Genomic DNA, 225389 nt, shown 5'->3' with positions numbered 1-225389 from the left:
TCTCGCCTGACATGATCCGCCTGCACTCACTGCGGACCGGGGACACGGTTGAAGGCGAGATCAAGGCACCAGATGAGAACGAACGTTATTTTGCGCTGACCAAGGTCACCAAGATCAACTTCGAAGATCCTGAGAAGGCCAAGCACAAAATCCTGTTCGACAACCTGACGCCGCTGTATCCGGATGAGCGTCTGAAGATGGAAATCGAAGATCCCACCATCAAGGACAAATCGGCGCGTGTCATCGACCTGGTTTCGCCAATTGGTAAAGGCCAGCGTTCGCTGATCGTAGCACCGCCGCGCACCGGTAAGACGGTGATCCTGCAGAACATTGCGCATTCGATCGAACAGAACCACCCGGAATGCTACCTGATCGTCCTGCTGATCGACGAACGCCCGGAAGAGGTGACCGATATGCAACGCTCGGTGAAGGGTGAGGTTGTGTCCTCGACCTTCGACGAACCGGCGACGCGCCACGTGGCTGTTTCGGAAATGGTGATCGAAAAAGCAAAGCGTCTGGTCGAACATAAACGAGATGTTGTTATTCTTCTCGACTCGATCACAAGACTTGGTAGGGCATTTAACACAGTAGTGCCATCCTCAGGTAAAGTTCTGACCGGTGGTGTGGATGCAAATGCTCTGCAACGTCCCAAGCGATTCTTTGGTGCCGCGCGGAACATTGAAGAGGGTGGTTCGCTGACCATCATCGCAACCGCCCTGATCGATACCGGCAGCCGGATGGACGAGGTTATCTTTGAAGAATTCAAAGGTACAGGCAACTCCGAGATCGTTCTGGATCGCAAGATCGCAGACAAGCGCGTGTTCCCGGCGATCGACATCCTCAAGTCGGGTACTCGGAAAGAAGACCTGCTGGTCGACAAGGGTGATCTGGCGAAGACCTTCGTTCTGCGCCGAATCCTCAACCCGATGGGCACCACCGACGCGATCGAATTCCTGTTGTCGAAGTTGAAGCAGACCAAGACAAATGGCGAGTTCTTCGACTCGATGAATACCTGACACAGGTCTTAACCGACGCGAGGCCTTCGAATGGATACGATATTCGCCTTGGCCAGCGCGCAAGGCAAAGCAGGGGTGGCGGTTATCCGCCTCTCTGGTCCACGGGCGCACGAGGCCGCGGCAGAACTGACCCGCGGTACATTGCCTTCCCGCGGCATGCACCTCCGATCCCTGTATGCGCAGGACGGTGGGCGGTTGGATGATGGCCTTGTCCTGACCTTCGAAGGACCGGCCAGCTTTACCGGCGAAGATGTGGCTGAGCTGCAGATCCACGGCAGTACGGCTTCAGTGAACGCCGTTTTGCGCTGTCTGTCTGACATGGAAGATCTGCGGCTGGCTGAACCCGGAGAGTTTACGCGCAGAGCGTTGGAAAACGGCAAGATGGATTTGACGCAAGTCGAAGGTCTGGCCGATCTGATTGACGCGGAGACCGAAGCTCAGCGTAAACAGGCGCAAACGATTTTGGCCGGTGAATTGGGTGTTCTGGCCGAGCGCTGGCGTCGTGACCTTATCCGCGCCGCATCCTTGTTGGAGGCGGTGATCGATTTTGCCGATGAAGACGTTCCGACAGATGTTACGCCTGAGGTGCGGTCGCTTGTATCGGGTGTCATGGATGACTTACGCCGGGAAGCGGAAGGCGTAAAAATAGCCGAACGAATCCGAACAGGATTTGAGGTGGCCATCATTGGTTTGCCGAATGCAGGTAAATCCACTTTGCTGAATGCCTTGGCCGGGCGGGAAGCTGCAATAACCTCGGAATTTGCCGGAACAACCCGTGATGTGATCGAGGTTCGCATGGACCTTGCCGGGTTGCCGGTCACAATGCTGGACACGGCCGGGTTGCGCGAAACGGAGGATCACGTAGAAAACTTAGGGATCGAACTGGCGCGAAAACGCGCCGACGCTGCTGATTTGCGAGTGTTTTTGGCTGATTCTCCGCAGGATCTGGGTGTTCCGATGAGTGAAGGAGATATCCAGGTTTTTCCGAAATCCGACCTGCGTTCACATTCAAAAGGCGGAATATCAGGGAAAACCGGGGAAGGGATAGATCAGCTAATCTCCCAGATATCGTGTGTCTTGGCGCAGCGATCTACCAGCCATGGTATCGCCACGCGCGAACGGCACCGTGTATCGCTGAACAAAGCTCTGCAATCCTTGTCCGACGCAACAAGCGTTCTTGAATCAGGCCCGGATCTGTATGATATCGCAGCCGAGGAACTACGCTCAGCCATACGCGCCCTTGAATCACTGGTCGGCAGAATAGATGTAGAAAGCCTGTTGGATGAAATATTCTCCAGCTTCTGCCTTGGTAAGTAGGGAGTGTTTCACGTGAAACATTCAATGTTTGATGTCGTCGTAATTGGTGCCGGTCACGCCGGAACCGAAGCCGCACATGCCGCAGCCCGGTTGGGTGCCACCACCGCATTGGTCACCTTGTCTGAAACGGATATCGGGGTAATGTCCTGCAATCCGGCAATCGGCGGGCTGGGCAAGGGGCATCTGGTTCGGGAAATTGATGCCCTGGGCGGCGTCATGGGTCAGGTCGCCGATCAGGCTGGTATTCAATTTCGCCTGCTTAATCGCCGCAAGGGTCCGGCCGTGCAGGGCCCCCGAACACAGGCTGACCGCGCGTTGTATCGGTCCACCATGCAAGCGACGACGAAAAGACAGGAAAACCTGTCCGTGATTACCGGGGAAGTCGTCGACTTCCTGATGGATGGATCACGAGTTGCCGGAGTTCAACTGGCTGATTCATCAGAGATTCACGCGAAAACTGTTATTCTGACCTCAGGCACTTTCCTTCGGGGCGTGATACATATCGGAGATGTGTCAAAGCCCGGAGGTCGGATGGGGGACCGGCCATCGGTGAAACTGGCGGAGCGCCTGGACGGATTTGATCTTCCGATGTCACGTCTCAAAACCGGGACACCACCGCGATTGGACGGCAGAACCATCGATTGGTCGGGACTGGATGAGCAAAAGGGCGATGAGGATCCAACATTCTTTTCGTTCCTGACAAAAACAGCGGTCGCGCCACAAATTTCATGTGGGATCACCCATACCAACGAACGTACCCACGAGATAATTCAAAACAACCTGTCCCGATCGGCAATGTATGGCGGTCACATAGACGGTGTTGGGCCCAGATATTGCCCTTCGATCGAAGACAAAATCGTTAGGTTTGCGGACAAGGATTCCCATCAGATTTTCCTTGAACCAGAAGGTGTGAACGAACACACAATCTACCCGAATGGAATTTCGACATCTCTGCCTCAGGATGTTCAACTGGCCTATGTGCGGTCCATAAAGGGACTCGAGGCCGCTGAAATACTGCAACCTGGATACGCGATCGAATATGACTACGTGGATCCACGTGTTCTGACGAGCTCACTGTCTTTGCCTGATGTACCGGGTCTATATCTTGCGGGTCAGATCAACGGTACCACAGGATATGAGGAAGCGGCGGCACAAGGTATGGTCGCAGGTCTGAATGCGGCCTTGGAAGCGCAAGGGCGGGATCCGGTTCACTTTACAAGGGCCGACAGCTATATCGGTGTCATGATCGACGATCTGACAACGCGTGGTGTGGCAGAACCCTATCGAATGTTTACATCTCGGGCAGAATTCAGACTGTCCCTTCGTGCTGACAATGCAGATCAACGGTTGACGCCAATCGGAATAAAACTGGGCTGTATTGATGAACATCGAAAAAACCAGTTTGAAGAAAAGGTTAAAAAGCTGGATCAGGCTAAATCTCGCCTGAAAGAACAAAGCTTCACGCCAAAGGAAGTGCGGGCAGCAGGAATCAATGTCAACCAGGACGGAAACCGCAGGGATGGAATGGCAATCCTTGCCTTCCCAGATGTCAGTTTTCAGGATTTGATCCCGCTACTTCCGGATCTTGAACAGGTCGAAGATGAAATTCGGTTGCAGGTCGAGCGAGACGCGCTTTATGCGAATTATATCGCGCGCCAGCAAAGGGATGTCGAAGCTATGAAGCGGGATGAATCCTATGAAATCCCACGAGATTTCGATTATTTCGGGATGGATGGGCTTTCTTCCGAGATGAAGCAAAAACTCTCGTCAGCAAGGCCCGAAAATATTGCACAGGCCAGCCGGGTCGAAGGCGTTACTCCTGCCGCTCTGGCACTGGTTCTTGCAAAACTAAGGCGCGGCCTGAAAGCCCGGAAAGCATGAACTCAGAGTTTGCCTTGTTTGACGGGCTGAATGTTTCACGTGAAACATTTGCTCGGTTTGAGACCTACGTAGATTTGGTGAATCGCTGGAACCCTAAGATCAACCTTGTTTCGAAAAACAGTCTTTCGGAGATCTGGACACGCCACATCCTGGATTCCGTGCAGGTATTCCGTTGTGTCGAGAGCTTTGGGCATTGGGTGGATCTGGGCAGCGGAGGGGGCTTCCCGGGCATGGTTTGCGCACTTATGGCCATTGATGAAGCACCTGATACCAGATTTACTTTCCTGGAAAGCGATCAGCGAAAATCGGCTTTCTTGCGAAATGTAGCCCGGGAGTGCGGGGCAAATTGCACTGTAGTTTCCAAGCGGATTGAGTTGGCGGAACCTGCCGGGGCAGATGTACTATCCGCCAGGGCATTGGCCGATCTGAGCAAACTATTGTCGTTCTGCGACAGGCATTTAGCGGATTCCGGCGTAGCGCTGTTCCCAAAAGGCGCCAACTGGAAAAAAGAACTGGAAGAAGCGCGTGAGGAATGGAATTTTGATGTTGAGCCAATTAGAAGTTTAACCGAACCCCAAGCCGTTATCCTTAAGGTCAAAGGAGTATCACGTGGTTGATCTGTCTCGCCCGGAAGGGCCTCGGATAATTGCGGTTGCCAATCAGAAGGGTGGGGTAGGGAAAACCACAACAGCGATCAACTTAGCGGCAGGCCTCGCCGAAGCGGGGTGTAAAGTTCTGGTTGTGGACCTTGATCCGCAGGGGAACGCGTCAACCGGTCTGGGCGTCGAGGACCGCGACTGGACGACCTATGACCTGATTCTTGACGATGCTCCGCTGGAGGCGGTGATTCAGGAAACGGAGATTGACGGGCTGTTTGTTGTCCCAGCCACTGTCGATCTGAGTTCAGCCGACATTGAGCTTATTTCCAATGAAAAACGCAGCTATCTGCTTCACGATGCGCTACGTCAGACCGCAATTGACAAATTTGAGTTGGATTATGTGCTGATCGATTGCCCGCCGTCCCTGAATTTGCTGACGGTCAACGCCATGGTTGCGGCCCATTCGGTGCTGGTTCCGCTGCAAAGCGAGTTCTTCGCACTTGAGGGGCTGTCTCAGTTGATGCTGACTATTCGAGAGGTTCGCCAGACCGCAAATCCGGACCTGAGAATCGAAGGTGTTGTGTTGACCATGTATGACAACCGCAACAACTTGTCCCGCCAGGTCGAAAAAGACGCGCGTGACAATCTGGGTGAGATGGTATTTAAAACCAAGATACCCAGAAATGTTCGGGTCAGCGAAGCGCCGTCTTATGCGTTGCCGGTCTTGCAGTACGACTCGGGGTCTCTGGGGGCGATGGCCTACCGTCATCTGGCCCGGGAAGTCATGCAAAAAAATAACAGAGCCGCAGCCTAGGTAGCAGTGAGGAGGCCGACGTGAACGTCAAAAAAACAAAGTCCCGGGGATTGGGGCGGGGATTGTCGGCCCTTATGGCTGATGTCGCAACTGAAACAGATGGGCGCGGCTTTTCTGAATCCCGACGCCCTGATCTCAAGGTTCCGATCGAAAAACTGCGTGCGAACCCGAACCAGCCACGCCGGACTTTCTCAACCGATCAATTGGATGAACTTGCGGCGTCGGTAAAAGAAAAGGGCATCATCCAGCCGCTGATCGTGCGCCAGATCAATGGTAGCGAGTATGAGATCGTTGCGGGGGAGCGACGCTGGCGGGCCGCACAGATGGCGCAGCTGCACGACATCCCGGTCATTGTTCGGGACTTTGACGATACCGAGGTTCTGGAAGTTGCCATCATTGAAAACATCCAGCGCGCTGATCTGAACGCGGTGGAAGAGGCCGCCGGCTATAAACAGTTGATGGATCGCTTTGGTCACACGCAGGAAAAGCTTGCAGAAGCCTTGGGCAAAAGCCGCAGCCACATTGCCAACCTTCTACGCCTTCTGTCTCTGCCATCTGATGTACAAACCCTTGTTATTGAAGGGAAATTGTCAGCAGGACATGCGAGGGCGCTTATCACGGCCGAAAACCCGTCTGAATTGGCGAAAATTGTCGTCCGAGATGGGTTGTCTGTACGGGCAACCGAAGCTTTGGTCAAAAAGAAGCAGAACGGTCCGGCAACAACGACACCCAGAGCCAGAAATCTGGATGCGGGTAAGGATGCGGATACCAGAGCGCTGGAAAAGGATCTTTCGGCAATCCTTGCGATGAAGGTGTCCATCAATCACAAGGCCGGAACGGAATCGGGCCAGGTTGTCTTGACCTATGAAAACCTGGATCAGTTGGACGATTTGTGCGCCAAGCTCAGCCGTTAGGCCGGGTCCAGATAAAACCCATTACGCCGCCCAGAACGAGGGCCTGAATGATCAGGACGTGGGCTGGCAGGGAAAGCAGAACAGACAATCCAAACACGGCGGCAACTGACAAGGTTGCCGCCTTTTTTGCGGCCGGGCGGATCGCACCGGAACTTTGCCAATCCAGAATCATCGGGCCAAAGGTCCTGTGGGTGATCAGCCAATTGTGCAACCGGGATGAGGAGCGCGCGAAGAAAAACGCCGCAAGCAGCAAGAACGGCACCGTTGGAAGCAACGGCAGGACAATCCCCACAACCGCCAGTGCCACGCATAGCAACCCCAGTCCGGCCCAAAGAAACTGCATGCGCTACTCCAACAATTCGCGGATCACGGCGTTCAGCACCGCGCGACCGTCTTTGGTTGCAAAAAGTCGGTTTTGATCACGTCTGATCATCCCGTAGGACTCGAGCTCATCCAATTTGTCCGGATTCAACGGGGCTTTGGAAAGGGTTGCGAACCGGTCCATGTCCAGCCCCTCGGCAATGCGCATCCCCATCAAAAGGTATTCATTTGCCTGATCTTTTGATGACAGGGCGGTTCGGGACTTTTCGCCATTGCCGCTCAAAGCAGCCGTCAGCCACGTGGTCGGAGACAAATAGGTTTCTGTCGCCATCTTTTGCCCAGATAGCGTCAGGCGCCCATGTGCACCGGGGCCAATGCCGACGTAATCTCCGTACCGCCAGTATATAAGGTTGTGTCGGGATTCCGCGTCTGTGCGGGCATGATTTGAAATCTCGTATGCCGGCAGACCATGAGCTTCGCAAATCTCCTGCGTGGCCAGATACATGTCTGCCGCACTGTCATCGTCCGGAAGCCCGCGCAGTTTGCCGACCGCATAGCGGTCACCGAAAGCCGTGCCTTCTTCAATTGTCAGCTGATAAAGCGACAGGTGGTCCACCGCCAAGCCCAGTGCTTCGGTCAACTCTGTTTTCCACGCCTCCAGCGTTTGGTGCTGGCGGGCATAGATCAGGTCGAAGCTGACACGGTCAAAACAATGACGGGCAATGTCGAAGGCCGCTTGCGCTTCGGCCGCTGTGTGAATGCGTCCCAAACGGCGCAGATCATCATCGTTCAGGGCCTGAATGCCCATCGAAATGCGATTGACCCCGGCGTCACGATAGGCGGCAAAGCGTCCGGCCTCGACCGAACCGGGATTGGCTTCCAGTGTAATTTCAAGGCTGTTAGATGGGCGCCACAGGCTGCGGGCCTGCTCGATCACACCAGCAACGGTTTCCGGCGCCATCAAAGATGGTGTTCCGCCGCCAAAGAAGATCGTGTTCAGAACCCGGCCTGGCGTTTCGGCGGCCGAGCGGGTCAGCTCAGCAAGAAACGCTTCAAGCCATTGTTTTTGATCGATATTTCTGGAAACATGGCTGTTGAAGTCACAATAGGGGCATTTGGCCTCGCAAAAAGGCCAATGCACATACAGGCCAAAGCCCCCGTTGCGCCAATCATCCGCCAAAGCAGCCTTTCACGAACATCTCCACCGCGCGCCCACGATGGCTGATCTTGTTCTTTTCCCAGCGATCCATCTCGGCAAAGGTAATGTCGTATCCGTCAGGGACAAACATCGGGTCATAGCCAAAACCACCTTCACCCCGAATGGGCCAGACAAGGTGGCCCGGCGCGATGCCTTCGAATACCTCATCATGCCCATCGGGCCAGGCCAGAACCAGCGTGCTGCGGAATTGCGCGGTGCGGGGGTGGGGCGCGTTTTTTTCCTCCAGCTCGTTATGCGCGCGGGTCATCGCCATAAGGAAGTCGCGTCCGTTGCCGGTTTCGGCCCAATCGGCGGTGTAGACGCCTGGCGCGCCGTCCAGCGCGTCTATGGTAATTCCGGAATCGTCCGACAGAGCAGGCAGGCCGGTGGCCTTGGCAGCGGCATGAGCCTTGATCCGGGCGTTGCCGACGAACGTGTCCTCGGTTTCTTCCGGTTCGGGAAGATCCATTTCACCGGCGCCCACAACGGACACTCCAAAGGGTTCGAGAAGATGCGCCATCTCCTCAAGCTTGCCTTTGTTATGCGTGGCCACCAGCAGCCTGTCGCCGTCGAACTTGCGGGTCATGCGGCGGCGGCCTTTTGTGCTGCAGCCAATTCCGCCACGCCCTTTTCCGCCAAATCCATAAGCTGGTCCATCTGAGTGCGGCTAAAGACAGACCCTTCAGCGCTCATCTGTACCTCGATCAGCTTGCCCGATCCGGTCATGATGAAGTTGCCATCGACGCCGGCTTCGCTGTCCTCGGGGTAGTCCAGATCCAATACCGGCTGGCCTGCATAAATACCGCAAGAAACTGCTGCAACAGGGTCCACCAAGGGGTCCGAGATCACATCGCCAGTTTTCATCAGTTTGTTGACTGCCAAACGTAAGGCAACCCATCCGCCGGTGATCGAAGCGCAACGGGTACCGCCATCGGCCTGGATCACATCACAGTCCACGGTGATCTGACGCTCGCCCAGAGCAACCCGATCCACACCGGCGCGCAGGGCGCGGCCGATCAGGCGCTGAATTTCCACGGTGCGCCCGCCTTGCTTGCCCGATGCCGCCTCGCGCCGCATTCTTGTATTGGTAGCACGGGGCAGCATACCGTATTCGGCTGTGACCCAACCCAGTCCGGAACCTTTGATAAAGGGCGGCACACGATCCTCGATCGTGGCGGTACACAACACATGGGTATCGCCCATCTTGATCAGACAGGAACCTTCGGCATGTTTGGTAAAGCCCGTTTCAATTGAAACCGGGCGCATTTCGTTTAGATCACGTCCAGAGGGTCGCATTGAAAATCCTTTGTTTGCTGGCTTGGGGATAACGCCCCCTTGGCTTACGATGCAACCCCGATTGACCTTTCAATTGCCTGCGATTTAATGACGACCCAGCAGGGGACCGCCGATGAGCGAAGCAAGTAAAATTCTGAACGAGATGAATGACCGGTCGCGCGAGGTTTTCCGGCTGATCGTTGAGAGTTATCTGGACAGCGGTGAGCCAGTAGGAAGCCGAACCCTGACTCGCACCCTGTCGGAAAAAGTCAGCGCCGCGACCGTGCGCAACGTGATGCAGGATCTGGAGTTTTTGGGCTTGCTCGACAGCCCGCATATCAGTGCGGGTCGGGTGCCGACGCAAATGGGCCTGCGGATGTTTGTCGATGGTCTGCTTGAGGTTGGCGATCTGAGAGCGGATGACCGGCAAAAGCTGGATGAGACATTAGGCTCTAACGCGGGTGATGTAGGGGGAATGCTGGACCGGGTCGGTTCGGCCTTGTCACACGTGACACATGGCGCATCACTGGTTCTGACCCCAAAACACGAATCCGAGATCAAGCATATCGAGTTTGTATCGCTGGCTCATGACCGGGCCCTGGTGGTTCTGGTTTTTGCGGACGGACATGTTGAGAACCGGCTGTTCACACCACCGCCCGGCCAGACACCCAGTTCGATGCGGGAGGCTGCAAATTTCCTGAATGCGCTGATCGAGGGCCGGACGCTGAGCGAAGTGCGGCGCCAGATGCAGACCCAGATCGATGCGCGGAAGCAGGAAATCGATGTGCTGGCGCGCGGGATGGTCGAAAGCGGCATGGCCGCCTGGGACGGCGATGCGGGCGACTCGGCCCGTTTGATCGTGCGGGGGCGGGCGAATCTGTTGGGGGAGACCGGCGCGACCGAGGAACTGGACCGCATTCGAACGCTGTTTGATGACCTGGAACGCAAGCGGGACATCGCGGAATTTCTGGAACTGACCGAAGAAGGCGAGGGTGTGCGCATTTTTATCGGCTCAGAGAACAAACTTTTCTCACTTTCGGGTTCCTCTTTGGTGGTGTCTCCATATATGAACGCTGATCGTAAGATAATTGGTGCGGTCGGGGTCATCGGGCCCACGCGTCTGAATTATGGACGGATCGTGCCGATCGTGGATTATACGGCGCAACTGGTCGGCAAGCTGATATCCGACCGGAGCTAGAGGGTAAGAGATGGCAGAGCCCAAGAACGAAGAATTTCTGGATGATATCGCAACCGCCGAGGCGGAAGAACTTGCTGAGGAGCTGATGGATATCAGCGAAGAGGCGCTGGAGATCGATGCGCTGCGCGCTGAGCGAGACGATTTCAAGGACAAGTTCATGCGCGCCCTGGCGGATGCGGAAAACGCGCGCAAGCGGGGCGACAAGGCGCGCCGCGATGCGGAACAGTATGGCGGATCGAAACTGGCCCGAGACATGCTGCCGGTCTACGACAACATGAAGCGCGCGCTCGAGACTGTGACGGATGAACAGAAAGAGGTTGCCGCCGGTCTGATCGAAGGCGTTGAACTGACCATGCGGGCCTTGAAGGACGTGTTCCAGAAGCACGGAATCGAAGTGATCACGCCCGAGGTTGGCGACCGGTTCGATCCGAATGTGCATGAAGCGATGTTCGAAGCCCCGGTGCCGGGGACTCGTGCGGGTGATATCATTCAGGTTTCGGCCGAGGGGTTCATGCTGCATGACCGCCTGCTGCGTCCGGCGCAGGTCGGGGTATCGTCGATGCCTGCGAACTGATTGGCTTCTTTGAAGCCAAGCCTTCGGCGAGAGTATTTTTGAAAAGATGAAGGGGCGGTCAGGATCTGGCCGCCTCTTTCAGTTTGTAGATCAGGTCGAGTGCGTCCCGCGGGGTCAGTTCGTCCGGCAGAACTTGATCTAGCAGGTCGGTGACGGGCGAGGCTTTTGGTGCCGGCGGCGGTGGAGGTGGCGCAGCCGAAAACAAAGGCAGGTCGTCGATCAGGGCCTTTTGTTTGCCACCTTCGCGTTCGGTTTTTTCCAGCTGGTCCAGAACAATGCGGGCTCGTTCGACCACAGATGCCGGCAATCCGGCGAGCTGCGCGACCTGAACTCCGTAGGATCTGTCGGCTGCACCCTTGTGAACTTCGTGAAGGAAGATGACTTCACCCTCCCATTCCTTGACGGCGACAGTCGCGTTTTCGACGCCTTCCAGTTGTCCGGCAAGAGCGGTCAGTTCGTGGTAGTGCGTGGCAAACAAGGCGCGGCACTGGTTGGCGGCGTGCAGATGTTCCAGCGTGGCCCATGCGATGGACAGACCGTCATAGGTGGCGGTGCCGCGGCCAATCTCGTCGAGGATGACCAGCGCGCGGTCGTCGGCCTGATTGAGAATGGCGGCGGTTTCGACCATTTCCACCATAAAAGTTGAGCGGCCCCTTGCTAGATCGTCCGAGGCTCCGACGCGGCTGAACAACTGGCTGACGATGCCGATGTGGGCCTGTTCCGCCGGAACATAGCTGCCCATCTGCGCCAGCAGGGCGATCAGAGCGTTCTGGCGCAGGAAGGTTGATTTACCAGCCATGTTCGGGCCGGTCAGCAGCCAGATCGCAGCACCCTTGTCGGCCGTTAAATCGCAGTCATTGGCGATGAAGGCATCGCCCGATTGCTGACGCAGGGCGTGTTCGACTACCGGATGTCTGCCGCCCCGGACGTCGAAGGCGCGCGAATTGTCGACCTGTGGGCGACACCAGTTTTCTCCACGTGCCAGATCGGCGAGGGCGTTTGTTAAATCCAGTTCGGCCAAACCGCGCGCGGCCTGGTTGAGACGGGCGGCGAGGGTCAGAATCTCGCCAGAAAGCCTTTGATAGAGTCGCTTTTCGATTTCAAGCGCCAGATTACCAGCATTCAGGATACGGGTTTCGATCTCGGAGAGTTCCACAGTCGTGAATCGGACCTGATTGGCGGTGGTCTGGCGGTGGATATAGGTTTCCGAGAACGGCGGGTTCAGCATTTTCTCGGCATGGGTGGCCGTGGTTTCGATGAAATAGCCCAGCACGTTGTTGTGCTTGATCTTCAGTGACGTGATGCCGGTATGTTCAGCGTATTTCTGTTGAAAGCCTGCGATGACGGAACGGCCTTCGTCGCGCAGCGTACGGGCCTCGTCCAGCTCTGTGTCATACCCCGGGGCGATGAAACCACCGTCGCGGGCCAGCAGCGGGGGTTCTGCGACAAGGGCTTCATCAAGCAGGTTCAACAGGTCGTCGAAACCAACCAGATTTTGCAACGACGTTGCCAGAAGGACAGGCAGGTCCCGGTCCGCACAAAGCTCGGCAATTGCCGCTGCCTGTGTCAGGCCGTTGCGAATGGCCGCGAGATCGCGCGGACCGCCGCGATCCAGTGACAGGCGAGACAGGGCCCGATCCAGATCAGGGGTTTTCCTCAGCGCCTCGCGCAGGTCCGAAGCGATCAGGCTGTCTTCGGTCGCAAAACTCACCGCATCCAACCGCCCGTGGATGACATTCAGATTGCGGGAGGGGCTGGAGAGGCGCTGCTCCAAAAGACGCGCGCCGCCCGGTGTGACGGTTCGGTCGACCACAGACAGCAGTGAACCGGCGCGGCCTCCAGACAGGGATCGGGTGAGTTCCAGATTGCGCCGAGTTGCGCTGTCGATCTGAACAACGCGGTCTTCGGATTCCTTGAGCGGGGTTTGCAGCAGCGGCAGTTTGCCCTTTTGTGTGATTTCCAGATAGGCGATCAGCGCGCCCATTGCTGAAATCTCAGCGCGTCCAAAACTGCCAAATGCGTCTAGGGCGCTTACGTGAAACAATCCGCAGATGCGCTTTTCCGCCGCGGTGCTGTCAAAGCTGGCGCGCCCGATCGGGGTGAGCGAGACACCCAGATCCATGACGGGTTCATTCAGCTTGTCTTGCACCCCATCGGCCACGATCAATTCGGACGGTGCCAGACGGGCAAGCTCGGGACTTAGCCGGACAGAGGTCAAAGGCATCACGTGAAACGCCCCGGTCGAGATATCGGCCCAGGCCAAGGCGGCTTCATCCCGGACCTCGGCATAAGCGGCCAGAAAGTTGTGGCGGCGAGCCTCCAACAACGCGTCTTCGGTCAGCGTGCCGGGTGTCACAAGACGCACAACATCGCGCTTTACGACCGATTTAGAGCCTCTTTTCTTCGCTTCCGCCGGGCTTTCCATCTGCTCGCAGACGGCGACTCGGAAACCTTTTCGGATCAGTGTCAGCAGATACCCTTCGGCGGAATGCACGGGCACGCCGCACATGGGGATGTCGGCTCCGTTGTGCTTGCCACGCTTGGTCAGCGCGATATCCAGCGCCTCGGCGGCGTTGACGGCGTCTTCAAAGAACATCTCGTAAAAATCGCCCATGCGATAAAACAGCAGGGCGTTGGCATAGGCCTCTTTGATTTCGAGATATTGCGCCATCATCGGCGTGACTGTGGACAAGGCTGATCCCTTCTGGCGTATTCCGGACGCGACCTTACAAATCCCGCATCTTCTGTAAAAGCCGAAAACTCATTCCCGTTGAGGCGCGCGTTCTCCTGCGCTATGAGGCAATCGTCCCGCAGATGTAAAGAAACGACCCATCACATGCCCAAAGCGAAGATCACCAACGAAGAGGCGCTGGCCTTTCACCTGGAACCAACCCCCGGAAAATGGGAGGTGCAGGCCACCGTTCCCATGACCACGCAGCGGGACCTGTCGCTGGCCTACAGCCCCGGTGTGGCCGTTCCCTGTGAAGCCATCGCTGAATCGCCCGAAACGGCCTATGACTACACCAACAAGGGCAACCTGGTGGCCGTGATTTCGAACGGGACCGCTGTGCTGGGTCTGGGAAATCTGGGCGCGCTGGGCTCGAAACCGGTGATGGAAGGCAAATCGGTCCTGTTCAAACGGTTCGCCGATGTGAACTCGATCGACATCGAACTGGATACCGAGGACCCGGATGAGTTCTGCCGCGCCGTGCGTCTGATGGGGCCGACTTTTGGCGGCATCAATCTTGAGGATATCAAAGCGCCCGAATGCTTCATCATCGAACAGCGTCTGAAGGAAGAAATGGACATTCCGGTCTTCCACGACGACCAGCACGGCACTGCGGTGATCTGTGCGGCGGGTCTGCTGAACGCGCTGCATATCTCGGGCAAGAAGATCGAGGACGTAAAGATCGTCCTGAACGGCGCGGGTGCTGCAGGGATCGCCTGTATCGAACTGCTCAAGGCGATGGGCGCGCGGCATGACAACTGTATTGTCTGCGACACCAAGGGTGTGATCTATCAGGGCCGGACCGAGGGTATGAACCAGTGGAAGTCGGCCCACGCGATTTCGACCGAGCTGCGTACGCTGGACGAGGCCATGAAGGGTGCCGACGTCTTCCTGGGCGTGTCGGTCAAGGGTGCGGTCACGCAGGACATGGTGGCCAGCATGGCCGACAATCCGGTGATCTTTGCGATGGCGAACCCCGACCCCGAGATCACTCCGGAAGAAGCGCACGAGGTTCGGGTAGATGCCATCGTTGCAACCGGTCGCAGCGACTATCCGAACCAGGTGAACAACGTTCTGGGTTTTCCCTACCTGTTCCGCGGGGCGCTGGACATCCATGCCCGTGCCATCAATGACGAGATGAAGATCGCTTGTGCCCATGCTTTGGCCAATCTGGCACGCGAGGACGTGCCGGATGAGGTTGCGATGGCCTATGGCAAATCTCTGACATTCGGACGGGATTACATCATTCCGACACCGTTTGACCCGCGCCTGATCCATCGTATCCCGCCTGCCGTGGCCAAGGCTGGGATGGATACCGGTGCGGCCCGCCGTCCGATCATCGACATGGACGCCTATGAGCTGAGCCTGAAGTCCCGCATGGACCCGACGGCCAGCATCCTGCGCGGTCTGAACGCCCGCGCCCGCGCCGCGCAAAGCCGGATGATCTTTGCCGAGGGTGACGATCCCCGTGTGTTGCGCGCAGCCGTGATGTATCAGCGTTCGGGCTTCGGCAAGGCCCTGGTCGTTGGCCGACCCGATGACGTCAAGAAAAAGCTTGAGGACGCCGGCCTCGGGGACGCAGTGCGTGAGTTGGAGGTCGTGAATGCAGCAAACACCACGCATCTCGAGACTTACAAATCTTTCCTGTACAATCGGCTTCAGCGTAAAGGCTTTGATTCCAAGGATATTCACCGCCTTGCCGCGCGGGACAGGCATGTGTTTTCATCCCTGATGCTGGCCCACGGCCACGCAGACGGGCTTGTGACCGGTGCGACGCGCAAATCCGCGCATGTTCTGGATCGTATCAATCACGTGTTCGATGCCGACGCCACCCATGGAGCGGCCGGGGTTACGGCGCTGCTGCATAAGGGGCGCATCGTTCTGATCGGCGACACGCTTGTCCATGAATGGCCGGACGAGAACGACCTGGCCACAATCGCCGAACGCTCGGCCGCCGTGGCGCGCCATATGGGGATCGAGCCGCGGGTCGCCTTTGTCAGCTTCTCGACCTTCGGGTATCCGGTCTCGGAACGTGCGGAAAAGATGCACCGCGCGCCAGCGGTTCTGGACCAGCGCGGCGTCAACTTCGAATACGAAGGCGAGATGACCGTGGATGTTGCGCTGAACGTGGATCAGCAGGCGGCCTATCCGTTTTCGCGCCTGACCGGCCCGGCCAATATCCTGATCGTGCCTGCGCGTCACTCAGCGTCGATTTCAACCAAGCTGATGCAGGAAATGGGCGGCGCGACGGTGATTGGCCCGATCCTGTCCGGGGTCGACAAGCCGATCCAGATCTGCTCGACCGTATCGACGGCGAATGACATTCTGAATATGGCCATCCTGGCCTCTTGCGATATCGGGTAAGTCATGACGATCTGGAACCTCGGTTCAATCAACGCGGATATGGTTTACGCACTGCCGCACCTGCCTGCGCCGGGGGAAACTCTGGCCGCAAATGGGCTGGAGCGTTTTTTGGGCGGCAAAGGGGCGAACATGTCCGTCGCCGCTGCGCGGGCCGGGTCGCATGTCTGCCATATCGGGGCGGTTGGTCCAGATGGGCGCTGGGCAAAGGACCGGCTGACAGAATACGGCGTGGACACCCGCCACATTGCCGAAGTTGACACACCTACAGGCCATGCGATCATCGCGGTGGATGCGCAGGGCGAGAACCTGATCGTCCTGTACCCTGGCGCCAATCATGCATTGCAGGCGGATCAGTTGGGCCAAGCACTGTCCGCGACCGATACCGGCGATCTGCTGGTGATGCAGAACGAAACCAACGCGCAGGTCGAAGCGGCCCGGCTGGGGCACGAACTGGGTCTGACCGTCTGTTACGCCGCAGCCCCGTTTCAGGCCGATGCGGTCAAGGCGGTTTTACCTTACCTCGATTTCCTGATCCTGAACGAGGTGGAGGCCGAGCAGCTACAGCAGGAAACCGGTCTGAACGCCAATGATCTGCCCGTCCGGCATGTCATCGTAACCCTCGGATCAAAAGGCGCGCGCTACTATCAACGGGGTGCCGAACCACAGGACTTTCCAGCCCATGCGGTCAAGGCTGTTGATACAACGGGCGCGGGGGATACATTCACCGGCTACGTACTGGCTGGAATGGACCGGGGGCTGCCGATGGAGCAGGCCATCGCACAGGCGACCCGCGCCGGCGCACTGATGGTCATGCGGCACGGTACGGCTGACGTTATTCCCGATCTGAAGGAAGTGCGGGCAGCTCGGTTCGACTAGGACCCGGCGAAGGGTGCATCTCTGCCCCACAGTTGTTTGACCCGCGCATCGCGTCCGCATGCTTTGCGGTAGGCCTTGTAAGCGCTGCTCTGACGTTTGGGGCCAAAGCGGGTTAAGACCAGTTTGTCGCCTTTGTAATAATCCTGATGGTATTTTTCGGCCGGGTAGAACGTGGATGCGTTCAGAATGGGCGTGACCACCGTTTGCCCCAATGCGGATTGCGCGCTGGACTTGGCTTTTTCCGCCAACGCCTTTTCCCCTGTGTTAGAGACGAAAATGGCCGTCCGATAGCTGTCGCCCCGGTCGCAGAACTGCCCACCGGCATCGGTTGGGTCGACCGAGCGGAAAAACATGTTCAGCAGCGTTTCACGTGACACACGCGACGGATCGAATGTGATCTGAACGGCTTCGTAGTGCCCTGTTCCTCCACGTGTCACCTGTTTGTAGGTCGGATTGTCCACCGTGCCGCCCGTATAACCCGAAACGGCGCCGGTCACGCCGGGGACGGATTCAAAATCGGATTCAACACACCAGAAACAGCCACCCGCAACCGTCAGTGTCTCGGTCCCGGCGGCAGGCGCGGGCAGTGCGCGCAGCAGCGCGGCCAGAACGATCAGAATGAAAAGCAGGGTCGGTTTGAAACAAACGGCATTTGCAGTCCGGGTCATGGCAGGTCTCCTTCCAGAGACAGGCTGCCCCGTGTTCCCCGATCATGCAATCCGCTGACATCGTTTGTCACATGCTGGTGAAACGAAGTTATCGCGCGCTAACCCAGCAACTGCCCCAGCTTCATCGCCACGCCCATGTTGCCCGAGATTTTCAGCTTGCCCATCGCGATGCCTGTCATCGGGTTCAGCTTGCCGGTCAACAGCTTTGTCAGGTTGTCCCTGGAAATCCGAATGGTGCAGTCAGTGTCCTGATCCGTCGTCGACGCCATGTTGTCCGCCAGAACGATGACGCCATCCGCGCCGCAATCGAATTTGAGCGATCCGTCAAAGCTTTTGCCGTTCAGACCTTTCTGAATTCCGTCGGCGATCTCTTGCAGCATGTGTTGTCCTTTCCCCAATTGACCTTTGCGTAAGGACAAACGGGGGCCGCGGGCAAGGGTGACGCAACAGGAACCAGAGCACGCAACAAAAAAACCCCGGCACCGGATTGCGGGCCGGGGTTTCAGAATTCGGTCGAGCAGGGCTTATTTTGAAAGCCGCTTGTCCCGCGCCGCCAGTAGTTTCAGGCGCAGGGCGTTCAGCTGGATGAATCCGGCTGCGTCCTTCTGATCATAGGCACCGGCGTCTTCCTCGAAGGTCACATGCGCCTCGGAATACAGCGAATGATCCGACCAGCGGCCCACGGTCGAGGCCAGGCCTTTGTACAGTTTCACACGCACGGTGCCGGTGACGTGGTCCTGAGACCTGTCAATTGCGGCCTGCAGCATTTCCCGCTCGGGCGAGTACCAAAAGCCGTTGTAGATCAGCTCGGCATATTGCGGCATCAGCTGGTCTTTCAGATGCATCGCGCCGCGGTCCATTGTAATGGACTCGATCCCGCGATGCGCCTCCAGCAGGATGGTGCCGCCTGGCGTTTCATAGATGCCGCGCGATTTCATGCCCACGAACCGGCCTTCGACCAGGTCCAGACGGCCGATACCGTGCTTGCCGCCATATTCGTTCAGCTTGGTCAGGATGGTCGCGGGGCTCATTGCCTCACCATTGATGCTGACCGCATCGCCTTTTTCAAAGCCGATTTCGATGTATTCCGGCTCGTTCGGCGCATCCTCGGGGTGGACGGTGCGCTGGTAGACATAGTCGGGCGCCATATCGGCGGGATCTTCCAGAACCTTGCCCTCGGACGAGGTGTGCAGCAGGTTGGCGTCGACAGAGAAGGGTGCCTCGCCACGCTTGTCTTTGGCAATCGGGATCTGGTTCGCCTCGGCGAATTCCAGCAGCTTGGTGCGGCTGGTCAGGTCCCACTCGCGCCACGGGGCGATGACCTTGATGTCGGGGTTCAGCGCGTAGGCCGCCAGTTCAAAGCGCACCTGATCGTTGCCCTTGCCGGTTGCGCCGTGGGCGACAGCATCGGCGCCGGTCGCTTCGGCAATTTCAACCAGACGTTTCGAGATCAGCGGACGCGCAATCGAGGTGCCCAGCAGGTACAGACCTTCGTACTGCGCATTGGCACGGAACATGGGGAAGACGAAATCGCGGACAAATTCCTCGCGGATGTCCTCGATATAGATGTTTTCGGGCTTGATCCCCAGCAGCTCAGCCTTTTTGCGGGCGGGTTCCAGTTCCTCACCCTGACCCAGGTCGGCGGTAAAGGTCACGACCTCACAGCCATACTCGGTCTGCAGCCATTTCAGAATGATCGAGGTATCAAGGCCACCGGAATAGGCCAGAACAACTTTCTTGGGCGCGGACATCTGACTTCCCCTTATGCGTAGAACGCTTGGCCCCTAGCGGGTTTTGGACCCGGGGGCAAGCTGTGTGGATTGACGCAGGGCGGGAATTGGGGTGAAACAGTTGGAAAGAGAACAAGGATTGGTTGAGAGGGCGGTTTTCAGATGCTGGGTTGGGAGATTTTTGCGCATTCGGTGCGGATGGTATTCGGGAATTTCAGACAGGTTTTGCAGATCGCACTGGGACCGGCCGTGATCGCAACCGCCGTGATCGTCGGGCTGTTTCTGCTGCTGGGAATTCCACTCGAGTCGTTTGATGACACCGCCAATGCGTCGCCAGAAAACCTTGGTTCGATTACGGTCTTTACCTTTTTGGTTGTCGTCGTGGTGTTCATCGTGATGTTCTGGATCGCCGTGTCCTGGCACAGGTTCATATTGTTGGAGGAATACCCCAGCGGGCTGTTGCCCACATTCCGCTTCGACAGAATTCTCGCTTATCTGGGCCGCTTTGTTTTGTTGGGCCTGTTGATGGCAATCGGGCTCATACCGGTCGGACTAATTCTGTCTGTCCTGGGTGAAAGCGCCGGACTGATCGCGGTTGTCATAAGCTTCGGTGCCGCGCTAGTTCTGGTTGTTTGCTTCTACCGCTTGTCCATCATCCTGCCGGCTGCCGCGATCGGCAACCCGATTACACTGGGCGATGCATGGAACCGAACATCGGGTGTGGCTGGGGCGATTGTTGTTCTGCTAGTGGTCAGTTTTGTGTTTCAGATCCTGGTGCAGTTTGCGCTTGCGGCGCTTGCCATTATCCCGGTTCTGGGCGTTTTGCTGACCGTGTTTTTCGGATCTCTCATTCTGCCGATGATCAATGTCAGCATCCTGACCACGATGTATGGGATCTTTGTCGAAAAACGCGAACTCACCTGAGCCGCGTACACATATGTATTCCTTGCCCTTCTCGCACTGATGCGGCACTGAAACGGTCATGACTGATTTCATGACCCGCGCCCGTGCCGCCGAACAGGCGATGCGCACCGTGTTTCCGCCAACGCCGTTGCAGCGGAACGCCCATCTGTCCGACCGGTTTGGGGCTGATATCTGGCTCAAGCGTGAAGACCTCAGCCCTGTGCGGTCTTACAAGATCCGGGGCGCGTTCAACGCCATGCGCAAGCAACCGGGTCAGGATCTGTTTGTGTGCGCCAGTGCGGGCAATCACGCGCAGGGCGTGGCCTATATGTGCAAGCACATGGGTGTGAACGGTGTGATTTTCATGCCCGTGACCACCCCGCAGCAAAAAATTCAGAAAACCCGCATCTTTGGCGGCGACAATATCGAGATTCATCTGACCGGGGACTATTTCGACGACACGCTGAAGGCGGCGCAAAAATGGTGTGCGGAAAAAGGCGGGCATTTCCTGTCGCCGTTCGACGATGAGGATGTGATCGAAGGGCAGGCCTCCCTTGCGGTCGAGATCGAGGAACAGCTGGGCGGTGTGCCTGATCACCTGCTGTTGCCGGTGGGCGGTGGCGGGATGTCGGCGGGTGTGGCGACCTGGTTCGGGGATCGCACCCATTGCCTGTTCGTGGAACCGGCAGGCGGGGCCTGCCTGCGCGCGGCGCTGGCGGCGGGTCATCCGGTGGCGCTGGATCGCGTCGACACATTTGTCGATGGCGCCGCCGTCGGCCGGATTGGCGAAAAGCCCTTTGAACTGCTGCGCAATTGCCACCTGTCGGATGTCCTGGTGATGTCCGAAGATCGTATCTGCGCCACCATGATAGAGATGCTGAATGTCGAAGGCATCGTTCTGGAGCCCGCCGGCGCGCTGGCGGTCGAGGCGGTGACGGATGTTCAAAGCTTTGTGCGCAGCAAGACGGTGGTTTGCGTCACCTCGGGCGGCAACTTCGATTTCGAGCGTCTGCCCGAAGTGAAGGAGCGGGCGCAGCGCTATTCCGGCGTCAAAAAGTATTTCATCCTACGCCTGCCCCAGCGCCCCGGTGCGTTGAAAGAGTTTCTGGGCATTCTCGGCCCCGAGGATGACATCGCGCGCTTCGAATATATGAAGAAATCGGCGCGCAATTTCGGCTCGGTCCTGATCGGGATCGAAACCCGCAAGCCGGAAAACTTCATGCGGCTGTTTGCGCATCTGGACGAGGCCGGGTTCACCTATACCGACATAACTGAAGACGAAACACTGGCCCAGTTTGTGATCTGAGCGCAAAAAACAGCCTCTAACTAAGGCTCTCCGCCCGGTTTGCTAAAAATACTGCCCGGGATTCATCGTAGGCGGTCAGGATTGCGTTCAGATCCACATTGTCGCCTTCACCGGCTGCTGCCCGCCGTTCGCCATCCTGGCAAAGTTTGGAAAACTGATCGAATCCCAGGCTCAGCGCGCTGCCCTTCAGGAAATGCAGGTTTTGTTCCAGTTCTGCCCGCGTGGTATCATTGTGCAAACGCGCAAGAGCTTCCTGAACCTCGTCGAGAAAGATCTGCACCACCTCGTCAAACTCGTCGGCGCCAACCTCATCCCGCAATTGTCTGACCCTGTGCCAGTGGATCATGGTGCCCTTCCCGCCTCGTTCTGTTGGCCATGGAATTAACATCTGTGCGGTAAAGGTCCGGTTAAGCCGGTCGAAGAAACCTCGGATTGCACCTTCATCGGATGTTAAATCACCGCGCGCTAGGGTTGTGACATTCGAAAACGCGTGCGGTGCAGAGGGTGATGGTGTCAGGACCCGGACAGGCGGAAGCCAGCGCAGAGCTGGAGTTTGGTGCGATCCGCAGGGTGCTGGTCGTGGATGACAGCCGCCTGCAACGGCGCATTCTGGTCGCATCCCTCAGAAAATGGGGGTTCGAGGTGATCGAGGCGGACGGCGGTGAAGCCGCCATTGCCTTATGTGCCGAAAGCCTTCCGGATCTGGTTGTCAGCGATTGGGTCATGCCGGGGATGAGCGGGCTGGAATTCTGCCGCGCCTTCCGGGCGCTGGGCGGCGATCACTACAGCTATTTCATCCTTCTAACTTCCAAAAGCGAAAAGCAGGAGGTCGCGCGCGGGCTGGATGCCGGTGCAGACGATTTTCTGATCAAACCGCTCGAGGCGGATGAGTTGCGCGCCCGTATCTCGGCCGGTGCACGCATTCTGGATATGCAACGCGAACTGTCGGAAAAGAACCGTCTGATCGAAAACGCGCTGAACGAGTTGAAGCAGGCCCACGACGCCATCGACAAGGACCTGATGCAGGCCCGAAAGATCCAGCAGTCACTGGTGCCCGAGTTCAGCCGGGAATTCGGCAAATCCCGGGTCAGTCTGTTGCTCAAACCATGTGGCCACATTGGCGGTGACCTTGTTGGCATGTTTTCCCCCGGCATCAATCGCCTTGGGTTTTACAGCATTGATGTGTCCGGGCACGGCATCACTTCGGCGATGATGACGGCGCGTCTTGGCGGGTATCTGTCAAGCACACACTTCGATCAGAACGTGGCGATGGAGCGTCGGTTCGACAAGTTCTATGCCTTGCTTCCACCGGAACAGGTCGCTGCAACGCTCAACTCACGCCTGATGGCGGATGCCGGTGTCGAAGAATATTTCACGATGGTCTACGCCATTGTCGATTTGCGCAACGGTCATGTGAAAATGGTGCAAGCAGGGCATCCGCACCCGCTTCTGCTGCGCCAGGATGGCAGCGCTGAGTTTCTGGGTGAGGGCGGTCTGCCGATCGGCTTGCTGCCGGATGTTCACTTCCAACAGACCGAACTCTACCTCAAGCCCGGCGACAGGTTGATGCTGTATTCCGATGGGTTCACGGAATGCCGCCTGGCCGATGGCGGTTTGCTGGACGAATCCGGATTGCAGCAAATGGCGCTGGGCTGCGCGTCGGACCGGGCAGGAAGCGAGTTTCTGGACGACATGTTCTGGCAGCTCACCCAGACCGCTTCGCCCGGTGAAGGCATGGACGACGATGTCTCGGCAGTATTTTTTGAGTTTAATGTTTGTTAGAGCCTGTTCAAATGAAGTCTGGCAAAGTGCCGATCGCCGCCGTTGCCCAACATCTCAACCGCGTCCGCGCCATGCATCCACAATGCTTCGTGAAAGGGTTCGCTGGGCGGGCCCATGCGGCGCACAGGCCTTGCGCGATAGATCAGGCAAACCTTTTCGGCCCACAGATCGTATTCCGGCATGAACGTGAACCGTCGAAACGCGCCGATGCGCCGGGGCGCGGCGATTTGCCAACCTGTCTCCTCGTAAACCTCGCGGTGCAGCGCAGTGATCGGGGATTCGCCGGGATCGATACCGCCACCGGGTAACTGAAGGTCTGGCCCAGGTTCGGTCTGGCAGGTCAGCAACAGGTGCCGGCCTCGCGGCAGCAGACCGTAAACGCCCACCCTGCGTATGTACTTGCGCCCCGGTTCCGGGGTTTCACCGAACCGTCTGATCATGTATGGCCCCTTACAACCCAATCTGTTCGACCTATATGGTGGCGGTATGCCAACCCGTGGCGTGTAAGGAAACCCCATGTCTCTTGGAACGAAAATCGCGTGGGACGACACCGTCCTGCCCTTTCAACTCGATGTATCGGATATGCGCGGCCGCGTGGCCCGTCTGGATGGCGTTCTGGACGGCATCCTGAAACAGCACGACTATCCCGAAAAGGTCGAGGCATTGGTGGCCGAGATGGCCCTGCTGACCGCGCTGATCGGACAGACCGTCGCGTTGCGCTGGAAGCTTTCGCTGCAGGTACAGTCCAAGGGTGCGGTGCGGATGATCGCAACGGATTATTACGCGCCTCAAAAAGAGGGTGAGCTTGCCCGCATCCGCGCTTATGCAAGCTTTGACCGCGATCGGCTGACCGATGCCGCGCCGTTTGATCAGGTGGGCGAAGGCTATTTCGCGATTCTGATCGACCAGGGTAAAGGCACACAGCCCTATCAGGGCATCACACCGCTGGCCGGCGGCTCGATTAGCGCCTGCGCCGAAGCATATTTTGCGCAATCCGAACAATTGCCAACCCGGTTTTCACTGAGCTTTGGCAAATCGACTGAACCCGGCGTCGGCGAACACTGGCGCGCGGGCGGTGTCATGTTGCAGCATATGCCCAAGGCCTCGCCCTTTGTGGCGAGCAGTCAGGGCGAGGGCGAAATCCTGACGGCAACGGATTTGGTCGACGGCGAAGAAGGCGAAAACTGGGGCCGGGTCAATATCCTGCTGGATACGGTCGAAGATCTGGAGCTCATCGGGCCCTCGGTGGCACCCACGGACCTGCTGATCCGTCTGTTTCACGAGGAACAGCCCCGCGTTTATGACGCGCAAGCTGTGCAGTTCGGCTGTACCTGTTCCGAGGACCGTGTACGGCAGAGCCTGTCGATCTATTCCGCCAAGGACATCGAAAAGATGACCACTCCCGAAGGTCAGGTGACGGCTGACTGCCAGTTCTGTGGCGCACATTACGTGCTTGACCCCGAAACCGTGGGTTTCGATGCCAAAGAGTCCGGCGGTGCATGACCTGACTGAACAGCTCAGGGCGGCCCTGCGCCGACCGGGCGGTGGGTCCAGCGATTTTGACCTGAACCCCGATGCGGTTCTTCCGCCCGGGCGGAAACTGCGTCCTGCGGGTGTGCTGGTGCCGATTTCGCTGGTCGGGGAGCAGCCGCGCCTGATCCTGACCAAACGGTCGTCGGCCCTGAAACACCATCCCGGGCAGATCGCCTTTCCGGGTGGCAAGCAGGACGGTGACGATGCCGACGTCACCGCCACGGCCTTGCGCGAAGCCCGCGAAGAGATCGCGCTGCCACCTGAACTGCCCGAAATCCTGGGACACCTGCCCGCGCATGAGACCGTGACATCGTTCCAGGTGACACCGGTCGTCGCCATATTGCGGCGGCCTTTCACCCCGATCCCCGAGCCCGGTGAGGTGGAGGAAGTTTTCTCGGTTCCGCTTGCACATGTCCTCAACCCTGCGAATTATATCGTGGAATCGCGTCGTTGGAGGGGCCAAAGACGGCACTATTTCACAGTTCCGTTCGGTCCCTATTACATCTGGGGCGCAACGGCCCGCATGTTGCGGGGATTGGCAGCACGGTTGAATGAATGAAGCGGATTCTTGAACCCTGGGTTACGGAACCGGCAACGCAGAAGGTCTGTGCGGCCCTGACAGAAGCCGGGGCGCAGGCGCTGTTTGTCGGTGGTTGCGTGCGCAACGCTTTGTTGGGCGAACCGGTGTCGGATATCGACATCGCCACAGATGCGCCGCCGGAACGGGTCATGCAGCTTGCCCGGAAAGCGGGGCTCAAGGCTATCCCTACCGGGATTGATCACGGAACCATAACGGTTGTTTGTCACGGCATCGCGCATGAAATCACCACGTTCCGCCGGGACGTGCAAACGGACGGTCGCCGGGCCGTGGTGGCATTTTCGGATAAGGTGGAAGAAGACGCCGCCCGCCGTGATTTCACCATGAATGCTATCTATGCCGCGCCGGACGGGACGGTTCGTGACCCGTTGAACGGCCTGCCGGATCTGAAGGCGCGCCGGGTCCGTTTTATCGGAACCGCCGAACACCGCATTCGCGAGGATTACCTGCGATCCCTGCGCTTTTTCCGGTTTCACGCCTGGTATGGCGATCCGCAGGCCGGGTTCGATCAGGATGCGCTGGCGGCGATTGCGGCTAACCCGGACGGGCTGCGTCAACTGTCGCGCGAACGGGTCGGGGCCGAGTTGCTGAAGCTGCTGGCAGCCCCTGATCCAGCACCGTCGGTGGCGGGAATGCGAAGTACCGGCGTTCTGATGCAAGTGCTGCCCGGGGCGGATGACCGATCTCTGGCACCGCTGATTGCACTGGAACAGCAGGCTGGCGCCTCCCCTGACGCAGTGCGCAGGCTGGCGGCCATTGCAGCACCCGAAGACGCCGCGACCCTGCGCCTTAGCCGGGCGCAACTGCAGCGGCTGACCCGAATGCGGGAAGAGGCCTCGGGGACCGCAAGCGTGGCCGAGTTGGGTTATCGCTATGGCGAAGAGGGTGGATTGCATGAAACCCTGCTGCGCTGTGCGTTGCTGGAACAACCCTGGTCGGATGACCTGAAACAGCAGTTGAAAGCTGGCGCGGCGGCCCGTTTTCCAATCGGTGCAACGGACCTGATCCCCGATTTTTCCGGGCCCGCACTGGGCCAGAAACTTGCCGAACTGGAGCGCCGTTGGATCGAGTCGGGCTTCCGGCTAAGCCGCAAAGAGCTGCTTGCCGATTAGCGCGAGGTCTCAAAAAGGGATGACAAGTCAAATCGTTTGTGGTTACTTGCCCCTGTCACATGGATGGAGGAATGCGAATGTATTACGGGATCTGGTTCGGCTAAAGCCGGAACACTTTGACCCGTAAGGGTGGTGTTCTGGCGCCATCTTTCTTCGCACGCCCCTAGTTTATGCTCAATCGGAGCACTCTCCATGTTTCGCTATTTCGAAAACCTTGTTGACCCTTTTGTCGCCTATACCGAGACCGACACACCGCCGACGCGGCTGTGGCCGTTCATGCTGGACTATTCGAGCCCGTTCTACAGAATCTTCGTCTGGACGGCGCTGATTTCCGTCATCGTGGCCGGGGTCGAGATCGGTCTGATCTACTATATGGGGCGCGTCGTGGACCTGCTCAGCGGATCGCCCACCGAGGTTTGGCAGGCGCATGGAACGGAACTGATCCTGATGGCGGTCTTTGTCCTGTTCTTGCGGCCTTTGTTGCATGTGGTGGACGTGCTGTTGCTGAACAACGCGATCCTGCCGAATTTTGGCACCCTGATCCGGTGGCGCGCGCATAAACACGTGCTGCGCCAGTCTGTTGGCTGGTTTGAAAACGACTTTGCCGGACGTATCGCAAACCGGATCATGCAAACCCCTCCGGCTGCTGGCGAGGTGATTTTTCAGGTCTTCGACGCGATTTCCTTTTCGCTGGCCTATCTGATCGGTGCGGCAATCCTGCTTTATGCGGCAGACGCGCGTCTTCTGATCCCGCTGCTGATCTGGTTCGCGCTCTATGCAGCTCTGGTCCGGTGGACCGTGCGGCGAGTGCAACCGGCGTCAAAGGCGGCGTCTGATGCGCGCTCGAACGTGACCGGGCGGGTGGTGGACAGCTACACCAACATCCATTCGGTGAAGATGTTCGCGCACGATACGCAGGAGCTCGACTACGCCCGCGAAGCGATCGAGGAAACGCGGCGGACCTTTCAGATCGAGATGCGGATCTTCACCGTGATGGATGCCGTTCTGGTCACGCTGAACGGTCTGCTGATCGTCGGCGTTGTGGGCTGGGCCATTTCCCTGTGGATGCAGGGCAGCGCAACGGTCGGTGTGGTTGCCGCCGCCACCGCCCTGACCCTGCGGCTGAATGCCATGACCGGCTGGATCATGTGGGCGCTGACCAGTTTTTTCCGCCAGCTCGGTATCGTTGCCGAAGGGATGGAAACCATAGCGCAGCCGATTGACCTGCTGGACGCACCGAAGGCCGACGATTTGCAGCTGACCAAAGGCCAGATCGAAATCCGCGACCTGTCGCATCACTATGGCCGTGAAACCGGTGGTCTGGATCACGTCGATCTGACAATCCGTCCGGGTGAAAAAATCGGCCTGATCGGGCGATCGGGGGCCGGGAAATCGACCCTGGTCAAGCTGCTTTTGCGGTTTTACGACGTCGAGAGCGGTGCAATCCTGATCGACAATCAGAACATCGCCAACATCACGCAGGACAGTCTGCGCAGCCACATCGGCATGGTCCAGCAGGACAGTGCGCTGTTGCATCGATCGGTGCGGGACAACATCCTCTATGGTCGACCCGATGCCACGGAAGATCAGATGATCGCCGCCGCCAAACAGGCCGAGGCGCATGACTTCATCCTTGACCTGCAAGACCCGCAAGGGCGCACAGGTTACGATGCCCATGTGGGTGAACGCGGCGTGAAACTAAGCGGCGGTCAGCGGCAGCGGGTCACGCTGGCGCGGGTGATCCTGAAGGACGCCCCGATCTTGTTGTTGGACGAGGCGACTTCTGCTCTAGATTCCGAGGTCGAAGCCTCAATTCAGGAAACTCTATACGGCATGATGCAAGGTAAAACCGTAATCGCCATCGCCCACAGGCTCAGCACCATCGCGCAGATGGATCGCATTTTGGTGATGGATGGGGGCCGGATCGTGGAACAGGGCAGGCACTCTGAACTCCTGTCGCAAGGCGGGCTTTACTCGCAGTTCTGGGCGCGGCAGTCTGGCGGCTTCCTGAACCCTGAGGCTGCTGAATGAGGCTTGCAAACCTCATCGATCCTTTCAAAGGTGCTGAAACGCCCCCACCGCAGAAGTTGGGGGCGTTCATTCGCTGGTGCCTGGCGGGGTCCTGGCCGATCCTGTTTGTGGCGGCGCTCCTGTCCATGCTGGGCGGAGCAGCAGAAGTGGCCACCGCGTGGATACTGGGAAAGGTGATCGACATTGCCACCACCAGCGGGCCGGAGAACCTGTTCAATGAACGGAACCTGTGGGCCTTCGGTGGTGCCGCGATCTTTTTGATGCTGTTGCGGCCGATCATCGCGGCCTTGTCGTCCTTCTCGAACAATTACGTTGTGATGCCCAACATTACGCCGCTGGTTCTGGCCCGGTTGAATCGTTGGACGCTGGGCCAGTCGACGACCTATTTCGATGACGATTTTGCCGGCCGGATCGCCCAGAAACAGATGCAGACGTCGAATGCAATGGCGTCGGTGGTGTCGGATGTCATCAGTGCAATCGTATTTGCGCTGGCTTCGCTTGCAGGGTCTTTGCTTTTGTTAGGGTCGATTCACCCGCTGGTCATGCTGCCTTTTGCCGGATGGCTTGCGGTGTATCTGCTGTTGATCCGATGGTACTTACCGCGCATCCGGCTGCGTTCGGCCGCGCGGGCAGGAGCCCGGGCCATGGTGTCGGGGCAGGTGGTGGATACCATCACGAACATCAAGACGGTCAAACTGTTCGCCCATTCCGACAACGAAGATCAGGCCGCGCGTGACGCCATGATGACCCTGCGCGAAAAGTCGCTGGATTTCGGTTGGCTCTCGGCCAGTTTCCGATCCATCCTGATGGCGTTGGCAGGCGTGTTGCCTGTGCTTTTGCTGGGAGCCACACTTTGGTTGTGGCAGGCAGGCATTGCCACGGCGGGCGACATCGTCGCGGCAGGCGCGGTGTCGATCCGGATCGCGCAGATGACAGGCTGGGTCAGTTTCACGCTGATGGGCCTTTATGCCAATGTCGGCGAGATCGAGAATGGCATGAAGACACTGACCAGGCGGGACCGGATCGAAGACCGCAGCGGCGCAACGCATCTGAGCGTCACCGAAGGTCGCATCTCTTTTGAAAATGTCAGTTTCGCCTATGGTCGGGATATCGGTGGGGTTGCTGATCTGAACCTGGCCGTCGCGCCCGGCGAAAAGCTGGGTGTGGTTGGTGCCTCGGGGGCCGGAAAATCGACTTTGGTTTCCCTGCTGCTACGGCTTTATGATCGGGAAGAGGGCGCGATCCTGATTGATGGACAGGACGTTTCTAAGGTGACGCAGGACAGCCTGCGCAGCCAGATCGGGATGGTCACGCAGGAAACGGCGATGTTCAACCGCTCGGCCCGTGAAAATATTCTGTATGGCCGACCCGACGCCACGGAACCCGAACTGATCGCCGCCGCGCGGAAGGCCGAAGCGCATGAATTCATCCTCGGGCTTGAGGATGCGCAGGGTCGAACCGGTTATGAAGCGCATTTGGGGGAGCGGGGCGTCAAGCTTAGCGGTGGTCAGCGCCAGCGAATCGCACTGGCCCGCGCCATTCTGAAGGATGCGCCGATACTGGTTCTGGACGAGGCAACCTCGGCGCTGGATTCCGAGGTTGAGGCATCGATCCAGGCCGCCTTGCATCGCGTCATGCAGGGCAAAACCGTTCTGGCCATCGCCCATCGCCTGTCGACCCTGATCGAGATGGACCGGATTATCGTGCTGGATCATGGACGCATCGTGGAAAGCGGCACCCACGAGGCGCTGCTGGAACAGGGTGGGCTTTATGCCCGGTTCTGGCACCGGCAGTCGGGTGGCTTCATTCAGGCCGAAGCGGCGGAATAAGGCGCAAAGCGTTCGGTCAGGGGTTTTGTTGCGTGCGCAGCCCCGGTATCAGGCCACGCATGACGCAGCAATTCATCATCACCCGTCTTGGCCATCAAGGCGACGGCATCGCCGAAGGCCCGGTCTATGCGCCGCGTACCCTGCCGGGAGAAGCGGTCAGCGGGACGTTGCAGGGCCAGATTCTCGGCGATATCCGCGTGGACGCCCCATCGGAAAACAGGGTCAAGGCGCCGTGCCGCCACTACAAAGCTTGTGGCGGATGCCAGTTGCAACATGCGGCCGACAGTTTTGTCGCGGACTGGAAGGTCGAAGTGGTGCGCAACGCACTGGCAGCACAGGACCTGAGCGCGCCCATGCGTCCGATCCATACGTCGCCGGAACGGTCGCGCCGTCGGGCAACAATCGCGGTGCGTCGAACGAAAAAGGGAACGTTGGCCGGGTTTCACGGGCGCGCTTCGGACACGATCACCGAGATCCCCGATTGCCAGTTGCTCGACCCGGCGCTGGTCGCTGCCATCCCCGTTGCCGAGGCGTTGGCCGTTCTGGGCGGCAGCCGAAAAGGCGTGCTGGCCGTGACGCTGACATTGTCCGAGGCCGGCCTGGATGTATCCGTTCAGGGCGGCAAGCCGCTGGACGGACCGCTGGAACTGGCACTGGCGCAGGCGACTGAGGCAAACGGGCTGGCAAGGCTGGCCTGGGATGGCGAGGTGATCGCCATGCGCACGCCTCCGTTCCAGAGGTTTGGCGAGGCCGAAGTCACCCCGCCGCCCGGCGCATTCCTGCAGGCCACGAAGGACGGAGAACAGGCTCTGATACAGGCAGTTTTGCAGGCCACGCAGGGCGCGAAGCGCGTCGCTGATCTGTTTGCGGGTTGCGGTACGTTCTCGTTACCGCTTGCGGAACAGGCCGAGGTTCACGCTGTCGAAGGCGAAGCGGCGATGACCAAGGCGCTGGACCAGGGCTGGCGCAAGTCCAAAGGTCTGAAACGGATCACGACCGAGGCCCGCGATCTGTTTCGCCGACCCTTGATGCCGGATGAGCTCAAGTCCTTTGACGCCATTGTGCTGGACCCGCCTCGTGCGGGCGCTCAGGCGCAGGTGGCCGAACTGGCGCAGGCGCTGCGTCCGGTCGTGGCCTATGCGTCCTGCAACCCCGTGACCTTTGCGCGGGATGCAAAAATTCTGGTTGATGCCGGATATGCCCTTGAATGGGTACAGGTCGTTGACCAATTTCGGTGGTCGTCACACACCGAACTTGCCGCGCGGTTCACTTTAGGCCCAGCACAATGATCAGACCGGAGATATTCACAATGGGGATCACCCAGCGCCTTTCGACTGTTATCGAAGCCCCGGCATTTGGGCGTTTCATCACCGGTGTCATCATCTTTAACGCCATCTTGCTGGGCATGGAAACTTCGCCGAGTCTGATGGAACGCGCAGGCCCCCTGATCGTGATGCTGGACAGCCTGTGCCTGACAGTCTTTGTGGCCGAGATTGCCATGAAGCTTGTGGCAACCGGTCGGCGGTTCTTTCAAAGCGGCTGGAATATTTTCGATTTTCTGATTGTGGGTATCGCCCTCATTCCGGGAGGTGCGGGCCTGTCAGTGCTGCGGGCGCTGCGTATCCTGCGGGTTCTGCGTGTCATTTCGGTGGCCCCGCGCCTGCGCCGCGTTGTCGAAGGGTTCATCTCGGCGCTTCCCGGCATGGCCAGTGTGTTTCTGCTGATGGCGATCCTGTTCTATATCGGCGCCGTCATCGCGACCAAGCTGTTCTCGCAGTCTTTCCCGGACTGGTTCGGTGATCTGGGCTTGTCCGCCTATACGCTGTTTCAGATCATGACGCTGGAGAGCTGGTCGATGGGCATTGTCCGCCCGGTAATGGAGGTTTATCCCTACGCGTGGATTTTCTTTGTGCCCTTCATCATGGTCACGACCTTTGCCGTGGTGAACCTGCTGGTCGGTCTGATCGTCAACTCGATGCAGGATGCCCACCATGCCGAGGATGAGGTCAAAACCGATGCCTACCGCGATGAGGTTCTGGAGCGTCTGGAAACCATCGAGCGCCACCTGACCAGGCAGTTGAACAGCAAAAAGTGATTTCAAATTTTGCGTTTTCTGGCATAATCATCGCAAAAAAGCAGAAGCAGGCAGTGAACATATGGATCGTCGAGTATTTGGATTAGGGGCGATGGCGACGCTGGCCCTTTCGGCATGTGCATCCGCCAACCCGAAATTTCTGACATATCGCGGACCCGAGGTGACGTCGCTTGTCGTCAACAAGGGCGCGCGCAAGCTGTATCTGTTGCACAACGAACGGATACTGAAAGAATACGATGTCGCGCTGGGCTTTGCGCCTCAAGGCACCAAGACCAAACGCGGTGATGGCCGCACGCCTGAAGGGTCGTACCTGATTGACCGCCGTAACCCGCGCAGCCGCTATCACCTGTCGATCGGGATTTCCTACCCGAATTCGGAAGACATTGCGCAGGCCAAGGCCGCAGGCGTCGATCCGGGCGGTGACATCTTCATTCATGGTGAGCCCAGCCTCAGGTCAGAAATCCGCCGCTCCCGTAAGACGCCCGACTGGACGGCAGGCTGTATCGCCGTAAAAAACAAAGAAATCGAAGAGATTTACGCGATGGTGAACAAAGGCACGCTGATCACCCTGCGCCCCTGATCCTAGACCGGTTTCCAGTCTCCAAACCCGAATTGCTGATAGTCGCGCTGGTAGGTTTCAACCGCCAGCGGCTCCAGTTCTGTGTCATAAATCTGATCCAGCGCGTAGGGAGTGTCCGGCGCACATGTTGCCGGTTGGGGGGGTGACGGATGGCCCGTTTTACGCGCCAGTTCCGGCAGGGCGGCGGCCAGTTCATCTTCCCGCAGAATCAGATCTGGCAGCGCAAAGGCCGACATCCCCTCCAGCGCCTGCGCCTGACTGCACCAAACGCCGTCCACCCGAATTGACGTTTGCCCGGACAGATTGTGGTGCAGGAACTTCAGAAAGGCCGCAAACGCCTGATAGTGCTGTTCCAAGGGGTAATTACCGTCACGGATCTGGCCGGGAATGGGCAGTTTGAAACGGTTGCGCAGGGTATTTCGGATGGAAGCATAGGCGCCTGGATCGGTACTCAGAATCTTTGAACAGAACGCGGTATGGGCCCGCGCCAGCGGGTGGCGCACGACACTGAATTTCCGGTGTCCGGGATTGGCCTCCAGCCATCGCCGGATTTGCCGGCGATTGCGGTTCGTGACCGGCGCGCTGCCATCAAGATCGGCCATCCATGCCGTCACCGCGTCATCGTTTCCGCCGCGCAAGGGAAGATACATCAAAGGTGTCCGGGCGGCAGTGACGTATTGGCCTACTGCTGGCCCGCGGCGCGGCTCGAAACCCGGATTGCGATGCAGGTTGAACGTGTCCATTCCGGACAACGCCTGTTCCAATTCCTCCGGGTTTGTGACTTTGGAAAGGGCGGGGCCGGGATTCTGGGGTTTGAGCGTGTCGTCCAGCGCCGTCAGCCGCGCCTGTACCCCCAACCACGATGCCAGCCCGTTCAGAATATCCAGTCGGTTAAGGTCGTCATAGGCCAGGAAAAATGCGGTCTGCCCGGTTTTCTGCAGCCGGTTCAGCAGCAACAGTTGAAATTCCTGCTGCTGATCCAGGTAGTCCGAGAACTCTTCAGCCTGAAACGTGACCAGAGCATCGCGGCGGCGCTTTATGTTTTTCAGTTGCCATTGCATGGTCTCCCGCGCAATTTTCAGTGAGATGTAGCTGTCCAGCGGATTCCGCGTCAGAACAATCTTGGCACAGCGCGGGTCGTTCAGCGCAGGCTCCAGCACGCGGGGATCGTGCCCCTGAAAATAGCGAAACCCGTTCAGTGCGCCGGGGGCTGCTTTGATGGCGTCCAGTAACAGGTCGGGATTTTGGTCGCGTTCGGTCAGCGAAACACCCAGCAATTCCTCGGACTTCAATCGGCCGATGAAATGCGGATTGAACGCTTCTCCGTGGCAGGTCACGCCCTCCAGTGCGTTCAGATTGGCTTCCAGCAGGTTGGATCCCGTGCGCATGGCGCCAAGAACGATGAAGTAATCCCAGGGACCGGACATGGCGACTTATTGAACCAAATAGGGTTTTCGGAACGGTTTGGTCTGGCTGCCAAACACGTCGTCTACCGGGAAATCGCCCATCAGATACGGGTGCATTCCCTGGTTCTTCAGGTTTTGCAGGAATTGACCGAAGCCGGACAGATCAACCATCTTCGGCGCCTCAATCAGGTGGCTCGGTTGCTGGGTCCCGATCTCGTCTATCACCTCGTGCAGCGCCTCGATCGGAGATTCGACAAACTCTGCCAGACACCAGGTGCGCACCCGCGCCTTGGTCCAGACCGAGGTCAGAACCTCAAGCTGTTTGCTTTCGATCTGTTGCAGGCGCGCGGCCTCGTTGCGGATGTCGGCGAAGTTCCGGTTCGACCGGAACAGCGGAATTGCCCAGGCACCGGTGATCACTGAAATCTGTGCGTTCTTGTCGCGCGCCAGAAACCAGTTGATATCCTGCGTGTCCGCCGGGCCGAACTGGAAACACTGTCTTTCGCCGCGAGTATTCCAGATCAGGTTCGACAGGAAAGCCTTCGAGTTGTAGTCGCGCAATGTGGCGCAATCGCTGAGTGCGCCGTTCGTAATTGTCTGGTCACCCGCAAACTCTGCCCGTTCAGGGCTGAACACATGACCATGTACGCGTGTGTTTGTTGTGTTTTCCAGCCAGGTTTCGAAATCTTCAAAAAGGTCGGAAAAGCCCTGAAATACCGAATATGGAAACGACGTCAGGCCGTTTTCGCTGCCATGTCGGGGAAACCGGCTTTGCATGTACAGCCCGTCGCGCCCGCGCATGCGCCGCTCGACCGCTTTGGAAAACACCCGGTCGATCTTGCCCGGATTTGGCTCGGCCGGTTTCATCGCCCCAGCCTGATCGGTCAAAAACGACTGATACAGCCGGTCGGCCTTCCACCAGATCTTGCGGGCCACAAAACAGTCCGAACGGCGCAGCAATTGCAGGTGGTCATCATAGAATATGTGCGGCCGACCCTGATAGTCGAACTTGGACAAGGTCAGCGAGCGGCTTTCGATATGCGTTGAATAGAGCCTTGCCAGCGTCTGGAAATAGCTTTCATCGGGTATCCAGACGCGGCGGAAATAGCGGTCATACACGGGGCGTTTGGGGTCTTGCAGGATGGCCGACAGGGTCTGCCGGGTCAGGCACCACCACTGGCTGCCCATATGCGGGACCAGCCCGTCCGGGATACGCCGCCGCAAGCCCAGAGCGCGTTGAAATTTGACGTAAGTATCAAACAATTTGCGGCGCTTGCGCCAGGAAAACGGGAACCGCAGGGTGAACCGTTCATGATCCAGACCGCCGATGGTCCAGCTGACATCGGCGGTGGTCGCGCTTTCGATGAAATCGACGCGCGGGCGGTCCGACAGATAGTCGATCAGTTCCTGCACGGGCCGCAGGGGCAGACAGGCCCCGGACGACAAAAATACGTGGCGCACATCCGGGAACTGTTCAAGCATCAGCGTCGCCGCGCATTGCGAGGCTGCGACGATGCCCCAGCCGCCCCATTCGCAGGCATGCCGGTCCGAGAATACAATCAGGGGATTGTCGGCGCAGGCCTCGGAAAACTCGGCAAATGCCTGGTCGGAAACCTTGCGATCCACGTGGATCACTACCGGGCAGCCGGACGTTGTCCAGTGGCGCGCGACCTGCTCGGCACGGTCCAGTGCTGTATGCACCAGCATGACGACGCCCAGACCGCTCATGCCCAGTTTCCTTTCGACATAAGGCCCAGAATCTCAAGCTGTCTCCAGTTGATGTATTTCTCGGACCAGTCGCACCAGAAAACCGGTTTGCCTTCCAGCCGCTGGGCATAGGCCCGGTACTCGTCCGAGCCGCGATAATGCTGGCCGCGGTGCAGTTCTTCGCGCGCCTTGTCGCCCAGAGTGTTGATCAGCTTGGCATGAAGCAACGCGCCGCTGGCCTTTTCACCGCCCCATTCGTCGTAGACTTGGTTCAGCCCGCGCGGCAGCAGGGAATGGGTCGAGCTGACATAGACATAGCGCTTGTCCCATTTGACCAGCGGTATTTTGTTCAGCGCCGGAGCTTTTGAGGGATTGTCCTGAAAGAACACCCGCGCGCGGGGACCGCCCTGAATCCACAGATTTCCATAATCGGGGTTCCGGGTAATCATGTAGTTGCCCGAGTCGAACCAGTTCGCGATTTCGAACGGATTCTGCCCTTCTTGATATGGCGCCTCTTCGACCGGACCCTGCGGATACATGTCGATCAGCATGGTGCCAAAGCTGCGTACGGCGCAGCCATCCAGCCAGTCCGTCAACGCGCGGATCGGGCGGGTGTCACAAAACGGGTAAATGAAGAACTCATCCGGGTCGACCGTCAGGACCCAGTGATCGGGCGCGTATTTGCGCAGCAGATAGTTGGACCAGTCCAGACCAAAGGATGCGCGCTTATAGCTGGCCTCGGCCTGCCAGACGGACACATCCGGCTGCGCCTCAAGAAAGGCGCAGGTTCCGTCATCGCTGTCGTTATCGACAAACAGGAAGTGATTGATGCCCAGGTTGCGATAATAGTCCAGAAAGAACGGCAGCCTGATCTTTTCGTTGCGTACAACGCTCATCAGCAAGACATCGCCACGCTGTATTTGCGCGGTGTTGTTCGAAACCGCGCGCAGCTCGCTTCGTTTGCGCACACAGCGCACCAGACGGCGCTTGCGCCGAAGCCTCATTCTATATGAATCCAACAGGCTCACGCGACTGCCCAACCCTTATTATTACGCGAGCAGGCCCGGGGCCTGTTCAAGCCTGAGTGGATCCGAGCCATTGCCGTTTTATGCCACCTATGCATCTTGCGAGGCAACGGGTTTAAAAGTTGTTAGCCGGGGGCGTTGCAATTCTGTCGGGAAGGCGGCAATTCAGTTCCAGCCCCCGTCATTCATCAGCCCCAGCGCGCGCAATTGCTGCCATCCGGCGTAGTGCTCTGATCGCTCTGTCCACATGACAGGCTGCGCAATTATGCCATCGTAATATGGCCCGAATTGGTCCGGATCATGAAAATGCTGACGCCTGGTCTTCTCGGTTTCGGACCTGTCGACGACATCCGGCAGGAATTTGGTGTGCAGCAGGATACCCGAGGCCGCAGTCCCCCCCGGGCCGTCATAGGTGGTGTTCAACCGGCGCGGCAGCGCGGAATGGCACGAGTTTACAAAGGCATAATGCCGGGACCAGCGTACCAGAGGGATCTTGTTCAGCGTGGGCGACCGACGCGGGGCATTTGAGAAAAACATCCTCTCGCGGGCTCCGCCCTGCACCCAAAGATTACCCAGCGGGCTTTGACGCTGCACCCGGTAGGGACCGCTGTCGAACCCGTCCAGTACCCGGGTCGGGTCGGTCTCGGGGTCATAGCCTTGATCCCCCAGCGGCCCTTGCGGATACAGATCCAGCATCAGCGCACCAAAGGCATCCTGCCCGTGCGACTCCAGCCATGCGGTCAGATCATGTAGCGATCTGGTCTCGTGATGGGCGTAAATCAGCAACTCGTCCGCATCAGCCATCAGGGTCCAGTGCCCGTGCCCGTATCTCATCTGCAGCCAGGTCAGCCAGTCCAGGCCAAACCGCGCGGCACGGTAGCTGGCCGTCGTGTTCCAGACCGAAACATCTGGTTGTTCCAACAGATATTCGGTCGATCCGTCGTCGCTGCCGTTATCCACGATCAGAAAATGATCCACGCCGTGGGTTCGGTAGTGTTCAAAAAACCACGGCAGCCGCATCATCTCGTTGCGCAGTGTGATAAAGGCCAGAATATCTCCCTTACCGATTTTCTCCGTCCGGTCCTCAAGACAGGACAGCTGGCGGCGGCTTCGGAATGAGCGCCACAAGAGCCCGCGGCGTTTCAGACGCAACCGGTACATCTGCGCCCAGCCAATGGATGGCAGATCCTGTACCGGGTGCGCGGTCACATGACCCTCATTTCTCGTAGTGTCCGGTCTGGTGCCAGCGCCACGCGTCCCTGACAATTGTCTCTAACGTTGATCTTTTCGGCCGCCAGCCCAGTTCCTGTTCCGCCCGGTCCGAGCCCGAAACCAGCCGCGTACAATCCCCGGCGCGACGGGGTCCGATCGTATAGGGCACTGTTCGGTTGGTGACCGCGCCGGATTGCTCGATCACTTCCATCACCGAAAACCCGGACCCGGTGCCCAAGTTGAACACCCGGTTGCCTTTGCCGTTTTCCAGCCATTTCAGTCCCAGAACATGGGCATCGACCAGATCGCAGACATGAACGTAATCGCGGATACAGGTGCCGTCCGGCGTATCGTAATCGGTTCCGAACACGGTCAGACCATCCCGGTTGCCGTCGATGGCATCCAGCATCAGCGGCACCAGATGGGTTTCGGGCCGGTGAAACTCGCCAACTTCTGCTTCAGGATCAGCTCCTGCAACGTTGAAATAGCGGAAAATGACGTGATTCAGCCCGTGCGCGGCCCCGAAATCATGCAGAATATCCTCAATCGCGCGTTTCGAGGAGCTGTAGGCATTCACCGGATTCTGTGGCGCGTTTTCGTCCAGCACCACGTTGTCCTGATCGCCGTAAGTGGCACAGGTCGACGAAAAGACGAAATCCAGACATCCGGCTTCGACGGCTGCTTCGATCAGGTTCAGCGAACCGGTGACATTGTTCGCCCAGTATCGGCCGGGTTGCGCCATCGCTTCGCCCACCTGGCTGAGAGCAGCGAAGTGCATCACCGCAACGGGACGGTATTTGGCAAACACCTGATCCAGCCTGTTTCGGTCCAGCAGATCACCATGTTCGAACGGCCCGAATTTCACCGCGTCCTGCCAGCCGGTAACCAGATTGTCATATGTCACAGGCGTATAGCCTGCGGCAGCAAGGGCCTTGCAGGCATGCGACCCGATATATCCGGCACCGCCGGTGACAAGAACAACTGTCATGGATGATCCAATTTCCGAACGTCAAAAAACACTAGGCCATGAAAGGAGACGGTGAAATGGGTAAAAACGTTCAATCCAACCCCATCGCGGCCATCATTTCTTCGATCTTGGGCACGTCCTGCGGGTTGTTCAGTTCCCAGAACTGGCGGCCCTTGGCCTCAACCTCGACGCACAAAACCTTGCGGCCGTTCTCCATGAACCGAAGCTGCTCCAGTCCTTCCAGTTTCTCCAGCGGCCCCACCGGCCAGTCGGGATAAGCGGCCAGCGCATCCGGTCGATAGGCATAAACACCCACGTGATGGAACACCGGGGTTGGCTCGTCACCCGCATAAGTGGCCGTGGTAAAGGGGACCACCTCTTTCGAGAAGTACATTGCGCTGTGATCCGCACCGAACACGGCGGTTGTGCCGCCGACCCGTCCGTTCCTGCGATCATTCAGCAGGCTGTTCAGCGCATCACCGTCACAGCGCAGGACCGGCGTGGCCACACCTGCGTCAGGGGCCGTGCGCAACCCCGCGATCAGATCTTCGACGAACCAATGCGGTGTCAGCGGTGCGTCTCCCTGCAGATTGACGACGATCTCGTAGCCCGAACCCAGATTGGCATGGGTTTCGGCGCAGCGTTCCGTGCCGTTACCACAGGTCTCGGAGGTCATGACCACTTCCGCCCCAAACCCTTCGCACACGTCACGAATGCGGTCATCGTCTGTGGCCACTACAACGCGGTCCACGCCGGATACCGAACACGCAGCGCGCCAGGATCTTTCGATCAGGGTCATGGACACGCCATTTGCACCGGTCAGCGGCACCAGCGGTTTGCCCGGATAGCGGGTCGACGCGTAACGGGCGGGGATTGCGATCAGTACAGACATCAGGCTTCCTTCAGTTCCACACCCGGAGCGTAGGCAATGAAGAACGGATTTGCATAGTCTTCCTTGCCATAGGTCAGCGGTGAATGATCGTCGAAGCGAACGACCTTGCCCCCGGCGCCGGCCAGAACCGCGTGTCCGGCGGCGGTGTCCCACTCCATCGTGCGGCCAACCCGTGGATAGATGTCGGCCTCGCCAGTGGCCACAAGGCAGAACTTGAGCGACGAGCCGGCGCTTTTGCTGTCCTTCACCTGATATTTGTTGATGTAATCCTCGGTCGCCTGGTCCCGATGCGATTTCGAGGCCACGACCAAAAGGGCGGAATTGTCCGGTTCAGACACTGAAATTGGCGTAACGTCCCCGATAATGTCCATCTCAAGCGCACCTGTTTCTTCGACCGACCGGCCATCGGCCTGCGTGTAGAACATGCGGCCCCGGGCAGGTGCATAAACAACGCCGCGCGTGGGAACGCCGTTTTCGACCAGCGCGATATTGACGGTGAAATCGCCGCGCCGATTGATGAATTCCTTAGTGCCGTCCAGCGGATCGACGATCAGGAACGTATCACCCTTCTGCGTGTGCGAGGCCGCCTGTTCCTCGGTCACCAGAAGGGTATCGGGAAAGGCTTCGCGCAGACCGGCCGAGATCAGGGCATCTGCTGCCTCGTCCGCTTCGGTCACGGGGCTGCTATCGGATTTGACCTTCACGTCGAAATCATCCGCCTCATATATCTGCATGATCTTGTTCCCTGCTTGCAGGGCAAGGCGTCTGATGACGGGAATTAACGCGTCGTAGGTCACAAAAATGCTCCGTTCCTGGGATTTGTTGATCCAATGTCCTGTTGGACTTATGATGTGACGGTTACGGAACGGCAAGAATTTCGTGCCAGTTTTTGGGCAAAGAAGCAGGAAAGACGCGTCGGGTGTTTTATTACAAGCGCAACCAAACGCTTTTGGGCGGTGCCTTCACCACGGCGGAACTGGTGTTTCACGCCGTCGTGCGGCAGATACGCTCGCAACATTCGAATGCTGTTATCGCGATTTTCATCAACATCATGCAGATCGTCATTCTGGCCACTGTCTTCTACCTGATCCTGTCATTTATGGGGGGACGGATTGCCAAAATCCGCGGCAACTTCGTGCTTTACATGCTGTCGGGCGTTTTCATGTTCATCATGCATGTAAAGTCGGTATCCGCGATTGCCGGTATTGCGCCGGGGAACAATCCGATGATGCTGCATTCGCCGATGAATCCGATGATCATGCTGCTGGCGGCGGCCTTCGGCGCGCTTTACACGCAGCTCGTTTCGATTCTGGTGATCCTGTTCGTGTATCATGTCGCGGTTGAACCTTTGGATATTCTGGACCCAGGCGGCGCCTTCGGAATGCTGATCCTGTCGTGGTTTGTGGGATGCACGGTGGGTTTGAACCTGATGGCCCTGAAGCCGTGGTTTCCAAGAACGGCGGAGATGTTGAAAAACATCTATCGGCGTCTGAACATGGTGTTCTCGGGCAAGATGTTCGTCGCCAATGCGCTGGGCGGCTATATCCTGATGATGTTCGCCTGGAACCCGCTGTTTCACATCATCGACCAGGCCCGGGGCTTCATTTTCCGCAACTATTTTCCACGGAACACAAACTGGGAATATGCCTTATGGGTCGGCATAGCGCTGTTGATGATCGGGCTGTTGGGTGAGTTCTTTACACGCAAACACGTGTCTCAAAGCTGGGACGCACGCCGCTAACGGGCCACCCGCAGCGTCAGGTTGATCCGCCCGCCTTTTGGCAAGAGTTTGGAAGATCCGAAGCGGATGCGATCGATCCCGTGATAAGTCAGCCGTGCCGGCCCGCCCATGATGACAACGTCGCCCGAGTTCAGCCAGATCGACTCGGTCTTGCCGCCTCGGGTGGTGTTGCCGATCCGAAAAAGCGCATCATCCCCCAGCGAAACCGAAAGAACCGGCCAGGAAAAATCGGCCTCGTCCTTGTCCTGATGCAGACCCATCCGGGCGCCTTCCCCGTAATAATTGATCAGACAGCAATCGGGGTCGCGTTCGCGGCTGGCAAGGTCGTGCCACAGGTTCAGGATCGGTTCGGGAATGTCAGGCCAGGCCTTCCCTTGCGGGTGCAGTGTTTGATACCGGTAGCCATCCCGGTCCGTGACCCAGCCAACGGCCCCGGCCGAGGTCATGCGCACCGACATCGCCTTGCCTTGCGGCGTCACTGGCAGCACCAGTGGCGCTGCTTTCAGAATCGGGCGCAGCGTTTCGATCAGTTGCGTCTGGGCCGATGCATCCAGCCAGCCCTTTCTGATGTCAAATCCGCGCAAAATCAGCCGGGCCATCCCAGAATCCTCAATCCTTGCCAAAACCTTGCCGAAAAAGGCCACAAAATCCCGAAAACCTGCGTTTTACACCGCTTGCAGGCCTTTCGTCGCGCCCTTATATACGCCGGGACGCGCAATGGTGTAGGGCCATTACGCAATGCAGATCGGGGCAGGGATGCCATAACGGGTCCCGGCCTCGGGACATCGCCTTGAAGAGAAAGGGATTGAAAATATGGGTAAAGTAATCGGGATTGACCTTGGTACCACAAACTCGTGCGTGGCCATCATGGACGGCTCGCAGCCGAAAGTCATCGAAAACGCCGAAGGGGCGCGGACCACGCCCTCGATCGTCGCCTTCACCGAAGATGAGCGACTGGTCGGTCAGCCTGCAAAACGTCAGGCGGTCACCAACCCCGACAACACGATCTTTGGCGTCAAGCGTCTGATCGGTCGTCGTGTGGATGATGCCGAAGTCGAAAAAGACAAGAAAATGGTGCCGTACGCCATCGTTGATGGCGGCAATGGCGACGCGTGGGTCCAAGCCCGCGGCGAAAAGTACTCCCCAAGCCAGATCTCGGCCTTCACTCTGGGTAAGATGAAGGAAACCGCCGAGAGCTATCTGGGTGAGGAAGTCACGCAGGCGGTTATCACCGTTCCGGCATACTTCAACGACGCACAGCGTCAGGCCACCAAAGACGCCGGTAAAATCGCCGGTCTGGAAGTGCTGCGGATCATCAACGAACCGACAGCTGCCGCGCTGGCCTATGGTCTGGACAAGAAAGACACTCAAACCATCGCAGTCTATGACCTTGGCGGCGGTACTTTCGACGTGACCATCCTGGAAATCGACGACGGCCTGTTCGAGGTCAAATCGACCAACGGTGACACCTTCCTGGGTGGTGAAGACTTTGACATGCGCATCGTCAACTACCTGGCGGACGAGTTCAAAAAGGAACACGGCGTCGACCTGTCTGCCGACAAGATGGCGCTGCAGCGTCTGAAAGAAGCTGCTGAAAAAGCCAAGATCGAGCTGTCCTCGACCTCGCAGACCGAAATCAACCAGCCGTTCATCTCGATGGGTTCGAACGGCCAGCCGCTGCACATGGTCATGAAACTGACCCGCGCCAAGCTGGAATCGCTGGTTGGCGACCTGATTAAGAAGTCGATGAAGCCCTGCGCCGCCGCTCTGAAAGACGCCGGTCTGTCGGCTGCTGACGTGGACGAGGTTGTTCTGGTCGGTGGTATGACCCGGATGCCGAAAGTGATCGAAGAGGTCACCAAATTCTTCGGTAAAGAGCCGCACAAAGGTGTGAACCCGGACGAAGTTGTTGCCATGGGTGCCGCCATTCAGGCCGGTGTTCTGCAGGGCGACGTCAAAGACGTGGTTCTGCTGGACGTGACCCCGCTGTCGCTGGGCATCGAAACCCTGGGTGGCGTGTTCACCCGTCTGATCGACCGCAACACCACGATCCCGACCAAGAAGTCCCAGGTTTTCTCGACCGCCGAAGACAACCAGAACGCCGTAACCATCCGCGTGTTCCAGGGTGAGCGTGAGATGGCTTCGGACAACAAGATCCTGGGTCAGTTCAACCTCGAAGACATCCCGCCCGCACCGCGCGGCATGCCGCAGATCGAGGTGACCTTCGACATCGACGCCAACGGCATTGTCTCGGTTTCGGCCAAGGACAAAGGCACAGGCAAAGAGCAGAAGATCACCATCCAGGCCTCGGGCGGTCTGTCCGACGAGGACATCGAAAAGATGGTCAAGGACGCGGAAGAGAACGCGGAAGCCGACAAGGAACGCCGCGAGCTGGTCGACGCCAAGAACCAGGCGGAAAGCCTCATTCACTCGACCGAGAAGTCGATGGAAGAGCATTCCGACAAGGTCGACCCGACCACCATCGAAGCCATCGAGCTGGCGATTGCCGCGCTGAAAGACGAGCTGGAAACCGAAAATGCCGACAAGATCAAGTCGGGCATCCAGAACGTCACCGAAGCGGCCATGAAACTGGGCGAGGCCATCTACAAGGCGCAGTCCGAAGAGGCCGAGGATGAACCGGCAGCTGCGGACGCCGCTCCGGGTGATGACGATATTGTCGACGCCGAGTTCGAAGATCTGGACGACGACAAGCGTAACTAACGGGTAACCGGGCCAATTCGGGCCGGTCCGGATACCGGGCCGGCCCGTTTACGTTGAGGCAGAAGGAAACACTGATGTCAAAACGCGACTATTACGATGTACTCGGCGTGTCCAAGGGTGCATCGGCGGACGAGATCAAGAAAGGTTTTCGCAGGAAAGCCAAAGAGTTGCATCCCGACCGCAACAAGGACAACCCGGAAGCCGAGGCGCAGTTCAAGGAAGCGAACGAAGCCTATGACGTTCTGAAAGACGCAGAACGCAAGGCTGCCTATGACCGTTTTGGCCATGCCGCGTTTGAAAACGGCATGGGCGGCGGGGGCCGGCCCGGCGGCGGCTTTGGTCAGGGCGATTTCTCCAGCGCGTTCTCGGATGTGTTCGACGACCTGTTCGGCGATTTCATGGGTGGCCAGCGCGGTGGCGGTGGCCGTCGTGCCGCACGCGGTTCCGACCTGCGTTACAACCTGCGCGTCTCGCTGGAAGAGGCGTTTGCGGGCTTGCAAAAAACCATCAACGTGCCCGCTGCCGTGGCCTGTTCGGCCTGTGATGGATCGGGCGCTGAAAGCGGCGTTGAACCGACCACCTGTCCGACCTGTTCGGGTATGGGTAAGGTCCGCGCGCAACAGGGCTTTTTCACCGTTGAACGCACCTGTCCGACCTGCTCGGGATTGGGTCAGATCATCAAGAATCCCTGCAAATCCTGCGGCGGCGCGGGTCGGGTGGAAAAAGAACGGGCGCTGTCCGTCAATATTCCAGCCGGTGTCGAAACCGGAACCCGCATCCGTCTGGCGGGTGAGGGTGAGGCCGGAATGCGTGGTGGCCCCCCGGGAGATTTGTATATCTTTGTCGAAGTGTCCGATCACAAGCTGTTTGAGCGCGACAGCATAAACCTCTATTGCCGCGTGCCGGTCAGCATGGCCAAGGCCGCTCTGGGTGGTTCGATCGAAGTGCCCACCATCGATGGCGGTCGTGGCCGGGTGCAGATCCCGGCAGGCAGCCAGTCGGGCCGCCAGATGCGTTTGCGTGGCAAAGGAATGCCCGCCCTGCGTGGCGGTGGCGTGGGTGACATGTTCATCGAACTGGCTGTGGAAACACCGGTCAACCTGACCAGTCGCCAGAAAGAACTGCTGCGTGAGTTTGACGATCTGGGAGAGGACAACCACCCGGAATCAAAAAGCTTTTTCTCGTCGGTCAAGTCCTTCTGGGATGGGATGAAAAGCTAAGGGAACCGCTTTCCCGACCAAAGCCGCCCGGTTTCGGGCGGCTTATTTGTTGCAGGGGGCGCTGCCCCCGCCGCCCTGTGGGCGCCTCCCTCGGGATATTTGGGCCAGATGAACAAGGGATCTTTCCTTCATCTGGCCAAAAATATCCCGGAGCGCGAGGCAGAGCCTCGCAAATACCATTGGCCTTACCCAAGGGATCAGGGTGGCCATAAAACAGATCAAATTCAGTCTTGTGTTTTTCCGATGTGCCTGTGATTGTCCGGTCAACCGTTGGGGTGCCCTGATCGAAGGGCTGAGAGGCGTGAATTCGCTAACCCATCGAACCTGATCCGGGCAATACCGGCGTAGGGAACGGTCTCATATTGTCAGACGTTTTCCATGCGCGCGTTGCCCAATTTTGATGGAGCAACGATATGACGCCTATTGCGCTCACAATTGCAGGCTCGGACAGTGGCGGTGGTGCCGGAATTCAGGCTGACATCAAGGCAATGTCTGCCTTGGGGGTTTATGGTGCCAGCGTGATCACCGCCGTGACCGCGCAAAACACACGGGCCGTTACCGCCGTTCACGGGATCCCGCTGAATACTGTCACCGCACAGATCGATGCCGTTCTGTCTGATCTGAGCGTGGGCGCCGTCAAGATTGGCATGCTGGCGACGCCGGAGATCATCCGATGTGTTGCAGACAGCCTTGCAGCGTTTCGTGGTTCCATCGTTCTGGATCCTGTGATGATTGCCAAATCCGGCGATGCCTTGCTGACAGAAGACGCGGTTGAGACATTGCGGGCGGTGCTCGTGCCCATAGCCACGCTATTGACGCCGAACTTGCCCGAGGCCGGACGCCTTCTGGATTGCCCGGCTGCGGAGACGCCGGATCAGATGGTAGAACAGGGGCTTGCCTTGTGTGACATGGGCGCAGGTTCCGTTCTGATGAAGGGCGGGCATGGATCCGGCGACATTTGCCGTGATCTCTTGATCGACGCTTCGGGCTTGGTGGCAGAGTTCACGGCACCGCGCCGAAATACCAAAAACACGCATGGCACCGGTTGTACATTGTCCGCGTCAATTGCTGCCGGGCTGGCGCTGGGAAAAACGCTGATGACGGCCGTTGCAGATGCGCACAGCTATCTGCAAGGCGCGATAGCCCGGTCCGATGATCTGGACATTGGTCGCGGGCATGGGCCGGTTCATCATTTTCATCAGCTTTGGCCCGCATGACCGTCTGGTCGGTCATAGGTGCCGGAGTAGCCGGTCTGACTGTTGCCACCGAGCTGGTATCGCGCGGCGCTGACGTGCAGATATTCGACTCGGCAGGCCCGCCAGGCCCACATGGCTGTTCCTGGTGGGCGGGTGGCATGCTTGCCCCCTGGTGTGAATATGAAAATGCCGAGGAACCGGTTCTGCGGCTTGGACAAACAGCGATTGACTGGTGGGCCGCCAGAACGCGGGTGCATCGGTGCGGAACGCTGGTTGTTGCGCATTCGCGCGACCTGCCGGATCTGCGCCGCTTTGCACGCCGAACGGATGGGCATTCAGAAGTCGGAAGTGCGAATATCGCCCATTTAGAGCCTGATCTAGACAGTTTCAGTAACGGTCTCTTCTTCCGGGCAGAGGCCCATCTTGATCCCCGGCAAGCGTTGCGGGACCTCTGCAGCCACCTCAGGGACCGAGGTGTGCCCTTTCACCGTACACTGGCCCCTTCCCGGTTGGAGAATGCGATCGATTGCCGGGGGTTGCACGCGCGCGAGATCTTGCATGATCTGCGTGGCGTCAAAGGCGAGATGCTGGTGATCCGCTGCCCAGATGTCACTCTCTCTCGCCCTGTGCGACTGCTGCATCCGCGCATGCCGCTTTATGTCGTCCCGCGGGGTGACGGGGTCTACATGCTGGGCGCAACGATGATCGAATCCGAGGACAGCGGCCGGATTACTGCCCGCTCGATGTTGGAGCTTCTCAGTGCGGCTTATGCGCTGAACCCGGCTTTTGGTGAGGCTGAGATCCTGGAAATCGGTGTCGATCTTCGCCCCGCTTTTCCCGACAACCTGCCTCGCATCCGCCGGTTGGGTCGAACGATCTATGCCAATGGCCTGTATCGCCATGGCTACTTGCTTGCGCCCGCGTTGGCACAGGGCGTCGCCGATCTGGCGCTGGAAAACAAACATTCGGAGATGGTCGATGAAGATCGTGCTTAATGGCGAGGCGCGCGAAAGCCGCGCAGAAACCCTGTCAGATTTGCTGGCGGAATGTGGATTCTCGGGCTGCGTAGCTACAGCTGTGAATGAACAGTTCGTCCCTTCAAGCCTTCGACTGGCACTAAAACTCGAAGATGGTGACCGGGTCGAAGTTGTCGCCCCGATGCAGGGGGGCTGACGTGAAGACCTTTTACGGCACAGAACTGCCCAATCCGCTGATGCTGGGCACGGCGCAGTATCCCAGTCCGGCCATTCTGGAACAAGCGTTTCGCCTCAGCGGGGCGGGTGTTGCCACGGTATCCCTGCGCCGTGAAGGCGCGGGTGGGGCTGGGCAGAGCTTTTGGCGGATGATCCGCGACCTGGGTGTCATTGTCCTGCCCAACACCGCCGGATGCCACACGGTGAAAGAGGCTGTGACAACCGCCCAGATGGCGCGCGAGGCTTTTCAGACCAATTGGATCAAGCTGGAACTGATCGGTCATACCGACAGCCTGCAACCGGATGTGTTTCAACTGGTCGAAGCCGCCCGCATCCTGACGGAAGATGGATTTCAGGTCTTTCCCTACACAACGGACGATCTGATCGTCGGCGAACGCCTGTTGCAGGCGGGTTGCGAGGTTCTGATGCCGTGGGGCGCGCCCATCGGGTCCGGGCGCGGTCTGAACAACGAATATGCGCTGCGGGCGCTGCGGGCTGCGTTTCCCGATGTGCCGCTTGTCATTGATGCCGGCATCGGCAGACCAAGCCACGCCGCGCATGCGATGGAGCTGGGCTATGATGCTGTTCTTCTGAACACGGCGGTGGCCCGTGCCGGTGATCCGGTGGGGATGGCGCGTGCAATGGCATTGGCGATTCAGGCCGGCCAATTGGCCCATAAGGCCGACCCGATCGAGGCACGCGACATGGCCGAACCTTCAACGCCAGTGATCGGAAAGGCATTTCTGTCATGACGTTGGACCGGTTCTATCCGATCTTCGATCATTCAGACTGGCTGCACAGGATGCTGCCTCTGGGCGTCAAACTGGTGCAGTTGCGGATCAAGGACCAATCGGGTGATGCGGTGCGCGCCCAGATTATGATCTCGCTCGAACTGTGCCGCAGCCACGGCGTCCGACTGGTCGTGAACGACCATTGGCAGCAGGCAATAGAGGCGGGCTGCGACTGGGTCCACCTGGGGCAGGAGGATCTGGATGATGCCGATCTGCATGCCATCCGCCGGGCAGGCCTGAAACTTGGTGTTTCAACCCATGACGATGATGAGCTTGAGCGGGTTCTGTCGATGGACCCCGACTATGTGGCGCTCGGACCTGTCTATCCGACCATCCTGAAAAAGATGAAGTGGCGGCAGCAAGGTCTGCCCCGCGTGACCGAATGGAAGACGCGGGTGGGGCGTATCCCATTGGTCGGCATTGGCGGAATGTCGGTCGAGCGCGCGCCTGGCGTGTTCGAGGCCGGGGCCGATATTGTCGCGGCAGTGACCGACATCACGCTGAACCCTGACCCCGAAGCGCGGTTGCGCGAATGGATCGACATCACGCGATGAACCGTTACGGACGTCAGATGATCCTGCCCGAAGTGGGACCCGAAGGGCAGGCGGGCCTGTCCGCTGCACGAGTACTTGTCGTCGGGGCAGGAGGGTTGGCCGCGCCGGTTCTGCCGCTGTTGGCCGGGGCAGGGGTGGGTCACATCATGGTTGTTGATGGCGATGTCGTTGATCTGTCGAACCTGCACCGGCAAACGCTTTTCACGGAACGGGATGTCGGCCTGCCAAAGGCTGAAGTTGCGGCGCGGCGCTGTCGCGACCTCAACTCCAAGCTTGAAGTCACCAGACAAAGTCAGGCCCTGACATGCGAAAACGCGGCAGATCTGGTGTCGCGGTCGGATGTGGTCCTGGATTGTGCGGATAGTTATGCGGCCAGTTATGTCCTGTCGGACAGCTGTCTGGCACAGGGAAAGCCGCTGATCAGTGCCTCGGTGCTCGGGTTGTCAGGTTATGTGGGCGGTTTTTGCGGCGGCGCGCCGTCTTTACGTGCGCTGTTTCCAGACGCGCCCGACAGTGGTGCCAGCTGCGCCTCAGCAGGTGTTTTGGGTCCGGTTGTCGGTGTGATCGGCGCGACGCAGGCGCAAATGGCGCTGAGCGTGATCCTGGGCCTGCAACCATCGCCGCTGGGCCAAATGGTGAACTTTGATGCCCGCACCCTGCGCAGCAACAGTTTCCGTTTCGATGATGCGCCAGAACCCGCAAGTTGTTTCCGCTTCCTGTCTGCCAGCCAACTCACGGCCGAAGACCGGATCATCGAGCTTCGCGGCACGGATGAAGCGCTGGTCCCGATACACCCCGGCGCAGAACGACTAACGCCAGTCGAATTGTCCGGATTAGAGCCTAAACAAGCAAAAAGATTGGCCCTTTGCTGCGCCACTGGTCTACGGGCGTGGCGCGCAGCCGAACGGATTCAATCGGATTGGCCGGGCGAGATTGTCCTCGTCGCGGCCTCAACCTCGTGAACAGGAAGGAAACGCGAGATATGAAGAAACTGATCACAGCCTTATCGCTGCTGGCCGCTGCACCGGCCTGGGCTGACGACAAGATGACCATTTTGCTGGACTGGTTCATCAACCCCGATCACGGCCCCATTATCGTGGCGCAGGAAAACGGCTATTTCGCCGAACAGGGGCTTGAAGTTGAAATCATCCCGCCTGCTGACCCGTCCGCACCGCCGCGTCTGGTTGCTGCGGGGCAGGCCGATCTGGCTGTGTCCTACCAGCCGCAACTGCATCTGCAGATACACGAGGGTCTGCCCCTGAAACGTGTCGGCACGCTAGTCGCGACCCCGCTCAACTGCCTTCTGGTATTGGAAGATGGCCCGGTCAAAACCCCGGCGGACCTGAAAGGCAAGAAAATCGGCTTTTCTGTCGCTGGCGTGGAAGAGGCGGTTCTGGGCACCGTTCTGGGCAAGTATGACGTCGCACTGGCCGATGTCGAAATGATCAACGTCAACTTCTCGCTTTCACCGTCGCTGATGTCGGGGCAGGTAGATGCGGTGATCGGCGCCTACCGCAATTTCGAGCTGAACCAGATGGACATCGAAGACCATCCCGGCACCTGCTTCTATATCGAGGAAGAGGGCGTGCCGTCCTATGACGAACTGATCTATGTCGCGAACCCGGACACAATGGATACCGACAAGATCGCCCGTTTTCTGGCCGCGACGGAGAAGGCAACACAGTTCATCGTCAACAACCCCGAAAAAAGCTGGGAAATCTTCGCAGCAACCTCGCCCGAGCTGCAGGATGAGCTGAACGCCCGTGCCTGGGTCGACACGCTGCCGCGTTTTGCCCTGCGCCCGGCCGGGTTCGATGCCGGGCGGTACACCCGGTTCGAGGTTTTTCTGAAAGACAGCGGCATGATCGACAGCATCAACCCGGTCAGCGCCATCGCCATCGACGTGACTGCGCAATGAGCGGATATGGCACGGCCTTCGCGCTGATGCGCGATGCGGCGCAGGGGCCGTGGCGGGATTATACCCGCCACGCCTTTGTCGAAGAGTTGAAGGACGGAACGCTTCCGCGCGCAGCGTTTCTTCATTATCTGCGGCAGGACTATGTGTTTCTGATCCATTTTGCCCGTGCCTGGGCGCTTGCGGTGGTGAAATCGGAAACCCACGAAGAGATGCTGGCCGCCTCGCGCACAGTGAACGGTCTGATCAGCGAAGAGATGAAACTGCATATCGGTGTCTGCGAGGCTGCGGGCATTTCACAGCAGGACCTGTTTGCGACGCCCGAGCGTGCCGAGAACCTGGCCTATACGCGCTTTGTGCTCGAGGCAGGCTACAGCGGTGACTTGCTGGACCTGCTGGCAGCGCTTGCGCCTTGCGTCATGGGCTATGGCGAGATTGGCGCGCGTCTGGCAACCGAGGCCACGTCCGAAACCTATCGGGACTGGATCAACGCCTATGCCAGCGAAGACTATCAGGCTGCATGCAAGGCGGTTGGAGAGTTGCTTGATCAGGCTCTAACACGGAGGATTGGGCAAAATTTCGAGGCCTCCCCCCGCTGGGACCGCCTGAGCCGCACGTTCCGCACCGCGACCGAACTTGAAGTCAGTTTCTGGCAGATGGGCCTGACGCCATGATGTCTGCCCCCGCCCTGACCATCAGCGGACAGGCCACAATCGGCGGCGCGACCCTGTTCGCGCCGCTTTCGCTTACACTGGCGGCAGGGGAATGGACCTGTCTTCTGGGCGGTTCCGGCGTCGGAAAAACCACCATCCTGCGCCTGATTGCGGGATTGCAGACCGGGGCGGAGTTCTCGGGGCAAATCACGGCTGACGATGGCTTGCCGGTGCCAGAACGTGTCGCGTACATGGCGCAGGACGATCTGTTGCTGCCTTGGGCAAGTGTTGCCCGAAATACCACGCTGGGCGCACAGTTGAGGGGGGAAAAGGCCGATCTGAACCGGCGCGACCGTCTGGTCAAACGGATGCGCCTTTGGGATCACCTGACCAAGAAACCGTCGGAACTGTCAGGTGGTCAGCGCCAGCGCGTGGCTCTTGCCCGAACGCTGATGGAGGACCGCCCTTTCGTATTGCTGGACGAGCCGTTTTCGGCCCTCGATGCCCGAACCCGCGCCGATATGCAGGATCTCGCGGCCGAGGTGTTGCTGGGCCGCACCGTTTTGCTGGTCACCCACGATCCGGCCGAAGCCGCCCGGCTGGGGCAAACCATTATTGTCATGACCCGGCACGGGCTGACCAAATGCCAGCCGCCCCGGGCCCCCGTCCCCCGCAAAGTGGACGACCCGGACTCGTTGGCCACGCAAGGCGCATTGTTGCGCCTGCTGAGACAGGAGGCAGCATGAAACACCTGTCTCCGCTTGCGGCCGCGCTTTTTGGCCTTGTCGTCTGGCAGGGCATCGTCACCTTCACGGGCTGGCCGAAATTCATCTTGCCCGGCCCGGCCATTGTCGCCGAAACATGGTGGGACAACCGGTGGATCATCGCAAAGGACACCTGGGTGACGGCGGTCGAGGTACTGACCGGCTTCGTTTTTGGTGTAACCTTGGGCGTTGTCACAGCCGTCTCGCTGGCCAGTTCGCGCATGACCCGGATCCTGGTGCGACCCTTGCTGGTGTTCACGCAAGCCCTGCCGGTTTTTGCCCTGGCACCGCTTTTGACGCTTTGGCTGGGGTTTGATCTTTGGTCGAAAGTGGCAATGGCCATGCTGATCATCTATTTTCCGGTCACGTCATCCTTTTTTGACGGATTGATGCGCACTCCGGCCGGATATCTGGACCTTGCACGCACCATGCAGGCCAGCCCGCGCGCGGTTTTGTGGCATATCCGAATACCAGCCGCCCTGCCCTCGCTGGCTTCGGGGATGCGGCTGGCGGCTGTCTACGCACCCATCGGGGCCGTGATCGGAGAATGGGTCGGTGGTTCCTCCGGGGGTCTGGGGAACCTGATGCTGCTGGCCAACGGCCGGGCGAAGACGGACCTGATGTTCGCGGCCATGCTGACGCTGGGTGTATTTTCGATCCTGCTGCACATGGTGGTGCACCGCGCCACGGCCCGCATGGCGGGTGAGGTGCGTTAACGTTTCGGAAAGCAATTCTGCGCCAGTCTGCGCGTATGACCAACGACGCCTTTGCCGAAGCCCCGATGCTTTTTGAAAACGACGAAGCCCCGGTGCAGCCGCTGCCGGCAGGCCGGTTGCCGTCTTATATCAAGGACCATCGCAAAAGGCTGCGCGAACGGTTCATGTCTGGCGGTTCTGCAGCGATGCCGGATTATGAGCTGCTGGAGCTGGTCCTGTTCCGCTCGATCCCCCGGCAAGACGTAAAGCCTCTGGCCCGGTCCCTGATGGATGAACTGGGCGACTTCAACCGGGTGCTGACCGCGCCCGAAGAACGGTTACGACAGATCAAGGGTGTCGGCGAAAGCGTGATTACCGATCTGAAGATTCTGGAAGCCTGCGCCCATCGCATGGCCCGCGCACGGGTGATGCAACGGCATGTGATCTCGGGCTGGGACGCATTGCTGGATTATTGTCACACCACCATGGCCCATCGCGAGACGGAGCAGTTTCGCGTGTTCTACCTTGATCGCAAGAACGTCCTCATCGCAGATGAGGAACAGGCCAAGGGCACGGTGGACCATGTTCCCGTCTACCCGCGCGAGGTGGCGAAAAGGGCGCTGGAACTGAATGCCTCGGCTTTGATTCTGGTGCACAACCACCCCTCGGGTGACCCCACACCATCACAATCCGACATCGACATGACCAATCGCATTCAAGATGCCTGCACCGCGCTTGGCCTGGTGCTGCACGATCACCTTATCATCGGAAAATCGACAGAGCTGAGTTTCCGGTCGCAGGGCTATCTGTAGCTGTCGGTGGGATTCGAAGTCACTCGATCCAGACTTCGACCCGGCGGTTGATCTTGCGGCCCCATTCGGTGTCGTCGCAGGCCATGGGCATGGCTTCGCCGAACCCTTCGACCGAGATCTCGACACTGTCGGGTATCGCGGTCTCAACAGCGGCCAGAACCGCGTTGCGCACTGTTTTGGCCCGCAATAGCGCAATGCGGGCGTTCCCCGCCGCTGGCCCGTCACCATCGCTGAATCCCACGAAGGTCAGCTTTCGGGCCTCGTAGGCCCCGGCCTCAAGCGCCTGCGCCACGTGCAGGATGTTCGCGCGGGACTGGGCATCCGGGCGCGAAGACCCGGCCTCGAACCGGAAAGACAGCGACAGGCGTGACATCGGGCGCAGCGTTTCGATCATCTGTTTCAAGCTGTCCAGGCCAACTTCGTCCCCGCCGTTTGCGATGGCGTTGGCAAGGCGGTCCCCCTGCAATCCGATACGCATGGTCTCGGGTGCCTGATCCACGAAACCGGCCTGCCGTATCGCCATCTGAGCTTCCGGGCTTTGGGTATAGGCCAGAAACTGTCGTGCGATCCGGGGCAGGCGGTATGACGGCAGGTACAGGAACATAGGTGAGGTTAGCGGATAATCCTCGGTCTTGATCGATTGCCGGGTCGCCGTCAGCGCGTGGCCGCAGCCCCCGGCAAGCGCCAGCGCGCGGACATTGTCAGCTTCGGCCCGGCTGGCGATTCCGATGGCAAACGGATCCTCGGCCACTGCGTGAACCAAGTCGTTGCTGCGCCCATGCCGCAGGACCGTGTCGGACAGCGCCACGCCAGCGGGCGCAAGCAACTGATCCTCGAAGGCCTGGGACAAGCCCGATCCTATGTCCGGCAGATGCAGCGCAATCGGCGCATCGGCCCCGCCCAGTTCGGCCCAGTTCAGGATTTCGCCGGAATACACGCGTGCCAGATCCGTGGGCGAGATCTGCCGTATTGCGTTGACTGCGGACACCACAGGCACCATCGCATCCAGCGCCACAACCCGGGATCGCCGCGCTTTTGTCAGATCGCCCATCCCGGCGTCTTCCGCAGCCAGTCGCTCACCCGGACGGATTTCGCGCAAGGCCATGACGATATCGGTTTCATTGGCGCTCAGATCGGAAAATCCCCGACCGGTATCGCCCACGCGAAAGAAGAACCGCCCCAAAGGTGCGGGTCGCCCGGGTTGAAACAGATCGTAGGCAAAGGTTCCCGAGTCAATCCGTGATGGGGTCGCCGACAACCCTTCTTGTTGGGCAAAACCAAGAATCAGGGCAGGCATGACTTTCTCGGCCATGACGGACGACCCGGAGAACCGGACCTCTGCCACAAAATCGGTCAGATTGGGGCAGGCGGGGCCATCGCAGGTCACGCCGGACCCGTCCACCGTCAGTTCACCGAATTGGGTGTCGATGCGATAGAACTCGCCATCATATCCCAGCAGGTTTCCAGTTACTTCGACCTTGCCGTCATGCGAGGTCAGCGTGATGTCCTGCGCCTGGGCACCGGGCGCCAGCGTTGCCAGAAAAAGTGCAGCCACTGCTGCACGTAAGGATGTCATAGGAGTTTCGAGCCTGCCTGCGGTTTACTTTGCCGCGATTGTCAGGTCTTGGAACAGATTATTCAACACCAGAAACTCTCCGACCTGCGAACAGTCGGGCAGGTTCAGCACCAGATCGCGCGAGCGCAGGCGGCGGTCGGCGCGCAGTTCCAGCGACTGTACGCTCAGATCCGAGCCGCAATTGGCCTTGGTCACGTCAGCCTCGACCGTCAGGCCGATGGCACCCGATTGCGCAGACTGGCCGGAAGGGAAGGAATAAATCTCGATATTCTGCGCGGTGCCAAGACCCGGCTGGCCCATATGGACAACTTCGCCGAGACCCGTTGCCGAGCTGTCCGCCCAAACATGCCCGTCACCGCCATAACTGGCACCAAACTCCAGCGCGTGAATCTGCAGATCGGTCGTGCCCTTCCATTGCAGCGCGACGCGGTCGTACTGGCTGATATCCGGCACATGTGTTGTCGCCACCGTGCCTTTTTGATCGTCGAAGGAAATCAGAAATATCGCGTATTCCGACAGCACCGGCATCGTCAGATCCAAGGCGCCATTTTCATCCGTCTGTTGAGAAACGGCCAGCCCGCTGTGATGAACCTCGATCCGTTGGTTGGCGTGGCAGGGGGCCTTGACGATCAACCTTGCCGCGGCACCGGGCACCGCGGTGGCGCGCGCGCTCAGGTTGCAGTCGGCCGTTACTTCGGGGCCGGTTTGGCCAGGTTGCAGGCTGCGTTGCAAGGGTTCCGGAGCAGAAAGTGACGCGGTGCTGGCAGAAGACGAGGTAAGCGCGAACTGCTCGAGCCCGGCCAGCCCAACAGGCTGTCCTGCGGCAGAAGCCACAGAGATACCGGCCTGACTTCCATCAGGTTGCGCGGCAGATCCATTCTGCATCAGGTAACCGATGGCGAGCGCGCAGACGACAGTGCCACCCATGGTCACGTAGTTTCTTACAACGAACAAGACACCCTCCCCAGTTGAAGGAGCGAGTCACACTTTCCCGGTCAATCGCGGCCAATTTGTGACCGCGACGCGAAGTCATTGTGTTCGAATTTGGGTGACGTTAGGTCAGCCTGCCGTGACAGTGTTTGAACTTCTTTCCGGATCCACAGGGGCAGCGGTCGTTGCGCGACGGGTTACCCCAGGTCGCCGGATCGCTTTCGTCAAATCCGGGCCGGGCATCACCCGAGGCGTCGGCTTCTGCGACTGCTTCGGCCTGACCGGCGGCCTGTTCGACCGCCTGTTGCGCCTGAGCCTGCTGCGCCGCCATCTGGGCCAGCATCTCACGCTGCTCTTCCTCGGTCAGCGGGCGAACGCGCGACAATTGCTGGGTCACGGTTTCGCGCAGGCTGTCCAGCATCCCTTCGAACAGCTGGAAGCTTTCGTTCTTGTACTCGTTCAGCGGATCGCGCTGAGCATAGCTGCGGTAGCCCACGACCGAGCGCAGATGTTCCAGCGTCACCAGATGCTCGCGCCACTTGCCGTCGATGGTCTGCAGCAGCACCTGCTTTTCGATGTTGCGCATGTTCTCGGGGCCAAACGCGGCGGCCTTCTGGGCCATCATCTCGTCTGCGGCTTTGATCAGGCGCTCGCGCACCTGCTCGTCATCTACGCCTTCCTCGGCGGCCCAGTCCTGAACCGGGGCGTCGATGGTCAGCTTGTCCTTGATCGCCTCGTGCAGACCGTCGGTGTCCCACTGGTCGGCATAGGTTTTCGGCGGCATGTATTCGTCGATCAGATCGTCGATCACCTGTTCGCGCATGTCCGACACGATTTCCGACAGGTCACTGGTCGACATGATCTCGCGCCGCTGGCTGAAGATTACCCTGCGCTGGTCGTTCATTACGTCGTCGAACTTCAGAACGTTCTTGCGCATGTCAAAGTTGCGGCCTTCGACCTTGGATTGCGCGCGTTCCAGCGACTTGTTCACCCATGGGTGGATGATTGCCTCGCCTTCTTTCATACCCAGCGTTGTCAGCACCTTGTCCAGCCGTTCCGAGCCGAAGATGCGCATCAGATCGTCTTCGAGGCTGAGGTAGAACACGGTGCGGCCCGGGTCGCCCTGGCGGCCCGAACGGCCACGCAGCTGGTTGTCGATGCGGCGGCTTTCATGCCGTTCCGAGGCCATGACATACAGGCCACCGGCCTCAAGCACTTTCTGTTTTTCCTCGGCGTGACGCGCCTCTTCCGCCGCGCGCAGTTCGGCGGGGTCCGCTTCGGGGTTCTCGGCAAGTGCCTGCAGAACCTTCATTTCCACGTTGCCGCCCAATTGGATGTCGGTACCGCGTCCGGCCATGTTGGTGGCGATGGTCACCGCGCCCAGACGACCCGCTTCGGCGACGATTTGCGCTTCCTGCTCGTGCTGGCGGGCATTCAGCACGTTGTGCTGAATGCCTTCCTTGGTCAGCATCTGGCTCAGCACCTCTGATTTTTCAATCGAGGTGGTGCCCAGCAAAACCGGCTGGCCCTTCTCGACCGCCTTTTTGGTTTCCTTGATCATCGCGCCGTATTTTTCGGGGGCAGTGCGATAGACCTGATCGTCCTCGTCCAGACGGGCGATCGGCTTGTTGGTCGGAACTTCGACCACACCCAGCCCATAGATCTCGGCAAATTCCTCGGCTTCGGTCAGCGCGGTACCGGTCATGCCGCCCAGCTTGTCATAAAGACGGAAGTAATTCTGGAACGTCACGCTGGCCAGGGTCACGTTCTCAGGCTGAATCTGCACGCCTTCCTTGGCTTCGATGGCCTGATGCAGGCCTTCGGACAACCGGCGGCCCGGCATCATCCGGCCCGTAAATTCGTCGATCAGTACCACATTGCCGTCGCGGACGATGTAGTCCTTGTCGCGCTGAAACAGCTTGTGCGCGCGCAGGCCCTGGTTGACGTGGTGCACCACGGTCGTGCTTTCGGGGTCGTACAGCGAATGACCTTCGGGGATCAGGTCGTTTGCCAGCAACTGTTGCTCAAGATACTCGTTGCCTTCATCGGTAAAGGTGACCGTGCGCGACTTTTCGTCCAGCGAATAGTGATCGTCCTGCAGCAACGGGATCAGCGTATCGATGGCGGTATACAAGTCCGACCGGTCCTGCGATGGACCCGAGATGATCAGCGGTGTCCGCGCCTCGTCGATCAGGATCGAGTCGACCTCGTCCACGATCGCGAAATTGTGGTGCTTCTGATAGACGTCGTTCAGGTCCGCCCTCATGTTGTCGCGCAGGTAGTCGAAGCCCAGCTCATTGTTGGTGGCATAGGTGATGTCGCAGGCATAGGCCGCCTTTTTCTCTTCGTCCGGCTGACCGGACCAGATCACACCGGTCGTCATGCCTACGGCCGAGAAAACCTTGCCCATCCATTCCGCGTCGCGCTTGGCCAGGTATTCGTTCACCGTGACCACGTGCACACCTTTGCCGGTCAGCGCGTTCAGATAGGCCGGGAGGGTGGCGACCAGCGTCTTTCCCTCACCCGTTTTCATTTCCGAGATGTTGCCCTGATGCAGGAACGCGCCGCCCATCAGCTGCACGTCAAAGGCGCGCAGGCCCAGCGCCCGCTTAGCACCCTCGCGCACGTTGGCAAAGGCTTCGGGCAGCAAGGCATCCAAGCTCTCGCCATCCAGCGTGCGTTGGCGCAGCTCTTTGGTCTTCTCGATCAGACCCTCATCCGACAGTTTCTCAAACTCCGGCTCCAGCGCGTTGATCTTTTCGACCAGCGGGCGGGTCGCCTTGATCTTGCGGTCGTTCGGTGTTCCGAACACCTTTTTGGCAAGCGTTCCGAGTCCCAGCATGTTCACTCCAGCGGATCTGTTCTTGTCTTGGTTGCGACAGGCTTGCCCACCTTGCGCGCAACCCATAGATACGGGGGGTGAAAGGCGGCCCTGTCCAAGGCTTCAAAGCGATGTAAGCGGCAGGTTCCAGAGTGTCAACGCTGCGCCCTGTCGCGGCATGGAAATAGGATAATTCAATGCCCAAAGGCCTCACTTTTCTGCCATCGCTGGCCCTGACCGCCGTGATGGCCCTGCCACTGGCCGCCCAGACCCAGCCGGATGCGACCACTGTGGTTGCGCGCGTCAACGGGGACGAGATCACTTTGGGTCACGTGATCGCCACCGCCGCAAGCTTGCCGCAGCAATACCAGCAGATGGAAGACCAGGTCCTCTTTGACTTCATTGTCGAGCAGCTGGTCCAGCAGCAATTGCTCAGCCAGGAACAGGAAGGCCTTTCCACCTACAACGCCCTGACACTCAAGAACGAGGAACGTTCGCTGAGGGCCGTGCAGACGGTTGCCGAAATCACCGGCGGTCTGGTGACGGACGAGTCGATTCAGGCCGCCTATGACGCGCAGATCGCCGAGTTTGAAGGCGAGGACGAGTACGAGGCCAGCCACATTCTGGTGGAAACCGAGGATGAGGCCAAGGAGATCAAGACCCAGCTGGACGGTGGCGCGGATTTCGCGGAGCTCGCCAGGGAAAAGTCCACCGGCCCGTCAGGCCCCAATGGCGGCGTGCTGGGTTGGTTCGGCAAGGGCCGCATGGTGCCCGAGTTTGAGGCCGCCGTGCTGGAGCTGGAAGTAGGCCAGATCTCGGATCCTGTGCAGACCCAGTTCGGCTGGCACGTGATCATCCTGAACGATCAGCGCAAGTCCGAGGCCCCCGAACTTGCCGATGTTCGCAATGAACTGGCCCAATCCATCCAGCAGGAAGCCATTCAGGCCCGTATCGACGAACTGACCCAGAAAGCCCAGATCGAGCGTCCGGCGCTGGAAGGTGCCGGTCCGGAAATCATGCGGCAGCTGGATCTGATTCAGGAGTAAGCCCCTTGGCCAATATCACTAAAGTGTCGCCGCTGGCACCTGCGGCCTTCCCCGACCTTCCGGCCATCGATGGCGTGCGTTTCGCGACCGTCGAGGCCGGCGTGCGCTATCAGGGCCGTACCGATGTCATGCTGGCAGTGCTGGATCCGGGCACATCCGTGGCCGGAGTATTCACCCGCTCGGCGACCCGCGCGGCCCCGGTGCTGGATTGTCAGGACAAGATTGGCGGATCCAGCGAAGGACCGGCAGCGATCGTTGTGAACTCGGGCAATGCCAACGCCTTCACCGGCCATTATGGCCAGACCTCGGTGGCAGAAGTGACCCAGGCCGTCTCCAAGGCCACCGGCGTTCCGGTCGAACGGGTCTTTACCTCATCAACCGGCGTGATTGGTGAACCGCTGCCGCATGAACGCATCGTGGCCCAGCTTGAGACGCTGAAGGCGGGGCTCAGCCGTCATGCGATCGAGGATGCCGCCCGCGCCATCATGACCACCGACACATTCCCGAAAGGAGCCTCAGCGCAGGTTCAGATCGATGGTAAAACAGTCTCTATTGCAGGGATTGCCAAGGGCTCCGGCATGATCGCGCCGGACATGGCGACGATGCTGGTCTACATCTTCACGGATGCCCGGGTCGAGCAATCGGCACTGCAAGCGATGCTGGGCGCGCAGACGGACCGGACGTTCAACTGCATCACCGTGGACAGCGACACCTCGACTTCGGACAGCCTGCTGTTGTGCGCGACGGGGGCCTCGGGGGTGGACGCCACCGGCAATGCGGCGTTTGCCGAGGCGCTGGAAGGCGTCATGCTGGATCTGGCACAGCAGGTGGTGCGCGACGGTGAAGGCGCAACGAAATTCGTGGAAATTCGCGTGACTGGTGCGACCTCGGATGCGGATGCCAAGGTGCATGGGCTGGCTATCGCCAACTCTCCGCTGATCAAGACGGCCATCGCGGGCGAAGACCCCAACTGGGGCCGCGTGGTCATGGCTATCGGTAAGTCCGGTGCCGCCGCCGACCGCGACCTTCTGAGCATCTCTTTCGGTGACATTCTGGTGGCTGAAAAAGGCTGGGTCAGCCCGGATTACCGCGAAGAAGACGCGGCCGCCTATATGAAAGGTCAGGATCTGGTGATTGCCGTTGATCTGGGGCTGGGCGAGGGCACATCCACCGTCTGGACCTGCGATCTGACCCACGGCTATATCGAGATCAACGCGGACTATCGCTCGTGAAACCGGAGCAATTCCAGCAAAAGTGGAGCCCGGTTTTGCGTCCGGGATTGCGACCATGAAAACCGTGTTGGTGTCTGCGGTCGCCCTGATCGATATTGAGGGCCGGGTGCTGCTGGCGCAGCGCCCGGAAGGCAAATCCATGGCCGGTCTGTGGGAGTTCCCCGGCGGCAAGATCGAACCCGACGAAACCCCCGAGGCCGCCCTGATCCGCGAATTGCACGAAGAACTGGGTATCGACACCTGGGCGTCCTGCCTGGCCCCGCTGACCTTTGCCAGTCACAGCTATGATGACTTCCATCTGCTGATGCCGCTCTTTGCCTGCCGCAAATGGCAGGGCATCCCGCAGTCGAAAGAAGGGCAGGCGTTGAAATGGGTCCGCGCCAATGATTTGCGCAGCTACCCGATGCCTGCGGCGGATGTGCCGCTGATCCCGATCCTGCGGGATTGGTTGTAGAGTGGAGTGCATAAGACAGTTAGAGTGATCAGCCTGGACGCCGGGTATGTGGACCCAGAGACGGCTTGGAGCGCACTGCCGATGTTCGGAACACGGCCAAAAGCCAATGTCGCATTGATCGGACCCGAGTTTCCCGCAAAGAGCATGTTTCACGCCACGCGCCTTCTGCACCGGCCCATAACGTGGCAATGTCTTTGTGGTTCGGCAACAGAAGGAGGCCAAAATGGCACAGACATCGGATATCAACCGTCAAATTGTTCTCGCCGAGCGACCAAAAGGTCAACCAGACGACAACACACTGAAATTGCAGACAACCGATGTGCCAGTGCCGGGCGAAGGCGAAATGCTGGTGCGCACGGTTTACCTGTCCTTGGATCCCTACATGCGGGGGCGCGTGAATGATGCCAAGTCCTACGCCGAGCCTGTGGCGATCGGAGAAGTCATGACTGCCCAGGTCGTTGGGCAGGTGGTGACTTCCAATCTCGAGGGCTACGAAGAAGGCGACTTCGTGCTTTCCGGCAGTGGCTGGCAAGACTATGCGATCTCCGACGGAGTTCAGGTGATAAACCTGGGTAAGAACCCGCAGAACCCATCCTGGGCTTTGGGTATACTTGGGATGCCTGGCTACACCGCATACGCAGGACTTTTGAAAATTGGAGAGCCAAAACCGGGCGAAACCGTCGTTGTGGCAGCGGCAGCTGGGCCGGTCGGGGCAACAGTCGGGCAAATCGCAAAGCTGAAAGGATGCCGGGTCGTTGGTATTGCCGGAGGGCCCGAGAAATGCGCTCACGTGGTCGAAACCCTCGGGTTTGATGCCTGCATTGATCACCGGTCGGATGATTTGGCCACCGAATTGCGCGAAGCATGTCCGAACGGGATTGACGTGTATTTCGAAAACGTTGGGGGCAAAGTGCTTTACGCGGTTTTGCCGCTGCTTAACCCTTTTGCTCGTATCCCCGTGTGTGGTGTGGTGGCTTGGTATAATTTGCCTGGTCTTCCAGAGGGACCAGATATGGGACCGGCTATCATGGGCACCATACTGCGTATGAAGGTTAAGATGCAGGGCTTTATCATCTACGACAGTTTTCCGCTGTCGCTGTACAAAGAGTTTGCTCGGGACATGACCGCTTGGCTTCAAGATGGGTCTGTCAAATACAAAGAGCATGTCGTGGAAGGGCTCGAAAACGCTCCTGCGGCCTTTAACCAGCTGCTGGTTGGCGGGAACTTTGGAAAGATGGTTGTCAAAGTCGGGTCGTAGGCACCCGACTATTTCAATCGGAGCTGCCTTTTGCCGAAAGATGCTTCCACAGAAGTTATTGGGCTCAGTTGGCGGCGCAGGGTTAATGTCTTCATCCGCGACGATCCTAAGCATCAGTTTTCAAACGGCTTTGAACCTTGGCAAGCTGCGGCCATTCACTCGTGACCGCAGCCTAGAAACTGGGGCTGGCAATTCATCCAGATTAAGCTTCCTGTGCAAATTGGGCTACCGAGCAATCACTGTTGGTCATAGTTCGCAATACTTGCGCAGTTTCTGTTTCGGGACCGTTCAAATCACCCGCGCACCCCGCCTCCAGCCCGCCGCAATGTCAGTGACCATTTGAAGAACGGGCGGTCTTTTCTCCGCCTCGCTTTTGCCGGAAGCACTCTTTCTGTAAGTGCGCGCTTTGTACAAATCAGAAGATCACCACTCTACCCCTGTTACAATTCGTAAGAATTGAGAAAACATCAGGAAAAAGTTGACGCTGATTGTGCCACTGTCCCAAATCGGGGCATTGGCGTTCGGACCCTGTTCCGGACCCGCCATTTCCGCCCCCGGGGAGAGGGGTCGGATGGGGAGGAGAAAAGATTGGCTCAGACGCAGTCGGGCGCCGAAGGGATGCAGTCTCTTCCGGCGCTGTTACACCGCAATGTGACCCGGTTCGGGGATGCCCCGGCCTATCGGGAAAAAGAATTCGGGATCTGGCAGTGCTGGACCTGGGCAGAAGCGGCCCGGGAAATCCGCGCCATCGCGCTGGGTTTTTTGGAGCTTGGCGTCGAGAAGGGCGACCACATCGCGGTGATCGGCCGCAACCGCCCGGCGCATTACTGGTCCATGGTCGCGGCCCAGATGGTGGGCGCGGTTCCGGTGCCTCTCTATCAGGATTCGGTCGCCGAAGAGATGGCCTATGTTCTGGAACATTGCGGCGCGAAATACGTCGTCTGCGGTGATCAGGAGCAAGTCGACAAGGTCATCGAAATCCAGGAAAAAATGGATCAGGTCAAACACATCCTCTATACCGACAAGCGGGGGATGCGGAAATACGACCACAGTCAGATGAACGCTTTGGCCGATATCATGGCCGAGGGCAGCGCCGGCCATGCGAGGTTCGATGAGGAGTTGGACAAGCGCATCTCCGAGATCACCTATGACGACACATGCGTGATGCTTTACACCTCGGGCACCACGGGCAAGCCCAAGGGCGTGGTGCTGTCGAATCGCAACGTGATCGAAAGCGCCAAGAACTCGGCCGATTTCGATCATCTGACACGGAACGAAGACATTCTGTCCTATCTGCCGATGGCGTGGGTGGGGGATTTCATCTTTTCGATCGGTCAGGCCTATTGGTGCGGCTTCTGCGTGAATTGCCCTGAAAGCGCCGACACGATGATGACGGACCTGCGCGAGATCGGACCGACCTATTTCTTTGCCCCGCCGCGCGTGTTCGAGACCCAGCTGACCAACGTGATGATCCGGATGGAGGATGCGAGCAAACTGAAGCAGCGCATGTTCCACCACTTCATGGCGCATGCCAAGAAGGTCGGAGGCCTGCTGCTGGACGGCAAGCCGGTGGGTTTCGGCGACCGGATGAAATACGCGCTGGGCAATCTGCTGGTGTATGGTCCGCTGAAGGACACGCTTGGTTACGGTCGCTTTCGCGTCGGCTATACGGCGGGTGAGGCAATCGGGCCGGAGATTTTCGATTTCTACCGCTCGCTGTGCATCAATCTGAAACAGCTTTACGGCCAGACCGAAGCGACGGTCTTTATCACCGTTCAGCCGGACGGAGAGGTTCGGGCCGACACTGTTGGCGTCCCTGCGCCGGATGTCGAACTGAAGATCGACGACAAGGGCGAGATTCACTACCGTTCGCCCGGAGTGTTCGTCGAGTATTACAAAAACCCGGAATCGACGGCATCGACCAAGGATGCCGAAGGTTGGGTGGCGACCGGGGATGCCGGCTTTATCGAGGAAAGCAGCGGCCATCTGCGGATCATCGACCGCGCCAAGGATGTGGGCAAAATGGCCGACGGGTCCATGTTTGCGCCGAAATATGTCGAAAACAAACTGAAGTTCTTTCCTGACATTCTTGAAGTTGTCCTGTTCGGCAACGGCAAGGATCGCTGCGTGGCCTTCATCAATATCGACCTGACCGCTGTCGGCAACTGGGCCGAACGTAACAACGTGGCCTATGCGTCATATCAGGAACTGGCGGCGCATCCCCGTGTGTTAGAGACGATTCGCGGCCATGTGGAAGAGGTTAACAAGTCCGTTGCCGCTGATGAGATGCTGTCGGGCTGCCAGGTGCATCGCTTTGTGGTTCTGCACAAGGAACTGGATGCGGATGACGGTGAGATGACCCGGACCCGCAAGGTGCGGCGCGGCTTCGTCGAAGAGAAGTTCCACGACATCATCCAGGCACTTTATGACGGGTCCGAGAGCATTTCGACGACCACGGAAGTGACCTATGAGGATGGCCGCAAAGGCGCGATCAGCGCGACCTTGAAGATTGTCGATGCGCCGGTCGTGCCTGTCGCGCAGCACAAGGTGGCGGCAGAATGAGGGCCGGTCGTACGTCGCTCGACCTGCGGTCATCGCCCCGCCCGCCGTCCCGTTTTTCCAAACGTCAGGGAGCGACTGATGCTGGATAATTCCGAAGGATATGTCACCGAAGACGGCCGCAAGATCGGCGGTGTGGTGATGGAGATGAAGAACATCACCCTGCGCTTTGGTGGCGTCGTGGCGATCAAGGATATCTCGTTCGACATCCGTGAGGGTGAAATTCGCGCGATCATCGGCCCGAACGGGGCCGGTAAATCCTCGATGCTGAACGTGATTTCCGGGTTCTATGTTCCGCAGGAGGGTGAGGTCTGGTTCCACGGATCGAAACGCCCGGCGATGCGCCCCTACGAAGTGGCGCGCCAGGGCATTGCGCGCACGTTCCAGAACATCGCCCTGTTCGAGGGGATGAGCGTGCTGGACAACGTGATGACCGGCCGCTTGAACTTCATGAAGACCAACGTCCTGCAGCAGGCGTTCTGGAAGGGTAAGGCCGAGGCGGAAGAGGTCGAGAACCGCGAGGCAGTCGAGAAGATCATCGACTTTCTTGAAATTCAGCACATCCGAAAGACGCCCGTGGCGCGCTTGCCATACGGGTTGAAAAAACGCGTCGAGCTGGCCCGTGCGCTGGCTGCGGAACCCAAGCTGTTGCTGCTGGATGAACCGATGGCGGGCATGAATGTCGAAGAGAAAGAGGACATGAGCCGCTTTATCCTCGACGTGAATGACGAGTTCGGCACCACGATTGCCCTGATCGAACACGACATGGGCGTTGTGATGGACCTGAGCGACCGGGTGGTCGTGATGGATTACGGCAAGAAGATCGGCGACGGCACACCCGACGAGGTGCGCAACAATCAGGAAGTCATCGACGCCTATCTGGGGGTCAGCCATGACTGAAGCCTTGGCAGAATTGGGGAGGGGCTGACATGCCTGAACAACTCGTATTTGCGATGGAGGTCATCCTCAACGGTCTGATGGCCGGGGTGCTTTATGCACTGGTCGCGCTGGGCTTTGTGCTGATCTACAAGGCGTCCGGGATTTTCAATTACGCGCAAGGGGTTATGGCCCTGTTTGCGGCGATGACACTGGTCGGGATCATGAACGGTCAGGTGCCCTTTGCGCATCTGATCAACGCGATCTTCGGCACCCATGTCCACTATTTCGGCTGGAACGTGCCCGCGTTGCTGGCGATCATTCTGACAATGGCGGTGATGGTCTTGCTGGCCTGGGCGGTGCAGCGGTTCGTCATGCGCCATCTGGTCGGGCAGGAGCCAATCATTCTGTTCATGGCGACCATCGGTCTGGCCTATTTCCTTGAAGGCGTGGCCGACCTGATGTGGGGATCCGAGATCAAGACGCTGGATGTTGGCCTGCCGCAGGGTATCAACCTGTGGATTGACGAGACGACGTTCAACATCTTTGATTACGGCTTCTTCATTGACAATCTGGATATCGTGGCGACGGTCATTGCGGCGCTGCTGGTGGCGGCGCTGGTGGCCTTCAGCCAGTACACCAAACAGGGCCGGGCGATGCGCGCCGTGGCGGATGATCACCAGGCCGCGCTGTCGGTCGGCATTTCGCTGAACTTCATCTGGGTCATGGTCTGGTCGGTGGCCGGATTCGTGGCACTGGTCGCAGGGATCATGTGGGGCACCAAGTCCGGCGTGCAGTTCTCATTGTCGCTGATCGCGCTCAAGGCGCTGCCGGTGTTGATGCTGGGCGGGTTTACCTCGATCCCTGGTGCGATCGTGGGCGGGCTGATCATCGGTGTGGGAGAGAAGCTGTTCGAATTCGCGATCGGACCGATGGTGGGCGGCGCGACCGAGAACTGGTTCGCCTATGTTCTGGCGCTGATCTTCCTCGTGTTCCGGCCTCAGGGTCTGTTCGGTGAGAAGATCATCGAAAGGGTTTAGGTCGTGCAGAAGCTGATCGCCATCATTAACGTCATCGCCTGGGCCGGGTTCTGGGCCTTCGGCTACATCGCGATCACAGCCGAGGGGCTGACGGACGGCCAGTTGATGATCGCCGCGATCCTGGCGTTTGCCGGTCTGGTGACGGGCGTGCTGGCCTATATGAAACTGGTGCGCAACACCGAGCAGAGCGGTTACGCCAAGTCTTCAAAACAATTGGACGCTGCGACCCGGAACCGGGCGCAGGAAGAATGGGGAAAGTAAGACATGTTCTATCGTGAAGCCGGGGACTTCAAAGTCTCGTACGTGGATGACAGCCAGACTTTCCCGATCAAGTTTGATCGGTACCGCTACTACGTGGTGCTGGCGGTGGCGTTCGGGATCATTCCGTTCATCATCAACGATTATTGGGCCAACGCGCTGCTGTTGCCGTTCCTGATCTACGCAATCGCGGCCATCGGGCTGAACATTCTGGTGGGCTATTGCGGGCAGGTATCGCTGGGGACCGGCGGGTTCATGGCTGTGGGCGCATATGCCTGTTACAAGCTGATGACGGCCTTTCCCGATGTCAGCATGTTCATCCATGTCCTGCTTGCCGGAGGTATTACGGCCATCGTGGGTGTGCTGTTCGGTCTGCCTTCGCTGCGGATCAAAGGGTTCTATCTGGCGGTGGCCACGCTGGCGGCGCAGTTCTTTCTAGTCTGGCTGTTCAACCGGGTGCCGTGGTTCTACAACTATTCCGCTTCGGGTCAGATCAATGCGCCCGAACGTGACGTGTTCGGCATCATCATCACGGGGCCGAATGCTCCGGCCTGGGCGACCTATCTGTTCTGCCTGATCTTCCTGACGGTCAGCGCGCTGATTGCCCGCAACCTGACGCGCGGCACCACCGGGCGCACATGGATGGCGATCCGCGACATGGACATCGCAGCCGAGATCATCGGGGTGAACCCGCTGAAAGCCAAGATCAGCGCCTTCGCCGTCAGTTCGTTCTTTGTGGGCATCGCTGGTGCGTTGTTCTTTGCGGTCTATCTGGGCGCGGTCGAAGTGGGCGAGGTGTTCGGCATCCAGAAGTCGTTCCTGGTGCTGTTCATGGTGATTATCGGCGGATTAGGCTCTATTTTCGGATCCTTTGCCGGGGCTGCGTTTCTTGTGCTGTTGCCGGTGGTTCTGAAGGTTGTCGGGGTCGACGTTTTGGGCTGGCCCACCGATATCGTGGCGCATCTTCAGCTTGTGATCGTCGGTGCGCTGATCATCATGTTCCTGATCCTGGAACCACACGGGCTGGCGCAGCTGTGGCGCGTGGCCAAGGAAAAGCTCAGACTCTGGCCGTTCCCGCACTAAACGGAACCGGCCCAATCATAAGACGGGTGCAAAGCCCGAAACCGCATCGGAATAACCAAGGGAGGAAACACCCGATGAACAAGAAACTGGCAACTATGGCGCTGGGCGCTCTGATGGCCGCAGGGCCCGCTTTGGCGGATCTTGTGATCCCGGACCTCAGCTATCGCACAGGGCCTTATGCTGCGGGCGGTATTCCGTTCTCGGACGGCTACAACGACTATTTCACTCTGTTGAATGAGAGGGATGGCGGTATCGGCGGTGTTCCCGTTCGTGTTGTCGAATGCGAGACCGGCTACAACACCGAAAAAGGTGTGGAATGCTATGAATCGACCAAGGGCGAGGGCGCGCTGATCTATCAACCGCTGTCGACCGGCATCACCTATCAGCTCATCCCGAAAGTGACGGCCGATGACATCCCGCTTCACACCATGGGATATGGCCGGACTTCGGCCCGCAACGGCAAGGTGTTCAGCCATGTCTTCAACTATCCCGCCAATTACTGGGACGGCGCCTCGGGCGCGGTGAACTATCTGCTGGAAGAAAATGGCGGTGATCTGAACGGCAAGAAAATCGCGCTGGTCTATCACAACTCGGCCTACGGCAAAGAGCCGATCCGCACGCTGGAAGAGCTGTCCAAGAAGCACGGTTTTGAACTGTCCACGCTGCCGGTCGATCACCCCGGTCAGGAGCAGAAGTCGCAGTGGCTGCAAATCCGCCGCGAAAAGCCGGACTACGTTCTGATGTGGGGCTGGGGCGTGATGAACCAGGTCGCCATTCAGGAAGCCGCGAACATCCGTTTCCCGATGGAAAACTTCATCGGCGTCTGGTGGTCGGGTGCGCAGCATGACGTGCTGCCCGCAGGCGACAAGGCGAACGGGTACAAGGCCGTCACCTTCCACGCGGTCGGTAATGACTTCCCAGTATTCGATGACATCAAAACGCATGTTGTCGATGCCGGTAAGGCCGCAGGCGCAGGCGATCAGGTCGGTACCGTTCTGTACAACCGCGGTCTCTATTCCGCGATGCTGGCCGCCGAGGCGATCAAAGACGCGCAAGAGGCCAACGGAACCGGCGACGTCACACCGGGCATGGTGCGTGACGCGATGGAGAACCTCAATATCACCGAAGAGCGTATGGCCGCACTGGGCATGCCGAACTTTGGCCCGACCTTCCAGGTGTCGTGCGACAACCATGGTGGCCCAGGCCTGATCGGTGTGTCCCAATGGGATGCAGGCACCAAAACCTGGAGCCTCATTTCCGACTTCAAGCCAACCGATGGCGAAGTGATCGGCGCGCTGGTTGCGGAAGATTCGAACGCGTACGCGGCTGAAAACAACGTCGCAGCCCGCTGCGAATAAGAGAAGACTCCGCGCCCCGGAGCGATCCGGGGTCGCCAAACAATCGGAGCGGCGGCGCGCCTGCCGCTCCTGATGAACCGCCCCGGATGGGGCAGGCATGAGGAAACACGCTGATGCTGGATGCGGCACAAACCACTGACGTGCAGGCGGAAACCCTGCTTGAAGTCAACAATATCGAGGTGATCTACAACCATGTGATCCTCGTGCTGAAAGGCGTCAGCCTGACTGTGCCCAAGGGCGGCATCACGGCCTTGCTGGGCGGCAATGGTGCAGGCAAGACGACGACGCTCAAGGCGGTGTCGAACCTGCTGCATTCCGAACGGGGCGAGGTGACCAAAGGTTCCATCAAATATCGCGGAACCAGTGTTCACGAAAGCGATCCGGCCGATCTGGTGCAGAAAGGCGTGATCCAGGTGATGGAGGGTCGCCATTGCTTCGAACACCTGACGGTCGAGGAAAACCTGCTGACCGGTGCCTATACCCGCAAGGATGGCAAGGCCGCGATTCAGCAGGACCTTGAGCTGGTCTACACATATTTCCCCCGCCTCAAGGAACGCCGCCGAAGCCAGGCCGGTTATACCTCGGGTGGCGAGCAGCAGATGGTTGCGATGGGACGGGCGCTGATGTCCCGGCCCGAGACGATCCTGCTGGACGAACCGTCGATGGGACTGGCGCCGCAGCTGGTCGAAGAGATTTTCGGCATTGTGAAGGATCTGAACGAGAAAGAAGGCGTGTCCTTCCTGCTGGCCGAACAGAACACCAATGTCGCGCTTAGGTTTGCGCATTACGGATACATTCTGGAATCGGGTCGCGTCGTGATGGACGGCCCCGCCGCAGAATTGCGCGAAAACCCGGACGTAAAGGAATTCTATCTCGGCATGTCGGATGAAGGCCGCAAGAGCTTTCGGGACGTGCGCTCTTATCGCCGCCGCAAGCGGTGGCTATGAGCGGATGGAGGATTTGGCGATGACTTACTTCGATGCACTCGAAACCCGCTCGGCCGATCAGCGTTTGTCTGATCAGACCCAGGCATTGCGCGCGCAATTGCAGCGGTCGAAATCGGCACCGGGATTTGCGGCTCATTTTGCGGATGCGGATGTCGACGCGGTTGCCTCGATCGAAGATCTGGCGAAACTGCCGGTTTTGCGGAAGTCCGACCTGACACAGGGGCAGGCCGCACGTGCGCCATTTGGTGGGTTTACGGTAAAACCGGCGCGTCATTTCCACCATGTGTTTCAATCACCGGGTCCGATATACGAACCGGGCAGCACGGATCACGACTGGTGGCGCATGGGCCGGTTTCTGCACGCCGCCGGAGTCGGGCCCGGAGACATCGTGCAGAACTGTTTTGGGTATCATCTGACACCAGCCGGAATGATCTTTGAGAACGGCGCGCGGGCCGTCGGCGCTGCCGTGTTGCCAGCAGGCACCGGCCAGACCGAGCTTCAGGTCACTGCTGCCCGTGATATCGGATGCACCGCATATGCGGGAACGCCCGATTACCTGAAAGTGATCCTGGATAAGGCTGACGAGATGGGCGTTTCGCTGAATTTCTCGAAGGCGGTTGTGGGCGGGGGTGCGCTGTTTCCCTCATTGCGGCAGGACTATGCCGACCGGGGTATTTCCTGCCTGCAATGCTATGCCACGGCGGATTTGGGCAACATCGCCTATGAAAGTGCCGCGATGGAAGGGATGATCATCGACGAATATGTCATCGTCGAGATCGTCACCCCCGGCACCGGAATTCCGGTTGCACCCGGCGAGGTTGGTGAGGTTGTGGTCACGACCTTCAACCCGGATTACCCGCTGATCCGCTTCGCCACCGGTGACTTGTCGGCCATGATGCCTGGCCAGTCCCCTTGCGGGCGGACAAATACCCGCATCAAGGGCTGGATGGGCCGCGCCGATCAGACCACCAAGATCAAGGGCATGTTCGTGCGTCCGGAACAGGTTGCGGCGCTGGTGGACAAGCACGAGGAAATCGTCAAGGCGCGCGTGATTGCAGCCCGGCAGGGCGAGATGGACATGATGACGGTTCAGATCGAAAGCCCCTGCGAAAACGACGCGGCCTATGCCAAATCGGTCGTCGAGGTCCTGAAACTGAAGGGCGCAGTCGAAGTGGTGGCACCCGGCTCGCTTCCCAAGGATGGGCTGGTGATCGAGGATCAGCGCGTCTACGAATGACGCATCGGAACAATCTGCGGCAGTAAGTGCCGCAGAATTGTTGCCCCGCCTACTGGCTTTTCCGAGCGTTTTGGTCAATGAAAGACCAAACCTGCGCATTTGCCACTCGTTAGCCGGGACAATGGCCGAAATAGAGTATTCAGAACACGGATCCCGCAACCGCGGCGTATTGGGCACCAGGCTTGTTGGCGGGGTCGCTCTTTTTGTGGCTGCGGTCTGTCTGCTGCCGATGGTGGCGGTTGTTCTGGCGGCCGCAACCGGTGGTACGGCCACGATCTCGCATCTGATGTCCACGGTTCTGCCCGGATACGCGCTGACCACGGCGGTTCTGGTGGTTCTGGTTTCGGCGGGGACCTTTTCGATCGGTGTCGGTGCCGCGTGGCTTGTGACCATGACACGCTTTCCCGGTGTGCGACTTCTCGAGATCGCTCTGGTTCTGCCCCTGGCCTTTCCGGCCTATGTTCTGGCTTATGCATACACCTTCATTCTGGATCACCCCGGCATTGTTCAAACCAACCTGCGGCAGATAACGGGCTGGGGGCCGCGCGACTACTGGTTCCCCGAAATCCGCTCGACCGAAGGCGCGGCGGTCATGCTGATACTGGTACTGTATCCCTATGTATATCTGCTGGCGCGCGCGGCGTTCATACAGCAAAGCGGTTCAGCCTTTCTGGCGGCCCGGGCGTTGGGCAACAGCCCCTGGATGGCATTCTGGCGCGTGTCTCTGCCGATGGCGCGCCCGGCGATTGCGGGCGGTGTTCTGCTGGCAGTGATGGAGACCATTGCCGATTTTGGAACTGTGGCCTATTTCGGCGTTCAGACTTTTGCCACCGGGATCTATACAAGCTGGTTTTCCATAGGCGACCGCGCCGCAGCCGCTCAACTGGCCCTGTGCCTGCTAGGGTTCGCGCTGCTGATGGCCGTGGCCGAACGGACCCAGCGCGGCAAAGCCAAATACTATCAGGCCGGTAAAAGCCACGCCGCGCTGCCAACAGCAAATTTGAAAGGCTGGCAGTCGGTCGGGGCATTTGTTCTGTGCATCATACCGGTCGTCCTGGGTTTCCTTCTGCCGGTGATCATACTGGTGCAGATGGGGATGACCTCTGAACAGAACCTTCTGTCGCGGCGCTATATCGGGTTCATCCAGAACTCGCTGACTTTGGCCGGTGTGGCCGCAGTGGTGACCGTGTTCGCCGCCATTTGCGTGGGCTTTTATCAGCGCCTGAGACCGGGGCGCGTCTCGTCAGCGGCGGCTTATCTGGCGCGGCTGGGATACGCGGTTCCGGGCGGTGTCATTGCGGTCGGCCTGATCGTGCCCTTTGCCGGGTTCGACAACGCGCTGGACGCGTGGATGCGCAAGACCTTCGATATTTCGACCGGGTTGCTGATCACCGGTTCGATCTGGTTGCTGGTCGCGGCGTATATGGTGCGGTTTCTGGCCGCCGCGCTCAGCGCCTATGAGGGCGGGCAAAGCACGGTTCACGCAAATATGGATGCCGCGTCGCGGTCTTTGGGCCAAACGCCGCTGGCGACGCTGCGGCGGGTGCACCTGCCGATTCTGACGCCATCGCTGCTGACCGCGCTGCTGATCGTGTTTGTCGATGTCATGAAGGAACTGCCCGCGACGCTGATCATGCGGCCCTTCAACTTCGACACGCTGGCAGTGCAGGCTTACAGATTGGCGTCTGATGAGCGGCTGGAAGGGGCTGCCGTACCCTCGCTTGTGATACTGGCTGTTGGATTGTTGCCGGTTATCCTGATCTGCCGGCAGGTTGGCCGCAGGTAACAGGTTCAAGGCAAAATGAACCAGCGTGTCTGCCTCGGGGTTGATTAAAATAGAATTTCCGGCAAGGCTGAGAGTATGAACATGCAGCCACCCAGCGGGTTTTCTGCCAGCCCGGCTCAGATGCCAGTCGCTTTTGACCGGCGCGAGATGACCCAGATCCTGTCTGTTTATGGCCGAATGGTCGCCGCCGGAGAATGGCGCGACTATGGCATTTCAAACCTACGGGATACGGCAGTTTTTTCGATTTTCCGACGCACGGCCGAGCATCCGATTTATCGGGTGGAAAAACACCCCCGCCTTCGGCAGCGGCAAGGAATGTACTCGGTCATTGGCATGGACGGTCGCATTCTGAAACGCGGCCATGACCTGCGCACCGTGCTGCGCGTGCTTGAGCGGAAGCTGATCCGGGCGGTTGACCTGGATTAGAGCCTTTTATGTGACGTAACCGGCCCGTCGCCCTGTTCCCGGATACGGGCAATGGCCCGATCCATCGGTTCATATACGACCGCCATATCGTGGGCGTTGGCGTGCAGCAGCATGTCGTCGCCGCTGACCCAGGCCACATGTCCTTTCCAGAATAAAAGATCGCCCCGTTTTGCGGGTGCATCCTGCGGCACCAGGTGTCCCAACGCCTTTTCCTGATCGCCACTGTCACCGGGGCAGGCAATGCCACAGGCCAGCAACCCGGCCTGAACAAGCCCCGAGCAATCCAGGCCAAACCGGCTGTTGCCACCCCAAAGATAGGGCGTGCCCAAAAACAGTTCGGCTACGGCAACCGGGTCATTCACTGTGTCGGAAATTGTGGTGGCGTGGGTGGACGGAATGAACCCCAGCTCGGTTTCAAGAAACCCGTTTTGCTTGGAAAGAGCCTGAACCTTGCTGCCAAAACTCAGCGATGCCCGATCCGCGCTTTTGATGTCCGCCCACACATAGGTATGAGTCGACGGGGCCGTGATCCAGTGGGTCGGTGACGCCTCGGGCCCCAAACGGTCTGTCGCAACCCAGCCCTGATATCCGTCCTTGTCCGAAGTGACGCGGCTCCACCCTTCCCGGTTTTCACGGACCTCAACCGTATCACCAAACAGCAATTGACGGTCGCGCGGTCCGTCCGGTTGGCGCAGAAGGTCGACAACCGGTTCGATGACTCGAAGACGGCTCATAGGTCCAACAACTCCGGCAACGCGGCCAGCAAGGCCCGAGGGCCTTGTCCAAGGCCACCTTTGCTGCGTCCCGGCTCCTTGGCGCGTTGCCATGAATAGATGTCAAAATGCATGTAGCGACTTTGGCCTGCAAAGCGTCGCAGAAACAAGGCCGCAGTGATCGAACCTGCGAACCCGCCCGATGGGGCATTGTCCAGATCTGCTATGCCGGGTTCGATCAAGGCTTCATAAGGTTCGTGGAACGGCATCCTCCAGACAGGATCCGCCGCTAACCGCGCCGCGCCGGTCAGGATTTCCGCCGCGCCATCGTCATCGGTATAGAATGGAGCCAGATCCGCTCCGACCGCAACGCGCGCCGCGCCGGTGAGCGTGGCCATCGAGATCAGCAGGTCCGGCTGCCCCTCATCTGCCAGTGTCAGGGCATCGGCCAGAACCAGCCGCCCCTCTGCATCGGTGTTGTTGATCTCGACGGTCAACCCCTTGCGTGAGGTTAGGATGTCGCCGGGACGGAATGCACTACCCGAAACCGCGTTTTCCACGGCAGGGATCAAGACCCGAAGCTGTAGCGGAAGGTTCAGGGACATGATCATGCGGGCCAGACCCAGCACATTGGCCGCCCCGCCCATATCCTTTTTCATCAGTCCCATCGCCGCCGCCGGTTTCAGATCCAGCCCGCCGGTGTCGAAACAGACGCCTTTACCCACCAGTGTCAGTTTGGGGCCGCTGGTGCCCCAGTTCACTTCGATCAGCCGAGGTTCCTGCGCGGCGGCACGGCCAACGGCGTGGATCATTGGAAAGTTGTTTTCCAGCAGAGCGTTGCCTGCGATCACGTTGCAAGAGGCCCCAAAGTCCTGCGCGAGCGTTTCCGCGGCGGCTTGCAACTGATCCGGTCCCATGTCGGACGCGGGCGTATTGACCAGATCCCGGATCAGCGCCTCGGCGGTGGCGATCGCTTCAATCCGCGCGCTGTTCAACCCGTCGGGTGCAACCAGCCTGGCACCAACAGGAGACTGGCTGGCGTAGCGATCAAAAGTGTATCCGGTCAAAAGCCAGCCAAGGCTTTCTGTGTCCAGCGCATCCTCGGGAACACCTGACGCAATGCGGTAGTTGCCTTGGGGCAACGCTTCGGTCGCGGCCGCCAGAGGAAAACGTTTGCGCGCCCGCGTGGCGCCCGTTCCGTATCCCGCAACTGCGCAGCCCGGCACACCATCAGTGTCCGGTATCAACAGGGCCTGTCCCAAAGCACCGGTGAAACCGTTGACGGCAATCCATGATTGCACTTTCGCGCTCTGGTTTTTAAGCCAGTCCTCCAGCCGGGATTGTTCGATCACATGAAGCGGCAAGGACGGTTCAGAGGCAGGTGCAAAGGACAGGGTCATAGGGTTCTCGGCTGGCTCGGTTCGCGCCCAGACTAGCCACCGGACGCGCGCCTGCAACCCCCGTCAAACGGAAAGATCCTGCTGATCCCAAATTGCCGTCAGCGACCGCTCGCCCACACGGATCAGACGGCACAGCGTCGCCCCCGAGGCCACGGCGTCCCCGGCATCGACTGTCCTGGCTACATCACTTGCCACATGGGCCAGCGCCGTCATTCCGATCTGATCGGCAATCGCCACCAGTGATCTGGCGCATTTGCGCAGATCGGCCCAGTTGCGTTGCCGCCAGAAACGTTCGCAGTTCGAAAGCCGCACGGCCAGTTCTTCAACGGTTCGGCACATGACATCCAGCGCGTTCTTGTCACCAAGTTGACGGCACAAGCCGCCAATGCGATCCGGATCCAGCCGCACGGATTCCGTGTGCTCCAGCGTGATTACATTATCCACCACGTTCACCCCTATGTTCATGCCCCCACGGCACGGGCTGAGAATGCGCCCCATAATCTTTGCAAAACCTTGCAATGGGTCGGGAAAGTTCTTCGAATTTATGTTGAATTCCGTTTGCGTGGCGCGGCAAAGTCAAGCTGGCGCGGCTCTGGTCCAATCTGGCGCCGCCGGTTTTTAACATGAGATTATTCTGCTTGGAGTCGGAGACAGCCATGCGATGGATAAAACGAATTCTTCTGATTTTACTTGTATTGATACTGGTTCTGGTGGGCGCGTCCTATCTGCTGCCCGGTAAGGCCGAAGTCTCGCGAAGCGTCACCATCAACGCACCGGCTGCTGCCATCTTTCCTTTTGTGAACTCGATGCAGGCGACCGAGAAATGGTCGCCATGGCTGTCGCGCGATCCGGAAACCAAACTGGCCTACAGCGGCCCAGAAGCCGGCGTCGGGAATACCCTGAACTGGAGCTCTGAGCATCCTCAGGTCGGATCGGGATCACAAGAAATCATCGAAAGCGTTGAAAACCAGTTCGTCAGAACCGCGCTGGATTTCGGATCCATGGGGACGGCAAGTGCGTCGTTTACTCTGCAGCCCGAAGGCGATCAGACCGAGATTTCGTGGGGCTTTGAAAGTGATCTTGGTATGAACCCCATGTCGCGCTGGATGGGGCTCATGATGGATGAATGGGTCGGCGGGGATTACGAGCGCGGGCTTTCCAACCTCAAAGAACTGGTCGAATCCGGCCAGTAAGGCAAAAACAGGCTCTAAAAAGCTGAAAATATGAGTTCTCAGGGCAGGCTGATGCGGGCCCTGATTCCCATATGGTCGGATCCCATGAACGGGCGCAGTTCCGCCGTGCCCGTCGTGCCATTGGGCACCAAAAGATTGTCGATCGGCATCGGCATCATCCAGTTGCCAAGAATGTGCGTGTTCATAACTGCGCCAAACACGTGATTGCCGGCAGCCATACCGATACGGCGCACGCTGCTGCCCCAATGGGCCATGTTGAAGTCCCCGGCGATCAGAACAGGGCCGTCCAGTTGTTCGATTTGGTGGGCGATCTTTTTGCTCTGTTCGAACTGGCCATAAGGGTAGGGCCAGTTGAGGTGAACGGAGACAACCCAAACCGGCTGACCACCCGGACCGATGACCTGAAGACCCACCAGTCCAAGCCCCTGTAGGCAAAATTCTGAATCCTCAACAATGGCCAGTCTGGTCAGTATCGCAACGTTCTGCTCGGGCCTGAACTCACATATTGCCGATGTCGGGTAATTCCCGAACAGGTTTTCCATATATTGCCTGTTGTGGCTGGAAACTTCCTGAAGTGTCACGATGTCCGCGTCCGACGAGAGAATGTCATCGGCAAGGGAATACCGGGGCCATGCCACAGACATCAGGTTCTTTTGATACAAGGTCACACAAGGATCATCGCATTCGTCTGATACAGGTACGAGCCCGGCGGCAACAGACCCCACCGCAATCACTGCGAAAACAAGGGAGGCCAACGCGAAACCCCTGGCACGCACGGCCATGAGGATCGCGGCAAAGACGATCAGCAGCACGCCAATCTGGGGTCTCATCAGGGCGACCGAGTCACCGGGTGCAAAATACCGTCCGGTGAATCCAAAGATCACCAAACCCATGAGAAGCGTTGCACAACCCAGAATAGCGGATCGGGCAAACCTGTTGTTGTTCAGGAAACGCACGTTCTGCCTCAATCGAAATGCTCAGGGCAAACACTGTGCATTTTGTGGTGTATACGTCCAGTTGAAACTGGTGTGAGGGTCTCGAACGTCCGGCCTATCACCGGGCCGGGGCCGAGAAAAAAGGGCCACTTCATGTGAAGCGGCCCCTTCGTACATTCGGATGGGAAGAATTCAGCCCTTTTTCAGAACCTCACGGCCCAGCAGCTCGGCAATCTGAACGGCGTTCAGGGCCGCACCCTTGCGCAGGTTGTCCGACACACACCACAGGTTCAGGCCGTTTTCGACGGTCGAGTCCTGACGAATACGGCTGATGAAAGTGGCGAAATCACCAACGCATTCAATGGGCGAGACGTAGCCACCCGCCTCACGCTTGTCGATCACCATGATGCCGGGTGCCTCGCGCAGGATGTCGCGGGCTTCGTCTTCGTCGAGGAATTCCTCGAACTCGATATTCACCGCCTCGGAATGGCCGACAAAGACCGGAACACGAACGCAAGTGGCCGTGACCTTGATCGACGGATCGACGATCTTCTTGGTTTCGACAACCATCTTCCACTCTTCCTTGGTCGAGCCGTCTTCCATGAAGACGTCGATCTGCGGAATGACGTTGAAAGCGATCTGCTTCTGGAACTTCTTCGGCTCAACCTCGTTGATCGGGTTGTACACGGCCTTGGTCTGATCCCACAGCTCGTCCATGCCTTCCTTGCCTGCGCCCGAAACCGACTGATAAGTCGACACGACAACGCGCTTGATCTTGGCGCGGTCATGCAGCGGTTTCAGCGCCACAACCATCTGCGCGGTCGAGCAGTTGGGGTTGGCGATGATGTTCTTGTTCTTGTAGTCGTGGATCGCCTGCGGGTTACATTCCGGCACGATCAGCGGAATGTCAGGGTCATAGCGATACAGCGACGAGTTATCGATCACCACGCAGCCGGCAGCCGCGGCTTTGGGCGCATAGTCCTTGGTTGCCGCTGAACCCACGGCAAACAGCGCGATGTCCCAACCGCTGAAATCGAACGTATCCAGATCCTTGGTCGTCAATGTCTTGTCGCCAAAGCTGACCTCGGTGCCCAGCGAACGGCGGCTTGCCAGCGCGGCAAGTTCGTCTACGGGGAACTGGCGTTCAGCCAGGATGTTCAGCATTTCGCGGCCCACATTGCCTGTGGCGCCAACGACGACGACGCGATAGCCCATATCATGTCTCCTGAAGTCTAAGGACGCGCGTTCATAGCCGCGTTGCGGCGAAGAAAAAAGACTAATCGAAGCGAATTTCGGCGCGGAACACCAATTTGACACCGTTGCGGCGGGTCAATGCGCCTCCAACAAGGATCGATAGACCCGAACGATGGCTTCTGCCTCGCCCTCGATTCGAAAATTCTTCTCGACATGGGCCCGTGCAGCCTGCCCGGCCAGCGCCAGTTTTTCGCGGTCTTCCAACATGTCCTGCAACGCGCCCGCCAGCGCCTTTGCATTGTCTTTCTCGACCAGACGGCCGGTCACACCATCTTTGATCTGCGCGCTGAATGCGCCAACACCGTGACAGGCGATGGCAGGCACACCCGACGCCATCGCCTCGAGCGGGGTCAGGCCGAAGCCTTCGTGCCGTGCCGGGGCCACGAACAGGTCCAGCGCGCGATAGGTTTCCACGATCTCTTCCCACGGACGCTCGCCCAGAAAATGCACCCGGTCCGCCAACCCGGCGGCCTTGAGCTTTTGTTCCTGTTCCTGCTGAAAGCCTTCGAACTCTTTGGTGGTCCGGCCGGTGAAGATAATCTGCGCATCAGGGTGGGACGGCAGAACCTCGATTGCGGCGTCCACCAGAAGGTCCACGCCCTTTTGCGGGCGGATACGGCCAAAACAGCCGATCAGAACGCCATCGGGCAGACCGAGCTTCTGGCGCAGGGCTTTCTTGGATTGTGCGGGATGAAACAGGTCCGTGTTCACTCCGTGCATGATGACAGTTGCTGGGTGTTTCAGAAACGAAGCCGCCTGCGGTGTGGTCGCGATCAGCGCATCCATCTTCGAGATCAGCCACTTGGTAAACCCCGAATGATCGCGCTGCGCGGCCGAAGTGAAGAGCAGACGGAAATTGCGCCGGAACAGATGTTTCAGCACCAGTCCTGCCAGCATCTCGGTGTTGCGCCGGGCATGCCAGACCCGTTGCACCCGGTTCGACAGAAACGGAACCTTCCAAAGCCGGATGTGCGGCAGATCGTCGGGCAGTCCGGGTCCTGTCGCGCGAATTTCGATCAGGTCGCGTTGGATCGGTAAAAGCCGAATGATCGTTGTGGTCACGCCTGACAGGCTGTGTTTCAGGTTGGGCGCGATGACCTCGATTTCCCGCACTGTGATCTCCTGTTCAGGGTTGATTGGCATCAGTCTATGCTGTCGCGGCTGAATAGGTAAATCAGGCAGCCAATCGCAACTGTTATGGCAAAGAACCCGAAAATGGCCGTATAAGGCGCAGCGGGCCCGGCGCCTCCAGTAGCGGCATGAAGCCGCCCGGTGGCAAACTGCGCCACGCCAACGCCGCCAATTCCAAACAGGTTCAGCAGGGTGACGCCCCGGCCGACCAGATGCGGGGGGATGAAGGCACGGCCATGCGCCATGATCACGGGAAATGTGGCGCCGGTAAATCCGATCAGGGCCAGTAGGATGACGGACACCCAGACCGCGTCGGCGACCCAGATACACAACAGGATCAGGGACACAGCGCTGAGCGCGTTGCCGCCGAAGATCACCCATTTGCGTGTGCCAAGAATCCGGTCAAGCGGGCCATAGACAAAGGTTCCCGCAATCATCGCTGCACCCATTACCAGGGTTGCCTGCCCGATTTGCGCGGTGCCCAGGCCAAAGACGTCCTGCAGGTACGGCCCGGCCCACAATCCTCGCAGCGCCCCGGAAGGCGCATAGGCCACCAGCATCAACGGAAGTATCGTCCAGAGCGCTGGTTCCCTGAGCAGATCCAGCAACGATCCTTTCTGTTCTGTTTCGATCTTATGCGGATCGTGGACCGTCAGCCAGATTCCAATCGCCACAAAGCCCGAGATCGCCGCCAGTCCGGCCAGCGTTGCGCGCCAGCCCATCAGTTCGACCGCCAGTGCCGTCGGGTACGAGGCCACCAGGTTACCGACGGAACCGACACCCAGCATGACGGCGGCCAGTGTGGCAAAACGGGCGGGAGGAAACTCGCGCGCGAAGATATAGTACGAGGCCATCAGCACCGGAGAACACCCGATGCCGATCAGGGCCATCGCGATACTGATATGCAACGGCGCAGTTGCCATCGCAAAAACAGCAGCCCCTCCTGCACCGCCAATCAGCAGCAACAAGGAAGCGGTCAGGCGGGGTCCGATCCGGTCAAGCGCCCAGCCGACCGGAATCTGCATCAGGGCGAATATGAAGAACCACAGGCCCGAGGCAAAGGCCAGGTCCTCGGGCGTGGCCCCCAGGTCCCGGCCCAGATCCACGCTGAGCACAGCCAGAAAAGCGCGAAAAAACTGGCTGAGCACATAGGCCAGACACAAAACCACCAATCCTGCCTGCATGATCTGCCCTCAACCTGAATACGGGCCATGCTTGGCATGTCGTGCCATCATGCACAAGCGCGTGTGCTATGCTGAATTTGGCGGACAGACATCACAATCGGGCTATTGTTCAAATCAGGAACCGACACAAGGCACCAACGCTGAGGGGACAATGAAAGACGTTCATTCCGATTTCTATGAATCCCTGCCGCTGTTGAGGGACTTTACCGAACTTGCAAAGCCTTCGCGATTTACACCAGTACCGGATGACTGGGTCGTCGGGGTTGCGGATATCGTCGATTCGACCGGTGAAATCGCGCGGGGCCGGTACAAAACCGTGAATATGGTCGGTGCGGCGGTGATTTCGGGCATGATCAACGCAGTGGGCGGCAAGCTGTTTCCCTATATCTTTGGCGGCGACGGCGCGGGTTTCGCTGTCCCGGCCAGCGCAGCGGATACAGCCCGCGCCACCCTGTCCGCTTTGCAGCGCTGGGCGCATGAAGAGTTTTCGGTTTCCCTGCGCGGCGCCGTGGTGCCGGTTGCGGATATCCGGAATGCGGGCCGGGATGTGCGCGTTGCCCGCTATGCGCCATCGTCGGGCGTGGACTACGCGATGTTCTCGGGCGGTGGGCTGGCCTGGGCCGAGACGCAGATGAAGTCGGGGCAATACACCGTGCCGGATGCGGTACCCGGCGCGCAACCGGATCTGACGGGCTTGTCCTGTCGGTGGTCCAACAGCCCGGCGAAACATGGCCAGATCGTATCGCTGGTTGTGCAACCGACCGCGACTGCGACAGAAATCGATTTTGCCGATCTGGCACAGTCGGTGCTGTCCGTGTCCGAGGCGCTGGATCGCGCGGGCCACCCGGTGCCGGTCAACGGGCCGCCAATCTCGTGGCCGCCGCCGGGTATTGCGATCAATGCGCGTGTCATGCGCGCCGGCGGCAACATTCTTTGGCACACTATGAAGATGTTGGGTGAAAACCTGTTCATCTTTCTGCTGTTTCTGTCCGGCAGGCGACTGGGCAGTTTCGAGCCCCAACATTACAAGGAAATGGTCAGCAAAAATGCGGACTTCCGCAAATTCGACGACGGCCTCAAGATGACGCTGGATTGCGATCAGGCCACGCTGGCACGCATCCGGCAGATGCTGGAACAGGCGCGCCAGCAGGGCAAGATCCGCTATGGCATCCATGCTCAGGACGAGGCGATGATGACCTGTTTTGTGCCCTCTGCCGTTCGCGATGATCACGTGCATTTTGTTGACGGTGCATCCGGCGGTTACGCCCAGGCCGCCGCCGGGATGAGGGCTTAGTCTCTAAGGAGTCAGGCCACGGGCAATGTCCGTTATGACGTCATAGGCCATCATCACGTCCTGTTCCGTGGTTTCGAATTGTCCGGCCTGGAACCGGATGACCAGATCGCCATCCACACGTGTTTGTGTCAGATAAATCCGTCCGTCATCATTGATGGCGTTGACCAGCCGCAAATTCAGATCATCCGGGTCGGCGCAGCCTTCGGGCATGTACCGAAAGGACCAGAGTGACCACATCGGCGCCGTCGTGATCTGAAAATCCGGTTCCGACGCAAGTTTGTCATGCAGCGCTTTGGACCAGTTGACGTGATTTCGCATCCGCTGGCGCAGGCCTTCCAGCCCGTAGGTGCGTATCACGAACCACAGTTTCAGCGCGCGGAAGCGACGCCCCAATGGAACGGACCATTCCGAGTAATTGACGATCCCGTCTTTACCATGTGTTTTCAGGTATTCCGGGCTGATAGCCAGCGTTTGGACCAGATCGTCGGGGTTCTTCAGGAAATGCGCGCAGCAGTCGAACTGTACCCCCAGCCACTTGTGGGGGTTGAAGACGATGCTGTCAGCCTGTTCGATCCCGGGCCAGTAGTGCCGGTATTCGGGGCAGATCATGGCCGACCCGGCCCAGGCTGCATCGACATGGGAATAGAGGTCGTATTTGGCGGCGATTTCTAAGCAACGATCCACAGGATCGGTTGCCCCGACGCCGGTTCCGCCGACGCACAAAATGACGCCCGCAGGCTGCAAACCAGAGTCTAAATCTGCCTGAATGGCCGCTTCCAGCGCGTCGGGATCCATTCCGCGCCAGTCGCCCTTGATGGGAACACGCACCAAGTTGTCTTCGCCAATTCCGGCAACCCAGATGGCCCTGTCGATTGAGGTGTGAACCTCGGATGAACAATAGATGCGCAGGGGTTTCTGCGCGAACAGCCCCTGTTTGTTGCCCTGCCAGGCCAGTGCCTTTTCCCGCATCGTCAACACGGCGGCCAGCGTCGCCGACGAGGCCGAGTCCTGAATCACACCGGCGAATCCGTCCGGCAAATCCAAAGCCTGCCGCAACCAATCCATCATCCGGGTTTCCATCTCGGTCGCGGCAGGCGAGGTTTGCCACAACATGCATTGCGGTGCGATGGCGCTGGCCAGAAACTCACCCAGAACCGACGGGGCCGAGGCGTTCGAATTGAAATAGGCAAAGAACCGGGGGTGCTGCCAATGGGTGATGCCGGGCAATACGATCTGCTCAAAATCCCGGAAGATGTCTTCCATGGGCTGGGCGGTTTCGGGCGGTTCAGACGGTAACGCATTCAAGACCTCACCCGGTTCGCACCGTGCCCGGACGGGCCTGTCGCCAACGGTTTCGTGATAGTTCTGCGTCCAGTCAGCGACTTTTCGGCCCCATTCCGCGAATTCGTTCCACTGCATGCTGTTCCCCGTGTTTCCGCCTGATCCGGGATGTCCCGGGTGTTTGAATTTCCGGGGCAGTGAGAGTTATCCGGAGCGAAAGGTCAATGCGTCTAAGAAACCCGAAGTCTTGAATGTCAGGTCAAAACAGTGTGCATCCCGGTCGCCAACGTCTTGCCAGTGATGGGAAGACACCTAAGATGCCGGCGATGTTTCAAACTGGGGGCTGTCATGCAGGACAAGCTGTTTTCTCTTCCCGAACCTGTTGCGATACCGGTTGTCGGCGAGCAGGCCGAATATCCGGTGGGCCGGATTTTTTGCGTCGGGCGGAACTATGCGGCCCATGCGGCTGAAATGGGAAATACTGTGGACCGCGAGGCGCCGTTCTATTTCACCAAGTCCGCACCCAACGCCATCCTGACCGGGGCGACCGTGCCATATCCGCCGGGTACCGAAAACTATCATCACGAAATGGAGCTGGCGATTGCAATCGGTAAGCCGGTGTTCCGCGTCAGTCGCGAGCAGGCTTTGGGCGCGGTGTTTGCCTATGGCTGCGCGCTGGACATGACCCGCCGCGATCTGCAAATCCGTGAACGGAACAAACAGCGCCCGTGGGATCTGGGCAAGGATCTGGAAAACGGTGCCGTTTTTGCGCCGCTGACCCGGTCGGAGAGCTGGTCGCCGGACAAAGACAAGCGCATTCATCTGAGCGTCAACGGTGAAGTCCGGCAGGATGCGACCCTGGATGAGCTGATCTGGAAAATAGATGAGATCGTCAGCCATCTTTCAAATTACTATCACCTTCGTCCGGGCGATCTGATCATGACAGGCACCCCGGCCGGTGTCGGTGCGGTACAGGCCGGTGATGTGATTGATGGCGGAATTGACGGTCTTGAATCGATCCACCTAACCCTGTCACAGGCTGAATAGAACCTATTTAGGGTCTTTCAGCCAGCCGTCGGCAAGCTCAACACGATCAAGGCCGGCAAACCTGCGCACCCGGTCCAGCTCGGCCTCCAGACGCCGGGTGCGCGCCTCTGACCAGCGCAACTTTCGCTCGGGCCAGACGGATTGTACCCGCAATTCGCCGCTATCCCTGTGGGCCTTCATGTCGATCCGGCCGATCATCCGATCACCTTCGAGCAAGGGGAAGACATAATAGCCGTAGGTTCTTTTGGGCGCGGGCACAAACACCTCGATCCTGTAGTGAAACCCGAACAGGCGTTCGGCGCGGTTTCGATCCCGCAGCATCGGGTCAAACGGGCTGAGCACGCGAATTCTGCCCGGTGGCGCGGGCAGTTCAGGGGCCTCTTCAACCAAACCCGGGCGGGAAAACACTTTCCTCATACGCCCATCCGCGCAGCTGATTTCGATTTCTTCAATCGCACCGTCTTTCTGGGCCGCGGCGCACCAGTCTTTCGCCTCCGCCGCGCTGACCGTATCCCAGAACGCAGCCAGTTCGCCCGATGTTGCAAACCCCAACCTGTCCAGGGCGGCGTTGCACAGCCAGTCCACCGTTCCTTCGGCATCGCATGGTGCATGACCGGGGCACAGATGAGTTTCTATCACCCGTTCGGTCAGGTCGTAGCGTTTCTGAAAGCCGTCCCGGCCAATGACGGTCAGCGCGCCCGAGCGCCACAAGAACTCCAGCGCGGTTTTTGACGGATGCCAGTCCCACCAGCCGCCCGATCCTTTCTTTTCGTCCTTTCCCACGTCGGACGAGGATACCGGACCGTGATCGCGGATGTGCAGCAGGACCGACGCGAACTGTTGTTCAAACCCATCCCGCCGCCAATTCTTCCAGCGGGCCTTCAACAAATCGGCGTCGCGCTGAAAGCGCAGGTGCCAATGCCGGTAAAACTCCATCGGAATGACGGCGGCGTCATGTGTCCAATGTTCGAACAGCGCCCTGTCCCGTTCATACAGGCGCTTCAGATGTGTGCTGCGATAGGTGGGCCTGCGCGAAAACAGGATCATGTCATGGGCGCGGGCCACGGTGTTGATACTGTCCAGCTGAACAAAACCAAGCCGTCGGATCAGGTCCAGAAGATCCGCGCCCTTTGCGCTGCCCGACGGGGTCTCGGACAGCAAGTGACGATCCATGAACACCGCACGCGCTGTCCGGTTGTCCAGTTTCGGCAGTGCCAAGACTCTAACGCCGCTTCAGTGTGTCGCCGTAGCTGATTTTTGGCGTCAGGGTCACGCGGGTTTCAATCTCGGCTTCCGGGTCGGCCAGCTGTGCCGCGATGATCCCCGCGGCCTGACGGCCGATTTCCAGCCGGCAGGCATCCATGGTTGCCAGTTTGCGGGGCAGACCTTGCAGCAATTCGACATTGTTGAACCCCGCCAGCCCGATTTGACCAGGGATGTCTATCCCCTGATCCAGCAGGTACAACAGTCCGCCAGCGCCGATCATATCATTGGAATAATACAGAAAATCCAGTTCCGGCGACCGTTCCAGCATCGCCTGCGTCATCTCGCGCCCCTTGGCCAGTGCTGAGCCGCCGGAATAGAACTCGCGATCCTCGATCTCGATCCCGTGTTTGCCCAGAACTTCGGTAAAGCCTTCGAAACGTTTGCGCGCGCGGTGGTCCAAAGGCATCTTGGTCCCCATGAAGCCGATATGCTGGTATCCGGCCTTCAGAATGGCCTGCGCCATTTCGCGGCCGGCACGGCGGTGCGAAATGCCGACCATCGCATCCACGGGTTTGCCGTCGGTATCCATGATTTCGACCACCGGAATGCCCGCGGAATCCAGCATCGCCCGGGCCGCTTCCGTGTGTTCCAGACCCGCGATGATCACGCCCGAAGGCCGCCACGAGAGCATCTCGTAAAGGACTTTTTCCTCTTTTTCCGGCAAATAATCGGTTACGCCGACCACTGGCTGCAATTCGGTGTCTTCCAGCACCTGATTGATGCCGGTCAGGACCTCGGGGAAGACCATGTTGGACAGTGACGGGATGATGACAGCGACCAGATTAACCCGGCTGGATGCCAGCGCACCCGCAATTTTGTTGGGCACGTATCCCAGCTCTTTCGCGGCGGCCAGAACCCGTGTTCGGGTCGCATCCGATACATCACCCCGATTGCGCAGGACCCTGCTGACCGTCATTTCGGATACCCCCGACGCTTCCGAGACATCGCGAAGGGTAAGCGGGCGTTTTGTTTCTGTGGTCACGAGGCACCTGCACTGTTGTTTTGTCCGATGGTAGCGTGAACACGGCGGCAAATACAACAACTCTGCTTCTGCATCGAGCGCTGGGCCGGTCGGACCTTTTGTGCATCGGAGCGACCCTACATATTTGCGGCGAGTTCAATTTTACACGCGAGTCAACGCCCGCAGTTTCAGGCCTAAAAATCTCAAGTCCGCGAACTGAACCGACGACTATTGAACGCGGAAAGATATCTAGGAAAATACACACACTCGCGGTGGCGCATACCAAACCGCGTAGCAAGCGCGAACATGCAATTTCTGATTTCGCAAATGGCCCATGCAACGCCGCAATCAATTGTTGACCGTGTCTTACATATTCTGGCATGAACGCGCCATGTTCGGTTCCGGGGACATCCTCGGAAGCAATAGGGAATGCAGTGCGGCACATTTCGCCAACTCTGCAACTGCCCCCGCAACTGTAGGCGGCGAGCGCGGCTGATAATGCCACTGGGATATCCCGGGAAGGTTAGTTTAGCGCTTTGACCCGCAAGTCAGGAGACCTGCCGAACATGCGCCCTTGGAAGGGGCGTTCATCATCGGCGACGGGGTGTGCGCCGGATCTGTTTGCCCGACAAGGCAGATGGCTTCGCGTTCCCCATCGTCAAAGCAGAATTGTGCCGGGGAAGGCGCGACGTGAGAAGGACTCGATTTGTGAAAAAACTGCTGGTGGCTGCAACGGCTGCTTTGGCGATGCCTGCATTGGCGCAGGCCCATTTCCTGCTGGAATATACCGACGACACGATGATCGAACGCCCCGGTGACGTTCCGGTCAAACTGGTTTTCTGGCACCCGTTTGAAGCTGGTCACGTGATGACCCTGGAAAGACCGGAAGAATTCTTTGTAATCCACAACGGTGAAAAAACCGATCTGATGGATACGCTGGAAGAAACCACTTTTGAAGGACCGGACAACATCGCCAAAGCGTTCCTGGGTTCAGTGCCGGTGAAACGCTCGGGTGACTATGTGGTGGTTACAGTTCCTGCGCCTTACTACGAAGAATCAGAGGATATCTATATCCAGCAGATCACCAAGGCTTACCTCAACCGAAACGAACTGCCGACCGACTGGGATCAGCCGCAGGGGCTGGCCACCGAGATTCTGCCGCTGAACAAGCCTTACAACATCATCGCCGGGTCAACCTTTACCGGTCGCGTGTTGAGCGAGGGACAGCCCGTCGCCGGCGCAGAAATCGAAATCGAGTACATCGCCGCAGCACCGGACATGACCGGCACCGGCGCGAAGGACGCCACCGTGTCCCCATTGCCGGGCGGCGCGTTGGTCGCGATTTCGGATGACAACGGATATTTCACTTTTGGTGTGCCAAAAGCCGGGTACTGGGGCTTCGCCGCTTTGGGCGTGGGTCCGGAAACCAAGCATGAAGGCAAAGAGCTGAGCCAGGATGCGGTCATCTGGATCCGCGCCTGGGATCTGGAGTAAGCCTGAATGCACATCGTCGACGGAGCCCTTTCAAACCCTGTCGTGATCGGCGGTGCGGTCGCCGCGGCTGGCGGGATCGCATTGGGCCTGAAATCGCTGGATCTGGATCGCATTCCCACGGCGGGCGTGTTGTCGGCCAGCTTTTTTGTCGCCTCGCTGATCCATGTGCCGATTGGCCCGTCGTCTGTGCATTTGATTCTGAACGGTCTGGCCGGGCTTCTGCTCGGCTGGGCCGCCTTTCCGGCCCTTTTTGTCGGCTTGCTGCTGCAAGCCGTGTTCTTCGGTTTTGGCGGATTGACCGTGCTGGGGATCAACACGGTGAATATCGCCCTTCCGGCGGTGTTGACCTGGATGATCTTTGGTCGTCTGATCGCACGTGGCTCACCTGTTCAGGGGGCGATCTGGGGCGGCATCGGCGGCGCGTTTTCGATCGCCGCCACGACGGCTTTTGTCGCGGTCTCGCTGGCGCTGTCCGGCGATGAGTTCCTGCCCGCTGCCAAGCTTGTCTTTTTCGCCCACATTCCCGTCATGGCTATCGAGGCCGTGCTGACAGGTTTTGCCGTTCTTCTGGCCCGCAAGGTCAAACCGGAACTTTTTGTAAAGGTTGCGTCCACATGAAACAGTTGATCCTTGTTTGTACGCTTGCTCTCGCCCCGCTCCCGGCTCTTGCGCATAAGGTTATTGCAGGCGTTTTTCCGGCAGGCGACGCAATCGAAGGCGAGCTGGGGTTTTCCAATGGCGATATGGCCGCAGACCAGGAGGTCATCGTCTATGGCCCCGACGGCTCTGAACTGGGACGCACAGTAACCGATACGGACGGTTTCTTTCTCTACAGCCCGACCAGAGCGGTGACTCATACATTCAAGGCAGATCTGGGTGCAGGGCACGTCGCCGAAGTTGCCATGCCGGCCGACGAAGTGGCCGAAATCATGGGGGTCGAAGCCGAGCTTTCTGAAACAGCCACGCCGGTCGCATCTGCGGATGGCGCGGCAGCGGTGACTGTGGCCTCGCTCTCGGATGAGGAACGCGCCGCCATCGCCAAAGCGGTGCGCGACGAAACCCGCCCACTGCGGCGCGAGATCGCCGCCTACCGCGAGCACAATGATCTGCAGAACATCTTGGGTGGTATTGGCTATATCATTGGTCTGTTCGGCATCGGCTTTTACCTGGCCGCGCGAAAAAAGATGGCCACCTGATGGCACATGCGCTGGAACCACAGGCCAAAACACTGGCCGAGGCAGGCAAAGCCGCCCATTTCGGGATGATCGGAGACTACGATCCCCGTATGCGCATCGTTTTGGCCTGCATCTTTGCCATCGTCACGGTTGCCCTCAACAGCATTCCGGCGCTGATCGGCGCTTTGTTCGTCTCGCTTGGGTTACTGGTGATGTCACGCTTGCCAGTCGGCCGGACCCTCAAGCGTATGGCCATGATGGACAGCTTCATCATCTTCATGCTGGTGTTGCTGCCATTCTCAATGCCCGGTGACGCGATGTTCACGGTTTTTGGCTTTCCGGCCAGTTGGCAGGGCCTTTGGAAAGCTGTCGAGATTGCACTGACGGCCAACGCGGTCATCCTTGCGCTGATGGTTCTGGTCGGAACGATGGAACCTGTGACGCTTGGACACGCTTTGCACAAGCTGCGCTGCCCCGAGGCGCTTGTGCACCTTTTGATGTTCACCATCCGCTACATCGAGGTGTTGCGGGAAGAATACCTGCGCCTGCGCGGCGCGATGAAGATCCGCGGATTTCGCCCCGGCACAAACTGGCACACCTACCGAAGCTTCGGGTATCTGGTCGGCATGATGCTGGTGCGCGCGATCGAACGGTCAGAGCGGATTCTGGCGGCGATGAAATGCCGGGGGTTTTCCGGGCGTCTTTTGTTGCTGCAGGACTTTAACATGACCCGACGCGATCACATGTTCGCCGCGATGCTGTGCACCGTTTGCCTTGGCCTGTTGTTCCTGGATTATCTATGACAATCCTCAAGCTTGAAGACATTTGTTTTGCGTACCCTGGCCAGCCACCAGTGCTGGACGGCGCTTCGCTGCAGCTTGAACCGGGGCAGCGCCTCTCGATTGCGGGCCCGAATGGCGCGGGAAAGTCTACCCTGTTTCGTATTGCCCTTGGCCTGCAAACACCAAGCGCCGGGCGCGTGACCGTCCTGGGAAAGGAAAGGCGCGTCGAGGCGGATTTTCACGAAGTCCGCCGTCAGGTCGGGCTGGTTTTTCAGGATCCTGATGATCAGCTGTTTTGTCCGACTGTGGCGGAAGACATCGCATTTGGTCCTCTCAACCTCGGGCGCAGCAAGTCCGAGGCGCTGGCCATCGTCGACAGAGTGCTTTCCGATCTGGATCTGTTAAACCTGCGTGATCGCATTACGCACAAGCTCTCTGGTGGAGAGAAGCGGCTTGTGACCCTTGCAACCGTTTTGGCGATGGAGCCGGAGGCGCTGCTTTTGGATGAGCCCACCAATGCGCTTGACGCCAAAAATGAAGCGCGACTTCTAGAGATTCTATGTGGCCTGCCGCAGGCAATTCTGCTGGTCAGCCACGCACCATCGTTTCGGGAAGCACTGGCACCAGACACGCTGGAACTGCGAAACGGGCGGATTATCAGCCCAAGTGAATGATCTGTTCGCACGAGGTATGCGAATGTCCGCGACGAAGTGCCGTCGTCAGGGAGCCTGCGCGTGCACGCGGTATGACCCGGGGGTCCGGCTGGTCCACTTTCGAAAGGCGCGGTGAAAATTCGCCGGAGCCGAAAACCCGGTGTCAAAGGCGATCTGTTCAATACTGAGCGTACTTTGCTGAAGCGCGCGGATGGCAATGTCGCGGCGCAGTGCATCCTTGATGTCCTGAAATGAAGTTCCTTCTTCTTTCAAACGCCTGTTCAAGGTCCGCGGCGTCATCTTCAGGGAACGCGCTGCATCGGGAAGCTGGCAGGTTTGCCATGTTGCGCCGTAGAGAAACGCGCGGACGCGAAGGCTGTTTGTATGTGCGCGCGAACCGGTAAAGATCCAGTCCAGCGGCGCGCGTTCAAGGAACACGGACGCCTCAGCCGAACTGCGGGTTACCGGGCGGGTGAACTGGCGCGGGTCGAAAAGGATACTCGTCTGCCGAGCGTCAAACTCGACCGCGCATGGGAAGACGACGGCGTAGTCGGCGGCAAATTCCGGGCGGGCAAAGGCAAAGCGAACGGCTTTTACCGGTGTTTCCGTTCCGCCAAGCCAGGACAAAAGCCCATGCGCCAGTTTCAGGATCAGCATGTGGCCGAAACGCTGCGGGCGGGTGTCGTCCGAATATGGGACCAACGCCAGTTCCACCGCGTCGGATTTGCTGTGCAAGTCCAGGTGGAAGTCATCCAGAAGCAGGTTCCAAAATGTCGAGAAACGATAAAGTGCCGAGGTCAGGCTGCTCGCTTCGCGTTGTACAGTCACCAGATGCTGCAGGGCGCGGGGCCGGATCGGACGGCTCCAGAGGCCCATCATTTCGTCCCCGGTTTCGGGCGCGGCAAGCTGATAAAGCCGGGCGATTTCATTCAGTGTGACGCGTTGAGAAGGTGCCATCGGGTTGGCCTGCAAGCCCGAACGCTCTAACAGCGATGTCATCTCAGCCGGAGTGCAACGGGACTTTAGCGCATCCAGCCAATCCTGGACAAATCCCGCCGATACAGTCGTCAGAGATATCGGGTCATGGCTGGTCATCTGAACCTCAGGTTGGCGTAATCGGATACCATTTTGTCAAGAAATGAGCTTATCGGCAAACCATTGGGCGGGTAGATGACGCGAAACCATAGTCGCCGCAGGGGAGCCTGGCATGTCCTATCAGCCGCCCGTACAGGATTTGATGTTTTGCATCGAACACTTGTCCCACTGGGAAAAGGTGTCCCGGGTGGAAGTGTATTCGGAATACGACCTGACGGATATTGGTGCCGCTCTCGAGGGATATGCCCGGTTCTGCAGCGAACAGATCGCGCCATTGTCACATATCGGGGACACGCTGGGCGCGCAGTTCGACAGTGGCCGCGTGTCGATGCCCGAAGGTGATGCGCAAGCTTACGCGCAGTTCGTCGAAATGGGGTGGCAGGCGCTGACCCATCCGGTGGAATATGGCGGGATGGGATTGCCGCGTGCCGTCGGCGCGGCTGCCGTTGAAATGCTGAATGCCGCTGATATGAGCTTTGGTCTTTGCCCGCTGCTGACCGACGGGGCGATTGAGGCGTTGCTGCTGACCGGTTCGGACGAACAGAAAGCCACCTATCTGGAACCGCTGATCGCAGGGCGCTGGTCCGGCACGATGAACCTGACCGAACCGCAGGCAGGCAGTGATCTGGGCCGCGTGGCGACCAGGGCGGCGCAGCGTGGGGATGGCAGCTACGGCGTCTCTGGCACCAAGATCTTCATCACATATGGCGCGCACGATCTGACCGAGAACATCATTCATCTGGTGCTGGCCCGCACACCTGACGCGCCTGCCGGGCCGAAGGGGCTGAGCCTGTTCATCGTTCCGCAAAAACTGGTGGGGCCGGATGGCACTCCGGGCGTCGAGAACACGGTCAATTGCATAAGCATCGAACACAAACTGGGCGTTCGTGCCAGCCCGACGGCGGTTCTGGAATACAAAGACGCCACCGGTTTCCTGATCGGCGAGGAAAACCGCGGACTGGAATACATGTTCATCATGATGAACGCCGCTCGGTTTTCTGTTGGGGTTCAGGGCATCGCGACCTCTGAACGGGCTTACCAACGCGCTCTGGCTTATGCGCGCGACCGGGTGCAGAGCCGTCCCGTGAATGGTCAGGCCAAAGACGCGGTCGCCATCATCGAACACCCGGACGTACGCCGTATGCTCATGCGGATGCGCGGCCTGACCGAAGGTGGCCGGGCTATGGCGGCCGCAACGGCAGGCCTGCTGGACATCGCGCATCTTCAGGACGATCCGGCAATCGCTGCGCTGGCCGAATTCATGGTCCCGCTGGTCAAAGGCTTCTGCTCGGAACGCGCGGTCGAGGTCGCCTCGCTGGGCGTGCAAATCCACGGCGGCATGGGCTTTATCGAAGAAACAGGAGCCGCGCAGCACTACCGCGACGCCCGCATTCTGCCGATTTACGAAGGCACCACAGCCATTCAGGCCAACGATCTTCTGGGCCGCAAGGTGATGCGCGACGGAGGAGAAACCGCCCGCCGGTTCGCCGCCCGAATAGCCGAGACTGAAGCGCAACTGGCAAAAGGAGATGCCAGCGCGCAGGCAATTGGCGCAAGTCTTGCTCAGGCGCGCGGCGCATTTGAGGCCGCGCTGGATTGGTTGCTGGAAAACAGCCGAAAGGATATCGACGCTGCCTTTGCAAGCTCTGTCCCGTTCCTTATGCTGGCCGGGACACTCGCGGCAGGGTGGAAACTGGCAAAGGGTGCCGTGGCTGCGCAAAGTGCACTGGACGCCGGGCAGGATACACAATTCATGACCCAGAAAATCGCCACTGCCCTGTTTTTTGCCCAGCATATTCTGCCTGAATGTGCAACCGAACACGCCCGCATCCTGCATGGCTCGCGCAGTCTGCTTGACGCGACTTTCCCCGAATAACGCCTGGATAGGATCTGACCCATGAACGACGTCGTGAACCCCGACACATATGAGAACCTTGCGATTTCCGAGCGTGAGAACGGTCTGTACGTCGTGACCCTGAACCGTCCCTCTAAACGCAACGCACTGGATGTGGCCACGATCGAGGAACTGATCCGCTTTTTCAGCGGCGCGCGTATGGCCGGTGTCAGAGCTGTGGTTCTGGCCGGCGAAGGAAACCACTTCTGCGCGGGCCTTGATCTGGTCGAGCATTGGAAGGCCGACCGCAGCCCGGATGACTTCATGCATGTCTGTCTGCGCTGGCATGAAGCGTTCAACAAGATGGAATATGGTGGTGTGCCGATCATCGCCGCGCTGAAGGGCGCGGTAGTGGGCGGAGGACTGGAACTGGCCAGCGCGGCGCATATCCGTGTGATCGACCCCGGCACCTATTTTGCCTTGCCTGAAGGCCAGCGTGGGATTTTTACTGGGGGCGGGGCAACCATCAGGGTTTCGGATATGATCGGCAAATACCGCATGATCGACATGATCCTGACCGGCCGTGTCTATCAGGGGCAAGAGGCCGTCGATCTGGGGTTGGCGCAATACATAACCGAAGAAGGCGGCAGCATGGCCAAGGCGATGGAGCTGGCGGGACAAATTGCGCAGAACCTGCCTTTGACCAATTTTGCAATCTGCTCGGCAATCAGCCACTTGAACAACATGTCCGGCATGGACGCGGCGTATGCAGAAGCTGTGGTGGGCGGAGTGGTCAATACCCAGCCCGCCGCCCGCGAACGGCTGGAAGCCTTCGCAAACAAGACCGCCGCCCGCGTGCGGCCTAACAGCTGATAAAGGCGGTACCGGGATGCGTCACCATTTCGAAGCTCTTCAGAAGACACGGGCCAACCATGTGCCCCTGTCGCCGTTGTCCTTTCTGCACCGCGCCGAAAACCTGCATGGAGCCCGCACGGCGGTAATCTATGGCGACGTCCGGCGAAGCTGGGCTGAGACCACTACCCGCATTCGCGCGGTGGCCGGTGGGTTGGCGGCACTTGGTGTGCAGAAAGGTGATACGGTTTCGGTGCTCAGCCCGAACATCCCAGAGCTGTTCGAGTTGCACTTTGCCGTACCGCTGACAGGCGGAGTGCTCAACACTCTGAATACACGCTTGGAGCCGGAAACCATCGCCTACATCCTGGATCACGCGGACACGAAACTGGTGATCGTGGACCGGGAGCTTGTGCCGCTTCTGTCCAAAGCGTTTGATCTGCTTGGTCGGACCTTGCCAGTTGTCGAGATCGTCGATCCCGCTGCAGCAGGCGAGAGCATTGGTGGCCAGACCTATGAGGCGCTGACCAAATCCGCCCCTGTGCCGATGGACCTGCCCGAAGATGAGTGGGATGCGATAGCGCTGAACTACACCTCTGGCACGTCCGGGCGCCCCAAGGGCGTCGTCTATCACCATCGCGGAGCTTATCTGATGGCGCTCGGCACCGGGACAGCGTGGCAGATGCCGCCCTATCCGGTCTATCTGTCGGTGGTGCCGATGTTCCACTGCAACGGTTGGGGGCACCCCTGGTTGATGGCCATGCTTGGGGCGACATTTGTATTCACACGCGTTCCGGCAGCAGACCGGATTTTGGATGCGATCCGCACCCATGGCGTGACCCATTTTGGTGCGGCGCCCATTGTGTTGCAGATGCTGGCCGAAGCCGAAAGCGGTGCGGCCCCCTTTGATCCCGCGATCCGCGTATTGACGGCCGGAGCGCCGCCGCCGCCGTCGGTTCTGGAAAAGACGCGATCCATGGGATTTGACGTCATGCAGGTCTATGGCCTGACCGAAACCTACGGACATATTTCACAGTGTCTCTGGCAGGATGAGTGGGACGATCTTAGCCCTGCAGAACAAGCCGAGTTACAGGCGCAGCAGGGCATTGCCTTTCCTATGGTCGAAGACGTTTCTGTTATCGACCGCACCGGCGGCACGCCGGTCTCGCGCGATGGGTCCACGCAGGGCGAGATTGCTATCCGGGGCAACACGGTCATGGCGGGGTATTACAAGGATGCCGAGGCCACCGCCAAAGCCTTCGAAGACGGTTGGTTCTGGTCTGGTGACGGTGCGGTCGTGCACGAAAACGGCTATATACAGATACGCGACCGCCTGAAGGACGTGATCATCTCGGGCGGAGAAAACATCTCATCCGTCGAGGTCGAAGCGGTGCTTTATCGTCATGACGCCGTGCAGGCCGCGGCCGTGGTGGCAATGCCGCACGAGAAATGGGGCGAAGTCCCCTGTGCGTTTGTCGAATTGCGTGAAGGCGCCAGGGCAACATCTGACGAGATCATTGCGTTCTGCCGAGATCACCTTGCCGGGTTCAAGGCCCCCAAGGCTGTTGTATTCGAAACCCTTCCCAAAACCTCCACCGGAAAGATCCAGAAGTTCCAGCTTCGGGATCGTATCAAATCAATGGACCTTTGATATGCGTCTGCTGTCCCAATCCCGCCGCCTGCGCCAGACGCCCTTTTCCGAAGGGGTCGAAGACAAGGGCGTCACCGCCTACACCGTCTACAACCGGATGCTGTTGCCCACGGTGTTTGAGAGCGTCGAGGCCGACTACCGGCACCTGAAATCTCATGTGCAAGTCTGGGATGTGTCCTGTGAACGGCAGATCGAGCTGAACGGTCCGGATGCTGGCCGGCTGATGCGTCGGCTGACCCCCCGCAACCTGGAGAAGATGCAGGAAGACCAGTGCTATTACGTGCCGATCGTTGATGAGAACGGCGGCATGTTGAACGACCCGGTAGCGATCAAGCACAGCGATGATCGCTGGTGGATTTCCATTGCGGACAGCGACCTGCTTTTGTGGGTCAAGGGGCTGGCTGTGGGTGCGGGCATGGATGTGCAGGTGTTCGAGCCCGACGTCTCACCCCTGGCCGTTCAGGGGCCAAAGTCGGATGACCTGATGGCGCGGGTCTTTGGAGACGAGGTGCGTGACATCCGCTTTTTCCGCTACAAGCGGCTGGCCTTTCAGGACACGTCCTTTGTGGTGGCGCGGTCCGGGTATTCCAAACAAGGCGGTTACGAGATCTATGTTGAAAATGGTGCCTATGGGATGCCTCTGTGGAACGCCTTGTTCGAGGCGGGCGAAGATCTGAATGTGCGCCCCGGCTGTCCGAACCTGATCGAACGGATCGAAGGCGGCCTGCTGAGCTATGGCAACGACATGACAATGGAGAACTCGCCATTGGAATGCGGATTGGGCAAATTCTGCAATCCGTCAGAGGGTAGCGACCATATCGGCAGGGAAGCGCTATCGCGAGAGGCCGCCGCAGGCCCGGCGCGGCAAATTCGCGCGATTTCCATCCCCGGTGATCCGGTGCCGCCGGCCCGGTCGGCCTGGCCGGTGTACAAAGACGGAAAGCGGGTTGGGCAGGTCACGTCCGCCGCCTGGTCGCCTGATTTCGAAACAAATGTCGCAATTGGCATGGTCGATGCCAGCCACTGGGACGCCGGGACGGTGCTTGAGGTTCAAACTCCAACCGGGGATCGGCGGGCCGAGGTGCAAAAGGCGTTCTGGGGATAGCCAAATCTCTTCCCGACTTTGGCAAGAACAGGCGGATTCAACATTGTGCTTGGGGGGAGCGGCCCTTTGATAGTATGTCAAATTGCCTAAGTGGTTCCGGCGTCAGTTGATGCCGATCCCGATGTCAAAGGCAACCGGTTGTGCGCCCGCGTTCACAACTTCAATGATATGTTCGCCCGACTGCCATAGCTGACCCTGATATGGCTTCTCCGAAGAAATCAAATCCAGCAGCAAAGTGCCGTCGGGATTGAAGATCCTGTAGTCCAGAGCGCCACCATGTGATCCGACGTCCACGTTCAGAAACTGACCGTCGTTTGCCCCCAGAACGTAACGCACCGACGTGCCGGCCTGAAGTGTGGCGCTTAGGGTCGTGCCACTTGTGCCGGCATCAAACTTGACGACCTGATCCCCTGAAACTGTCGGCGCAGTGTCAGAGGCACCATCCAATGCGCCGCCTCCATCATCAGCAGTGTCAGTGTTTTCACCCACGCGTCGTAAATCGGCGACTTCGGGTCCGGACCAAACGATGCACTCATACTCGACACCGGTGCCATCGCGAAGCCGGACCATGATGGCGGCTTCGCTGAATTCCTGGCCAAGGACCTCACCGCCCACATTGCCAAAGCGGGATATCAATTCATCAATGCAAGCGTTCGCCTCATCAGAGATGTCGGAAAATGCGGGCAAGGGGAAAAGCGCAAGCGCCCAAAAGAACTTCTTAAACATCACAATTCCCTTCTGTTTGGCAGACAGGTTGTCCTGGCGCGTTCAAGCGGCGAAGCGTGTCGCACCTGCGAGGCCGCAAAAGCGCTCGCTTCGTCTTTCCTGGGCTGGAAAGCCAAGAGCACGGTTTCATGTGGCTGGACCGAGCCTCGAGGTTGCGACAGTCACGCAAAAGATCAAAGCGCGCCTTCGTCGCTGAGCGATTCAATACCCGCCGTTGCACCATCAGTGTAAGCGATACAATTCCATGGCGCCCGATCCGGACCGACCCCAACTTTTACCAGTGTCCCGGCCTCGCTGAACTCGGACGAAAGCACAACAACTTGCGTGTTGTTGGTTGCGGCGGCCACGTCGCGCAAACAGGCTTGTTGCGCAGGAGTGACTTCGGTGGACCCGCTTGTGCCGCCGGTATCCTCACACGCAGAAAGCGCCAAAGTCGTTGCGCCCAGCAAAGTAAATATGCTGAATCTTGTCATTGAAAATTTCCTTCTGTAGCTCTGCAAAAAGCCCAGGATGCGGGCTCAACAAGTGAAAAAAACTTATTCAAAACTGTCAATGCGTTGATCTTGGCTGAGCAAGGCGCGTACACAAAACATGCAGCTGCGCCCGCATAACAGACGGTCCGCGTACCAAAATCGGGATCAGAAACGGCTCAGAGAAGACCCGGTTTTCGTCACGAGAACCAGGTTTCAGTTTCGCCTGAACTGATCAGGTTTGCGCGTGAACCGACAGTGACGCGCCCCCGAAATCCAGTATTTCTGCCATCGCTGTTATCGCGTTTGTATCGCTCTGCCGAGGAAACCTGATCAGTCCGGACCCGGGATCGAGAGCTTTCGAGAAATCCCGCTCGTAGTCCGAAAATTGCGCCTGCCTTCAAGCTCGAGGCAAAGTTAAATCGCCAGATACTCTTCACGAAGATTGGTGTCTTCAAGCACCTCTTTGGCGGTGCCGTCGAATACGATGGTTCCCGTATCCAGGATAATGGCCCGGTCCGCCAATTCCAAAGCACGAACTGCGTTCTGCTCGACAATGATCGTAGTCATTCCCTGCTGCTTGACGTGGATCAGCGTTTTTTCGATTTCGTCGACGATGACCGGGGCCAAACCTTCATAAGGTTCGTCCAGAAGCAGGACCTTGATGTCTCTGGCCAAGGCTCTGGCGATGGACAACATTTGCTGTTCACCGCCCGACAAGGTTATTCCCTCTTGTTTCCGGCGCTCGCCCAGTCGTGGGAACAACTCGTAAAGCCGGTCCAGTGACCAGCCGATTGGCGGCGCAATCTGCGCAAGCTGCAGGTTTTCCTCGACAGTCAGGCCTGGGATGATTCTTCTGTCTTCAGGCACCAGACCAAGGCCAGCCGCCGCGGCTTCGTAACTTGTCATTTTGTGGAGCGGTTGATGGTCCAGCCAGATTTCGCCATGCCGCACTTCCGGCTCGCCCACTCTGGCAATGGAACGGAGTGTCGAAGTTTTTCCTGCACCGTTGCGCCCGAGCAGGGCAAGAATCTCGCCTTCGTGCACGTTGAAGCTGACGCCCTGCACGATATAGCTTTCTCCGTAGTAGGAGTGCATGTCCCACACCGAGAGAAACGCAGGCGCAGTGCTGGCCAAATTGGCGTTTTTTGAAAAGTCAGGTTTCTCGTTCATAGCTTTTCCTTACGCAGCAGTCTCGCCCAAATAGGCCTCGCGGACCTTGGGATTACCGCGGATGTTTTCCGGAGTGTCTTCAACAAGGGGCGTGCCCTGCGCCAGCACTGTGATGCGCTCGGCCAGGCTAAAAACCACGTGCATATCGTGTTCGATGATGGCGATGGTGATGTCGCGCTCGTCCTTGATTTGCTTCAGCAGATCAATCGTGTTGTTGGTATCGGCCCGCGCCATGCCCGCCGTCGGTTCGTCCAAGAGCAACAGTCGGGGATTCTGGCTAAGGCACATGCCGATCTCCAACCGCCGTTTGTCGCCACGCGACAGTGCGGCAGCGTGCATCTCGCGCTTGTCGGCCATGTTCATCTCTTCCAGCATCGCCTCGGCCTGTTCGACTATGGCCTTTTCGTTGGCAATGGTCTCATAGGCGTGCATCCGGAACGCGCCGTCCCGCATTGCAAAGATCGGGATCAGCATGTTTTCCATCACCGTCAGTTCGCCGAAAATCTCCGGCGTCTGAAACACGCGGCTGATGCCCATCTGGTTGATCTGGAAGGGTTCAAGCCCCAGCACCGAGTTATTGTCGAACAGCACCGAACCAGTGTCCGGCATCAGTTTGCCCACCAGACAGTTCAGCAGGGTCGACTTGCCCGCCCCGTTGGGTCCGATGATTGCGTGAACCGTGTTCTCCTCGACATTGAGGTTCACATCCGTCAGCGCCTTGAGGCCACCGAAGCGTTTGCTGACATCTTTGACTCTTAGAATTGCCATGGTCCGCCCCTTACTCCGCCGGTTCCGTTTTGCCCGACGGCGCATCGTCGGTACCCGATTTCTTGCGCTTCAAGCGGTTCAGCAATCGTTGACCGCCTTCGACAAGGCCACCCGGCAGGTAGATCACCACCAGCATAAACAGGATGCCCAGCGTCAGGTGCCAGCCTTTGCCGATGAACGGGTGGATCAGGAACACCACCGCGTCCTCCAGCCCGTCGGGAAGGAAGGCGAACCAGCTATGCAGGACGTTGTCGTTGATCTTCGAGAAGATGTTCTCGAAATACTTGATGAATCCAGCGCCCAGAACCGGACCAATCAAGGTGCCGGTGCCGCCAAGAATGGTCATCAGAACAACCTCGCCCGAGGCGGTCCATTGCATCCGCTCGGCCCCTGCCAGCGGGTCCATTGCCGCCATCAGACCGCCGGCCAGGCCGGCATACATACCCGAAATGACAAAGGCCGCCAGGGTGTAGGGTTTGGAGTTCAGGCCGGTATAGTTCATCCGCTGCTGGTTCGATTTCACCGCGCGCAGCATCATTCCAAAAGGTGAGCGGAAAATGCGGATCGAAAGATAGAACACAACCATCATGACTATCGCGCAAAGGTAATAACCCGCGTTGAAGTCAAAGCTCCACGCTCCGACATCCATCGTGTAGGTCGCGCGCATCGGCAGGCCGAACAGGTGTGGCAGATCCGGCGAATTGGCCCCCTGCAGAATTTGGGGATCGTCGGCATAGACCTGCAGACCGGTTTCCCCGTTTGTCAGGTTGAATTTGGGGTTCGACAGCACCGAATAGGCCAGCGCAAAACTCATCTGTGCAAAGGCCAGCGTCAGGATCGAGAAATAGATGCCGGACCGGCGCAAGCTGACAAACCCGATCAGCAGCGAGAATAGCCCTGCCACCACAACGCTGAGCGCGATAGCCGGGATGATGTTGTAACTCAGCAGCTTGAACATCCACACGGCCGAATACGACCCCACGCCCAAAAAGGCCGCGTGACCGAAGGACAGGTATCCGGTCAGACCGAACAGGATGTTGAACCCGATGGCAAAGATGCCAAAGATAACAAAGCGCTGCATCAGGTCCGGATAGCCCGCGTTGAACTGCGCCATGGCGCTGCCTTCCGGGAACGGGTTCAGGATGAAGGGGGCCAGCAGGGTAAGAAGGCCGACGATGATCAGAAGGCTGGTGTCTTTCTTGTTCAGTCCCAACATCGATTATTCCTCCATCACGCCTTTGCGTCCCATCAACCCGCGCGGGCGTGTCAGCAGCACGATAATGGCAACAAGGTAGATGATGATTTGGTTGATTCCGGGGATTGTTGTGGTGGCCCAGGTCGTTGAGGCAAAGCTTTCAAGAATGCCCAGCAGAAAGCCAGCCAGCACCGCTCCGGGCAGCGAACCCATGCCGCCGACAACAACCACAACAAAGCTGAGGACCAGAAAGTCCATCCCCATGTGATAATTTGGCGGGTTGAGCGGCCCGTACATTACACCGGCCAGGCCAGCCACAGCGGCCGCGATGCCGAACATGATGGTAAAGCGGCGGTCGATATTGATACCCAGCAAGCCCACCGTCTCGCGGTCGGCCATTCCGGCGCGGACAACCATGCCAAAGGTCGTGAACTGCAGGAACGAGAAGACGGCACCGATGATGGCGACGGCAAATCCGAAGTAAACCAGGCGCCAGATCGGATAAATGATCGCGTTGGGATCGAAGCCGATCATTGTGCCAAGGTCGACAGAGCCGCTGAGTGCGTCGGGCGGCGGCGTCTGGATCGGGTTGGCGCCGAAGAAATACTTCACGATTTCCTGCAACACGATCGCCAAACCAAAGGTGACAAGGATCTGGTCCGCGTGGGGGCGCTTGTAGAAATGCTTGATCAGCCCGCGCTCCATCACATAGCCGACGAACAGCATGATCGGGATCGCGAACAGGATGGCCAGCGGAACAGACCAGTCGATGATCGTCGCGCCGAACTCGGGACCAAACCAGGCCTCGACATAGGGTGTTTCGACCTTCAGCGGGTTGCCCAGAAAGTCGGTTTGGGTTTCGTCGATGGTCACGAAGCTCAGGTTCATGAGCTTTTGCAGGGTTACGGCACAGAACGCACCGATCATGAACAGAGCCCCGTGGGCAAAGTTCACAACGCCCAGCGTTCCGAAAATAAGGGTCAGTCCCAAGGCAATCAGTGCATAGGCCGAGCCTTTGTCCAGACCGTTCAGGATTTGCAGTAGGATGGCGTCCATTGGCCCACCTCAGGCTTGGTCAGTGTGGAGTGTGGAGCGACAGGATCAGCCCTGCCGCGAATGTCTGGCCGCCGATGGGGCGGCCAGACTCAGACACAGGGACTTACGCGCCCGGGTTGCATTCTCCCAGCGCGCCACCGGCGAACATCGGATGCTCCGGATCGTACTCGACCTGCGCACGCGGCGTGATCTCGACGATTTCCAGCGTGTCGTAGGCGTTGGTCGGGTTCTCGTTGCCGCGAACGACCAGCACGTCCTTGAAGCACTGGTGGTCTGCACCGCGATACCAGGTTGGACCGTTGCCCAGACCGTCGAACTCGAAGTCTTCCAGAGCTTCAACAACACCGCACGGATTGAAGGTACCCGCACGCTCGCAGGCATCTGCATAGAGCAGAACCTGCGCATAGCAAGTCTGTGCCGAGTTGGACGGCGGTTTGCCGTACTTTTCGCCAAAGGACTTCACGAAGGCCTTGGTGCCTTCATCCTGCAGCTGCCAGTTCCAGTTCATCGAACCCAGCACGCCTTTGATGTTCTCGCCCGCACCGGCGGCCATCAGTTCCGAGTACAGCGGCACGACGATCTTGAAGTCCTTGCCGTTGGCCACCTTGTCCAGCAAGCCGAACTGGATCGCATTGGTGAGCGAGTTCACCATGTTGCCGCCGTAGTGGTTCAGGACCAGAACGTCTGCGCCCGAGTTCAGAACCGGCGTGATGTAGGACGAGAAGTCCGTTGACGCGAGTGGTGTCTTGACCGTGTTGACCGTTTCCCATCCCAAGGCTTCGGTCGATGCGACGATCGACTCTTCCTGGGTCCAGCCCCAGTTGTAGTCGGCCGTCAGGTGGTAGGCGCGGCGTTCCTTGCCCATTTCCGCTGCCAGCACGGGTGCAAGTGCTGCGCCCGACATGTATGCGTTGAAGAAATGGCGGAAACCGTTGGCTTTCTTGTCCTTGCCTGTCGTGTCGTTGGCGTGGGTCAGACCCGCCATGAAAATCACGCCTGCCTCCTGGCACAGACCCTGAACGGCAACGGCCACGCCCGAGGACGAACCACCGTTAATCATGATCGCGCCGTCTTTTTCGATCATCGACTTTGCCGATGCGCGTGCGGCGTCTGACTTGGTCTGCGTGTCGCCGGTGACGAACTCGACCTTCTTGCCCAGGATGCCGTTCCCTTTCAGTGCCTTGGACGTAAAGGTGTTCAGGCAGCCGCCATCACCCTCACCGTTCAGATGCTCGACCGCAAGCTGTTGCGCCAGCAGTTCGTCATTGCCTTCCTCGGCATAAGGCCCGGTTTGTGGGACATTGAAGCCCAAAGTGACGGATGACCCCGTCGGTTCGTTGGTAAAAGCAGCAGCCGACGAAGCCGTGAAGATCGTAGGCAGGGCCAGACCGGTACCTGCAACGGCACCAGACTTCAGCACGCCGCGGCGTGTGACAGATTTGTTGGTCATTAATTCCTCCCATTTCCCTTTCTTTCGCCGTCTGGCTCCTCTTCCAGCAGACGAAAGCGCACTTATGTGCATTTCAATAATGGAAAGCGGGTGGAAAATTTCACAATAAATAACTGGATTTGAAACAAAATTTTGTAAACAAATTTACGAATAATTGGCGATCTTGAAAAATTTCAGAAGCGCACTGTCACAGTAACTATGAACTTCAGATGTTTAGATGTGAATTCCCGCAGTGACAGCCGTCTGACGCGGACTCTTACAAATTCAGAGAGCCATTACTGAGGGAAAATGCCAATTGAACTGATGTCATCATGGCTGAATTCTGAGAGAGGTGCTGGCACACCCCCGCCGGATGATGACAAAAACTTGGGGTCAATCGAAGAAGATCGGTATCACACAGCATTCAAATTCGCGGCGGATTATATGGTTCGGATGCCGTTCAAATCGAAAGGAAAGCTGGGCACTACGAGTTCGGTGTTTGGGAAACAGCGCTTGATCAAGACCAAAGGCGTGAACTTTCGGAAGCTGACTTTCACGACACGGAGCGCCCGGGTTTCAACTTCACCTCAGCCATCTGCGTGCTGGCATGATTTTGAAAAAGTGGTGAGCCGTGCAGGATTCGAACCTGCGACCCACTGATTAAAAGTCAGAGGTACATGGTTGTCGAATTGAAGTCGCTCGTAATCTCACCTTGTCGCACATCATCTCAGAGTAACTAAAAAATTTAATATTTTATAAATCTTATCGATTGTCCCCTGAGTAAAACGTATCTAATCTAGTCTCAATCTGTATCACTCAATCTTGGTGACTTTGTCCCCCTTGAGTCCCCCAGAGGTGCAATCTTGAAGAAAGAGCTTACCAACGCCTTCCTTATGAAGCTCAAGCCACCGACTGAGGGGCGGGACGAGATATCGGACACAAAGCGTACCGGGCTGAGGTTGAGGGTGTATCCTGCCCGCGCTGTCTGGATGTACGAAAAACGCGTGAAAAGTGGAGCGAAACGTAAGCACACTTTTGGCACCTATTGCACTTGGTCTCAGACTGGTAAGCGCGAAGATGGAGCGCTTGGGCTGGCTGAGGCGCGCGCACTGGCTCTTGAGATAGAAGCTGAGGCCGCGCGTGGCTTCGACCGTGTCTTACAGGCGCTGCAGACGCGCAGAGAGCAGGAAAGAGCCGCCGCCACTGCGCAAGCGCTGCAGGACGTGTTGGACGTGTACGACGAACTGCACCTTTCCACGCTGAAAAGGCAGGGTGAGCGAAAGCGCCAGCTTGAAGACGCGTTGCGCAGGCACCTTGCTCAACCCATTGGCGACCTGACACGCGCCAGCCTGCAAAAGCCGATAGATGACAAGGCCAAGGAAGGTAAGCTGTTCATGGCTAACCGCATCCGGGCCGCACTCAAGCACTTCACGCGCTGGGCTTGGCGTCGGGAATATCTGGAACAAGATATCGGGGATCGACTAGAACGAGCGACTAAAGAGCAAATCCGGGATCGTGTTCTCAGCCTAGATGAAATCCGAGCCATATGGAGCAAAACCCACGAACTCGGGGATTTATGGGGTCCGCCAGTTCGGCTCTTGATGCTGACGGTTCAGCGACGCACTTCGATAAACAACTTGCGCAAAAGCGAATTGGAGCTTTCAAAAGCACGCTTCAAAAAGGCTGTTTCTCAGGAAAAGAACGACCGGGGGCACATAACGCACCTTTCGGCCCCGGCGCTGACCGAAATAAATGAGGTTTTGCACCGCCAAGAGAATGCAAAGGCCGAGGCCAAAAGAGGTAAAATGCCGGGTAAACCCCCTGCTACATCTGACCTCTTGTTCACCACCACGGGCCGTACTCCAATTTCTGGGTGGAGCAAGATGAAAGCACGTCTTGATGTGCTTCTTGGCGATGATTTCGAGCCTTGGCGGCTGCATGATTTCAGGACTGCATTCGCAACGCACATGGCCGAGCGCGGTATATCGGAATCTGTGGTGGATCGTGTTTTGAATCACGCCGCCTCGGCATCAAAAGCCAGCGCCGTTGCCCGTGTTTACAATCAAGCTGAATTGCTGTCACAGCGCGCTGTGGTGTTAGATCAGTGGGCGGATTTGGTGACGGAAGCATCTAATTCGAAGGAGACTTCAAAGACATGACTTCTGATTTCGAATCAGCGGTCAAGTGGCTAGATAAGCAACTTGACCATGTTGTAGTTGACGGTCGCTTAGACTTTCCGCCTACCACTTTTGCCGACATAGCTGTTTCTTGGGCTACTAACGCCAAAACGGCGAGAGGTCCCGATGGCGCTATCCGCTACGAGATTTCCGATGAGGTCGCAGAAGTACTCCTTTCGCTGTCCGGAGAACACTATCAGTTTTACGACACATGCATTCAAATCTGTGCCTTGCACGTTTCAAACGGCTACCCGCTTCCCCATGCGTTACGCTTATTCGCTGGAACAGCTTTGGCTGGCAGAACTCCCCGTCCTACGCCACCCCATCGAGAGCGGAAACGGAATTGGCTGGAACAAAAGTACCTTCACACTCTGTGCCACCAAACTTCCAAGGATTTTGACCTATTTTTGACCAACAATGATTTCACAGCCAGAGAGGGAGCCTGTGATGCTGTAGCGTTGGCCTTGCGTCAAAAAGGGGTGAAAAAAAATTCCAAAGAATTGAGAGATTTACTGACCCACAAAAGCAAAGAACGACTACGTTCTGAATTTGATGCTGCAGATAGATTGTATTCTCTGTCATCGCCCAAAATTTTGAATGCCCTAAATCCAGAGTTTGTAGATGAGCAAGAGCGCTACGCTGACAAGGTCGAAGCACTTATTCTAAGTACAATTCCAAACAACTGAAAACAAAAGGTGGGGGCTTCTTACGAACCACATTTCTTAGAACTTATTGTTTTCGCACTGTAATATCAACACGTCGCAAACAACCGCGAGGTGTTGAAAATGAACGCTGACACAGTAGACCGCCTTCTTTCGGTGAAAGATACCGCAGCCATTCTTGGTTGCAGCGTAGCCACTGTTTGGCGCAGAGCCGCAGCAGGCAAAGTCCCACAGCCGGTCAAGATGGAAGGAACCACGCGTTGGTCCGAATCCGAAATCAACAGTTTTGTTGAGGAAGCCAAGGCAAAACGATTCACCGCCTAAAAGAAGCCCCCAACCCGAGGCACGGGCGGAGGCAAAATCTTTTAGGTGGTACTGAGAGAATAGCCGAAAGCCCGATGTCTTTCAACAAAAGAAGGACAATAAATGGTTACTTTTGAGCAATGCCAAACAATCAAAACCGAACTCCCACCGTCAAACGCATTGCGCGTCTATCGCTGGGCAGACCTTCCCAACTTGACGGCCCCAGCGCTGTACCGGGTGACGGATCCTGGTCAGGAACCGCGTGAAATCTACGCGTCCAAGCACAAGCGCCAGGTCCTTGAGGGCTTAATGCGCTCGCCATTGTACGCAGCGAGCTATTGCCGCCTGTCAGACAAAGTGCTGCCCCTCCGTCGTGACGACGGCGTAAACATCGAATGCAAGCTGTATGCCAATGACCCAGAAACGGGCCGCGAGCGCTTCGGGATTTATTTCCTCGTCAGCAAAGTTGAGAGGATCGAGACGCAGGGAGCAGCGGCATGAGGACCATTGAACTGCAAACCCGTACCATTCGCCGCAAACACGGTCTGTCAGAGGCTGCAGCTCGGCTAATTGCAACATTGCACTTTGGGGAGGGCCGCTAATGGCCCTCATTTCCCAAATCCACAAAAACAGCCGCGAGGAATACCGTGTCAGCCGGGATGACTTCCGGGGGAACGCCCTCAATAACATCCGCGTCTACTTCATCTCCGAGGACGGCGAGATGCGCCCTGGCAAACAAGGTTTAGCCTTCAAGGCTGAGTTGTTGCCCGACTTCATTGACGCGCTCAGCCAGGCGGAGGCTGCTTAGATGGGGCGCGACAAGAAAAACGAGCGCCGTGGTGAACACTGGACCAAGATGGCGCGAAACATGATGGAGGAGCCCGCTTGGCGGGCCCTCTCATCAACCGCGCAGGCCCTGTACCCGTGGCTCAAGCTGGAATGGAAAGGCCCGGACAGTAACAACAACGGTAGGATCAGCTTGAGTGTCCGGCAGGCCGCAGAGTGCCTTGGTGTGACACGCAACACAACTTCGAACGCCTTCCGCGAGTTACAGGCCAAGGGCTTTATCGCAGTCACCCAACCACCCAAACTGGGCGATAGTGGAGTGGCGTCTTCACCGCTGTTCGAACTGACCGAAATCTCATTACCAACCGCACGAGGTGAAGCTGGACGCAGGCTATACAAGCAATGGTCAGACGGTTCGGATTTCCCGGTCGTTAAGGCTCCTACTCACAACCCCAAAGGGACCAACGGAAAAGAAAAACCCCGTCATCAAAACCGTGACGGGACCGTCGTAAAATTTGTGACGGGAACAGCAGAGGCGGCACAAAAATGATGACGGCCCGTCCCAAAAACTGTGCCGAGAACACCCCATTTTGGCGGGTCTCCCGTCCCAATAATGATGACATCCTTAGTCTACCAGGGGGTCTGGGGGAAACGGACACCTTCTGCACCAACAATCCAACAAGCGAGGCATGAGCATGACGGATGAATCTGACCGTAACAACGGCATGACAACGGACGAGCGAAACCCGGACGGCACCTTTGCCCCCGGCAACTCTGGACGACCCAGAGGGGCAAGGCATCGTATCACAAGGGCAGTTGAGGAGCTGCTGGAGGGCCAATCTGAGCAAATCACCCAGAAAGCGGTTGAATTGGCGCTGGAGGGCGACAGCACAGCCCTGCGTCTCTGCCTGGAGCGGATAGCACCGACCAGAAAGGACGCACCGGTTAGCTTTGATCTTCCACCAATCAGATCCGCCGAGGATGCCTCAGAGGCCGCTCAGGCGGTGCTACAGGCTGTTTCTCAGGGTGAGGTAACGCCACTGGAGGGGGCGACGGTCATGGGCCTGGTGGAACAATTCCGGCGGGTGCTGGAGACGACTGAACTTGAGCGTCGGATCACGGCATTGGAGGCAGCAAAATGAATATCCGGAACAGACTGGCGGCTTTGGAAAGCAGGGAAGCTGTAAGCGCCGTAACGACGTCGGGCGCGTCGGACCACCTAACCAAGCAACTGCAAAACACCGCAGAACGGATGCGAGACATTCCATTGGTACAATTGACGGCTAAGGCATCCCCCGTCGAGGTTGCAGCCCTCATTCTGGATGGCCGGGTGGACGACGAAGTAGCACGCCAATGCGTCCAACTTTCTAAGCAATCAAACTCCAGTGCCATTCTTTTCAAAGCAATTCTGGAGGCAGCCGGTTGTTCCGGCACAACGTCAGTTGAGGAGGCGTAATATGAGTATCAGGCGTCGATTGAACAAACTGGAAGCGAAATCGCCCAGCATTCCGGATCACCCCATAGTTTTCTATGAGATTTCCGGCATCAAGAAAGGCACCGAGGAAAGCTCTCGAGTGGTGGAACGAGCGCCCGGACCTGCAAGGGTCTGCGGACTTGGCCTTGGTCATATCTATCCCAAAGACGGCGAAACCCGAACAGAGTTCAGACGGCGTGTCTATGCTGTTAGAGCAGGTGGTAAACTCATTGAATACATGACCGATGAGGAGCGACTAAAGGCATTCGCTGCTGCGGAACTTGAATTTGATAGTGGCAGTCGAGAGCATAAGTAGGCGTATCAGCAAACCCGAGCATGTCGCGGTATACAGCGCACGAGTTGGGGTGAAGCCGTGAGCATCAACTAACAAATTGAATAATTGAGCAAGGCCAACAACCAAGGTGGTTGTTTGATTTACCGTGCTACTCCGGTTCCGAACGTGCTGAATTCAACGGTCATGTTTAACTCAAAGATTGAAGGCGGAATTTTGATGGCAACGCTATCCGAGAAGTTCCCCAACTCCACGAAACCGGGTTCCGAGACGTATACGTCTGAGGACAGGTCGCCGTTAATCAACGCCTCCTGGCCCTGCGGGGCGTAAGCGCTTGTCGCGAAAATCACACCTAACTGCGGGCTGGAGACAATAATCTCGTAACCGGCACCGCCAACCGTTTCAGGAACGTCTGTCGTCGATAGTTTAAGTCCTTCGATGTAGATATCGAACTCCAGAGTTGATGTTTCTTCGGAGCTATCCGACACCGGCCTTATGAACCTGAACTGGGACCTTCGGGTAGTCCGGAAGGATAGAGATTTTACCTCTTCCTCCGTCACGTTCGCGTGGTAGTTCACGTTCTCGTATCTCAGTTCAACTCTTTTGCCATCTTCCGCAGATTCAAAGCTGACGGTTTCCGTCATATCGAGGCCGTCTGGAAACTCGTGTGTCGGCCTTACGTCATCAGGGATGTTAATTGAGAACGTACAGAGTTCGCCCGCACCACAGTTCTCCTCGTCTTCTCCCCACTTCAAGCAGGTATCCCAGCACGAAGGCAGTTGTGGCTTATCATCATCGTCATCGCCGGATATTTTATCATATATCCAGGCACCAACTATGCTAGTACCCAAGCCAATGGCGATTGAGGTTATTATTGGTTCGTCAGCACGCGACTTGCTTGCTCCCGAAGCCATCAGTGCCGGTAGTAGAATTGCGCTTATGATAACTGAACTAAGTTTCATTTTGGTCGCTCCTTTGAATCAATCCATTCGGCCTAATTGAGCAGCCCACCAATGCCCCATTGTAACACAAAACAAATTTGAATGTTGTCGCCCGTGAATCCCCCCAGTCGCCGAAAAACGTCTGGATTGGACCAATATCACGAAAGCTACACTCGATACCCGGCAAGATCCCATGTCGCCTTAATGGCGGCCCGTCGACCGGCATTAGAGCGAAAGATGGCCGCCAGCTCATTGAAGAGGCGCAAAGCGCCACTGGGCCGTGTATCGCAGTCGGAATGACTAGGTCTGGCTACCTCAAGGTTGCCCTAGGTATTAGGCGTCCTTGGTGGCTACCAGTTTAAAGGGAAGCATCGCGAACCCTCGTTCATTTCGCTCAAGCCTGACATTGAAACCGTGCGCAGTCATGGATGCATGAAATCGCTGTTCCTGCGCTAGTGATAGTCCCTCCGTCACCCCGCTTCGGGTGCACCTACGGCATATCGCAATGCCCCATTCGTTTCGCCCGAACCATGGGGAATTCTCTGAAATCGCGCAGTCACACAGATGGCATCTACTGTAACTAGTCATAGTGGTCTCCTTGATACTTCAAGGACCACAGTTTCAGAGTCGGATTGAACGCCAAATGCACTAGTGGGGCATGTTGCGACGCGCCGAACTCGTACCCCCTCATTGAAATCGTAAATCCCCATCAAGGCGCGCCGCACCTCACTTCTATCTTTTCCGTTTGTTCAGATTGCGTCCATGGGGTGAAAGGTCCAGTTGCATTATGACATTCAAAAAACGCAATTCAGTTTTCCAGCGGATTTTTGAAGGGCTCGTGGGGCAGCACGCCGAACTCAACAACCCCCTCATATCCGGCTGGAGAAACCGGAACGCGCTAAAATCAACACGTGCCGCCCACGGTGAGAGGATTGCATTGTGGCGAAATTGTGTCCACCACTCGTTGCGAAACTTACTGTTTACTCTTTGGAAACAAACTATTTCTTCGAAGCTTTCTGGTCTACGGGAATTCCCCAATTTCGAAGGTTGGGTGCCCAAGGTAATTTGCTTTCAACGGATCAATACTACCACTCCGGAAATACCCCTTGTGAGAGAGGGGCTGGCTTTTACCCCCTCGTCCAGCCCCTCGCTCCACCCTCACTTTCTATCATTTGTGAAACGGCGGGAAACGCCCTTGAAGCCACTATGGGCGCGGTTTCATTGTACCACACTTCTCAGATTAGTTCTAATCGCCTTACCTCAAGAACTTACTGACAACAGCCAAAAGCTTTGTAGAAACTAGCCTATGGTAAACGGCTGTCGTTTGGTCGTTTCAAGGTTACTCGTTACGATGAGGCCAACCCCCTCACAGTAGGCTAAGCCTGAGATGTTCGAGGTCGTCCATGTCGCCGATGACTTATGTCATTTTAGTTCCGCCCACCCGGGCAGCTTTTCTGGAATTGGAACATCATGCTGTTCCAACCATTCTTTGAAGGCTGCCCAATGGTCTTGTGGTCCTGGCACATAGCGTCGTGAATGAAGGTCATGAATTTGGCTCTCAAGACGTGCCCACCATTGCGACTTAAGACTTAGCTTGTGAGCTATCGCCCATGCGCGTAATGCCTCATGCCAATCTTCGATCCGGCGGGCTTCTAGTTCCTTGTAAAGGTCGAAGGGGATTCTTGTCGGCCATTCACCCATAGGGAACAAATATCGAACATACGCGACTTGTCCAAACATATTTTCACGCCTACCGTCGTCAATATGTGCAACCTGTATTCGAACACCATTCCGGCAGACGCCATGCGCCAGTTATTCGATGTGGCAATCGAGCGCGACCGGCTGGGGAACGCTGAGCCGCTCCCTGCCATTTATCCAAAACACATGGCACCGGTTGTTAGGAGCGCTGAGGATGGCGGGCGAGAACTGGTTCTTCTGAGTTGGGGCTTTCGCACCACCAAGAAGTCAAAGAAGACTGGGGCCGTTATCCAGCCCAATGCCTGGAACAACGCTCGAGACGACAAGGTGCGTTCAAGCGGGCTTTGGAAAGGAAGCTTCGAAGAAAGGCGTTGCCTGATTCCTGCCACCTCCTTTTGCGAGGCCAAGGGACGCAATCCTGCGACCTACCACTGGTTTGCCCTCAAAGGGGATCAGAGCCGCCCTCCTTTCGCTTTTGCTGGAATGTGGCAAACGTCTCGTTATCAAGGCAAGGAAGGGCCAGAAGAGGTGGCCACCTACACCGTCATTACGACTTCAGCGAATGAAATTGTTAAGCCAGTGCACCCGCAAAGAATGCCGGTGATCCTAAAGCCAGATGACTATGAACAATGGATGACGGGAAACCCAGAAGAAGCATTTGAGCTACTGCAACCTTACAGTGCAGATGACATGCGCATCGTTCGCACAGGTGAGAGTGAGAAGTCAGATCCGCTGGCCTAAACGCCTCCGTTTCGAAAGGTTGCCGACGGCCTTTCGCCTGACAACACGTTGCCTATGAACTCTCAAGTTCTGAATGCAATCCGTCCAGTTGGTCTACGTGGTCTGTCATTTCTTGGTCTTGATGGTCATCATCGACCCTTCTTGCTATCGCCTCATCCTTCAAGCCAATCGTAGCCGCAAAAAAGCTGGAAGCTGCCAGTGTGGGAACGACCCAAACCATTTTGTCGCTCAAATAGGCCGCTGTGTACGACGGAACCAAAACGACAATAGCCTTCAATACAGCAGATTTAAGGTGTGTTACTTCCAAATTGCTTCCCTCATCGCGGACTCACTTTTCCGCCCTGCACAAACTTTGCGGCTTGTCCAGGAACTGACTTGTCTCGCTTTTTCTTGATTTTTAACTTCTTACCCTTGCGGACCATCTTCCGTTCGTCGGAAGTCAGCCACTTTTCTTCCATTCTCTTAACTTCAGCTATTCGTTCAGCCTTGCTTTTGTTTTTATTCATCTTGTCTTCACTATCGCGCCCGGCAGTAGCTAGCCCTTCTGAGCCGTGATTTAGCCGCTGAGGTCTCCAAATGCCTGTATCGGCCCCCAGAGTACCTAGCACAGTCTAGCGCGTGTCCTGCAGCGATTACAGCGGCACCTATGTCCTGCCCATCGGCATAACAAACCCCAACCCATCGGTCATGGGTGCGTTCACCGTTCAGTTTGCATGAAATGGATTTGCCGCGAAGATAATTGACCATCCAGCGCTTGGCATCCTGACCGGATCGTGTACTGAGTTCCGGGGCATCAACGCCGTTCAGCCTAACCGGGGTGCCGTCAACAACGATGGTGTCTGCATCGCGAACGTGAAGGGAACTGGCTTGAGCGCTTATGGCTTGCAAGGAAAAGACTAAGGCGGTCAGGGCGTATTTCATAATGCTAGATGTGGAGGGTTTTGCCAATAAATCAGTCGTCTAGAGAAATCTTCGGTGCTTTCTTGTAGCTAGCTTGCATGAGAATAGTGACGTCTGTTATCGACGCTCGACGAAACAGATTTCTTCCGCACCATCAGGACCTTCCGACTTTTCATAAATAAGTATCCATCCCTCTTTTTGACTGCCATTGTGCCAATAACGGACTTTTGCAAATTCTCCAGCTTGTGCAAGAAGAATTGCTTTATTGTCATTTACTAGGCCGCCAACTGGCTCCAAGCCCCGTACCGGTTCGGGAAGAACCTTGAGTCCCTTCGTTGTACCCACGATTTTTATTGGAACCGGAGCGGGGTCCAGTTTATCGAATAGGCCTATATCCGGGCATATCGCAGTTTCGACTGTCTCGCCGGTCGAGCCTAAGCCTGGGTCGTAACGATCCAAAAGGTCAAATGTGCCATTTAGGGCCGTTACGGCTGTAGCATACGCCATTCCCACTGCTGCGAGTATTCCCATTAAAGCTTTTAATTGGCTTCTCGTCGGCTTTGCTTCCGTCTCAGCCTTCGATCCGCTGCCCGCGTTGAAGTTGTAATTTTCTAAAAATCTAAGAGCGCGCTCATGACTTTCCTGATAGTTCCGCACTGGTGATTTTTCAAAGTCGCCGGTGAAATATGTTTGCATCAGCGGGCCAACTGAATGCAGTTGTTGGATAGCCGCTAAATCATCATAGATTTCAAGAGAGTATCTGAAAGGGGCTGAGTAGGGATCTTCTTTAGCTTCACGGACTGTGAACTCGGGAGGTTGACCGCCGCCCGCATCACCATCTGCCCCAACACCAGCGGGAATTTTTTGGGACGCATATTCAAGGGCATATTGCCGAACGACTTTTTGGATGGCTCGAGCTGGCTGAACTAGTGGCTCGATAATCGTTTTACGCATTCGCACCGACAAAGGAACGGTGTGTGTTTTTGGAATGCTTGACGCGTCCCATGCCTGAGCAAGGCCGGACATAAGTAAATTCTCTGTCTGCTCAGAGAGAACAGGCAGTCTTGCTAACGCCGGAACATCGGGAAAGGCACGCAGCATATCCGCGCGAAATGACTTGAGGGAAACGCTCATACGAATAACCCATTAAAAATTCGTCGTATTCGTATCATATCACAATTGGTTCAGGCTGTCAGATTGAGACCGCTGCACCCTCTTAGCGTCCACAAGAACTGCAACGAATTGGCTCTGCTTTGCGCTTTCCGTTTGGCTAGAAATCCTGCGCTATCGACAAGGCGAATTCTCAATCTGGCATGAGGCACTAAAGCAACTCAGTTCACGTCAGAGTTCCAGTTTTGTTCTTGCGTCGCGTGGGGTAATATGTTACCCCTATGGTAGCAAATTGAGGCCGTCGAAAGAAGCGCAAATGAGCGTCGAAATAAGAGAAATGATAGCCGCAGCAGATAAGGCAGGCCAGGAATCCCAAGAGGTCTATCGGTGGCTAAACAGCGACCGTTCGAAACCCCTGTCACCCGAGTTGAAATCCCGGCTTGTGAGCATGGCAGCGGACAAGCTCGGTGATGAACTTGCCGCCAAAACAATGGACGAAATAGCAACTCAAAGGACGCCGGAGGCGATGCAATGAGCAGAATGCAAGCGAGTATTATCCTAGCAGGCCGTCAGCCCGACACAATCAACGCCTTTGCACAAGGACAGGCCGCGCGCGCCGCATCGGACGAATACGCCAGCCGGAACGCAATGCGGAACCTGTTTCAGACGCAGGGCCAGAACATCATGGCAGGCGACCCAGGCGCACTGAATGCACTGGCGCAGCACAATCCTGCATTGGCCTTGGAGATCCAGGGGCAGAAGCAAATTCAGACGCAGCGCAAGCAAGTCCAGGATCGGCTCAGCGAAGAAGAGCGCAGGAATGCAGAGGCTCACGTGGCGGAGTTGGACGCGGCAGAACGAGTTGCCAAAGCAGAGCGCATAGAGGCGGGTCTTAAAGCCGCGTATGGGGCGCAAACTCCCGAACAATGGGACACGATAGTTCGGCAGTTCGGCGCTCCTGAGCTTGTGGGTGAGTTTGCGAACAAAGAGGCTCACGTTCGGCGTCATATGGAGTTTGCGGAGATTTTGAATGCGGGTTCGGGGGAACAGGATTTCAGCAACTTCAAGGTGGTTGGTAATCAGCTTTATGACCTCAGCGCAGAAGGTGGCCCTGCCGTTGTCGGCAGCAGTCGGCAAGAACCGGGTTTCAGCGTTACGACACCTGACGGGACAGTTGTGCAGCATGGCTGGCAAGGCGACACGCCTCCGGGCCAAAACCCCGATGCCACCGGCACCCCGCGCAACCCGACCCAGTTGGGCAAAGAGCTTTCCAAAAAAGACGCTGCGGCCCTTGAGGAAATCAATGCAGCAGGGCGAACGGCAACCGACCTTGAAAGCCTCGCAACCCAGCTTGAAACCGTAGCGCCGCAAGTTGGCTACACCGGACCCGGAGGTCAAGCTTATGGTTTCGTTGATGATGTTGTCGGCATCCTGCCCGGTGACAGTGGCGCAAGAGGTGCGTTCAAGTCGCTGGCGATGGAAGCGCAGTTGACCTTTACGGAAAAAACCAAGGGGGCAATTACGGATCGGGAAATGGGCATGTTCCGCGCAGCCGTTCCCAACCTCGGCCAGACTGCCGAAGGCAATGCGGCCATTGCTCAAATCATGAAAGCCGGGGCTGCCCGGGCGCAATCCCGCGCCGCGTTCTTCGAGAATTGGGCGCGCAAACATGGCAGCCTCGAAGGCGCGCAAGAGGTGTGGTCGGAATACATGCGGGACAATCCGCTTATCGCTGAGGACGGTAATGGTATCAAAGCCAACCCAGAGGGCGATTGGAAAAGCTATCTGAGCCGCCAGCCCGCCATGAGCTATACGCCAGAAAACATAATGCGGATGGACGCCACAGGGCTGGCGCAGATCCCGATTGAGAAACTGACCGGGCCGCAACTTGACGCCATGGAACGCCGTTTTCAGGAGTTGAACCGATGAACGGCGACATTCAGCAGCGCATTGCCAACCGTCGCGCCGAATTGGCCCAGCAGGGCAACATGGCGAACATTCAGGAGCGGATTGCCAAGCGCAGGCAGGAGTTAACCGGCGAAGTCGTGGCCACGACTGATGACGGTGGGCAAGTGTTCAAACTTGAGGATGGCTCGCTTTCGTTTAAATCCCCCGGCTACGCCACCAATGACCAAGCCCGCATTGCGGAAATCATGGAAGGTGCAAAGCCGGTGGACCTGGTGCAGCGTGACCTTGACCATGAGCGCATCTCCAAAAATCCAATCGCCGCTCGTGCGCAAGAATTTATTCAGGGCACCCCGCTAGTCGGGGAATGGGCGGATGAGGCTGTCGGGGTGGTTAGCCCGCAGGCAGCGGAAAACATGCGTCTCACCTCTGATGCAATGGAACGCAAATATCCCGGCCAGTCTCTGGCACTAAACGTTGCTGGCGGCGTTGCCACCGCGATTCCGCTAGCCGTTGGTGCGGGTGGTGCCAAAGCCGCAGATTTCATTGCACAAGGCGCAAATTGGCTCACACGTGGCGCTCGGGCTGGCATGATTGCCGCCCCAGCCGGTGCTGTCGAAGGGGCCGCAAGCTTTGCCGGTCGCGGGGATCAGGGCGAACGATTGCAAAACGCCGCTAAGGGGGCAGCAATCGGCGGCACTCTCGCGGCGTTCCTCGGACCGGTGGCCTCCGCCACAGGTGAGCAGGTTGTGAAAATCGCTAAGCGGGTCAAGAAACTGGACATCCGTACAATCGCGGACGAATTCGGAATTTCACCAGCAGCGGCACGTATCGTTAAGCAGGGCATTATCAGCGATAATCTGGACGAAGCACAGGCCAGACTTGCCCAATTGGGTGAAGATGCGCTGTTAGCCGATGCAGGGCCGTCTACGGGCGCTCTGCTGGACGCAGCGGCCGCCACAGGCGGAAAGGCCCTAAACGCCGCCAGAAACGCCGCAGACGGGCGCGCGGCGCGTGTTGGAAAGCGCCTGCCTCAAGTCCTGGACGGTGTGTTCGGCAAATCCAAGGGCATCAAGACCGCTGCCAGGGAAATCTCACAGGGCACTGCCTCCGCTAGACAGAGGGCCTATAGCGCGGCCTATTCCCAACCGATTGACTATTCAGGCACCCACGGGCGGCAGATTGAATCCGTTCTTTCACGCATTCCGCCCCGCACGCTCAGATCCGCGATTTCCGAAGCGAATGAAGCCATGACGGCCAACGGCCAACGCAATCTGCAAATCATGGCTGAGATTGCCGACGATGGCAGCGTGACCTTCCGGGGGATGCCCAACGTTCAACAACTGGATGAAATCAAGAAGGCTTTGGATAACATGGCGCGGGAGACCGTTGACCAGTTCGGCAGGCTCACCTCAGCGGGTCTGAGAGCGCGTAAGCTGGCCGGAGAGCTACGGGAGGCCACAAAGCAAGCCGTTCCACTCTACGGGCGCGCTCTGCGCCTGGGCGGTGATAAGGTTCAGCAGGACGAAGGCTTGGCGCTTGGTAAGAAACTCCTGTTCAAGGGAACCACGGTGGAAGATGTTAAGGCCTTTCTGAACCAGGGCGTGTCCAATGAAGCGCGTCAGGCCGTAAGGCAGGGCGTGAGGGAGAGCATTGAGCACAATCTTTCCAATGTGCGCCGCACCATCACCGACCCCAACACAGATGCCCGAGAGGCAATGCAATTGGTCAAGGAAATGTCAAGCCGCGCCAATATCGAGAAACTGCGGCTGGTTCTTGGCGGACCCCGTGCGGATCGGCTGTTGAACGAACTGGACCGCTCAGCAACTGCGCTGGAGCTTAGGGCGGCAGTCGCACAGAACTCCAAGACGGCAATTCGTCAATCCATTCAGGAACAGGTAGCAGACGAAACCGCACCCGGACTTATTCGGAGGACGACCGGCAATTTGGGCAACCCACTGGATGCGGCGCGGGAAGTTACACAATCCATTGCAGCGATTGACCCGCGCAGTATGAGCGCGAGAGAACGGGGCATGTTTGCGGAAATCGCCAAGGCCCTGACGGGGATCAAGGGCAAGGACGCGCAGGACGCGCTTAAGGCCGTCAGAGAGGCACTAAACGGGCAACCGCTCAAAGACGCTCAGGCCCAGCTTATCGGGCGTGCGGTTGCCGGTGCTGGCGCTATTGGTCTGTATCAGAGCGCCAAGCAGCCCCTAGCACGCACACCGTTCCGCTGAGACAGGCGACAACAAAGGGGACCATGCCGAACTGATGATAAATCTGCATGTATCCCCAGCCAATGGCGAGGACAGTAATTGGGCTGCAAAGCAGAATGAGGATGACGGCAAAATTCACAAACAATCTACGCATAGAAACAAGATAGGGGCATGCAGTTTCCCAGTCCAGACAGGAGCCACAACATGACCAGCCAAACCAAGATTTGCGGAGCCAGGGCCAAGGGCGGCGTATGTATGGAAACGCCTGTCTCGGGCAAGTCGCGCTGTCGCTTGCACGGAGGGCTATCAACCGGAGCGAAAACCGCAGAGGGCCGCAGACGCATCTCTGAGGCCAATGTAGCCGCTTGGGCAGAGCGAAACCGATTGATTGAACTGGCGCGGTCTCTTGAGCAAACAGCAAGTTAAATCGGATTTCCCAACAATATCAAAGGCTGTTCCCGGATAAGGTACAGAGATGACCGACCGTGATAACGCGACAATTTGGATTGAAGAACTGAACCCACCACAAGTGCGGCTCAGCTTCACCCACTTCCCTTGGCAGAACGCGCACCGCATTGCAGAGCGAGCCACAAAGCTGGCCCAGAACTATTCCAAGGGCTGGCACTGCGCCTACTGCGGCAATCTCATGCCGGTGTGGAAGCGGATCGATGCCAAGTATTGCAAGGAAGGTTGCCGCAAGATGGCGGCGCGGAAAAAACGCCTAAAGTAGGCGAAGATAGATAATTGCTTTCCATTATGCCTGACAAAATTGCGCTAGCAAATCGGGCCGGTGTTCCGCCTCCCGCTCTAGCGGTTAGCCGCCGTTAGGTTGGGGTTGGCCCCCAGGAGCAGCCATGTCTGAAACTAGGTATCAAGCTCTATTGCTACTCTCCATTGTTACAGAACAACTCGCGCAGAACATCTACCGCCGCTGACATGCGCTTGTCGGCAATTCTGTAGTATATTCTCCTTCCTTCACGCCTTGACGAAATCATTCCTTCCAACCGCAGTCGAGCAAGGTGTTGTGATACGTACCCTTGGCGCATTATGAGTGCTTCTTGGATTTCAAGTACTGATTTTTCACCCAGAGTTAAGAGACAAAGTATCTCAAACCTTCCCTCGTGAGACATCGCCTTAAAAATGCGGCAGGCATCAGCAGTATAGCTTTCCGTCTTAGCATCCATAGCTTCCGTCCTTGCTGCGAGCAGTAAACCTTCGCTCGTCTAAAAATGGACTTTGAAGCGGGAGTCTTTAGATGTCTATAGTGACCGCTTACTCAGAATTAAAAGCAGTACCACGCTTCTGAAATCGAAGATGCAGCTAAGACACACGACTCAATATTGTCTTTCTCCGAAACCGCGTCTTCGTAATCAGAAACTGCACGCTCATATTCTGAGAACAAGTTTTGATAGTTTTCGCTGAGTTCGTCAGCATTCTTCCGAAGCGAGTTATACCTGTCTACCAGGTCGTTGTGTTTGTCTCCTAGTTCACTATGACTGTCTGCTAAGCTGTTGTAATCATAAACTAAGTCATCATACTCTTCGGCAAGGTCGGTTAAGTTGGACTTACAAGTAAACCCCTCATAGTTGCAGGCATATTGGTCAAAGCAAACTGAGAACTGGTCAACGCACTTCCCTTGCGAAGTGCATACTTTGTCTCCGTAGTCCAGGCATGCAGGTTGACCAAAACTGCAAGAAAAACTCTGTGCATAAGCGAATCCGGAAGATACCAACCCAACCTTGAGTGATAGCATTGCGATTGCAAGAAATGCAGGTCGCTTCATCATTGACCATTCTTCCTGACCAAAACCACACCAACGCCATTGGCCGTGTCCCCTTCGTCCAGAAACTGAATGCCCTTTGACGCTAAGGCTTCTTGAATTGTCACTATTGCATTGTCCGAGGGGAATGGTGAGCCAGATCCTTCCGCCCGTTTGACAGTCATCGAAGAGACCCCCGCAGCCTCGGCAAGAGTTGCTTGGGAGATGTCCAGTAGCCCTCTTGCGGCTCGAATTTGGCCGGAGATAAATTTTTGCTCTTGTTCCAATTTAGAACATATCCTATGTTACTTTTTGGAACATTAACACAACCGGAAAGTATAGCAATGACCGAACAACGCATTCACACGAACGAAGCTGGCGTGTGCCACAATGAGTTCGACACGGCGCAAGCCCGCGCGGAATTCTTCGCTGGAACAATCGGGAAAGAGGCTCCCGCTCGCCTACTGAGTGAGGATGGCGCGCCATCGCCCGAGTTGATGTCGTTCTGCATGGAAACTGGCATGTCACTGGATTGGGTCTTTCTGGGCGACCTTAAAGCCATGATTCGTGCGACTTATCGACACCAATGCTCGGGTGCGCGGTCAACTTTGCCTGAGCGGATTTGACTTAAAAGGACTTCAAGAGGCGGTTGCATAGCTTCACTTATTTCACCGCTAGGCGCGGCTTCATCTGCGCCTTTTTTCATTCAGGGGTTTGATATGAACTATTATAGCGCAAACCGGCAATGGTCGGACCAGTTCCTGCCTGAGATAAAGAGCATCATCGGCAATCACATCCTACAGGCCGCACCCGATCCATTGGACCATTTCCAGGCCACGGATTTGTTGATGCTCGATGCAAAGGACATGCGTATCGCTGCCAGGGTGAGGCGGCACGGCTACGCGGCAAGATACCCGCATCATTTTACCATCAGAGCCAAGCTGCCAACAGGCGCTGAGACGGAGCTATCCAAGATTGTGAACGGCCATGGAGACTGGATGTTCTACGGCCACGCAGGACCTGACGGGCAGGTTATTGAAAGTTGGTGGCTAATCGACCTACGGGCGTTCAGGGCGGCACTGATCCGGCACAGGACGACAGGAACGAACCTGCGTTTGGGGGACAAGCGCAACTCGGACGGCACTTGCTTCAAGTGGTTCGATATCAGGTCGTTTCCGAAGGATCCGCCGTTGGTGGTCGCTCGGGGGTAAAGCATCACATTCTTATTCCAGTTGAGATTCACATGGCACCAATCTGTACTCCATACTCAAGTGTCACTTGATTATAGGCATCAATGCTGGCAGCTAGTGAATCCAAACTTGATTAAAACAATCTTGCTAAGAAAGAACCGTCGAAGATGTCGCGACAGTCTGGGCGTTATATACAACAAATTGAAGGTTACTCAGCATTTGTACCATTTGACCTACCTCCTGAACCACCAGTTGAATTCGATGATGAGATGCAGGGGCTGCTCTCTCGAGCAGATAGGGCGTTAGGAAGACTAGACGGTTCAATTCAATCACTGCCGAATCCAGATTTGTTTGTTTTTATGTATGTCCGAAAGGAGGCTGTGCTTTCATCCCAGATTGAAGGCACCCAGGCGTCCTTGGGGGACATTCTAGAAGTAGAAGCAGAAATTTTTGACCCTACTAGACCCAACGATACCGAGGAGATTCTAAACTACGTAAGGGCAATGAATTACGGTCTAAAGCGTCTAGATGAACTGCCAATGTCTCTCCGTCTCATACGAGAAATCCACGCGCGGTTAATGCAAGGAGTGCGAGGGCAGCACGCTACGCCAGGGGATTTCAGAAAGACGCAGAATTGGATCGGCCCTGAAGGAGCGACGCTCAAAAACGCAACGTTTGTTCCTCCACCCCCCTCAGAACTCTCCCGACTACTCGGCAACTTGGAGACTTACTTCCACGAAAGAAGCTCTACTCCACTTCTAATCCGTGTTGGACTGATCCACGCTCATTTCGAAACTCTTCACCCCTTTCTCGATGGCAACGGAAGGATGGGGCGTTTGCTAATTGCTTTCACTCTGTGCGAGCAGGAAGTTCTCTTACGTCCTGTACTGTACTTGTCTCACTACTTGAAAAGGAACAGAGCTGAGTATTACGACCGGTTACAAGCCGTTCGAACTGCAGGTGACTGGGAGGGTTGGCTGAAGTTCTTTTTGAAAGGCGTGGCTCAAGTAGCGAACGAAGCTACAGAAACAGCTCGTGACATTGTTCAAATGCGAGAAGCCCATCGGCAGATGATTATCGACGACCTTGGACGTGGTGCTGCTAACGGTCTAAAGCTTTTGGAGTCACTTTATCTCCGCCCGATTTTCATGGTCACCAATGTCGCCGAACTCCTAGAAATATCACCGCAGGCGGCAAACAACATTACGGACCGTTTCCTTGGAATGGGATTAGTTACAGAGACAACAGGCCAAAAAAGAAATCGCGTTTTCAGGTACGATCCCTACGTGGCTCTCTTTGCGGATTAGAACGTAACTCGAAAACTAGTAAGGTAGTTCGCATTTGGTGGAAACGCTTATCATTTGTCCCCCATTTGTCCCCCAGCAGCGCGACGCGACGCATCCCAGGCTGAACTAAACGAGCGATGCGTCCGACAAGTCATTGATTTGTATTATAAAAAGTGGTGAGCCGTGCAGGATTCGAACCTGCGACCCACTGATTAAAAGTCAGTTGCTCTACCAACTGAGCTAACGGCCCACTCTTTTTTGGATCTTGCCGATCCGTGGCGCTCTTTAAGTCAAGTTCCCGGTTGGGTTCAAGACCTTTTTTGCACCTCGTTCCGCTTGAAAAATCAGTGTTTCAGGCGACCCGATAGGCGGCTTAATTAGGCAGGTGGCGCAGGGGGGTCAACCCCTTTTTTCACGAATCTTCCCGTCAGACTGGATTCATGTCCTGTGCGGGGTTATATGCGCGCCATGCAGCTGAGACTCGATACCGGATTGCCCTTCATGAAGATGCACGGGCTGGGAAATGACTTCGTCATTCTCGACGCACGTGCGGTGTCGGTGGAGATGACGCCCGCCCTGGCGCGGGGAATCGGGCATCGTCAGATGGGCGTGGGTTTCGACCAGCTTGCCGTCATTCAGCAAGGTGAAGAAGACGCGCATCTGGTGTTTTACAATGCAGATGGGTCGACGTCTGCGGCTTGCGGGAATGCCACCCGCTGCATTGCCCGGTTTCTGATGGAGGAGACCGGAAAATCCAACCTGACCCTGACAACCGAACGCGGTACGCTTGTTGCGCGTGAAGTGGGCGGCGGGCTGACTGCAGTGAACATGGGGCCTCCGCAATTGGACTGGCATGAGATTCCGCTCGCAGAAGAGGTCGATACGCTGGAACTGCCGATCGAGGGCAGCCCAAGCGCGACCGGTATGGGCAACCCGCATTGCACCTTCTTTGTCGAGGACGCCGAGGCGATTCCCCTGACGGAGTTCGGCGCGCGATACGAACATCATCCCCTTTACCCCGAACGCACCAATGTACAGGTGGTGCAGGTCATCGGTCCGGATCACTTGCGTATGCGCGTGTGGGAGCGTGGCGTGGGTATCACTTTGGCTTCGGGCTCGTCCTCATGTGCGACGGCGGTTTCGGCCGCGCGCCGGGGCCTTACGGGGCGCAAGGTTCAGATCGAACTGGACGGCGGAACAATCTGGATCGACTGGCGCGAGGATGGTGTCTGGATGACCGGGCCGACCTGCCATGTCTTCTCGGGTACGCTGACGCCTGAATTCCTGGGGTCGCTGGGATGAACCCGCCCAAGTTCACTACACTGGGCTGCCGCCTGAACGCCTATGAAACGGAGGCGATGAAAGAACTGTCGCGGGAGGCGGGGCTGACAGATGCTGTTGTCGTGAACACATGTGCTGTCACGGCCGAGGCGGTGCGCAAGGCCCGGCAGGAAATCCGCAAGCTTCGGCGGGAAAACCCCAATGCGCGTCTGATTGTCACCGGTTGTGCGGCCCAGACCGAGCCCGAGACATTTGCCAGTATGGACGAGGTCGACGCGGTGATCGGGAATACCGAAAAAATGCAGCCCGCTACATGGAAAAGCATGGCTGCCGACTTCATCGGCGAGACCGAATCCGTGCAGGTCGACGACATCATGTCCGTGACCGAAACCGCGGGGCACCTGATCGACGGGTTCGGCACACGCTCGCGCGCTTATGTGCAGGTCCAGAATGGCTGTGACCATCGGTGCACTTTCTGCATCATCCCTTATGGCCGTGGCAATTCGCGTAGCGTGCCAGCGGGCGTCGTAGTCGATCAGATCAAGCGGCTGGTGGAGCGGGGGTATAACGAAGTTGTCTTGACGGGTGTTGACCTGACCTCGTGGGGGGCAGACCTGCCGGCGCAGCCCAAGCTGGGCGATCTGGTGATGCGCATCCTGAAGCTGGTACCGGACCTGCCGCGCCTGCGGATCAGTTCGATTGATTCCATCGAGGTGGATGAGAACCTGATGCAAGCGATCGCGACCGAGCCGCGCCTGATGCCGCATCTGCACCTGTCGTTGCAGCATGGCGACGATCTGATTCTCAAACGCATGAAACGTCGCCACCTGCGCGATGATGCAATTCGCTTCACGGAAGAGGCCCGCAAACTGCGCCCCGATATGACTTTTGGCGCCGATATAATCGCGGGTTTCCCAACCGAATCCGAAGCGCATTTCGAGAACTCGCTGAAGCTGGTCAAAGATTGCGACCTGACCTGGCTGCACGTCTTCCCGTATTCCAAACGCGATGGCACTCCGGCGGCCCGAATACCGCAGCAGATCAACGGCAATGTCATCAAAGACCGCGCCGCCCGTTTACGCGCGGCAGGAGCGGTTCAGGTCTCCAAACACCTGACCGCCCAGATCGGCAGAACCCATCAAATCCTGATGGAGACCCCGAACATGGGCCGGACCGAGCAGTTCACCGAAGTGACGTTTTCCACACCGCAAACCGAAGGCAAGATCGTGACCGCCACCATTAGGGGCAACACGGACACTCAACTGACAGCCTGATCCGCTTTTCATCTGGCCAGAAATATCCCGGGGTTGAATTGGCCGCAGGCCAAGAAGGGCTGGCCCCTTCCCTCAGGCCACAACAAAAAACCCCCGCTGCCAATGTCGCGGGGGTTTCTTCGTTCTTTGCGGGTCAGCGCTTAGTGCAGCTTCTTGCCTTTGTGGGGTGCCCACAGCCGCTTGTTGACCAGATACAGCAGGACCGACAGTACGGACAGGAACAGAACGCCGACGAAACCGGCATTCTTGCGATCCATCATCTTGGGCTCGGCGGTCCACATCAGGAAGGCGGCGATGTCCTCGGACATGGCTTCGACGGTGGCAGGGTGGCCATCGGCGAATTCCACCTGATCTTCGGCCAGCGGCGGTGCCATCGAAATCCAGCCACCCGGGAAGGCGGTGTTTTCGTACAGAACCGCACCTGCCTCTTCCTTTTCCTTACCGGTATAGCCATCCAGCAGCGAGGCGATGTATTCCGCACCACCCATGCCTTTGACCAGCTGGTTGATGCCCAACCCGTAAGGGCCGTGGAAGCCGGCACGGGCCTTAGCCATCAGGCTCAGGTCCGGTGCGCCAACGCCGTCATTGGCCGGGAAGTGGTCCGTCGGGATCGCTGGACGGAAATCGTCAAGCTCGGGATCGAACACTTCAAAGTTGCCAGCCGCATAGGCGATGACTTCTTCTTCCGAATATCCCAGCGCCTCAAGGTCGCGCAGGGGTACGTATCTCAGGCCGTGGCAGGCCGCACAGACTTCAGTGTAGACCTGAAGACCACGCTGCAGCTGGTTTTGATCCCAGGTGCCAAAGGGGCCTTCGAACGAGAAGTCGAAGTCTTCGATGTGCTGCTCGCCGCCACCTGCCGCGAAAGACGCAGCAGGGGTAAGGGCGATGGCAAACGCGGCACCGATTGCAAGTTTCTTGAACATGTTTCCGGTCCCTCTTCTTACTCGGCCGGCGTGGCGTCGGCGTCAGCCTTGCCATAATGCGCGTTGAAGTCTTCTTCGATGGTTTCCGGCTGCGCCTCGGGTTTTTCGATAACACCCAGGATGGGCAGGATCACGAAGAAATAGGCGAACCAGTAGGCGGACGCGATCAGCGAGAAGGTTGCGTAAGGCTCTTCCGCGGGCATCGCACCCAGCCACATCAGGGCGAAGAAGTCGATGATCAGCAGGTAGAACCACCACTTGAACATCGGGCGGTACTTGCCCGAACGCACGGTCGACGTGTCCAGCCAGGGCGCCAGAGCCATTGCCAGGATCGCACCGAACATCGCAATCACACCAAAGAACTTGGCGTCGACGATACCGCCGGTGATGAAGCTTGCGAACTGAACAACCCAGACCTCACCAGTGAACGCACGCAGGATCGCGTAGAACGGCAGGAAGTACCATTCGGGAACGATGTGCGCAGGCGTAACCAGCGGGTTGGCTTCGATGTAGTTGTCCGGGTGGCCTAGGTAGTTCGGCATGAAACCGACAATCGCCCAGAAGATTACCAGGATCACGGCCAGCGCAAACAGGTCCTTGATCACGAAGTAGGGCCAGAACGGCAGCGTGTCTTTCTCTGCCTCGGCCTTCGAGCCACGACGCACCTCAACACCCGTGGGGTTGTTGTTGCCGGTGGTGTGGAAGGCCCAGATGTGCACGATGACCAGCGCCGCGATGATGAATGGCAGCAGGTAGTGCAGCGAGAAGAAGCGGTTCAGCGTGGCGTTGTCTACGGCGGGTCCGCCCAGCAGCCAGGTCTGGATCGCATCGCCTATGAACGGGATCGCGCCAAACAGGCCGGTGATCACGGTCGCACCCCAGAAGGACATCTGACCCCAGGGCAGAACGTAGCCCATGAAGGCAGTACCCATCATCATCAGGTAGATCAGCATACCGATGATCCACGTGATCTCACGCGGGGCTTTGTACGAGCCATAGAACAGGCCGCGGAACATGTGAATGTAGACCGCAACAAAGAACAGCGACGCGCCGTTCATGTGCAGATAGCGGATAAAGTAGCCGCCATTCACGTTGCGCATGATGTGTTCGACGCTGGCAAAGGCCAGATCGACATGCGGAGTATAGTGCATCACCAGGATGATGCCGGTGACGATTTGCAGCGCCAGGCAGAACGCCAGAACGATGCCCCAGATCCACCACCAGTTCAGGTTCTTGGGGGTCGGGATCATGAGGGTGTCATACAGCAGGCCGACGATGGGAAGGCGGCTGTTCAGCCACTTTTCGCCGTTTGTCTTCGGCTCGTAATGATCGTGGGGAATTCCGGACATCTGGGTCTCCCTTAGCCGAGTCTGATGGTGGAGTTATCCGTCCACTCCGCAGGCGGAACGGGCAGGTTTTCAGGCGCGGGGCCTTTGCGGATACGACCGGCAAGGTCATAGTGCGAACCGTGGCAGGGGCAGAACCAGCCGCCAAAATCGCCGGCATCACCCAAAGGTACGCAACCCAGATGGGTGCAGACGCCCATCTGAACGATCCATGCGCCCGGTGCTTCGCCTTCGGGCGAAGGCATGACGCGGTTGGCGTCGGTTGCCGGCGCATCAGCGTTCAGGTTGAAGTTGCGGGCCAGCGGATCCGGCAGAGCGTCAACGCCTTCGGCGTCCTGCTCCTGCGCTTCCTGGATCTCGGCACCGGTGCGGTGACGGATGAACACGGGCTTGCCCAGCCACTTGACTGTCAGCTGCGTACCCGGCTCAACCCCGCTGACATCCACGCGGATCGAGGACAGCGCCTGAACGTCTGCCGATGGGTTCATTTGGTTGACCAGGGGCCAGACGGCCGCCCCCGTTGCAACGACACCTGCGCCGCCAGCGACGTAGTAGAGGAAATCTCTGCGGGTGCCTTCGTGGTCTTCTGCGTGGGACACGAGGTTTTCTCCGATTCCGACGCCCGGGTGGACCGGGCAAACATGCATCAGCACCGCATCAAATACGGCGTCTCATCGCGGCTATCTATCCGGGAGAAAACGGTTCGTCCAGCGGTCATAGGCGCGCACTACGCCGCATCTGGGCATTCATGTCACAACGAAGGGGCATTTTTTCAAGATAGCGGTGGGGTTAAGCGGGGAAATTTGCCGATCACCGCAGATCGGGCGCAACGTGATTCGGGGTCACATATCGAAACGGGGAACCTGTCCTGATGCTGACACCGGACGTGCCACAAGGTCCCCGGTCTGCATACTCCTGACCAGATTTCGCCGCACAAATTTCCACTTTAAGGGCCTCCACCGTCACGTAAATTTTGAGTTGAAAATACATATTTTTCAACCGCATAGATGTGGCTGTTTTCGATTGCACTTTTAACGGGAATCCCGGAAGGGCAGGGGAAACCTCACCCGCAACAGGACGTTCTCTATGTCAAAGCTCTTTGCAACCGTCGTGACCCTGGCGCTGGCCGCTGCATCTCAGGCCACTGCCGCCGGCGATCCGGAAAAAGGCGAAAAACTCTACAACCGCTGTTCTTCTTGCCACGCAATCATCAAAGATGGCGAGGTTTTGGTCAAAGGCGGCATAACCGGTCCGAATCTCTTTGGTGTCGTCGGTCGCGTTGCCGGAGCCGAAAATGATTATCGCTATGGCAGCGAGCGTCTGCCGATCGGCATGTTTACCGACGACATGATCCGGGCGGGCGAAGAAGGGCTGGTCTGGACCGAAGAGAACATTTCTGCCTACTCCCAAGATCCGATTGGCTTTATCAGGGAATATCTTAATGACGAAACCGCGCGTCCGAACATGAGCGTCAGGCTGAAAAAGGGCGCCGACGATATCGCGGCCTATCTGGCGACCTTCAGCGAATGACCGATCCGGCTGGTCATGTTCCCCGCATCAATGTGGCCAGCAATCCAGTCTCGCTGCCAAAACCATCCGCTTCAACGTAATCGGCCGCAGAATGCCGCATCTTGTCGGCTTTGTTCTGATTCAGCTTCCAGGTGCCCTGAATGTCGTCCACCTGCAGTCTGCACGGGACAATCATCCGCATCATGCGCTCCAACGCGTCCGAGTTCATCTTTCCGGCGGTCCAGGTCGGCTTGGGCCGCAGGCGCTCTTCGTAGAAAGCGGATTGGCGATCCAGCAAATCCCGCAATTCAGAATGTGGCAGTACCCTGATCCGGCCTGTCAGGTGCACGGCGACATAGTTCCATGTTGGCACCTGGTCCTCCGCCCCGTACCAATCGGGTGAGATGTACCCGTCCGGCCCGGACACGGCGATCCGGGCAACACGCGGTTCTTTCAGTGCGGGCACAATCGGGTTCGATCGCACCAGATGCAGGTCGGCAACGGCGCCATCTTCGCTGATTAAGAAAGGCACATGGCTGAGCAACGGCGCCTGATCCGTGGAAAGGGCCAGAACCCCGAACGCCCGTTCTCGGGCAAAGGCGATATGGCGCGCGGTGTCTTCAGCGCGGAAGGCAGGGTTCGGGTGCATCTCTTTCCTCCTGCGAAATCTCTTGCAGAACCGCCCGCACCTTGGCAAGGTCCGCGCGTTCTCAGGGCGGGGCGGAATTCCCCACCGGCGGTATGCGGGCCACGACCCGCAAGCCCGCGAGCGGCCCCGGCGACCGGGGTGTCAGCAGATCTGGTGAGAGGCCAGAGCCGACGGTTACAGTCCGGATGAAAGAGAACGTGCTGGCGCGCCGCCAAACGGCGCGGCGGCTCGTGATCGCCTTGGGTGACGTGTCATGCCGGGCTGGCAGCGAAAAGTGGGAACCGGTTCTCGCGACAGCCAGTTGGCAACCAAACCGAAAGGAGATCTTGATGACACACACCCGCTATGCATTCGTCAAAGCCAACTGGCATTCGGACATCGTTGACCGTGCGCTCGATGGTTTTCTGGAACTGATCCCTGCCTATCAGGTCGATGTTTTCGACGTGCCGGGCGCGTTCGAGATGCCTCTGCTGGCCCGCGATCTGGCCCAAACCGGGCGCTACGCCGCTGTTGCCTGCGCCGCCTTTGTCGTGGATGGCGGCATCTACCGGCATGATTTCGTGGCACAGGCCGTGGTCGACGGGCTGATGCGCGCCGGAATGGACACGGGCGTTCCGGTCCTGTCGGTTTCGCTCACGCCGCACCAGTATCAGGAAACCGATCACCACAACGCCATCTATCGTGCGCATTTCGTTCAAAAAGGGCGCGAAGCCGCACAGGCCGCTCTCAAGATCACCGAATCCCGTGCAGAGATTGCGCAAGTCGCCTGAACTTCATCTTTTCAAAAATACTCAAAACGCGCTGCCCATCGGGCAGCGCCCCCCGGACCAATCAGCAAATCCGCTTGAGGCCGGGCCCCGCGACCGCTAATCACATCGCGCAAAGGAGCACGCCTCATGTCGATGAACAGCTTTGGCCATCTTTTCCGCGTCACCACCTGGGGTGAAAGCCACGGACCCGCTTTGGGTGCGACCGTCGATGGCTGCCCGCCGGGCGTCGCGATTGACGAGGCGATGATCCAGCACTGGCTGGACAAGCGCAAGCCGGGGCAGAACAAGTTCACCACTCAGCGGCGTGAACCGGATCAGGTGAAAATCCTCTCGGGTGTGTTCGAAGGCCAGACCACCGGGACCCCCGTGCAGCTGATGATCGAAAACACTGATCAGCGCTCGAAAGATTACGGCGACATCATGGACAAGTTCCGCCCGGGCCACGCCGATATTACCTACTGGCAGAAATACGGCATCCGCGATTATCGCGGTGGCGGGCGCAGTTCGGCCCGCGAAACGGCCTCTCGTGTTGCGGCCGGAGGTCTGGCGCGTGAGGCGATCAAACAGATTGCCCCCAATGTTCAGATCACCGGTTACATGACGCAGATCGGACCCCACAAGATTAATCGCGACAATTTCGACTGGTCCCAGATCGAACAAAATCCGTTCTGGACCCCGGATGCGCACGCGGCCGAGGGTTGGGCGGCTTTTCTGGACGATCTGCGCAAATCCGGAAACTCGGTTGGTGCGGTGGTCGAAGTGGTCGCGCGCGGCGTTCCTGCCGGTCTTGGAGCGCCGGTTTACGCCAAGTTAGACACTGATCTGGCCGCCGCGATGATGTCGATCAACGCGGTCAAGGGCGTCGAGATCGGCGAGGGTATGGCCGCGGCGGAACTGACCGGAGAGGCCAATGCAGATGAGATCTTCATGGGCCAGAACGGCCCGCAATACAGTTCGAACCACGCCGGCGGTATTCTCGGCGGTATCTCGACCGGACAGGACATTGTGGTCCGTTTCGCGGTCAAGCCGACCTCGTCCATCCTGACCACTCGCAAAACGATCACCAAATCCGGGGAAGAGACCGAAATCATCACAAAAGGCCGCCATGACCCCTGCGTCGGCATTCGCGCTGTCCCGGTAGGCGAGGCGATGATGGCATGCGTGATCCTCGACCACCTGCTGCTGCACCGCGGCCAGATCGGAGAGAACCGTGGACGGATCGGCTGATCTGCGGACACGCCTGCGCGGCATCGTTGCGCAGCGGATGGAGACCGACCCTGCCCATGATCTGGCCCACCTAGACCGGGTCTGGGTGAATGCGCAGGCCATCGCGGATCGCGAAACGGATATGGCCGTGCTTCTGGCCGCAAGCTATCTGCATGATCTGGTGAACCTGCCAAAAGATGACCCTTGCCGGCATCTGGCCTCGCGCCGGTCCGCGACGGAATCAGAGACTGTTCTGAGGGAATTGGGCTATCGCCCGGATCAGATCCGCGCCATTCAGCACGCAATTGAATCCCACAGCTTTTCTGCCAACATCACGCCTGAAACAGATGAGGCCCGTATTCTGCGGGATGCCGACCGGCTGGATGCGTTGGGCGCGATCGGCGTAGCCCGCAACTTTTCCGTTTCGGGCGCGTTGGGGCGGTCCCTTTATGACCCGGCCGACCCGTTTGCAGAACACCGGCCTCTGGATGACCTGCACTTCTCGGTCGACCATTGGAAAGTCAAGCTTCTCAGCCTGCCGAACGACATGCTGACCGAGACCGGAAAACAGATCGCACAGCAGCGGATCGGCCGGATGATCCGTTTTCTTGAAGAATTCGCGGAAGAGATCGGCAGTACCTTGCCACCAAGCTGGACAGACCGCTGATTCCAGCCGTTGATCTTTGCGCCGCAAAGGCGCAGGGTCGCGCCGATGGCAAAACCCTTAACATCGCATCGACCCGTACTGGCCGTGGCGCTGAAACTCAGCGCCCTTTTTCTGTTCACCTCGATGTCGGCGCTAGTCAAGGCATTGTCCGAAGATTTTCCTCCGGGTGAGCTGGTTTTTTTTCGGTCGCTCTTTGCCATTCCGGTCATCATCATCTGGCTGGTATCGCGTGGGGAACTGGCGCAGGGCTTCGTGGTCAAAAAGCCGATGGGTCATTTCTGGCGCGGAGTTCTGGGCACGACCGCAATGGGTTTGACTTTCACCGGGCTCAGCCTGCTGCCGCTGCCCGAAGTGACCGCCATTGGCTACGCGACCCCGATCTTCACCCTCGTTCTCGCAGCGATCATGTTGGGCGAACGTATCCGTTTGATCCGTATTGGTGCCGTCGTTCTGGGCCTTTTGGGTGTTCTGATCATGCTGTGGCCGCGGCTTGGCAGCACCGATCTGGAACTGGCAGCCACAATTGGTGCGCTTTGCGTGCTGGGCGCAACAATCGCGCGGGCCTTTGTGCAGATTCACATCCGGCAATTGGTTCAGGTCGACCATCCGGCTGCGATCGTTTTCTACTTTTCGGTTACGGCGACCGCCCTGTCCGGGCTGACGGTATTCTGGGGCTGGGCTGTGCCGACATGGGAGCAGCTGGCGATACTGATTGCGATGGGACTGACCGGGGGGGTCGCGCAAATCCTGGTGACGTCCTCGTACCGGTTTGGACAGGCTTCGATGCTGGCCCCATATGACTATACCACCATGTTGTTTGCCATCGGCATCGGCTATGTCTGGTTCGATGAGTTGCCAACGCTGGCCATTCTGCTTGGGGCAGTTCTGGTCATCGCCGGCAATGCGGTGGTGATCTGGCGCGAGCATCAGCTGGGGCTGGAGCGCGGCAAGGCCAGATCTGTCACGGACCCCAAAGCGTGACTTTACCTTTCGCCATCTTTCCCTAGTTTGGGCGCGACAAACAACGAGGTTTCCCGATGAGTGACGCACAGGATCACAAGGAAAAGATGCAAAAGGTGCAGGCTGAGCACCGTAAGAAGGTTTCCGAGGCGGTCGATCCCGAACGCGGCCTGGTTCTGATCAACACAGGCAAGGGCAAAGGCAAATCCTCGGCCGCATTTGGTGTCGTGATCAGGGCGCTGGGCTGGGGTCAGCAGGTTGCCGTTGTACAGTTCATCAAGGGCAAATGGAAAACCGGTGAACGGCGCTTTTTCGAAGAGCGCGATCTGGTGACGTGGCACACCATGGGCGAAGGTTTTACCTGGGATACACAGGACAAGGAACGCGATATCGCCGCCGCAAACGCCGCTTTCGACAAAGCGTGCAAGCTGATGAGCAGCGGAGATTATGATCTGGTCGTGCTGGACGAGATCAACATCGCATTGCGCTACGAGTACCTTTCGGTCGAACAGGTGATCGACGGGCTGAAGAACCGGTCAGAGCGTACCAGCGTCTTTCTGACAGGTCGCGACGCGCCTCAAGCGCTGCGGGACTACGCCGATCTGGTCACGGAAATGACCGTGGAAAAACACCCGTTTCAGGCCGGTATCAAAGCCCAACGCGGCGTCGATTTCTGATACCGGGCTGATTCATTGATCGTTCATCGGGCCGCTTCGTGCGGCTCGGGATTCAAACACACGGCGCACTGACTCGCGTAGGCGGGCTGACTCTTCTTCGGAAACTCGGGTGTCTGTATCTTTACTGATTGGCCCGTTCTGATCGAGATAGGCGGCATAATCTTCATTGCAGCCACACCCGCAGGAGGTCGCGGCCTCGTGTTTGGACATGAGTTCATCAAACGGGCGACACATCCCAAACCTCTCATAGTCGTTTTCGGGGCGGTGGCGTGCCGTCACCTTGTGCTGCGCTAAGCTCGCAAACCGCCCCGAAACCTGATGCCGAAACAGATGCATCCGGCCCCTCTTGATAATCTGACTTTTTTAGTCGGAATACTCAAGTCTGAATTTGCACTCAGGCGGTGACGCGTTGTTCGGGCGCGCTGAGTGAAATGACAACAACCACGGCCGCACCGTTCAGCCAGTAAAAGACCGCGTCCAGCCCGGTGAAACCAAAAAGGCTGGGTGCCAGCAGAAAGGTGATCCCGACAATCAGGTCCACCGTGAGATGGAGCTTGTAGGGCAGGACCCGCCAGATCCCAAGGTGATGATCGGTCAGAACGGTCAGAACAAATGCGGCGACGCCCGTTGTGACGGACAGCCACAAGGCCATCGGGTTTGATTGACCCAATCCCAGAACAAAAGGCAGGATCATGAGGGCCAGGGCGACCGGGTAATCAAGATAGGCGTGCACGGTGCGCGTTACGAAACGAAGAGACATGATGTTTCCTTTCCTTGCTTGGAGTAGCCCCAAGATAAGAGTGCAAGTCAGGACGTATTAGCTCTTTTCATTCGCAATTCTTTGCAGATCGTTCAACAGATCGAGGTATTAGTTCATCGCCCGATAGGCCGCGGGGGACAGGCCGATCTGTTTTTTGAAAACGCGGGAAAACGCAGCCTCCGAGGCGTAACCCACTTCTGCGGCGGCATCAGCGACGTTCCAGCGGCTTTCGGTCAGGCCATGGCAGGCAATCTGCATGCGCCAGTTGGTCAGATATTGCATGGGCGTCGTTCCCATCTTCTCGGCAAACAACTGTGCGAATGCCGTGCGCGACATTCCTGCCTCGCGGGCCAGTGTCTCCACGCTCCACTCCTGTGCGGGGGCGCGGTGAAACGCGGTAAGCGCGCGCGAAACCCGCTGGTCGGCAAATCCCGCCAGAGCGGCGTTACTGGGGCTTTGGTGTTCCAGATAGGCACGGATTGCCTGTGCAAACAGGACCTCGGATAGTTTCAGCGCGATCAGGTCGCCCCCGATCCGGGCCCCGCTCACTTCTGACCCGATCATGCGCAGGGTAGCCTCGATCCAGGCGCCCGCCTCTTCGCCGTAATTTTCGATCAGAATGTAGGGCGGCAGCCGATCAATCAGCATATGTCCTGTTCCGCGTCGCCCCGGTGGCCCGGTGAAAGAGAAATGCCCGCAGATCAGCTGCGTGTCGCGATCCTTGTCCTCGCCCCCATAGACCAGAACACCGTCACCCTGATAGCCGGACTGCTGCAGCACCTGCTCCAGTGGCAGCGCATCGAATGGTCTGACCTCGTTGCACAACAACGCATGGGCCGCACCATGCGGAACTAGGATCAGATCCCCTTGTTTGAGACGCAATGTGTCTCCGGTTGAAGACACATGAACCTTCAATTCCCCGCGTTGCACGAAATGGAAACGGGCCACGTTTTCAAAGGCCGGAACCTGAATGCCAAAGGGGGGCGTAAAGGATGTCCGGAAATAGAACGTCCCGCGCAGGGACAGGCGCGTGAGGATATCGCTGAGCAGGTCCAACATGACAGCACTGTACACGTCCTTGCGCAATCGTCCATCCGGCTGAACGTTCAGCAAGGAAATCCGGACAACCTGCAAAGAAAAACCCCCGCCAAAAGCGAGGGTTTCAATGGTTCTCAGGCTCGGGATTAGGCGCGGACGAGGGCTTCGTAGTCTGCCGCGATTTCACGGGTAAGGTCGCCAACTTCGAACGTATAATCGCCTATCTGCCCAACCGGGGTGACTTCAGCAGCGGTGCCGGTCAGCCAGCATTGCTCGAAGTCGGCCATTTCTTCCGGTTTGATCCGCCGCTCATGCACGGTTATGCCTTTGTCCTTCAGCATCTGAATGACCGTTTGGCGGGTGATGCCGTTCAGGAAGCAGTCGGCCAACGGAGTGTGGACCTCGCCATCCTTGACGAAGAACACGTTGGCGCCGGTTGCCTCGGCCACAAACCCACGCCAATCCATGAACAGAGCGTCCGAGCAGCCTTTGGCTTCGGCTTTGTGTTTCGAGATCGTGCAGATCATGTAGAGGCCCGCCGCCTTGGCGTGAACCGGAATGGTCTCCGGGCTGGGCCGCTTCCATTCGGCGATGTCCAGCTTGGCGCCCTGCATCTTGGCGTCACCATAATATGCGCCCCAGGGCCAGACCGCGACAGCCATCCGCACCGGGTTTCTGGCCGAAGCCACACCCATATCGTCACCCGAACCGCGCCAGACCAGTGCGCGTACATAGGCATCCTGAAGACCGCTGGCTTTCAGCGCCTCTTCCTTGGCGGCTTCGATTTGATCGACGTCATAAGGCATGGGCATATCCAGCGCCTCGGCCGAGGCGATCAGACGTTTCGAATGCTCGCGACTTTTGAAAATTTTGCCGTTATACGCCCGTTCGCCTTCGAATACGGACGAGGCATAATGCATCGCGTGGGTCAGAATATGCACATTGGCCTCGCGCCAGGGTACAAGTTTGCCATCCAACCAGATGACACCGTCACGATCGTCATATCCCGCCATGCGAACCTCCTGAGCCGGTAAATGTTTCCGATTGTTGCGCAAGTTTTGCCTGATATGGACATGAAATTGCGCAAAAACTGGGAATCGATTCCTGTGTGCACTTGGAATGTCAATATCACTGACATAAAGTCAACCCGAGTAACGAATGAGGCGCAATATGTCCGACACCCGCCCGGCTCAGGTCTTTGTTGGAGAAAGCCTGCTGTTTCTGACTGACGAGCAGTTGCGGCAGGGGATCGAGGCGATGTTCTTTGCGTATCGCGGCTTTACCGCCGATCCGGATCGCATTCTGGCGCAGATGGCCTATGGCCGTGCGCATCACAGGGCCATCCATTTCATCAACCGCGCGCCGGGGACAACGGTCAATAATCTGCTGGCCATTCTGGGGGTGACAAAACAGTCTCTGAACAGGGTCTTACGCACTTTGATCGAAGACGGCTTGGTGGAAAGCCGGGTCGGAACAGTGGACAAACGGGAACGACACCTATTTCTGACAGAGAATGGCAGGGCACTGGAGGCGACGCTGTCCGAGGCGCAGCGCGTTCGGATGCGCGCGGCTTACAAGGAAGCCGGACCCGAGGCGGTCTCGGGTTTTCGCAAAGTGCTTGAAGCGATGATGGATGCTGATATGCGTCATGCATATACGAAATTGCGGGATACGACTTCATGAGCGAAATGGACGCCCATCTGCTGATCGTCGATGATGACGAGCGCATTCGTGATCTCCTCAAGAAATTCCTGATGCGTAGCGGATTTCTGGTCACAGCGGCCCGGGATGCGGCGCACGCCCGGCGGGTGCTGTCCGGACTGGACTTTGACCTGATCGTTCTGGATGTGATGATGCCCGGCGAGGACGGCGTCAGCCTGACGCGGTCCCTGCGCGAAACTCATGCGACACCGATCCTGCTGTTGACGGCAAAGGGTGAGACCGAGCATCGGATTTCCGGGCTGGAAGCGGGCGCGGACGACTACCTGTCCAAACCATTTGAGCCCAAGGAACTGCTGCTGCGGATCAATGCGATCCTGAGACGGATGCCAGACACGCCTGCACAGGACAGCGCAGCCAAGATTTTGCAACTTGGACCCATTCGGTACGATATTGAGCGCGGAGAGATGTGGCAGGGCGAGAACCCGGTACGGCTGACGGCGACGGAAAGCCAGTTGATGAAGATTTTTTCGGCCCAGCCGGGTGAACCGATCAGCCGCGCCAAACTTGTCGAGGATTTGGGCCGGGACAAAGGCCAGGCACAGGAGCGGGCGGTGGATGTGCAGATCACCCGCCTGCGCCGCAAGATCGAACAGGACCCGAAGCAACCGCGCTATCTTCAGACAGTGCGCGGGGCCGGGTACATGCTGGCGCCGGACTGAGAGGTGCCGCTGCGCGGCGACTTCAAGCCTTCGGCGAGGATATTTTTAGCCAGATGAAGAAGGGATCCCCATGAAAACAGCCCTTTTGACCCACGCGGATTGCCTTGGGCATGTAACACCCGACGGGCACCCCGAACGTGTCGCACGGCTGGAGCATATTCTGCATGCGCTTGAACCCCTGGACCTGAATCGGGTGACCGCCCCCTTGGCGGCGGATGACGATCTTTTGCGCATACACCCGCAAAGCTACATCAGCGACCTGCGCAAAATGCGCCCCGTCGACGGGTTTGCCCAGATTGACGGGGACACGTTTCTGTCTCCGGGTTCGATCGACGCTGCCTATCGCGCCGCCGGTGCGGTTGTTCGGGCCGTGGACATGGTTTTGGAGGGAGACGCCGGCAATGCCTTCTGCGCCATCCGGCCCCCGGGGCATCATGCCGAAACTGACACGGCCATGGGGTTCTGCCTGTTCGGCAACGCGGCGCTGGCGGCCAAACATGCGCTGGACCATCATGGTCTTGGCCGGGTGGCGGTGGTGGATTTTGATGTACATCACGGCAACGGTACGCAGGATTTGCTTTGGGACGAGCGGCGCGCGTTGCTGATCACCTGCCAACAGATGCCATTGTGGCCCGGATCGGGTCGTCCGGATGAGACCGGCGCCTTCGAGACAATCCTGAATATTCCGCTGGCGCCCGGTACGGGTGGCCCTGAAATGCGCAGGGCCTACGAAACGCAGGCCTTTCCGCGTTTGCGTGCATTCAAGCCGGAACTGATCATTATCTCGGCCGGGTTCGACGCGCATCAGAACGATCCCCTGGCCAATCTCAATTGGTCGACCGGCGACTTCGCCTGGATCACGGCCGAACTGTGCAGGATCGCCGATGAGGTTTGCGGCGGCCGCATCGTCTCGACTCTGGAAGGCGGATATGATCTGAACGCACTGGCCGAGGCGACACGCGCCCATGTGGAAGAACTGATGAAGGCAGCACGATGACCGATACCCCAGTTGAGCAGATGACTTTCGAACAGGCGATGAAAGAGCTTGAGGCCGTGGTCGGCCAGCTGGAGCGCGGCGACGTGGCGCTGGACCAATCCATCGCGCTGTATGAGCGTGGCGCGCAGCTGAAGAAGCGCTGCGAGGACGAGCTGAAGCGGGCCGAGGAAAAGGTGGCTGCGATCACTCTGGACGCCGACGGGCAGCCGACCGGGACGACCTCTGTCGAAGGTCTGTAGATGTTTCAGGACATTCTGGCGCAGGATGCCGCGCGGATTCAGCACCAGTTCGATCTGGTGCTGGGGGCGCTGGACGATCTGGATGTGACCCGGGCGATGGCCTATGCCACCGAGGGCGGAAAGCGCCTGCGCGGGTTCCTGGTACTGGAAAGCGCACGGTTACATGGAATTGACGCCGCGCAGGCGATCTGGCCCGCAACCGGGATCGAGGCGTTGCATGCTTATTCACTCGTCCATGACGATCTGCCCTGCATGGACGACGATGATATGCGCCGAGGTCGCCCGACAGTGCACGTGAAATGGGACGAAGGCACTGCCCTTTTGACCGGCGATTCCCTGCAGACACTGGCCTTTGAATTGTGCACCCGGCCCGAGGTTGGAACCGCCGAGGTGCGCGCGGAGCTTGCCGTGACATTGGCCAAGGCGAGTGGCGCGCAGGGGATGGTTCTGGGTCAGGCAATGGATATTGCGGCGGAAACGGCGGAAACCCCGCTGACACTGGATGAAATCACGCGCCTGCAGGCGGGCAAAACCGGCGCACTGATCGAATGGTCCGCCTGTGCGGGTGCGCGCCTGGCGCAGATCGACCCAGAGCCGATGCGCCAATATGCCCGTGCCCTTGGACTTGCCTTCCAGATTGCTGATGACATCTTGGATGTAGAAGGTGACGCCGAAAAAGCCGGCAAGCGTTTGCAAAAGGATGCGGCGGCCGGAAAGGCGACCTTTGTCTCGCTGCTGGGTCTGGACGCGGCCAAGGCTCGTGCCGTGGACCTGGCAAATCAGGCCTGTGCCGCGCTGGATGGGTATGGTCCGCAGGCAGAAACCTTGAAGGACGCCGCCCGCTTCGTTATTGCCCGGGACAGCTAAGCCAGGAACGCGCCAAATGTCTGACCGCCCGAATACGCCCCTGCTGGACCTTGTGAACCGCCCTGCGGACCTCAGGCGGTTCTCGGACGCGCAGTTGCATCAGGTGGCGCAGGAGCTGCGGGCCGAGACGATTTCGGCGGTTTCCGTCACCGGCGGGCATCTGGGTGCGGGATTGGGCGTGGTCGAACTGACCACGGCGTTGCATGCGGTTTTCGAAACACCGCGCGACAAGATCATCTGGGACGTCGGCCATCAGTGCTATCCGCACAAGATTTTGACCGAACGCCGCGACCGAATCCGGACCCTGCGCCAGAAAGATGGCCTGAGCGGGTTCACCAAGCGCAGCGAAAGCCCATATGACCCCTTTGGCGCGGCGCATTCCAGTACATCGATCAGTGCGGCGCTGGGCTTTGCCGTGGCGCGCGATCTGGGCGGAGTAACACCCGAAGGTCTGGGTGACGCGATTGCCGTGATCGGCGACGGTTCGATGTCTGCGGGCATGGCCTTTGAGGCGATGAACAACGCCGGCCATCTGAAGAAACGCCTGATCGTCATTCTGAACGACAATGAGATGAGCATTGCGCCACCGGTTGGTGCGCTCTCCAACTATCTGTCGCGAATTTACGCCGAAGAACCGTTCCACGATCTGAAAGCTGCCGCCAAAGGCGCGGTCTCGCTGCTGCCGGAACCGTTCCGTGAAGGCGCAAAGCGCGCCAAGGAGATGCTGAAGGGGATGGCCGTAGGGGGCACGCTGTTCGAAGAACTGGGCTTTTCCTATGTGGGACCGATCGACGGGCATGACATGGACCAGTTGCTGCCGGTGCTGCGCACCGTCAAGGCGCGGGCAACCGGGCCGATCCTGATCCATGTGTTGACCAAGAAGGGCAAAGGTTTCGCCCCGGCCGAACAAGCCCGCGACAGGGGGCACGCGACGGCGAAATTCGACGTGGTGACGGGCGAACAGAAAAAAGCACCATCCAACGCGCCGTCTTACACTTCGGTTTTCGGCAAAACGCTTGTGGAAGAGGCTGCGCGTGACGACAAGATCGTCGCGGTCACAGCTGCAATGCCCGACGGTACGGGCCTGAACCTGTTTGCCGAACGCTACCCATCGCGCTGTTTTGACGTGGCGATTGCCGAACAGCACGGCGTAACCTTCGCCGCTGCGCTGGCGGCCGGTGGGATGAAGCCGTTCTGCGCGATGTACTCGACCTTTTTGCAGCGCGGGTATGATCAGGTTGTTCATGATGTTGCCATACAGCGGTTGCCGGTGCGATTTGCAATCGATCGCGCCGGGCTGGTGGGCGCGGATGGCGCGACACATGCCGGTTCGTTTGACATCGCTTATCTGGCCAATCTGCCGGGCATGGTGGTGATGGCCGCCGCTGACGAGGCAGAACTGATGCATATGGTTGCGACTGCCGCAGCCCATGACGACGGCCCCATCGCGTTCCGCTATCCGCGTGGCGAAGGTGTTGGCGTTGAACTGCCGGAACGCGGTGAAATTCTGGAAATCGGCAAGGGACGCATGATCCGGAAGGGCGCGCGCGTGGCGTTGCTGTCATTTGGCACGCGCCTGGCCGAGGTAGAGAAGGCTGCAGAATCCCTGACAGCCAAGGGGATTTCGCCGACCATTGCCGATGCCCGCTTTGCCAAACCGCTGGATCGGGACCTGATCCTGTCGCTGGCTGAGGATCACGAGGCCCTGATAACCATCGAAGAAGGCGCAGTCGGCGGGTTCGGCAGCCACGTTGCGCAACTGCTTTCGGACGAAGGGGTGTTCGACCTCGGCCTCAGGTATCGCTCGATGGTTTTGCCTGACACGTTCATCGATCAGGCCAACCCGGCGGATATGTATGCCGAGGCCGGAATGAATGCCGAGCATATCGAAGCAAAAGTACTGGATGTGCTGGGTATCGCGACAATCGGCGAAAAACGCGCCTGATTTCAGTGGGCGGTTTTTAGGCCAGATCCCGGGTTTTTTACGCTTACTGCAAAATGGCCGCAGTCATCTGTTTGACGGCGGCCATTCTTTTTTGTTTTGCAATCAGATCTCTGATCAGATCAGGAATGCATCTTCTTCCAGAGGGTCAAAGACTTCCAGCTCATCCTCCGAATGGTGTTCGAGGCTATCACCGTGCTCTGGCTGAGTTTCCGAAATGTTTCGTGCGGCAAGTTCGCCATCTGTCTCGAAGAAGGGCTCCGTTTCTTCGGCGTCTTCCAGTTCCGCGACGAAGATCAGATTGTCCGTATCTTCCTCATCGACGGCCAGAAGCAGATCGGCGACAAATTGGTTTGCAACAGGCTCCAGAGCATCGGGGTGGGCCAGTTTCGGTTGGGCAAATCCGACCGTTCCGCTGCCATCGATATCCCACTGATAAAAGAGTTCGACGGCGACAACATCAGGAACCAGGGCACCGCCCGCATATTGACCTGAACCATCCAGATACCATTCTGCATAGCTGCCATCGGTGTTTTTCCACAAAAGCCTGTAACCGCCACCAGAGGCTTCGACATGAATGGCGTTCCATCCGCTCAAGCTGCCGGGGCCGATATTCGCGCCGTTCAACGACACCGCAATGGTTCCGTTGATCATGTACATACCGTGTGTCGAAGCCCCCAAATCCGTCGAACCGGCTGTTTCGATGGAGTTTATCGTGTGCCCTGTGGTGCCATCACCGTTAATGTCAGCCCCATAGAAGGTCTCAAGGTCAACGACGTTGCCTACCGCGGCACCGCCGGTGAACTGGCCCGCACTGTCCAATGTCCATTCGGCGTAACTGCCGTCGCTATTCTTCCACAGCAAACGATACCCGCCAGTTGACGCTTCGACCTGAACGGCATCCCAGCCAGCCAGACTACCAGGTGCAATTGTCGTGCCGTTCAGGGATACCGGGATACTTCCATTGATAAGGTAAGAGCCCTGGGTCCAGAGGGACAGTGTTGTCGACCCGTTACTCTCAATAGGTATCGCCACGTGTCCTGTGGTGCCATCACCGTTGATATCGGCCCCATATACGATCTCAAGACTGTAGATGTTGCTGACTATCGACCCATTGAGAAAATGCCCCTGTCCGTTGGTGATCCATTCGGCGTAACTGCCGTCTGTGTTCTGCCAAAGTACGCGATAGCCACCACCGCTGGCCTCGGCGTGAATGGCCTGCCAGCCGCCCAGCGTGTTCTGGCCGACCGCTTGTCCGTTGTAAGTCAGCGCGACATTCGACGATCCACCGTCCAACACGTATATCCCTTGATTTGCATGCTGAAGCACCGTGCCGACCGTTTCAACGTTCACGACACCCATGGCCGCTACAACCCCGGCGCTATCAAACGATTGCGCGCCATCCGAAAATTGAAACTGTTCCACGTCCGACGAAACAGAGAATGTTGCTCCGTTCGCGACGCTTTTGAATTGGTAGGTGCTGCCGTTCTGAATTAGCAGATAACCGCTTGTTGCGCTGACAAATCGAACGGTATCGGTACCCGCCCCTCCTGAGAACGTGCCGTTGTTGCTGGTGACGATGGCCATATCATTTCCATCGCCGCCCTGGACGGTGTCTGTTCCGGTTCCGGGGGTGACAAAAATAGCATCGTTACCGCCGCCGCCGATAATCGTGTTGTTGCCGCCTGTACCAATCAGAACATTGTTCGCACTGTTCCCGATAAGCGTATCGTTGCCCCATCCGCCCGTGGCGTTTTCGATCACGGTGCCCTGAGCAATTGTGAAACCGCCCATAACGCCACCGACGTTGGAGACAATCCCGCCACCGGTCGCTGAGTAGTCTATCGTAGCTGCACGCAGATCGATCAGCGCGCCTGTGCTACCGAGATGCTGGATCGTATCGATGCCACCTGTGTCCCAGATCGACTGATAGCCTGTCCCGCTGACGTTGGCTGATGGCAGAGTATAAACGGTGTTACCCGAATTGTGCGTTGTATTCGCACCATAAAGGGCTTGCAGGGCCGCAATATCCAACGCGCCCAACCCGGTCGATCCGCCAAACTGCGCGTATGGGGACAGATTGCCGTTCACTTGCGTCCAGCCGTCATTGTAGGACATGACGGTGTAAACGCCCTGATTCAGATTGTTTGCACCGTAGTCATTGAAGGGCGACGTCACCCCGCTCATGACAGTTGTGGACAACCCCGTGTCATGCGGATGCCCAAGACCAAGCGCATGACCGATTTCATGCAGGATCGTCGTGAAAAAATACGCCCCGGGTGTTCCGTTGCCCCCCGGCCCGGCCGCCCACCAGTTGGTGTTGAAGGCACCTTCAGACGGGCCGTAGTTGGGGAAGTAATGATATCCCAGCGTATAGGGGGAAAACCCCTGGCCAGTAAAGAAACTGCTCGGGGCGATATACTCGACAAGATCAGCGGCAAAGACGTTGGCTGTTTCAACGAATCGGATATTTGCGACCGATTCTATGACCGCAAGGGCCTGCTTGAACTCGTTCTTATATGCGTCTGTCCAAAACGAAGTGCCGAATTTATCGTAGAAATCTCCAAAATGATAAGTAATCGTCGTGACGGTCGCCGGGTTGCCATCACCGTAAGCTCTGTCACCTTGAATTGCGCTGAGGGGAGAGGATGACGGGGGTTGCGGCGGGAACGTAAGCATCTGAGGACCTCAAAGAAAATTCGTTTCAAAGCTGAATTCAGTTTCAAATTGTCATTTTCATGGCAACTGAAGATTGCGGATTCAAAAATATCTGAACAAATCGTTAAGTCCAGAACCTCCAAACGATGTGGGATTGAATCGCACGTTCTGAACCCGGTATCCGAGAGCCCTGGAACTACCTAGTTTTCAGGAATTACCTTGTCTTTCATCGACTTGGTCAACCGCGTTGTGTCCGAAGACTGGCCTGCTTATATTATTTGTCATCCGGCGCTTTTTTTGTGCACCTGTTCAATACTGCGACTTCAGCTTTCTGCGCGCTGTTGAACCGAAACGCGCGTCCTGTTGGCAAAAGCAACCAGTGACAGCATCACCGGAACTTCGACCAGAACCCCGACCACAGTCGCCAGAGCGGCACCGGAATTGAGGCCGAACAGGCTGATGGCGACGGCAACCGCCAGTTCGAAAAAATTCGAGGTTCCGATCATGGCGCAGGGTGCGGCGATGCGATGCGGAACTTTCAGCGCATAGGCCGCGCCATAGGCAAGCGCGAAGATACCATAGCTCTGAATCAGGATTGGAACAGCGATCAGCAAGATGACAAGCGGTTTCGAGAGGATTGTCTCTCCTTGCAGGCCGAAAAGGATGACGACGGTTGCGATCAGGCCCATGACCGACCACGGCTTGACACGCGCTGAAAAGGCGTCAATCGCCGCTTGCGAGCCCAATTTGCGACGGGTGATCAGCCCGGCAATCAGGGGCAGGACCACGTACAGCACGGTTGCCAGAACCAGGGTTTGCCACGGCACCGAGATGTCCGTTACGCCCAGCAGAAAGGCAACAATTGGCGCGAAAGCCACGACCATGATGAGGTCATTCACTGACACCTGAACCAGCGTATAGGTCGCATCGCCCCGGGTCAGTTGAGACCAGACGAACACCATCGCCGTGCAGGGCGCAGCGCCAAGCAGGATAAGGCCCGCTGTGTATTGGGCAGCATCCTCGGGTTCGATCCACGGGGCAAAAACGTAATCGAAGAACAGGACCGCCAGCAGCGCCATGGTAAAGGGTTTAATCAGCCAGTTGACCGTCAGGGTAACGATCAGTCCGCGGGGCTGGCGTGCCACGCCCGCCACCGCGCCGAAATCGACGCCGACCATCATCGGATAAACCATCGCCCAGATCAGTACAGCCACCACAAGGTTGACACTGGCCACCTCGGCCGAGGCAATCAGCCCGACCAGTCCAGGCGCGGCAAGCCCGATCAAAACACCTGCGACCATGGCTATAGCAACCCAGACGGACAGGAAGCGTTCAAAAACAGTCATGAGAGGGCCTCGGACGTCTGGTCGATGAGTTTGCCGGATGTCAGAGCAGCAGCGGCGACCATCACCGCCGCCGTTCCCAGAACCAGCGGCAGGCCCCCGACCTGATAGGTGAGGCCGGACAGGACGGTGCCGATCAGGCGGCCCGTCGCGTTGGCCATGTAATAAAACCCCACATCCATCGTGACCCGCTCCGAATGGGTGAAGGCCAGGATGAGGTAGGAGTGCAATGCGGAATTGACGGCGAAGATCGCGCCGAACGCCAGCAAGCCCAGAACCAGCGTCGCGGTCAGCCATGTCTCGGGACCCGAAGACAGCAGAACCGCCAGCGTTAGAGCCGCAGGAACACAGAACAGGGTCGCGGCCCAATTGCGTGCGGCCTGGATCAGGTCGCCCTCGCTGCGCTCTGCCGCGTGCAGGATTTTCGGCGCACTGGCCTGTACCGCCCCGTACAGGATCACCCACACAGCCATGAAGGTTCCGATCATGAAGAACGCGGCGCGGTTGCCTTCGTCAGTTCCGTCCGACAAAACGGCATAGAAATAGATCGGGATACCGACCACAAACCAGACGTCCCGCGCGCCGAAAAGAAAGACGCGTGCCAAGGACAGCCAGTTCACATTGGCGGACTTCGAGAAGACCTCGGAGAATTTTGCGCCTTTGCGTCCTTTGGGCAGGCCGGGCGGCATCAGAACGAAGACTGCGATCAGAATGATTGCAAGCACAATGGCCATGGCCAGCGTGGCCCACATAAAGCCTAGCGTCGCCAGCAACCCGGCCCCCAGCAGAAAACCCAACCCCTTCACCGCATTCTTCGATCCGGTGAGGATGGCGACCCAACGAAACAGCCCGTCGCCTTCGGCCGGGGCCAGCAGCTTCACTGCGGATTTTGAAGACATTTTGGCCAGATCCTTGGCGATCCCGCTCGCCCCCTGAACGATCATCACAAAGGCTACTTTGGCCGGAATGTCCCAGTTAGGATCTAATTGCGTCAGGGCAAGCAGCGCCGCGACCTGCAAGCAAAGCCCCGCGTAAAGCGTTGATGCCAACCCGAACCGCGCCGCGATCCAGCCGGCCGCCAGGTTCGTGCCCATCCCGGCGACTTCATACAGGACGAACAGATATGCCAACTGCACCGGCGAGAACCCCATGGTATGAAAGTGCAGCAACACCAGCATACGCAAGGCTCCGTCGGTCAGCATAAAGGCCCAATAGGCCGCCGTGACCGCGATATAGGCCGACAGTCCTTCGGGCCGCTGGGTCACAGCGCGTTTCCAACCATCATTGCGACGTCCACCAGACGGTGTGCGTAACCCATTTCATTGTCGTACCACGCGTAGACCTTCACCTGCGTCCCGTTCACCACCATGGTCGACGGCGCATCGATGATCGAAGACCGTTCGTCATTGGTGTAGTCGGTCGAAACCAGCGGCCGGGTTTCATAACCCAGAATACCTTTCAGCTGACCTTCGGCTGCAGATTTGAAGAAGGCGTTGACCTCCTCGGCGGTGGTTTCACGTTCCACTTCGAACACGCAATCGGTCAGCGAGGCGTTCAGCAGCGGCACCCGCACTGCATGGCCATTCAACCGCCCTTTCAGTTCCGGATAGATCAGCGTGATCGCCGTGGCCGATCCGGTGGTGGTTGGAATCAGCGAGTTCAGCGCGGACCGGGCGCGGCGCAGGTCTTTGGCGGGGCGGTCTACAATGGTCTGTGTGTTGGTCACGTCATGGATTGTCGTCATTGAACCGTGGCGGATGCCGAGGTTTTCGTGAATGACCTTCACAACTGGCGCCAGACAATTGGTGGTGCAGGAGGCCGCCGTCACGATGTGATGCGTGGCGGGGTCATAGGTGTCTTCGTTCACGCCCATGACGATATTGGCGGTGGGGCCGTCCTTGACCGGGGCCGAAACAACGACCTTCTTCACGCCCGCCTCAAAATACGGAGCCAGCTTGGCTTCGGTTTTGAATACGCCGGTGCAGTCGATCACCACATCGACACCGTCCAGTGGCAAGGCGTTCAGGTCTTTGGTTCCGATGAAGGGCAGGCGCGTCCCGTTGACCGTGACGCTGTCCGCATCATGCGCAAATGTTGCGTCCCAGCGCCCGTGCACAGTGTCGAACTCCAGCAGATGCGCATGCATCGCCGGGTCGCCAACTGCGTCATTGATCCAGGCGATCCTGGCGCCCTTGTCCAGCAAAGGCTTCAGCGCCAGTTTTCCCATCCGGCCCAGGCCGTTCACAGCATATGTCGTCATTTCATGTCCCCGGCGACATTCCTGCCGATGTCATCGACAGCAGATTGCAATGCGATCCGGTCGAGGCTTTCGACCGGCAACGATATAAAGGTTTCGATGCGCCGTTTGAGCGCGCCGTAAGCGTTCTGAAAGGCCAGCGCTTTTTCCGCGTCGGTACCCTGCGCCTTGACAGGGTCGACCATGCCCCAATGGCCGCTGATCGGCTGGCCCTCCCAGGCCGGGCATTCCTCGTTGGCTGCCTGATTGCAGACGGTAAAGACAAAATCCATTTCCGGGGCGTCGGCCTCGAAAAACTCGGACATATGTTTGGAACGCAGGACCGAAACGTCATGTCCCTTGTCCTTCAGAACCTGAACGGCAAACGGGTTCAGTTCAGAGGTGGGCTGGGTTCCTGCGGAATAGACATTGAAACGATCCGGTCCAAGGGACCGCAGCAACGACTCCGCAAATATCGAGCGGGCGGAATTGCCGACACACAGAAACAATACGTTGTACTTGCGCTCGGTCTTGGCACCATCTCCTTTTGTGAAGGGCATGCAGATATCCGGCCGGCCACGGCAGCAATCGACGATCAAAAAGTCGAGCATGCGCTGCACGTTCGTCATTTCAACCGAATAGAGCAAAGAGGTTCCGGACCGCGTCTGCGACACCAGGCCCGACCGCTGCAGAGCGTTGAGGTAGTTGGACATCGTGCTGGGCTTGATGCCCAGTTCGGTTGCCAACTCTCCTGCGGGCACAGTATCGGGAAACCGCCGCATCAACATGCGGAAAACGGTTATCCGCTGCGGGTGTCCCAGGATTGACAACTGTTCTGTGATTCTTTCTATCATATTTCATGAAATATTGAATTAATAGTAACGTGTCAATCTGTATGACAAAGGTGGGCATTAAAATCGGAACCCGTTGATTCCGGTTTGACCTCATGATCCACGGTTCAAAACGAGCATTGGAGATGTCTGATCTATTCCGTCTGGCGGGTGCCAAGATCGTGGATTTTAAGGATTGCTTCCCCACATCTCATGGAATGCCTCACTTCAGTGAAAGGCGGGTCTGGAGTGGAAAGACCTTCGATGGTGCCAAGGCAAAACAGCGCGATTCACCGGCGAAGTGGAAACCGCAATGATCAACGTACCTTTTACAGAAGCAAGCAACACCCACTCGACCAGTTCATGTCCGCTGGACAAGTCTGCGCGAAGGCATTCCCGAACAGCGCGCCCAACATCGACTGACCACTTGATAAATAAGGCCATTAAATCGGCCGGTTCCAAGAAGGTTTGAAAGGCCAAGGGATACGGAGGTTCATCCTTGGACCAAAGTAAGGCAAGTAAGCCGTGAAACTTGACAAGCATCGATGTACTCGGCGCAACAGTTTCCGGACCATGTTCGGCTGGCTCAATAACACGCGACGCGTCGCGACCCGATCCGGCAGTCAACCGAAAGTCTACATTTCCACCATCGCCCTCGCGGCAACCATCATCTAACGGCGTTGAAAGTCAACGAGTCATAACTCTGCAATTAGGCTCGGACTTGACCTTGCGGAGGACATTGCTGAGTTGTTTCTAGGGCAATCCGCCAAGTGAGATGGTCCGCAAAGCAGTCGAAGCCAACGGTTCGTTCGCGCGTTTTGCCGATCTGTGCTACCAAGAGACAAACAGGGTGGTAACGGAAATGGAAAAGAGCGACGAACTGCGAAAAATCCAAACCCAGGGAGTTCACCATATCACGCTTGTCGGAGCGGATCGGCAAACCTCGATCGACTTTTGGGAAGGTGTGTTGGGTATGCCGTTTGTCTTCGATCAACCGAACCTCGACAATCCGAATGAGGGGCATCTTTACTTCGATCCCGGTGACGGTCGATTGATTACCGTCTTCACAAATGAGGACCGCAAGCCTGACCCAACCGTTGTTCCCGAAGACACCGGGTCACTGCACCACCTTGCCCTGAACGTCAGCCAAGCGACATTCTGGCAGGTCCCGGCCAGGCTTGATGCACGCGGCGTCGTGCATACCGGTCCTGTCGATCGCGGATTCATGGATTCGATTTACTTTCGTGATCCGCTCGGGCTGCGGATCGAATTGGCCTCGTACCGATTTGAGCCACCCGAAGGCTGCCGGCACGCCGACGTTATGATAGAAGCGCACCGCATCCGGGTGGCTCGCGGAGATCACCATATCGACAAGGAACATCTTGCTGACGCCATTGAGCTTCTGGTGCGAAGGGATCAGCAGAGCCTGTCCGCAGACCGCTCGGCCAGAAACCCCTACTCCTGATCGATGCAGGGGATCTTTGCGAGAACGCCTGAATCATATTGACCGTGTTCCAACAGATTGAAGTGGGCAGGCTGAAACAATGGAAGTCTTGATACGAATGGCATCGACTGAGGCCGAATTCGAACAAGTCCGCGACTTGTGCCAACAGTGGTTGGACTGGCATTGGAAAAACTACCCAACCGACTGGCCAACCAAAGGAAACCCAATGGACCCGGTCCGGTTTCAGGCGATACTGGACGATCTCCCCTCTCTACATGCCAGACCACATGGCGGCATTCTTCTCGCGTTGCTCGATGATCAGCCGGTTGGATGCGTGATGTACAACGAGGCGCGTCCCGGAGTTGCCGAGTTTAACCGCATGTTCGTGAACGACAATGGTCGTGGTTTTGGAATTGGTCGTCAGCTATTGAGCCACATGTTCGAGCAATTGATCAAAGACGGATATCAACGTGTGCGCTTTTCTTCAGCGAAGTTTCTCACGCACGCCCGATCAATGTATGAAGCTGCCGGCTTCGTGGACGCACCACATTCCGAGGGATTTCCTAGCGAATGGCAGCCGTACGTCTATTTCATGGAGCGTCCTCTTACCGAAGGCTAGCAGCTTTCCGGCTCAAGAAGGTCGGCTCGGGCTCAGGGGGACATCAACCGCATCGGCGGTGTGATGCGAGGTTCGAATTACGGAGGCTGGTTGCGTCCGTCTCAGCCGTATTTTCAGTCACCAACAGCAACAGTTGAGTTCTGATGGTTAAGGAATGTCTCGTCTGGAAGCGATCCGGCCAAACAGTATTGTGGAGCAAACCTGTAATCGCTGGAAGAAGAAATGCGGCGGAATGGGCGTTGATGACTTGAAGGAACCTCAGCGCTTCCGGAACGAAAACGAACCGCCAAAAAGGGCAGTTCTTTTGACGATAGACAAGCTGATTCCGACCGAAGCAGAAACATTATTCCTTCGCTGAACTATCCAATACTGACTGAGCGGTTATGTCATCAACCACCAAGGTATTGACGTGTTCGCCATTCAATGCCGCCAGGATTGGCTCAACCTTTTCTTTTCCACTTGCCACGCCAATACGGATGGGAACCAACTTGGCATCTGAAAGCGGCAGGCTGACCAGTCTGGAATTTAGTTCACTGCTGCATAGCTCACCTGCGGAATTGACCAGATGTCCCAGCAGTTCGGCCCTGACGCCGCTGTCATACAGCTGAATCCGTTCCTCTTCTGACAGGGGGTGAGCTTGGTAGTAGGTTGCATCCTCTCCGGTCACGGCGCCCAATCCCAAAAGCGAGACATTTGCGTTTCGCGCGTGATTCAGCACATCCCGTACCGCTCGGACCGACATAAGCATGTCACGCTCTTCTTTGGTATCGGCGTGCAGGGGGATGTGTATGAGGGTAGCCACACCGCCAAGCCCGTCCGCAATGCGCGTCGCAATATGGTTTACATCCGTATAGTGTTGCCCCTGAACGCCGCCGGTCATTGGAATGACCCTGTTTGATGTGGACCTCTTGGGCCGCAGGTGGTTGGCCACGACGCTCAGCGCCTTGCCGCCCGAGATTGCGATGACGTCGTCTTCTTGCACGATTTCCTGAAAGTATTGGGCCGCAGCCTTGCCGACCAGATCCAGTGTGGTGCCTGCATTTTCGGTGACCGTATCGACGACCAGAAATTCGACACCGGACCATCGCTGCTTCAGTTGGTTTTCCAGATCAAATAACCGTTGGAATGGGCTGTGGATCCGAAACTCGACCATACCCATCTCGCGGCCTTGCTTGATGAGTCGGTTCACCTTGGCGGTCGATAGCCTAAGGTTCTTCGCAATCTCGGCTTGCAGCTGACCTTCCTGAAAATGCAAGGTCAGGACGCGGGCAATCAGGCGCAGGGTATCGGGATCGGGTCCGCTGGCGTTCAACTCTCGTTGTCCTTTCTGCTCACCAAATGGTTTGACGCGGCCGCCAGCAACAACACGGTGCCCACGACCAGAGTTTGGAAATAGGCGGGCACAAGTGTCAACATGCCAACTGTCAGGGACATGATGATCAACGCGCCGATGAAGGATTTCAAAACGCGCCCCTCACCGCCGCTGAAGGCTGTACCACCCAACAGAACCACAAGTATAGCGGTTAATTCCATGCCGTCGCCTGACAGCGGATCACCCAGCGACATAAAGCTGGACCGGGCAATCCCGGCCAGCGCAGCGCAGATGCCGACCAGCACATAAAGGATGATCACCGTGCGGGCTGTATTGATGCCCGAGAGCTTCGCCGCCGTTGGGTTGCCCCCGGTTGCCGCCGCGTATTTACCCAGCTTCATCCGATCCTGCGCAATGATCATTGCAATCGTCACCAGAACGGCCACCCAGAAGGCCCAGGGCAGGCCAAACAGAACACCATCGCGCCCGTAGTCGTTGAACCAACTCGGCATTTTCAGCCCGCCGCCGGATTTGATGGCCGAGACGCCATCTTCGACCAGCAGCAGCGCAATGCCCTTATAGAGGCTCAGTGTGATCAGCGTTGCAATGACCGGTGTGATCTTCAGCCGGATTACCAGAAACCCGTTGATCGCGCCCAACAGAACCCCCACCAGAACCGTCGCAAGAAAGGCGGGCAGGAAGGGTATCCCGTTGATGGCCAGAAGGGCGTAGACGACCGCGCTCAGGCTCATGGCGCTGCCCACGGACAGGTCGATATAACCCGAGATCATCAGCAGTGTGAAAGCTCCTGCCAGTGTCAGGATCGGGGCAGAGATGCGCAGGATGTTGATGATATTTCGCTCGCTCAGGAAGTTGCCACGCTCGAACAGCGGGAACTTGTCCAGGTTGGCGGTGCTCAGCAACACGACGACGAGGATGAGGACCAGATAGATGTAGTAGTCTTTCAGGAACCGTTTCACACGATCTCCGACCCTCGGGCTTTGGGTAAGGTCGGTCATCACGCGTGCCTCCGTGCCAAAGCCCATGTCTGGGCCATGATCGCGATGAACACCGCGATGGCCTTGAGGGTGAACTGCCAGTCGGGTGACAGCACCAACCCCGTCGCGGCCGAGGTCACGGTGGCCAGAACGATCGCCCCAAAGAACATGCCGATGATCGACCCGAACCCGCCGGCAATCGCAACCCCGCCCAGCAGAGAGATGACCAGGGCGTCGAATTCCATCAGTGTGCCGCGGTTGGAAAAGCCCGATTTGAACTCGGATGCCAGCAGAATCCCCACGGCCCCGGCAACAAAGGCGCTGAACAGGTAGAGCTTCACCACATGCCGCGCGTTGTCGACGCCAGACAAACGTGAGGCCACGGGGTTCGCGCCGATCAGATAGGTCAGCCGTCCGAACACCGTCTTACGCTCAACAAAAACGGCCACGAGGATCAGAATCGCCATCAGCACCACCGGCAATTTGATCGAGGTGCCGAACATGGTCATGTTCCCCAGCGTTCCGAAATCCGAGGGCAGGTTGGTGTTGCGTTGCGAGCCTTGGGTGATCACCTGTGCAATTCCGCGCGCCAGCATCATGGTGCCCAACGTGACGATGATCGACGGCACCCGCAGCACAACCACGAAGACCGCGTTGATGGCCCCGATCAGCATGGCCCCGATCAGCGCGCAGACCATCGCCAGCGATGTCGGCATCCCCCAGCCTGAAGAAAGTGCATTCGCCCCATCCGTAGACTGCGCGAACCACACCGCTAATACGCCCGAAAGCGCCACGATACCGCCCACCGACAGGTCGAAGTTTCCCGAAACCAGCAAGAACGTGACCCCAACGCCCAGCGAAATCACCGCCCAGTTATTCGTCACCAGGTTCACGACGTTCTGAAACTGGAAGAAGTTGGGCACCAAAACGGAGGCGAGCGCGAAAAGTGCCATGGCGGCCCCCGCTACCAGAGAGGTGATGAACATCTCGTCACTCAGACTGTTGTCCCGCTCAGCCAGCCTTCGGCCCTGAATTGCCTGATCGGTCATGAGTTTTCACCGCCCCCACCGGTAACGACATTCAGGATGCGTGGAATGTCGACGTCTGCCCCGTTTTTGATCTCGGCCTCGATGCGGCCGTCATACATCAGAAAGACCCGGTCGCAGATGCCCAGCACCTCTTCCAGTTCTGACGAAAAGATGCAGATCGCGCGGCCGTTGTTCGCCAGGTCGCGGATCAAATCGTAGATTTCGGATTTTGCGCCCACGTCGACGCCGCGCGTGGGTTCATCCAGCAACAACAGATCTGCATCAGCGAACAGGCATTTGGACAGAACAACCTTTTGCTGGTTTCCGCCCGAAAGTTTCTCGGCGTATTTCTCGATGGAATTCGTCGCGATCCCCAACTTACCGACATACTCGCGAGCGACTTCTTTTTCGCGCTCATCCTGAAAGATGCCGAACCGGGCCAGCTTGCGGATGTTCATGATCGGAATATTGCGACGGATCGTAAGTTCGGTGAACAGGCCCTGCGTGCGCCGTTCCTCGGGAACCAGGGCGATCCCTGCCGCGATGGCTTCCTTGGGCGAGGCCGCGCGTTTGCGGTTCTTGAAATCTATCTGCCCTTCGGCCTTGTCAGCCCCATATATCGCCCGGGCGACCTCGGTCTTGCCTGCACCGACCAGACCGTAAAAGCCAACGATCTCTCCCTCATTTACATGAAAAGACACGTCTTTCAGCAGGTGATTGCTCAGACCTTTGACTGTCAGCAGCGGACTATCCGCAATTTCGCCGCGCGGCTCATAATCATGAGTGATCGCGCGTCCCACCATCATCTCGATCAGTTCAGGGCGGCCGTTCACTTCGGTCAGTGGTTTGGTGGCGATGTGTTTGCCATCGCGCAAAACGGTGACATTGTCACCCAGTTCAAAAATCTCATCCAGCTTGTGCGAGATATAGATGACCGTCACGTCCGCGTCCCGCAGCCGCCTGATCACACCGAACAGGCGCTCCACTTCACGCTCGGACAGCGCTGCAGTCGGTTCGTCCATGATGATGATGCTCGCACCCGAGGACGCGGCACGGGCGATCTCGACGATTTGTTTCTGCGCGACGCTCAGCGAGGACACACGCGCTTTGGGGTCAATTGTCGGCTCAATCGCTGCTAGAGTTTTGATCACGCGGTCTTCAAGGTCCGAATTGACCAGAAAACCAAAGCGACTGGCTTCCATCCCCAGTGTCAGGTTTTGCTCGACGGTCAGTTGATCAACTACATGCAATTCCTGAAACAGCGTCCCTACACCGCTTTCACGGGCATCCTGGGTGCTGTTTGGCTCATAGGCCTGGCCCTGGATGGCCATCGACCCGCTGGTCGGGGCCAGTGCCCCGGTCAACATCTTCACGATCGTCGATTTTCCGGCACCGTTCTCTCCGACCAGGCAATGCACCGTGTTGCGATCAATATCGAATGACACGGTGTCCACGGCCCTCACGCCGGGGTAGTCCTTGGTCAAATCCCTGACGGACAGCGCTTTTTCGGCAAAAGCAATCTGCACGATCATCCCCTTTTAATCCGCAAGCCACCGACCGGCGCATAGGGCCGCGTCCCTGGATCAAGCTTATCCGAGTTTGGATGCGTTGCCACCAGCGCCGGGACCCCGAGCGGGTTCGAGGTGTTGGAGCAGGCAGCATTGAAAGAACCGGCTGGGCAGATCAGGCCCGTTGTCGACCAACGGACCTGTTTGCCAAAGCCTGATTCAGTCAACGTCCATCAGCCACCGAACTGGTCCTTCAGCCACTGCTCGGCCTCTTCCTTCGGCATGGACCAGTAGGAAACAGTGTAGGCCTTGTAGAAAAACTCTTCCGCCGTGTCCGAGGTCCGTTCGATCTTACCGTCCAGCACATCCATGATCAGGTCAATCCGGCCCTGCGCGGTTTCCACAGGCGGCAGACCCATCGAAACTTTTAGGCTGGAAGCAGGATCATAAACCTGTTCGAACTCGACCGAGTCAAAGTCGACACTGGCCACAATCTCGGTCAACGGCTTGCCATTGTCGAACTTGCCGCGCCCCAACTGCGCGAGCCCGGCCATCGTTCCCACGGTAAGGTTCGATGCTTCGGAATAGATCAGGTTCACTTCGGGGCGCTGTGTCAGCAGGTCGACGATGATCTGCTTGGCTGCTTCCTGGCCCTTGCTGGAATCCAGCGCGCCCAGATTTTCGGCGTCGGGATCAACCGACAGGACACCTTCGGCAAATGGCGCGGTCCGGCCCGAGTTGACTTCGGTATGGTTTGGCCAACCCAGTTGCACCATGACGATAGGTTTATCGGGATGTGCCTCTTTCCAGGCCTTGGCCATTTGCGCGCCCATCTCGAACGACACTGCGGCTTCATCGCTGCGCGCGGTCGGAATGCCGGTATCCGTGATCGGGCTGAAGAACGAGGTCATGACGATATCATCTGCCAAAGCATCCTCGACACCGGGTGTGGCGGCCTCGGCATCCCAGATGTGCAGTGTGGCAGCATCGAATCCACCTGCTGCAATTTGGTCAACGTTCTGAGTCATGACGGCTGAATCCGCCCGGCCATCAAACACCACCACCTCAGCGCCGTACTTTTCTTTTGCGTAACGCTCGGCCTCGGCGGCCTGAGACTGGTGAAACACGTTCGACAAGTCAGATACAAAGAACGCGATCCGCTTGCTATCATCGGCAAAAGCTCCGGCGCCTCCAACAAGCGTTAGTGTTGTTGCCAGCAGGCCGGCCTTGAATACATTCCTCCGCTGCATTTTCTTCTCTTCCCTTTTGTTTTCTCCAGAGTGCGGTCGATCCGGGACAGAGCGCTCCGGAGCCGCGATCTCAGCCAATGCCCCTCCTCAGGAATTGAAACTGAAATATATTGCAGTGATTGTTATTATTATCATTTTGAGGTGCACAGTCAACGTTTTTGGCGGTTCTGCGGCTAAGATGTTCCGTGAGATCGGCCAGTACATTTTTCGCGTATATTGTTGTTTTTATTGTATATTTTTTACACCCATGTCTTGCACACTCCACATGCGAATTGCCCCTCTGTCACCTGAACTATGACAGAGAAAATAATATTGCGGAAACTCAGCAAAAAATCAGAAAAACGAATCCCTTGGCCCTTAGGTTTTGGCCAGTTTTTGAACCGAAATCTGGGCCTTTCCCTTTACGATTTCTTTGAACCTGGCCATGTGCGGCATGCGCCCGTGATTGGCAATCGCCTCGGCATCTGACCAGATTTCATGGATCAGAAACTCAGCCGGTCGGCTGGCTGGAACAAACACGTCATAGCCTTTGTTTCCCGCCTCTTCGCGGCTGGCAGCGGCCAGATCATCTATGGCAGCGCGCAACAATTCCCACTGGCCGTCTTCCGGCACGATCCGCGCGATGATCACGACTTCCGACACTTGTCAGACTCCCTTGCGGATCATATCCGCCGCCTTTTCCGCGATCATCACAACAGGTGACGCGGTGTTTCCCGAAACGATTTTCGGCATGATCGACGCGTCGACCACCCGCAATCCCTTCAGCCCATGCACCCTGAGATCCGCGCCCACCACGGCTGAGGCGTCCGACCCCATCTTGCAGGTGCCGACGGGGTGGAAAATCGTGGTGGCGATATCCCCGACGCCTTTCACCAAGTCGTCTTCGGACTCCATCACCGGACCGGGCAGGATTTCCTGCGGCTGATAGGGTTTCAGAGCGTTCGCCGTCATGATCATCCGCGCCTGCCGCACGGATTTCACGGCGACCTGTTTGTCATTATCGGTCGACAGGTAGTTCAGGCGAATGTCAGGCTGCGCCTTGGTATCCGCCGCCTGAATATGGCAGGTGCCCGTGCTTTCAGGGCGCAGGTTGCAGACCGATACGGTGATCGCCGGGAACGGGTGCAACGGGTCGCCCAGCTTGTCCGTGGACAGGGGCTGCACGTGGTATTCCAGATCTGGCGTGGCCAGGTCCGGGTTGGATTTGGTGAACATGCCGAACTGGCTGGGAGCCATCGACATCGGCCCGGATTGCGTCAGACCGTATTGCAGCGCGATCTTCGCCTTTCCAACCAGGGAATTCGCCATCGTGTTCAGAGTTTTTGCGTTCTGGACTTTGAACACCGTCCGGATCTGCAAATGGTCCTGCAGGTTCTCGCCGACACCTTGGCTTTCGTGGTGCAGAGCGATTCCGTGATCAGCCAGAACATCGCCTCGCCCGACACCCGACAATTCCAGAATCTTGGGCGAGTTGACCGCTCCGGCCGCCAGCAACACCTCGGCCTGGGCAAAAGCTTCGCATCGCTCGCCTTTGTGCTGATAGCGCACGCCCGTTACCTGTTTGCCGTCGAACAACAGCGTCTCGGTCTCGGCGTGGGTTAAAACACGCAGGTTGGGGCGTTTCATCGCCGGGCGCAGAAAGCCCTTGGTCGTGTTCCAACGCACACCTTTACGCTGATTGACCTCGAAAAAACCCGTACCTTCGTTATTGCCATCGTTGAAATCGGCGCGCGGCAGAATGCCGAACTCCTTGGCGCCTTCCTGCACGGCTCTAAGGATGTCCCATTCCAAACGCTGTTTCGAGACCTTCCATTCACCGCCATGCCCATGCATGTCGGTCCGCCCGGCATGGTGATCCTCGGATTTCAGGAAATAGGGCAGCACGTCATCCCAACCCCAGCCAGTATTTCCCAGCTGCCGCCAGTGATCGTAGTCCGCCGCCTGGCCCCGCATGTAGATCATGCCGTTGACCGACGTGCATCCCCCCAGCACCTTACCGCGCGGATAGGCCAGAGAACGCCCGTTCAGCCCCGGTTCGGGCGCGGTTTTCATCATCCAGTCGGTACGTGGATTGCCGATGCAATAGAGATAGCCAACCGGAATATGCACCCAGTGATAGTTGTCTGACCCGCCTGCCTCGAGCAGCAGAACTCGTGTTTTGGGGTCTTCGGTCAATCGGTTCGCCAGAACACATCCGGCCGTGCCTGCGCCGACGATGATATAGTCGTAGTCCCCATCAAGTTGCCGGGCGTCTGTCATGAATTTCTGGTCTTTCTGATTAATACGCGACGACAAGTTTGCCGATCATGCGGCCGGTTTCAATGATCCCATGAGCTTCTTTCAGCGTGCCCGCCGACAAGCCCCGCAGCGTCTTGGTTTCAGTTGTCCGAATGATCCCGTCATCAACAAGTCTGGCAACCCGCGCCAGTATCTGCCCCTGACGCACCATATCCGCGGTGCCAAACAGAGATCGCGTGAACATCAGCTCCCACATCAACGCGGCGGATTTGCCTTGCAGGGCTGAGATGTCCAGCTTTTCATCCGTCTCGACGATGGTCCCGATCCGTCCCTGTGGCGCGATCAGTTCGCACATCGCGTCCCAATGCTGCGCGGTATCGGCGTATTGGGTGATATAGTCGACAGTGTCATGCCCGGCGGCCCGGAAATCGGCGACAAGATCGCGGTGGTTCACCACCTGATGCGCACCCATTTCCTTGCACCACTCGGTGGTTTCCGGGCGCGAGGCGGTTGCGATAAGGTGCAGGCCAGTCAACTTGCGCGCCAGTTGCAAAGTGATCGATCCGACCCCTCCGGCCCCGCCTATGACCAGCAGACTGGCGGGCGTCTCATTGGCGGGCACTTGAAGACGGTCAAACAGCATTTCCCACGCGGTCAGCGACACCAGGGGAAGCGAAGCTGCTGCTTCGGGGCGGACCGAGGACGGTGCCACGGACGCAATCCGATGATCAACCGCCTGCAACTCTGCATATGATCCCGGACGATTGGCATCACCCGCGTACCAGACCCGGTCGCCTTTGGAAAAACCAGTGACCTCTGCGCCCATTTCGCGGACAATCCCAACCGCGTCGTATCCAAGAATGAACGGCTCCGCATGATCCTGATCGGCTGCTGTCCGGATGCGCCGTTTCGCATCTGCGGGGTTTACCGAGATCGCTTTGATTTCCACCAGAAGATCGTTTGGCAGCACGACCGGCCCCGGCAGGTCGACATCCAACAGGCTGTCCTGTGCTTCAATCGGCAGTGACTTCAGAAACCCTACAGCTTTCATTTTTCTACCTTTCGACTGTCGTTTGAGCGTCGTCCCAGAACCCGCGCATCGCTTCGATCAACCCGAGATATTTGGCGTAGCGAGTGTCGTAATGGCGCTGCATCGCCGCATTCGGCTGGAACTCAGAGTCGCAGCGGGTCATCTGACCAATCGCTTCTTCGTATGTTTCATAAGTTCCGGTCGCCACCGCTACTCCGATGGCCGCGCCCAAAGCGCCCGTTTCCTGCGCCTCGGCCACATAGATCGGCACGCCAAGGCAATCCGCGAACATCTTCGGCCAGACCGGGCTGCGTGACCCGCCGCCAGACAGAACCGCCTGGTCGAATCCGACGCCTGCGGTTTTCAGAACCTCGATATGGCGGCGATGCTCGAACAAAACGCCCTCGAACAGGGCCCGCAGCATGTGGCCTTCGCCATGCCAGCCCGCGACACCATAGAACCCACCCCGGAAAGACGCCCCCTGTCCCGAGCCGTAGAGAAAGGGGTGAAAAAACGGATCGTCTGGCGCGGGATCAACCTCCGCCACTTTGGCATTGCAGTGTCCGAACGGGTCGTCATGATGACCCCCGCGTTCGACGAACTCGCGCACATACCATTCCAGATTGGCCGCCGACGTGGCACTGGCCTCGATATTCACGAACCGGTTCGGACCAAAACCCGACACCATGAACAAGTCGTCATTGACCGCTGGCGCATCCGAGAAAACCTGATTGATGCTCCAGGTACCCGCGATGATCGAAGCCTCTCCGGCGCGCACGACCCCCGAACCCATCGCGCTGGAGACCACATCGAAATAGCCTCCGATCACCGGTGTGCCCTCGGCCAGACCCGTTGCGACGGCGGCCTCTTGACTGACGGTTCCGGCAATATCCGCCGGATCGATCAGGCGCGGAAGCATCTGGCGCGCATCGCTCAGGCCATAAAGTTCCAGCAGGCGGTCGTCATAGGTGCAATCCGGCATGCGGGTCATGCCGCAACCTGACATGTCCGAAATCTCGCTGACCCTTTCACCGGTCAGCTTGTAGGTGATGAAGTCCTTGCACAGCATTACCGTCCCGGTCCGCGCATAAAGCTCGGGTCGGTGCCGTTTGATCCAGGCCAGAAGAACCGGGGTCTGTGACGGCCACGGCTTTTGCAGGCACAACGCGTGCAAGGCGTCGCCGGCCACCTCGGAAAGCTCCTGAGCCAGAGATGCGGCACGCGTGTCCAGCGATTGGATGCCGATCAACGGCGCGCCCGCCTTGTCCAGCAGGTAAAGCCCGTTGCCATGCCCGGCACAGCCAACGCCGATGATCTGGTCAGGGGTTATCCCGGCCTTGTCGATACATCCGCCGATCACCTGCCGGGCATTCGCCCACAACTCGTTCAGGTCACGCTCGACATGCCCCGGCCGCGGCGTCGAGGACTGCCCGTCCAGCGCCTGCATCGCCACGGGGCGCCCCCGCAGGTCTAAAAGCACAGCCTTGATGACCGTGTTTCCTGCATCCAGCCCCAGAATATACCCGTTCTCAGCCACTGTTATAGATATCCCACGCTTCTTCACCGCTTGCGCCATTGTGGATCATCGCCATCAGAGCGGCCACAACTGCCTTGGGGTTGTCATGCTGATAGATATTGCGACCATAGACCATGCCCTGCGCGCCCTGTGCCATCAGCGCCGCCGACTTCATCAGAACATTCTTAAGGTCTTCCTTGCCACCACCACGCACCAGAACCGGCACGCGGGCGGCCTCGATCACGTGGTGGAAATCCTCGGGGTTCTCGGTTGGGTCCGCCTTGATGATGTCGGCCCCCATTTCCGAGGCCAGACGCACCAGTGTCACGATCTTCTCGGCATTGCCATCCACCTGGTAGCCTCCGCGCACATCGTTGGGCAGCATGACCAGGGGCTCGATCATCAGCGGCATCCCGTATTTGTGGCAGGCTGCGCGCACCTTGCTGATATTCTCGACGCATTGGCGGAACAGTTCAGGCTCATCCGGCAGCATGAACAGGTTCACAACGACGGCGGCGGCGTCCATTTCCAGCGCGCCGATGATCGGTTCGTCTGCGTTTTGCAGCATCGACCACATCACCCGGTGGCGCTGATCGTTGTAAGGGTTGCCCATGTCGATCCGCATCACCAGCGCGGGCTTGTCCTTTTCGGGGCGCGATTGCAGCAGATCGGCCTGCCCGTAGGCACATTGGATCGCGTCCGGCCTGGCCCCGATCAGCGTGTCCATAACACCCGCCATATCCTCCAGCCCGACCATAAAGCTGGGCTCGTTGCAAACGCCGTGGTCGATCGCCACATCCAGACATCCCCCGTTCGTGAACATCCGGTTCATCCGGGCCTTGGTGCTTACACGCATTCTGTTCTCCGTTCCTTGTTTCGTGCGGTCAGAGCCTCGGCGGACACGCCGTGAAACTCGGACAATTCGTGGATCAGGGCTTGGATCTGATTGGTAATCTCTTGTTGGCTGAGACCACGTTCATCGACAAAGATGCCACCCAGCCGGTCCAACAGCATTTCGGAAATCTGGCCTGTTATGGCCAGCGCGGTCCGGCGCAGGACAATGTCGGACAGGGTTTCGACAAATTCGGTGCGCATCAGCCAGATGATCTCGGCCCTGGTGTAAGAGCAGCCTTCCGCCAGAGGCGTGTCGTCAACCAACTGGCAGAACAGCGCAACATCATCCGCTTGACTGCCGTAGTGCCCGATCAGGTGTTGTGCGCGATCAGGTGTAACGTGGAATTCTTCTTCCAGCCGGCTTTCCAAGGTACGCGGATCGTCGGGGAACAGCGCGCCGCCGCCAATGGCGAGCCCCAGAGTCGAAGTTTGCCGGGGCTTGCCCAACTCGGCCAGAACTTCATCCCCGGTCTGTTCTCCAAAAGCGCGGAACGTGGTCCATTTGCCGCCGACCATGCAGAACTGGGGAACATCTCCGTCCAAACGTCGCGTGAAATGGCCGCGCGATATTCGACCGGTGAAATCGTGATCGCTGCGCGGCAACGGACGGATGCCGCTAAAGCTGAACACCACCTGGTCGGGCGTGACCTTGATCTTGGGAAAAACCAACCGAAGTGAGCCGAGGATGTAGTCGAGTTCCTCCGGCTCGCAGCGCACGCGCGCAGCTTTCTCGACGCGGATGTCAGTCGATCCGGCCAACACTTTGCCCTGATAGGGGAACACGATGCACACCCGCCCGTCCGTGTTCTCGAAATAGACCATATGACCACCAAGCGCCTGAAACAGAGCCGGGTTTTCGACGATCAGGTGCGAGCCCTTGGTGCCCGAGACCATATGCTCATCCAAGGTGCCACCCAGGACTTGCACGGTATCGTCCAGCCAAGCGCCGGTCGCGTTTACGATTACCCTTGGATCAAGTTGCAGGGTGTCGCCGCTGCGCCTGTCGATCACTGAATAGCCATCGCCATCTGTTGCCATCTCCGCGTAGTTGAGGGCAACGCATTCCGGGGCCGCCACCTGAACGTCGCGGATCATTTCAACGCATAGACGTTCGGGATGGGTGATCTGCGCGTCGTAGTACACCGCTGAACGTGTGGCTTTCGGTGTGAGCGCGGGCCAGTCCTTGCGTGTGCGACCAACGCTGTTGAAATGATGCCTGGGCAGAATTCGCCGCTTGCGCGTCACCCAGTCATAAAGCGACAGGCCAAGCTTGATCGGCACCGCCCCACGGCTGGAGGGTTTGCCATGCCGGCCGAAAAAGCTCGCCGCTGCATTGAACATTCCGGAAAAGACCGAGGTAATCGGGATCACCGTCGGCAAAGGCCGCACCATGTGTGGAGCATTCACCAAAAGCGCATCGCGTTCCTGAAGCGACTCCCGCACCAAATCGAACTCACCGTTTTCCAGATATCGCAGGCCACCATGGATCATCCGGGATGGCGCGGCACTACAGCCCGAGGCAAAGTCGTTGCGTTCGACCAGCAGCACCCGAAGCCCCTGCAGGGCAAGATCGCGGTAGACACCGATCCCGTTCACGCCCCCGCCAATCACCACCACGTCAAACGCGGCGTTCTCACGCAGTTTTGTCAGGTGTTGTTGTCGTTGTTCTGACATCATGGTCCTGTTTTTCGCGAAGGCTTCGATGGTTCAGCTGTCCAGATCGCTCAGATGCGCGCGGGCTTGGGTGTCGATCTCGGCGATCTCGGCTTCGGTCAGGCGCAGCCGCCCTGCCTTCGCATTCTCGACTGCCTGTGCTGCATCCCGCGCACCGCAAAGTGAGAAGGTGATCCCCGGCTGCTGTACCGTCCATGCGATGACAGTCTGTGCCAGCGTCGCGTCATGTCCTTCGGCAATCGGTGCGATGGTCGCCATCAGGTCCGCCACTTTCTGTCGGTTCGCCATGGAAAAGCGCGGGTTGTCCTTGCGCTGATCATCGCCGGTAAACTCACGATCCGGACCGATCTTGCCGCTGAGCAACCCAAGTGCCAGCGAGGAATAGCTGAGCACGGATACGCCATTCTCACGGCACACCGGCAGCAAAGTGCCTTCGATGTCGCGCTTGACCATCGAGTATTCTTCCTGGATGGCGTCCAACTGCCCCGCGGCCACATAGGCCCGTACCTCGTCGACCGAGGTATTGCTGGCCCCGATCGAGCGGATCTTGCCTTGCTGTTTCAGGGTTTCCAGCGCCTCCATCGTCTCGGCAATGGGTGTGGTCGGGTCCTGCCAGTGGGTGATGTAGTGGTCGATGTAGTCGGTGCCCAGGCGGGTCAGGCTCTGCTCGACCTCATGGATGATCGCGTCCTTGCCCAGATAGCGATGCACCGGCTTGCCGTCATAGTCGAAGAAGTGGTTGCCCTTTTGTGTATGCCAGACCAGCCCGCATTTCGTGGCCAGCACGACCTTGTCGCGCCGACCCTTAAGCGCCTTGCCAACAATGTCCTCAGCGACGCCCTGACCATAAGCGGGGGCCGTGTCGATCAGCGTCACCCCCGCATCGACCGAAGCCTGAATTGCCGCAATGGACTTCGCCTCGTCCGTGCCGCCCCACATCCAGCCACCGATGGCCCATGTGCCCAGCCCGATGACCGATGCTTCGATCCCAGACGTTCCGATTTCCCGTGTCAGCATCTCATGCGACATCCCGTGTTCCTTCCATTTCTTGTATGACTGCGGTCGCTGTATCTTCGTCCAGGATCAGCGAGTTGAGAAACTTTCCGTTCAGCACCGCCTTGATTGGCTGCACTTTCTGCGCCCCTGCACTGACCCCGATCACGCGCGAGCATTGCGCCAGATCGGATGGTGAAACCGACACCAATCGCGAGTTCAGTGCATAGTTCGACACAGACCCGTCGATATGGATGAGATGGGCCAGGAGCTCTCCGATCACGCCCATGCCCACCAACATCTTGCGATCCGCCTCGGGCACAGGGTGCAGGTCGTAATAGCTGGAGCCTTCCGGCTCGATCGATCCGACCCCGACCAGAGCGACATCTGCCCGGCGGGCCAGGTCCAGTACCTCGCGGATCGAGGAGACCTGTTCCAGCATGTCGCGCTGTTCACGGCTTTCGGCGAACAGCGGTGCGTGCAACAGCATGGTTTTGCCGCCCAACCGGTCTGCCATCTGCGTCGCCAGATGGTTAACGTCGGTGTAGTACTTGCCCTGAATACCCCCCGTCAGCGGTACAACGGTCACGTCAAAATCACGCTCGGGTTCCAGCGCCTCGACCGTTGCACTGACGGCCTTGCCGCCGGTGATTGCGATGACATCCCCATCCCGCAGGGTTTCAACCAGATGATTGGCGGCAGCGCGGCCGACCTGCTGCAGGGTCGTCTCGGCGCTGCCGGCGACCGACGGGGTGACGATGGCGTCGCTCAGACCGGTCGACCGGGCCAGATCACGTTCGATATCCATCAACGTCTCGAACGGGCTTTCGATGTCAATCTTTACCATGCCCATATTGCGGCCCTGTGTGATCAGACGGTTGACCTTCGAGTTCGACAGGTTCAGCGTCCGGGCAATATCGGCCTGCTTCTGACCTTCCAGGTAATGCAGGACCAGAACGGTGTGGATCTGCCGGATCAGTTCGAAGTCTTTCTTCTTGTCCACCATCACCCGCGCCTCTTGTTCAGGTAGTGGTCGATGGTGACCGCTGCCAGCAGGATCGACCCACGGATGATGTCCTGCCAGTAGACCGACACGTCCAGCAGCGCCAGCGAACTGGACACCAGCGACAACAGGATGACGCCGAGGATTGCGCCAAGGATCGACCCCGAGCCGCCATTCAGGCTGGCCCCGCCGATCACGGCAGCGGCGATGATGGTCAGTTCCAGCCCCAACCCGAACGTCGGCTGCGCCGAGCCGAACCGGGCCATGTAGATGATACCCGCCACGCCACAGAGCGTTGAACACAACGTGGTGGTCAGAAAGATCACCTTCTTCGTGCGGATGCCCGAATAGGCTGCGGCCTTTTCGTTGGAACCGGTATAGAACACTTTCCGGAACATGGTCGTGCGCCGCAGCATGAAATCAAAGGCGATTACGAAGACAAGGAAGATGATGATCACTATCGGGATCGGTCCGACAGATCCCTGTCCGATGAATTTGAACTCGGGCGGCAGGGTATACAACCCCAGCGGCCGTCCACCCGTGAACAACAGGCAAGCCCCCCGCGCAATTACCATGATCGCCAGCGATACGATGAAATGATGCAGCCCAACGCGGGTTACGAAGAACCCCATGAAGGCCCCGATGGCCGTACACAGCGCGATCGCCATGGCCGAGGCTACCCACGGGTTCACCCCGCTCAGGAAAAGCCACCCGGCGATCACCATGGCCAGCGCTGTGACCGAACCGACCGACAGGTCGATCCCCCCCGAGATCAGCAGGATTGTCATGCCGATCACCAGCAGTCCGTCCACCGCAAAGGCCATCGACATCGCCCGCATATTGGCCCAGGTCAGGAAATAGGGTGAGGCGAAGGACATGATCAAAAACAACGCCAGAATGATGACAATCAACCCCGTTTCGCGCATATGAAACAGGCGTTTCAGCGGCGGTATGCTTTCGGCGGTTCCCGCTTGGGTCAGGTTCACCGTGTTGTCCATATTCGTCCCTCCGCTCATGCGACCGAAGCCTGCACTTCCGCAATGGAAGCCAGATGCATGATGTTTTTTTCCGTCATTTCGTCGCCTGTGACCTGCCCGCTGATGCGCCCTTCACGCACAACCAGCACACGGTCGCAGACACCAATCAGTTCGGGCAGTTCCGAAGAAATCACGACGATCCCCACGCCCTCATTCGCGAGGTCACGCAGAATGCGGTGGATTTCAGACTTTGCGCCAACGTCGACACCGCGGGTCGGTTCATCCAGAAAGATCAGACGCGGGTTGACCGAAAGCATCTTGGCGAGCGCCACTTTTTGCTGATTTCCGCCCGAAAGCGAGGACACCGGGTCGCTCAACGATCCGCATTTCAGGTTCAGCTTTCGCCCGAGCGCTTCGGCCTGGCCCGTTTCCGCTGCGGGCTGGATCAGGCCAAGTCCGTTGGCAACCTGTTCAAGCTTCAGGGCCGAGACGTTGGCGGCGATTGGCAATTCAAGGAAAACCCCATCGCCTTTGCGGTCCTCGGACAGGTACACCATCCCCTTGGCGATACTGTCCTGATAGTTGCGCAACCTGAGTTCTTCGCCATTCAGCCAAACCTGCCCGGACGCATCCCCTTCCAGCTTGCAGATTGCCTTTGCGATCTCGCTGCGGCCTGCACCGATAAGCCCTGCAATGCCCAGGATTTCACCCTTGTTCAGAGTGAACGATATATCGCGGAACCGCGTCGCCTCGGTAAGGTTGCGCACGTCCAGGATCACCTCGTCTGACGGGGTGCCCTGTTTCTTGGGGTACAGGTCATCGATCACCCGTCCGACCATTGCATTCACGACGTCACCGGGCTGTATGTCGGCCACATTCCGCGTGACGATGTGCTGGCCATCCCGGAACACCGAAACCCGGTCGCAGTTGTCAAAGATCTCAACCATTCGATGCGAGATATAGATGATGGAAATCCCCTGATCCGCCAGATTGCGCATGATCCCGAACAGGGTCCGAGCCTCGGATTCCGTGAGTGCGGCTGTAGGCTCGTCAAGGATCAGAATGCGGCAATCCAGCGTCAGGGCCTTTGCAATCTCAACCAGTTGCTGGTTGGAGATCGAAAGGTTTTTAACCAGAACCGAAGGATCGATGTCGCTGAGTTGGCGGAACACATCGACCGCATCACGCTCCAGTTTCTTGTAATCCATCAGCCATGACCGGCTGATATTGGTTTTGGCCATGAAGATGTTCTCGGCCACCGACACATCCGGGCACAGAGCGATCTCCTGATGGACAAAGCCGATACCCAGTTGCTGCGCCATCGTGGGTGACGAGATTTTGGCCGGCTTGCCATCGAGAACGATCTGGCCGCTGTCCGGTTGCAAAATCCCGTCAATCACGTTCATCAGTGTCGATTTTCCTGCGCCGTTTTCCCCTGCAATCGCGTGGATTTCTCCTTTGCGGAGTTCAAAGTCGATCCCGCGCAGCGCCTTGACCGGGCCAAAGGACTTGCTGAGGTTCGATATCCGAAGGATCACATCGTCTTGCATTGCACCACCTGTTCGGGTGTCTCTTTTTTGATTGATGTCCTGAACCGCCCGCGAACTGATTTGGAACTGCGCGGGCGGCTCGTCGGGGAGCTCTCGGATCAGGCCGGATCACGACCTTCCATGTAGACGTTCAGGTCAAAGCTGTCCGCGTTGTCCTTGGTGATGACTGCAAAGCCATTGTCCACGAACGGTATCTGTACCGGGTTGAAACCGCTGGTCCGCCAATCGTTGAACGGATCGAAAATGTCCGACCGGTTTGCCAGATGCACCGCCATAAAGCCCATGAAGCCCTGTACACCCTGGTTTGGGTTCAGCGACATGTGGATGTTGCCCGCTCGGATGTGTTCCAACGTGGTGGGCGTCACATCCGCGTGCATGATCAGAAGGTCCGAGCCAGCTTCCAGCTTCGCCGCAACAGCACCTTCGGCAGAACCCGCTTCGGGAATCCAGATCGCCGCCACATTCGGATTGGCCTGAATGATCGAGGCTGTCGCGCGATAGGCCGCATTGCTGTCCTGGTTCGTGGCCTGACGTCCGACCAGTTTCATGTTCGGATAATTGTCTTCCATGTATGCAATCAGCGACGTGACGCGCAGATCGTGGTTTGACTGTCCCGGATTCTCGAGAACCGCGTATTCGGCGCTGTCACCTACTTGTTTGACGATCTCTTCAGCCGCGAACTTCGCCTCGGCATGGTTGTCCGAGGTGATATAGCCGGTGCGCTTTGAGCTTGGGCTGTCGGCGGCAAAGGTGACGATCTCGGTGCCATTGTCGACAGCGCGATTGATCGGCTCGATAAATGGATCGGACTGCATCGGGTGCAACAGAACACCTGCAGGCTGCTTCACCAGATCCTGCTCGAACGAGGCGATCTGCTTGGTGATGTCGTAATCCGGCGTGCCTGAGAACACGGTTTTGCAACCAAACGCCTCGGCAGCCTGTTTGAAGCCCTGGTATACCGGCACCCAATAGGGATGACCCGAGACCATCACGTTCATGATGTATGTCTCATCGGGTTCGCACATGATGCTTTCGGCCTGCGCTGGCGCGGCAGAAGCCCCGGCAACCGCCAACGCGGCGGACGCAATAATACTGTTTGCCTTCTTGATGTTCATTGGTTTCCTCCCTGCAGAATGCTCCTGCGACTGCGGCGCATTGTTCGTTCAGCACCAACTGTGCAAGAAATTTCTATATGTGATGTTTATTGCACATTCCCTGTCTAAGGGTGATGCACCGGTGGCGTCAATAATTTTTGACAAAAATTTTTGTCCTTGAAATTTATTTCGTCACCATACTCTGGATGGCTATCTTTGAAAGGGAACGTAGCGTACCGGACTGCAGTTATCCTCCGCCACTGAAGCGGTCCGCCCGTATTGTTGGAAACGGAGGGTCAAATATGGGCATCAAGCGGCACATACCGGAAGAGATCGTCCGGAAACTACGGCAGGTTGAGGTGCTATGCGGTCAAGGGATGCGACGTGTAGATGCCATTCGCCAAGTGCAAATAACCAAGCAGAAGGACTATCGCTGGCGGAAGTAATTTGGCGGTATGGGAACTGACCAACTGAAGGAACTAAAGCGCCTTCAGAAGGAAAATGAGCGTCTGTGCCAAGCAGTGTCCGATCCGACGCTGGATAAATTGAACCTTTCGGAGGCCGAGCGGGGAAACTACTAAGCCCTTAGCGTCGTCGTGCCTGCATTGAACATGTGCGAAGTCAGTTCCACAACTCAGAGCGTGGGCCTGTCGAGGGTTGCGTAAGAACCGTTCGACGCAGCGCACGGTTCCAAGAGGCCGTGCCGTTTAAGACCGGCTGGCTGCCGACATAATCGAACTCACCCGACAATAAGACTGCCAAGGTTGTCGCCGGATTGCGGTTTCGCTGAAAGATGCCGGCAGCGGAGTGAACGACAATCGTGTCGAATGTCTATTTGATGACCGACGCCTGATCCACGCGCCTGATTGATACGGGGTGCACGCGCTCAATAATTGACAAACAGTTGCAACAAAACGGATCATCGTCGAGATCTCGTCAACTTCAAAGAAGACCGATGCGACTGTTTTATATCCTACTTGTACCCGTCTTCGTTGTTGTTTTGGTTATTCTTCTTATCAGTAGCCTTGTTCCGCCCGAGACCATTCGGCTTGCCACTGGGCCAAAAGACGGCGGGTATTGGCGGATTGGCCTCGAGTATCAGTCCAAGCTTGCCAGGGACGACATATCGTTAGAGCTGGTGGAAACTGCTGGTTCCGTCGAGAACATTCAAAGGCTCATTGACGGAGATGTGGACGTTGCCTTTGTGCAGGGCGGCATTCCTCTTCCCAGAGGAGAGAATCTAGAGTCACTCGGGGCTCTCTTCCCTGAACCGCTGGTGATTTTCAGACGTTCCGCCGCGCAAGTTGGCCGATATCCCGGAGATTGGCGCGGGATTCGTTTGGCTGCTGGACAAGTCGGATCAGGCACACGTGCCGCAGCACTGGCACTCATAGAAGCCGCCGGCCTTCAGGACTCGGGCATCGAATTGCAGGAAATTGGGGGATTCGAGGCCATAGACGCGTTGCGTGCTGGCGAGGCAGATGCAGCCTTGTTTGTGTCGCCTCTGGATGCGCCATACCTGACAGAGGCCATAGTCGACCCCAAGCTGGATCTGATCCAAATGGCCTTGATCGACGCCCTGTCTTTCAGATTTGTCAGCGGCCATTCCGTTGTTGTTCCAGCCGGGTCAACCTCTTTGGCCCCGCCGCGACCCGCGCATGATGTCAAAATACTGACTTTGACTGCATCGATGATCGCGACAAACGAGCTGCACCCGGCTGTTGTCGACAGGCTTGTTCATAGCGCAAACAAGATCCACGCAGACCGAACCGTTCTGCGAGCGGCCAAGGAGTTTCCAAACACCAATTCGCCTCCGGCCCCAATTAATGACGTCGCTTGGCACATGATCAACTCTGGGCCCAACATTCTACACGATATCTTTCCTTTTTGGGTTGCGGCCCAGTTTGGTCGGGTGTTGCTTTTTCTCTTGCCGATTTTATTCCTTGCGCCGCTGCTGCGTCTCGTTCCGGCCCTTTACATCTGGTTCCAAAACCGAAGAGTTTGGCGACATTATCAACACATTGCATCGCTGGAAGCAGAAATTGAGGACGCTGCCACGGCAGAAGAGATTGAGACTGTAGCGAAGAAACTCGATGACGTATCTGTGACACTCGCGAATTTGAACTTGCCACTCGCTTACCGGCAGAAGGCCTACGACGCGCGGCTGCACATCGAGCTTATTGCTCAGGAAATCGAACGCCACCGCGCCAATAGGCGCCAAGAGCCCTAGTTTTTGTCGCAGTAAACCATCTCGTTTCGCTCCACGAGGTCTGGAGACAGAAATGCTGGTTGGGAGCACCTCGTGGCTGAGTTGTTATGTTGCACCGTCTAACGCGCCTCGAACAAAAGCCGGTTCGCCCGCAATTCGGATGTAGGACCTGTTCAAACCTATGTCCGGTTTCCGTATAGCGGTCAGTGGGACGTCAAGGCAGAGGTTTCCGCAGTGCTGACTGGAATTGAGCGTCCGGTTTCAGCCGCTTCTTGGGCATCAGACAGAAGCGCTCAGACGACCGCGTTGAACTCAATCCAAACCCAATAGACGTGGAGGAATTCTGAGGAACGCATGTATTGAGTATCTGTCTAGGTGACTCATTTGGGGTCTGGTATTAATACTTCTGTGCAGTTTGCACGCGCAAACCGATTTCTCGGTTCCTGACCTTTAGGGAGGAAAAAATGTACGCATTCAACAATCGTTTGATGGTCGTCTTTGCCAGCTTTTTGTTTGTCTTTGCCTTTGCGAATACGGCATCCGCTAAATTCACGGCAGAAGACGCTGCAAAGCTCGACGCTGAAGCAGACGCAACTTTAGCCCAGTTCAAAGCCGATGCAAAAGGTGCCGACGAGGTGCTGGCGAGTGCCAAGGGTGTTTTGGTTTGTCCGAGCATCACCAAAGCCGGCCTTGGTTTTGGCGCCGAAGGCGGTCGATGTGTGCTGGTCACCGGAGCCAATGAAAAGCTGTACTACAACACCTTCGGCGTAAAGGGAGGGTTCATCGCCGGAATACAGTCTCATTCCATGATTTTGGCGCTGAATACAGACGACGCGTTGGCAAAGTTCACCAGCAATGACCGCGAGTGGGAATTGGGTGTGGATGCATCAGTGGCCGTCGCCAAAGTCGGCGCTGGAGGCGACTTGGATACCACTAACCTCAAAAGCGATATTGTATCCTTCATTTTTGGCCAAAAGGGTTTGATGGCCGATGTGAGCTGGAAAGGGTCTCGTTTCAAAAAAATCGAAATCGAACAGTAATTCGGAACGTAACAAACGAAGTTTCGCGGAACCCAAAATCGATCTGAGTTCCGCGAAAACTTGTTGGTGCCGAGCATTCAAAAACTGGGAGGTCGGGTTCGATTCTTCGCAAGAACATCAGGGGCTTTCTCAGAGCCACACTTGACGGCTGCGACATTTCTCGTCCACGGCAGTGTCTTCAGACAGCCCGTTCAAGCCATTCCAGCGTCTTCCGGGCCGTCTGGGGCCATGTTTCGTCGAACTGTAGGTAGTGACAAGCCCCCTCTGCGACTAGAAAATCTGCAGTTTCATATAGGGAAGCCATGTTCCTTGCCGTGCTTGTTGCAACTGCCTTGTCTTCCGTTCCCGAAACAAAAAGCAAAGGACAGGTTACCTTTTCAGGATCGATCAGGGTCGTCTGGCGCGCATCGAACATCCAGAAGACAAGTTCAAACAGCACGCGACCGGACTCGGTGCCAAGACGTGCGTGAATGTCGCGCTGTAGATCGTCCGACAGTGTATTCAGCCCGTATTTTGAAAGAAGATCTAAGTCCTGTCCAAGCGCGTGTTCCCAGAAAGCACCGGACGAAATGAAAAGTTTTCCCAGATCACGTTCTCCGTCAGTCGTTGCCAAAACACCGTTCATCACGCTGCTGTTGAGAAGAACGCCAGCTTTCACCGCGCGTTCAGCCGCCAACAGTTGTGCAACGACGCCGCCAAGGGAGTGGCCTACGACAACCGGAGCCTCGCCGATTTCTTTGATGAACTGCCTCGCGTCATCTACGTAATTCGCGATACTCAACCCGACCAGTTTGTTATCGCGCTCTGGACCGGTTGGAAGGTCATGATAGCGGTAGGTCATGCTGTGGCAGGCATATCCCGATGCCTCATAGGACGCACGAACATTCTCCATCGTCCACGCGGCCGCGTTTGTACCTGTCAATAGTAGTACCGGAGGCCTGGCTTTTTTCGGCATTCAAAATCTCCACGGATGACTTTTGGAAGACGGACACGATGCCGTCGGATGGCCCATTTAGATTTTGCCAGATCTAATTTGGCGGCAAGGTGCCTTGATCCTCTACGTCTACAAGGCGGACCCAGGGCAAGTTTAACCGAACAACCGCTCTGCGGACAAAGCCGTTTTGTCATCAGCTTGGGCGGCTGTTTCGGGAAGCCCGCGATGTTTGAGGGTAGCGCCCTGGGAGGCCTGAAGGCATGGGCTGTGCTATCATTTCAAGAACCGGGTCCTCCCCGAGACTCGAATTCCTTCACCCGGCGTGGCGCTTATTATTGAATGAAGCAATGACCTTGCTCCCATGTCCTCGCCCTGAACGATTTCGATCTCGCCGTCATGAGGCCAGCCGATATCCCGAAGGTACCCCGACAGCGCAGCGGCAGCGGCCCCTGTCGCAGGATCTTCGAACACGCCACCGATTGCGAATGCATTGCGGCTGTGAAAACGGCGCGGCGTTTCCGACCAAATAAGGTTGATCGTGGTCAGATCATACTGCCGCATCAACCGCGCCCCCTCGGCCAAATCATAAGACATCTTTGCAAGCGTGCGCCTGTCTCGAAGCGCAATTAGCAAATGGTTGTTTCCCGCGTTGGCGAGCGCGGAAGGAAGGGCGGGGTCAAGATCAGTCTCTTTGAGATCAAATAGAGAAAGCGCAGCCTTCACTAGGGTCGGATCCGCCGCGGCGCTACGGGTGGCGGGCGATGTCAGAGTGGTGCTTCCGTCAGCATTTGTTTCGACGGTTATGCGGCCCGCGTTCATGTTGAGCTGTATCAAGCCCTGCCCATTGTGCTCGGCCAGCACGCTACCCAGTGCAATCGTGGCATGCCCGCAAAAAGCCACCTCTTCTTCCGGGGAGAAGAACCGCACCCGCCAACCGTCATTCTGAGGTGCGGCAAATACAGTTTCAGAATAACCGATTTCCTTTGCAAGACGTTGCATCTCGGACTCGGAGGGAAGCGATTCTCCGACCACGACACCCGCGGGATTGCCACCTTCGGAGCCATCGGAGAAGGCGGCAACACGGAAAACATGCTGGTTCGTTTTATCTTTCATGATCTTGGTCCTTTTCTGCCGTTGCAGCCTTGGAACAGTCAGCCAGGAGCCGCGAAGCCAATTCTGCTCGTGCGCATTGAAACCCCGGCGTAGTGACACGCCAGGGCCGGTTACGGTCATTCATTGATGCGTGCGAGGAAATCTTGCATCTCGACGGCAATGACATCGCCATATTCCTCGAGAGCGAAGTGCCCTGTATCAAGCAGATGGAACTCCACGTCATCTAGATCAGCCTTGTAGGGGTGGGCACCGTCAGCCGGGAAGATGTGGTCGTTCTTTCCCCACACAATCAGCGCCGGAGGCTGATGCTCTCTGAACAGGGCCTGCCACTTTGGGTATTCCGCGACGTTGGCGCCGTAGTCCAAGAACATCTCAAGCTGGATTTCTTGGTTTCCCGGGCGGTCAAGCAGATACTGGACGTGCCAGAAGTTGTCGGGATTTACCGTCGAGACGTCGCCAACACCGTGGGTAAATTGCCATTTGGTAGCGTCAAGGGTCAGGAAGCCGCGCAATGCATCGCCGTTCTCGGCGCTTGGGTCGGCCCAATATGTCTTGATTGGGTCCCAGAACTCGCGCAATCCCTCTTCGTAAGCATTGCCGTTCTGAATGATAAAGCCGGTAACACGTTCGGGGTGTTCGGCAAACATCCGGTAGCCGATGGGCGCGCCGTAATCCATCAGATAGACGGCGTAGCTATCGACCCCTTTTGCGTCGATCAGACGCGTGACTGTGTTTGCTGCATTGGCAAAGCTATAGTCATAACTTTCGGCGGAAGGCATGTCCGATGCACCGAAGCCAAGATAGTCTGGAGCAACCACGTGGTACTCTTCAGCCAAGATCGGGATCAGTTCGCGGAACATGTGCGATGAAGTGGGAAAGCCGTGAAGAAGCAGGACTGTAGGGTTCGAGGGGTCACCGGCCTCGCGATATGCAATGGTGTGCCCGTCGATATCCATCGACTTCATGTTGACGGCAAATGGGCTTTCAGCCGCGATAGCATTGTTGGGCAGGGCCGCTGGCAAAAGTGTTGTAGCAGCAAGAAGCGCCGCAAGTGCGGGAGGGTGCAACCGTTTTGTCATTGATCAGTTCCTTTCAGGGTTTGGTTGGAGAGCCGGGCGCTTTGAAGGCACGCATGGCAATGGATTCGGCCCTCAGGGCCTCGTTTTCACGGCGCAACGCCGCAATCTCTTCATGTGCCTCATCAACGGTGAGGCGACGCGGTATGTGGCTGGGGCAATTCCAGTCGAAGGCCTCAACGGTGATAAGGACTGCGCGCTCGGGACGCGCCGGATAGGATTGGTCGTGAAACTGACCCAGAACTTCGGGATTGTCGGCGCCTTCAATCAGGCGAGCACGTCCCCAGATTTTCAGTCGGCGGCGGTTGGGGTAGTCCACTAGGATCATCGATAACCGATCGTTGCCCGATAGGTTCCCGGTGCTGATGTACTGTCGGTTTCCGAGGAAGTCGGCGTAGCCGAGCGTTTGTGATGACAGCACCTTCAGAAAGCCGGTCGGGCCGCCGCGGAATTGGACGTATGGCCACCCAGTTTGGGACACCGAAGCCTGATAAAACCCGTCTCGTTCGGCGATGAAGCGGACCTCTTGGGGGCCGAGTTCATCGGGGTATGTCACGTCGTTGGCCAAGAATTTGCTGTATGTCTCCGCCGAACCCATTCGCGACTGCTGAAAGCGGACAGCGGGCGTAAAGGCGATGGTCGCGAAGGCTCGTGCCATAGCGTTTTCCTTTCGGACGTTAGTTAGTTTTTTTAAGTGGTCCGCCCGAGTGGGCCGTTTGTAGTGTCAAATTTGTGCGCCCCTGGGCGGTTTGACAAACGACTATATCTATCGCAGGATTAGAAAAACTTAGCCAAAGATATGATCCGGAAAAACTATCCCCTCAACGCGCTTCGCGCCTTTGAAGCCGCCGCACGCCATCTCAGTTTTGTCGCAGCAGCCGAAGAGTTGTCAGTGACGCCGGCCGCGATCAGTCACCAGATTAAGAAATTGGAAGGGTTTCTCGGTGTTTCTCTTTTTCGACGGCGAGCGCGAGGCCTGGTCCTTGTCGAGGCGGGGCAGCTCTTGGCCAAGGAGCTGCAAACAGTGTTTGCAAACCTCGATCAGGCGATGGAGCATGTGGCAGAAGCGGACAAGGGGGGCTCGTTGGCGTTGACCGTGGCGCCTACATTTGCCGCCATGTGGTTGATCCCAAGGCTGCAGAAATTCTATTCTCAGCATCCTGATATCGACGTGCGGATTTCGACGAGCCTTGGTCTTGTCGATTTCCAGCGCGACGATTTTGACGCCGCCATTCGGCTTGGGCATGGAGAATGGCCCGGTCTTGAAGCCATCAAGCTTTTTGATGAATCCGTGATCCCGATGTGCAGCCCGCGCCTGCTGGAAGGGCCAAATGCGATCAGAACGCCGTCTGATCTGAGGAAACATGTTCTGCTGCACAATCATTCAATGGACTTTGATCCCAACGCGCCAACTTGGCAGACTTGGCTGGACACCAGCGGTACGCAAGACGTGGACGCCACGCGTGGGATGCATTTCAGCCTTCCGGATCATGGGCTGCAAGCCGCCATCGATGGCGCTGGCGTTGTTCTGGGTTGGCGGTTTCTTTCTGCAAAAGATGTCCAGGCCGGGCGCGTGGTTGAACTTTTTGATCTGGCAATTCCTCTCGGGTCCACATTTCACCTTGTTTATCCAGAGGCGCATTCTCGACGTCCAAATATTGCCGCGCTTCGCGATTGGATGTTGCGAGAGCTCAAAGACCCCGAAATGGAAAGCGTGAGTTCGAGCAGATCTTAGAGCTTCCTTTTGTTGCGAATGGCTGGGATGCAGGCGACGAGGGCAGTATTGCGAGAACGCGGCAAATGTCAGTCTTCCGCCGTTCCTAACCACTACTGCGCAATTCAGCTTAGTCGCCTTTGGTCAAATGCTAACCAATGGTAAGAACGAGACTTACTTAACACCAGATTAACCAAGGCTAACCGCCTCTAACACATCGACGTGCACGCTGTAGCGCGAAAACACGCAAAGGGTCGCATTGGCAACTCCCAGTGTCTCCTGGAAAACGGAGACGTCGGTATCATGGTGGCTTGTCTGCCGGGGCAGCATCGTTCGACACTACGGTATCAGCCACGTGCAAGGGAAGACGAAGTTCGTCTCGTAGCTGACAAGATCGCACTGTCGCGGCAATACGGCAGCTACGGTTACCGTAGCGTTGCTGTTCTGCTGAGAGATGCGGGCTGGCAGGTCATTGTCGATCGTTTAGAACATATGGACACGGGAGGGATGAGGGTGTCTCGCGTGCCAGTCGCGCTCGAACCTAATCGGCCGGTCGTTAGTAGTTCCTAAATGACCGCTGCGCGGGCAAACCGGCCTCCATTGCAATGGCCAATTAAATCGCAACAAACATGTTCCACGTGATGCGTTTCAAGGATTAGTAGGCGCAATAATATACAGAGCTTTTAAAGCTTCGCTGGGCTCGATCCCCGGCAACGCGGTGCGAAAAATCTCTTCCATAGTGCCCCGGGCATACATTTCGGACAGAATAGTATCAACGATCAGTCGAAAGTCATCATCGCCCCTCGCGATGGCTAACCCTTGCTTTTCTATCGTCAGTATTTCTTGGGATAACTTGAATTTGCCTTTCAGTCCCGCAGCAATATAGTTGACTAGCAATATCGACTGATCCGCAAAATACGCGTCGATTTTACCGTCTCGGAGCGCCTTGATTCCGTCTGGATGTGAAGCAAACCGAACCATCCTGGCGTCGATGCCCGCGGCATCAAATGTATTCTGTACGGACGCTTCAGTTGTTGTGCTGCTTCTCATGCCAACCTTTTTCCCCGCGAGTGCGCTCATGGTGCCTTCAGCCTCGATTGGTAACAATATGGAAGTACCATCAACGAAGGTAGGGATTGAGAAATCAACGATTTCACGACGAGAAAGCGTGATAGTCGCTGCCCCGCAAAGTATATCGATCTCTCCGGAGGCAACTTTGTCGAAACGATCCTTGGAGTCGACCGGAATGAACCGAACATTTAAGTCCTTTAGATCCAGTTTCTTCGCAACAGCCTGCGCTACTTGATCGCAAATCAACGGCGACAAACCAAACGGCCGACCTTGGTCGTTCACGTAAGACAATGGAGCAGCATCTGTTCGAAAACCAAATCGGATTTCGTTGTTATTTGTTATTCTTTCGATTGTCTGAGCAACTGCGCCGGTTGTGAATAGAACCGAAACAATAAGTACTGAAAGCAAGCGCATGGGTTTTCCTTCTTTAGCCGGGGCTCGTTTTGAAACTTGCCTGCCCTAAGTTACGCAATACCGCCACCTACAAATCCAAGCAGCACAAATGTGACGTGTTTCGTTCCTAGGCGAGGACTGTGTAACCACCTTGCAGTATTTCTCTGCGAAAAGAACGTGGCAGAATTGAACTTGGAAATTGGGAGACAGGCTTCGCTCCCATAGTGTACTTTGTCGGTCATCGAAGCAAAACTCAAATCATTTGAATCCAGTTCGCCCAACTCCGGTTACGCACTTGGTCCGAAGATAGACCACCCTGTCGCGCGGACCAACTCTTGAAATGCGATGGTTGCCAAATGAGAATTGCCCTTTGGATCGAGCCCGGGGCTCCAGGCGACTACAGATGCGATACCAGGTACAATGCACAAGATGCCGCCGCCTACGCCGCTTTTCGCTGGAAGGCCAACACGGAAGGCGAACTCGCCCGATGCATCGTATGATCCACACATCATCATCAGTGCAGTAACTCTTCTTGCTCGTTGCGCGGACAATACTGCAGAGCCGTTGGCCGGATTTTGACCCGCTGCGGCAAGAAATCGACCTGCCAAAGCCAGCTGTTCACAAGACATGGCGATGCTACACTGGCGAAAGTACAGAGACAGAACATCCTCTACCGGCGCCTTAAGATTCCCTTCCGCCTGCATAAAATGGGCAAGCGCACGGTTTCTGGATCCAGTTCGCATCTCAGATTCCGCAACTGACGCATCGACCTCAATCGAGTCGTCCTCTGAAAGCTCTCGGCACAACTTCAATAGGTCGTTGATGGCCTCGTCAGAAGAGCGGTTTTCGAGCAGAACATCGGCCACTACGATCGCACCGGGGTTGATAAACGGGTTCCTTGGGATTCCGCGCTCGTGTTCTAGCTGAACGATGGAATTGAATGGATCGCCAGATGGTTCCCGGCCCACTCTTTGCCACAAAGTGGCGCCAACCCGTTGAAGCGCCACTGTAAGCGAGAACACTTTTGAGATGCTCTGAATCGAAAAGAGTTTGCCAGCATCTCCAGCGGACACTAACGCACCGTTGACGGGTGCAACGGCAATACCGAATTGGTTCAGATCGACTGTGGCGAGTTCTGGAATATACTGCGCGACTTTCCCCCTGTCAGACATGCCGGCTATGCGATCTGCAATATCGTCCAAGACTTCCTGAAGCTTTTCGCCGTCAGTGTTTTTGAGTTTCGGCATGGATCTCCTCCGTCCAGACAGTGTGATCTACGCCTTTACTAAGCTCGGGAAATTTGCTGGCAACAAAGCGAGGCTCAAGGTTCTGCCGGCGTTGCGAGAAATAGTCTACCGTCAGTTTATAGACGGTGCCGGACAGCAGCAGTATCGCAACCAAATTGATGGTTGCCATTATTCCCATGGCCGCATCCGCGAAATTGAACACTGTGGCAACAGCTTGCACAGCGCCCCAGACAACCATTGCGAGACAGCCCAATCGCAGGACGTAAATTGGCAGCTTCCCTTCCAATTTTAGGAACGTCATCGCGTTTTCGGCATATGAGTAATTACCCAGGATGGATGTGAAACCGAAAAAGACGATAGCAACCGCGATAAAGTGGCGGCCGATTTCGCCAAGATGGACCGCCGCCGCGTCTTGAGTAAGTCGCATTCCGGTAGGCCCATCAATTTCGATTGCGCCTGATAGAAGTATTAGCAATGCAGTGGCCGTTGCGACCAAAATCGTATCCACGAAACACCCAAATGCCTGAACGAATCCTTGGCTGGAAGGGTGGTGAGGATCAGGTGTGGCGACTGCTGCAATGTTTGGTGCTGAACCCATGCCCGCTTCGTTTGAGAAAAGCCCCCGTTTGATGCCGTTAAGTGCTGCAGCCATGACACCTCCTGTCACGCCTCCGGCAGCTTCCTGAAGGCCAAATGCCCCGGCAACAATCGACCACAACATAGCGGGTACTTCAGAAAAATTCAGGACTACGACAACACAGGCAAGCAACAGGTAGAGACCCGCCATAAGCGGTACGACAATCTCTGCAAACTTTGCGATGGTTCTTATTCCACCGAATATTACAACCGCTGCGGCTGCAGCAAGCGCTATGCCAACGATCAACTTGTTCAACCCGAACGCGCCCTCGAAAGCCTCGGCAATCGAGTTGGATTGGACGGCGACAAAAACCAAACCAAAGCTGACTATCAGGCAGATCGAGAAAATGACTCCAGCCCAAGGCGCATTCAAGGCGTTGGCCATGTAGAACGCGGGGCCTCCCCTGAACCTTCCGTTGGACGATGTGACTTTATAGAGTTGGGCCAAAGTACTTTCAGAATAAGCCGTGGCCATTCCAACCAATGCCACGATCCACATCCAAAAGATGGCGCCTGGACCTCCCAAGGTCAGGGCCACGGCTACGCCAGCCAGATTACCAGTACCGACACGTGAAGCCAGGCTCACTGTCAGGGCTTGAAAAGGAGTAATACCTCTTTTGTCTGTACTCTTTGCAGACGTGAGCACGCGCACCATTTCCCCAAAATGGAGAAACTGAAGTGCGCCAAGACGAATTGTAAAAAAGATACCGGTCGCAAGAAGTCCGTAAATCAATACGTAGTTCCAAAGAACCGTGTTTATGCCGTTAACCAATATTTCCATTGTGCGCCTCTTGAGAATTCAAACACTTCCCGGAAGGCAAAAATAGTGTGCCTGTTTTTCATCATGCACGAAGATGCGACAATTGTCAGGAATATGCTGCGTAGTCTCCCGGCGGTTGGCGCGGGGATCACTGAAATTAAGCCACAAACTTATAGCGAAGTAGCCAGTGGGCAGTCCGCCTGGCAGTCGCTCAAACCAAGTGCAACGAACGGCCGCTTCGGGCCGGCGTGACAGATGCTGCGCGTCGTACCAATGTCTGCTTACTTGTAGGAGAAGGTGGAGGTCTTATTGCTAAGACCTCCTCCAAAAAGTTTACGCGTTGAAGAACTCAGCCACAGCGTCAGTCGATGCTTTCACTGCTTCAGGCTTATAGTAGAAGTCAACGTGGCTGAACTCGTCAAAGGCCAGTTCTTTGTGCTCGTTGGTCAGCTTCTCGACGAATGCGGTCGAGCAGATCGCGGTGAAGGCCGACTTGCTGTAAATGGTCAGCGAAGGCTGCACGATCTTGTCGGCATAGTGCTCGCCGATGGAGATCAGCGATTGCATGCCCTGATCACCGATATGCGCGTTGGTGAATGTCGGAACTGCCACCGGGCCTTTGACGCCGTCACGGCCGTAATAGTCATAGGTTTCTTCGGCCATCGGGTTCACATCGGACCCAACGAATTCTTCGCGGGACTGGCTATCATCCAGGCCAATCGTGTTCACGTAGTCGGGCTCACCGGTTTCATACATTTTCTGCATGGAGGCGTTTGCCGCCGCGATCTGAGCATTGACCAAGTCGCGGTCGGTCCACTGGAACGGATCCGCTGCCATCATGCCCGAAACCATGGCGATTTTCTTGATGCGGTGGTCGGTCACGGCGGCAGAGGCGATGATCGAGCCGCCCTGGCAGACGCCCAGGCCGTGGATTTCTTCGACGAAAGGCAGGGTGCCGAGGTAGGAGACCGCGTCCCAGGTATTTTCGATAAGGCGGAACATGTAACGCGACTGCTTGTGCTCGCCCGGAAGTGCCGGGGAAGAGCCCATGCCGATGTAGTCGAAACCAAGGTAAATAAAGCCGCGCGCCGCCATTTCCGGGCCGTAGGTCGCGGGGATCTGGTCCTTGACTTGCGGGAAGGGGCTGGCACCAACAATCGCCTTGTACTTCTTTGCCGGATCGAAGTCCTCGGGCAGATACAGATCGCCCACCAGATCGAGGCCGAAGGATTTGAAGGTGACGGGGTTTGTGCCGGGTTTGAAGGACATTTCAGAGTCTCCTGCGTTGATGGGAAGTGATGTCTGTTTTGCGGTTGCGCCCCAGCCCACAAGAGACATCAGGGAGGCAATCGAGGCGGTTTGGATGATCTGGCGTCGCGAAAGTTTGATCATTGTCATAGTCCGCTTTTTTCAGGCTCGGCGTTTTGCCTTGCTTAAGTAAACGATAGTGTTTACTTAAGGTGTTGGCCGGGAATTGTAAACAGCACCCTTTACTTTTGGGGTAAAAATCGTGAAGCGCACTGAAAAGAAACGAAAAGATATCATCGACGCAGCCATCGAGGAGTTCCGTGAACAGGGGTTTCTCGGGGCAACGACAACCTCAATCGCCAAAAAAGCGCAGGTTTCGAGTCGCACACTCTACAATCACTTCGAGAGCAAGGAGGCCCTGTTCGAAGCGATTTCGGAGATCATGTTGGAGCAGAACCGGAGTATGCAGCCGGTGGCCTATGACCCAAGTCGCGACTTCGTCGAGCAGCTACAGGACGCTTTGTGGCGGTACATCGCGGTGATTACCGAAGAGACGGCTATCGGATTAAATCGCATGGTCCTGTCAGAGCTGATCCGCGACCTCGACCGGTCCCGAAAGTTCTTCACGGAGACAGAAACCCACGATTACCCTATTACGAGGCTGATCGGCGAAGCCATGGACGCAGGCGTGATCCGAAAGGCTGATCCGATCTTCGCAACCAACCAGTTGCTGGCGCTCGTCAAAAGCTTTTTCTTCTGGCCAGAGTTTTTCCTCGGCGAGAACCCGACACCAAAAGACGTACTGAACGATTGCATCGAAATGTTTTTGGCGCACTACAAAGCGGAAATTTGATCGGTCATCACGAACGGCAGGAAAGTCCACAACTCGGTAGTTGCCGCATTTTACGCTAGTGTCTGCTCTGGGTCAGAGCTGCCGTGGAGGCCGGGACCGATTTATCGGTCCAGAGGGCTCTGTTGCACAAATCGGCTGATGGCCGGGTTTTCCCTTTCTCCGGACAGACTTATCCCACGGGCTCTGTGACAGGGATGCCGAGCGCGGTGTAGCCGTTCAGAACGGCGATACGGACCTGAAGCTCTGCGAGCTGTCGGTCGAAGTCCCGCGCCATGAGGCGCTGCCCCAGCAGTTTCACGCAGTGCATCTTTGTTTCGACGCGGCTTAGGCGGTGGTATCCGCTCCATCGTCGCCAGAGGGCACGCCCGAGGCATTTCGATGCCCGCAGTGCTTTGTTTCGTGCGACCGCGCCGGCGGTGACGGTCTTCCACGGTTTGGCGTTCTTGCGGGGCGGGATGACAGCCTGGGCGCCGCGGTCAGCGATTGCATCGTGGCATTTGCGGGTGTCATAGGCACCGTCGGCAGTGACGCTGCTGATCTGCTCGTACGCCGGGATCTGGTTGAGCAGGTCGGGTAACACCGGCGCATCGCCGATATGGTTCCCTGTGATCTCTACGGCCCGAACCTCCAGCGTTTCCTCATCAATCCCGAAGTGGATCTTGCGCCAGACGCGCCGCTTGGGACCACCATGCTTGCGGGCGTGCCACGCGCCTTCGCCCTCCACCTTGATCCCGGTGCTATCGATTAACAGGTGCAGCGGGCCCTTCGCGCCACGGTAGGGGATGTTTACGGCCAGGGTCTTGTTGCGGCGGGACAGGGTGCTGAAGTCGGGCACCGCCCAGTCGAGGCCGACCAGCCGCAGCAGGCTTTCGACGAAGCCTGTCGTCTGCCGAAGCGCCATGCCGAACAGCACCATCATCGAAAGGCATGTCTGGATGGCGGCATCGCTGCAGGTCTGCTGGCGGCCACGCCTGCCTGTCGGCGCGGCATCCCAGCTCATCTCGGGGTCAAACAAGATCGCCAGCGAGCCGCGGCGCTTGAGCGCTTCATTGTAGGCTGGCCAGTTCCTGGTCCTGTAGGCCGGGGGAGTAGGTCTGCTCATGCATCCCAGCTACCACACGGGATTTGTGCAACAGAGCCCTGCGCTACTATCGATGGGCTGAACACTAGGCTCAGGATGCATTGATTTCCGCCGCGCCGCGTGATTCAGGGCTCCGAAAACGGAGCGGTGACATGAGCGAACATTATTGGCTGACGGACGAGCAGTTGGTGAAGCTCGAGCCCTTTTTTCCCGAAGTCGCACGGCAAGCCTCGGGTTGATGATAAACGGGTGCTGAGTGGAATTATCTTCATCAACCGCAATGGGTTAAGGTAGCGCGATGCCCCTGCGGCCTACGGCCCGCACAAACGCTCTATAGTCGATGGAAGCGGTGGAGCGAGAAAGGCATCTTCGCACGTATGATGGCTGGTCTGGCCGTTGAGCACGGCGAACAGAAGACCGTCATGATCGACGCGACCTACCTGAAGGTACATCGAACAGCGACCAGCATGGCTGCCAAAAAAGGGGGCGCGTTCGCCTGATCGGCCGAACCAAAGGGGGCATGAACACCAAGCTGCACGCCATATGCGAGGGTCAGGGACGCCCACTCGACCTGTTCGTCACCGCCGGTCAGGTCAGCGACTACATCGGCGCGCGGGCTTTGCTCAGCAGCCTGCCCAGAGTTGACTGGCTGCTCGGGGATCGCGGCTATGACGCCGACTGGTTCCGGGAAGCGTTAAAAGACAAAGGGATACGCGCCTGCATCCCCGGGCGTAAGCAATGCAAGACACCGGTCAAATACGACAAGCGCAGGTACAAACGCCGCAACCGGATCGAGATCATGTTCGGCAGGCTCAAAGACTGGAGGCGCTTCGCTACCCGCTATGACAGATGCCCCAAAGTATTCCTTTCGGCCATCGCGCTCGCGGCAATCGTCATTTATTGGTTATGAATCCTGACTCTAGCCGTTTTTTGTACCGACGGGTCTCCGTCATTGGTCAGAGTCTTCTTGGCTGCATCTCGCAGTTTGCGTGCTTCGGCCAATGCAACATCCGGATACTGGCCGTGCGATCGAAGTCGTTCTTTACTTAGACGACGAAACTTTTGTTGCCATAACGTCGAACCGTTCGGCTTCACCTAAACAAACAAGCCGCCAGCTTCGGCTAACTTGTATGGCTTTTGTTTTGGTTGTGCTTTTCGAATCTTCAGGTCGGAAAGTGCCATTGGGGGTATCAACCTCGTACTGTGGGGGTGATACCCCCAACAATACCTTCACGTGCTGTGTTTTCTGGGGGTTTTGAGTTTTCTGCCATGTTCAGAATGATACCCGAACAACACTCAAAACCTCAATAAAATTGAGCGTTTATGAGTAGCTATGTTGGGAAGAAATGGTGCCCAGGAGAGGACTCGAACCTCCACGTCCATACGGACACTAGCACCTGAAGCTAGCGCGTCTACCAATTCCGCCACCTGGGCAGGTGTCGTGGAGGGGCGTTTAAGCCTACTGGTGGGGGGCGTCAACAGGATTCGGGAAGTTTTTTGAAAGTTTTTTGATGCGCGCATCTGAAGCGTGGGACAGGTGCCGGACTGAAACGGATTTATCGCCGGGGCGCGGCGTTATTGTGCCTTGTTTGCAGTGCTCTGGGGCGATAGATCGGATCAGGACCCATTTAGCAGGAGCCGTTTCATGTCCAAACTGGTCACGATTTATGGTGGATCGGGATTCGTAGGTCGCTACGTTGCGCGCCGTATGGCGGCTCAGGGGTGGCGTGTTCGGGTCGCGGTGCGGCGCCCGAACGAGGCGATGTTCGTCAAGCCTTATGGTGCAGTGGGGCAGGTCGAGCCGATCCTGTGCAATATTCGCGATGATGCCTCGGTGGCCCTGGCCATGAAAGGTGCCGATGCCGTCGTCAACTGCGTTGGGGTTCTGAACGAGCTGGGTAATAACACGTTCGACGAAGTGCAGGCTGAAGGCGCGGAACGGATCGCGCGGCTGGCTGCGGAACAGGGTGTGGCCCGGATGGTTCACATCTCGGCAATTGGTGCGGATGCGGAGGCGGACAGCGTCTATTCGAGAACCAAGGCCAAAGGCGAGGCGGCCGTTCTGGCCCATATGCCGGATGCCGTGATATTGCGCCCATCCGTTATTTTCGGGACCGAAGATCAGTTCTTCAACCGCTTTGCCGGCATGGCGCGCCTTGGGCCGTTTCTACCCCTGGCCGGTGCAGAAACTCGGTTTCAGCCGGTTTATGTCGATGACGTGGCCAAAGCCGCTGTTTTGGGCATTCTGGGTCAGGCAGACGCGGGTATTTACGAACTTGGCGGTCCCGAGGTCAAATCGTTCCGTGAGCTGATGCAACAGATGCTGGGGGTTATCCACCGGAAGCGCATCATTATCGGGTTGCCATTCTTTGCGGCGCGTATCATGGCCGGAGTGCTGGATATTGTGAAGTTTGTCAGTTTTCAGCTGTTTCCAAATACGATCCTGACACGTGATCAGCTGAAAAACCTGCGCCATGACAATGTTGTTTCGGATGGTGTGAAGTCTTTCCCGGACCTCGGGATTGAGCCTGCAACGCTTGAGTCGGTTCTTCCGGATTACCTGTGGAAATTCCGCCCGGCCGGTCAGTATGACGACATTCAGAATTCGGCCGGAAACCTGCGGATCTGATCAACTGTAGGCGATTGCCAGCAGTATCACGCCCAGAAAAACGCGATAGATGACGTATGGCGTAAAGCTGACGCTGCGCAAAAGGCGCATCATGAGGCTTAGGGCAAGGAGTGCGGAAAAAAACGCGAAGGCCGCTGCTATTGCGCCGTCTTTGGCCAGTTGCGCGTCCGCGTTTCGGACCACGTCAACGGACAACAGTGTCCCCGAAGCAAGGATCGTCGGGATCGACATCAGCATGGCGATCCGTGCGCCATCTTCCCGTGTGTAGCCAAGATGGCGTGCGCCCGTGATCGTGATCCCGGATCTTGATGTGCCCGGGATCAGGGCCAGCACCTGCCACAGCCCCATGATCGCCGCATCCCGCAGGCTCCAGTCACCGGCGTGTTTGGACTGAGGTCCTTTTTGGTCCATCCAGTACAGCAGTAGGCCAAATCCAAGCATGGTCCAGCCGATCACGGCGACGGACCGAAGGCTTTGGCTGAGACCGGTCAGGTAAAGGACGGCGCCAACCATGACCGTCGGGATCGTCGCAATGATCAACCCGGCGGCCAGCCTGGATTGCGGCGTATCAAGTCGGCCGCTTAGTGCTCGGGGAAGTCCGGCGAAGGCCTGTTTAACATCTGTCCAGAAATACAGAACAACAGCGCCCAATGTACCGACATGCACGGCCACATCGATGGCCAGGCCCTGATCATCCAGCCCGGTAAGGCTGGGCAGCAGGATCAGGTGCCCCGAAGAGGAAACCGGCAGAAATTCGGTTATTCCCTGAATAATCGCCGCAAGAATCAATTGAAAAATGCTCATCCGCCCGCCGTGACGCTGCCGTGTTTTCGTTATGAACAATGGGTATAAGCGTGATGAAGAAAAGAAAAGCAGGCAGATAGGTCCGAATCGGCTCTAAAATCTGACAAATTCCCAGAATTTTTTCGTCATTGCGTGTGAATTTCTTAAAATAGGTCAGTATAATTGACTTTTCATCCGACCTGCGATCTCTTAAAGAAAACCGACCTAGCCAATTCATGGAGTCCGACCCGTGGCCAAGCAACCGATGCTGAAATTTGTGCAGATCGACCGCGTCATGCCCAAAAAGCGTGCCGCTGATGACCGCAAGGAAGACTTTTCCGAGATTTATGCCGAGTTTGCTGCCGAAAAGGCGGTCGAGCAGGCCAGTCGCTGCAGCCAGTGCGGTGTTCCCTATTGTCAGTCGCATTGTCCGCTGCACAACAATATTCCGGATTGGCTGCACCTGACTGCAACCGGACGCCTGGAAGAAGCCTATCAGACCAGCCAGGCGACCAATACCTTCCCTGAAATCTGCGGCCGAATCTGCCCGCAGGACCGCCTGTGTGAAGGTAACTGCGTGATTGAACAATCCGGCCACGGAACGGTCACCATCGGGACGATCGAGAAATACATCACTGACACGGCCTGGGGCAAAGGTTGGGTGAAGCCGGTCGTGCCGGGCGCCGAGCGCGGCGAAAGTGTCGGAATCATTGGTGGTGGCCCCGGTGGCTTGGCTGCAGCCGACATGCTGCGCCGTGCAGGTGTTCAAGTGACGGTTTATGATCGTTATGACCGGGCCGGGGGCCTGTTGATGTACGGTATCCCGGGTTTCAAGCTGGAAAAGGACATCGTTCAGCGCCGCAACGATCTGCTGGCCGACGGTGGGGTCGCGTTCGAGCTGAACTGTGACGTTGATGCGGACAAATTCGAAGAAATACGCGCCAGGCATGACGCCGTGATCATCGCGACCGGCGTTTACAAGTCCCGCGATCTTTCCATGCCGGGCAGTGGTCTGGGCGGGATCGAGAAAGCCATCGACTTCCTGACTGCCTCGAACCGCAAGAGCTTTGGCGACGCGGTTGAGGATTTTGACAACGGTCGTCTGAACGCCGACGGCAAGAAAGTCGTGGTCATTGGCGGTGGGGATACCGCAATGGACTGTGTGCGCACATCGATCCGTCAGGGCGCGACCTCGGTCAAATGTCTCTATCGCCGCGACCGGGCCAATATGCCGGGATCGCAGCGTGAAACCCAGAACGCCGAGGAAGAAGGCGTCATCTTCGAGTGGCTCAGCGCACCCAAAGGCTTTACCGGTGACGACAAGGTCTCTGGAGTGATGGTGCAGAAGATGCGTCTGGGCCAACCCGATGCTTCGGGCCGTCAGGCCCCCGAAGTGATCGAAGGCGCAGACTATGTCGAAGAGGCCGATCTGGTCATCAAGGCGCTGGGTTTCGAACCTGAAGACCTGCCCACACTGTTTGGTCAGCCCGACCTGCCCGTAACCCGCTGGGGCACCGTCAAGGCCGCGTTCCAGACCGGTGAGACCGAGATGGACGGCGTCTATGCCATCGGAGACATCGTACGCGGTGCCTCGCTGGTCGTATGGGCGATCCGGGATGGCCGCGACTGCGCCGACGCGATTATCGAGCGTTTCAACAGCAGGGCTGCCGTCGCAGCCGAATAACCCGAAAGCCCAGCGACAGGAGGGTCAGAATGCCCGAATTGCAAGGCCAATGTATGTGCGGCGCGGTCACAGTGACCGCTACTCCGGCGAAGGAATCGCTGGGCGCATGCCACTGCGATCAATGCCGCCGTTGGACCAGTTCGATGCTGATGACTTTTCAGGCTGAATCCGGTTACGCGGCATTGGGGCCTGTAAAGACTTATGCATCGTCCGACTGGGCCGAGCGTGCCTTCTGCGCGGATTGCGGTTCGGCACTTTGGTACCGGATCACCCTGCCGGGCGAGTTGCACGGACATACACAGATGGCGGCGGGCCTGTTCGAAGATACGGGCCACAAGCTGCAACTGGAACTTTTTATCGACAAAAAGCCCGATGGGTACGCGTTTGCAGGCGAGCGCAAGCAAATGACCACAGCCGAGGTCGAAGCCATGTTTGCCCAGCCGGAAGAAGGAGACAATCAATGACCAAATATGATGCCGATTGGGTGCGGGCCGAAGAGGCCAAACGCAAATGGCTGGCGGAAAACGGTCTCTATTCCGAGGAAGAAGAGCATTCTTCCTGCGGTGTCGGCCTTGTTGTTTCCGTTGACGGCAAGAAAAGCCGCAAGGTTGTGGATGCTGGAATCGATGCGCTCAAGGCGATCTGGCACCGCGGCGCCGTGGATGCCGACGGCAAAACGGGTGACGGCGCGGGTATCCATGTGCAGATCCCGGTTCAATTCTTCTATGACCAAATTCGGCGCACCGGTCACGAGCCCAACCTGAGCGAACTTATCGCCGTTGGTCAGGTGTTTCTGCCCCGCACTGATTTCGGCGCGCAGGAGCGGTGCCGGACTATCGTGGAAACCGAAGTTCTGCGCATGGGCTATTACATCTATGGTTGGCGCCATGTTCCGGTCGATGTGACCTGCCTGGGCGAAAAGGCAAATGCGACCCGCCCCGAGATCGAGCAGATTCTGATCTCGAACTCCAAGGGCGTGGACGAAGAGACGTTCGAGCGTGAGCTGTACGTGATCCGTCGCCGCATCGAAAAGGCGGCAATGGCGGCCGGGATTTCCGGCCTGTACCTGGCCTCGCTGTCTTGCCGCTCGATCATATACAAGGGAATGATGCTGGCCGAACAGGTTGCAGTCTTCTATCCCGATCTCATGGATGAGCGCTTTGAATCGGCGTTCGCGATCTACCACCAGCGCTATTCCACCAACACCTTCCCGCAATGGTGGCTGGCCCAACCCTTCCGCATGCTGGCCCATAATGGCGAGATCAACACGCTGAAGGGCAACATCAACTGGATGAAAAGCCATGAGATCCGCATGGCCAGCGGCACCTTTGGCGACTATGCCGAAGACATCAAGCCGATCATTGCAGGCGGATCGTCGGATTCGGCTGCATTAGACTCTGTTTTTGAGGTTCTGGTGCGCGCGGGCCGCTCGGCCCCGATGGCGAAAACCATGCTGGTGCCTGAAAGCTGGTCCAAGCAGGCGGTCGAACTGCCGCAGGCATGGCGCGACATGTATTCCTACTGCAACTCGGTGATGGAGCCTTGGGACGGCCCTGCCGCGCTGGCCATGACTGATGGCCGCTGGGTCTGCGCCGGTCTCGATCGGAACGGGTTGCGCCCGATGCGCTATGTGGTGACGGGCGATGGTCTGGTCATCGCCGGATCAGAGGCTGGCATGGTGCCGATCAACGAGGCGACCGTGGTCGAAAAAGGTGCATTGGGTCCCGGGCAGATGCTGGCCGTGGACATGAAAAAGGGCAAACTGTTCCGCGACACTCAGATCAAGAACAAACTGGCCCGCGCGCTGCCGTTTGGCGAGTGGGTCGGCAAGATCAACGATCTTGATGCCACTTTGGCAGGCGTCACCGAACGTCCATTGTTCACCGGCGAGGAACTGCGCAAGCGGCAGATCGCGGCTGGGTACTCGGTCGAGGAACTGGAGCAGATTCTGGCACCAATGGCCGAGGATGGAAAAGAGGCGCTGGCCTCGATGGGTGACGACACACCCTCGGCAGTGCTGTCCAGGCAATACCGCCCGCTCAGCCATTTCTTCCGCCAGAATTTCAGCCAGGTGACCAACCCGCCCATCGACTCGCTTCGCGAATATCGCGTGATGTCGCTGAAAACGCGGTTTGGCAACCTCAAGAACGTGCTGGACGAAGACAGCAGCCAGACCGAGATCATTGTGCTGGAAAGCCCCTTTGTCGGGAACACGCAATGGGAGAAGCTGGCAGAAAATTTCAATGCGACCCTGGCCGAGATCGACTGTTCGTTTGAACCAGGCGAAGGTGCGCTGGGCGACGCTTTGGCCCGTGTCAGAGCCGAAGCTGAAGAAGCCGTGCGCTCGGGCGCCGGGCATCTGGTCCTGACGGATCAGTATTCCGGTCCGGGCAAGGTGGCGATGCCGATGATCCTGGCCACCAGCGCCGTGCACTCTCACCTGATCCGTCAAGGCTTGCGGACGTTCTGCTCGCTGAATGTGCGGTCGGCGGAATGCATCGACCCGCACTATTTTGCCGTGCTGATCGGATGTGGCGCCACCGTGGTCAATGCATATCTGGCCGAGGATTCGCTGGCCGACCGGATCGAACGTGGCTTGCTGGATGGCACGCTGACCGAAAATGTTGCGCGATTCCGCGAGGCAATTGACCAGGGCCTGCTCAAGATCATGGCCAAGATGGGCATTTCGGTGGTGTCGTCGTATCGTGGCGGTCTGAATTTCGAGGCGGTGGGACTGTCCCGCGCCATGGTGGCCGAATACTTCCCCGGCATGACCAGCCGCATCTCGGGCATCGGCGTGCATGGTATCCGGGTCAAGGCCGAGGAGATTCACGCCAAAGGCTGGGACAGCGGTCTGGATGTGTTGCCAATCGGCGGTTTCTACAAGGCGCGCAAGTCGGGTGAGACCCATGCTTGGGAAGCGACCTCGATGCATATGATGCAAATGGCCTGTAACAGAGCCTCATATGAGCTGTGGAAGCAGTATTCGGCCAAGATGCAGTCCAATCCGCCAATCCATCTGCGCGACCTGATGGATTTCAAACCACTCGGCAAGCCGATCCCGATTGAAGAGGTGGAATCGATCACTTCGATCCGCAAACGCTTTGTCACGCCGGGCATGTCGCTGGGCGCACTCAGCCCTGAGGCACACAAGACGCTGAACGTGGCGATGAATCGGATTGGCGCCAAGTCGGACTCGGGTGAAGGCGGCGAAGATCCGGCGCATTTCGTGCCGGAGCCCAATGGCGACAACCCGTCGGCCAAGATCAAACAGGTGGCCTCGGGCCGTTTTGGTGTGACCGCCGAATACCTGAACCAGTGTGAAGAATTGGAGATCAAAGTCGCCCAGGGTGCGAAACCCGGTGAGGGCGGTCAATTGCCAGGCATGAAGGTCACCGACCTGATTGCGCGCCTGCGTCATTCGACCAAGGGCGTGACGCTGATCTCGCCGCCGCCGCATCACGACATCTACTCGATCGAGGATCTGGCGCAATTGATCTATGACCTGAAACAGATCAACCCGCGCTGCAAGGTGACGGTCAAGCTGGTTGCGTCCTCGGGCGTGGGAACGATTGCCGCCGGTGTGGCCAAGGCAAAAGCGGATATCATCCTTATTTCGGGTCACAACGGCGGCACGGGTGCCTCACCTGCGACCAGCATCAAATATGCCGGTCTGCCGTGGGAGATGGGTCTGACCGAGGCGCATCAGGTTCTGGCGATGAACAACCTGCGCGACCGCGTCACGCTGCGGACCGATGGTGGCCTTAGAACCGGACGCGACATTGTCATGGCCGCGATGATGGGGGCCGAGGAATACGGCATCGGCACCGCCGCCCTGATCGCGATGGGCTGTATCATGGTGCGTCAGTGCCAGTCGAACACCTGCCCGGTTGGTGTGTGCACACAGGACGAAAGCCTGCGCGCCAAATTCACGGGCAACGCGGACAAGGTTGTGAATCTGATTACCTTCTACGCACAGGAAGTTCGCGAAATCCTCGCCAGCCTGGGCGCGCGGTCCGTGGATGACATCATTGGCCGGGCTGATCTGCTGGCGCAGGTCAGCCGTGGTTCGGCGCATCTGGACGATCTAGACCTCAATCCGCTGTTGATCACGGTCGATGGTGCGCATGACATCGTGTACAATCGCGACAAAGATCGGAACGCAGTGCCGGATACTCTGGACGCCGAAATTGTCCGCGATGCGGCGCGGTTCCTGAAAGACGGCGAGAAGATGCAGCTGTCCTACGCCATCCAGAACACGCACAGAACCGTGGGCACCCGTGTCTCCAGTCATATCGTGCAGAATTTCGGGATGCGAAACACTTTCCAGCCGGACCATCTTCACGTGAAATTGCAGGGATCGGCCGGTCAGTCCTTGGGGGCCTTTGCGGCTCCGGGTCTGAAGCTGGAAGTGTCGGGTGATGCCAACGACTATGTAGGCAAAGGTCTGTCGGGCGGCACGATCGTGGTGCGTCCGCCGCAGATCAGCCCGCTGAAAGCGGATGACAACACCATTATCGGCAACACTGTCCTGTACGGCGCAACCGACGGTCACCTGTTTGCGGCCGGCCGCGCGGGTGAGCGGTTTGCGGTTCGGAACTCGGGTGCCAAGGTGGTCATCGAAGGGTGCGGGTCCAACGGCTGTGAATACATGACCGGCGGCGTTGCCGTGATCCTTGGTTCCATCGGTGCAAACTTTGGTGCCGGTATGACCGGAGGGATGGCTTATCTGTACGATCCTGACGGTAAGGCGCAGCTTCTGATGAACATGGAGACACTTGTCACCTGTCCGGTCACGGTGAGCCACTGGGTAGATCAGTTGCAAACGCTGATCAAACGTCACGCTGCCGAGACCGGAAGCCGCAAAGCCGCGGATATCCTGCAACACTGGGATGTCGAAAAAGCCAACTTCCTGCAGGTGTGCCCGAAGGAAATGCTGAACAAACTCAGCCATCCGCTGAGCGAAGAGATCGCAGCAGTTCCGGCGGAGTAAACAGACCCTAAACAAGGTCAAAACCCTGCGTGTTTTCACAAACGCGCAGGGTTTTCCTTTGCATGCATATGGCACAGGGACTGAAATTTAGCCCGTTCCAAACGCGCCTCATGCGTCGTATAGCAAGGGTATGGCAAAAAAAGCAGCGCGCGGAACGCGTGGTAAGAAATCAAAGGCAACAAAGTCAAAGAAGCTGTCGATATCGCGGATTCGCCGCTGGCTGACACGTGGGTTGTTGGCCTGTGTCGCATTTGTGGTCGGTCTTGTGCTGCTCTATTCGGTCGTCAACCCGCCGATCACGCATACAATCTGGTCCGAGTGGCGCCGGTTGGGCAAAGTTGAACGCGACTGGGTTCCGATCGAAGAGATTTCCCCGGTGATGGCGCGATCGGTCGTCGCTGCAGAAGACGCGAATTTCTGCCTGCACTGGGGCTTTGACATCGAGGCCATCCGAGATGCGCTGGAAGATGGTGGCGCACGCGGGGCGTCGACCATTTCGCAGCAGGTCGTCAAGAACGTGTTCCTTTGGCAAGGACGCAGTTGGGTGCGCAAGGCGCTTGAAACGTCGATCACGCCGGTTGTCGAACTGTTCTGGAGCAAGCAGCGCATTCTTGAGGTTTATCTGAACGTAGCTGAGACCGGAAACGGGGTTTTCGGGGTCGAGGCTGCCGCGCAAACGCATTTCAACGTATCCGCCGCTAATTTGACGCCGGTTCAGGCCGCGCGGATCGCTGCAATTCTGCCTTCGCCCAGGAACAGATCCGTTGCGGATCCGTCGGTTCGCACGCGCCGCCGGGCTGCCGCGATACGGGACGGAGCGGCCACCATCCGCGCAGATGGTCGCGCGGATTGTTTCGAGGATTGAAACCCAAGGCTGCTCAAGGCTAAAGCTTGGTTGTATTCACTGCTTTGATTGGAAGCTCATGGCGCGCCTGTTTCACGTTCCCCTGTCCCCTTATTGCCGCAAAGTTCGTCTGTCGCTGGCAGAGAAGAAAATCGAAGTGGAACTGGTTGAGGAACGGTACTGGGAGAAAGATCCGGATTTTCTGCGTCGAAACCCCGCAGGAAAGGTTCCCGTATTGCGCCTGGACGGGCAGGTGATGTCGGAAAGTGCGGCGATTTGCGAGTATATCGAGGAAACCCGCCCCGAACCCGCGCTGATGCCCAAAACGCCCGAAGCGCGCTATGAAGTAAGGCGTCTGGTCGGCTGGTTTGACGACAAGTTTCATCACGAGGTGACATCGAAACTGGTGTACGAGCGGGTCAACAAGAAAGTGACCGGGGAAGGCTATCCTGACAGCAAGCGCGTCAAGGAAGGCGCCCGCGCGATCAAGTACCATCTGGATTACATGACATGGTTGCTGGATCAACGCCGCTGGCTGGCCGGGGATCAGATGACTCTGGCGGATTTCGCCGCTGCCGCGCATCTGTCGGCACTGGACTATATCTCGGACGTGGACTGGAATCGCAGCCAGACGGTCCGGGACTGGTATGCCAAGATCAAATCGCGACCGGCGTTCCGGTCCATCCTGGCTGATCAGGTGCCGGGATTCCGGCCTCCGCCCCATTACGCCGATCTGGATTTCTGATAGGGTCGGGGCGCAGGGGGCCTTCCGCCCCCTCTTGGCCCGTCGGGCCAATTCACCCCCCGAGGATATTTTGGCCAGATGAAGAACGGATTGGGTTTGAAAGAAAAGCTGGTCGCCCAGGCGTTAAGCGAGGGCTTTGTGTCCTGTCGGATTTGCAGGCCCTGGGACGTGCCGCAGGTTCCGGACCGGTTGGAAGCGTTTCTGCAGGCCGGATATCATGGGCAGATGGGATGGATGGCAGAGCGCACTCATTGGCGTGGTGATCCGGCGATTTTGTGGCCCGAGGCCCGGTCGGTGATAATGCTGGCCGAAAGCTACGCGCCCGAACATGATCCGACCGAAATTCTGAACTATCCCGAAAAAGCGGCGATCTCGGTCTATGCTCAGAACAAGGACTATCATGATCTGGTCAAAAAGCGTCTGAAACGACTGGCGCGCTGGCTGATTGCCGAGGCCGGTGGCGAAGTGAAAGTGTTTGTCGATACAGCACCTGTGCCGGAAAAGGCACTTGGTCAGGCTGCGGGATTGGGTTGGCTGGGAAAACACACCAATCTGGTTAGTCGGGATTGGGGCAATTGGGCCTTCATAGGGTCTGTTTTCACGACTTTGGACTTGCCGGCCGATCCAGCGGAGTTTGACCGCTGCGGGTCGTGCCGGGCCTGTCTGGATAGTTGCCCGACCGACGCGTTTCCTGCACCGTACCTGTTGGATGCGCGGCGCTGTATCTCGTATCTGACAATCGAGCACAAAGGTCCGGTCGAGGAAGAGTTGCGCGGCAAATTGGGCAACAGGATCTATGGATGCGATGATTGTCTTGCGGCGTGTCCGTGGAACAAATTCGCGGTGGCGGCCAGTGATATGCGCTATGCGGCCCGGGATGACCTTAAGGCGCCTGCGTTAACTGATCTTGTGGCACTGGATGAAGCCGCGTTTCGGGAGAAGTTTTCCGGCTCGCCCATCAAGCGGATTGGTCGCGACCGGTTTGTGCGCAATGTGCTGTATGCCATCGGCAATTCGGGCAATGCAGAACTGTGTAGTGCCGCGCAGGCGCTGACGGACGACCCTGATCCGGCAGTGGCCGACGCGGCGCGCTGGGCGGTAAAACGGCTGTCGTAAATGCCGCAAACAGGCTGGACGTGACGGCGCAAACCGCTAGACCCTTTGTCAGCGAACAGATGGAGGACCCGATGGCGCTGGCTTTGGGGGTGGATACAGGCGGAACCTACACGGATGCGGTGCTGATCCGGGATGAGAAAGAGGTGATTGCCTCGGCCAAGTCCCTGACAACACGGGCGGATCTGGCGATTGGTGTGGGCAGGGCGATTTCGTCCGTGTTGCACGAGGCGCGGGTTTCACCCGACCAGATATCGATGGCGTCGCTGTCGACCACCTTGGCCACGAACGCCTTGGTCGAAGGGCAGGGCGGGCGTGTTGCGCTTGTGTATATCGGCTTCAAGGACAGTGATCTGGAAAAGCACGGGCTAAAGGATGCGCTTAAAGGCGACCCGGCGCTTGTGATTTCCGGTGGCCACAGCCATGCCGGTGGCGAAGCTGCGCCGCTGGATATTGCGGCGCTTGAGGCATTTTTAGACTCTCATAAAGGGATATCCGGCTTTGCCGTTGCTTCGCAATTCGCCACACGCAACCCGGCGCATGAGCTGGAAGCAGCGCGGATTATTGCGGAGAAGACAGGGGCACCGGTCACGTGTTCCCATCACCTGTCGGCCAGGCTGAACGGCCCGAAACGGGCGGTGACCGCCGTTCTGAACGCGCGATTGATTGGTATGATCGACCGCCTGATCGGTCGGGCACAGGACAGGTTGCACGAGCTGGGCATCACGGCCCCGATGATGGTGGTGCGCGGTGATGGTGCGCTGATGAGTGCCGAGCAGGCGCGTGAACGCCCGATCGAGACGATCCTCAGCGGCCCGGCGGCTTCGATTGTGGGGGCACGCTGGCTGACCGGGGTCGAGAATGCGCTTGTCTCTGATATTGGCGGGACCACGACGGATGTGGCTTTGATCCGGGACGGCAAGCCTGCGATTGACCCGGCCGGGGCGCAGGTGGGCGGTTTCCGCACCATGGTCGAGGCAGTGGCGATGCGGACCCATGGATTGGGCGGCGACAGCCAGGTTCACGTGGTTACTGAAGGCTTGGGCGGCGGCGTATTCCTGGGGCCGCGGCGGGTGCTGCCGGTTTCTCTGATCGCGTCGGAAGCGCCCGAAGTCGTGCATGCCGCGCTGGACGAGCAACTGCGGGCAACAACGGTGGGTGAGTTTGATACACGGTTCGCCCGAAGGGTTTCAGGGATGCGCGCTGATGAGGTCGGGCCGCGCGAGAATACCTTGCTGGAGCGGCTTGGTGACCAGGTTTTGCCGCTGAGCAGCCTGTTGCGGACCAGAATGGACAACGGCGCGCTGACGCGGTTGGTGGACCGCGGGCTTGTTCAGGTTTCGGGCGTCACGCCTTCGGATGCCAGCCATGTTCTGGGCCGGGTCGATGCCTGGGATTCAAGTGCTGCCCGCAAGGCGCTGGAACTTGTGTCCCGCAAGAGGGTGGGGTCGGGTGATGTTCTGGCGAAGTCTCCGGAACAGCTAGCCGGCATGATCGTGGATCAATTGACCGAACAGACCAGTTTGACCTTGTTAGAGACTGCTTTTGCGGAAGAAGGGCATGATTTTGGGGTTCCTCCTCAGGACCTGGCCCGTCATGTACTGACCCGGCGCGGCCTGGCAGGGCATCGTGGCCTGTTGTCTCTGGATACGGCTTTGAATGTCGATGTCGTGGGCCTTGGCGCTTCGGCACCCAGCTACTATCCGGCCGTCGGGGAGCGGTTGCGATGCCGTATGATCCTGCCCGAGCATACCGGCGTCGCAAATGCCATCGGTGCGGTTGTCGGGCGGCTGACTTTGCGGCGCTCGGGCACCGTAACCTCGCCTGCCGAGGGGCGATATCGCGTGCATCTGGACAGTGGGCCACAGGATTTTGCGGCGTCTGATCAGGCTTTGGCGCTGTTGGAAGCTGTTTTGAAGGAAGAAGCCGAATCCGCAGTCCGCGAAGCCGGGGCTGAAGATATCCGGGTCATTGTCGACAGGGACATCAAGACCGCGCGCATCGAGGCGCAGGATGTGTTTGTCGAAGCCCTTGTGACGGTCGAGGCAAGTGGCCGCCCACGAGTGGCCACTGGCTAGCCCCCCTTCGAATTCATAGAAGGTCAGGGCAGGTCGTCGTTTACTCGGCCGCATCCGCGCGTTTGGGCAGCACCCAGTCCTGGCGCGGAAAGTGGCAGGTATACCCGTTCGGGATGCGGACCAGATAGTCCTGATGCTCTGGCTCGGCCTCCCAGAAATCTCCGACGGGTTCAACCTCGGTCACGACTTTACCGGGCCATAGGCCACTGGCATTCACATCGGCAATCGTGTCCTGCGCGACCCGCTTCTGATTGTCGTCGGCATAGTAGATAGCCGAACGATAGCTCATCCCGAGGTCGTTGCCTTGACGGTTCACCGTCGTGGGATCGTGGATCTGGAAAAAGAACTCGAGCAAAGTGCGGTAAGATGTTTGTGCAGGATCGAACCAGATTTCGATCCCTTCGGCATGGGTGCCATGGTTGCGGTAGGTGGCGTTGGGCACGTCACCGCCCGTATATCCGACACGGGTGCGGGAAACGCCGGGAAGTTTGCGGATCAGATCCTGCATGCCCCAGAAGCATCCCCCGGCAAGTACGGCGCGTTCTTCAGTCATCAGATGTCCTCCACATGGATCAAATATTCGCCATAGCCTTCGGTCTCCATCTCGTCACGATGAATGAACCGCAGCGCGGCTGAGTTTATGCAATAGCGCAGCCCGCCATGTTCGCGCGGACCGTCAGGAAATACATGCCCCAGATGGCTATCACCGTGTTTCGAGCGCACCTCGGTACGGATCATGCCAAGGGTGGCGTCCCGAAACTCTTCCACGTGTTCGTGGATGATGGGCTTCGTGAAACTGGGCCAGCCGCAGCCGGATTCGTATTTGTGGGTCGAAGCGAACAATGGCTCTCCCGAGACGATATCAACGTAAATCCCGGGCTCCTTGTTGCCCAGATACTTGCCGGTGCCGGGGCGTTCGGTACCGCTGCGCTGCGTGACGTGGTATTCTTCGGGTGACAGAGCGGCGATGGCCTCGGGGTCTTTGGTATAGCGGGTCATGGCTCCTCCGGTTTTTGACGCGACTTGGCCTTCTATTTGGGCATAACGAGGCAAAAAGCAAAATCATATTTCAGCCATCTCGCGCGCTCGTGCATGTGATCCGGTTGCCAGGCGGGCACGTAGTTCTCAGTAAAGGAGGTGCCGCCATGTTCAGACTGCTTCTGCTATTCGCCCTGCTGTTGATCGCCCGCGCGGTGCAAGCTGCGCCTTTGACTGGCGAATTTGATTCGATCGACGGCGGCACGTTGTCTATCGAAGACTGGCGAGGCCAGCCGGTTCTGATCGTGAATACCGCGTCCCGATGCGGGTTCACAGGGCAGTATGCGGGCCTGCAAAAGATTCATGACGCTTACGCGGAACGGGGGCTGGTGGTTCTGGCCGTCCCGTCAGATTCGTTCAAACAGGAACTGGGCTCCACGGCAGAGGTAAAGCGGTTCTGCGAGTTGAACTATGACCTGACCCTGCCAATGACCGAGATAACGCCGGTCAAAGGGCCTGATGCGCATCCATTCTACAAGACTGTCGCCGAGCAGACGGGCTTTGTCCCCAGTTGGAACTTCAACAAGATCCTTATCGATCCGTCAGGCGAGGTCGTCGCCACGTTTGGGTCGAATGTGCGGCCTGACTCGCGGAAACTATTGAGTCAGGTCGAGGCTTTGCTGCGCTGAACCGGTTGTCTGGATAGCTGAACAGCTAAAATCCCCAGCGTGGTAATGCCTACTCCGACCGCATCCATGGGCCCGAGCTTTTCACCAAGCAACAGTGCAGCAATTGCGACACCGAACACCGGGTTCAGGAAGTGAAAGGTCGCGGCCCGGACAGCACCGATTCTGTTCAGCAACATGAACCAGATCAAGGTCGCCAGCAGCCCGGGGGCAAGGGTGGTGTAGGTGAACGCAAGAAGCAGGGGCAGAGTTGGATGGATATAGATCGTCTCAAAGAATGGCGCAGCCACAAACAGTACGGCTGAGCCGACAAACATCTGCAACCCGACGACCATCATGAAGTTCCCGCCCGATGTTGCACCGCGGACCGCCAGTGTCGCGAAGGTCAGGGCCAGGGCGCCGATCCCGCACAGCATCACGCCAAACATATCGACACCGGCGTTGATCCTGCTACTCATGATCAGGGCGACGCCGAAGAAGCCAGACAGCAACCCGACAATTCCCATTGGTCGCAGTTTTTCGCGGAAGAACAACCAACCCGCGACGGCAACCAGCAACGGCATTGTCGAGGCGATGATCGCGGCGACCGAGGCTTCGACCGTTTGCATGGCATAAAAATTCAGACCCAAATAAAGGGCATTTTGGCAAACGCCGAACAAAATGGTTGCCCGCAATTGGTCCCTTGTCAGATGCCAGCTTTGTCCCATGGCTCGCGCAATCGCCACTCCGATGATGCCAGATAACAGGAACCTCAGGGCCAGTGAAAACAGCGGTGAAGCATCGGCAACAATGATCCGCGCCGAGGAAAAGGCCGACGACCAGATCAGGGCAAATGTCAGCCCCATGGCTATGGCGCGCAGATCCATGAAACCTCCATCCCGGAACGCCGGGACTGTTGCCGAATTCCGATCAGGCCGCAAGCGCTGCGGGGGTTCAGCGTCAAAAAAGCCACATGTGCCGTGCAAGAATTCTTGGGTTTTCGTTTTTATTGATTGACCAGCCAATTAAGGATATTCGCGCCAAATCTGACCAATCAAGGGAGGTTTGTCGGTGTTCCTGGAATACATCTTGTCTTTTGGCGTCCTGCTGGCCCTGGGCCTGGTCGCTTTCTTCGTCGTGAAATGGTGGAACCTGCGCTGCGTCGGCGTGACGCCTGTCCACCTGTTCACGTTTATCGCGATCCTGTTCACATCCGGGCTGGATGTCGGCCTGATCATGTTCCCTCTGACCGAGTTCGGGGGCTATGCCGAAGACCCGGCCTATGCATTCGCCAACCCGCTGGCGATCGAATTCGGGTTCTGGGGCTTTCTGATCTGGGCGTTCTACTTCCTGACCGCGTTCTATTTCTGCGTCATCGAACCGCGTGTGAAGTTCTTTGAGATCCCGCTGGTCAAGCTGATCAACAACGTGGTCATCATCGGCACCTGTGCTTTCACCGCCAGCCTGTTCCTGATCTACCTGCCCGGCTACCTGCCCGAGGTCGGAGATGGCGAATCCGTGGTCACCACCTTCTACATCATCGTGTTCGTGGTGATTCTGGCGGCGGCCTATTCGTCGACCGATCTGAAATACGTGCGTATCCTGTCGGTGGGATCGACCTTCCTGTTCCTGGCTCTGATCCTGGGGATGTGGGCGGCGGCCGGTATGGGTATGACCGGGTTCGTTGATACTGGCAGCAACATCAGTGCGTATTTCGCTAACCTGCACAAGTTCGTCCTGCCGCTGACCGACTATCACGCCTTCTACCTGTTCTGGTGGTTCGCATGGTCGATCATGATTGGCCAGTTCACCTCGCGCTTTGTCGGCGGTCTGACCACGTGGCAACTGTTGGCCGCGCTGCTGATCTTTCCGTCGATCCCGTTGGCGATCTGGTTCACCGTTCTCTACTACTACCACCTGAACGGCATCAGCACCGCAGGCATCACCAACATCGCGATGGTGATCGTGGGCGTGACCTTCGTCATCAACTCGCTGGACTCGTTGATTAGACTCTATACCGACAATCTGAACATGACAGTCGAAAGGTTCGGCAAGGCGGCTTATGTGGCGGGCAACGTGGCGTTGCTGTTCGTCCTGACCCTGTTGTTCCAGAGCCAGTGGCTGCAGATCCAGTGGATCGGCGCGGTCGTGGTGGGTCTCTATCTGGCCTGTGTGGTCTATATCCTGCTCGCCAAGCGTAATGAGGTGCTGAGCATTGATTCCATGCCCGAAGATCGTGATCTGGACTTCCACAAAGTTGAGACAGTTCACTGATTGGTTTTCAACAACAAACAGGAAAAGGGCCCCGATTTCGGGGCCCTTTTTTGCAAAGGCAAAGTCTTTCCGCCTTCGAGCGCTAGCTTGCGTCGATATTGAGACGGTATTTGAGGAACTTCTCGCCACCGTAATCAACTTCGCCTACGGGACACGCGCCCAGTTTTCTAAGTGCGCCAAGTTTCTTGCGTGAGGGCGGCAGCAAAAATGTCACCGACGTTATCCGTTCGTCGGATTTTGCAAACTCCATGGCTCGCCTTGTTATTCTGGCCCCCAATCCAAATGCTCCGGGCATGAGGACCAGGCCGAAATCCCACTCTTCGCCCTCTTTTTGAAAGCCGCCCCATCCCACATAGTCGCCACCGTGCAGGAAGGCCCAATGGCCAAGCCCATCACGCGCCCAATAGGCCTCTTTCGCCTTCACGAACTCATTGACAGTTTCTTCATCCCAGTCCTGCGTCAGCAGGGGCATGTGTTCCGCAAGTCGCGGGTTCTTCATATGAGCCAGGATTTCCGAGGTCGAGATCTGGGTAAGCCGGGTGAAAGAAATTTCTTGTTTCATAAAACGGGATATAGGGAGGGTCTTGCGCACACAAAGAGGTCCACGCCAAAAACACCGGTCGCGATGATACCGCGCCGGTTCAAATCCGATGACTGCTTGGTGGTGAGCATGTGAGACCAGGACAGGTCTTGGACCTGGTGGGAGCTTACAGGTGCCTCGCACAAAAAAGGGCCGCGAAAACGCGACCCTTTTGAATCATCATCGGTGATCCGATCAGCCGTTCACGCTGTCCTTCAGCGCCTTCGCAATGGTCATTTTCACAACCTTGTCGGCCTCTTTGGTGAATGTCTCACCAGTGGCCGGGTTGCGGACCTGACGCTCGGGGCGCTCACGGCAGTAGATTTTGCCGACGCCGGGCAGGGTTACTGCGCCACCGGCCGAAACTTCGCGGGTAATCAGGCCTGTGATGGCCTCCAGCGCGGAGTTCGCGGATTTCTTATCGGTCCCCATTTCCTCAGCGAGAGCAGCAACCAGCTGAGTCTTTGTCATAGGCTTTGCCATTTCTTGGTCTCCTTAACGTGCCCGATCTCTTGGGCCTCACCGCGTAACTGTAACGGGATATTGTGTTGGAACACAACGAATAGTAGCGCGGAAAACCCTAAAAATATGGGGAAAACGTTGCTTTTTTGCGTCAGAGGAAGGCCGTTTCGTCAAAAGAACGCAATTTCCGGCTGTGCAGACGCTCCAACGGCATGCCGCGCAGGTGCTCCATCGCACGAATGCCAATGGCCAGATGGCGGCTTACCTGCGTTGTATAGAAGTCCGAAGCCATGCCGGGAAGCTTTAATTCTCCGTGCAGGGGTTTGTCTGACACGCACAGCAAAGTGCCGTAGGGAACCCGGAACCTATAGCCATTGGCGGCAATGGTGGCGCTTTCCATATCCAGCGCGATGGCCCGAGACTGGCTAAGACGCTGAACCGGTCCGGACTGGTCGCGCAGTTCCCAGTTTCGGTTGTCGACAGATGCAACGGTGCCGGTGCGCATGATGCGCTTTAGCTCGTACCCTTCCAATTCGGTGACCTCGGCGACAGCCCGCTCCAGCGCGACCTGCACTTCCGCCAGCGGCGGGATCGGCACCCAGACCGGGAGGTCGTCATCCAGCACCTTGTCCTCACGCAGGTAGGCATGTGCCAGCACGAAATCCCCCAACGCCTGCGTATTCCGCAATCCGGCGCAGTGACCGACCATAAGCCATGCATGGGGCCGCAGAACCGCGATGTGGTCGGTGGCGGTCTTGGCATTGGAAGGGCCGACACCGATATTGACCAGAGTGATGCCGGAACCGTCTGCGCGCTTCAGGTGGTAGGTCGGCATCTGGGGCAGCTTCAGCGGTTGCTCCAGGGCTGAATCGGGTGTGGTGATCTCGACATTGCCGGTCGAGACAAAGCTTGTGTAACCGCTTTCCGGATCGGCCAGTTGTTCGCGCGCGTAGTTCTCGAACTCGGACACGTAGAACTGGTAGTTTGTAAACAGGACGTGGTTCTGAAAGTGGCTGGGGTCGGTCGCTGTATAATGGGACAGCCGCGCCAGCGAGTAGTCCACACGTTGCGCGGTAAAGAGCGACAACGGACCTGCCAGATCTTCGTGATCATGCACCCCGTTGACGATATCGTCATTGGTGGTGGTCAGATCAGGAACGTCAAACACATCCCTGAGCGTGAATCCGGCAGCACCCTGCTGCGGCACCACCAGTTCCGGGTTGTTGGCCACGGCGAAGTGTACCGGGATCGGCGTATCCGAAGGCCCGATAGTCACAGGCTGGTCATGGTTTCGGATCAGCAGCGCGATCTGTTGTGTCAGGTAAGACCGGAACAGATCGGGACGGGTCACCGTGGTGGCGTGAACACCCGGTTCCGAAACATGACCGAAACTCAGTCGGCTGTCGACATGTGCATAGGACGAGGTCTTGATGCGAATTTCCGGGTAATAGGCTCTGAATCGCTCGGTCGGAGCGCCGTGTCCCATGGTTTTGGCAAAGCTGTCGCACAGAAACCTTGTGGCCTGATTGTACAACTCCTCCAGCCGCGCAACTGCGGCCTCGGGGTCGGTGAAGCTTTGCGGATCAGGTGCATCCGGTGTTTTTATGATTGTCATGCAAGTGGTTCCAAAAGGTCGATTTTCTCAAACGTCCGCACATCCACCAGCCCAAGGTCGGAAATCCGCAGTTCCGGGATCACCACCAGGGCCAACAGTGAATGCTGCATGTACGCGTTGTTCAGCTTACAGCCGCAGGCTTCCATCGCCGCGACCATTTTTTGCGCCTTGTCGGCCACTTCCGAGGCCGGCCGGTCCGACATCAGGCCGGCGATGGGCAACTCAACCAGTGCCAGCTCCTCGCCCTCGCGGAAAATGGTGATACCACCGCCCACCTCGGCCAGGCGGTTGGCGGCCAGCGCCATCTGCTCGCGGCTGGTGCCGACGACGATCATGTGGTGGCTGTCATGGGCCACGGTCGACGCCATTGCCATGTTGCCCTGGTATCCAAACCCGGACACAAAGGCATTAGTTACCCCGCCAGTGGCCTTGTGCCTTTCAACCAGCGCGATCTGACAGACATCATCTTCGCCTTCGACCAGCCCGCCGATGATTGGCAACTCGGCCTTCAGCGCTTTGGTCGGAGCCTGGTTTTCGACCACTCCGATCACATTGGCACGTACCCTGTTTGCGCCTGCCGGGGCTGCGATCTCAAAATCGGCATCCGTCAGAGTGTGTCCCAGGTGAACGGTGTTACGGGCCTTGTCCGGCCAGTTAAGGTGCGGGCATTCCACTGTGGCTTTACCGGCTTCGGCCACGACTTGCCCGCGCGCGATGACCATCTCGACAGGCAATTCGGTCAGATCCGAACTCAGAATAATGTCGGCCCGCCGTCCGGGGGTTACGGACCCTATTTCCCGCTCAAGCCCGAAATGGGTTGCGGTGTTGATTGTTGCCATTTGCAGCGCGATCAGCGGATCGCATCCGCAGGCAATGGCGTGACGGACAACGCGGTTCATATGCCCGTCGTTGACCAGCGTGCCCGAATGGCAATCATCCGTGCACAGAATGAAATTGCGGGGGTCCAGACCTTTCTGCGTCAGGGCAGTGATCTGACTTTCGACATCATACCAGGCTGAACCCAGCCGCATCATGGATCGCATCCCCTGGCGCACGCGGGCAATGGCATCCGCTTCGCATGTGCCCTCATGATCATCTGCCGGGCCGCCTGCGACATAGGCCGCAAAATCAGACCCTAAATCGGGCGAAGCGTAGTGCCCGCCGACGGTTTTGCCCGCCCGCTGCGTGGCGGCGATTTCAGCCAGCATCTTGGGGTCGCCATGGATCACGCCGGGAAAGTTCATCATTTCACCCAACCCGATAATGCCTGGCCAGGACATCGCCTCGGCTACATCATCGGGGGTGATTTCATAGCCGGTGGTCTCCAGCCCTGGTGCGGACGGTGCGCAGGACGGCATCTGCGTAAAGATGTTCACCGGCTGCATCATCGCCTCGTCATGCATCATACGCACGCCGTCCAGACCCAGAACATTGGCAATCTCATGCGGGTCGGTGAACATCGAGGTGGTGCCGTGCGGAATCACGGCCCGGGCAAATTCGGCCGGGGTCAGCATCCCCGATTCGATATGCATATGCGCGTCGCACAGGCCCGGAACGATATATCGCCCGTTTGCTTCGATGATTCGCGTCTTGGGGCCGATGCAGTGTGACGCGTCTGTCCCGACATAAGCCACGCGCCCGTCGGCTACGGCGACGGAATGATTGGGGAGCAGTTCGCGGCTGTGTACGTTCACCCAGATACCATCGCGGATGACCATGTCCGCAGCTTCGCGCCCGGCGGCAACTGAGATCAAACGGGGGGCGACATCGGGCCAGCTTGGGAAAGGTGTGTATTCCATGGCTCAACTTTCCCGAATGCGCGGTCAGGTGCAACCCCCGGCGGTCGGGTATCATGAAACCATCACAATTTGCCGGATGGGGCTGAGCACTTGCAATGCGCCGCGGTTCGGGTTTTGCATGGTGCCATGGATTATGACGCAATAAATGCAGACAGTTTTGGACGCAGCCTCAGTGGGATCGGTCTGAACTTGCTGGTTCGCGATGTACCGGCGGAATGCGCTTTCTTAGAGGCTGTTTTTAACATGACCAGCCACCAAGTGACCGCAGATTTTGCGATCGTCACCTACGGAACGCACGTCTTTCAGTTGCACTCTGACGGGACATACCACTCAAATCCCCTGCTTGGATTGCTGCCCGAGAATCCCCCGCGCGGGGCCGGTGTTGAAATTCGCTTGTACGAAACAGACCCGGACGATGCATCCGCCCGTGCAGAAGGGGCCGGGGGCACCGTTCTGCAGGCCCCAACGGATAAACCGCATGGATTGCGCGAGGCCTATATCCTCTGTGAAAACGGATATGCCTGGGTTCCCAGCCGCCCGAAAGACGTAAATCAGGACTGAGCTGCCAGCAGTGCGCAGCGCTGCCTGGCCCAACCTAAGGAGATGTCCAACGGGCATAGACGATGGGCGGGAGATCTACTCGCCGGGATCAGCTCGGAACGGGTTCGGCAATTTCCTTTCGCAGCCATTCAGCAAACGCAACTGCCCCTGAATTCTCTTCGGCCTGTGGTGACAGCAACAGGTAGTACGCCTCGGGCATCGCGGCACGGTGGGCGAAGGGGGCGATCAGGCTTCCTTTCTCAATCAGATGTTTGGCAATGGCGTCATGGGCCAGGCACAACCCGCCGCCAGCCATCGCGACGGACAGGCCAAACAGATAGGTGGTGGCATAAGTTATGGGCGGATTTTCCCAATTTAGGCTCTGATCTTCAGCCCAGCTGGCCCAGTTTGACATAAGGTTCGAACAGTCGAACAGGGGCTGCTGTTGCAGGGTCTTCAAAGTGACCGGATAATTCGGAGCACATACCGGATAATAGGCGTCGGAACATAGAAACTCGGTCCTCACGGTATCTGCCGGACGCAAGGAATAACGGATCTCGACCGCCGCGCCCTCGGCCATTTCCCGGGGTTCCCAAAGTTCGGTGAAGATATTCAGTTGGACATCAGGGTGCACAGCGCGGAACCGGGGCAGACGGGGGGCCAGCCAGTTTACCGCAAAGGTGATATTGCATTGCACCTGCACCGCGTTCTGCTGTGCACCCGTAACGGCCTGGGTGCCCCGGACAAGGGTGCGAAAAGCGTCACGAACGACAGGCAAATAGGTTATTCCGGCCTCGGTCAGCTCCAGCGCTCGGTGACGACGCAGAAACAGGGGCTGCCCCAGGTGACCTTCCAGCGCCTTGATTTGTTGGCTGACAGCACTTTGCGTCATGTTCAGGTCACGTGCGGCCCCGGTAAAGGAAAGATGGCGGGCCGCCGCTTCAAAAGTGCGCAGCCAGCCCAAAGGTGGAAGCAGTTTTTGCATTGCATAACTCTGGCATTAGCTGAGCTAATGGATTAACCGCGAATTTTTCGTTGGTCAAACCCGTTTGCAAAAGGCACGGTTCCACGCAGACCCGAAATACAGGAGTTTCTGACATGACCGTTGCCAGCCTGCGCCCTAATATTGACCACTGGCCCGAACGTGTGGACATGGCCGCCGCATTCCGCTGGACCGAACGGCTGAACATGCACGAAGCGGTCGCGAACCACTTCAGCCTGGCGGTGAACGAAGACGGCACGCAGTTTCTGATGAATCCCAATCAGATGCACTTTTCCCGTATACGGGCCTCGGATCTGTTGTTTCTGGACGCAGATGACCCGAATGTGATGGACCAGCCCGGTGCACCGGACCCGACCGCGTGGGGTCTGCACGGATCGATTCATCGACATTGCCCACATGCGCGTTGCGTGATGCATGTGCATTCGATCTTTGCCACCGTACTGGCCTCGCTGGCGGACAGCACGATGCCTGCGATCGACCAGAACACCGCCACGTTCTACAACCGCTACGTTGTTGACGAGGAATTTGGCGGCCTGGCATTTGAGAGTGAAGGCGAACGCTGTGCCTCGATGCTGGCAGACCCGAAAAAGAAAGTCATGATCATGGGCAATCATGGTGTTCTGGTGATCGGAAGCGATCCTGCGGACGCGTTCAACAGGCTCTATTACTTCGAAAGAGCTGCGGAAACCTACATACGCGCGCTGCAGACCGGACAGAAGTTGCGAGTTCTTCCGGACGAGATCGCCGAGAAAACGGCGCAAGAGCTTGATGATTACCCCGGGCAGGCCGAAGCGCATATGCGCGAAATCAAGGCCGTGCTGGACGCCGAAGGCTCGGACTACGCCACCTGAACCAGACCCTCCTGACGGGCAGAGCAACCGGACGTGTCTGCACGGTGCCGGAGCCCTGAATATTGCCGATCCCAACCACAGGATACATCGACGTGACAGACAATTCTCAGATGCAGGACATGAGCCGCGAGTGGAATTACCACCCTGATCTGCCCTTGCAGAATCCTTCGGTATTTCGCTGGCCACCTGATCCGGCGTATTTGGCGGGCTGGCTCGCCCGGAACTGGCTGACCCTTAGCGAACGGGTTCTGATGCTGGGATTGGCTGTTGCGCTGTGGGCGTTTTTCTACCCATCGCTCGAAACCGCCAAGACATTTGCTTTTGGCTGGATTTTTCAGATCTGGCTGGTGAATTTTGCCATGATTTTCATCGTCGCCGGAGGGTTGCACTGGTACTTCTATATGCGCAAGGCGCAGGGCAAAAAACTGAAGTTCGAACGGCGCGAGCAGGGCAAGAACAACAAGCTGTGGAATTTCAGCGATCAGGTGCTGGACAACATGTTCTGGTCGCTCGGCTCCGGCGTGCTGCAACTGACCGGGTTTCAGGCGGTCACCATGTGGCTGATGGCCAACGGATACGCGCCGGTAATCAAATTCGTGGATAGCCCCGTCTGGTTCATCCTGTGGCTGATTATCCTGCCGATGTGGTCGGCCTTTCATTTCTATTGGGTGCATCGACTTCTGCATCAGCCGTTTTTGTACAAAAAGGTACACAGCCTGCACCACCGGAACGTCAATATCGGTCCCTGGTCCGGGTTCTCGATGCATCCGGTCGAGCATTTCTTCTACCTCAGCACCCTGTGCATTCACTGGATTGTTCCGTCCCATCCGATCCATCTGTACTTTCACATCGTGTTTCAGGGTCCGGGCGCAGCGATGACCCATACCGGCTACGAAGACTTGCTGATCAAGGATAAGAAGCGGTTGGCGCTGGGTACGTTCTATCACCAGCTGCATCACCGGTATTATGAGTGCAACTACGGCAATCAGGAAATGCCATGGGACCGGTGGTTCGGAACTTTCCATGACGGCTCGCCCGAGGCGACCGAAGTTACCCGGGCGCGCAAGAAAAAGATGTTCGGCTGACTGGCGGCGGTTTCAGGTTCCGCGCGTCCGGAGGGCGCGCGGTGTCTCACCGAACTCGGCCCTGAACGCGCGCGTCAGGGCGCTGGGATCATCATAGCCCGTGCGCAAGGCGATCTCGGCGATGCTCAGATCGGTTTCGGAAACCAGTTTGCGCGCCAGATTCAGGCGCAGCCGCCGATAAACCTGTGCCGGCCCCGCGCCGAGTTCAGAGTTCATGCGGATTGAAAGCGCCTTTTGCGAACGTCCCACGCGCCGGGCAATATCAGACACTAACAAGGGTGATTCTAGGTTTTCCTGCATCAGGCCCAAAGCCTTGTTCACATATCCGCTGGTTGCACCGGCCCCACCGGTATGAGAGCGCGCGGAGTCGCGGGTCATGAACAATTGGGACACTTCCAGGGCCAGGGCCTGCCCGTGATCCCGCCCGATCAGAAACAGGACCAAATCGAAAGCTGCCATGGCGCCTGAACAGGTAATGCGGTTGCGGTCGATGACATATCGCTCACGCAGCGCCGTGACTTCGGGGAAGCGTTCGGTAAAACCTGTCAGTTCCTCCCAGTGGATGGTGGCGCGATGTCCGTCCAGCAAGCCGGCCCGCGCCAGCAGCCAGCTACCGGTGTCCAGGCCTGCCAGTGTTTGGAACCTTTCTGCAGCCGATCTTAGTCCGGCCAGCGTACGCCAGCCGCCATGGGCCTGAAATCCGTATGACGGCATAACCCACAACATGTCGCCATGAGATTTTTGCAGCGTTTCATGCGGTGCGACCTGCAGGCCGGACGAGGATGTAACGGGCCCAGGATCCAGCGACAGGAATGTCCATTCATAAAGGGTTCGCCCCGACAGGGTGTTCGCCGCGCGCAGCGGTTCGACCGAATTGGCAAGGCAATGGTTGGAAAACCCGTCGAACAGCAGAACGCCCAGTCGCTGCGTTGCAGGAGGAGATTTTTTCCACTTTTGCATGATGATCGTCTAATTCTGTATGATCGTGATTTCAAGCCACGTCAGGATAACGACAAGTCCAAATGTGGAGTGAACCGATGCAATATGGCCTGTCCGACGAACAGGAGATGATCGTCTCAACCGTTCGCAGCTTTGTCGAGAACGAGATCTACCCGCACGAAGAACTGGTCGAACGGACCGGTGAAGTTCCGCACGAGATCGCCGAGGACATCAAACGCAAGACTCTGGAACTGGGCTTTTATGCCTGCAACTTTCCCGAAAGTGTCGGTTGCGCCGGGCTAAACCATCTGGAATTTGCCCTGGTCGAGCGCGAACTGGGGCGGGGTTCGATGGCGCTGAACCATTTCTTCGGGCGGCCGCAGAATATTCTTATGGCCTGTGAAGGGGACCAGATCGAACGCTACCTGATGCCTGCCGTGCGTGGTGAGCGGATGGATGCGTTGGCGATGACCGAACCCGGCGCGGGTTCGGATGTGCGTGGCATGAAATGTGCAGCTGTGCGTGACGGCGGTGACTGGGTTGTCAACGGGACCAAGCATTTCATCTCGGGCGCCGAGCATGCCGACTTTATCATCGTCTTCATCGCTACAGGCGAAGATCAGACGCCAAAAGGCCCTAAAAAGCGGATTACGGCGTTTTTGGTGGATCGTGGGACTCCGGGTTTCACGATTCGGGACGGCTACAAGTCGGTCAGTCACCGCGGTTACAAGAACATGGTTCTGGACTTTGACGATTGTCGACTGCCCGATGCTCAGGTTCTGGGTGAGGTCGATGGCGGTTTCGAGGTCATGAACACATGGCTCTATGCCACCCGTATCACCGTTGCGGCCATGTCCGTGGGGCGCGCCCGCCGCGCCTTTGATTATGCGCTGGATTATGCCGCGACGCGCGAACAGTTCGGGCAGAAGATCGGCAAGTTTCAGGGCGTTTCGTTCCAGATCGCCGACATGATCACCGAGATTGACGCAGCCGATTTGTTGACGCTGGCCGCCGCCGACCGGCTGGACCAGGGTTTGCCAAGCAACCGCGAGATCGCCTCGGCCAAGCTTTATGCGTCGGAGATGCTGGCGCGGGTGACCGACGCCGCGATTCAGGTTCATGGTGGTATGGGGCTGATGGACGACTACCCGCTTGAACGGTTCTGGCGCGATGCCCGCGTTGAACGCATCTGGGACGGCACCAGCGAAATTCAGCGCCACATCATCAGCCGCGATCTGTTGCGGGCGCTGGGCGCATGACGCCGGAGCTCGTGTGATGGGTGCTTTGGCGCGCGTTCTGAACCCTTCGACACTGGCGGTCATCGGTGGCGGCGCGTGGTGCGCCGAAGTGATTTCGCAGGCCCGCAAGTTCGGATTTGAGGGAGAAATCTGGCCGGTTCATCCCAAGGCTTCGCAAGTCGCGGGTTTACAGGCTTATGCGTCGATTGAGGATCTGCCCCGCCCCCCCGATCTGGCTTTCGTGGGGATCAACCGTCATGCAACCGTATCCGCGGTTGCAGCCCTTTCTGCAAGCGGCGCGGGCGGAGCGGTCTGCTTCGCCTCGGGCTTCACCGAAGCGCGGGCCGAAGACGATCAGGCTGCCGATCTGCAATCGCAACTGGTCTCTGCCGCCGGAGATATGCCGATACTCGGGCCCAATTGCTATGGCTTTGTGAATGGCCTGAACCGAACGGCGGTCTGGCCGGATCAGCATGGAATGCAGCCTGTTGATCGTGGTGTGGCGATCCTGACGCAAAGCTCGAATATGGCCATCAACATGACGATGCAGCGCCGTGCCCTGCCGTTGGCCTTTATCCTGACCTGCGGGAATCAGGCTCAGACGCATCAGGCCGATATCGCGTCGGCCCTTTTGGACGATGACCGGATCACCGCCATCGGCGTGCATATCGAAGGCTTTGGCGATCTGCGCAAATGGGAGGCGCTGGCCACCAAGGCGCACGTGCGCGGGGTGCCGATCGTCGCTCTAAAGATGGGGCGTTCCGCGCATGCACAGGCGGCGACGATCTCGCATACCGCGTCCCTGGCAGGAGGCGACGCCGGAGCACAGGCTTTTCTGGACCGCCTTGGGATTGCCCGGCTGGGTGACATTCCGAGCTTTCTGGAATGCCTGAAACTGCTGCATGTCACCGGACGTCTGGATGGCAACGGTCTGGGCATGATCAGCTGCTCTGGTGGCGAGGCGAGCCTGGGCGCGGATATGGCCGAGGGGCGCGATCTGCATTTCCCGCCGCTGACAGACCGGCAAAAGACCGATCTGCGCGCCGCGTTGGGGCCGATGGTGGCTTTGGCAAACCCGCTGGACTATCACACCTATATCTGGCGCGACACCGACGCGATGACCCGCGCCTGGACCGGATTGACCGGGCCGGACAAGGCGCTGACGATGTCGATTGTCGACTATCCCCATACCGATGCGACCGACTGGGCCTGCGCCACGCAGGCGGCGCTGAACTGCGTCGCGCACACGGGTCGCCCCTTTGCGGTAACAGCGACCCTGCCCGAACTGATGCCGCAGGACGTGGCGCAACAACTGGTCGACGGTGGTGTTGTCCCTTTTGCCGGCCTGCACGAGGCGCTGGCGGCAATCGAGGCGGCGGCGCGCGTCGTACCTGAACCGGCCGAACCGGTTTTGTTGCCCTCAAACTCTGACCCGGATCAGGTTCTGACCGAAGCGCAAGCCAAAGAGGCTTTGGCAGGTCACGGCGTGAAGGTGCCGCGGCGTGTTGTAGCTTGCAAAAGCAGCGTGGCCGAGGCCGCAGTCGGTTTGTGTGGCCCCTTTGCGGTCAAAGGCATTGGCCTGGCACACAAGTCCGAACATGGTGCGGTTCATCTCGGTGTAAGTTCCGATGCTCTGACCGCCGTGGCAAAGAAGATCGGCACGGACGACATACTGATCGAGGAGATGGCGGATGGCGGTGTTGCCGAGTTGCTGATCGGCGTCACGCGTGATCCGGCGCATGGATTTGTCCTGACTTTGGGGGCGGGCGGGGTACTGGCTGAAATTCTGCGTGATACCGTCTCAATGCTCGTGCCTTCGTCCCGGCAGGCCGTGCAGAACGCGCTGGGCCGGTTGGCCTGTGCGCCGCTGCTGGAAGGATACCGGGGCAAACCTGCAGCGGATATCGATGCAATTCTGGACGCGGTCGAAGCCGTACAGGCGTATGTCATTGCCAATGCGGCAACTGTCAGCGAAGTTGAAATCAATCCTCTCATCTGCACCAAGGAAGGTGCGGTTGCGGTGGATGCCCTGATCCGAAAGGCAAGCTCATGAATCCGGTCAAAACCAAACGCGATGGTGCAATTCTGCAAGTTACACTGGACCGACCCAAGGCCAATGCCATCGATCTGGCGACAAGCCGCGTCATGGGGGACGTATTTCGCGATTTCCGCGATGACCCCGATCTGCGTGTGGCCATTCTGACCGGCGGAGGGGACAAGTTTTTTTGCCCCGGCTGGGATCTGAAAGCCGCGGCTGACGGCGACGCGGTTGACGGCGATTATGGTGTTGGTGGTTTTGGCGGGCTTCAGGAACTGCGCGACATGAACAAGCCTGTGATCGCTGCCGTGAACGGAATCGCCTGTGGGGGCGGTCTGGAACTGGCACTGAGCGCTGACATCATTGTTGCCGCCGATCATGCCAGCTTTGCCCTGCCCGAAATTCGTTCGGGCACGATTGCCGATGCCGCCAGCGTCAAACTGCCCAAGCGCATTCCCTATCATGTTGCCATGGAACTGTTGCTGACGGGACGTTGGTTTGATGCGGACGAGGCGCACCGCTGGGGTCTGGTCAATGAAATCGTTCCCGCCGATCAGCTGATGAACCGCGCGTGGGAGCTTGCGCGGCTTCTGGCAAGCGGCCCGCCTCTGGTCTATGCGGCAATCAAGGAAGTTGTGCGTGAGGCCGAGGATTCGAAGTTTCAGGACATCATGAACCGGATCACGCGGCGCCAATTGTCGACGATCGATACCTTGTACGGCTCAGATGATAATCTGGAAGGCGCGCGGGCTTTCGCCGAAAAACGCGACCCGGTCTGGAAAGGGCGCTGAACGGCGCGGCTATTCAAATGCGTTCGAACAGCGCGATGAACGCGGTGTCATCCTTGTTGTCGCCTGCTGCAAGATCTCCGTAGATGCGAACTTCGGTCAGGGTCAGATTGCGGATCTGATCCTGTTCCAACTCCCTTAGCGCCTCGGCAAAGCCGAGCTTTTCAAAGTGCCTGGCGTTGATGGACAGCGCGAACTGCGCCCCGGCACGCGCAATGCGCAACAAAGCGGGCAGAACATCCGGCCCCAGATGGCCATGCGTGAATGTGCCTGACGAAACGATGCCGGCATAACTGTCTTGGGGAACCGGGATTCCGTGGTTCAGATCGGCCTCGATCGCATCCCGGTATATGTCCTTTCGCATTGCCTGACTCAGCATTTCACTACTGATGTCGGTGGCATCTATGGGTCCGACTCCGAGCCCTGCCAGCACCGCGCCGCACAGTCCGGTGCCGGCACCCACATCCAGAACCGGCCCTTGGCCGCCTGCACCGACAAAGGCGCGGGCGGTGTGAACATGAAGCTGATAGTCTTCGAGGGCCGCAAAGCCTTCGTCGTAATCTCCGGCCCATTCGGCATAGAGGCGTTTGTTGTCCTCTGGCGTTTTCAGCGCATAGGCGGCTTTCAGATCGGGGTTCTTGTCGCTCATGACACAATCAAAGGCGCATCAGGGGATTCGAATCAAGTATCCTCGGGCAGGTGCTTGCATCTGGCGCTTTAGCGGATCATCTAAGGGGCCATGACTGGATCACTTTTTTCGTTTGGACACGGGTATTCGGCGCAGGCACTGTCGCGGCTGCTGATGCATGATGGATGGCAGATTGTCGGGACAACCCGGGATGCGGACGGGGCCGATGCAATCCGGGCCTCAGGTGCCGACCCTCTGATCTGGCCGGGTCAGGCACCTTCACTGGATGGGGTGACGCATTTGTTGATCTCGATCGCGCCGACGGCAAAGGGCGATCCGGTTCTGGCCGCCCTGCGGACCGAGATCGAGGCGCGGGCCAATCAGTTTTCCTGGGTGGGATATCTGTCGACAACCGCGGTTTACGGCGATCATCAGGGCGACTGGGTCGACGAATCGACGCCGCCTGCACCAACGGCTGACCGGGGCCAGTGGCGCTTGCACGCGGAACAGGAATGGGCGGGAATTCCGGGCCTGCCGACGCATATCTTCCGACTGGCGGGCATCTATGGTCCTGGGCGGGGACCATTTTCCAAACTCAAACGCGGCGGGCTGCGGCGGATCATCAAGCCTGGGCAGGTTTTCTCGCGCATTCACGTTGCCGATGTTGCGCAGGTACTGCGGGCGTCCATGGCACGGCCCAATCCCGGTTCTGTGTACAATGTTTGTGATGACGAGCCTGTTCCGCCTCAGGACGTCATCGGTTACGCGGCCGAGCTTCAAGGGCTTCCGCTGCCGCCAGCCGTGGCATTTGAGGACGCTGACATGACTCCGATGGCGCGCAGTTTCTACAATGAGAACAAGCGCGTCAGAAACGACCGTATCAAGGAAGAGCTGGGCGTGCGGCTTCTTTATCCCGACTATCGTGTCGGGCTGGAATCCCTGATGAAGCGGTAGCGGTTAAGAAACGCCATTTCTGACTGGATCTTTTACTGTTGAATCCCCTGGTCAGGCGACCTGAGGGGATGAGTGTGGTGTGCATGTCGGGTGTTGGTCCGGCCCGACCAGGTTTCGCTGTCTGAGGTGAATTCCAAGTAATAGCTAAAAGCTATGAAACTGATCGGAAAACAAAACTTTTTTGCATGGTTTGAATTTGCTACTTCTGCCGGTGAGTGATGTGGACGACTCGGCACGATGAGTGCTGTTCGAACCACTATACTTATCTGAGATTTGCACACGCGAACCTGCCGGACTTAGCCAGGATTGGAGATCGATATGGACGGAAGTGATAACCCCAAAACAGGCGGATGCCCTGTCATGCATGGTGCGGGTACCCGGTCGAACCGGGACTGGTGGCCGAACCAGTTGAACCTGTCGATTCTGCACCAGAAAACGCCTGCATCAAATCCGCTGGGTGCGGATTTTGATTACGCCGAAGAATTCAAGAAGCTGGACATGAAAGCGCTTAAGGAAGACCTTTATGCGCTGATGACGGATTCGCAGGACTGGTGGCCGGCGGACTATGGCCACTACGGTGGCCTGTTTATCCGGATGGCCTGGCACAGCGCCGGGACGTACCGGACGGCGGATGGCCGCGGCGGGGCCTCGACGGGAAACCAGCGGTTCGCACCGTTGAACAGCTGGCCGGACAACGGCAACCTCGACAAGGCCCGCCGTCTTCTGTGGCCGATCAAACAGAAATACGGCAACCAGATCTCATGGGCCGATCTGATGATTCTGGCCGGTAACTGCGCCATCGAGTCGATGGGGGGCAAGACCTTTGGTTTCGCCGGAGGCCGCGAAGATATCTGGGCACCCGAGGAAGACATCTATTGGGGTGCCGAGACGGACTGGCTGGCTCCGACAGACAACCCGCACAGCCGCTATTCGGGCGAGCGCGATCTGGAAAACCCGCTGGCCGCCGTGCAGATGGGTCTGATCTATGTGAACCCGGAAGGCCCGGATGGTGAACCCAACGTTCTGGCCTCGGGCCGCGATATTCGCGATACTTTTGGCCGGATGGCGATGAACGACGAGGAAACCGTTGCGCTGGTTGCGGGTGGTCATACTTTCGGCAAAGCACACGGTGCGGGCGACCCCGAACTGGTCGGTCCGGAACCAGAAGCCGCCCCGATCGAGGAAATGGGCTTTGGCTGGATCAACAAGTTTGGTTCTGGCAAGGGGGATGACACCACGACCTCGGGGATCGAAGGCGCATGGACCGCGAACCCGATCAAATGGGACAACGGCTATTTTGACCTGCTGTTCGGCTATGACTGGAACCTGACCAAAAGCCCCTCGGGCGCGTATATCTGGGAGCCGGTCGGCGTGAAAGAGGAAGACATGGCCCCGGCGGCGCATGATCCGTCCAAGAAGGTGAAGACCATGATGACAACCGCCGACATGGCGATGCGCATGGACCCGATCTACGGCCCGATCTCGAAGCATTTCCATGAGAACCCGGAAGAGTTCGCAGATGCCTTCGCACGGGCCTGGTTCAAACTGACCCACCGCGACATGGGTCCGCGTTCGGCCTATATTGGTCCGGAAGCCCCGACCGAAGAGTTGATCTGGCAGGACAACGTTCCGGCCGTGGATCACGATCTGGTCGATGATGCGGATGTGGCAGACCTTAAGGCCAAGATTGCTGCGGCAGGATTGTCGGTGTCTCAGCTGGTTTCGACCGCCTGGGCCTCTGCTTCGACCTTCCGCGGATCTGACAAACGCGGAGGTGCCAATGGTGCACGTATCCGGCTTGCGCCGCAGAAAGACTGGGACGTCAACGAGCCTTTGAAACTGTCCAAGGCGCTGGATGCCCTGTCGGGAGTTCAGAAGGCGTTTAATGGCGGACAGTCGGGTGGCAAGAAAGTATCGCTGGCGGATGTGATCGTTCTTGCGGGTGCGGTTGGAATCGAGCAGGCGGCCAAAGCCGGTGGTCAGGATGTCGAAGTGCCTTTCACCCCGGGCCGCGCGGATGCAACGCAGGAACAGACCGATGTCGAGAGCTTCTCGGTGATGGAACCCATTGCCGACGGTTTCCGCAACTACCAGAAGGCCGACTACACCGTCTCACCCGAGGAGTTGCTGGTTGACCGGGCGCAGTTGTTGAACCTGTCGGCACCCGAGATGACAGCACTTGTTGGTGGCCTGCGCGTTCTGGGCGCCAACTTCGGCGACAGCAAGCATGGCGTCTTCACTGATCGTGTCGGAGCACTGACCAACGACTTCTTCACCAACATTCTGGACATGAGCACCGAATGGAAGCCCGCAGGCAAGGGCGTCTACGAAGGGCGCGACCGGTCCAGCGGAGAGGTCAAATGGACCGGCACCCGAGTCGATCTGGTCTTTGGTTCGAACTCGCAGCTGCGGGCACTGGCCGAGGTCTATGGTCAGGCCGACGCCGAGGGCAAATTCGTCTGTGACTTTGTCTCGGCCTGGAACAAGGTGATGAACGCGGATCGTTTCGATCTGCACTAAACCAGCGACCATTACTGTGATTGCGCCGCCCTAGGAGACTCGGGCGGCGTTTTCTTTGGTTAGGACCTAGGTGCATACCAAACACTGGGTACGATTCCGCCGAAAGGTCGACTTCTTACCCGGTTTCTGCAGCGCACAAGCCGCTCAAACGCGCGAATTATTAAGATAACCTGTTGTTTTCATTAACCCGCGTCAGTTTCTGCAGTGAAATGTGAAGTTTTTTGAAAATGGGGGTTGCAGGTCCCAGACCTAATCCGTAAATACCCCTTCACCGGCGCTGCTGAGGCGGTGCTGACGGGTCGGGGAGACGGCCTGACGGACTGGAAAGACGGTTGAGACGCTCGGGAGAGACCG

216 protein-coding genes, 2 tRNA genes, 3 pseudogenes and 3 riboswitches (1 of these 224 running past the window's edge) are annotated in these 225389 nt (G+C 57.9%); of the genes and pseudogenes, 123 read left to right on the top strand and 98 right to left on the bottom strand.

Features of this window, described 5'->3' with window-relative positions:
• The 6 genes in view from rho to ACR0J2_RS17825 are tightly spaced (at most 30 nt apart) and all read left to right on the top strand, a layout consistent with a single transcriptional unit that may run on beyond the window.
• On the top strand, positions 1–1016 hold the 3' portion of the coding sequence (rho, locus tag ACR0J2_RS17850) for a transcription termination factor Rho (protein WP_170619061.1). The gene continues 256 nt to the left of window position 1, outside the view; 1016 of the gene's 1272 nt are visible here — the last part of the coding sequence; its start codon lies beyond the left edge, outside the window; its stop codon occupies positions 1014–1016.
• 30 nt (positions 1017–1046) lie between these two features.
• The gene (mnmE, locus tag ACR0J2_RS17845) at positions 1047–2333 is read left to right on the top strand and encodes a tRNA uridine-5-carboxymethylaminomethyl(34) synthesis GTPase MnmE (RefSeq protein ID WP_480813431.1); all 1287 of its coding nucleotides are present in this window, start codon (positions 1047–1049) and stop codon (positions 2331–2333) included.
• A gap of 12 nt (positions 2334–2345) precedes the next feature.
• Entirely contained in the window at positions 2346–4214 is a 1869-nt protein-coding gene (mnmG, locus tag ACR0J2_RS17840) for a tRNA uridine-5-carboxymethylaminomethyl(34) synthesis enzyme MnmG (RefSeq protein ID WP_480813430.1), read from the top strand.
• Positions 4211–4831, top strand: a complete 621-nt coding sequence (gene rsmG, locus ACR0J2_RS17835; protein ID WP_170612755.1) for a 16S rRNA (guanine(527)-N(7))-methyltransferase RsmG — start codon at positions 4211–4213, stop codon at positions 4829–4831. Before mnmG ends, rsmG begins: the two co-directional genes overlap by 4 nt.
• The gene (locus tag ACR0J2_RS17830; RefSeq protein ID WP_170680140.1) at positions 4824–5627 is read left to right on the top strand and encodes an AAA family ATPase; all 804 of its coding nucleotides are present in this window, start codon (positions 4824–4826) and stop codon (positions 5625–5627) included. The genes rsmG and ACR0J2_RS17830 overlap by 8 nt, the downstream gene beginning before the upstream one ends.
• 20 nt (positions 5628–5647) lie before the next feature.
• Entirely contained in the window at positions 5648–6541 is an 894-nt protein-coding gene (locus tag ACR0J2_RS17825; RefSeq protein WP_480813429.1) for a ParB/RepB/Spo0J family partition protein, read from the top strand.
• On the opposite strand, the gene ACR0J2_RS17820 is transcribed toward ACR0J2_RS17825, so the two are convergent.
• The 4 genes from ACR0J2_RS17820 to rph are packed head-to-tail and all read right to left on the bottom strand — an operon-like array spanning position 6531 to position 9356.
• The gene (locus ACR0J2_RS17820; RefSeq protein WP_170612749.1) at positions 6531–6884 is read right to left on the bottom strand and encodes a YbaN family protein; all 354 of its coding nucleotides are present in this window, start codon (positions 6882–6884) and stop codon (positions 6531–6533) included. The two genes, ACR0J2_RS17825 and ACR0J2_RS17820, sit on opposite strands and share 11 nt — an antisense overlap.
• Positions 6885–6887: 3 nt before the next feature.
• Positions 6888–8042 carry a radical SAM family heme chaperone HemW gene (gene hemW / locus ACR0J2_RS17815; protein ID WP_480813428.1) on the bottom strand — a complete coding sequence of 385 codons (1155 nt, stop codon included), beginning with the start codon at positions 8040–8042 and terminating at the stop codon, positions 6888–6890.
• Positions 8032–8646: an RdgB/HAM1 family non-canonical purine NTP pyrophosphatase gene (gene rdgB, locus ACR0J2_RS17810; RefSeq protein ID WP_480813427.1), complete on the bottom strand. Its 615-nt coding sequence runs from the start codon at positions 8644–8646 to the stop codon at positions 8032–8034. Before rdgB ends, hemW begins: the two co-directional genes overlap by 11 nt.
• Positions 8643–9356, bottom strand: coding sequence for a ribonuclease PH (gene rph / locus ACR0J2_RS17805; RefSeq protein ID WP_170612743.1), 714 nt, complete (start codon positions 9354–9356; stop codon positions 8643–8645). Before rph ends, rdgB begins: the two co-directional genes overlap by 4 nt.
• A 112-nt stretch (positions 9357–9468) precedes the next feature.
• Between rph and hrcA the strand changes: the two genes are divergently transcribed.
• Both hrcA and ACR0J2_RS17795 read left to right on the top strand, forming a co-directional pair.
• Positions 9469–10533 (top strand): heat-inducible transcriptional repressor HrcA, encoded by a 1065-nt coding sequence (gene hrcA / locus ACR0J2_RS17800; protein WP_170612741.1) that lies wholly within the window; start codon positions 9469–9471, stop codon positions 10531–10533.
• Positions 10534–10543: 10 nt separating this feature from the next.
• On the top strand, positions 10544–11107 hold the full coding sequence (locus tag ACR0J2_RS17795) for a nucleotide exchange factor GrpE (protein ID WP_170612739.1): 564 nt from the start codon (positions 10544–10546) through the stop codon (positions 11105–11107).
• A 58-nt stretch (positions 11108–11165) separates the two neighbouring features.
• On the opposite strand, the gene mutS is transcribed toward ACR0J2_RS17795, so the two are convergent.
• On the bottom strand, positions 11166–13781 hold the full coding sequence (gene mutS / locus ACR0J2_RS17790; RefSeq protein WP_480813453.1) for a DNA mismatch repair protein MutS: 2616 nt from the start codon (positions 13779–13781) through the stop codon (positions 11166–11168).
• A gap of 162 nt (positions 13782–13943) precedes the next feature.
• Here mutS and ACR0J2_RS17785 point away from each other — a divergent pair, with 162 nt between their 5' ends.
• Both ACR0J2_RS17785 and ACR0J2_RS17780 read left to right on the top strand, forming a co-directional pair.
• The gene (locus ACR0J2_RS17785) at positions 13944–16199 is read left to right on the top strand and encodes an NADP-dependent malic enzyme (RefSeq protein ID WP_170680152.1); all 2256 of its coding nucleotides are present in this window, start codon (positions 13944–13946) and stop codon (positions 16197–16199) included.
• 3 nt (positions 16200–16202) lie between these two features.
• Positions 16203–17075, top strand: coding sequence for a ribokinase (locus ACR0J2_RS17780; RefSeq protein WP_170619055.1), 873 nt, complete (start codon positions 16203–16205; stop codon positions 17073–17075).
• On the opposite strand, the gene msrA (ACR0J2_RS17775) is transcribed toward ACR0J2_RS17780, so the two are convergent.
• From msrA (ACR0J2_RS17775) to ACR0J2_RS17765, 3 genes are all read right to left on the bottom strand, one after another.
• Positions 17072–17743, bottom strand: coding sequence for a peptide-methionine (S)-S-oxide reductase MsrA (msrA, locus tag ACR0J2_RS17775; RefSeq protein ID WP_480813426.1), 672 nt, complete (start codon positions 17741–17743; stop codon positions 17072–17074). The two genes, ACR0J2_RS17780 and msrA (ACR0J2_RS17775), sit on opposite strands and share 4 nt — an antisense overlap.
• Positions 17744–17841: 98 nt before the next feature.
• Positions 17842–18123, bottom strand: coding sequence for an SCP2 sterol-binding domain-containing protein (locus ACR0J2_RS17770; RefSeq protein WP_170612731.1), 282 nt, complete (start codon positions 18121–18123; stop codon positions 17842–17844).
• Positions 18124–18267: 144 nt separating this feature from the next.
• On the bottom strand, positions 18268–19494 hold the full coding sequence (locus ACR0J2_RS17765; RefSeq protein ID WP_480813425.1) for an argininosuccinate synthase: 1227 nt from the start codon (positions 19492–19494) through the stop codon (positions 18268–18270).
• 141 nt (positions 19495–19635) lie between these two features.
• Here ACR0J2_RS17765 and ACR0J2_RS17760 point away from each other — a divergent pair, with 141 nt between their 5' ends.
• Together ACR0J2_RS17760 and ilvA are read left to right on the top strand one after the other, a co-directional pair.
• Positions 19636–20397 (top strand): hypothetical protein, encoded by a 762-nt coding sequence (locus ACR0J2_RS17760; protein WP_480813424.1) that lies wholly within the window; start codon positions 19636–19638, stop codon positions 20395–20397.
• 58 nt (positions 20398–20455) lie between these two features.
• Entirely contained in the window at positions 20456–21682 is a 1227-nt protein-coding gene (gene ilvA / locus ACR0J2_RS17755; RefSeq protein WP_321249913.1) for a threonine ammonia-lyase IlvA, read from the top strand.
• A gap of 16 nt (positions 21683–21698) precedes the next feature.
• Here ilvA and ACR0J2_RS17750 read toward each other — a convergent pair whose 3' ends face one another.
• Positions 21699–22028 (bottom strand): Hpt domain-containing protein, encoded by a 330-nt coding sequence (locus tag ACR0J2_RS17750; RefSeq protein WP_170612723.1) that lies wholly within the window; start codon positions 22026–22028, stop codon positions 21699–21701.
• A gap of 161 nt (positions 22029–22189) precedes the next feature.
• Here ACR0J2_RS17750 and ACR0J2_RS17745 point away from each other — a divergent pair, with 161 nt between their 5' ends.
• The gene (locus tag ACR0J2_RS17745; protein WP_170612721.1) at positions 22190–23464 is read left to right on the top strand and encodes a SpoIIE family protein phosphatase; all 1275 of its coding nucleotides are present in this window, start codon (positions 22190–22192) and stop codon (positions 23462–23464) included.
• On the opposite strand, the gene ACR0J2_RS17740 is transcribed toward ACR0J2_RS17745, so the two are convergent.
• Entirely contained in the window at positions 23461–23904 is a 444-nt protein-coding gene (locus ACR0J2_RS17740) for an NUDIX hydrolase (protein ID WP_170612719.1), read from the bottom strand. The genes ACR0J2_RS17745 and ACR0J2_RS17740 overlap by 4 nt on opposite strands.
• Before the next feature lie 76 nt (positions 23905–23980).
• Here ACR0J2_RS17740 and hslO point away from each other — a divergent pair, with 76 nt between their 5' ends.
• The 8 genes from hslO (at position 23981) to ACR0J2_RS17700 (ending at position 33242) form a co-directional block, all read left to right on the top strand.
• Complete coding sequence (gene hslO, locus ACR0J2_RS17735; RefSeq protein WP_480813423.1) at positions 23981–24967, top strand: Hsp33 family molecular chaperone HslO; 987 nt, start codon at positions 23981–23983, stop codon at positions 24965–24967.
• The gene (locus ACR0J2_RS17730; protein WP_170612715.1) at positions 24942–25556 is read left to right on the top strand and encodes a CoA pyrophosphatase; all 615 of its coding nucleotides are present in this window, start codon (positions 24942–24944) and stop codon (positions 25554–25556) included. Before hslO ends, ACR0J2_RS17730 begins: the two co-directional genes overlap by 26 nt.
• Positions 25553–26707, top strand: a complete 1155-nt coding sequence (locus tag ACR0J2_RS17725; protein WP_480813422.1) for a CCA tRNA nucleotidyltransferase — start codon at positions 25553–25555, stop codon at positions 26705–26707. Before ACR0J2_RS17730 ends, ACR0J2_RS17725 begins: the two co-directional genes overlap by 4 nt.
• A gap of 192 nt (positions 26708–26899) precedes the next feature.
• Positions 26900–28738 (top strand): ABC transporter ATP-binding protein, encoded by a 1839-nt coding sequence (locus ACR0J2_RS17720; protein WP_170612711.1) that lies wholly within the window; start codon positions 26900–26902, stop codon positions 28736–28738.
• Positions 28735–30567, top strand: coding sequence for an ABC transporter ATP-binding protein (locus ACR0J2_RS17715; RefSeq protein WP_480813421.1), 1833 nt, complete (start codon positions 28735–28737; stop codon positions 30565–30567). Before ACR0J2_RS17720 ends, ACR0J2_RS17715 begins: the two co-directional genes overlap by 4 nt.
• 59 nt (positions 30568–30626) lie before the next feature.
• Positions 30627–31856, top strand: coding sequence for a class I SAM-dependent RNA methyltransferase (locus ACR0J2_RS17710; RefSeq protein ID WP_480813420.1), 1230 nt, complete (start codon positions 30627–30629; stop codon positions 31854–31856).
• Positions 31857–31876: 20 nt separating this feature from the next.
• Positions 31877–32662 (top strand): ion transporter, encoded by a 786-nt coding sequence (locus tag ACR0J2_RS17705; RefSeq protein WP_480813419.1) that lies wholly within the window; start codon positions 31877–31879, stop codon positions 32660–32662.
• 61 nt (positions 32663–32723) lie between these two features.
• Positions 32724–33242 (top strand): L,D-transpeptidase family protein, encoded by a 519-nt coding sequence (locus ACR0J2_RS17700; protein WP_170612703.1) that lies wholly within the window; start codon positions 32724–32726, stop codon positions 33240–33242.
• A gap of 2 nt (positions 33243–33244) precedes the next feature.
• Here ACR0J2_RS17700 and ACR0J2_RS17695 read toward each other — a convergent pair whose 3' ends face one another.
• The 7 genes from ACR0J2_RS17695 to cysQ form a co-directional block, all read right to left on the bottom strand.
• Positions 33245–34669 (bottom strand): nodulation protein NodH, encoded by a 1425-nt coding sequence (locus ACR0J2_RS17695; protein WP_480813418.1) that lies wholly within the window; start codon positions 34667–34669, stop codon positions 33245–33247.
• A gap of 6 nt (positions 34670–34675) precedes the next feature.
• Positions 34676–36376 carry a DUF5927 domain-containing protein gene (locus ACR0J2_RS17690; RefSeq protein WP_170612699.1) on the bottom strand — a complete coding sequence of 567 codons (1701 nt, stop codon included), beginning with the start codon at positions 36374–36376 and terminating at the stop codon, positions 34676–34678.
• Positions 36373–37359, bottom strand: a complete 987-nt coding sequence (locus ACR0J2_RS17685) for a glycosyltransferase family 2 protein (protein WP_170612697.1) — start codon at positions 37357–37359, stop codon at positions 36373–36375. The genes ACR0J2_RS17690 and ACR0J2_RS17685 overlap by 4 nt, the downstream gene beginning before the upstream one ends.
• Before the next feature lie 186 nt (positions 37360–37545).
• Positions 37546–38589 carry a glycosyltransferase family 2 protein gene (locus ACR0J2_RS17680; RefSeq protein WP_480813417.1) on the bottom strand — a complete coding sequence of 348 codons (1044 nt, stop codon included), beginning with the start codon at positions 38587–38589 and terminating at the stop codon, positions 37546–37548.
• Positions 38590–38596: 7 nt separating this feature from the next.
• The gene (gene galE / locus ACR0J2_RS17675) at positions 38597–39580 is read right to left on the bottom strand and encodes a UDP-glucose 4-epimerase GalE (RefSeq protein ID WP_480813416.1); all 984 of its coding nucleotides are present in this window, start codon (positions 39578–39580) and stop codon (positions 38597–38599) included.
• A gap of 70 nt (positions 39581–39650) precedes the next feature.
• Entirely contained in the window at positions 39651–40451 is an 801-nt protein-coding gene (locus tag ACR0J2_RS17670) for a 3-deoxy-manno-octulosonate cytidylyltransferase family protein (RefSeq protein WP_170612693.1), read from the bottom strand.
• Positions 40451–41248, bottom strand: a complete 798-nt coding sequence (cysQ, locus tag ACR0J2_RS17665; protein WP_480813415.1) for a 3'(2'),5'-bisphosphate nucleotidase CysQ — start codon at positions 41246–41248, stop codon at positions 40451–40453. The genes ACR0J2_RS17670 and cysQ overlap by 1 nt, the downstream gene beginning before the upstream one ends.
• A 122-nt stretch (positions 41249–41370) precedes the next feature.
• Between cysQ and ACR0J2_RS17660 the strand changes: the two genes are divergently transcribed.
• A complete protein-coding gene (locus tag ACR0J2_RS17660; protein WP_170824985.1) occupies positions 41371–42192 on the top strand; it encodes an ABC transporter permease in 822 nt (273 codons plus the stop codon).
• On the opposite strand, the gene ACR0J2_RS17655 is transcribed toward ACR0J2_RS17660, so the two are convergent.
• Positions 42189–42791 (bottom strand): alpha-ketoglutarate-dependent dioxygenase AlkB family protein, encoded by a 603-nt coding sequence (locus ACR0J2_RS17655; RefSeq protein ID WP_480813414.1) that lies wholly within the window; start codon positions 42789–42791, stop codon positions 42189–42191. The two genes, ACR0J2_RS17660 and ACR0J2_RS17655, sit on opposite strands and share 4 nt — an antisense overlap.
• A gap of 214 nt (positions 42792–43005) precedes the next feature.
• On the opposite strand from ACR0J2_RS17655, the gene dnaK reads away from it, so the two are divergent.
• The 13 genes from dnaK to radC all read left to right on the top strand — a co-directional run bounded on the left by dnaK (position 43006) and on the right by radC (position 54706).
• Entirely contained in the window at positions 43006–44913 is a 1908-nt protein-coding gene (dnaK, locus tag ACR0J2_RS17650) for a molecular chaperone DnaK (protein WP_321249926.1), read from the top strand.
• A gap of 74 nt (positions 44914–44987) precedes the next feature.
• Entirely contained in the window at positions 44988–46133 is a 1146-nt protein-coding gene (gene dnaJ, locus ACR0J2_RS17645) for a molecular chaperone DnaJ (protein ID WP_170612683.1), read from the top strand.
• A gap of 261 nt (positions 46134–46394) precedes the next feature.
• Positions 46395–46501, top strand: a riboswitch (TPP riboswitch).
• Positions 46502–46546: 45 nt separating this feature from the next.
• On the top strand, positions 46547–47350 hold the full coding sequence (gene thiD / locus ACR0J2_RS17640) for a bifunctional hydroxymethylpyrimidine kinase/phosphomethylpyrimidine kinase (RefSeq protein ID WP_480813413.1): 804 nt from the start codon (positions 46547–46549) through the stop codon (positions 47348–47350).
• Positions 47347–48324 (top strand): FAD-dependent oxidoreductase, encoded by a 978-nt coding sequence (locus ACR0J2_RS17635; protein WP_480813412.1) that lies wholly within the window; start codon positions 47347–47349, stop codon positions 48322–48324. Before thiD ends, ACR0J2_RS17635 begins: the two co-directional genes overlap by 4 nt.
• Complete coding sequence (gene thiS / locus ACR0J2_RS17630) at positions 48308–48502, top strand: sulfur carrier protein ThiS (protein WP_321249930.1); 195 nt, start codon at positions 48308–48310, stop codon at positions 48500–48502. Before ACR0J2_RS17635 ends, thiS begins: the two co-directional genes overlap by 17 nt.
• Before the next feature lies 1 nt (position 48503).
• Complete coding sequence (locus tag ACR0J2_RS17625) at positions 48504–49274, top strand: thiazole synthase (protein ID WP_480813411.1); 771 nt, start codon at positions 48504–48506, stop codon at positions 49272–49274.
• Positions 49271–49867, top strand: coding sequence for a thiamine phosphate synthase (locus ACR0J2_RS17620; protein WP_480490978.1), 597 nt, complete (start codon positions 49271–49273; stop codon positions 49865–49867). The genes ACR0J2_RS17625 and ACR0J2_RS17620 overlap by 4 nt, the downstream gene beginning before the upstream one ends.
• The gene (locus tag ACR0J2_RS17615; protein WP_480813452.1) at positions 49864–50829 is read left to right on the top strand and encodes a HesA/MoeB/ThiF family protein; all 966 of its coding nucleotides are present in this window, start codon (positions 49864–49866) and stop codon (positions 50827–50829) included. Before ACR0J2_RS17620 ends, ACR0J2_RS17615 begins: the two co-directional genes overlap by 4 nt.
• Positions 50830–50849: 20 nt before the next feature.
• Positions 50850–51785 (top strand): ABC transporter substrate-binding protein, encoded by a 936-nt coding sequence (locus tag ACR0J2_RS17610; RefSeq protein ID WP_480813410.1) that lies wholly within the window; start codon positions 50850–50852, stop codon positions 51783–51785.
• A complete protein-coding gene (gene tenA, locus ACR0J2_RS17605; RefSeq protein WP_480813409.1) occupies positions 51782–52456 on the top strand; it encodes a thiaminase II in 675 nt (224 codons plus the stop codon). Before ACR0J2_RS17610 ends, tenA begins: the two co-directional genes overlap by 4 nt.
• Entirely contained in the window at positions 52453–53181 is a 729-nt protein-coding gene (locus ACR0J2_RS17600; protein ID WP_480813408.1) for an ABC transporter ATP-binding protein, read from the top strand. Before tenA ends, ACR0J2_RS17600 begins: the two co-directional genes overlap by 4 nt.
• Positions 53178–53915: an ABC transporter permease gene (locus ACR0J2_RS17595; RefSeq protein WP_480813407.1), complete on the top strand. Its 738-nt coding sequence runs from the start codon at positions 53178–53180 to the stop codon at positions 53913–53915. Before ACR0J2_RS17600 ends, ACR0J2_RS17595 begins: the two co-directional genes overlap by 4 nt.
• A 35-nt stretch (positions 53916–53950) precedes the next feature.
• Positions 53951–54706: a RadC family protein gene (radC, locus tag ACR0J2_RS17590; protein WP_480813406.1), complete on the top strand. Its 756-nt coding sequence runs from the start codon at positions 53951–53953 to the stop codon at positions 54704–54706.
• A gap of 19 nt (positions 54707–54725) precedes the next feature.
• Here radC and ACR0J2_RS17585 read toward each other — a convergent pair whose 3' ends face one another.
• The 3 genes from ACR0J2_RS17585 to secA form a co-directional block, all read right to left on the bottom strand.
• Positions 54726–56282: a phosphate ABC transporter substrate-binding/OmpA family protein gene (locus tag ACR0J2_RS17585; protein ID WP_480813405.1), complete on the bottom strand. Its 1557-nt coding sequence runs from the start codon at positions 56280–56282 to the stop codon at positions 54726–54728.
• A 24-nt stretch (positions 56283–56306) separates the two neighbouring features.
• Positions 56307–57236 (bottom strand): hypothetical protein, encoded by a 930-nt coding sequence (locus tag ACR0J2_RS17580; protein ID WP_170807153.1) that lies wholly within the window; start codon positions 57234–57236, stop codon positions 56307–56309.
• Between the two features lie 100 nt (positions 57237–57336).
• Positions 57337–60054 (bottom strand): preprotein translocase subunit SecA, encoded by a 2718-nt coding sequence (secA, locus tag ACR0J2_RS17575; RefSeq protein WP_480813404.1) that lies wholly within the window; start codon positions 60052–60054, stop codon positions 57337–57339.
• Between the two features lie 176 nt (positions 60055–60230).
• On the opposite strand from secA, the gene ACR0J2_RS17570 reads away from it, so the two are divergent.
• The 14 genes from ACR0J2_RS17570 (at position 60231) to ACR0J2_RS17505 (ending at position 75593) form a co-directional block, all read left to right on the top strand.
• Positions 60231–61079, top strand: a complete 849-nt coding sequence (locus ACR0J2_RS17570; RefSeq protein ID WP_480813403.1) for a peptidylprolyl isomerase — start codon at positions 60231–60233, stop codon at positions 61077–61079.
• 5 nt (positions 61080–61084) lie between these two features.
• A complete protein-coding gene (gene argJ, locus ACR0J2_RS17565) occupies positions 61085–62311 on the top strand; it encodes a bifunctional glutamate N-acetyltransferase/amino-acid acetyltransferase ArgJ (protein WP_480813402.1) in 1227 nt (408 codons plus the stop codon).
• 55 nt (positions 62312–62366) lie between these two features.
• Positions 62367–62765: a (deoxy)nucleoside triphosphate pyrophosphohydrolase gene (locus ACR0J2_RS17560; protein WP_480813401.1), complete on the top strand. Its 399-nt coding sequence runs from the start codon at positions 62367–62369 to the stop codon at positions 62763–62765.
• Between the two features lie 223 nt (positions 62766–62988).
• Positions 62989–64023 (top strand): NADP-dependent oxidoreductase, encoded by a 1035-nt coding sequence (locus ACR0J2_RS17555; protein WP_480813400.1) that lies wholly within the window; start codon positions 62989–62991, stop codon positions 64021–64023.
• A gap of 618 nt (positions 64024–64641) precedes the next feature.
• Positions 64642–66585 (top strand): AMP-binding protein, encoded by a 1944-nt coding sequence (locus ACR0J2_RS17550; RefSeq protein WP_480813451.1) that lies wholly within the window; start codon positions 64642–64644, stop codon positions 66583–66585.
• Positions 66586–66663: 78 nt separating this feature from the next.
• Positions 66664–67482, top strand: coding sequence for an ABC transporter ATP-binding protein (locus ACR0J2_RS17545; protein WP_170680230.1), 819 nt, complete (start codon positions 66664–66666; stop codon positions 67480–67482).
• Positions 67483–67511: 29 nt separating this feature from the next.
• Positions 67512–68498 (top strand): branched-chain amino acid ABC transporter permease, encoded by a 987-nt coding sequence (locus ACR0J2_RS17540; protein WP_170612647.1) that lies wholly within the window; start codon positions 67512–67514, stop codon positions 68496–68498.
• Positions 68499–68501: 3 nt separating this feature from the next.
• Positions 68502–68759 (top strand): hypothetical protein, encoded by a 258-nt coding sequence (locus ACR0J2_RS17535; RefSeq protein ID WP_170612645.1) that lies wholly within the window; start codon positions 68502–68504, stop codon positions 68757–68759.
• A gap of 3 nt (positions 68760–68762) precedes the next feature.
• A complete protein-coding gene (locus ACR0J2_RS17530; protein WP_170612643.1) occupies positions 68763–69839 on the top strand; it encodes a branched-chain amino acid ABC transporter permease in 1077 nt (358 codons plus the stop codon).
• Positions 69840–69913: 74 nt separating this feature from the next.
• Entirely contained in the window at positions 69914–71197 is a 1284-nt protein-coding gene (locus ACR0J2_RS17525) for an ABC transporter substrate-binding protein (RefSeq protein WP_170807160.1), read from the top strand.
• 113 nt (positions 71198–71310) lie between these two features.
• A complete protein-coding gene (locus ACR0J2_RS17520; protein WP_170612639.1) occupies positions 71311–72144 on the top strand; it encodes an ABC transporter ATP-binding protein in 834 nt (277 codons plus the stop codon).
• A gap of 19 nt (positions 72145–72163) precedes the next feature.
• Positions 72164–73381: a phenylacetate--CoA ligase family protein gene (locus ACR0J2_RS17515; RefSeq protein WP_480813399.1), complete on the top strand. Its 1218-nt coding sequence runs from the start codon at positions 72164–72166 to the stop codon at positions 73379–73381.
• A gap of 121 nt (positions 73382–73502) precedes the next feature.
• Positions 73503–75167: an ABC transporter permease gene (locus ACR0J2_RS17510; protein WP_480813398.1), complete on the top strand. Its 1665-nt coding sequence runs from the start codon at positions 73503–73505 to the stop codon at positions 75165–75167.
• Positions 75168–75242: 75 nt separating this feature from the next.
• Positions 75243–75593 (top strand): DUF2794 domain-containing protein, encoded by a 351-nt coding sequence (locus ACR0J2_RS17505; protein WP_170824992.1) that lies wholly within the window; start codon positions 75243–75245, stop codon positions 75591–75593.
• Here ACR0J2_RS17505 and ACR0J2_RS17500 read toward each other — a convergent pair.
• From ACR0J2_RS17500 to ACR0J2_RS17490, 3 genes are all read right to left on the bottom strand, one after another.
• A complete protein-coding gene (locus ACR0J2_RS17500) occupies positions 75590–76327 on the bottom strand; it encodes a C40 family peptidase (protein WP_480813397.1) in 738 nt (245 codons plus the stop codon). The genes ACR0J2_RS17505 and ACR0J2_RS17500 overlap by 4 nt on opposite strands.
• Complete coding sequence (locus tag ACR0J2_RS17495) at positions 76324–77706, bottom strand: leucyl aminopeptidase family protein (protein ID WP_480813396.1); 1383 nt, start codon at positions 77704–77706, stop codon at positions 76324–76326. The genes ACR0J2_RS17500 and ACR0J2_RS17495 overlap by 4 nt, the downstream gene beginning before the upstream one ends.
• A gap of 63 nt (positions 77707–77769) precedes the next feature.
• Complete coding sequence (locus ACR0J2_RS17490) at positions 77770–78159, bottom strand: hypothetical protein (protein WP_170613141.1); 390 nt, start codon at positions 78157–78159, stop codon at positions 77770–77772.
• A gap of 203 nt (positions 78160–78362) precedes the next feature.
• Between ACR0J2_RS17490 and ACR0J2_RS17485 the strand changes: the two genes are divergently transcribed.
• The gene (locus tag ACR0J2_RS17485) at positions 78363–78899 is read left to right on the top strand and encodes an SRPBCC family protein (RefSeq protein WP_480523127.1); all 537 of its coding nucleotides are present in this window, start codon (positions 78363–78365) and stop codon (positions 78897–78899) included.
• Positions 78900–78937: 38 nt separating this feature from the next.
• Here the strand turns inward: ACR0J2_RS17485 and ACR0J2_RS17480 are convergent, their stop codons facing one another.
• From ACR0J2_RS17480 to ACR0J2_RS17465, 4 genes are all read right to left on the bottom strand, one after another.
• Positions 78938–79855, bottom strand: a complete 918-nt coding sequence (locus ACR0J2_RS17480; protein ID WP_480490965.1) for an endonuclease/exonuclease/phosphatase family protein — start codon at positions 79853–79855, stop codon at positions 78938–78940.
• A gap of 171 nt (positions 79856–80026) precedes the next feature.
• Positions 80027–81049, bottom strand: a complete 1023-nt coding sequence (locus ACR0J2_RS17475) for an aspartate-semialdehyde dehydrogenase (RefSeq protein WP_170612623.1) — start codon at positions 81047–81049, stop codon at positions 80027–80029.
• A gap of 114 nt (positions 81050–81163) precedes the next feature.
• On the bottom strand, positions 81164–82231 hold the full coding sequence (locus ACR0J2_RS17470; protein ID WP_480813395.1) for a glycosyltransferase family 4 protein: 1068 nt from the start codon (positions 82229–82231) through the stop codon (positions 81164–81166).
• On the bottom strand, positions 82231–83403 hold the full coding sequence (locus tag ACR0J2_RS17465; protein ID WP_170680250.1) for an MFS transporter: 1173 nt from the start codon (positions 83401–83403) through the stop codon (positions 82231–82233). The genes ACR0J2_RS17470 and ACR0J2_RS17465 overlap by 1 nt, the downstream gene beginning before the upstream one ends.
• Before the next feature lie 151 nt (positions 83404–83554).
• Here ACR0J2_RS17465 and ACR0J2_RS17460 point away from each other — a divergent pair, with 151 nt between their 5' ends.
• On the top strand, positions 83555–84697 hold the full coding sequence (locus ACR0J2_RS17460) for a DUF3095 domain-containing protein (protein WP_480714331.1): 1143 nt from the start codon (positions 83555–83557) through the stop codon (positions 84695–84697).
• A 3-nt stretch (positions 84698–84700) separates the two neighbouring features.
• On the opposite strand, the gene ACR0J2_RS17455 is transcribed toward ACR0J2_RS17460, so the two are convergent.
• Positions 84701–86116, bottom strand: a complete 1416-nt coding sequence (locus ACR0J2_RS17455; RefSeq protein ID WP_480813394.1) for a pyridoxal phosphate-dependent decarboxylase family protein — start codon at positions 86114–86116, stop codon at positions 84701–84703.
• 210 nt (positions 86117–86326) lie between these two features.
• Here ACR0J2_RS17455 and ACR0J2_RS17450 point away from each other — a divergent pair, with 210 nt between their 5' ends.
• On the top strand, positions 86327–87025 hold the full coding sequence (locus tag ACR0J2_RS17450; RefSeq protein WP_480813393.1) for a fumarylacetoacetate hydrolase family protein: 699 nt from the start codon (positions 86327–86329) through the stop codon (positions 87023–87025).
• A 3-nt stretch (positions 87026–87028) separates the two neighbouring features.
• Here the strand turns inward: ACR0J2_RS17450 and ACR0J2_RS17445 are convergent, their stop codons facing one another.
• Together ACR0J2_RS17445 and ACR0J2_RS17440 are read right to left on the bottom strand one after the other, a co-directional pair.
• Positions 87029–88243, bottom strand: a complete 1215-nt coding sequence (locus tag ACR0J2_RS17445) for a winged helix-turn-helix domain-containing protein (protein WP_480813392.1) — start codon at positions 88241–88243, stop codon at positions 87029–87031.
• A gap of 4 nt (positions 88244–88247) precedes the next feature.
• Entirely contained in the window at positions 88248–89273 is a 1026-nt protein-coding gene (locus ACR0J2_RS17440; RefSeq protein WP_170612609.1) for a LacI family DNA-binding transcriptional regulator, read from the bottom strand.
• 358 nt (positions 89274–89631) lie between these two features.
• A riboswitch (cobalamin riboswitch) is annotated at positions 89632–89831 on the top strand.
• A gap of 129 nt (positions 89832–89960) precedes the next feature.
• Between ACR0J2_RS17440 and ACR0J2_RS17435 the strand changes: the two genes are divergently transcribed.
• Genes ACR0J2_RS17435 through ACR0J2_RS17415 form a run of 5 tightly spaced genes read left to right on the top strand, consistent with a single transcriptional unit; the run spans position 89961 to position 93377 of the window.
• Positions 89961–90746, top strand: a complete 786-nt coding sequence (locus ACR0J2_RS17435) for a DUF4198 domain-containing protein (protein ID WP_480813391.1) — start codon at positions 89961–89963, stop codon at positions 90744–90746.
• A 6-nt stretch (positions 90747–90752) separates the two neighbouring features.
• Positions 90753–91364 carry a cobalt transporter CbiM gene (cbiM, locus tag ACR0J2_RS17430; RefSeq protein WP_480523145.1) on the top strand — a complete coding sequence of 204 codons (612 nt, stop codon included), beginning with the start codon at positions 90753–90755 and terminating at the stop codon, positions 91362–91364.
• Complete coding sequence (locus ACR0J2_RS17425) at positions 91361–91942, top strand: cobalt ABC transporter permease (RefSeq protein WP_321249970.1); 582 nt, start codon at positions 91361–91363, stop codon at positions 91940–91942. Before cbiM ends, ACR0J2_RS17425 begins: the two co-directional genes overlap by 4 nt.
• The gene (cbiQ, locus tag ACR0J2_RS17420) at positions 91942–92724 is read left to right on the top strand and encodes a cobalt ECF transporter T component CbiQ (protein WP_480813390.1); all 783 of its coding nucleotides are present in this window, start codon (positions 91942–91944) and stop codon (positions 92722–92724) included. The genes ACR0J2_RS17425 and cbiQ overlap by 1 nt, the downstream gene beginning before the upstream one ends.
• Complete coding sequence (locus ACR0J2_RS17415; RefSeq protein ID WP_480813389.1) at positions 92721–93377, top strand: energy-coupling factor ABC transporter ATP-binding protein; 657 nt, start codon at positions 92721–92723, stop codon at positions 93375–93377. Before cbiQ ends, ACR0J2_RS17415 begins: the two co-directional genes overlap by 4 nt.
• Positions 93378–93422: 45 nt before the next feature.
• Here ACR0J2_RS17415 and ACR0J2_RS17410 read toward each other — a convergent pair whose 3' ends face one another.
• Positions 93423–94451: an AraC family transcriptional regulator gene (locus tag ACR0J2_RS17410; protein ID WP_480813388.1), complete on the bottom strand. Its 1029-nt coding sequence runs from the start codon at positions 94449–94451 to the stop codon at positions 93423–93425.
• 112 nt (positions 94452–94563) lie between these two features.
• Between ACR0J2_RS17410 and ACR0J2_RS17405 the strand changes: the two genes are divergently transcribed.
• The 4 genes from ACR0J2_RS17405 to ACR0J2_RS17390 are packed head-to-tail and all read left to right on the top strand — an operon-like array spanning position 94564 to position 99893.
• Positions 94564–96327, top strand: coding sequence for an acyl-CoA dehydrogenase family protein (locus ACR0J2_RS17405; protein WP_480813387.1), 1764 nt, complete (start codon positions 94564–94566; stop codon positions 96325–96327).
• A gap of 21 nt (positions 96328–96348) precedes the next feature.
• Positions 96349–97158 (top strand): methylthioacryloyl-CoA hydratase, encoded by an 810-nt coding sequence (dmdD, locus tag ACR0J2_RS17400; protein WP_170612592.1) that lies wholly within the window; start codon positions 96349–96351, stop codon positions 97156–97158.
• A gap of 16 nt (positions 97159–97174) precedes the next feature.
• Positions 97175–98788, top strand: coding sequence for an AMP-binding protein (locus ACR0J2_RS17395; protein ID WP_480813386.1), 1614 nt, complete (start codon positions 97175–97177; stop codon positions 98786–98788).
• A gap of 1 nt (position 98789) precedes the next feature.
• Entirely contained in the window at positions 98790–99893 is a 1104-nt protein-coding gene (locus ACR0J2_RS17390; RefSeq protein ID WP_480813385.1) for a dimethylsulfoniopropionate demethylase, read from the top strand.
• 102 nt (positions 99894–99995) lie between these two features.
• Here the strand turns inward: ACR0J2_RS17390 and ACR0J2_RS17385 are convergent, their stop codons facing one another.
• The 7 genes from ACR0J2_RS17385 to ACR0J2_RS17355 form a co-directional block, all read right to left on the bottom strand.
• On the bottom strand, positions 99996–100619 hold the full coding sequence (locus tag ACR0J2_RS17385) for a hypothetical protein (RefSeq protein WP_480813384.1): 624 nt from the start codon (positions 100617–100619) through the stop codon (positions 99996–99998).
• A 173-nt stretch (positions 100620–100792) separates the two neighbouring features.
• Positions 100793–101092: a hypothetical protein gene (locus tag ACR0J2_RS17380; RefSeq protein WP_480813383.1), complete on the bottom strand. Its 300-nt coding sequence runs from the start codon at positions 101090–101092 to the stop codon at positions 100793–100795.
• A gap of 414 nt (positions 101093–101506) precedes the next feature.
• A complete protein-coding gene (locus ACR0J2_RS17375; protein WP_170680279.1) occupies positions 101507–102262 on the bottom strand; it encodes an ABC transporter ATP-binding protein in 756 nt (251 codons plus the stop codon).
• Positions 102263–102271: 9 nt separating this feature from the next.
• Positions 102272–103030: an ABC transporter ATP-binding protein gene (locus ACR0J2_RS17370; protein ID WP_480813382.1), complete on the bottom strand. Its 759-nt coding sequence runs from the start codon at positions 103028–103030 to the stop codon at positions 102272–102274.
• 10 nt (positions 103031–103040) lie between these two features.
• On the bottom strand, positions 103041–104246 hold the full coding sequence (locus ACR0J2_RS17365; RefSeq protein ID WP_170680281.1) for a branched-chain amino acid ABC transporter permease: 1206 nt from the start codon (positions 104244–104246) through the stop codon (positions 103041–103043).
• Between the two features lie 3 nt (positions 104247–104249).
• Positions 104250–105281, bottom strand: a complete 1032-nt coding sequence (locus tag ACR0J2_RS17360) for a branched-chain amino acid ABC transporter permease (protein WP_170680283.1) — start codon at positions 105279–105281, stop codon at positions 104250–104252.
• Between the two features lie 103 nt (positions 105282–105384).
• Positions 105385–106731: a substrate-binding protein gene (locus tag ACR0J2_RS17355; protein WP_170612573.1), complete on the bottom strand. Its 1347-nt coding sequence runs from the start codon at positions 106729–106731 to the stop codon at positions 105385–105387.
• Between the two features lie 288 nt (positions 106732–107019).
• Here ACR0J2_RS17355 and ACR0J2_RS17350 point away from each other — a divergent pair, with 288 nt between their 5' ends.
• The 10 genes from ACR0J2_RS17350 to ACR0J2_RS17305 all read left to right on the top strand — a co-directional run bounded on the left by ACR0J2_RS17350 (position 107020) and on the right by ACR0J2_RS17305 (position 112428).
• Positions 107020–107370, top strand: a complete 351-nt coding sequence (locus ACR0J2_RS17350; protein ID WP_480813381.1) for a hypothetical protein — start codon at positions 107020–107022, stop codon at positions 107368–107370.
• Between the two features lie 203 nt (positions 107371–107573).
• Positions 107574–108869: a tyrosine-type recombinase/integrase gene (locus ACR0J2_RS17345; RefSeq protein ID WP_480813380.1), complete on the top strand. Its 1296-nt coding sequence runs from the start codon at positions 107574–107576 to the stop codon at positions 108867–108869.
• Positions 108866–109573, top strand: a complete 708-nt coding sequence (locus tag ACR0J2_RS17340) for a hypothetical protein (protein ID WP_480813379.1) — start codon at positions 108866–108868, stop codon at positions 109571–109573. Before ACR0J2_RS17345 ends, ACR0J2_RS17340 begins: the two co-directional genes overlap by 4 nt.
• A 99-nt stretch (positions 109574–109672) precedes the next feature.
• Positions 109673–109873 carry a helix-turn-helix transcriptional regulator gene (locus tag ACR0J2_RS17335; RefSeq protein WP_480813378.1) on the top strand — a complete coding sequence of 67 codons (201 nt, stop codon included), beginning with the start codon at positions 109673–109675 and terminating at the stop codon, positions 109871–109873.
• Between the two features lie 102 nt (positions 109874–109975).
• Positions 109976–110353, top strand: coding sequence for a hypothetical protein (locus ACR0J2_RS17330; protein WP_480813377.1), 378 nt, complete (start codon positions 109976–109978; stop codon positions 110351–110353).
• Positions 110354–110453: 100 nt separating this feature from the next.
• The gene (locus ACR0J2_RS17325) at positions 110454–110660 is read left to right on the top strand and encodes a transcriptional coactivator p15/PC4 family protein (RefSeq protein WP_480813376.1); all 207 of its coding nucleotides are present in this window, start codon (positions 110454–110456) and stop codon (positions 110658–110660) included.
• The gene (locus tag ACR0J2_RS17320; protein ID WP_480813375.1) at positions 110661–111188 is read left to right on the top strand and encodes a hypothetical protein; all 528 of its coding nucleotides are present in this window, start codon (positions 110661–110663) and stop codon (positions 111186–111188) included.
• 145 nt (positions 111189–111333) lie between these two features.
• Positions 111334–111780, top strand: coding sequence for a DUF5681 domain-containing protein (locus ACR0J2_RS17315; RefSeq protein WP_480813374.1), 447 nt, complete (start codon positions 111334–111336; stop codon positions 111778–111780).
• Entirely contained in the window at positions 111777–112094 is a 318-nt protein-coding gene (locus ACR0J2_RS17310) for a hypothetical protein (protein WP_480813373.1), read from the top strand. Before ACR0J2_RS17315 ends, ACR0J2_RS17310 begins: the two co-directional genes overlap by 4 nt.
• Position 112095: 1 nt before the next feature.
• Entirely contained in the window at positions 112096–112428 is a 333-nt protein-coding gene (locus tag ACR0J2_RS17305) for a hypothetical protein (RefSeq protein WP_480813372.1), read from the top strand.
• A gap of 119 nt (positions 112429–112547) precedes the next feature.
• On the opposite strand, the gene ACR0J2_RS17300 is transcribed toward ACR0J2_RS17305, so the two are convergent.
• Entirely contained in the window at positions 112548–113366 is an 819-nt protein-coding gene (locus tag ACR0J2_RS17300) for a hypothetical protein (protein ID WP_480813371.1), read from the bottom strand.
• A gap of 1401 nt (positions 113367–114767) precedes the next feature.
• The gene (locus tag ACR0J2_RS17295; protein WP_170612064.1) at positions 114768–115085 is read right to left on the bottom strand and encodes a hypothetical protein; all 318 of its coding nucleotides are present in this window, start codon (positions 115083–115085) and stop codon (positions 114768–114770) included.
• A 24-nt stretch (positions 115086–115109) separates the two neighbouring features.
• On the opposite strand from ACR0J2_RS17295, the gene ACR0J2_RS17290 reads away from it, so the two are divergent.
• Positions 115110–115784, top strand: coding sequence for an SOS response-associated peptidase (locus tag ACR0J2_RS17290; protein ID WP_480813370.1), 675 nt, complete (start codon positions 115110–115112; stop codon positions 115782–115784).
• A 317-nt stretch (positions 115785–116101) separates the two neighbouring features.
• Here the strand turns inward: ACR0J2_RS17290 and ACR0J2_RS17285 are convergent, their stop codons facing one another.
• The 3 genes from ACR0J2_RS17285 to ACR0J2_RS17275 all read right to left on the bottom strand — a co-directional run bounded on the left by ACR0J2_RS17285 (position 116102) and on the right by ACR0J2_RS17275 (position 117818).
• The gene (locus tag ACR0J2_RS17285; protein ID WP_480813369.1) at positions 116102–116290 is read right to left on the bottom strand and encodes a hypothetical protein; all 189 of its coding nucleotides are present in this window, start codon (positions 116288–116290) and stop codon (positions 116102–116104) included.
• Between the two features lie 10 nt (positions 116291–116300).
• Positions 116301–116705: a thermonuclease family protein gene (locus ACR0J2_RS17280; RefSeq protein ID WP_480813368.1), complete on the bottom strand. Its 405-nt coding sequence runs from the start codon at positions 116703–116705 to the stop codon at positions 116301–116303.
• A 96-nt stretch (positions 116706–116801) separates the two neighbouring features.
• The gene (locus tag ACR0J2_RS17275; RefSeq protein ID WP_480813367.1) at positions 116802–117818 is read right to left on the bottom strand and encodes a hypothetical protein; all 1017 of its coding nucleotides are present in this window, start codon (positions 117816–117818) and stop codon (positions 116802–116804) included.
• Between the two features lie 292 nt (positions 117819–118110).
• Here ACR0J2_RS17275 and ACR0J2_RS17270 point away from each other — a divergent pair, with 292 nt between their 5' ends.
• From ACR0J2_RS17270 to ACR0J2_RS17250, 5 genes are all read left to right on the top strand, one after another.
• Positions 118111–118329, top strand: a complete 219-nt coding sequence (locus tag ACR0J2_RS17270; RefSeq protein WP_480813366.1) for a hypothetical protein — start codon at positions 118111–118113, stop codon at positions 118327–118329.
• The gene (locus ACR0J2_RS17265; RefSeq protein ID WP_480813365.1) at positions 118326–119723 is read left to right on the top strand and encodes a hypothetical protein; all 1398 of its coding nucleotides are present in this window, start codon (positions 118326–118328) and stop codon (positions 119721–119723) included. Before ACR0J2_RS17270 ends, ACR0J2_RS17265 begins: the two co-directional genes overlap by 4 nt.
• Positions 119720–121936: a hypothetical protein gene (locus ACR0J2_RS17260; protein ID WP_480813364.1), complete on the top strand. Its 2217-nt coding sequence runs from the start codon at positions 119720–119722 to the stop codon at positions 121934–121936. Before ACR0J2_RS17265 ends, ACR0J2_RS17260 begins: the two co-directional genes overlap by 4 nt.
• Positions 121937–122086: 150 nt before the next feature.
• The gene (locus ACR0J2_RS17255) at positions 122087–122341 is read left to right on the top strand and encodes an HGGxSTG domain-containing protein (RefSeq protein WP_480813363.1); all 255 of its coding nucleotides are present in this window, start codon (positions 122087–122089) and stop codon (positions 122339–122341) included.
• Between the two features lie 49 nt (positions 122342–122390).
• Positions 122391–122645: a hypothetical protein gene (locus tag ACR0J2_RS17250; RefSeq protein ID WP_480813362.1), complete on the top strand. Its 255-nt coding sequence runs from the start codon at positions 122391–122393 to the stop codon at positions 122643–122645.
• A gap of 154 nt (positions 122646–122799) precedes the next feature.
• Here ACR0J2_RS17250 and ACR0J2_RS17245 read toward each other — a convergent pair whose 3' ends face one another.
• The 3 genes from ACR0J2_RS17245 to ACR0J2_RS17235 all read right to left on the bottom strand — a co-directional run bounded on the left by ACR0J2_RS17245 (position 122800) and on the right by ACR0J2_RS17235 (position 123961).
• Positions 122800–123099: an ArsR/SmtB family transcription factor gene (locus ACR0J2_RS17245; RefSeq protein WP_480813361.1), complete on the bottom strand. Its 300-nt coding sequence runs from the start codon at positions 123097–123099 to the stop codon at positions 122800–122802.
• 98 nt (positions 123100–123197) lie between these two features.
• Complete coding sequence (locus ACR0J2_RS17240; RefSeq protein WP_480813360.1) at positions 123198–123701, bottom strand: hypothetical protein; 504 nt, start codon at positions 123699–123701, stop codon at positions 123198–123200.
• Positions 123698–123961, bottom strand: coding sequence for a helix-turn-helix domain-containing protein (locus ACR0J2_RS17235; protein ID WP_480813359.1), 264 nt, complete (start codon positions 123959–123961; stop codon positions 123698–123700). Before ACR0J2_RS17235 ends, ACR0J2_RS17240 begins: the two co-directional genes overlap by 4 nt.
• A gap of 57 nt (positions 123962–124018) precedes the next feature.
• Between ACR0J2_RS17235 and ACR0J2_RS17230 the strand changes: the two genes are divergently transcribed.
• The 3 genes from ACR0J2_RS17230 (at position 124019) to ACR0J2_RS17220 (ending at position 126171) form a co-directional block, all read left to right on the top strand.
• Positions 124019–124300, top strand: coding sequence for a hypothetical protein (locus ACR0J2_RS17230; protein ID WP_480813358.1), 282 nt, complete (start codon positions 124019–124021; stop codon positions 124298–124300).
• A 93-nt stretch (positions 124301–124393) separates the two neighbouring features.
• Positions 124394–124885, top strand: a complete 492-nt coding sequence (locus ACR0J2_RS17225; RefSeq protein WP_480813357.1) for a hypothetical protein — start codon at positions 124394–124396, stop codon at positions 124883–124885.
• 146 nt (positions 124886–125031) lie between these two features.
• Entirely contained in the window at positions 125032–126171 is a 1140-nt protein-coding gene (locus ACR0J2_RS17220) for a Fic family protein (RefSeq protein ID WP_480813356.1), read from the top strand.
• Positions 126172–126324: 153 nt separating this feature from the next.
• Here ACR0J2_RS17220 and ACR0J2_RS17215 read toward each other — a convergent pair.
• Positions 126325–126400: transfer RNA gene (locus ACR0J2_RS17215), tRNA-Lys, on the bottom strand.
• A gap of 209 nt (positions 126401–126609) precedes the next feature.
• Here ACR0J2_RS17215 and dapF point away from each other — a divergent pair.
• Positions 126610–127452 (top strand): diaminopimelate epimerase, encoded by an 843-nt coding sequence (gene dapF / locus ACR0J2_RS17210; RefSeq protein WP_480813450.1) that lies wholly within the window; start codon positions 126610–126612, stop codon positions 127450–127452.
• On the top strand, positions 127449–128705 hold the full coding sequence (mtaB, locus tag ACR0J2_RS17205) for a tRNA (N(6)-L-threonylcarbamoyladenosine(37)-C(2))-methylthiotransferase MtaB (RefSeq protein WP_480813355.1): 1257 nt from the start codon (positions 127449–127451) through the stop codon (positions 128703–128705). Before dapF ends, mtaB begins: the two co-directional genes overlap by 4 nt.
• A gap of 140 nt (positions 128706–128845) precedes the next feature.
• On the opposite strand, the gene ACR0J2_RS17200 is transcribed toward mtaB, so the two are convergent.
• The 3 genes from ACR0J2_RS17200 to petA are packed head-to-tail and all read right to left on the bottom strand — an operon-like array spanning position 128846 to position 131576.
• A complete protein-coding gene (locus ACR0J2_RS17200) occupies positions 128846–129631 on the bottom strand; it encodes a cytochrome c1 (RefSeq protein WP_170682650.1) in 786 nt (261 codons plus the stop codon).
• A gap of 17 nt (positions 129632–129648) precedes the next feature.
• A complete protein-coding gene (petB, locus tag ACR0J2_RS17195; RefSeq protein ID WP_170612566.1) occupies positions 129649–130980 on the bottom strand; it encodes a cytochrome b in 1332 nt (443 codons plus the stop codon).
• Between the two features lie 11 nt (positions 130981–130991).
• Positions 130992–131576 (bottom strand): ubiquinol-cytochrome c reductase iron-sulfur subunit, encoded by a 585-nt coding sequence (gene petA, locus ACR0J2_RS17190; protein WP_170612564.1) that lies wholly within the window; start codon positions 131574–131576, stop codon positions 130992–130994.
• A gap of 487 nt (positions 131577–132063) precedes the next feature.
• Here petA and ACR0J2_RS17185 point away from each other — a divergent pair, with 487 nt between their 5' ends.
• Positions 132064–132507, top strand: a complete 444-nt coding sequence (locus tag ACR0J2_RS17185) for a cytochrome c family protein (RefSeq protein ID WP_170612563.1) — start codon at positions 132064–132066, stop codon at positions 132505–132507.
• A 13-nt stretch (positions 132508–132520) separates the two neighbouring features.
• Here ACR0J2_RS17185 and ACR0J2_RS17180 read toward each other — a convergent pair whose 3' ends face one another.
• The gene (locus ACR0J2_RS17180; RefSeq protein ID WP_480813354.1) at positions 132521–133135 is read right to left on the bottom strand and encodes an FMN-binding negative transcriptional regulator; all 615 of its coding nucleotides are present in this window, start codon (positions 133133–133135) and stop codon (positions 132521–132523) included.
• Positions 133136–133188: 53 nt separating this feature from the next.
• Positions 133189–133336: riboswitch (FMN riboswitch) on the top strand.
• A 128-nt stretch (positions 133337–133464) separates the two neighbouring features.
• Here ACR0J2_RS17180 and ACR0J2_RS17175 point away from each other — a divergent pair.
• From ACR0J2_RS17175 to cobO, 5 genes are all read left to right on the top strand, one after another.
• Positions 133465–133905 carry a 6,7-dimethyl-8-ribityllumazine synthase gene (locus ACR0J2_RS17175; protein WP_170682647.1) on the top strand — a complete coding sequence of 147 codons (441 nt, stop codon included), beginning with the start codon at positions 133465–133467 and terminating at the stop codon, positions 133903–133905.
• A gap of 126 nt (positions 133906–134031) precedes the next feature.
• Positions 134032–135132: a chorismate synthase gene (gene aroC, locus ACR0J2_RS17170; RefSeq protein WP_480527193.1), complete on the top strand. Its 1101-nt coding sequence runs from the start codon at positions 134032–134034 to the stop codon at positions 135130–135132.
• Positions 135116–135778, top strand: a complete 663-nt coding sequence (locus tag ACR0J2_RS17165; protein ID WP_170612555.1) for an HD domain-containing protein — start codon at positions 135116–135118, stop codon at positions 135776–135778. Before aroC ends, ACR0J2_RS17165 begins: the two co-directional genes overlap by 17 nt.
• A gap of 45 nt (positions 135779–135823) precedes the next feature.
• On the top strand, positions 135824–136759 hold the full coding sequence (locus tag ACR0J2_RS17160; RefSeq protein WP_480813353.1) for a DMT family transporter: 936 nt from the start codon (positions 135824–135826) through the stop codon (positions 136757–136759).
• A gap of 56 nt (positions 136760–136815) precedes the next feature.
• The gene (gene cobO, locus ACR0J2_RS17155; protein WP_480813352.1) at positions 136816–137415 is read left to right on the top strand and encodes a cob(I)yrinic acid a,c-diamide adenosyltransferase; all 600 of its coding nucleotides are present in this window, start codon (positions 136816–136818) and stop codon (positions 137413–137415) included.
• Between the two features lie 394 nt (positions 137416–137809).
• On the opposite strand, the gene ACR0J2_RS17150 is transcribed toward cobO, so the two are convergent.
• The 3 genes from ACR0J2_RS17150 to ACR0J2_RS17140 form a co-directional block, all read right to left on the bottom strand.
• The gene (locus ACR0J2_RS17150) at positions 137810–138175 is read right to left on the bottom strand and encodes an SPW repeat domain-containing protein (protein ID WP_480813351.1); all 366 of its coding nucleotides are present in this window, start codon (positions 138173–138175) and stop codon (positions 137810–137812) included.
• 108 nt (positions 138176–138283) lie between these two features.
• The gene (locus ACR0J2_RS17145; RefSeq protein ID WP_170807240.1) at positions 138284–139234 is read right to left on the bottom strand and encodes an AraC family transcriptional regulator; all 951 of its coding nucleotides are present in this window, start codon (positions 139232–139234) and stop codon (positions 138284–138286) included.
• A 125-nt stretch (positions 139235–139359) separates the two neighbouring features.
• The gene (locus ACR0J2_RS17140) at positions 139360–140226 is read right to left on the bottom strand and encodes a branched-chain amino acid aminotransferase (protein WP_170612547.1); all 867 of its coding nucleotides are present in this window, start codon (positions 140224–140226) and stop codon (positions 139360–139362) included.
• A 157-nt stretch (positions 140227–140383) separates the two neighbouring features.
• On the opposite strand from ACR0J2_RS17140, the gene ACR0J2_RS17135 reads away from it, so the two are divergent.
• From ACR0J2_RS17135 to dxs, 6 genes are all read left to right on the top strand, one after another.
• Entirely contained in the window at positions 140384–140896 is a 513-nt protein-coding gene (locus ACR0J2_RS17135) for a MarR family winged helix-turn-helix transcriptional regulator (RefSeq protein ID WP_480813350.1), read from the top strand.
• Complete coding sequence (locus tag ACR0J2_RS17130) at positions 140893–141594, top strand: response regulator (protein WP_480813349.1); 702 nt, start codon at positions 140893–140895, stop codon at positions 141592–141594. Before ACR0J2_RS17135 ends, ACR0J2_RS17130 begins: the two co-directional genes overlap by 4 nt.
• A 70-nt stretch (positions 141595–141664) precedes the next feature.
• Positions 141665–142591 carry a histone deacetylase family protein gene (locus tag ACR0J2_RS17125; RefSeq protein ID WP_480813348.1) on the top strand — a complete coding sequence of 309 codons (927 nt, stop codon included), beginning with the start codon at positions 141665–141667 and terminating at the stop codon, positions 142589–142591.
• On the top strand, positions 142588–142830 hold the full coding sequence (locus ACR0J2_RS17120; RefSeq protein ID WP_170612539.1) for an exodeoxyribonuclease VII small subunit: 243 nt from the start codon (positions 142588–142590) through the stop codon (positions 142828–142830). Before ACR0J2_RS17125 ends, ACR0J2_RS17120 begins: the two co-directional genes overlap by 4 nt.
• The gene (locus ACR0J2_RS17115) at positions 142831–143697 is read left to right on the top strand and encodes a polyprenyl synthetase family protein (RefSeq protein WP_170612537.1); all 867 of its coding nucleotides are present in this window, start codon (positions 142831–142833) and stop codon (positions 143695–143697) included.
• Positions 143698–143713: 16 nt separating this feature from the next.
• Complete coding sequence (gene dxs, locus ACR0J2_RS17110; protein WP_170619048.1) at positions 143714–145642, top strand: 1-deoxy-D-xylulose-5-phosphate synthase; 1929 nt, start codon at positions 143714–143716, stop codon at positions 145640–145642.
• 114 nt (positions 145643–145756) lie between these two features.
• On the opposite strand, the gene ACR0J2_RS17105 is transcribed toward dxs, so the two are convergent.
• The 5 genes from ACR0J2_RS17105 to ACR0J2_RS17085 all read right to left on the bottom strand — a co-directional run bounded on the left by ACR0J2_RS17105 (position 145757) and on the right by ACR0J2_RS17085 (position 152730).
• Positions 145757–148318: a M10 family metallopeptidase C-terminal domain-containing protein gene (locus ACR0J2_RS17105; RefSeq protein WP_480813347.1), complete on the bottom strand. Its 2562-nt coding sequence runs from the start codon at positions 148316–148318 to the stop codon at positions 145757–145759.
• Between the two features lie 302 nt (positions 148319–148620).
• A complete protein-coding gene (gene arsB, locus ACR0J2_RS17100) occupies positions 148621–149643 on the bottom strand; it encodes an ACR3 family arsenite efflux transporter (RefSeq protein WP_170807192.1) in 1023 nt (340 codons plus the stop codon).
• Positions 149640–150905, bottom strand: a complete 1266-nt coding sequence (gene arsJ, locus ACR0J2_RS17095; protein ID WP_480813346.1) for an organoarsenical effux MFS transporter ArsJ — start codon at positions 150903–150905, stop codon at positions 149640–149642. Before arsJ ends, arsB begins: the two co-directional genes overlap by 4 nt.
• Entirely contained in the window at positions 150902–151900 is a 999-nt protein-coding gene (locus ACR0J2_RS17090) for an ArsJ-associated glyceraldehyde-3-phosphate dehydrogenase (protein WP_480813345.1), read from the bottom strand. Before ACR0J2_RS17090 ends, arsJ begins: the two co-directional genes overlap by 4 nt.
• Positions 151897–152730, bottom strand: coding sequence for an arsenate reductase/protein-tyrosine-phosphatase family protein (locus ACR0J2_RS17085; RefSeq protein ID WP_480813344.1), 834 nt, complete (start codon positions 152728–152730; stop codon positions 151897–151899). The genes ACR0J2_RS17090 and ACR0J2_RS17085 overlap by 4 nt, the downstream gene beginning before the upstream one ends.
• A 92-nt stretch (positions 152731–152822) precedes the next feature.
• Between ACR0J2_RS17085 and ACR0J2_RS17080 the strand changes: the two genes are divergently transcribed.
• The 4 genes from ACR0J2_RS17080 to ACR0J2_RS17065 all read left to right on the top strand — a co-directional run bounded on the left by ACR0J2_RS17080 (position 152823) and on the right by ACR0J2_RS17065 (position 155127).
• The gene (locus ACR0J2_RS17080; protein ID WP_480813343.1) at positions 152823–153023 is read left to right on the top strand and encodes a hypothetical protein; all 201 of its coding nucleotides are present in this window, start codon (positions 152823–152825) and stop codon (positions 153021–153023) included.
• Positions 153024–153586: 563 nt separating this feature from the next.
• Complete coding sequence (locus ACR0J2_RS17075) at positions 153587–154171, top strand: VOC family protein (RefSeq protein ID WP_170681959.1); 585 nt, start codon at positions 153587–153589, stop codon at positions 154169–154171.
• 79 nt (positions 154172–154250) lie between these two features.
• Positions 154251–154769 (top strand): GNAT family N-acetyltransferase, encoded by a 519-nt coding sequence (locus ACR0J2_RS17070; protein WP_480813342.1) that lies wholly within the window; start codon positions 154251–154253, stop codon positions 154767–154769.
• 154 nt (positions 154770–154923) lie between these two features.
• Positions 154924–155127, top strand: a complete 204-nt coding sequence (locus ACR0J2_RS17065) for a hypothetical protein (protein ID WP_480813341.1) — start codon at positions 154924–154926, stop codon at positions 155125–155127.
• On the opposite strand, the gene ACR0J2_RS17060 is transcribed toward ACR0J2_RS17065, so the two are convergent.
• The 16 genes from ACR0J2_RS17060 to ACR0J2_RS16985 all read right to left on the bottom strand — a co-directional run bounded on the left by ACR0J2_RS17060 (position 155113) and on the right by ACR0J2_RS16985 (position 173855).
• On the bottom strand, positions 155113–156081 hold the full coding sequence (locus tag ACR0J2_RS17060) for a sugar-binding transcriptional regulator (protein WP_480813340.1): 969 nt from the start codon (positions 156079–156081) through the stop codon (positions 155113–155115). The two genes, ACR0J2_RS17065 and ACR0J2_RS17060, sit on opposite strands and share 15 nt — an antisense overlap.
• Positions 156078–157100, bottom strand: a complete 1023-nt coding sequence (locus ACR0J2_RS17055) for an ABC transporter permease (RefSeq protein WP_480813339.1) — start codon at positions 157098–157100, stop codon at positions 156078–156080. Before ACR0J2_RS17055 ends, ACR0J2_RS17060 begins: the two co-directional genes overlap by 4 nt.
• Positions 157100–158128 (bottom strand): ABC transporter permease, encoded by a 1029-nt coding sequence (locus ACR0J2_RS17050; RefSeq protein WP_480813338.1) that lies wholly within the window; start codon positions 158126–158128, stop codon positions 157100–157102. Before ACR0J2_RS17050 ends, ACR0J2_RS17055 begins: the two co-directional genes overlap by 1 nt.
• Complete coding sequence (locus tag ACR0J2_RS17045) at positions 158125–159639, bottom strand: sugar ABC transporter ATP-binding protein (RefSeq protein ID WP_480813337.1); 1515 nt, start codon at positions 159637–159639, stop codon at positions 158125–158127. Before ACR0J2_RS17045 ends, ACR0J2_RS17050 begins: the two co-directional genes overlap by 4 nt.
• Before the next feature lie 209 nt (positions 159640–159848).
• Positions 159849–160865 (bottom strand): sugar ABC transporter substrate-binding protein, encoded by a 1017-nt coding sequence (locus ACR0J2_RS17040; protein WP_321250073.1) that lies wholly within the window; start codon positions 160863–160865, stop codon positions 159849–159851.
• Between the two features lie 357 nt (positions 160866–161222).
• Entirely contained in the window at positions 161223–161507 is a 285-nt protein-coding gene (locus tag ACR0J2_RS17035) for a putative quinol monooxygenase (protein WP_480813336.1), read from the bottom strand.
• 3 nt (positions 161508–161510) lie between these two features.
• Positions 161511–163124, bottom strand: a complete 1614-nt coding sequence (locus tag ACR0J2_RS17030) for a GMC family oxidoreductase (RefSeq protein ID WP_480813335.1) — start codon at positions 163122–163124, stop codon at positions 161511–161513.
• Between the two features lie 19 nt (positions 163125–163143).
• Positions 163144–164154 carry a zinc-binding alcohol dehydrogenase family protein gene (locus ACR0J2_RS17025; RefSeq protein WP_480813334.1) on the bottom strand — a complete coding sequence of 337 codons (1011 nt, stop codon included), beginning with the start codon at positions 164152–164154 and terminating at the stop codon, positions 163144–163146.
• 4 nt (positions 164155–164158) lie between these two features.
• Positions 164159–165670, bottom strand: coding sequence for an FGGY-family carbohydrate kinase (locus ACR0J2_RS17020; RefSeq protein ID WP_480813333.1), 1512 nt, complete (start codon positions 165668–165670; stop codon positions 164159–164161).
• Positions 165663–166505, bottom strand: a complete 843-nt coding sequence (locus ACR0J2_RS17015) for a class I fructose-bisphosphate aldolase (RefSeq protein ID WP_480813332.1) — start codon at positions 166503–166505, stop codon at positions 165663–165665. Before ACR0J2_RS17015 ends, ACR0J2_RS17020 begins: the two co-directional genes overlap by 8 nt.
• Positions 166496–168217, bottom strand: coding sequence for a glycerol-3-phosphate dehydrogenase/oxidase (locus ACR0J2_RS17010; RefSeq protein WP_480813331.1), 1722 nt, complete (start codon positions 168215–168217; stop codon positions 166496–166498). Before ACR0J2_RS17010 ends, ACR0J2_RS17015 begins: the two co-directional genes overlap by 10 nt.
• A gap of 33 nt (positions 168218–168250) precedes the next feature.
• The gene (locus tag ACR0J2_RS17005; RefSeq protein ID WP_170825285.1) at positions 168251–169246 is read right to left on the bottom strand and encodes an aldo/keto reductase; all 996 of its coding nucleotides are present in this window, start codon (positions 169244–169246) and stop codon (positions 168251–168253) included.
• The gene (locus ACR0J2_RS17000) at positions 169236–170216 is read right to left on the bottom strand and encodes a sugar-binding transcriptional regulator (protein ID WP_480527158.1); all 981 of its coding nucleotides are present in this window, start codon (positions 170214–170216) and stop codon (positions 169236–169238) included. The genes ACR0J2_RS17005 and ACR0J2_RS17000 overlap by 11 nt, the downstream gene beginning before the upstream one ends.
• A complete protein-coding gene (locus ACR0J2_RS16995) occupies positions 170216–171211 on the bottom strand; it encodes an ABC transporter permease (RefSeq protein ID WP_170612492.1) in 996 nt (331 codons plus the stop codon). The genes ACR0J2_RS17000 and ACR0J2_RS16995 overlap by 1 nt, the downstream gene beginning before the upstream one ends.
• 14 nt (positions 171212–171225) lie before the next feature.
• Positions 171226–172740, bottom strand: a complete 1515-nt coding sequence (locus ACR0J2_RS16990) for a sugar ABC transporter ATP-binding protein (RefSeq protein WP_480813330.1) — start codon at positions 172738–172740, stop codon at positions 171226–171228.
• A gap of 98 nt (positions 172741–172838) precedes the next feature.
• Positions 172839–173855, bottom strand: a complete 1017-nt coding sequence (locus ACR0J2_RS16985) for a substrate-binding domain-containing protein (protein WP_170612488.1) — start codon at positions 173853–173855, stop codon at positions 172839–172841.
• A gap of 281 nt (positions 173856–174136) precedes the next feature.
• On the opposite strand from ACR0J2_RS16985, the pseudogene ACR0J2_RS16980 reads away from it, so the two are divergent.
• From ACR0J2_RS16980 to ACR0J2_RS16970, 3 genes and pseudogenes are all read left to right on the top strand, one after another.
• Positions 174137–174671, top strand: a pseudogene (locus ACR0J2_RS16980) (transposase); the annotation flags it as partial.
• Between the two features lie 118 nt (positions 174672–174789).
• The gene (locus ACR0J2_RS16975) at positions 174790–176064 is read left to right on the top strand and encodes a TAXI family TRAP transporter solute-binding subunit (RefSeq protein WP_480813329.1); all 1275 of its coding nucleotides are present in this window, start codon (positions 174790–174792) and stop codon (positions 176062–176064) included.
• A gap of 443 nt (positions 176065–176507) precedes the next feature.
• Positions 176508–177083: a lipid-binding SYLF domain-containing protein gene (locus tag ACR0J2_RS16970; protein WP_170612484.1), complete on the top strand. Its 576-nt coding sequence runs from the start codon at positions 176508–176510 to the stop codon at positions 177081–177083.
• Positions 177084–177261: 178 nt separating this feature from the next.
• Here ACR0J2_RS16970 and ACR0J2_RS16965 read toward each other — a convergent pair whose 3' ends face one another.
• The 4 genes from ACR0J2_RS16965 to ACR0J2_RS16950 form a co-directional block, all read right to left on the bottom strand.
• Positions 177262–178038, bottom strand: a complete 777-nt coding sequence (locus ACR0J2_RS16965; RefSeq protein ID WP_480813328.1) for an alpha/beta hydrolase — start codon at positions 178036–178038, stop codon at positions 177262–177264.
• 252 nt (positions 178039–178290) lie between these two features.
• A complete protein-coding gene (locus ACR0J2_RS16960; RefSeq protein ID WP_170807215.1) occupies positions 178291–179130 on the bottom strand; it encodes a PhzF family phenazine biosynthesis protein in 840 nt (279 codons plus the stop codon).
• Positions 179131–179246: 116 nt separating this feature from the next.
• Entirely contained in the window at positions 179247–180209 is a 963-nt protein-coding gene (locus ACR0J2_RS16955) for an alpha/beta hydrolase (RefSeq protein WP_170612478.1), read from the bottom strand.
• Positions 180210–180222: 13 nt separating this feature from the next.
• A complete protein-coding gene (locus ACR0J2_RS16950) occupies positions 180223–180864 on the bottom strand; it encodes a pyridoxamine 5'-phosphate oxidase family protein (RefSeq protein ID WP_480813327.1) in 642 nt (213 codons plus the stop codon).
• Positions 180865–181005: 141 nt separating this feature from the next.
• Between ACR0J2_RS16950 and gcvA the strand changes: the two genes are divergently transcribed.
• A complete protein-coding gene (gene gcvA, locus ACR0J2_RS16945; protein WP_170612474.1) occupies positions 181006–181941 on the top strand; it encodes a transcriptional regulator GcvA in 936 nt (311 codons plus the stop codon).
• Between the two features lie 300 nt (positions 181942–182241).
• Positions 182242–182428, top strand: a pseudogene (locus ACR0J2_RS16940) (IS3 family transposase); the annotation flags it as partial.
• A 140-nt stretch (positions 182429–182568) separates the two neighbouring features.
• Here the strand turns inward: ACR0J2_RS16940 and ACR0J2_RS16935 are convergent.
• The 4 genes from ACR0J2_RS16935 to ACR0J2_RS16920 form a co-directional block, all read right to left on the bottom strand.
• Positions 182569–183405 carry an amino acid ABC transporter substrate-binding protein gene (locus tag ACR0J2_RS16935; RefSeq protein WP_480813326.1) on the bottom strand — a complete coding sequence of 279 codons (837 nt, stop codon included), beginning with the start codon at positions 183403–183405 and terminating at the stop codon, positions 182569–182571.
• A gap of 266 nt (positions 183406–183671) precedes the next feature.
• On the bottom strand, positions 183672–184631 hold the full coding sequence (locus ACR0J2_RS16930) for a glutaminase (protein ID WP_480813325.1): 960 nt from the start codon (positions 184629–184631) through the stop codon (positions 183672–183674).
• The gene (locus tag ACR0J2_RS16925) at positions 184609–186048 is read right to left on the bottom strand and encodes an alanine/glycine:cation symporter family protein (RefSeq protein WP_480813324.1); all 1440 of its coding nucleotides are present in this window, start codon (positions 186046–186048) and stop codon (positions 184609–184611) included. Before ACR0J2_RS16925 ends, ACR0J2_RS16930 begins: the two co-directional genes overlap by 23 nt.
• Before the next feature lie 312 nt (positions 186049–186360).
• Positions 186361–187419: an alpha/beta hydrolase gene (locus tag ACR0J2_RS16920; protein ID WP_480813323.1), complete on the bottom strand. Its 1059-nt coding sequence runs from the start codon at positions 187417–187419 to the stop codon at positions 186361–186363.
• 118 nt (positions 187420–187537) lie between these two features.
• Between ACR0J2_RS16920 and ACR0J2_RS16915 the strand changes: the two genes are divergently transcribed.
• Positions 187538–188128 (top strand): TetR/AcrR family transcriptional regulator, encoded by a 591-nt coding sequence (locus ACR0J2_RS16915; RefSeq protein WP_170807219.1) that lies wholly within the window; start codon positions 187538–187540, stop codon positions 188126–188128.
• 169 nt (positions 188129–188297) lie between these two features.
• Here ACR0J2_RS16915 and ACR0J2_RS16910 read toward each other — a convergent pair whose 3' ends face one another.
• Positions 188298–189230: an IS5 family transposase gene (locus ACR0J2_RS16910; RefSeq protein ID WP_480813322.1), complete on the bottom strand. Its 933-nt coding sequence runs from the start codon at positions 189228–189230 to the stop codon at positions 188298–188300.
• Positions 189231–189361: 131 nt separating this feature from the next.
• On the opposite strand from ACR0J2_RS16910, the pseudogene ACR0J2_RS16905 reads away from it, so the two are divergent.
• Positions 189362–190119, top strand: a pseudogene (locus ACR0J2_RS16905) (IS5 family transposase).
• Here ACR0J2_RS16905 and ACR0J2_RS16900 read toward each other — a convergent pair.
• Both ACR0J2_RS16900 and ACR0J2_RS16895 read right to left on the bottom strand, forming a co-directional pair.
• Positions 190107–190304 (bottom strand): Arm DNA-binding domain-containing protein, encoded by a 198-nt coding sequence (locus tag ACR0J2_RS16900; RefSeq protein WP_480813321.1) that lies wholly within the window; start codon positions 190302–190304, stop codon positions 190107–190109. The pseudogene ACR0J2_RS16905 and the gene ACR0J2_RS16900 overlap by 13 nt on opposite strands.
• A 252-nt stretch (positions 190305–190556) precedes the next feature.
• Positions 190557–190643 (bottom strand) — tRNA-Leu (locus ACR0J2_RS16895).
• A 211-nt stretch (positions 190644–190854) separates the two neighbouring features.
• On the opposite strand from ACR0J2_RS16895, the gene ACR0J2_RS16890 reads away from it, so the two are divergent.
• On the top strand, positions 190855–191838 hold the full coding sequence (locus ACR0J2_RS16890; protein WP_480813320.1) for a complex I NDUFA9 subunit family protein: 984 nt from the start codon (positions 190855–190857) through the stop codon (positions 191836–191838).
• Here ACR0J2_RS16890 and ACR0J2_RS16885 read toward each other — a convergent pair whose 3' ends face one another.
• On the bottom strand, positions 191839–192642 hold the full coding sequence (locus ACR0J2_RS16885; protein WP_480813319.1) for an undecaprenyl-diphosphate phosphatase: 804 nt from the start codon (positions 192640–192642) through the stop codon (positions 191839–191841).
• A 229-nt stretch (positions 192643–192871) separates the two neighbouring features.
• Here ACR0J2_RS16885 and ACR0J2_RS16880 point away from each other — a divergent pair, with 229 nt between their 5' ends.
• The 7 genes from ACR0J2_RS16880 (at position 192872) to ACR0J2_RS16850 (ending at position 204078) form a co-directional block, all read left to right on the top strand.
• Complete coding sequence (locus tag ACR0J2_RS16880) at positions 192872–194305, top strand: NAD(P)-dependent oxidoreductase (protein WP_480813318.1); 1434 nt, start codon at positions 192872–192874, stop codon at positions 194303–194305.
• Positions 194306–194334: 29 nt separating this feature from the next.
• Complete coding sequence (locus ACR0J2_RS16875; protein WP_170682587.1) at positions 194335–194769, top strand: GFA family protein; 435 nt, start codon at positions 194335–194337, stop codon at positions 194767–194769.
• A complete protein-coding gene (gltB, locus tag ACR0J2_RS16870; RefSeq protein ID WP_480813317.1) occupies positions 194766–199298 on the top strand; it encodes a glutamate synthase large subunit in 4533 nt (1510 codons plus the stop codon). The genes ACR0J2_RS16875 and gltB overlap by 4 nt, the downstream gene beginning before the upstream one ends.
• A gap of 130 nt (positions 199299–199428) precedes the next feature.
• Positions 199429–200163, top strand: a complete 735-nt coding sequence (gene mtgA, locus ACR0J2_RS16865; protein WP_480813316.1) for a monofunctional biosynthetic peptidoglycan transglycosylase — start codon at positions 199429–199431, stop codon at positions 200161–200163.
• Positions 200164–200221: 58 nt separating this feature from the next.
• A complete protein-coding gene (gene fzlA / locus ACR0J2_RS16860) occupies positions 200222–200887 on the top strand; it encodes an FtsZ-binding protein FzlA (protein ID WP_170808350.1) in 666 nt (221 codons plus the stop codon).
• A gap of 78 nt (positions 200888–200965) precedes the next feature.
• Positions 200966–202003: a tRNA epoxyqueuosine(34) reductase QueG gene (queG, locus tag ACR0J2_RS16855; protein ID WP_480813315.1), complete on the top strand. Its 1038-nt coding sequence runs from the start codon at positions 200966–200968 to the stop codon at positions 202001–202003.
• A 71-nt stretch (positions 202004–202074) separates the two neighbouring features.
• On the top strand, positions 202075–204078 hold the full coding sequence (locus tag ACR0J2_RS16850; protein WP_480813449.1) for a hydantoinase/oxoprolinase family protein: 2004 nt from the start codon (positions 202075–202077) through the stop codon (positions 204076–204078).
• A gap of 40 nt (positions 204079–204118) precedes the next feature.
• Here the strand turns inward: ACR0J2_RS16850 and msrA (ACR0J2_RS16845) are convergent, their stop codons facing one another.
• Entirely contained in the window at positions 204119–204631 is a 513-nt protein-coding gene (gene msrA, locus ACR0J2_RS16845) for a peptide-methionine (S)-S-oxide reductase MsrA (protein WP_480813314.1), read from the bottom strand.
• A complete protein-coding gene (gene msrB / locus ACR0J2_RS16840) occupies positions 204631–205077 on the bottom strand; it encodes a peptide-methionine (R)-S-oxide reductase MsrB (RefSeq protein ID WP_170617350.1) in 447 nt (148 codons plus the stop codon). The genes msrA (ACR0J2_RS16845) and msrB overlap by 1 nt, the downstream gene beginning before the upstream one ends.
• A 146-nt stretch (positions 205078–205223) precedes the next feature.
• Here msrB and ACR0J2_RS16835 point away from each other — a divergent pair, with 146 nt between their 5' ends.
• Positions 205224–205745, top strand: coding sequence for a glutathione peroxidase (locus ACR0J2_RS16835; RefSeq protein WP_480813313.1), 522 nt, complete (start codon positions 205224–205226; stop codon positions 205743–205745).
• On the opposite strand, the gene ACR0J2_RS16830 is transcribed toward ACR0J2_RS16835, so the two are convergent.
• Complete coding sequence (locus ACR0J2_RS16830; protein WP_480714439.1) at positions 205721–206608, bottom strand: DMT family transporter; 888 nt, start codon at positions 206606–206608, stop codon at positions 205721–205723. The two genes, ACR0J2_RS16835 and ACR0J2_RS16830, sit on opposite strands and share 25 nt — an antisense overlap.
• A 190-nt stretch (positions 206609–206798) precedes the next feature.
• Between ACR0J2_RS16830 and ACR0J2_RS16825 the strand changes: the two genes are divergently transcribed.
• Entirely contained in the window at positions 206799–207995 is a 1197-nt protein-coding gene (locus tag ACR0J2_RS16825) for a BCCT family transporter (protein WP_170682610.1), read from the top strand.
• 82 nt (positions 207996–208077) lie between these two features.
• Here ACR0J2_RS16825 and ACR0J2_RS16820 read toward each other — a convergent pair whose 3' ends face one another.
• From ACR0J2_RS16820 to ade, 4 genes are all read right to left on the bottom strand, one after another.
• Positions 208078–208557 carry a GNAT family N-acetyltransferase gene (locus ACR0J2_RS16820; protein ID WP_480813312.1) on the bottom strand — a complete coding sequence of 160 codons (480 nt, stop codon included), beginning with the start codon at positions 208555–208557 and terminating at the stop codon, positions 208078–208080.
• A gap of 213 nt (positions 208558–208770) precedes the next feature.
• A complete protein-coding gene (locus ACR0J2_RS16815) occupies positions 208771–209058 on the bottom strand; it encodes an HU family DNA-binding protein (protein WP_117871130.1) in 288 nt (95 codons plus the stop codon).
• 130 nt (positions 209059–209188) lie between these two features.
• Complete coding sequence (locus ACR0J2_RS16810) at positions 209189–210652, bottom strand: AMP nucleosidase (RefSeq protein ID WP_480813311.1); 1464 nt, start codon at positions 210650–210652, stop codon at positions 209189–209191.
• On the bottom strand, positions 210649–212451 hold the full coding sequence (gene ade / locus ACR0J2_RS16805) for an adenine deaminase (RefSeq protein WP_480813310.1): 1803 nt from the start codon (positions 212449–212451) through the stop codon (positions 210649–210651). The genes ACR0J2_RS16810 and ade overlap by 4 nt, the downstream gene beginning before the upstream one ends.
• 126 nt (positions 212452–212577) lie before the next feature.
• Here ade and ACR0J2_RS16800 point away from each other — a divergent pair, with 126 nt between their 5' ends.
• On the top strand, positions 212578–213012 hold the full coding sequence (locus ACR0J2_RS16800) for a VOC family protein (RefSeq protein WP_480813309.1): 435 nt from the start codon (positions 212578–212580) through the stop codon (positions 213010–213012).
• Between the two features lie 88 nt (positions 213013–213100).
• On the opposite strand, the gene ACR0J2_RS16795 is transcribed toward ACR0J2_RS16800, so the two are convergent.
• Positions 213101–213976, bottom strand: coding sequence for a LysR family transcriptional regulator (locus tag ACR0J2_RS16795; RefSeq protein ID WP_170682599.1), 876 nt, complete (start codon positions 213974–213976; stop codon positions 213101–213103).
• A gap of 113 nt (positions 213977–214089) precedes the next feature.
• On the opposite strand from ACR0J2_RS16795, the gene ACR0J2_RS16790 reads away from it, so the two are divergent.
• Both ACR0J2_RS16790 and ACR0J2_RS16785 read left to right on the top strand, forming a co-directional pair.
• On the top strand, positions 214090–214845 hold the full coding sequence (locus ACR0J2_RS16790) for a class II aldolase and adducin N-terminal domain-containing protein (protein ID WP_480813308.1): 756 nt from the start codon (positions 214090–214092) through the stop codon (positions 214843–214845).
• 92 nt (positions 214846–214937) lie between these two features.
• A complete protein-coding gene (locus tag ACR0J2_RS16785; protein ID WP_480813307.1) occupies positions 214938–215930 on the top strand; it encodes a sterol desaturase family protein in 993 nt (330 codons plus the stop codon).
• Between the two features lie 12 nt (positions 215931–215942).
• On the opposite strand, the gene ACR0J2_RS16780 is transcribed toward ACR0J2_RS16785, so the two are convergent.
• Complete coding sequence (locus ACR0J2_RS16780; protein ID WP_480813306.1) at positions 215943–216890, bottom strand: GlxA family transcriptional regulator; 948 nt, start codon at positions 216888–216890, stop codon at positions 215943–215945.
• A 77-nt stretch (positions 216891–216967) separates the two neighbouring features.
• Between ACR0J2_RS16780 and ACR0J2_RS16775 the strand changes: the two genes are divergently transcribed.
• The 3 genes from ACR0J2_RS16775 to ACR0J2_RS16765 are packed head-to-tail and all read left to right on the top strand — an operon-like array spanning position 216968 to position 220936.
• A complete protein-coding gene (locus tag ACR0J2_RS16775; protein WP_170682600.1) occupies positions 216968–218128 on the top strand; it encodes an acyl-CoA dehydrogenase family protein in 1161 nt (386 codons plus the stop codon).
• A 16-nt stretch (positions 218129–218144) separates the two neighbouring features.
• Complete coding sequence (locus ACR0J2_RS16770; protein ID WP_480813305.1) at positions 218145–220160, top strand: acetate--CoA ligase family protein; 2016 nt, start codon at positions 218145–218147, stop codon at positions 220158–220160.
• On the top strand, positions 220157–220936 hold the full coding sequence (locus tag ACR0J2_RS16765; RefSeq protein WP_480813304.1) for a carnitinyl-CoA dehydratase: 780 nt from the start codon (positions 220157–220159) through the stop codon (positions 220934–220936). Before ACR0J2_RS16770 ends, ACR0J2_RS16765 begins: the two co-directional genes overlap by 4 nt.
• A gap of 13 nt (positions 220937–220949) precedes the next feature.
• On the opposite strand, the gene ACR0J2_RS16760 is transcribed toward ACR0J2_RS16765, so the two are convergent.
• Positions 220950–221582 (bottom strand): class I SAM-dependent DNA methyltransferase, encoded by a 633-nt coding sequence (locus ACR0J2_RS16760; RefSeq protein WP_480527337.1) that lies wholly within the window; start codon positions 221580–221582, stop codon positions 220950–220952.
• 90 nt (positions 221583–221672) lie between these two features.
• On the opposite strand from ACR0J2_RS16760, the gene ACR0J2_RS16755 reads away from it, so the two are divergent.
• Positions 221673–222515 (top strand): SDR family oxidoreductase, encoded by an 843-nt coding sequence (locus tag ACR0J2_RS16755; RefSeq protein ID WP_480813303.1) that lies wholly within the window; start codon positions 221673–221675, stop codon positions 222513–222515.
• A gap of 318 nt (positions 222516–222833) precedes the next feature.
• A complete protein-coding gene (gene katG, locus ACR0J2_RS16750) occupies positions 222834–225035 on the top strand; it encodes a catalase/peroxidase HPI (protein ID WP_480813302.1) in 2202 nt (733 codons plus the stop codon).
• Positions 225036–225389 lie beyond the last annotated feature (354 nt).

The sequence above is a fragment of the Ruegeria sp. CG4 genome, from assembly GCF_056537185.1.
The sequence above is the reverse complement of the archived record's forward strand: the minus strand, read 5'-3'. Positions and strand labels throughout refer to the sequence as shown.

Excerpts from the sequence above, each read along its gene's own strand:
- mnmE (WP_480813431.1), top strand. The coding sequence starts at position 1,047 with ATGGATACGATATTCGCCTTGGCCAGCGCGCAAGGCAAAGCAGGGGTG.
- rsmG (WP_170612755.1), top strand. The coding sequence starts at position 4,211 with ATGAACTCAGAGTTTGCCTTGTTTGACGGGCTGAATGTTTCACGTGAA.
- ACR0J2_RS17820 (WP_170612749.1), bottom strand. The coding sequence starts at position 6,884 with ATGCAGTTTCTTTGGGCCGGACTGGGGTTGCTATGCGTGGCACTGGCG.
- rdgB (WP_480813427.1), bottom strand. The coding sequence starts at position 8,646 with ATGACCCGCAAGTTCGACGGCGACAGGCTGCTGGTGGCCACGCATAAC.
- rph (WP_170612743.1), bottom strand. The coding sequence starts at position 9,356 with ATGCGACCCTCTGGACGTGATCTAAACGAAATGCGCCCGGTTTCAATT.
- hrcA (WP_170612741.1), top strand. The coding sequence starts at position 9,469 with ATGAGCGAAGCAAGTAAAATTCTGAACGAGATGAATGACCGGTCGCGC.
- ACR0J2_RS17795 (WP_170612739.1), top strand. The coding sequence starts at position 10,544 with ATGGCAGAGCCCAAGAACGAAGAATTTCTGGATGATATCGCAACCGCC.
- mutS (WP_480813453.1), bottom strand. The coding sequence starts at position 13,781 with ATGATGGCGCAATATCTCGAAATCAAAGAGGCCTATGCCAACGCCCTG.
- ACR0J2_RS17785 (WP_170680152.1), top strand. The coding sequence starts at position 13,944 with ATGCCCAAAGCGAAGATCACCAACGAAGAGGCGCTGGCCTTTCACCTG.
- ACR0J2_RS17780 (WP_170619055.1), top strand. The coding sequence starts at position 16,203 with ATGACGATCTGGAACCTCGGTTCAATCAACGCGGATATGGTTTACGCA.
- msrA (WP_480813426.1), bottom strand. The coding sequence starts at position 17,743 with ATGACCCGGACTGCAAATGCCGTTTGTTTCAAACCGACCCTGCTTTTC.
- ACR0J2_RS17770 (WP_170612731.1), bottom strand. The coding sequence starts at position 18,123 with ATGCTGCAAGAGATCGCCGACGGAATTCAGAAAGGTCTGAACGGCAAA.
- ACR0J2_RS17765 (WP_480813425.1), bottom strand. The coding sequence starts at position 19,494 with ATGTCCGCGCCCAAGAAAGTTGTTCTGGCCTATTCCGGTGGCCTTGAT.
- ACR0J2_RS17760 (WP_480813424.1), top strand. The coding sequence starts at position 19,636 with ATGCTGGGTTGGGAGATTTTTGCGCATTCGGTGCGGATGGTATTCGGG.
- ilvA (WP_321249913.1), top strand. The coding sequence starts at position 20,456 with ATGACTGATTTCATGACCCGCGCCCGTGCCGCCGAACAGGCGATGCGC.
- ACR0J2_RS17750 (WP_170612723.1), bottom strand. The coding sequence starts at position 22,028 with ATGATCCACTGGCACAGGGTCAGACAATTGCGGGATGAGGTTGGCGCC.
- ACR0J2_RS17745 (WP_170612721.1), top strand. The coding sequence starts at position 22,190 with ATGGTGTCAGGACCCGGACAGGCGGAAGCCAGCGCAGAGCTGGAGTTT.
- ACR0J2_RS17740 (WP_170612719.1), bottom strand. The coding sequence starts at position 23,904 with ATGATCAGACGGTTCGGTGAAACCCCGGAACCGGGGCGCAAGTACATA.
- hslO (WP_480813423.1), top strand. The coding sequence starts at position 23,981 with ATGTCTCTTGGAACGAAAATCGCGTGGGACGACACCGTCCTGCCCTTT.
- ACR0J2_RS17730 (WP_170612715.1), top strand. The coding sequence starts at position 24,942 with ATGCCAAAGAGTCCGGCGGTGCATGACCTGACTGAACAGCTCAGGGCG.
- ACR0J2_RS17725 (WP_480813422.1), top strand. The coding sequence starts at position 25,553 with ATGAAGCGGATTCTTGAACCCTGGGTTACGGAACCGGCAACGCAGAAG.
- ACR0J2_RS17720 (WP_170612711.1), top strand. The coding sequence starts at position 26,900 with ATGTTTCGCTATTTCGAAAACCTTGTTGACCCTTTTGTCGCCTATACC.
- ACR0J2_RS17715 (WP_480813421.1), top strand. The coding sequence starts at position 28,735 with ATGAGGCTTGCAAACCTCATCGATCCTTTCAAAGGTGCTGAAACGCCC.
- ACR0J2_RS17710 (WP_480813420.1), top strand. The coding sequence starts at position 30,627 with ATGACGCAGCAATTCATCATCACCCGTCTTGGCCATCAAGGCGACGGC.
- ACR0J2_RS17705 (WP_480813419.1), top strand. The coding sequence starts at position 31,877 with ATGGGGATCACCCAGCGCCTTTCGACTGTTATCGAAGCCCCGGCATTT.
- ACR0J2_RS17700 (WP_170612703.1), top strand. The coding sequence starts at position 32,724 with ATGGATCGTCGAGTATTTGGATTAGGGGCGATGGCGACGCTGGCCCTT.
- ACR0J2_RS17695 (WP_480813418.1), bottom strand. The coding sequence starts at position 34,669 with ATGTCCGGTCCCTGGGATTACTTCATCGTTCTTGGCGCCATGCGCACG.
- ACR0J2_RS17690 (WP_170612699.1), bottom strand. The coding sequence starts at position 36,376 with ATGAGCGGTCTGGGCGTCGTCATGCTGGTGCATACAGCACTGGACCGT.
- ACR0J2_RS17685 (WP_170612697.1), bottom strand. The coding sequence starts at position 37,359 with ATGAGGCTTCGGCGCAAGCGCCGTCTGGTGCGCTGTGTGCGCAAACGA.
- galE (WP_480813416.1), bottom strand. The coding sequence starts at position 39,580 with ATGACAGTTGTTCTTGTCACCGGCGGTGCCGGATATATCGGGTCGCAT.
- ACR0J2_RS17670 (WP_170612693.1), bottom strand. The coding sequence starts at position 40,451 with ATGTCTGTACTGATCGCAATCCCCGCCCGTTACGCGTCGACCCGCTAT.
- ACR0J2_RS17655 (WP_480813414.1), bottom strand. The coding sequence starts at position 42,791 with ATGGCCCGGCTGATTTTGCGCGGATTTGACATCAGAAAGGGCTGGCTG.
- dnaK (WP_321249926.1), top strand. The coding sequence starts at position 43,006 with ATGGGTAAAGTAATCGGGATTGACCTTGGTACCACAAACTCGTGCGTG.
- dnaJ (WP_170612683.1), top strand. The coding sequence starts at position 44,988 with ATGTCAAAACGCGACTATTACGATGTACTCGGCGTGTCCAAGGGTGCA.
- thiD (WP_480813413.1), top strand. The coding sequence starts at position 46,547 with ATGACGCCTATTGCGCTCACAATTGCAGGCTCGGACAGTGGCGGTGGT.
- ACR0J2_RS17635 (WP_480813412.1), top strand. The coding sequence starts at position 47,347 with ATGACCGTCTGGTCGGTCATAGGTGCCGGAGTAGCCGGTCTGACTGTT.
- thiS (WP_321249930.1), top strand. The coding sequence starts at position 48,308 with ATGAAGATCGTGCTTAATGGCGAGGCGCGCGAAAGCCGCGCAGAAACC.
- ACR0J2_RS17620 (WP_480490978.1), top strand. The coding sequence starts at position 49,271 with ATGACGTTGGACCGGTTCTATCCGATCTTCGATCATTCAGACTGGCTG.
- ACR0J2_RS17615 (WP_480813452.1), top strand. The coding sequence starts at position 49,864 with ATGAACCGTTACGGACGTCAGATGATCCTGCCCGAAGTGGGACCCGAA.
- ACR0J2_RS17610 (WP_480813410.1), top strand. The coding sequence starts at position 50,850 with ATGAAGAAACTGATCACAGCCTTATCGCTGCTGGCCGCTGCACCGGCC.
- tenA (WP_480813409.1), top strand. The coding sequence starts at position 51,782 with ATGAGCGGATATGGCACGGCCTTCGCGCTGATGCGCGATGCGGCGCAG.
- ACR0J2_RS17600 (WP_480813408.1), top strand. The coding sequence starts at position 52,453 with ATGATGTCTGCCCCCGCCCTGACCATCAGCGGACAGGCCACAATCGGC.
- ACR0J2_RS17595 (WP_480813407.1), top strand. The coding sequence starts at position 53,178 with ATGAAACACCTGTCTCCGCTTGCGGCCGCGCTTTTTGGCCTTGTCGTC.
- radC (WP_480813406.1), top strand. The coding sequence starts at position 53,951 with ATGACCAACGACGCCTTTGCCGAAGCCCCGATGCTTTTTGAAAACGAC.
- ACR0J2_RS17585 (WP_480813405.1), bottom strand. The coding sequence starts at position 56,282 with ATGACATCCTTACGTGCAGCAGTGGCTGCACTTTTTCTGGCAACGCTG.
- secA (WP_480813404.1), bottom strand. The coding sequence starts at position 60,054 with ATGCTGGGACTCGGAACGCTTGCCAAAAAGGTGTTCGGAACACCGAAC.
- ACR0J2_RS17570 (WP_480813403.1), top strand. The coding sequence starts at position 60,231 with ATGCCCAAAGGCCTCACTTTTCTGCCATCGCTGGCCCTGACCGCCGTG.
- ACR0J2_RS17560 (WP_480813401.1), top strand. The coding sequence starts at position 62,367 with ATGAAAACCGTGTTGGTGTCTGCGGTCGCCCTGATCGATATTGAGGGC.
- ACR0J2_RS17555 (WP_480813400.1), top strand. The coding sequence starts at position 62,989 with ATGGCACAGACATCGGATATCAACCGTCAAATTGTTCTCGCCGAGCGA.
- ACR0J2_RS17550 (WP_480813451.1), top strand. The coding sequence starts at position 64,642 with ATGCAGTCTCTTCCGGCGCTGTTACACCGCAATGTGACCCGGTTCGGG.
- ACR0J2_RS17545 (WP_170680230.1), top strand. The coding sequence starts at position 66,664 with ATGCTGGATAATTCCGAAGGATATGTCACCGAAGACGGCCGCAAGATC.
- ACR0J2_RS17540 (WP_170612647.1), top strand. The coding sequence starts at position 67,512 with ATGCCTGAACAACTCGTATTTGCGATGGAGGTCATCCTCAACGGTCTG.
- ACR0J2_RS17530 (WP_170612643.1), top strand. The coding sequence starts at position 68,763 with ATGTTCTATCGTGAAGCCGGGGACTTCAAAGTCTCGTACGTGGATGAC.
- ACR0J2_RS17525 (WP_170807160.1), top strand. The coding sequence starts at position 69,914 with ATGAACAAGAAACTGGCAACTATGGCGCTGGGCGCTCTGATGGCCGCA.
- ACR0J2_RS17520 (WP_170612639.1), top strand. The coding sequence starts at position 71,311 with ATGCTGGATGCGGCACAAACCACTGACGTGCAGGCGGAAACCCTGCTT.
- ACR0J2_RS17515 (WP_480813399.1), top strand. The coding sequence starts at position 72,164 with ATGACTTACTTCGATGCACTCGAAACCCGCTCGGCCGATCAGCGTTTG.
- ACR0J2_RS17510 (WP_480813398.1), top strand. The coding sequence starts at position 73,503 with ATGGCCGAAATAGAGTATTCAGAACACGGATCCCGCAACCGCGGCGTA.
- ACR0J2_RS17505 (WP_170824992.1), top strand. The coding sequence starts at position 75,243 with ATGAACATGCAGCCACCCAGCGGGTTTTCTGCCAGCCCGGCTCAGATG.
- ACR0J2_RS17500 (WP_480813397.1), bottom strand. The coding sequence starts at position 76,327 with ATGAGCCGTCTTCGAGTCATCGAACCGGTTGTCGACCTTCTGCGCCAA.
- ACR0J2_RS17495 (WP_480813396.1), bottom strand. The coding sequence starts at position 77,706 with ATGACCCTGTCCTTTGCACCTGCCTCTGAACCGTCCTTGCCGCTTCAT.
- ACR0J2_RS17485 (WP_480523127.1), top strand. The coding sequence starts at position 78,363 with ATGCGATGGATAAAACGAATTCTTCTGATTTTACTTGTATTGATACTG.
- ACR0J2_RS17475 (WP_170612623.1), bottom strand. The coding sequence starts at position 81,049 with ATGGGCTATCGCGTCGTCGTCGTTGGCGCCACAGGCAATGTGGGCCGC.
- ACR0J2_RS17470 (WP_480813395.1), bottom strand. The coding sequence starts at position 82,231 with ATGCCAATCAACCCTGAACAGGAGATCACAGTGCGGGAAATCGAGGTC.
- ACR0J2_RS17465 (WP_170680250.1), bottom strand. The coding sequence starts at position 83,403 with ATGCAGGCAGGATTGGTGGTTTTGTGTCTGGCCTATGTGCTCAGCCAG.
- ACR0J2_RS17460 (WP_480714331.1), top strand. The coding sequence starts at position 83,555 with ATGAAAGACGTTCATTCCGATTTCTATGAATCCCTGCCGCTGTTGAGG.
- ACR0J2_RS17455 (WP_480813394.1), bottom strand. The coding sequence starts at position 86,116 with ATGCAGTGGAACGAATTCGCGGAATGGGGCCGAAAAGTCGCTGACTGG.
- ACR0J2_RS17450 (WP_480813393.1), top strand. The coding sequence starts at position 86,327 with ATGCAGGACAAGCTGTTTTCTCTTCCCGAACCTGTTGCGATACCGGTT.
- cbiM (WP_480523145.1), top strand. The coding sequence starts at position 90,753 with ATGCACATCGTCGACGGAGCCCTTTCAAACCCTGTCGTGATCGGCGGT.
- ACR0J2_RS17425 (WP_321249970.1), top strand. The coding sequence starts at position 91,361 with ATGAAACAGTTGATCCTTGTTTGTACGCTTGCTCTCGCCCCGCTCCCG.
- cbiQ (WP_480813390.1), top strand. The coding sequence starts at position 91,942 with ATGGCACATGCGCTGGAACCACAGGCCAAAACACTGGCCGAGGCAGGC.
- ACR0J2_RS17415 (WP_480813389.1), top strand. The coding sequence starts at position 92,721 with ATGACAATCCTCAAGCTTGAAGACATTTGTTTTGCGTACCCTGGCCAG.
- ACR0J2_RS17410 (WP_480813388.1), bottom strand. The coding sequence starts at position 94,451 with ATGACCAGCCATGACCCGATATCTCTGACGACTGTATCGGCGGGATTT.
- ACR0J2_RS17405 (WP_480813387.1), top strand. The coding sequence starts at position 94,564 with ATGTCCTATCAGCCGCCCGTACAGGATTTGATGTTTTGCATCGAACAC.
- dmdD (WP_170612592.1), top strand. The coding sequence starts at position 96,349 with ATGAACGACGTCGTGAACCCCGACACATATGAGAACCTTGCGATTTCC.
- ACR0J2_RS17395 (WP_480813386.1), top strand. The coding sequence starts at position 97,175 with ATGCGTCACCATTTCGAAGCTCTTCAGAAGACACGGGCCAACCATGTG.
- ACR0J2_RS17390 (WP_480813385.1), top strand. The coding sequence starts at position 98,790 with ATGCGTCTGCTGTCCCAATCCCGCCGCCTGCGCCAGACGCCCTTTTCC.
- ACR0J2_RS17385 (WP_480813384.1), bottom strand. The coding sequence starts at position 100,619 with ATGTTTAAGAAGTTCTTTTGGGCGCTTGCGCTTTTCCCCTTGCCCGCA.
- ACR0J2_RS17380 (WP_480813383.1), bottom strand. The coding sequence starts at position 101,092 with ATGACAAGATTCAGCATATTTACTTTGCTGGGCGCAACGACTTTGGCG.
- ACR0J2_RS17375 (WP_170680279.1), bottom strand. The coding sequence starts at position 102,262 with ATGAACGAGAAACCTGACTTTTCAAAAAACGCCAATTTGGCCAGCACT.
- ACR0J2_RS17370 (WP_480813382.1), bottom strand. The coding sequence starts at position 103,030 with ATGGCAATTCTAAGAGTCAAAGATGTCAGCAAACGCTTCGGTGGCCTC.
- ACR0J2_RS17365 (WP_170680281.1), bottom strand. The coding sequence starts at position 104,246 with ATGTTGGGACTGAACAAGAAAGACACCAGCCTTCTGATCATCGTCGGC.
- ACR0J2_RS17360 (WP_170680283.1), bottom strand. The coding sequence starts at position 105,281 with ATGGACGCCATCCTACTGCAAATCCTGAACGGTCTGGACAAAGGCTCG.
- ACR0J2_RS17355 (WP_170612573.1), bottom strand. The coding sequence starts at position 106,731 with ATGACCAACAAATCTGTCACACGCCGCGGCGTGCTGAAGTCTGGTGCC.
- ACR0J2_RS17350 (WP_480813381.1), top strand. The coding sequence starts at position 107,020 with ATGCCAATTGAACTGATGTCATCATGGCTGAATTCTGAGAGAGGTGCT.
- ACR0J2_RS17340 (WP_480813379.1), top strand. The coding sequence starts at position 108,866 with ATGACTTCTGATTTCGAATCAGCGGTCAAGTGGCTAGATAAGCAACTT.
- ACR0J2_RS17335 (WP_480813378.1), top strand. The coding sequence starts at position 109,673 with ATGAACGCTGACACAGTAGACCGCCTTCTTTCGGTGAAAGATACCGCA.
- ACR0J2_RS17330 (WP_480813377.1), top strand. The coding sequence starts at position 109,976 with ATGGTTACTTTTGAGCAATGCCAAACAATCAAAACCGAACTCCCACCG.
- ACR0J2_RS17325 (WP_480813376.1), top strand. The coding sequence starts at position 110,454 with ATGGCCCTCATTTCCCAAATCCACAAAAACAGCCGCGAGGAATACCGT.
- ACR0J2_RS17320 (WP_480813375.1), top strand. The coding sequence starts at position 110,661 with ATGGGGCGCGACAAGAAAAACGAGCGCCGTGGTGAACACTGGACCAAG.
- ACR0J2_RS17315 (WP_480813374.1), top strand. The coding sequence starts at position 111,334 with ATGACGGATGAATCTGACCGTAACAACGGCATGACAACGGACGAGCGA.
- ACR0J2_RS17310 (WP_480813373.1), top strand. The coding sequence starts at position 111,777 with ATGAATATCCGGAACAGACTGGCGGCTTTGGAAAGCAGGGAAGCTGTA.
- ACR0J2_RS17305 (WP_480813372.1), top strand. The coding sequence starts at position 112,096 with ATGAGTATCAGGCGTCGATTGAACAAACTGGAAGCGAAATCGCCCAGC.
- ACR0J2_RS17300 (WP_480813371.1), bottom strand. The coding sequence starts at position 113,366 with ATGAAACTTAGTTCAGTTATCATAAGCGCAATTCTACTACCGGCACTG.
- ACR0J2_RS17295 (WP_170612064.1), bottom strand. The coding sequence starts at position 115,085 with ATGTTTGGACAAGTCGCGTATGTTCGATATTTGTTCCCTATGGGTGAA.
- ACR0J2_RS17290 (WP_480813370.1), top strand. The coding sequence starts at position 115,110 with ATGTGCAACCTGTATTCGAACACCATTCCGGCAGACGCCATGCGCCAG.
- ACR0J2_RS17285 (WP_480813369.1), bottom strand. The coding sequence starts at position 116,290 with ATGAATAAAAACAAAAGCAAGGCTGAACGAATAGCTGAAGTTAAGAGA.
- ACR0J2_RS17280 (WP_480813368.1), bottom strand. The coding sequence starts at position 116,705 with ATGAAATACGCCCTGACCGCCTTAGTCTTTTCCTTGCAAGCCATAAGC.
- ACR0J2_RS17275 (WP_480813367.1), bottom strand. The coding sequence starts at position 117,818 with ATGAGCGTTTCCCTCAAGTCATTTCGCGCGGATATGCTGCGTGCCTTT.
- ACR0J2_RS17270 (WP_480813366.1), top strand. The coding sequence starts at position 118,111 with ATGAGCGTCGAAATAAGAGAAATGATAGCCGCAGCAGATAAGGCAGGC.
- ACR0J2_RS17265 (WP_480813365.1), top strand. The coding sequence starts at position 118,326 with ATGAGCAGAATGCAAGCGAGTATTATCCTAGCAGGCCGTCAGCCCGAC.
- ACR0J2_RS17260 (WP_480813364.1), top strand. The coding sequence starts at position 119,720 with ATGAACGGCGACATTCAGCAGCGCATTGCCAACCGTCGCGCCGAATTG.
- ACR0J2_RS17255 (WP_480813363.1), top strand. The coding sequence starts at position 122,087 with ATGCAGTTTCCCAGTCCAGACAGGAGCCACAACATGACCAGCCAAACC.
- ACR0J2_RS17250 (WP_480813362.1), top strand. The coding sequence starts at position 122,391 with ATGACCGACCGTGATAACGCGACAATTTGGATTGAAGAACTGAACCCA.
- ACR0J2_RS17245 (WP_480813361.1), bottom strand. The coding sequence starts at position 123,099 with ATGGATGCTAAGACGGAAAGCTATACTGCTGATGCCTGCCGCATTTTT.
- ACR0J2_RS17240 (WP_480813360.1), bottom strand. The coding sequence starts at position 123,701 with ATGATGAAGCGACCTGCATTTCTTGCAATCGCAATGCTATCACTCAAG.
- ACR0J2_RS17230 (WP_480813358.1), top strand. The coding sequence starts at position 124,019 with ATGACCGAACAACGCATTCACACGAACGAAGCTGGCGTGTGCCACAAT.
- ACR0J2_RS17225 (WP_480813357.1), top strand. The coding sequence starts at position 124,394 with ATGAACTATTATAGCGCAAACCGGCAATGGTCGGACCAGTTCCTGCCT.
- ACR0J2_RS17220 (WP_480813356.1), top strand. The coding sequence starts at position 125,032 with ATGTCGCGACAGTCTGGGCGTTATATACAACAAATTGAAGGTTACTCA.
- dapF (WP_480813450.1), top strand. The coding sequence starts at position 126,610 with ATGCGCGCCATGCAGCTGAGACTCGATACCGGATTGCCCTTCATGAAG.
- mtaB (WP_480813355.1), top strand. The coding sequence starts at position 127,449 with ATGAACCCGCCCAAGTTCACTACACTGGGCTGCCGCCTGAACGCCTAT.
- ACR0J2_RS17200 (WP_170682650.1), bottom strand. The coding sequence starts at position 129,631 with ATGTTCAAGAAACTTGCAATCGGTGCCGCGTTTGCCATCGCCCTTACC.
- petB (WP_170612566.1), bottom strand. The coding sequence starts at position 130,980 with ATGTCCGGAATTCCCCACGATCATTACGAGCCGAAGACAAACGGCGAA.
- ACR0J2_RS17185 (WP_170612563.1), top strand. The coding sequence starts at position 132,064 with ATGTCAAAGCTCTTTGCAACCGTCGTGACCCTGGCGCTGGCCGCTGCA.
- ACR0J2_RS17180 (WP_480813354.1), bottom strand. The coding sequence starts at position 133,135 with ATGCACCCGAACCCTGCCTTCCGCGCTGAAGACACCGCGCGCCATATC.
- ACR0J2_RS17175 (WP_170682647.1), top strand. The coding sequence starts at position 133,465 with ATGACACACACCCGCTATGCATTCGTCAAAGCCAACTGGCATTCGGAC.
- aroC (WP_480527193.1), top strand. The coding sequence starts at position 134,032 with ATGTCGATGAACAGCTTTGGCCATCTTTTCCGCGTCACCACCTGGGGT.
- ACR0J2_RS17160 (WP_480813353.1), top strand. The coding sequence starts at position 135,824 with ATGGCAAAACCCTTAACATCGCATCGACCCGTACTGGCCGTGGCGCTG.
- cobO (WP_480813352.1), top strand. The coding sequence starts at position 136,816 with ATGAGTGACGCACAGGATCACAAGGAAAAGATGCAAAAGGTGCAGGCT.
- ACR0J2_RS17150 (WP_480813351.1), bottom strand. The coding sequence starts at position 138,175 with ATGTCTCTTCGTTTCGTAACGCGCACCGTGCACGCCTATCTTGATTAC.
- ACR0J2_RS17145 (WP_170807240.1), bottom strand. The coding sequence starts at position 139,234 with ATGTTGGACCTGCTCAGCGATATCCTCACGCGCCTGTCCCTGCGCGGG.
- ACR0J2_RS17140 (WP_170612547.1), bottom strand. The coding sequence starts at position 140,226 with ATGGCGGGATATGACGATCGTGACGGTGTCATCTGGTTGGATGGCAAA.
- ACR0J2_RS17135 (WP_480813350.1), top strand. The coding sequence starts at position 140,384 with ATGTCCGACACCCGCCCGGCTCAGGTCTTTGTTGGAGAAAGCCTGCTG.
- ACR0J2_RS17130 (WP_480813349.1), top strand. The coding sequence starts at position 140,893 with ATGAGCGAAATGGACGCCCATCTGCTGATCGTCGATGATGACGAGCGC.
- ACR0J2_RS17125 (WP_480813348.1), top strand. The coding sequence starts at position 141,665 with ATGAAAACAGCCCTTTTGACCCACGCGGATTGCCTTGGGCATGTAACA.
- ACR0J2_RS17120 (WP_170612539.1), top strand. The coding sequence starts at position 142,588 with ATGACCGATACCCCAGTTGAGCAGATGACTTTCGAACAGGCGATGAAA.
- ACR0J2_RS17115 (WP_170612537.1), top strand. The coding sequence starts at position 142,831 with ATGTTTCAGGACATTCTGGCGCAGGATGCCGCGCGGATTCAGCACCAG.
- dxs (WP_170619048.1), top strand. The coding sequence starts at position 143,714 with ATGTCTGACCGCCCGAATACGCCCCTGCTGGACCTTGTGAACCGCCCT.
- ACR0J2_RS17105 (WP_480813347.1), bottom strand. The coding sequence starts at position 148,318 with ATGCTTACGTTCCCGCCGCAACCCCCGTCATCCTCTCCCCTCAGCGCA.
- arsB (WP_170807192.1), bottom strand. The coding sequence starts at position 149,643 with ATGACTGTTTTTGAACGCTTCCTGTCCGTCTGGGTTGCTATAGCCATG.
- ACR0J2_RS17090 (WP_480813345.1), bottom strand. The coding sequence starts at position 151,900 with ATGACGACATATGCTGTGAACGGCCTGGGCCGGATGGGAAAACTGGCG.
- ACR0J2_RS17085 (WP_480813344.1), bottom strand. The coding sequence starts at position 152,730 with ATGATAGAAAGAATCACAGAACAGTTGTCAATCCTGGGACACCCGCAG.
- ACR0J2_RS17080 (WP_480813343.1), top strand. The coding sequence starts at position 152,823 with ATGATCCACGGTTCAAAACGAGCATTGGAGATGTCTGATCTATTCCGT.
- ACR0J2_RS17070 (WP_480813342.1), top strand. The coding sequence starts at position 154,251 with ATGGAAGTCTTGATACGAATGGCATCGACTGAGGCCGAATTCGAACAA.
- ACR0J2_RS17065 (WP_480813341.1), top strand. The coding sequence starts at position 154,924 with ATGTCTCGTCTGGAAGCGATCCGGCCAAACAGTATTGTGGAGCAAACC.
- ACR0J2_RS17055 (WP_480813339.1), bottom strand. The coding sequence starts at position 157,100 with ATGACCGACCTTACCCAAAGCCCGAGGGTCGGAGATCGTGTGAAACGG.
- ACR0J2_RS17050 (WP_480813338.1), bottom strand. The coding sequence starts at position 158,128 with ATGACCGATCAGGCAATTCAGGGCCGAAGGCTGGCTGAGCGGGACAAC.
- ACR0J2_RS17045 (WP_480813337.1), bottom strand. The coding sequence starts at position 159,639 with ATGATCGTGCAGATTGCTTTTGCCGAAAAAGCGCTGTCCGTCAGGGAT.
- ACR0J2_RS17040 (WP_321250073.1), bottom strand. The coding sequence starts at position 160,865 with ATGCAGCGGAGGAATGTATTCAAGGCCGGCCTGCTGGCAACAACACTA.
- ACR0J2_RS17030 (WP_480813335.1), bottom strand. The coding sequence starts at position 163,124 with ATGACAGACGCCCGGCAACTTGATGGGGACTACGACTATATCATCGTC.
- ACR0J2_RS17025 (WP_480813334.1), bottom strand. The coding sequence starts at position 164,154 with ATGAAAGCTGTAGGGTTTCTGAAGTCACTGCCGATTGAAGCACAGGAC.
- ACR0J2_RS17015 (WP_480813332.1), bottom strand. The coding sequence starts at position 166,505 with ATGCGTGTAAGCACCAAGGCCCGGATGAACCGGATGTTCACGAACGGG.
- ACR0J2_RS17010 (WP_480813331.1), bottom strand. The coding sequence starts at position 168,217 with ATGTCAGAACAACGACAACAACACCTGACAAAACTGCGTGAGAACGCC.
- ACR0J2_RS17005 (WP_170825285.1), bottom strand. The coding sequence starts at position 169,246 with ATGTCGCATGAGATGCTGACACGGGAAATCGGAACGTCTGGGATCGAA.
- ACR0J2_RS17000 (WP_480527158.1), bottom strand. The coding sequence starts at position 170,216 with ATGGTGGACAAGAAGAAAGACTTCGAACTGATCCGGCAGATCCACACC.
- ACR0J2_RS16995 (WP_170612492.1), bottom strand. The coding sequence starts at position 171,211 with ATGGACAACACGGTGAACCTGACCCAAGCGGGAACCGCCGAAAGCATA.
- ACR0J2_RS16990 (WP_480813330.1), bottom strand. The coding sequence starts at position 172,740 with ATGCAAGACGATGTGATCCTTCGGATATCGAACCTCAGCAAGTCCTTT.
- ACR0J2_RS16985 (WP_170612488.1), bottom strand. The coding sequence starts at position 173,855 with ATGAACATCAAGAAGGCAAACAGTATTATTGCGTCCGCCGCGTTGGCG.
- ACR0J2_RS16975 (WP_480813329.1), top strand. The coding sequence starts at position 174,790 with ATGCGACTGTTTTATATCCTACTTGTACCCGTCTTCGTTGTTGTTTTG.
- ACR0J2_RS16970 (WP_170612484.1), top strand. The coding sequence starts at position 176,508 with ATGTACGCATTCAACAATCGTTTGATGGTCGTCTTTGCCAGCTTTTTG.
- ACR0J2_RS16965 (WP_480813328.1), bottom strand. The coding sequence starts at position 178,038 with ATGCCGAAAAAAGCCAGGCCTCCGGTACTACTATTGACAGGTACAAAC.
- ACR0J2_RS16960 (WP_170807215.1), bottom strand. The coding sequence starts at position 179,130 with ATGAAAGATAAAACGAACCAGCATGTTTTCCGTGTTGCCGCCTTCTCC.
- ACR0J2_RS16955 (WP_170612478.1), bottom strand. The coding sequence starts at position 180,209 with ATGACAAAACGGTTGCACCCTCCCGCACTTGCGGCGCTTCTTGCTGCT.
- ACR0J2_RS16950 (WP_480813327.1), bottom strand. The coding sequence starts at position 180,864 with ATGGCACGAGCCTTCGCGACCATCGCCTTTACGCCCGCTGTCCGCTTT.
- gcvA (WP_170612474.1), top strand. The coding sequence starts at position 181,006 with ATGATCCGGAAAAACTATCCCCTCAACGCGCTTCGCGCCTTTGAAGCC.
- ACR0J2_RS16935 (WP_480813326.1), bottom strand. The coding sequence starts at position 183,405 with ATGCGCTTGCTTTCAGTACTTATTGTTTCGGTTCTATTCACAACCGGC.
- ACR0J2_RS16930 (WP_480813325.1), bottom strand. The coding sequence starts at position 184,631 with ATGCCGAAACTCAAAAACACTGACGGCGAAAAGCTTCAGGAAGTCTTG.
- ACR0J2_RS16925 (WP_480813324.1), bottom strand. The coding sequence starts at position 186,048 with ATGGAAATATTGGTTAACGGCATAAACACGGTTCTTTGGAACTACGTA.
- ACR0J2_RS16920 (WP_480813323.1), bottom strand. The coding sequence starts at position 187,419 with ATGATCAAACTTTCGCGACGCCAGATCATCCAAACCGCCTCGATTGCC.
- ACR0J2_RS16910 (WP_480813322.1), bottom strand. The coding sequence starts at position 189,230 with ATGAGCAGACCTACTCCCCCGGCCTACAGGACCAGGAACTGGCCAGCC.
- ACR0J2_RS16890 (WP_480813320.1), top strand. The coding sequence starts at position 190,855 with ATGTCCAAACTGGTCACGATTTATGGTGGATCGGGATTCGTAGGTCGC.
- ACR0J2_RS16885 (WP_480813319.1), bottom strand. The coding sequence starts at position 192,642 with ATGAGCATTTTTCAATTGATTCTTGCGGCGATTATTCAGGGAATAACC.
- ACR0J2_RS16875 (WP_170682587.1), top strand. The coding sequence starts at position 194,335 with ATGCCCGAATTGCAAGGCCAATGTATGTGCGGCGCGGTCACAGTGACC.
- gltB (WP_480813317.1), top strand. The coding sequence starts at position 194,766 with ATGACCAAATATGATGCCGATTGGGTGCGGGCCGAAGAGGCCAAACGC.
- mtgA (WP_480813316.1), top strand. The coding sequence starts at position 199,429 with ATGGCAAAAAAAGCAGCGCGCGGAACGCGTGGTAAGAAATCAAAGGCA.
- fzlA (WP_170808350.1), top strand. The coding sequence starts at position 200,222 with ATGGCGCGCCTGTTTCACGTTCCCCTGTCCCCTTATTGCCGCAAAGTT.
- queG (WP_480813315.1), top strand. The coding sequence starts at position 200,966 with ATGAAGAACGGATTGGGTTTGAAAGAAAAGCTGGTCGCCCAGGCGTTA.
- ACR0J2_RS16850 (WP_480813449.1), top strand. The coding sequence starts at position 202,075 with ATGGCGCTGGCTTTGGGGGTGGATACAGGCGGAACCTACACGGATGCG.
- msrA (WP_480813314.1), bottom strand. The coding sequence starts at position 204,631 with ATGACTGAAGAACGCGCCGTACTTGCCGGGGGATGCTTCTGGGGCATG.
- msrB (WP_170617350.1), bottom strand. The coding sequence starts at position 205,077 with ATGACCCGCTATACCAAAGACCCCGAGGCCATCGCCGCTCTGTCACCC.
- ACR0J2_RS16835 (WP_480813313.1), top strand. The coding sequence starts at position 205,224 with ATGTTCAGACTGCTTCTGCTATTCGCCCTGCTGTTGATCGCCCGCGCG.
- ACR0J2_RS16830 (WP_480714439.1), bottom strand. The coding sequence starts at position 206,608 with ATGGATCTGCGCGCCATAGCCATGGGGCTGACATTTGCCCTGATCTGG.
- ACR0J2_RS16820 (WP_480813312.1), bottom strand. The coding sequence starts at position 208,557 with ATGAAACAAGAAATTTCTTTCACCCGGCTTACCCAGATCTCGACCTCG.
- ACR0J2_RS16815 (WP_117871130.1), bottom strand. The coding sequence starts at position 209,058 with ATGGCAAAGCCTATGACAAAGACTCAGCTGGTTGCTGCTCTCGCTGAG.
- ACR0J2_RS16810 (WP_480813311.1), bottom strand. The coding sequence starts at position 210,652 with ATGACAATCATAAAAACACCGGATGCACCTGATCCGCAAAGCTTCACC.
- ade (WP_480813310.1), bottom strand. The coding sequence starts at position 212,451 with ATGGAATACACACCTTTCCCAAGCTGGCCCGATGTCGCCCCCCGTTTG.
- ACR0J2_RS16800 (WP_480813309.1), top strand. The coding sequence starts at position 212,578 with ATGGATTATGACGCAATAAATGCAGACAGTTTTGGACGCAGCCTCAGT.
- ACR0J2_RS16795 (WP_170682599.1), bottom strand. The coding sequence starts at position 213,976 with ATGCAAAAACTGCTTCCACCTTTGGGCTGGCTGCGCACTTTTGAAGCG.
- ACR0J2_RS16790 (WP_480813308.1), top strand. The coding sequence starts at position 214,090 with ATGACCGTTGCCAGCCTGCGCCCTAATATTGACCACTGGCCCGAACGT.
- ACR0J2_RS16780 (WP_480813306.1), bottom strand. The coding sequence starts at position 216,890 with ATGCAAAAGTGGAAAAAATCTCCTCCTGCAACGCAGCGACTGGGCGTT.
- ACR0J2_RS16775 (WP_170682600.1), top strand. The coding sequence starts at position 216,968 with ATGCAATATGGCCTGTCCGACGAACAGGAGATGATCGTCTCAACCGTT.
- ACR0J2_RS16770 (WP_480813305.1), top strand. The coding sequence starts at position 218,145 with ATGGGTGCTTTGGCGCGCGTTCTGAACCCTTCGACACTGGCGGTCATC.
- ACR0J2_RS16765 (WP_480813304.1), top strand. The coding sequence starts at position 220,157 with ATGAATCCGGTCAAAACCAAACGCGATGGTGCAATTCTGCAAGTTACA.
- ACR0J2_RS16760 (WP_480527337.1), bottom strand. The coding sequence starts at position 221,582 with ATGAGCGACAAGAACCCCGATCTGAAAGCCGCCTATGCGCTGAAAACG.
- ACR0J2_RS16755 (WP_480813303.1), top strand. The coding sequence starts at position 221,673 with ATGACTGGATCACTTTTTTCGTTTGGACACGGGTATTCGGCGCAGGCA.
- katG (WP_480813302.1), top strand. The coding sequence starts at position 222,834 with ATGGACGGAAGTGATAACCCCAAAACAGGCGGATGCCCTGTCATGCAT.